Below are 221,756 nucleotides of genomic sequence, written 5' to 3' on the forward strand. Positions count from 1 at the left end.
GCTCGACGAGGAGACGGAGCTCCAGGAGATCGTCCAGCTCGTCGGGAAGGACGCCCTGCCCGACGACCAGCAGCTCACCCTGGAGGTCGCGCGCTACCTGCGCGAGGCGTACCTCCAGCAGAACGCGTTCCACCCGGTCGACACGTTCTGTCCGCCGGAGAAGACATACCTCATGCTGACGACGATCCAGACGTTCAACGACGAGGCGTTCGACGCGCTCGACGCTGGCGTCCCGGTCGAGGAGATCATCGACATCGAGTCGGCCCCGCGGATTAACCGTATCGGCGTCCAAGAGGACTACGAGGAGTACGTCGAGGATCTCAAGTCGGAGATCACCGAGGAGCTCCGGAGCCTCTACTGATCATGAAAGAGTATCAAACCATCACCGAGATCAGCGGTCCCCTCGTGTACGCCGAGGTCGACGAGGCGATCGGCTACGACGAGATCGTCGAGATCGAGACGGCACAGGGGGAGACGCTGCGCGGACAGGTGCTCGAATCCTCGGAGGACGTGGTCGCGATCCAGGTCTTCGAGGGCACCTCAGGCATCGACAGAGACGCGTCCGTCCGCTTCCTAGGCGAGACGATGAAGATGCCCGTCACCGAGGACCTCCTCGGGCGGGTGCTCGACGGCTCCGGCCGCCCGATCGACGACGGCCCGGAGATCGTCCCCGAGGAGCGACAGGACATCGTCGGCGCGGCGATCAACCCGTACTCCCGGGAGTACCCCGAGGAGTTCATCGAGACGGGCGTCTCCGCCATCGACGGGATGAACACGCTCGTCCGCGGGCAGAAGCTCCCGATCTTCTCCAGTTCCGGCCAGCCGCACAGCGAACTGGCGATGCAGATCGCCCGACAGGCCAGCGTGCCGGAAGAGGAGGAGGCCGGCGACGACGAGGAGGGTTCAGAGTTCGCCGTCATCTTCGGCGCGATGGGGATCACCCAGGAGGAGGCGAACGAGTTCATGGAGGACTTCGAGCGCACCGGTGCGCTGGAGCGCTCCGTCGTCTTCATGAACCTCGCGGACGACCCCGCCGTCGAGCGGACGGTCACGCCGCGGATGGTGCTCACCACGGCCGAGTACCTCGCCTTCGAGAAGGACTACCACGTCCTCGTCATCCTGACGGACATGACCAACTACTGCGAGGCGCTCCGCGAGATCGGAGCGGCCCGCGAAGAGGTGCCCGGCCGCCGCGGGTACCCCGGGTACATGTACACCGACCTGGCGCAGCTGTACGAGCGCGCGGGCCGGATCAAGGGCCGCGACGGCTCGGTCACGCAGATCCCGATCCTCACGATGCCGGGCGACGACGACACTCACCCGATCCCGGACCTGACCGGGTACATCACAGAGGGGCAGATCTACGTCGACCCCGACCTCAACAGCCAGGGCCTCCAACCGCCGATCAACGTCCTCCCCAGCCTGTCGCGGCTAATGGACGACGGGATCGGCGAGGGGCTCACCCGCGCCGACCACGCCGACGTGAAAGACCAGATGTTCGCGGCGTACGCGGAGGGTGAGGACCTCCGCGACCTCGTGAACATTGTCGGTCGCGAGGCGCTGTCGGAGCTCGACAACAAGTATCTCGACTTCGCGGACGCGTTCGAGTCCGAGTTCATCGACCAGGGCTTCGAGACGAACCGCGACATCGACGAGACGCTCTCGATCGGCTGGGACCTCCTCTCGATGCTGCCGAAGGACGCCCTCAACCGGATCGACGAGGAGTTCATCGAGGAGCACTACCGCGAGGACGACTCCGAGCGCAAGGTCGTCGAAGCGGCCGACTGACGCCTCGGCTCACCTTTTCCCCGCGATCGCCACCTTCGCCAGCGACCGCGCCGCGGCGACCGCGCTCGGAGGCCGACCCGCGGCGGCTGTCCGGCCGATCCGGCACGTCTGAAAAGAATTAAGCGCCTCGGAGCGGAACCTACCCACAAGATGGCCAAGGACGTCAAACCGACGCGGAAGAACCTGATGGCGATCGAGGACCGCATCGAGCTCTCCGAGCGCGGTCACGACACGCTCGAACAGAAGCGCGACGGGCTCATCATGGAGTTCATGGACATCCTCGACCAGGCGCAAGACGTCCGGTCCGAGGTCTCCGAGAACTACGAGACGGCCCAGCGGAAGATCGACATGGCCCGGGCGATGGAGGGCGACGTGGCGGTCCGCGGCGCGGCCGCGGCGCTGAAAGAGCACCCCGAGATCACGACCCAGTCGAAGAACATCATGGGCGTCGTGGTCCCGCAGATCGAGTCCTCGAAGGTCCAGAAGAGCCTCGACGAGCGTGGGTACGGCCTGCTCGGCTCCTCGGCGCGGATCGACGAGGCGGCCGACGCCTACGAGGAACTGCTGGAGAAGATCATCCTCGCCGCCGAGGTCGAGACGGCGATGAAGAAGATGCTCACGGAGATCGAGACCACGAAGCGCCGCGTGAACGCCCTCGAGTTCACGCTGCTGCCGAGCCTCTACGAGAACCAGGAGTACATCGAGCAGAAGCTCGAAGAGCAGGAGCGCGAGGAGATCTTCCGCATGAAGAAGATCAAAGCGAAGAAAGAGGAAGAGGAGGCCGCCGAGGAGGCCGAAGCGGCCGCGGAGGCCGCCGCCGCGGAGACCGAGGAGCCGGAGCCGGCCGACTGACGGTCCTCCCCGTCCCGACCCGCCATCAGCACTTCCGCGTCTTCTCGTCGCCGACTTTTAGCGCGTCCCGCCCGTAGCGACGCCCATGTCTTGTCCCGACTGCGACGCCGAGGTGGTCGCCTTCGCGGTCCCGTCGTCGCTCCGCGAACACGCCCCCGCCGACGCGGCGGCGATCTGTACGCGGTGTCTGCGGGTCGCCCCGGCGAGCGAGGCCGGCGTCGCGGACGCGGCGACCGACGACCCCAACCTCGGCCGCGTCGACCCCGTCTTCCCGTCCGGAGAGGCGGGGATCGCCCTGGCGCTCTGCTGTGGGAAACTGGAGTCGTTCGCCACGAACCGCGAGTCGATCGAGGCGCTGGTCCGTCACGCCGAGGGGGCGAGCGCGGACGTGTTCGCCTTCCTCGGGCGGCTCGACGCCGCCGACGCCGCGTTCGACTTAGACCGGCGGCGGGCGACGCTGATCGACGCGCTCTGAGCCGCCGGCGCTACAGGTCGACCCCGTCCGGGTCGTTCCACTCGTCGTCGCCGTCGTCGTCGTCCGCCTCCGTCCCCGCCGGGCCGAGCCGCTCTTCTCCCTGCCGCGATTCGTGGACGGCGAAGCCGCCGCTGCGCTCGTCGCTCCCGCCGGCGTACGGGTCGGTCTCCACGTCGTACCCCTGCTCCTCCCGCTCGAAGATGTACGCGAAGAAGCCGAACAGCGGGACGGCGAACGAGATGAGCGCCCACTTGCGCGGGTTCATCCCGTAGTTCGGCGCGTCGACGTACGCGTAGGCGGCGAAGCCGACGAGCCACAGGAGCGGGACGCCGACGAGGATGGCGGCGACGAGCGGCTGCATACCGACGCTTCGACCGCGCGGTAATAAGGCTGCGGGCGCGGCGGCGCGCCGGCGACGACGGGTCGTCGGTCGGGGTGCTCAGAGGAACGGGCGCCAGTAGTACGGGCTGACGAACCCCTCGATGACGGCGGCGACGCCGAGCAGGATCCCGAGGCCGATGGTCACCCAGAACGCGGTCTCTAAGGCGTCGGCGAGCCCTCCACGACTCGCACGGCCGCGGGCCGCCCGCAACGAGACCGCGCCGAGGTGGACGCCGAGCGCGCCCGAAATGACGAGCGCGGGGATCTCGAATATCCCGTGCGGGACCACGAACGCGACGAGGGCGGGCAGGTTCTCTTCGAGGGCGGCGGTAGCCCCGAGCGCGAGGCCGTTGAACGCGAGCGACGAGAGCGCGGGCACGACGAGGCCGACGCCGGAGAAGGCGGTCGCGATCGCGACCCCCCAGTTGTTCCCGAAGAACGTCAGCGCGGCCACCGGCGGGACGTGTCCCACCAGCCGGCCCTCGATCGACGTGGGGACCGCCTCCGCGAAGGGGGCGGCGGCGGTCCAGCCGACCGCGCCGAACCCGATCGCCACCGCGATCGCGAGCGCGTGGGAGCCCGGTGTCGACCGGACGAACCCGACCAGCTCTCGCCAGCCGCGGCGGAGGCCGCCGCCGAGCTGTGCGCGGACGCCGGCCTCGGGGGGCGAGACGGGGTTGACCGTCCCGCGGTAGTCGCCGTAGAGGACGGTCTTCAGCAGGTCGAGCGCGGGCGCGACGACGACCGCACTGGCGAGCGCGACGACGGCGCCGCCGCCGAGGAACGCGATCCCCGAGGCGACCGACGCGACGGCGACCAGCGCGCCGATCGCGACCACGAGGTAGGCGGCGGCGTCGGCCGGGTTCGAGCGGACGAAGCCGCCGGCCCCCTCGATCCCGCCGACGACGCCGGCGTCATCAACGACGACGGCCACCGGCGCGAACGCGAAGAGGATCCGCACGAGGGCGACGGCGGCGAAGCCGACGAGCAGGACGCCGACCGCGACCGCCGCGCCGAGGAACGGGTTCGCGAGGAACGCCGCGCCGACCGCGATCGACCCGAGCGCGATCACGGCGACCCACAGGAGCAGCTCGGCGACGTAGAGGCCGAGGAAGGTGAGCCACCGCGACCGGGCTCCCGCGATCCCGCCGACGAGACCCCGCTCGTCGCGGAGGGTCGCGACGACCGCCGAGAGCTGCCCGGCCGAGATGGCGGCGTACGCGAGGACCGCGAGGGCGACTGTGACGAGCACCCCGGCGGCGACGAGGGCCGCGACTGTCGGCGTCGCCAGCGGCTCGAACGCGGGCGCGACTCCCTCGCCCCACGCCTGGAGCGCCTCCGGATCCTGCGTCTCCGGCGGCGGTTCCACCCCCGCGAGCGCCTCGCGGAGCGTCGCGAGTCGCCCGGTCAGCTCGAGGTGGAGGTAGACCCCGGCGAGCGCCGCGAACGTGCCGAGGCGGGCGATCACCGGCACGGCCGTGCCGAGGAGGTAGAACGGGAGGAGGTCCGCGGGACGTCGACGGAGGGTCGCTGTCGTTGCCGTGATGGCGGCGGAGAGATCCATACGGTCGGTTCGGTCGTCCGATATTTAAAAACGGGGCCGGGCTAATCCCAGAACGACTGCGTGCGCGCGTACTCGCGCTCTTGCCGCAGCACGTCGCGGTAGAACTCATCTTCGTCCTCGCGGAGCTTGTTGATGATCCGCGCGGCGTTGTGGGGGCCGACGCCGCGGGCGGCTAAGGCGATCACCGCCCGCTTCCCGTGCGTCTGGACGAGGCTCGCCGCGCGGTGCGCGCGCTCGGTGCGGCGCTCCTGTTCGTCGTCCTTCTCGGGTGCGCGTACCGCGGCGACCGTCTCGTCGTCCCACGGGTTCAGCGCCGCGATCCGGGTCGACCCGCACTCCGGACACTCCGGCTGGTCGCGGACGCGCCGGACCTTCGTCGTGTGCTTCCAGTCGGTACAGTGGAGACAAAAGAGGATGACGCGGTCGTCTTGGATCCGTTCTTTGACCGTCGCTATCACGTCCGCGTCAGCGTTGTCGGGGACGAGGAACTCGGTGCCGGCCGAGCGGCCCGCGGTGCCCAGCGGCGTGCGCTCGCGGGCGATCGTGAGCTCGCGGGATCCGTCCTGGACCCCGGCGAGTAGGTCCGCCGTTTCCGGCACCGCGAGGTCCGCGTGGAACACCTCGCGGAGCGCTTCGTCGTAGACGGGCGTATCCTCCAGCGCCGCGAGCAGGCGGTCGCCGCCGAACCGCCCCCGCCCTTCCTTGTACCGCTTCACCGCGCCGAACTTCGCGGCGACCTGCGCCAGCGTGAACTTCAGCGCGTCCGACTTCTTCACGGCGAGCTCAAGGTACGCCTCCAGGCGGTCCGGGTCCGTCGTCTCTAATACCTCGCGGAAGGTGCCCGGTCCGGCCCCGTTCGGCACCTCGAACTCGATCCGGTACGGGTCGACATCCATCCCGACAGACGAGCCGGCGCGCTGGCCGACAAGCGCCGCGAGCAGCCGCGCGAGCGTCTCGTTGACCTCGTGACCGAAGGCGGCGTTGACCGCGACGGTGCGGGCGCTCCCCTCGATCACGATCCGCTCGTCCGTCGGTACGGGGTGGCCGGCGTCGACGTGGTCGACGACCGACTTCAGCGCCGCCGCGACCGTCTCCTCGTCGGTCGGGTAGCGTTCGGCGAGGTCGGCGGCGACCGCCGCCGGCGTGGAGCCGGCTTCGAGGGCGGCCGCGGCCTCGCCGCGTATTCGGCCGACCTCCCCGGCGACCGGCTTCGGGACGGGGATCTCCTGACCCACCCACGAGGGGACCTCCCCCGTCGGGTCGGGGATCGGCGTCACATTCACGCGCTCCTCCTCTTCGTCGACCTCGGTGATCCGCCACATCTCGCCGCGCTGGACGAACGTCTCCCCCGGCCCGGCGAAGTTGACGACGAACTGCTCGTCTAAGGTCCCGATGCCCCGCCGCGAGGACATGTCGTACACCTCGTAGGTGGACTCGTCGGGGATCATCGAGAGGTTCGCGTAGAAGTACTGCCACGTGCCGCCCGACTTCTCTAAGGTGTCCGTCTCCTCGTCGAGCCACAGCAGGCGGTTCCCGTCGAGTTCGCGGACGACCTCCTGGAACGCCGGTTCGGAGAGGTCCGCGAACGGGTACGCGTCCGTGACGGTCTGGTAGGCCTCGCGGGCGTGGATCTCTCCCTCGTCCATTACGAGGCCGACGATCTGGTTGGCGACCGTGTCGAGGCTGCCGTGGTGGATGTTCGCGGGCTCGACGAGCTCCTCGCCGGCGCGGCGCGCGATCGCCAGCGCCTCCAGCGTGTCGTCGCCGCCCTGCGTCACGATCGTCCCCTCGGAGACGAGGTCGCGGCGGTGGCCCGCGCGCCCGACGCGCTGGAGCAGCCGAGCGACCTCGCGGGGACTCCCGTACTGGACGACGTGGTCGACGCGCCCCACGTCGATGCCGAGCTCCATCGACGAGGTACAGACGAGCCCGTCGAGGTCGCCCGACTTGAACCGGTCTTCCACGTCGATCCGGACCTCCTTCGAGAGCGAGCCGTGGTGGAGCTCGATCTCGGTGGGGTCGTCGTCGCCGCGGTCCCGCTCCGTCTCCGCGAGCGTCTTGAACCGCGAGCCGAGCGCCTCCGCAGTCTGGCGCGTGTTGACGAAGATCAGCGTCGACTCGTGGGTCGCGACGATCTCGCGGATCGTCCGGACGTGGCTCGCGGTCGTCTCGTCGACCGCGAGCTCGCCGGCCAGCGTCGTATCGCGGTCCGTGATCGCCGGATCGAGGACGCGCACGTCGGTCCGCGTCCCGGCGGCGACCTCGACCGTCTCGAACCCGCGGTCGCCCTCGCGGTCCGGGTCGCGTTTCCCGGTCCCGACGAGGAACCGACCGACCTCCTCGGGGTCGCCGACCGTCGCGGAGAGGCCGACCCGCTGGAACGGCCCCGCGACGCGGCGCAGGCGTTCGAGGCCGACCGTGAGCTGCGCGCCGCGCTTCGCGGCGGCGAGCTCGTGGACCTCGTCGATGACGACGTGCGCGACGTCCTCCAGGGCGACCCGCATCTTCGAGCCGGTGAGGATCGCCTGGAGGCTCTCCGGCGTCGTGATCAGCACGTCGGGCGGGTCGTCGGCCTGCTTCGAGCGCTCGTACTGCGTGGTGTCCCCGTGGCGCACCGCGACCTCGACGCCGAGGCGGTCGCCCCACCACTCCAGCCGGTCCATCATGTCACGGTTGAGCGCGCGGAGCGGCGTGATGTACAGCGCCGAGATCCCCTCGCGCGGCGGGTCGCCCGGGGCGTCGCGGGCGTCGACGATCGCGTCGAAGACGGGGAGCATCGCGGTCTCCGTCTTCCCGGTCCCCGTGGGGGCGAGTACGAGGGCGTTCCGCCCGGCGGCGAGCGGCGGGATCGCTTCGCGCTGGGGCTCCGTCGGCGTCGAGAACCCCTGCTCCGAGAGCGCCGCGCGGACCTCGCTCCCGAGGTGCGCGAACGCGTCTATCCCCGACGGTTCCGCCATGGCTGTGATCATCTACGGTTGGGCGCTCGGGCGATTAAGCCCGTCGCTGTGCGAGATCCGGACGCGGCGGCGGCCGGCCTCTCGGTCCCTCGCCGGCGGCGCAGTGCGAGCCGGTGAGCCCGGTCAGTCGGCGCGTCCGATCGGTCGACACGCCCGATCAGTCGGCGCGGCGCAGTTCGACGACGAATACGCTCCCGGTCGGCTCGTTGTCCTCGACCCACACGTCGCCGTCGTACTTGTCGACGAGCGTCTTGACGAGGTAGAGCCCGATCCCGGTACCGCCCGTCTCCAACCCCTTCTCGCCCTCCTGGAATATCTCTTCCTTGTGGTCGTCGTCGATCCCGGGACCGTTGTCCGCGACCGACACGCGCACGACGTCGTCCGTCGCCTCGGCCGAGACCGTGACCTCCGCCACCTCCTTGTCGTTGTGGACGACCGCGTTGGTCAGCAGGTTGCGAAAAACCGCCTCTAACAGGTCGTCGGCCATCACGCTCACGTCCGGAATCACGCCCTCGACGGCCACCGTCGCGCGGTCCTGATCCGCGCGGACCTGCTCGATCTGTCGGTCGAGCTCCGTTCGAAGGGCCATCGGCGTCTGCTCGACGCCGACCTGTAGCAGCACGTCGGTGACGTCTTTGGCGGTCTCCGTGATGTCGGCCGCCTGCTTCGCCGCCTCGATGACCGTCCGCGCGTACGTCCGGCTCTCCTCGTCCGTGAGCGAGTCCTCGAGGAGTTCGGTGTACGACTCGACCACCATCAGCTGGTTCCGGATGTCGTGGCGGACGACCTGGTTGAGCAGCATGAGGGTGTCCCGCTGCTCTTCGAGCGTCCGCTCGTACCGCTTGAGCTCGGTCACGTCGCGGGCGTACCCCAAGACGGCGTCGTCGCTCGTCTCGGCCACCTCGTACGGGATCTTCGTCGTCTGGAGGATGCGCGTCTCCCCGGCCGCCGTGGTCAGCGTCTCCTCCCCGACCGTCTTGGGCTCACCCGACTCGATCACCTCCAAGTCGTCCTGGCGGAACTCCGCGGAGTCGTCGACCTCCGGGATGATCTCGCCCTCGGTCTTGCCTTCGACGTCCGCCGGCGTCCGCCCGTACGCCGACGCGGTCGCCTCGTTGGCGAGGAGGTACTCGCCCTCGCGGTCCTTCACGAACACCAGGTCGGGCACGAGGTCGATGATCTTCCGGAGCTCCTCGCGCGTCGACTCGATGGTCTGCTCGTACTCCTTTCGCTCGGTGATGTCTTGGACCAGCCCCAACGCGCCGACGAGCTCCCCGCTCTCGTCGTACTGCGGATCGCCGACCGTTCTGATCCACCGAGTCTGGCCGGTCCGGGTGACGATTCGGAGTTCGAGGTCGTACGACTCGCCGCTCTCGGTCAGCCGGTCGAACGCGGCCCCGATCGTCTTCCTGTCGTCCGGGTGGTAGAACTCGATCCCGTCGGCCAACTCGACCGACTCGCTCGTCGGCACCTCGTGGATCCGGTACACCTCGTCGCTCCACGTGAGCTCATCTTTGAGCAGATCGAGCTCCCACCAGCCGATCGACGCGCTCTGTTGTGTTCGCTCGATGACCTGTCGCGTCCGTCTCAGCTCCGTCTCGCGCCGCTTCTGCTCGTCGATGTCGATGTGGATACCGACCGCGCGGAGCGCCTCGCCGCTCTCGTCGCGTTCCACGGCTTTGCCGACGCTCCGGATCCACTTCCACTCGTCCGCCGCGGTGCGCATCCGGTGTTCCACCTCGTAGAACTCCGACTCGCCGGCCATGTGGCTCGACAGAGCCTCCTCGGCGGTCCCGAGGTCGTCCGGGTGTACGCGACGCTCCCACGCGTCGAGGTGCGGTTCGATCTCGTCGACCGAGTGGCCCAACATCTCAGCCCACTGGTCGTTGAACTCGACCTCGTCGGTGCTCATGTCCCAGTCCCAGACGCCGATCTGGGCGCCCTCGACCGCAAGCTCAAGCCGGTCTTTGATCTGTTGGAGCGCTCGCTCTCGCTCCCGCTGTTCGGTGATGTCGGTCGAGACGCCGCACACGCCGCGTATCCCTCCGTCCTCGTCGTACACGGGGGACTTCCGCGTGAGCCGAACGCTCTCTCCGGCCGGCGTCGGCACCGTCTCCTCGAGCTCGATCAGTTCGTCCTCTTCGACCACGCGGCGGTCGTCCGAGCGCGCCCGCGCCGCGGTGGCCTCCGGGAAGATCTCCTCGTCGGTCATTCCGATGGGATCTTCGTCGATGTCGAACAGGTCACGGCACGCCTGGTTCGCTAGGAGGTACCGTCCCTCGGTGTCCTTCAGGAACACCGCCGCGTCCATCGTCTCTAAGACGGTCTGGAAGCGGCGATGCGTGCGCCGGTGCTCCCGCTCCCGTTCCTTCTGTTCCGTGATGTCGCGAGCGATGCCGACGATCTGCGTCACCTCTCCCCCGTTGGTGACCGGCGTCAGCTTCGTCTGCCAGTCGCTCGTGCCGTCGGGGAACTCGAGTCGCTCCTCGTACTCGATCGTCGCCCCCTCTTCGACGCACCGGCGGTAGTTCGCCTCGACCGCGGCCCCCTGTTCGTCGCCGAGGAGTTCGCGCGGCGTCTCTCCGAACATCGCGTCCTCGCTCAGGCCGGTCTGTCGCTGGTAGGCGGCGTTGTTCTGCTTGAACGTGAACTCGTACTCGCCGCCCGCCTGCGCGACGTCGACCAGAAAGATCGCGTCGTCCGCCTCCCGGAACATCGCCTCGTACGCGCTCTCCACCCCCTTCCCGCCGGCTTCGAGCCGGTCATCACCGCCGGTTGACTGTGATCCTTTTCCCATTGTTCTAATTACACAATATACGTTCGCGCTGTGGATAACTCTACGGATGTCAGGGTAAAGATCTCCTCGGCCGACACCGCTCACCGTTCCCGTTCGCCGCGACCGCTACGTCACGCCGCCCTCGCTCGTCGCGTACGCCTCGTGGGCGTCCGCGTCGAGGATCGCCTCGATCTCGTCGACGACTTCCAGCACGTCGGCGAACGAGGTGTACGGCGCGGCCGGACAGACGCGGACGACGTTCGGCGGCCGGAAGTCGACCACCACGCCCCGGTCGGTGAGCGCCGCGCTCAGTCGCTCCCCGTCCGGGTGTTCGAGGGCGACGTGGCCGCCGCGGGCGGCGTGCTCGCGGGGCGTCCCCACCGAGACCGCCGGGAGCCGGTAGTCGACGAGGGCGATGAGGAAGTCGGTGAGCGCGAGCGACTTCGCCCGCAGGCGGTCGATCCCGGCCTCGCGGAGGAGTTCGACCGACCCCTCCAGCGGCGCGGCCGAGAGCAGCGGCGGCGTGCCGATCTGCCACGCGCCGGCGGAGTCGGCCGCGGTGAAGGTCATGTTCATCTCGAACTGCGTCGCCTTCTCGTGGCCCCACCACCCCGCGAGGGCGGGGTCGAGCCCGTGGTGGCGCTCGGCGACGAACAGCGCGCCGATCGACCCCGGCCCGGCGTTGAGGTACTTGTACGTGCACCACACCGCGAAGTCGACGCCGGCGTCGCCGAAATCGTGCGGGACCGCACCAGCCGAGTGGGCCGCGTCGAAGCCGGCGTACGCCCCCGCCTTGTGGGCGGCCGTCGCGATCCGCTCGACGTCGAAGAGCTGGCCCGAGCGGTACAGCGCGGTCGGCATCCAGACGATCCCCACGTCGTCGTGCGCCGCCAGCGCGGCCTCCACGTCGCGGGGGTCGATCGTCCGGCCGTCGCGGCTCTCGACGACCCGCAGCTTCTCGTCCGGGTCGATCCCGCGCTGCCGGAGCTGCGCCCGCAGCGCGTAGTGGTCGGAGGGGAAGTCGAGCTCGTTGACGAGGACCGCGGGATCGACCGCGGCGTCCCAGCTCCCGTCCGCGGCCGCGACCCCTTCGCGTTCGGGCCCGTTCCCGGCCAGCAGCTCGTCGAGGAACGTGCCAACGAGCGTGTGGATGTTCACGGTGATCGAGTTGCCGACGACCACCTCGTCCGGCTCCGCGCCCACCAACGGCGCGAGCGCGTCGCCGAGCCGCTCGCCGACGTCGAACCACGGCGGATCGGCGTCGGTCCACCCCGAGATCAGCAGGTCGCGCCACTCGTCGATAACGCGGTCGAGACTCGCGAGGGCGGCGTCGCTCGCGGGGCCGAGCGAGTTCCCGTCCATGTAGAGCACGTCCTCTGGGACTCGGTAGCGGTCCGCGAACGAGGCGAGCGGGTCGTTCTCGTCGAGGCGGGCGGCGAGCACCGCGGGGTCGGCGTCGGCCGCGTCGGCCGAATCGCCGTCGCCCGCCGCGCCGCCGCCGAGCCCCTCGCCCGCGAGCGCCTCCCGGGCGGGAGTGTACGGATCGTCCATACACGATGACACCGCGCCGGCGACTAAGCGTTACCGGGGTCGGCCGAGCGGCCGCGCCGCCGCGGGCGTCACTCGACGATGTCGATCGCGGGCCGGCCCGGCTCCGCCTTGCTGACGACGCCCGCGTCGGCGTCCGCGGCGCGCTCGACCCGGACCGGCGCGTCGAACTCGCGCTCGATCAACCACGCGGCCGCGCGCAGGGCGTCGTACTCGGCGTCGCCGTCGAGCGTCTCCCGGAGCGCCTCGCGGTTCGCCTGGAGGTCCTGCCCGTACGAGGCGGCGTCGTCGCCCCGCTCGCGGATGTGGCTCTCGGCCATCAGCTCCGAGATGAGGTTGTCGGCGTCGCTGTCGATCGCGATCGCCAGCGCGTCGTACTTCCAGTCGGGCGCGACGACCACGTCGATCCGCTCGGGGTCGTCGATCCCGGCGACCTCGACGATGTCGCGCACGTCTTCGCGGGTGTTCGCCACCAGCCGCCGGCGACGCTCGACCGTCTCGCGGTCGACGCTCGCGGTGGGCCAGTCGGCCTCCGCGACGAACCCGTCGCGGCCGAGCGTCTGCCACAGCTCCTCGGCCAGATGGGGTGCGACGGGCGCGAGCAAGCGGACCGCGACGTCGACGCCGCGCTCGAAGACCTCGGGGTGCGGGTCGGCGTGTTCGCGGTAGCTCCGGAGGGTCCGGACCAGCTCCTGTGCCTCCCGCAGCGCCACGTTGAACGTCAGGTCGTCGTACTCCGCGCCGGCGATGGCGACCGCGGCGTCGGTCTCGTCGGCGACGTAGTCGTCGATGGTGTCGCGGTCGGCGTCGGAGTCGGCCGTCGCCACCTCGCCCGCGGCGTACGCCTCGACGAGGTCGCTGAGGCGGGTCAGGAACCGGTGAGTGGACCTGACGCCCTCCTCGGACCAGTCGAAGTCGCGCTCGGGTTGGGCGGCCTCCATCATGAACAGCCGCGCGGTGTCGGCGCCGTACTCGTCGACGATCCGCTGCGGGGAGACGACGTTTCCCTTCGACTTGGACATCTTCTCGCCCTCCAGTTGGACCATCCCCTGCGCCAGCAGGTTCGTGAACGGCTCGCGGTGGTCGAGCCCCTCCTCGTCGGCCAGCACCTTCGTCAAGAACCGCGAGTACAGCAGGTGCATCACGGCGTGCTCGATGCCGCCGACGTACTGGTCGACCGGCATCCAGTCGTTCGCGCGGTCGAGTTCGAAGGGCGCGTCCTCCAGGTCCGGCGAGACGTACCGCAGGAAGTACCACGAGGAGTCAACGAACGTGTCCATCGTGTCGGTCTCGCGGGTCGCGGGCCCGCCGCAGTCGGGGCAGGTCGTCGCCTGCCACTCCTCGGCGGCGTCCAGCGGGTTCCCGGTCGTGTTGATGAACTCCGGCAGCTCCACAGGGAGGTCCTCGTCGGGCACCGGGACCGCGCCGCAGTCGTCGCAGTGGACGACCGGGATCGGCGTCCCCCAGTAGCGCTGGCGGGAGATGCCCCAGTCGCGCAGGCGGTACTGCGTCGTCTCGGTCGCGCCCTCGACGTCGGCGGTGATCCGCTCGCGGGCGGTCTCGCTGTCGAGGCCGGCGTACTCGCCGGAGTCGATCAGGACGCCGTCCTCCGTGAACGCGGCGTCCTCCACGTCAGGGGCGTCCGGGACCGTCTCGCCGTCCCAGTCGTCCGGTTCGGGGGCGACCACGGGGCGGATCTCGACGCTCTTCTCCGTCGCGAACGCGTGGTCGCGCTCGTCGTGGGCGGGGACGGCCATCAGCGCGCCCGTCCCCACGTCCGAGAGGACGAAGTCGGCGACGTACACCGGGATCTCCTCGCCGGTGGCTGGGTTGGTCGCGGTCAGCCCGGTCTCGACGCCGTTCGGCTCGTCACCGTCGGGGTCGGCCTCCTCCTCGACGAAGCGCCGGACGTCGGCGTCCTCCTCGGCCAGTTCCTCGGCGATCGGGTGGTCGGGGGCGATCGCGAAGAACGTCGCGCCGTAGATCGTGTCGATCCGAGTCGTGAACGCCGTGACGTCTCCGTACCCGTCGATCCGGAAGTCGACCTCGCTGCCGTACTGCCGGCCGATCCAGTTGCGCTGCATCTGCCGGACGGAGTCGGGCCACCCCTCCAGGTCGTCGATGGCCTCCAGCAGCTCGTCGGCGTACTCGGTTATCTTCAGGAACCACTGGTCCAGCTCGCGGGTCCCGACGGGGGTGTCACAGCGCCAGCACAGCTCCGCGTCGCCCTCGACCTGCTCGTCGGCGAGGACGGTCTCACAGGAGGGACACCAGTTCACCTCGGCGTCGCGGCGCTCGACGAGGCCGGCGTCGTGGAAGCGGCCGAACAGCCACTGGTTCCACCGGTAGTAGTCGGGCGTACAGGTGGTGACCTCGCGGTCCCAGTCGTAGCCGAACCCCATCGACTTCATTTGCCCTCGCATCGTGTCGATGCAGTCGAACGTCCAGTCTCGGGGATTGGTGTCGCGCTCCTTCGCGGCGTTCTCGGCGGGTAGGCCGAACGCGTCCCACCCCATCGGGTGGAGCACGTCGTCGCCGCGCATCCGCCGGTAGCGGGCGTACGCGTCCGTGATCGTGTAGTTGCGGACGTGGCCCATGTGGAGCTTCCCGGACGGGTACGGGTACATGCCGAGGACGTACGTCGGGTCGTCCGCGTCGTCCGGGACGTGGTACACGTCGGCGTCGTCCCACGCCTCCTGCCAGCGTTCTTCGACCGTCGCGTGGTCGTATCCCTCCTGAGACATCTGCTTATATACTCGTGGTCGGTTCGGCGTCGTATAGCTTTCCATCCAGTGGTGGGCCGTGCCACACCGCCTCGCGGGCGGCGAGCGTGTCACCCCCCTGACTCCGGCCGTCTACAGCTTCCCGGCGTTCCGGGCCTGTTCGACCCGCTTCGTCGCCTGCTCGACCCGCTTTCCGGTCGCGTTCGCGAGCCCGGGCGGGAGCCCTTCTCGCGCGGCCGCGAGCCGCTCTTCGATCCGAGCGATCCAGTCGAGCACGTTCGCCAACTGGCGCTCCGTCCCCTCGGCGTCCCCCTCGCGGGCGCGTTCCTCGGCCCGCTCCGCGGCGTCGACCGCGGCGGCCAGCGCCTGTTCGAGCCCCTCGACCGCGTTCGACGGGCCGCCGTCGGAGCTTCCGTCGCTGCCGCCGCCTCCGCTTCCGCCACCGCCGTCGTCCCCGTCGCCGTCGTCACCACCATCGCCGTCGGCCGCCGCGGCCGCGACCGCCGCGCGCGTCTCCTCAGTCACGTCGGCGACGTAGCCGGCGAGCGGGGCCGCCCCGGTCTCCGGGCGCTCGATCCGGATCGGGTCGCCGCCGCCGGCGTCCGAATCCGAGTCGTCGCCCCCGTCGTCGCCGTCCCCCGCTCCCGGCGGATCGGGGTTGACGCGGTACGCGCCGACCTCGTCGTCGGCGTCGCGGACCTCCGTCGTGTACGCGCCGCCGGCGTGGACGTAGGCCGCGTCGCTGCCGTCGATCGCGGAGTCGTAGATCCGCCCGGCGAAGTCGTCCTCGATCGCGGTCCGGGTCAGGTCGACGTCGCTGTCCTCGTCGGAGAGCTCGACCTTCCGCGCGTTCTCGCGCGCGACGAGCGGGATCTCGCCCTCGACGCCGGCGGTCGTCACCGATTCCTCCGCGGAGACGGCCAGGCGCTCGCTGTGGGGCGCCTGACCGGCGGCGTTGACCGTGAACCGGTGGTCTCCCTCCGGGATGTCGTTCGCAACCGCGACACCGCCAGCGAACGTCGGCACCGCCTCGGGGTCGCTCTCGATCAGCGCGACCGACTCGACGATCGACTCGGTCGTCGTCAGCCCCTCGCCGTCGGGGGCCTCGTCGGTCTCGGTCGCCGTCGTGACCCGGGTGACGACGGCGTCGAGCCCGCCGGCCGCGTCGTCGGCGAACGACGGGTCATCGGCGATCGCGTCGTACCGTTCCGCCATCTCCGACCGGTGGTTCCCGGCGGTGATGTCGAGCGCGGGGTTCTCGTAGCGCGGCTGTTCCCACGGGACGCCGGTGGTCGTGATGTGGCTCGCGACGGCGTCCTCGACGGCCTGGGGCACCGCGAACTCGAAGCTGAGCTGCGGGCCGGTGAACGCCGCGATATTCTCCAGCTCGGTGCTCTCCACCAGCTCGTACTCGACGACCGACTCGGCGACCTCGTCGGCGAGCGCGGCGTCGTCGCCGTCGGCCGGACGCTCGGCGTGCCGGAAGGCGACCCCCGTCTCGCGGAGCGGGAGGTCGGTCGGCGGCGACCGGAGGGCGTCGAGCGACCGGACCGTCAGCGCGCCGTCGACTAGCGACTCCTCGGTGACCGACGGGAGGTCCGAGTGCTCGTAGATCGCCGCTCCCTCGTACTCGGGGACCACGAAGGGGAGGCGCGCCCCCTCGTCGCGGGGGAGCCCGTAGGCGATCGGGACCCCCAGCAGGTCCTCGACGGTGTCTATCGTCGTGTTCGTGATGTCCGCGAGCAGCCCCTCGTCCCCGACGCGCTGGAAGCTGTCGGCCGCCTCGTTGACGGAGAGCGTGCTTGAGTGCGAGCCGAGCTCCGGGAGGATCCGCGGGACGACCTTGGGGTCCGGGTCGAGGAACTCGTTGTTCGGGACGCTCCGGGAGTGCGAGCTGGCGACGTACAGCTGCGGGTCGCCCGAATCGAGGTCGACGAAGACGTGGAGCACCTCCCAGTCGTGCCAGTGGAAGTTCGCGGTGAACTGGTCGAACGCGGAGTAGAGCCAGAACTGGACGACCGCCAGCGGGGAGTCCTCGTACCGCATCCCGTTGTAGAACACCGTCGGGTCCGGCGGCTCGCCCGCCGCTTCGTACCGCTCGTGGTAGCCGTTGAACGCGTCGAACCCGTCGACGACCGTCTCGCCGTCCGCCTCGCTCGTGTACGGCCGCGGGTCGGTCGGGTACCACGGCTCGGCGGCGTCGAAGTACAGCGTCGGCGCGAACCGCGCCGCGAGCTCGTCGAGCCGGTCGGGGTCGAGGCCGGTCGTCGCCGCGTCGCTCGGCTCCGAGCCGGAGCAGCCGGCTACCGCGGCGCTCCCGGCCCCCGCGAGCGCGCCGAGTACCGTCCGGCGGTCGACGCGGTTCGCGGGCGACCCGTCGAACGCGTCGCCCGGCTCGACACCGCTCGCGCCGTCGCCGGTGTCGGCGTCACGATCCATGCGCTTGGGCGACGAGAGCCGGACGAATAACACTTCTGCCGCCCGCGAGCCGCTCGTTCACCTCGGCTGTCACGTCTCTCGGTCGGTCAGGGAGACGTCCGACACGACGGCGTCGACGTCGGCGGCCGCGACCGCGTCGTACTCCCGCGCCGAGGCGACCGTCCACGGGAGCACCCGTAGTCCGGCGTCTGCGGCCCGCGAGACGAGGTCGGTCCGGAGGCACAGCTCGTAGCGCGGCGACACCGCCGCACAGCCCAGATCGGTCGCCGTCTCGACCATCCCCGTCACGTCCTGCGGCGGGTACGCCCACTCCGGGGGTCCCGCCCCGCCCCGCCTCCCCGGAATCAGCGGTCGGAGGGGCCGCGCCGGGACGGACTCGCGGACGCCGTAGACGGTCGACACCGTCGGGTCGGCCGCGGTTGCCGCCTCGATCACCGCGGGGTCGTCGGCGGTGACGGCGAACCCGTGCTCGCGCGCCGCGCCGGCCGCGACCGCGTCGGCCGCGACGCCCCGCTCTTTCAAATCGAGGAGAACCCGCGCGTCCGCCGGCACGGCGTCGAGCGCCCGAGCGAGCGTCGGCACGGGTTCGCCCGAGTCCTCAACCGAGAGATCCGCGAGCCGTGCCGCCGAGGTCCGATCGAGGCGCCCGGTCGCGTCCGTCACTCGCCCCAGCGTCGCGTCGTGGAATGCGACGAGCTCGCCCGTCCCGCAGCGGCGCACGTCGAGTTCGATCCGGTCGGCGACGGCGGTCGCCGCCTCGATCGCCGCGACCGTGTTCTCCGGGTGTTCGCTCGCGAAGCCGCGGTGTGCGATGAGCGGAGGGCTCTCACCGTCGCCCGCGGGGTCGATCTCTCCTGCGTCGCCCCCGCTTCCGCGCCCGCCACACCCGGCGAGGGCGGTCGCCCCGGTCGCCGCGACCGCCCCGACCCCGAGCGACCCGCCGCGCCGGAGCACCGCTCTGCGGGTCGCTTTCGTCTGCGCGTCTGATCCGGGCGCGTCGGTGTCGCTCACGGCGGGCTCCGGGCGTGACGTTCGGAGCCACAGATAAAAGTCCGCGGGCGCGGGCCGAGCCGCGCGGCGCCGCCCGCGGGAGAAGGTATTTGCGGGCGGCCGCCCGACTCCGGCGTATGGACGGGAAGAAGGCCCTCTACTACGCGGCGATCGCGATCGCGGTGTTAATCGGGGTCGGGATCGTCATCAGCGTGATCTCCGCCCTTGTCACCCTCGTATCCACGGTCATCTCCGCGGCCATCTCGCTCGCGGTGCTGGCTGGGATCGTCTACGTCGCTTACAAGGCGGGCTCGTGGCTCCTGGGGAGCGACGACTCGCCCTCGATGGACTCGATCGGGTCGGGCTCGTCGACCTCGGTCGACGCCGGGACCAGCCGGCAGGACCGCCTCCGACAGCAGTACGTCGAGGGACAGATCAGCGAGGCCGAGTTCGAGCGGCGCATCGGGGAGGAGTTGGAGACGGAGGAGATCGACGATATCGACCGCGAGCTCGAACGGGAGCGGTAGCCCCCGACCGGCGCGGGTTTCGCGGCGGGTCAGAACCGCTCGCGAAGCTCCGCGCGCAGGTCGTCGATGTCGAGGTCCTTCATCGCGAACAGCACGAGCAAGTGGTAGACGAGGTCGGCGCTCTCCGCGGTGAGCTCCTCGCGATCGTCGTCTTTCGCCGCGAGGATCGCCTCCGTCGTCTCCTCGCCGATCTTCTCTAAGACGGCGTTTTCGCCCTTCTCGTGGGTAAAAAGCGACGCCGTGTACGACCCCTCGGGAAGCTCCTCTTGCCGCGACTCGATGGTGGCGAACAGCTCGTCGAGGACGGCCTCGGGCGGTTCGTCTCGGGTCGCCTCCCCCTCCGTCGGATCGCTCACGCGAGCACCTCCCGCTCGGGGAAGAAGGCCAGGTCGTGGATCCGCGGGTCGTCGGTGAGCTCCGGGTGGAACGCGGTGGCGACGACGGGCCCGTCGCGTACCGCCACCGGGCGACCGTCGACCGTCGCGAGCGTCTCCACGTCCACGCCCACGTCGTCGATCGCCGGCGCGCGGATGAACACGGCGTGGAAGGGGTCGTCAAGGCCGGTGACCGGGATCTTCGCCTCGAAGGAGTCCTTCTGTCGCCCGAACGCGTTGCGGTCGACGGAGACGTCGACTAGCCCCAGCGATTCGACCCGGTCGTCCTTCGCGTCGGTCGAGCAGACGATGAGCCCGGCGCAGGTGGCGAGGATCGGCTTCCCGGCCGCGACGTGGTCGCGGATCTCCGCCGCGATCCCCTCCTGCTGGATGAGCCGCGAGATGGTCGTCGACTCCCCGCCCGGCATCAGGAGAACGTCGCAGTCGGGGACGATCCCGGACTCTCGGATCTCGACGACCTCCGCGGACTCGTCGTGGGCGGCCGCGGCGTTGCGGACGGCGGCGGCGTGTTCGGCCACGTCGCCCTGAACGGCGATGACGCCTGCTTTCATACGGATCGATGGGGCGGGCGCGTGGAAAAAGGGCGCGCTACGCGAACGGAAAAGTCATCGGCAGAACGGGAGCGACGGCGGGCGTTACGCGACCGTCAGCGAGAGGATCTGGACGAACACGCCGAAGAGGACGCAGAACGCGAGGACCGTCTTGGGGTCGATCGCGATGGCGTTCCGGTCCTCGTTCTCGAAGTAGCGGACCAGTCCCGCACTGGACATCAGTCCGCCGGAGTTGGAACCACTCATGCCAGTTACTGGATGGCGACACGTTCTAAACGTTTCGTTCGCCGCTCGGACCGCGGCCGGCGTCGACGCCGCGAGATAGTCCGGTCGGGCCGCCGTCGCCCCCGTGCCGTCGTCTGGATCGGGGCGCCTGGAACGCGCCCACGCACGAGTGGGAAACCCTTATGCGCGGGCCGGCGGTAGTTGACGCCGACTATGACCGTTCGACTGCTGGACTTCCACGCCGAGTGGTGTGGCCCGTGTAAGACCCAAGACCCCATCCTAGAGGAGATTCAGGAGGAACTCGGCGACGCGTTCGAGCTCCAGAAAGTCGACGTCGACGAGGAGCAGGACGTCGCCAACCAGTACCAGGTCCGCTCGCTCCCGACGCTCATCGTCGAGAACGACGACGGCGTCGTCGACCGATTCGTCGGCGTCACGCAGCGCGAGGACATTGAGGCCGCCCTCTCGGAAGCGGGCGCCTGACCTCAGTCTCGCTCGTACCGCTCTTTCCTCGCGGCCGTCGGTTTCGCGTCACTTCTCCGCCGGTGAGTCGTCACCCGGACGCGCGACCGCCAGCCGCGGCGTCTCGCAACCTTTTACAGCACCGCACGCCCAGAAAAGGTATGGCTAAATTCGACGCCGCCGAACGCCGCATGCTCGACCGACAGATCTGTATGCGCTGTAACGCCCGCAACGCCTCCGAGGCCGAGCGCTGCCGCAAGTGCGGCTACACGAAGCTCCGCCCGAAGGCGACCGAGCGCCGCGCGGCCTGATCGGCGCACTCCGGGCCGCGTTCGGCCCTTCTCGCGACCGTTCTCTTCCCCCGGCCAGCGGTGCTCTTCTCTCTCCCGGCTCTCCTCCCTTCCTTCCCTCCGCATCGTCCCGTACCTCGCGCCCGACCCGCCCTCAGTCGTCGGGGTACTTTGGCTCGCGCCGCTCGGCGCGCTCGGCCGCGCGCTCGATCACCTCGCGGACGGTGTCCGGGCCGTCGGCGGCACGGTAGACGTCACCGTGGCCGGGGAACATCGTCCCCGCGCTGTCCGGGAGCCGGTCGAGGATCTCGTGGAGGCTCTCGATCAGGCGCTCACGCGACTGGCCGGCCATGTCGGTCCGGCCGAACGAGCCGTTGTCGAACGCGCCGTCGTTGTAGACGACCACGTCGCCGGAGTAGAGCCGCTCGTCGCCGACGAGCGCGACGTGGTCGTCGGCGTGCCCCGGCGTGTAGACGACCTCGCAGTCCTCGTCGCCGACGCGGACCGCGTCGCCGTCTCCGAGCGCGGCGTCGCGGTGCGGGTGGTCGGCGTACGCGAGCACCTCCGGGTCGAAGCGCTCGACCACCGCGTCGAGTTCCCCCACGTGGTCGCGGTGCTGGTGCGTGATCACGACCCGGTCGAGGTCGTCGACCCTGGCGTCGGCGAGTGCGTCGGCGACCACGCCGTCGACTCCCGGCATCGTCCCGGCGTCGACGAGCGTCGTCTCGTCCCCGACGACGAGGTACGCGTTACAGGTGAACTCCTCCGCGTCCGCGGTGACGGTGATCGGATCCATGCGGATACTCCAGCCCGGAGCGACAAAAGCGTACAGTCGCACCCCAGCGACAGCCCTCGGGCCCGCTGCCGGCCGTGGATTTATCACTCACCCCCTGTTAGTATCACACACATATGGGCTTCGGCAGCTACGATGAGTCCGAACAGGAGAGTCAGGACCTGGACGCGGACTTCGACGACGACGACGGCGTCCAGGCTGCCCAAGAGACCCACGAGGGGTCAGTCGACTACGAGCCCGGGGCCTCGAACGACGAGCTCCTCGACCGGCTCCAGGAGATCAAGTCCGAGGACGCGTGAGTGAACCCGCCGAGCCGCGCGCTCGGCATCGCCTTCTCTGACGCCCGCGACGCGAGCCACGCGGCCGGCGCCGTCGTCCGCGCCGACGGGACCCCCGACGGCTTCGCGTTCGCGCGGTGTACCGTCGGCGGCACGGACGCGACCGACGCGGCCGTCGACTGCTGGCGCGCGCTCGACCGCGAGGACGTCCACCACGTAATCTGTGCCGGGGTCGCCCCGGCGTGGTTCAACCTCCTCGACCTCGACCGCCTCTCCGAGGCGCTCGACCGTCCCGTCTACGCCGTGAGCTACGAGGCGAGTCCCGGGCTTGAACCGGCGCTCCGCGACGCGTTCGACGGCGAAGCGCTCGCCGACCGGCTCGCGACGTACCGGTCGCTCCCGCCCCGCGTCCCGGTCGACGGCCCGGACTCGAACCGGCCCCGCTTCGTCCGCGCGGTCGGCATCGAACCGAAGCGCGCCGCCGCGGCCGTCGAAGGGCTCACCCGAGACGGCTTCCGTCGCTGCGAGCCGCTCCGGATCGCGTCGCTCGCCGCGAGCGCACACCGCGAGGCGGCGACGGGCGAGTGAATTGCCTCGGCGGACGGACCGGTTCGACCGACGCTACTTAGACGACCGCGCCCCGAGCGGTACATATGAGCGAACACGGCGGCGACGGGGCCGCGCTCGACGAGGACCTCCGGCTCCCAGCCTGCGAGCGCTGCCCGGCGCTGGTGGAGTCGCGGAGCCGGATCGTCGACGGCGTCGGCCCGACGGACGCGGACCTGTTGTTCGTCGGCGAAGGGCCGGGCGCGACCGAGGACGAGGAGGGCGAGCCGTTCGTGGGCCGCTCGGGCGACGTGCTCGACGAGGCGCTGCGCGACGCGGGGCTCGCCCGCGCCGACGTGCGGATCACGAACTGCGTGCGCTGCCGACCGCCCGACAACCGCGACCCGACGACCGAGGAGCTGGCGAACTGTCGCGGCCACCTCGAGAGCGAGGTCGACCGGCTCGACCCGGACCTGATCGTGACCCTCGGGAAGGTGCCCAGCGAGCACCTCCTCGACCGCTCGGTGGCGATCACGTCGGAGTCGGGCGACGTGGTCGACGCGCGGCTCGCCGGCGCGTCGCGGCGCGTGCTGCTCTCCGTTCACCCCGCAGCGACGCTGTACGACCGGAGTCAGCGCGACGGGTTCTTCGAGACGATCGGCCGGGCCGCCGAGCTCAGCGGCGTCGGCGAGCGGGGAGAAGACGGCGGAGACGGGCAGTCCCGCCTCGGCGAGTTCTGAGCCGGGTCAGTCGCGGCGGTCGCCGACGCCGAGCCACTTCTTGGCGTCGAACAGGTCGCGGATCGCCTCGACGAGCCCCTTGCCCTCGTGTTCGCCCGGCCGGAGCCGGGCGCGGATGCGCGAGGAGATGAGCTCGATGCCGAGGACGACGATGAACACCATCACCAGCCCCGCGGCGGTCTGCTGGAACTCGAAGAGGTCCTGGCTGTTCCGGATCATCAGTCCGAGTCCGCCGGCGCCGACGACGCCGAGCGAGATGGCGATCCGGGTGTTGATCTCGAGGATGTACAGCGTCCACGCGATGAAGGAGCGCGACACCTGACTGAGCATCCCGAAGCTCACGGTCTGGGTGCTCGACGCGCCGGTCGACCGGATCGCTTCGATCGGTCCCTCCTCGATCTCTTCGAGGTCGTCGGTGAACAGGCGGCCGAGGTTCCCGATGCTGTCGGTCGCGATCGCGAGCACCGCCGTCACCTGTCCCGGCGGGCCGACGGGGATGTACAGGAAGATCCAGACGATCGCGGGGATGGCGCGGATCCCGCTGAGGGTACCGCGGAAGATGAAGTTGAACGGGAAGGGGGTGACGCGCTCGCTGCCGAGCACGCCGAGGATCAGCGCGAACGGGAAGGCGAACACGGTACCCATGAAGCCCAGGAGTAGCGTCACGAGGCTCGCCTTCACGAGCGACTGCCGCGAGGACTGGAAGCTCTCGACGATGTGGGCGCCGCCGTCGCCGAAGCTCGCCGGGATCGCCTGGAGCCCGGTGATACCCGCGTCTTTGGTGTATATGGTGAAGTTCTGGAAGTCCGGCGGGAAGAAGCCGGTTCTGATGAACTCGTACATTGCGGGGAGGCGCCCGGCGACGACGTTGGGCTGGAAGCCGATGTACCCGAGCCCCCAGTAGGTGACGCCGAGGACGGCGGTGAGGAGCGCGGCCCACAACAGGTACTTCAGGCGGCGGAGGCGCTGGAGCGTGCGGAACTGGTCGGCGACCGCGGGGTCGGACGAGGAGCTCACGCTTCCTGCCCCCCGTCGGCGGCCGCGTCGGCCTCGCCCAGTTCCTCGCTGGTCGTCCCGGTCGGGACGGTGTTCCCGTCCTGGGCGCTCCCGTAGTAGATGCGGTCCATCTCGTCCATGGTGAGGTCGTCGGCGTCGCCGTCGAAGATCACCTCGCCGTCGCGGATCCCGAGGAACCGGTCGCCGAACTCGCGGGCGATGTTCACCTGGTGGAGGCTGGTGATCGTGGTGAGGTCCTGCTCGGTCGCGGCCTTCTTCAGGTACCGCATCACGTCGCGGGCGGCCTTCGGGTCAAGGCTGGCGACCGGCTCGTCGGCGAGGACGATCTCGGGGTTCTGGACCAGCGCCCGGGCGATCCCGACGCGCTGCTTCTGTCCCCCGCTCATCGACTCGGCGCGCTGGCCGGCCTCGTCCAAGAGGCCGACGGTCTGGAGGGCTTCGAGCGCCGTCGTCTTGTCCAGTTCGGCGTGCATGCCGAGCGCGCTCCGGATCAGGCCGTTGCGGGAGAGCGCCCCGGACAGCGCGTTGCCGAACGCCGTCTTGCTCTCGATGAGGTAGTGTTCTTGGAACACCATGCCGACGCTGCTCCGGTTGCCCTGTATCTCCTCGCCGCCGATGCGGACCGACCCCTCTGTGGGCTGTGTGAGTCCGTTGAGCACGCGGAGCATCGTCGACTTCCCGGCACCGGAGGGACCGAGGAGGATGACGAACTCCCCCTCCGAGATGGAGAACGACACGTCGTCGAGCGCGACGGTGTCCTCGCCGTATCGTTTGGTGACGTTTTCGAATTCGATCGTTGGCATGGGGTGTGACGTTGTTGAAAAGCGGGGGGATCGGGTGAAAAACGATCCGAAATCGCGGGTGAAGCCCTACTAGTTGAAGATGTCTGTGCCGACGCCGAGCTCGTCGGCGACGTCGATGACGGACTGGTAGTCCTCCTGGCTCGCCTCGCGGACCTTGCTGAACCAGAGGTCGTCGTCGGTGCCGGACTCGCCGTCCGCGCCGTAGAAGATGCTGTCGGGCGCCTCGAGGAAGGCCTCCTGAACCGCGCTCTTGGCCTCGTCGCTCAGCTCGGGCGAGACGACTATCGGCGCGCGCGGGAGTCCCTCGTCCTCGTGGAGCGTGGTCGCGACCTCCTGCCAGGCCTCGGGGGTCGGGCCGGTCTTCGTGTCGCGGACGAACCCGCCCATCGCGGCGGCGTCGACCTGCCCCTGTTCGAGCAGCGTGTACGACCCGACGTGACCGCCGGCGAAGCGGGCCTCGAACTCTGCCTGCGAGCCGTCGCCCTCGGGGAGCTCCCCGACGTTGAGGTCGCCCTGGCTCGACATGCTGTACAGCGGGTACAGCGCCCCGCTGGTCGAGAGGCGGTCGGAGAACGCGACCGTCTTCCCGGAGAGGTCGGACAGCTCCGTGATGTCGCTGTCGTTCGGCGTCGCGATGATGCTCTTGTAGGTCCAGCCGCCGTAGCCGAACCGCTGGAGGATGATCTCCGCGTTGCCCGTCTTCACGCCGAGCGCGGCCGCGAACGGTCCGGTCTCGGCGAAGTCGGTCGTCCCCTGTCCGAGCGACTGGATGACCGCGCTGTAGTTGCTCCCGACGTTCCCCTCGACCGAGAGCCCGTCGGGGACGTCGTAGTTCTCTTGTAGGTAGCTCCCGACGTGGTCGAGCATCGGGGAGTACTGTACCTCGAGGTCCTCCTGCGGGACCGACGGCGAGATGCCGGCGTCGACCGCCCCGTCGCCGCCGAAGGACATCTGCGAGTCGCCGGAGCCGTCGGACCCGTCGTCGCCGTCCACCCCGTCGGAGCCGTCGGAGCCGTCAGAACCGTCGCCGGAGCCGTCGGACCCGTCGCCGCCGCCACTACAGCCTGCGAGTCCAACGATACTTGCCGCGCCCGCGATTTTGAGGAATTTGCGTCGTTGCGCCATGAGGTGTCCAATTGGTGGGTTTTACTGGCGTTTCAAAAGTGTTGCTGTTATCAGATATACAGAAATCTATACCGCTATGTAACGGGTGCCGGATGGAAACTGTCTTCCACGTCGGTCGTGAACCGGAACCATGGACGAATCACCACCGGACGGCGAGGTGTCCGTCGCGCTCGTCGACTACGGGCTCGGGAACCTCCGGTCCGCCACCCGCGGGTTGGAGCGCGCGGGCGCGTCCGTGGAGACCACCGACGACCCCGAGGCGTTCGCCGCCGCCGACGGCGTCGTCCTCCCGGGCGTCGGCGCGTTCCGCGAGGGGATGGAGAACGCCGGGCCGCTCCGCGAGGCGCTGACCGACCACGCCGCGGCCGGCCGCCCGCTCTTCGGCATCTGCCTCGGGATGCAGATGCTCCTCACGACGAGCGAGGAGGCGGACCACGAGGGCGAGGGCGAGGTGACGGGCCTCGACCTGGTCCCCGGCACCAACGTCCGCTTCGAGGTGGACCAGAAGGTGCCGCACATGGGGTGGAACGAGCTCGACGTCGCGCGGGACCACCCGCTCGTCGAGGGCGTCGACGGGGAGTACGCCTACTTCGTCCACTCCTACTACGCCGAGCCGGACGACGCGGACGCGGTCGTCGCCACCGCGGACTACGGGGTCGACTTCCCGGCGGTCGTCGCCAACGAGGCCGGCAACGTGTTCGGCACGCAGTTCCACCCCGAGAAGAGCGGCGAGACGGGGCTGAAGATCCTGCGGAACTTCGTCGAGTACTGCGCGGAGCGGTAGGCCGCGCCGCGGAGCTGATTTTACAGTTGGTCGTACGGCCCGGGCTTGGCGGCCGTCAGCCGGTCGACCTGCTCGTCCGACAGGTCGATCGTCGCGGCCGCGAGGTTCTCGCGCAGTTGGTCGACGGTCCGCGCGCCGACGATGGGCGCGGTGACGCCGTCGCGGTGCGCGAGCCACGCGAGCGCGGTCTGCGCGGGCGACGCGCCGACCTCGTCGGCGACCGCGTCGAGCTCGTCGTGGACGTCGAAGTTCTCCTCGGTGAGGTACGCCTCCTGGAAGCGGCTCGACTCGGCCGCCTTCGAGTCGTCGGGCAGGTCGGCGTCGCGGTCGTACTTCCCGGTCAGGAACCCCTGGCCGAGCGGGCTCCACGGGGAGACGGCGACGTCCCGCTGGCGCGCGAACTCGAGGTAGTCCCCCTCGATCTCGCGGTCGACGAGGTTGTAGCGCGGCTGGAGCACTTTGAACGGCTCCCACCCCTCGCTGCGCGCGATCGCATTGGCGCGGGCGACCTTCCAGGCGTTCGGGCGCATCGTGGAGGCGCCGAGGTAGTGGACCTTCCCGGACTCGACGAGCCCGTTGAGCGTCTTCATCAGCTCGCGGGCGGGCGTCTCGTCGTCCCAGCGGTGGATGTAGAGGACGTCGATGTAGTCGGCGTCGAGCCGGTCGAGGAGGGCGTCGACGCGGTGGCGGACGTTCTTGCGGTTCGTGCCGCGGCTGTTCGGGTCGCCGTCGCGGATCTGCCAGTACACCTTCGAGGCGATCGTGTAGCGCTCCCGGTCGCGCTCGGCGAGCCAGTCGCCGATCCAGCGCTCGCAGTCGCCGCCGCCGTACACGTCGGCGGTGTCGATGTAGCGACCGCCGGCGGTCTCGTAGGCGTCGAGCAGCTCGTGGGCGCGCTCCTCGTCGATCTCCACGTTCCCCGCCTCGGTCACGCGGCCGAACCGCCACGTGCCGAACTGGAGTTCGCTCGTCCGCAGGCCGGTTCGGCCGAGCGGCACGGTTCCCAGGTCGATCTCGTCGAGCTCGGGCGTCATCGTCGCACGGTAGTCGCGGTCGACGCAAAAACCTACACCAACCGGATGCGGTGTGTAAACGCGTCTCGATCGTCCCGAGTTCGGCGGCGGTGGCGGGGGTCACTCGGGAGTCGCGACGGTCACCGGGCGGTCGAAGGGGTCACTCGGGAGTCGTGGTGCTCGCGGGCGTCGAGACGGTCACTCGCACGCCACGGCGAAGTGCTCCTCGGTCGCGGTCGCGGTACACACCGGGCAGCCGGCGTCGAGGATCGTCTCGCGCATCGCGTCGTTGACCTCGATGGTCTGCTCGCAGTCCGGACAGGTGAAGTGAACGGTCGTCAACGCTTTGCCTCTCGTCTCCTCTGAACGCGGGCTGCGAAGATAAATGAACGGTTCCGACACGGCGCAGCGACGACGTCTCGTCGCGGCGCTCTCACTCCGTCCGCGGGACCGCGTACGCGCCGACCGCGAGGAAGGTGGCCGCGAGCGCGGTCAACACCAGCAGGTCGCCGGTCCACGCGCCGCCCTCGAAGGTGATCGCCCGGGTCCCCCGGGCGAAGTACGTCAGCGGCGAGGCGGCGACCGCGGGCCGGAACCACTCCGGCAGCAGCGACGGGGTGACGAACGTCTCGGAGAGGAAGAGGAGGGGGAGCGCCACCGTGTTGCTCGCGGCGATCACGCCGTCCTGCGAGTCGGCGACCGCGCCGAGGACGGCCCCGAGCCCGCAGAACAGCGCGACCGCGACCGCGACGAACACCGGCAGGACGGCCAGCGCGGGCGAGACGATCAGCGTCGCGTCGGTCACCGCCAGCACGAGCCCGAGGATGAGCAGGCTCGCCGCGCCGATGATCCCGACGTTGACGAGCGTGTGCGCGAGCAGCCACTCGGCGCGCGACAGGGGCGTCGTCGCCAGCTTCTCGAACCGCCCGCCGTCGCGGTGGCGCGCGATCTCGGAGCCGACGCGCGACAGCGGCGTGAACAGGACGACGACCGCGAGGTAGCCGGGGATGTAGTAGCCCGCGGGCTCGGCGAAGAGGCCGCCGCCGGTAGGCTGCGTCCGCACCAGCGCGCCGAAGATGACGACGAGGATGACCGGGAAGAAGAAGGTGAAGAACACCGCCGTCCGACGGCGCGTGAACGAGCGCGCCGCAGCGACCGCCTCCGTCCGGATCCGCCCGAGGCGGCTCATCGGTCGCCCCCGTCGGCGACGGCCTCGGCCGCCGCCCGCTCGCCGCCCCGCCGGGCGTACTCCTCGCCGGTGAGTCGCAGGTACACGTCCTCCAGCGACGGCTCGGACCACGAGAGCGAGTCGAACGCGACGCCGGCGGCGTCGAGCGCGTCGACCGCGTCGCCGATCGCCTCCGGGCGGACGCCGCGGACCCGGAGCCCGCCGTCGGTCGCCTCGACGGTCGGGCCGTCGCCGAGGCGCTCGCGGACGCCGGTCGCGACGCGCTCGACGGTCTCCTCGGTCGTCGCCGCCGCGGTGTCGGCGTCGAGGCGGGGCGCGCCGCCGTGCTGGGCGACGAGGCGGTCGGGGGCGCCGCTCGCAACGACCCGCCCGTCGCGGAGCAGCGCGACCCGGTCCGCGAGCCGCTCGACCTCGTCCATCGCGTGGCTCGTGAGGAAGACGGTCGTCCCGCCCGCCGCGAGCCGCTCGATCAGCCGGTGGATCGCCCGGCGGCCGGCCGGGTCGATCCCCGTCGTCGGCTCGTCGAGGAAGAGGAGGTCAGGATCGTTGACGACGGCGGTCGCGACGCAGGTCCGGCGCTGTTGCCCGCCGGAGAGCGTCTCGTACCATGCGTCGGCGTCGTCGGCCATCCCCACGTCGTCGAGGACGGCCTCGGTGTCGCGGGCCTCGTCGTAGAGCCCGCCGTAGTAATCGACCAGCTCCCGGGCCGTGAGCCGCGCGGGCGGGTCGAACGACTGCGGGAGCAGCCCGATCCGGGACGGCTCGACGGCCGTCGGCGGCGCGCCGAAGACGCGCAGGTCGCCCGCCGCCTCGGTGGTCCCCGTGAGCGCGCGCACCAGCGTCGTCTTGCCCGCGCCGTTCGGCCCGATGAGCCCGAACACCTCGCCGGCCGCGACGTCGAGGTCGACGCCGTCGAGCGCGACGACGTCGCCGTACTCCTTCCGGACCCCCTCCCCCGCGACCACGGGGTCGGCCGCGGACCCGGCGGGGGCCGTCCCCCCGGGTGCCGCGTCGGCGGTCGCTGTCTCGTCCATGTCACCGACTGCGGCCGCCGCGCGCGTAAGGGTTACTTTTCCGTCGACGCGGGGCGCGTCGGCTCCGCCGGCGCGGCCGCGGTCGCCGCGACCGTTCCCCCGGTCCGGTCCGTTACGCCTAAGCGACGCGCCGCCGACTCACAGGACATGTACTACCACGAGGCGGCGGCGTTCCTCTTCGACCTCCGCCGCTTCTCGGTCAAGCCCGGCACGGAGCGGGTGGAGGCGCTGCTCGCGCACCTCGGGGACCCGCAGGCGGACGTTCCGTTCGTCCAGATCGCCGGCTCGAACGGGAAGGGCAGCGCGGCGCGGCTGACCGAGTCGGTCCTCCGGGAGGCGGGGCTCTCGGTGGGGCTGTACACCTCGCCGCACCTCTCCGCGCTCGCCGAGCGCGTCCGCGTCGACGGCCGGCAGATGACCGAGTCGGCGATCGCCGACTTCGTCGCCGAGGTACGCCCGTGGCTGATCGACCGGGCCGCCGACGGCGAGCCGCTCACGTTCTTCGAGGTCGTCACGGCGATGGCGGTCCAGGAGTTCGCCCGGCGCGACGTCGACGTGGCCGTCTTGGAGGTCGGCTTGGGCGGCGAGTACGACGCGACCAGCGCGGTCGACCCGGTCGCGACCGCCGTGACGAACGTCTCGCTCGAACACACCGCGGTCCTCGGCGACACGATCGCCGAGATCGCCCGCACGAAGGCCCGGATCGCCCGCCCGGACGCGCCGCTCGTCACCGCCTGCGAGGGCGAGGCGTTCGACGTGGTCCGCGAGGTCGCCGGCGAGGCGGGCGCGCCGGTAACGCGGGTGACCGGCGACGACGGGGCGAACGACGAAGCCGACGAGAAGAGCGACGGCCAGGGGAGCGAGGGCGAACTCGACGAGGGCGACGAACGCGACGCCGACCCCGCCGACCCGCCGGCGTTCGCGGCGACCTACGAGGGGCGGGTCAGCGCCACCGACGCCGAGGTCGCGCTCGCCGGCGAGCGCGAGGGGACCTACCGGATCCCGCTCGTCGGCCGCCATCAGGCGGCGAACGCGGCGCTCGCGGTCGGCGTCGCGGATCGGACCGCGGCGGCGCTGGGAGTGGACCTCCCCGACCGCGCCGTGCGCGACGGCTTCGCCCGGGCGACGTGGCCCGGGCGGTTCGAGGTGATCGACACCGCGCCGCTCACCGTGCTGGACGGCGCGCACAACCCCGCCGCCGCCCGCACGCTCGCTTCGACGCTCGCCGAGTACGACTACGACGACCTCCACCTCGTGTACGCGGCGATGCACGACAAGGACCACGCCGAGACCGCGGCGGCGCTGCCGGACGCGGCGACGGCGGTCACCTGCCGCCCCGCCATCGACCGCGCCGAGGACCCAGCCGTCCTCGCGGCCGCGCTCCGGACGGCCGGGATCGACCGGGTCACCGCCGGCGACGACGTGGCGGACGCGCTCGCGGTGGCGGTCGAACGCGCCGACGGGGACGACTGCGTGCTGCTCGTCGGCTCGCTGTTCGCGGTCGCGGAGGCCCGGGCGGCACAGATGCGGACGGTCCGGGAGCGGACGGTCCGCGGACCCGCCGGCGCGGCCCACGCGCTGAACACGGCCGGCGTCCCGCCTGAGGGAGTCGCGGCGCACCGCGACGGTGTCGACCACCGGACGCTCACGCTCAGACTGCGCGGCGACCGAGCCGAGCGCGTCGCGGCCGCGGCCCGTGCCGTCGGCGGCGACGCAGCGCTCGGTGGACTCGGCGCCGGCGAGGATCGCGGCGCCGGGGGCGAGCACGTCCCCGTCACCGTCGCGGGGACGGTCGCCGAGTTCCGCGCGCTCGTCGACCGGCTCGCCGCGAGCGATGGCGGCGGACTCGGAGGCGTGGCGGCCGACCTCGCCGCGGCCGCCGGGGTCGAAGCGCCGGACGGTGGTCCGGAATCCGCGGACGACGCGCCCGCCCCTGAGTTCCCGTGGAGCGACCGGACCGCCGTGATGGGCGTGCTCAACGTCACGCCGGACTCCTTCCACGACGGCGGGCGGCACGCCGACCTCGCCGACGCGGTGGCGGGCGTCGAACGGATGGTCGACGCGGGGGTCGACATCGTCGATGTCGGCGGCGAGTCGACCCGACCGGGCGCGGACCCGGTCCCGGTCGAGGAGGAGATCGAGCGGGTCGTCCCGACGATCGAGGCGATCCAGTCCGTGCCGGCGGTCGGCTCCGGCGACGTGCTGGTCTCGGTCGACACCCGGAAGTCCGCGGTCGCCGAGGCGGCCCTCGACGCCGGCGCGGACATCATCAACGACGTGACGGGGTTGGAGGACCCCGAGATGCGGTCGGTCGTCGCGGACGCCGACTGCCCGGTGATCGTGATGCACAGCCTCGACGCGCCGGTCGACCCGGACGCCGACCCCGAGTACGACGACGTGGTCGGCGAGGTCGTCGACGCGCTGCGCGAGCGCCTCGCGATGGCCAACACGGCGGGCATCGACCGCGACCGCGTCATCGTCGACCCCGGGCTCGGCTTCGGCAAGTCGCCGGCTGAGGACTTCGAACTGCTCGCGCGCTGTGGCGAGTTCGCGGCGCTCGGCTGTCCGGTCCTCGTCGGTCACTCCCACAAGTCGCTGTATGGCGCGGTCGGGCGCGAGGCCGACGACCGCGAGCACGCGACGGTCGCGGGGTCCGCGCTCGCCGCCGACCGCGGCGCCGACATCGTCCGGGTCCACGACGTCGCCGAGAACCGCGCGGCGGTCGACGTCGCCGCGGCGGTGAACGGCGCGCTCCGCGACGAGGGGGACGCGGAGTGACCCGGGATCGGTGCCCGCCCGGGCCGGCCGCGACCCCGCGCCGCGCCGACGGCAGCGTTTTGGCTCGGGATGCCCTCGCGCCGGTATGACCCGACGCCTGCTGCTCGGCTGTAGCGCGGTCGGGAACGCGCTCGTCGAACACACCCGCGACGAGGGCGGCGCGCGCGATGACCTGGTGGCGGTCACCGACGACACCGGCTGGGTGTCGACGCTGCGCGACCGCAACGTCGCCACCGTTGAGGCCGACCCGACCGACCCCGCGACCTATCCCGACAGCGCCGCGGTCGTGCTGGTCGCGAGCGACGATCCCGCGCGAAACGTCGCCGCCGCGCGCGCAGCCCGGGCGGCGTACCCGGACGCGATGATCGTCGCGCACCTCGGGACGACGCCGACCGACGAGCAGCGGACGGCGGTCGCGGCGGTCGCCGACCGCGTGGTCGACCCCGCGGCGGCGGTCGCCGACCGCGTTTTCGAGGCGGTCGGGCTCGACGGAGAGCCCGGCGTCGAAGAGGGGTCCGAGGACGGCGCGGAGGCGCCCCTCGGCGACGAGGGCGGCGAGAAGCCGGCTCGGCTGCTCGCGACGCTGCGGGGGCTCTCCGGGCCGCTGCTGGTCGTCGCGCACGACAACCCCGACCCGGACGCCATCGCGAGCGCGATCGGCCTCGCGCGGATCGCCGCGTCGATCGGCGTCGAGGCGGACGCGTGCTACGGCGGCGAGATCGCTCACCAGGAGAACCGCGCGCTGGTGAACCTCCTCGACATCGGCCTTCGTTCGTTCGACGACATCGACCTCGACGAGTACGCGGGGATTGCCTTGGTCGACCACTCGCGGGCGGGGATCAACGACAGCCTCCCCGAGGACCACCCGGTGGACGTCGTCGTCGACCACCACCCGCCGCGGGGGCCGGTCACGGGGTCGTTCGCCGACATCCGGCCCGCGGTCGGCGCGGCGAGCACGCTAATCGCAGAGTACCTCTCGCGGTACGGGATCGCGCCGGACCGCGAGCTCGCGACGGCGCTCCTGTACGGGATCCGGATCGACACGAAGGACTTCACGCGCGCGACCGCCATCGACGACTTCGAGGCGGCGGCCGACCTGCTCGCGCACGCCGACGAGTCGACGCTCGAGCGCGTCGAGAGCCCGAGCGTGAGCCCGGAGACGCTGCGCGTCCTCGCCGCCGCCATCGAGAACCGCGACGTGCGCGGGTCGGTCGCCGCCTCCTGCGTCGGCGAGATCACGGACCGCGACGCCCTCGCGCAGGCCGCCGAGCGGCTCCTCGACCTCGACGGCGTGACGGTGACGTTCGTCTACGGCTACATGGACGACGTGATCTACGGCTCCGCCCGCGCTCGCGGCGCCGACCTCGACGCGGGCGAACTGCTGCGCGACGCGCTCGACCCCGTCGGGTCGGCCGGCGGCCACGCCGCCATGGCCGGCGCGCAGGTCCCGCTCGGGATACTCAGCGAGGTCTCCGAGTCGGAGTCGCTGCCGGACGTCGTCGAGGCGTTCGTCGCCGGGCGGTTCTTCGAGGCGCTCGACGACGCCCCGGCCCAGCCGACCGGGCTCCCGCCGGAGTTCTTGACCGACTGAGGCTGCGAACGCGTCGCACACTTGGGGAAGACACTCATTTCTCGCCGCCGATCCGCCCGGCGTGCCCGACGGACTCTACGACGAGCGGCCGCGGCTGTACGACGCGATCCAGTCCGACTGGGCGTACGACCGCGACGTCGACTTCGTCAGCGACGCGCTCGCCGACCGCGGCGTCGACCCGGAGCGTCTGTTGGAGGTCGGCTGCGGCACCGGCGAGCACACGCGCCGGTTCGCGGCCCGCGGGATCGACGTGACTGCGATCGACGTCCACGGGGGGATGCTCGCGGTCGCGCGGGAGAAGTGCGCCGCTGTATCCGCGACCGACGCCGCGTCAGCCACCGACGGCCGCGGCGCGGTCGACCTCCGTCTAACCGGCCTCCCGGAGCCGGACCTGAACGACGCCGGGCCGTTCGACGCGGCCGTCGCGATCCGCGGCGTCGTGAACCACCTCGCCCCGGACGACCTCGTCCCCGCGCTCGCCGCGCTCCGCGACCGCCTCCGACCGGGCGGGGTCCTCGTCTTCGACAACTCCCCGCTGCCGGCCGACGGGAACCGGCCCGGGCTCGACGTCGGCCGCGACGCCGACGGGGCGATCGAGTACGTCCGCGTCGCGCACCACGTCGCGACCGACGACGGCCGCCTCGACTGGCGGGCGGTGACGTTCACCCCCGACGGCGACCCGTTCACCGACCGGCGGCGGATGACGCCCTTCGCGGACGAGCGGATCGCTGACGCGCTCGCCGAGGCGGGATTCGGCGCCGTCGACGTCGCCGACGGCTACGGGCCCGGCGACGACCGGAGCGTGTTCGTCGCGGTTCGGTGAACGGGTCCGTGGCGGTTCGGTGGGGCGGTCGTGCGGGAATCGCACAACGGTCGCAACGTACATACGACGCGGTGGCCAACTATGGGTAATGACCGACGACATCGTCGACCACCGCCGACTCGTCATCGCCGGCACCGGTATCTCCGGCCTCTCCGCGGCGATCTACGCCGCGCGGTCGAACAACGACCCGCTGCTCATCGAGGGCGACGAGCCGGGCGGCCAGCTCACCCTGACGACCGACGTGGAGAACTACCCCGGCTTCCCCGAGGGGATCTCCGGGCCGGGCCTGATCAACGACATGAAAGAGCAGGCAGAGAAGTTCGGCGCGGAGGCGCGCAACGGCGTCATCGAGGACGTCTCGAAGGAGCCCGCGGGCCACTTCCGCGTCGCGCTCTCCGACGGCGACGTGTACACCGCTGACGCCGTCATCGCCGCGTCCGGTGCGAGCGCCCGAACGCTCGGCGTCCCCGGCGAAGAGGAGCTGATGGGGTACGGCCTCTCGACGTGCGCGACCTGCGACGGCGCGTTCTTCCGCGACGAGGACATGCTCGTCGTCGGCGGCGGCGACGCCGCGATGGAGGAGGCGAACTTCCTGACGAAGTTCGCTGACACCGTCTACGTCGCGCACCGCCGCGAGGAGTTCCGCGCCGAGGACGTGTGGATCGAGCGCACGATGGACGCGGTCGAGGACGGCGACATCGAGCTCCTCCTCAACACCGAGCTCACCGAGATCCACGGCACCCCCGAGGACGGCATCGACCACGTGACGCTCGTCGAGCACCCCGACGGCCACCCCAAGGAGAAGCTCGACGACCCCGCGACCGCCGACGCGGTCGACGAGTACGAGTTCGACGTGGGGGCCGTCTTCTACGCCATCGGCCACACGCCGAACACGGACTTCCTCGAGGGGACCGGCATCGAGACCGACGACGACGGCTACCTGCTCACCGAGGGCGGCCGCGGCGGCGGGCAGACCCGCACCGGCGTCGAGGGCCTCTTCGGCGCGGGCGACGTGGTCGACTTCCACTACCAGCAGGCGGCCACCGCCGGCGGCATGGGCGTGAAGGCGGCGCTCGACGCCGACGAGTACCTCTCCGAGCGCGAGCGCGCCGGCGAGCTGTACGAGGGCGAGGTCAACGCCGCGGCCGCCGACGACTGAGCGGCGTTCGCGATCCCGGGCGGTCCACCGCGCGTCCGATCCGCTTTCTAGGAATCCCAGCGCTCGATGCGGTAGGTCAAGTCGTTCTTTGACTCATAGCAGGTGTTACACCCCGCTCTCCAGTCGTTCGAAACGAAATGGATCGACGTGGGCTGTCAGCAGCCGTCGCCGCGCTTGTGCTGGTGGGACTGGTCGGTGCCGGGAGCGTCGTCGCCCTCGGCGGCGCCGCGCCGGGCGGAGTCGGCGGCCTCTTCGGCGACGCGAGCGATCCGCCGGCGCTGGTAGCCTTCGACTCGGCCGGGGCGCACTGCCCCGAAGACTTCTCGGCGAATAGCTCGACCTCCGTGAGCGTCGGCGCCGCGAACACGGAGATCACGTACGTCAGGAACGTCTCCTTGCCGGGGCCTTCGCACGCGGTCGGCAGCCCGACGTTCGAACGGCTGAATGAGTCGGCCTACATCCTCGACGTCCCGATCGAGGAGACGGGGAACGCGACCCGGTCGTGCTCGGGCGCCGTCCGCTACAACGGCACGATGCGGATTCCCGCTGGCGACGACCCGTGGACCCTGATCGTCGAACACGACGGCGAGCCGGTCACGACGCTGCGGGGCGACTCAAACCGCTCGCTTCTCGGCGGTTCGGCGAGCGTGAGCGGCAGCGCCTCGGCTCCGGACTCAGCGACAAACGGCACGAACACGTCGGCGTGAACTGAGGGACTGCCGTCGAACTCCCGGTCGATCGGGGGCACGCGCCGCGATTCCGTCCGCGGACGGTCGCCGTCGCCGTCCGGCTCAGGACAGGATCTCCACGTCGTACCCCTCGGCCTCAAGCGCGTCGACGATGTCGGCGGCGTGTTCGGCGTCGTCGGTCTCTAATTCAAGCTCGAGTTCGGCCGCGTTGACGGCCACGTCGCGGGAGGTGCGGTCGTGGTGGACCGCGTACACGTTCGCCCCGGTGCGCGCGACGATGCTGGAGACGCGCTCCAACTCGCCGGGCCGGTCCTTCAGGTCGATGGTGATCTTGAGGTACCGGCCCATCTGGACGAGCCCGCGCCGGACGACGGTGCCGAGGCGGTTGAGGTCGATATTGCCGCCGCAGAGCGCGGCCACGACCGTCTCGCCGTCGTCGTACTCGAACGCCTCCGAGAGCACCGCGGCGAGCGCGACCGCGCCGGCGCCCTCGACGAGCGTCTTCGCGCGCTCCAAGAGGAGCGTGAGCGCCAAGGCGATCTCGCGGTCGTCGACGGTGACGACCTCGTCGACGTACTCTTCCATGATCTCGAGGGTCCGGTCGCCGACCGACCGCGTCGCGATCCCGTCGGCGATCGTGTCGACGCTGTCGATCTCGGTGACCTCGCCCGCCTCCAGCGACTTCGCAGCCGACGCCGCGCCCTCGGCCTGAACGCCGACGACGCGCACGTCGGGGAGCTGTTCCTTGATCGCGACCGCGACGCCCGAGATCAGCCCGCCGCCGCCGATCGGGACGACCACAGTGTCGAGGTCGGGGCAGTCGTCGACGATCTCTAGGCCGAGCGTCCCCTGCCCGGCCATCACGACCGGGTCGTCGAACGCGTGGACGTAGGTCCGGCCCTCGTCGCGCTCTAACTGGTGCGCGTACGTCTGCGCCTCGTCGTAGTCGACGCCCTCCAGTCGGACGCTCGCGCCGTACCCGCGGGTGGCCTTCACCTTCGAGACGGGCGCGAACTTCGGCATCACGACGGTGGCGTCGACGCCCGCGCGGCTGGCCGCCAGCGCCACGCCCTGCGCGTGGTTGCCGGCGCTCGCGGTGACGACGCCGGCCTCGCGCTCCGTCTCCGAGAGCGTCTGGATCCGGTTCATCGCGCCGCGGATCTTGAACGCGCCGGTGCGCTGGAAGTTCTCCAGCTTGAGGTGGAGGTCCGCGCCGCTCATCTCGGAGAAGGACCGCGACCGCTCCAACGGCGTGTGCCGGGCGACGTCCGAGACCCGCTCGCGGGCCTCGCGGATATCGGCGAGACTGAGCATACCACCCCGTCGCCGCGCCGCCCGCTAATCGGTTCCGGTCGGGCGCGAGCGCTCGGGAGCGACGGCGGTCGCGGCCGCCGCGCCGATACGGATCGACGAGCGACAGGCTCGCGGGTGATAAGGGGGGAATGCACGCGTGTGACGTGCGAGTAAAATGAGGCGACGGGAATACAAAAAGGTGCGGCTACCGGAGTAAAAGTGAAACCGCACGACAGCGCGGCCGTCATCGCTCTGTCAGACGGGATCTCGGGGGGTCAGCCGAACCCGCACGTCGCGGTCGTCGAGTACCGATCGCACTCGTCCGCCGAACGGTCCGGTCCCCGGCCACGTCACGTCCGCGTTGAGGCGGTCGGGGTCGCCGACGTACACCGCGGCGGCCTCCGGGTAGTCAGCCGGCGCGTCGAGCGGCACGGTCTCGCGGACGTACAGGCCGCCGTCGACGTCCTCGTACGCATCGAGCGCGTCGATCTCCTCCGTCCGGAGGAGCCGCCCCGCGGTCTCGCCGCCCGGCGCGAGCGTCGGGTACCGCCCCTCCACCAGCCGGAGGCCGGTGAGCGTCGCGGGACCGACGAAGACGAACGAGTCCGCCACCTCGGCGACGGCCTCTGGCTCGGTCAGCGTGCCGTACACGAAGACGTCCATGGGGTCCGTGGGTCGCTCGCGGATTTCAACGTTCGGGCGCGTTCGGGGCGATGCGGTCAGTCGGGGCGGGAGGACCCGTCGCTCCCCGCCGCGTCGGGTCCCGGCGACGCCGACCGGCTTCGGTATATCAATACCCCGGGCGACCGTCGAGGGCGACAGATGGACTTCCCGCGGCTGCGGCGCGTCTGGAAGCGCGTGTTCTCGCTCGCGTGGCCCGTGATGGCCGAGCAGACGTTCCGCACCGCGATGCGGACGACCGACATCCTCGTCACCGCGCTGTTCTCGCCGGCCGCGGTCGTCGCGATCGGGCTCGCGGACCTGTACGCCCGGTTCCCGCTGCGGATCGGGCTCGGCCTCGGCGGCGGCGCCATCGCGCTCTCATCGCAGGACACCGGCGCGGGCGCCGCGGAGAACCGCGACGAGGCGGTGACGCAGGCGATCCTGCTCGGCGCGCTCGCCGGGATCCCGTTCGTCCTCTTCGGGTTCTTCTTCGGCGAGCTCGCGATCGACGTGTTCGGCCGCCTCGTCGGCGAGCGCACCTCGCCCGCGGTCGTCGACCTCGGCTCGACGTACCTCGCGGTCGTCTTCGCGACCGCCCCAGCGAGGCACGTCGCCCTCGTCGGCGCCCGCGCGCTCCAGGGGACCGGCGACACCCGCACGCCGATGTACGTCAACATCGCCGCCAACTCGGTCAACATCGTCGGCTCTGCCGTCCTCGGGCTGGGGCTGTTCGGCCTCCCGCGGCTGGAGGTCCTCGGCGTCGGCCTCGCCACCGCGGGCGCGAACGTGCTCACGGCCGGGCTGCTCTGTTTCGCCATCTGGGGGTCGTGGACCGACGCCGACTTCGCGTGGCCGCGCGATCTCACCATCGCAAAGCAGCTCCTCGTCGTGAGCACCCCGCGGGTGCTGGAGGGGTTCGGCTCCGAGATCGCGGAATTCCCGTTCAACGCGCTCCTCCTGGGCTTCGGCGAAACGATCAACGCCGGCTTCCAGATCGGCCGCCGGGTCTACCAGCAGGTGACCGGCCCGCTCTCGCGCGGCTACAACGTCGCGGCGTCGGTGCTCGTCGGGCAGGCGCTCGGCGAGGGCGACCCGGAGGCCGCGCGGTTCAACGGGTGGGCGGTCGCCGGGCTCGGCGTGCTCACGGTCGGGACGATTGGCGTCGGGCTCGTCGTCGCCGCGCCACGGATCGTCCCGGTGTTCACCGACGACGCGGCGACGGTCGCCTCGGCGGTCGACTTCGCGCGGGTGTACGGGGTCGCCGGGGCCGCCCTCGCCTGCTTCTCCGCGCTCTCCGGGTCGCTCCAGGGCGCGAGCGAGACGCGGATCCCGCTCGTCGCGCGCCTCTCGGCGATGTTCGGCCTCTTCCTCGGGCTCTCGTGGTTGCTCGGGCGCACGCTCGGACTCGGGCCGACGGGCGCGTACGTTGGCGTCTCCGCGGCCTACGCGTGGATGGCGCTCGTCGTCGTCGCCGGGTTCCGCTACTCGGGCTGGGCGACCCGCGCCGCGGACATGATGGACGCGCGCGGGTCCGGACCGGACGCCGACCCCGACCCGCAGTCGGGCGCCGAGTCCGAGCCAGCGCCGGGAGAGAAGTCGTCGTAGCCGCCGCGGTCGCCCCGAACCCCGCTCTTACGGCTCGCCGCCGAGCGACTCCTGCTCGGAGCCCGTGTCGCCCCTGAGCCGCCGGCGGCGCTTGTCGTAGGCGGCCTCCAGTTTCGCGTTCGTCGCTCGGGAGACGAGGTAGCAGTCCGCGTCGCCGTCGTCGCGGGGGTGCGCGCTCGCCACCCAAACGTGGCCGTCGCCGGCCGACAGGTCGTCGGCCCACCGCTCGGCGGCCGCGCGGCTCTCGAAGGCGTGGCGGGGGCCATCCTCGAAGACGAGCCGTCCCACCTTCGCGTTCCGCTTGCGGGCCGAGGGCTTGATCGCGACGACGACGCTCACACCCAACGTTCGGCCGCCCTCAAATAAAAACCTCGTCAGACGCCGGCGCGCTCAGTCGTCGGCGACGGCGCCCGGGTCGGCGTCCGCCGCGTCCGCCTCGGCGGCCAGCAGGCGGTCGAGCCCGTCGACCATCCCGACGACGCTCGCGCGGGTGATGTCCGCGTCCGACGCTGAGACGCTCACCGAGCGGTCGCCGCGCGAGAGGTCGACCTCGACGGTGACGACTGCGTCGGTGCCGCCCGTGATCGCGTCGACGTGGTAGGAGTCGAGGTCGAAGGCGACCCCTTCGCCGCGCTCGCCGTCGTCGCCCGCGAGCGCCGTGCGGACCGCCTCCAGCCCCGCGTCGACTGGTCCGGAACCCGTTCCGGAGGCGACCCGCTCGTCGTCGCCGACGCGGAGCCGAACCGAGGCCGTCGGGAGGTTCCCGCCCGAGGTCGCCGAGAGATCGACGAGCTCCACGTGGCGCTCGCGCTCGCGTCCGCGGACATCGTCCGCGACGGCGAGCAGGTCGGCGTCGGTGACCCGCTTACCGCGCTCGCCGAGCTCTTTCACGCGGGCGACGACCTCGCGCAGCTCGTCCTCGTCGACCGCCACGTCGTGCTCCGCGAGCGCCGCCTTCACCCCGGCGCGCCCGGCGTGCTTGCCGAGGACGAGCCGGCGCTCTCGCCCCACCGTCTCCGGCGGGTACGGCTCGTACATCGTCCCGTCCTTGAGCGTGCCGTCGGTATGGATGCCGGACTCGTGGGCGAAGGCGTTAGCCCCGCAGACGGCCTTGTTCGGGGGGAGCGCGACCCCGGTGGCCTCCGAGACGGCCCGGCAGAGCCGGTAGAGCCGGGAGAGCTCGACGGTGTCGACGTCGTACGACCGCTCGAGCGCGATGGCGACCTCCTCAAGCGCGACGTTGCCCGCGCGCTCGCCGACGCCGAGGACGGTCCCGTGGACGGTGTCGGCGCCGGCCTTCAGCCCCGCGTGGACGTTCGTCAGCCCGAAGCCGAGGTCGTCGTGGGTGTGGAGGCTCGTCGGGCCGAGATCAGCGAGCCGTGAGACCACTTCGGCGGTGCGTTCGGGGTCGGCCGCGCCGACCGTGTCGCAGTAGCAGATCCGATCCGCGCCGGCGTCGAGCCCGGCCCCGAGCAGGCGTTCGAGGTAGTCGAGGTCGGCCCGCGAGCCGTCCTCGCCGAGCACCTCGACCCACAGCCCGTGCTCTTTCGCGTACTCGACGAGTTCGACGGTCGTCTCGACGACCGCGTCGCGGGTCGACCCGACCTTCGTCTCGACGTGCTTGTCGGAGGCGGGGACCACGAGGTTCACCCCGTCGACGCCGCAGTCGAGTGCGTGGTCGACGTCGGCCCGCACCCCGCGGGCGAAGCTCGTCACCGTCGCGTCGAGCCCCTCGCCGGCGACGCGGCCGATCGCCTCGCGCTCGCCCGCCGAGGTACACGCCGAGCCGGCCTCGATCAGGTGGACGCCGGCGGCGTCGAGCTCGCGCGCGACGTCGACCTTCTCGCCGGGGGTCATGGAGACGCCCGGCATCTGTTCGCCGTCGCGCAGGGTGGTATCGAGCAGCTGTACCTCGTCGAGGTCGGTGAGTGGTGTTCGGGTCAAAAGGGGGTCCGTCGGCTCTGCGGTGGTCTCGGGGTCGGTGCCGCCGCGGGGCGGTCGTGCCCCGGAGTCGTTATCGTCGGAGAATTTCGCGGCCAGCCGCCGCGAGGCGACTTCCTCTATCCTCCGAACGATCGCGAGTGTCTCGCGTCATTCGTACCCGTGCGAACGACGCACACACGGATAAACTGCCGGGTCGCGTCAGGTATGACCGAGCGATCGTCGGCGCGGCCCGGGGGCTCGCCGAGGATCTCTCGGCTGGTCGCCTCATCCCAGCAACGACCGGATCGACCGCCGCCGCGTGCCGCACTCCTCGTGGTAGTCGCAGGGCGCATAGCGGTCGCCGTCGACGCGCAGTGGTGGGCCGTCGATCGACCGTGCCGCGCGGAGCCCCTCGCGGTACGCCGCCTTCTTTCGAGTCGTCAGCCAGACTTCGCGGACGACCCTGACCGCGGGATACTCGACCAGCGCGCGCTCGACTTTGCGCTCCCGCTCCCACGCCAGCGCCTTCGCGATCCCCACCGCGCGGGTTGCCTGCGGCTCCTACACGCCGTTCTCCGGCGGCTCGCCCGACGAGACGAGCGTCGGGACCGGCGGCGCTCCGGCCTCTGCGTCGTCGCCCGCGCTCTCGGCCGCTTCTCCGGTTCCAACACCTTGTGGACGGTCCCGGGACAATCTTCCCCCGAGAGGAACCCCCGCTCAGTTGCGGGGTCGACGAGGCGCTCGTAGAGGTCGCGTTCGCGCAGTCGATCCAGATTCCGCCGGTAGGCGGCCGGTGACCGGTCGAGGGGGAGTCGCCGGAGCGTCCGGTCGGGCGCGTCGACCAGCTCGTCGTACCGGAAGGCGAGGTCGATCCGCTCGCGCGCCGTCGGCGGGACGCTCCGCTCGTCGTCGCGTCGAACGTAGTAGAGCTGTCGGGGGCAGTACGCCGCGCGGGCCAGGTCGCTGAACGGAACGAGCGTCACGCGAGGCGTGGCCGCGGCTTCAGATATAAATGAACGACGGCGCGTGCCGATGAGCGCCCGTATGGCGCGAATCGCATGCGCGAGGGAGTCGCAAACGCAGTGAGCGACGAGGCTGGGGCTTTGGCGGTGTTCGCTGTCGATCCGTCGTAGATCGCTTATAAAGACACGTCCGTCTCGATGTCCTCGGTCGCCTCGCGGAGGCCGTCCTCGCGGGCGTCGCTCGCGAGGGTACCCTCGATGTCGGCGTCGGTGAGGAGGTCGCGGAACGCGTCCCGGAAGCGGTCGTTCGCCCGCGTGGAGGCGATGTCGGTACGCGCGACGGCGGCGTACCGGGCGACGGCGTCCGGCGAGGCGTCCAGCTCCTCGGCGCACTCGACGATCGAGTTGCCCGCGGCGGTGAGCCGCTTCAGATCGGCGTACGGGAAGCGCTGGTCGTCGCCCTCGTTCCCGTCCGCGTCGACCTCGCGGTCCGACTCGCGGACGAGGTGAAGGTCGAGGCGCGCCTTCCGGATCATCTCGGCGTCGACTTCGGCGGGATCGATTTCGGCGTCGCCGACGGAATCGACCTCCTCGTCGTCTTCCGTCTCTTCACCCTCTCCAAGCGCGTCCCGGATCGCCGCCGCGATCGCCGCGTCGTCCGCGCTGTCGAACCGGCCGCGGGCGACCAGCGCGTAGGCGGCGTCGTCGAGCGGCGTCGAGAAGCCGTACCGGTCGCGCATCGCGGCGACGAGGTCGCGAACCGCGTGGTCGACCGCCCCGTCGTCGCGGTCGACTAGAGTCCCGCGGTCCGCGTTCTGCCGCTCGGTGACCGACTCCGATCCCGTCGCGTCGACGAACAGGTCGCGGAGTTCGGCGGTCTTCTCGTCCATGGACGTATATTGTGCGGGCGCGGTAGAAAAGCCTCGTGTTGTACTTAGAGGGCTGGTGCGCAGCATATTCCTGTCGCCTTTACACACCGACCGATCAACTGGCCGCACACACTTGGTGACATGCTGCCTCTTCCGAGCGAGTCGGCGCACCCGTCAGCACGATTCTCTCTCGCATGGCCCAGTTCACGGTCATCACCATCGCGCTATTCGTGATGGCCGTCGGCGGAATCTGAGCGCAGTCGCTATCATCGTCGGTCGAACCGCCGTCGCCGTCAGGTTCTTTTCTGTCTCGACCGGAGCGGTTCAATATGGTCGACACTATGCGAGCCGCGGTCGTACCGGAGCCGGGAGCCGAGTTCGAACTGGTCGAGCGCGACGTGCCGGAGCCGGGTCCCAGCGAGGTCCGGGTCACGGTCGAGGCGTGCGGGATCTGCCGGAGCGACGAGTTCGCCGTCGAGGGCGGCTACCCGGGCGTGGACTATCCGCGCGTGCCCGGCCACGAGATCGCCGGCACGGTCGACGCGGTCGGCGACAACGTCGACGCGTGGGAGGTGGGCGAGCGTGTCGGCGCGGGCTGGCACGGCGGCCACTGTTTCACCTGCGAGCCGTGTCGCCGCGGACAGTTCCTCCAGTGCGAGAACGCGGAGATCACCGGCCTGAGCTTCGACGGCGGCTACGGCGAGTACGCGACCGTCCCGGCCGAGGCGCTGGCGGCGATCCCCGACGCCCTTGACGCGGTCGATGCCGCGCCCCTGCTGTGCGCCGGGATCACCACGTACAACGCGCTGCGCAACTCTGACGCCCGCGCCGGCGACCTCGTCGCGGTCGTCGGAATTGGCGGGCTCGGCCACCTCGCGGTCCAGTACGCGCACGCCGCGGGCTACGAGACGGTCGCGATCTCGCGCAGTCCCGACAAGGAGCCGCTCGCGCGGGAGCTCGGAGCCGACCACTTCGTGAACGCCGCCGAGGCGGACCCGGCCGCGCGGCTCTCCGAGCTGGGCGGCGCGAGCGTCGTCCTCACGACCGCCCCCGCGAGCGACGCCATCGAGTCCGTCGTGGGCGGGCTCACGGTCGACGGTTCGGTGATTATCACCGGCATCCCGGGCGAACCCGTCTCGGTTGACGCCCAGCAGCTGGTCGGCACGCGCGGGGCCGTCGAGGGGTGGGGATCAGGGCACGCCCGCGACTCGCAGGACACCCTTGAGTTCAGCGCGCTCCGCGACATCACTCCGGAGGTCGAGACGTACGCCCTCGACGACGTGAGCGCGGCGTACGAGCGGATGGCCGACAACGAGGCACGGTTCCGCGTCGTCTTGGAGCCGTAGTCGGCGTCCGTTTCGCCAGTCGTCGGTTCTTTCCACGTTGTTCGGTCGTCTCGCCGGTCTCTCAACCGTCTCGCGGGCCGCTCATCCGCGGTCTCGTCGGCTCGCATTCGTTGTTTTTATCATACAGTTCTCGCTCGTATCAGACGGCGATGTCAGCAGACAAGCCCTCCACGGCCCTCACGTCGCGACAGCAATTGGCTGTCGTCGTGCTGGCCGCGGCTCTGGTCGGCGCCGTGCTCGCTCCGAGCGTGTACGCGGCGACCAACGAACCCAGTGATACCGTCGCCGTCGTCGAGATCGAGGGTCCCGTCACCACGTCCCTCGCCGACGACGTCGAGAGCGAACTCGCGGACATCCGCGCCAACGAGTCCGTCGGTGCGGTCGTCCTCAAACTGGACACGCCCGGCGGCGCGCCGGTCGCCTCCGAGCGCATGTACAAGGCGGTCCAGCGGACGAGCGAGGACATGACCGTCATCGCGAGCGTCCAGTCGATCAGCGCCTCGGGCGGCTACTACGCGATGGCGCCCGCGGACGAGATCTACGTACTGCCGACGTCGACGGTCGGTAGCATCGGCCTGAACGCCCCCGCGCCCCGGACGACGTCGACGCCGCTCGGCCCGAGCGGCCCCGACAAGGCCGGGAGCAACCCGACGCAGACGTGGGCCGCACAGCAGACGCTCGCGGACACCTTCGTCGACGCGATGATGGCTGAGCGCGGCGAGGAGTTCCAGATGCCCCGCGAGGAAGTCGCGAAGGCGCAGGTGTACCTTGGTACCGAGGCCGTCCAGAACGGCTTCGCCGACGAGATCGGCTCGCTCAACGAGGCGATCCACGCCGCGGCCACCGAGGAGGAGCTCGGCGAGTACACTGTCGACACCCGCGAGACCGGTGGCCTCTCCGGGCTCCCGTTCCTCGTCCGGACCGACACGCAGGTCGTCGCGATCTACGCGAACAACCCCGGCTACGCGGACGTCGAGCCGATGGGGCTCACCTACGTCCACTGGCCGGCCGTCCCGCACGTCGACACGATCGAGCGGTTCTCCGAAACTGACCTCCGGACCGGCGGCGCGACGCAGTCTGGCGGCGCGACCGGCAACGCGACCGGGCGGCTCGCGGGGGGTGTCGGCGCGTGAGCCGACTCCCGACGCTCGCGGCGGCGTTCGTCGTGACGCTCGCCGCTGTCACCGGCGGCGCGGCGCTCACCGGTTACGTGACCGCCGACGGCGCGGCGCCCGCCCCGGCGATACAGAACGACCACTACCAGAACCCTGACCTGATCGCGAACGACACGCCCGGGCAGGCGACGGTCGAGATGGACGCCACGGCGCGCTCCCAGACCGTCCTCGTCGACCCCGGTGTGGAGCCCGCGAGCCCGGGCGCGGCGTTCCCCCTCGGCATCCTCGGGCTCGGCGGGAGCAGCGTCGCCGACCGCGACATCCGGCCGCTGGCGAACGCGCTCATCGAGAACGGCCACGAGGTCGGCGTGTACGTCCCCGACCCGGACCGGCAACGGCGGCCTGCGCCGCCCGGCGCGGATCCGCCGACGCAGCTCGGCGAGCGGCTCGCCGAGGCCGACGCGTTCGTGACGTTCCGGACCGACTACGAGCCGGACGAGCTCGACGCGATCGAGTCGTTTGTCGACTCCGGCGGCCACGTCGTGCTCGCGACCGAGCCCGACGCGGCGTACTCGGAGCCGGGCGCGTCGTCGCTCGACGCGACGCTCGGCATCACGACCGAGTCCGGCTACGTGTACAACATGGACGAGAACGACCTGAACTATCAGCGCGTCTACGCCGAGCCGACCGGCGAGACGCCGCTCACCGAGGGGGTCGACCGGGCGATGTTCCCGTCCGCGACGCCCGTCGGCACGACCGCGACCGGCAGCGACGTGCTGCGGCCGATCGCGGGCAGCGAGCTCTCGACGACGCGCGCGGTGACCGAGGCTCCGCTCGTGGTCCGCAACGACGACGTCGTCGCGATCGGCGACAGCGACTTCCTGTCGCCGGACAACGCCCGGCGTGCCGACAACGACGCACTGATCGGCAACCTCGCGGACTTCCTCGTGACGAACGACCGAACGCCGCCCGGCTCCGGCGGGGCGTCGGGACCGACGCAGCCGCCGGGCCCCGGGCAGCCGCCCGCGAACGGAACGGCCGGCTGATCGGGCGCCCGATTCTCGCCCGAACGGGTTCCGCCACCCACTCATTTTTGCCGCGCGCGCCGGAAGCGAATAGTATGCGCGCTGCCGTGTTCAACGCTCCCGGCGAGATCGGCGTCGAAGAGCGACCCCGCCCCGAGATCGAGGCACCGACCGACGCGATCGTCCGCGTCACCCACACCGCGGTCTGCGGCTCCGACCTGTGGTTCTACCGCGGCGACAGCGACCGCGACCCCGGCTCGCCGGTCGGCCACGAGCCGATGGGGATCGTTGAGGAGGTCGGCGACGACGTCACCTCCGTCGCCCCGGGCGACCGGGTGCTCGCGCCCTTCGCCATCTCCTGTGGCGAGTGCGAGTTCTGCCGGAAGGGGCTCCACACCTCCTGCGAGAACGGGGACTCGTGGGGCGGCGACAACGGTGGCGGCCAGGGCGAGTTCGTCCGGTCGACCCACGCCGACGGGACGCTCGTACGCGTGCCCGACCGCCACGCCGACGACGAGGACACGCTCCGCTCGCTGCTCCCTCTGACCGACGTGATGGGTACCGGCCACCACGCGGCTGTCAGCGCGGACGTCGAGGAGGGCGCCACCGTGGCCGTCATCGGCGACGGCGCGGTCGGACTCTGCGGCGTCCTCGCGGCGCGGCGGCTCGGCGCGGAGCGGATCGTCGCCGTCGGCCACCACGAGGACCGGCTCGAACTCGCCGCAGAGTTCGGCGCCACCGAGACCGTCTCCGAGCGCGGCGACGCCGCGGTCGAGCGGATCCGCGAGCTCACCTACGGCGGGCCGAACCACGTGATGGAGTGCGTCGGCGCCGCGAGCGCGATGAACACCGCGATCGACGCCGTCCGCCCGGGCGGCACGATCGGCTACGTCGGCGTCCCGTACGGCGTCGAGGAAGAGGGGCTCGACGTGTTCGGCATGTTCGGACAGAACGTGACGCTCGCGGGCGGAGTCGCTCCTGTCCGCGCGTACGCCGAGGAGCTGATGGCCGACGTGCTCCAGGGGACGCTCGACCCAGCCCCCATCTTCACCGAGACGGTCGGCCTCGACGATGTCGACGAGGGGTACCGTATGATGGACGAGCGCGAGGCGATCAAGGTGCTGGTCAAACCGCACGCCGACGCGTAATCGCCCGCGAGAACCGCTCTCCGCTTCGATCCGGCGTAAGGTTTACGTGTGGCTAACGCTTGCTATTTGTTGTCATGTGCCATCATTACGACGAGGCGATGACCTGGGAGGAGGTCCAGGCGCGTCACCGGTCCGAGGAGGCGGACGAACTCGACGACTCCCCCGACGTCGACGCGGTCGACGAGCCGGCGGGCGAGGCGGAGGAGACCGAGCCCCCGGCGGAGCCGCGCGCCCCGGCCGACGACTGACGCGGTCGGGCACGACTCCGCCCCGAACCCCGACTTTCTATCGCGCGCCCGACCCCCGAAGCGACAGTGCTGGCCGAAAACAAGCGATAAGACAACCTGCTCACAGCGGCTCGATCAGCTCGACCACGTGGCCGTCGGGGTCTTTGATGAACGCGACCCGCGCCCCCGCCTCGGGGTGATCGGTCGGCGGCTCCACGACGCCGTGGTGGGCGATCTCGTCGAACGCCGTGTCCACGTCGTCGACGCCGACCGCGACGTGGTCGTACCGGTCGCCGTCCGCGCTCGGCGTCGCCCCCTCCGTGTCCGACAGCTGAAATTCCACGCCGTTCTCGTCGGCGACGTACACGTTCCGCGCGTCGCCGTCCGCGGTCGTGAACTCCCACGACCGTTCGAGTCCGAGTTCGTCGACGTACCAGTCGGCAGCCCGGTCCGCGTCCGCCACGTTCAGGCAGGTGTGGAGAATCTCCATAGCGTCTCGTCTCCCCGCGCCGGCATAAACCTCGCCGAGCGGCGCGTGTCGCGCCCGGCCGTTCCCGGCAGCACAGTCATGTCTCTCGCGCCCCATCAGTTCGTATGGACCGTAACGCCGTGCGCCGCGCGTGGGACGAGGTCGCGGAGACGTACGCCGCCCGCCGCGACCCGGACGGATCAGACGCGGCGCTGATCGACGACCTGCTCGCCGACCTACCGCCCGACCCCGCCGTCCTCGACGTGGGCTGCGGTGACGGCGCGCGGACCCTCGCAAACCTCCCGCCGGGCAGCGTCGGGCTCGACGTCTCCCGCCGCGGGCTCGACCTCGCGAGCGAGACGGTACCCAATGCCCGGCTCGTCCACGGCGAGATGTCGGCGCTCCCGTTCGCGGCCGACCGCTTCGACGCGATCACGGCGTACCACGCGGTGTTTCACGTCGAGCGCGAGCGCCACCCCGCGGTGTACGCGGAGTTCGCCCGCGTCCTCCGCCCCGGGGGCCGACTCCTCACGACGCTCCCCGGCGGCCGCTTTGAGACGGTCCGCCGCGGCTGGATGGGCGGTCGGATGTTCTTCTCTGCGCCCGGTCGCGAGCGCACACTCGACCAGCTACGCGCGGCGGGGTTCGCGACCGTCGAGACGATGACCGCGACCGACCCGCTCGGCAGCAGCACGGAGTTCGCGCTCGCGACGCTCGACAGGGCGGCCGACGCGGAGCCGAGCGACCCGTGACCGACGCCGACAAGGTCCCCCACGATGTCCGCGCGAGCCTTGAACAGCTGCTCGGCGCGGCCGCGACTGCGGCGACCGAGGGCGACGACGCGACCGCGCGGGCCGCCCTCGACACGGCCGAGACGGTGGCGACAAACAAGCTCCCGGCCGGCGAGCGGCGCGATCGCGTCCGGTGGGGCTGTACGGCGGCGCTCGACGCCCTGCCGAACGCGGACCTCGCGGCCGCCTACGCGATTGCGACCGCGGAGGCCGTCGCCGGGTCCGAGCCCTCGTCTTAGTCCGGTCGAAGGAACGCCGGCACGGATCGCGACCGATTTCGAATCAAAAAGGACGCGTGGCAGATTTTTCGAACGGAAATATATTTGTGAATCAAGCGGCGACCCCGCCACATGTCCGCAGGATACGGTCGGGTTGACTACTCCCGTCTCACGCGGTTGAGCTTCGCGTTCGGTATCGGACTGTTCCTCGTGGGCGAACTCGGCGTGTTCGGGACTCGGACCGCCGGGCTGTCGCTCCCGAGTTGGGAGCTCCAGCTCTTGGAGACCGTCCCCTGGGTCGGGATCCTTGTCGCCCTGCTCTCGCCGTTCGTGTTCGGCATCTTCCTCCCCCTCACGGAATAGGTGGGCCGGCCGTCACCCTGCCGCCGAGAGCCGCTGGGCGATGCGGTTCCCGTCGGCGCTGTCCTCGCCGACGGCCGTGGCCACGAGAGTCTCGTGTCCAGCGGGGAGCCAGTTGACGCGTATCACGCCCGACGTCGACACGACCTCGTTCGCGAGCTCCGATCGCTCGCTCACAGGCACGGTACAGGAGAACTGTAATCACCTTGCCGGCCGAGTTCTCGTCTTCGCTGTCGGCGCGGGACCCGCGGACGACGCCGTACTCTGCTGACCGGCCGATCTGACCATGAACCGTCGCGGGGGTTACAAGCGCCATTGGTTTTCTCGACCCAATATGAAACCTCTAAATTACTGATTCGATCTTTTTCGGCGGTATATTTTTGTTATACACAAACAGACGGTTCAGGTATGTCGGACCGTAGCCGCTCCCCGTTCGAACGCCTCAGAGAGTACTACGAACACGAGGAACGTGTGTGTCCGGAGTGCGGATTCGAAGACGAGGAGGGTGCGTGGGAGGCTGAGGCCGACGGCGCGGACGTCGTGTACACGCACACATGCTCCGAGTGCGGCGCGGAGCGGCGGCACAGCCTCGAGCTCCCGGACCGCGAGACGGCGCTGGAGCACGTCGAACGCCGACAGTGACGCCGACCGCGGACGCCGTCGCAGAGTAGGTGTCGTGTCCGCCGCGAAAGCGCCGAACATTTCACCCGATCCGTTCCATGCCCGGGCATGGACCGGCGCGACGCGCGGTTCGTCCTCCTGAGCACGCTGCTCGCCGTCACGCTGTTGAACACGCTTGACCTTCCGACTGCGCCGTGGTTCCCCACGGTGTCGGCCGCGCTGGCGGTCGCGACGCTGCTGTACGCCGGCTCCGTCGTCTCGCGCCCACTCCTCGCGTGGCTCCCCGCCCGCTAGCGCGGGCCGGCCCCCTCGCTTTTGCCCGTCGAGCGCCTGTTTCCGGGCATGCGCGTCGCCTCACTGCTGCCCTCCGCCACGGAGACGCTTTACGCTCTCGGCGTCGAGCCGGTCGGGGTCTCTCACAGCTGTGACCACCCGCCCGCCGCCCGCGAGCTTCCGACGCTGACGAGCACGGTCGTCGACCACGAGGACCGCTCGGCCGCGGACATCGACGCGCAAATGCGCGCGGTCGACGGCGCGGTCTACGACCTCGATACGGAGCAACTCGCAGCCCTCGAACCCGACCTGCTCGTCACGCAGGCGACCTGCGACGTCTGCGCGGTCGACGCGAGCGAGGTCCGCGCGGCCGCTGAGCGCCTCGACCCCGCGCCAGACGTGCTCGCGTGCAACCCACACTCCTTCGCGAACGCGCTCGACGACGTGGTACGGATCGGTGAGGCCGTCGGTGCGGCGGACGCCGCGACCGCGCTCCGAGCCGACCTCCGCGAGCGGGTCGACGCGGTCCGCAAGCGCGCCGAGCACGCGGTCGCCGACGAGGGCCGCCCGCGCACCGCCGTCCTCGACTGGACCGACCCGCCGATCCGCGCGGGCCACTGGGTGCGCGACATGGTTGCGATCGCGGGCGGCGACCCGTCGTTCCAGCCCGACGGCCCCTCGGAGCCGGTCGCGTGGGCCGACGTGCGCGCGGTCGACCCCGAAGCGCTCGTCGTCGCGCCCTGCGGGTTCGACCGCGACCGCGCCGTCGACGCGGTCGGCGACCTCGCCGACCGACCCGGCTTCGCGAACCTGTCCGCGGTCGCCGACGGCCGCGCGTACGCGGTCGACGGTAACGGCCTCTTCAACCGGCCGAGCCACCGGCTTGTCGACTCGTTGGAGGCGCTGTTCACGTGTCTCCATCCCGAACACGCCGCGACGACGCCGACCGCGCACGAGCACATCGCGGCCGTTGACGATACCGCCAAGCCGTTCGTGCGCGCTGACGGCGGGTAACGTCGACCGCGGGCCGGCGATTCGGCTCCCTTACGCCTCCCGGCGTTCGATCGGAACCGGTAGAACACGGCGGTCACGTTCAGCGCAAGACTGATCAAGCCGGGTTCGAGTCACGAACTCACGTTGGCTGTGCTCGTCTCTCACTTCACGACGATCTCTGACTGTGTGAACACCGTTCCGCCCTCTATCGGATTTGGAGTTACAATACCGACGCTGTACGTCCCCGGGACCCTCGGCGCGGTCTCCAGCGACACCTCCGTCATCTCCGGGGTGTACTCCTTGGACTCGCCGTCTCCCTCTGGTGGCGCGAGCCGGATCCGAGACCCCTCCCACTCGGACTCGTGATCTTTGAGTCGTAGTGTAAACACCAGCGAGCCCAATCGCGGAAGGACACCCGGCTCGATGTGGACGCTCGCAGACGCGACTGGTCCCTCGTCGGACACCGAAATTACTTCGAGCGCCGACTCCCGTTTGGTTGACTGAGAGCCGAGACATCCACTCGACGCCACTGCGAGCGCCGCAACGCCGATTCCCCGACGACTCACTGTGATATTCGTATCAGCGGTCACACGGCTCTCCCCGGCTGTGAACGTATCATGCTTCCATATTGTACAACTTTCGCGGATACGCTCCTCACAGTTGGGCCGCTGTCTGCGCCGTAATAAGTATTTTCTGGCAGTTGACGACGTTCGACTGCTGTTCCACTCTCAGTAAATCTGCGATCTCGACCTGCCAATCAGGTATCCACCCGGTCGCGTAGCCCCGACAGCAGATGACGCCTCCGTGATGACCGCCGACTGAGGGCCCCCATCGAATTGTTCACCAGTATGAATATGATATGAATGTGTATGAGCAAAGATGAACGTCGGAAGATTGGGGAGCGAAGTCAGGTAACCATCCCGAAGGAGCTCAGAGAACGGTTCGGACCCGTGGGCGGCGACGATGTTGTGATCCGCGAAGAGGCGGGGCAGCTCGTCATCGAGCGCGCGGTCACTCGCGAGGAATTGGCTGAGGGATATCGCCGACGGGCTCAGCGGACCGGCGAACTTGCCGAGCAACTAGAGGGCATCTCGACAGAGGCGAACGACCACCTCGGCGACAGCCCGGACTGGTAGATGGCTACATCTGTCAATCGCGGGGACATCGTTATCGTCGAACTCGATCCGACCGAAGGGTCTGAACAGCGAGGGACGCGTCCGTATCTCGTCGTCCAGAATGATGTCGGGAATGCGAACGCACCGACGACGATCGTCGTTCCGTTCACCACCTCGTTCGGCGAACAGCGCTATCCGTTCGAGGTGTTCGTCCCGGCCGACGAGTGTGCGCTTCGGGAGGATTCGGTCGCACTCTGTAGTCAGATTCAAACTGTCTCCATTGAGCACCGCATTACCGAGAACCTCGGATCGCTACCGCAAGAGCGGATGGACGAGGTCGATACCGCACTCGAGTACAGCCTCGGGCTCACGGTGATCTGATCGAAAGTAGTGATGCGTTGCCACCTACTTCACGGGTTTCGGTCGGCTGATCACGTCTCCGCCCGGTCGCGCAGCTCTGACAACGTCGCCGCCTCGCGGAGGTCGGCGACGGTACAGTACCACGCGCCGCGCACGCCGTTCAGGTCGTTCTCGACGGGACTATCGAGCGGTACGAGCTCGTCGAACTCGAAGACGACCACAACGCGCTCCTCCGAGAACGGGTCGATGAGCGCGGCCCAGTCCGCCTCGCCCATCGGGCCCGGCTCGCCGCGTGTCTGCTCGGTCCGGGCGTCGACGCGGGCGTAGTGGGTGATCGCCGACACCGGCGCGGTCCGATAGAATGCCATGTACGCGAAGTCGGCGCGGGTGCGGTCGTACGAGCGGGGCGCGGGGTAAAAGCCCGCGCGGCAGCGCTCGAAAGTGTCCGGCTGCGTCGCGACGACGCAGACCCGGGCGTCGTCCGGCGCGTCGTCGTCGGGGGCGTCGGCGGCGAAGCGGTCGAGGTCCACACGTGGGATCACTGGCGAGCGCGGATATATCCGCCGCCGGCGCGTATTGGGGGGTAGATGGCACGGAGCGCGACGAGCGCGCGCGGCGGTCCCCGCGAGCGCGACGAGACGGACGCGGCACGCGGCGAGGAGTCGCCCGCTGACCGGTCGGGCCCGCCGGCCCTCGCGGTCGACGGGCTCACAAAGCGGTTCGGCGAGGGCGGCGACGCGGTGACCGCGGTCGACGACGTGAGCCTCACAGTCGAGCGCGGCTCTGTCGTCGGCCTGCTCGGACCGAACGGCGCGGGCAAGACGACGCTGATCAAGTGCGCTCTCGGGATCGTCGTCCCCGACGCGGGGTCGGTCCGGGTGTTCGGCAACGACGTGCGCGACGGCCGCCGCGCGGCGTACGCCGACGTGGACGCGATGCTAGAGGGCGCGCGCAACGACTACTGGCGGCTCACAGTCCGGGAGAACCTCCGGTACTTCGCAACGATCAGCGGGGTCGACCCCGATTCCGTGGCGGCGCGGCACGACCGGCTGCTCGACCGGCTCGACCTGGCTGACAAGGCCGACACGGCGGTCCGCGACCTCTCGCGGGGGATGAAACAGAAGGTGTCGCTGGCGAGCGTGCTGGCGGGGGGCGCGGAGCTCGTCTTCTTAGACGAGCCGACGCTCGGGCTCGATGTCGAGAGCGCGCGGACGCTCCGCGCGGAGCTGCGCCGGCTGGCGGTCGAGGAGGGGCTCACCATCGTTGTCAGCAGCCATGACATGACGACAATCGAGGCGGTGTGCGACCGCGTCGTCATGCTGTCGAACGGGCGGATCGTCGCGGACGACAGCGTCGAGGCGCTGCTCGACACCGCCGATCGCGACGCCGTCCGGGTGGCGAGCCCCGACCTCGACGCCGAGACGGTCGCGGGGCTCCGCGAGTCGTTCGAGATCCTCGACGTCGACTACGACGCGGGCCCGCCCGCGGTGACGGTCGCGGCCGGCGGCGACCGCTTCTACGACTTGGCCGACGCGCTCCGCGCGGCCGGCGTCACCGTCTCGGACGTCCGCACGGTCCAGCCAGACCTCGAAGAGGTGTTCCTCGAACGCACCGGCACCGCGCCCGACGCCTCCCTCGGGGGTGAGTCGCCGTGAGCACGGATGCGACGCCGCCGGAGGAGCCGGCGACCGAAGGGACCGGCGACGCGGCGCGGGCCGGCGACGAACCCCGGCCGGCCAGCTACTACCACCTGGCGCGGGCAGTGCTGTATCGCGAGTTCCTCATCTTCGTGCGGTACCCGGCCAACGCGATCGGCGGGATCGTGGTGTCGCTGTTCTTCTTCGGGGCGCTGTTCCTCGGCGGGCAGCTGCTCGCCGGGCAGGCGCTCACCGACTCGATCGAGGGGATCGTCGTCGGCTACTTCCTGTGGACGCTGTCGGTAGGCGCGTACTCGTCGGTGTCGAACGACATCGGCAGTGAGGTACAGTGGGGGACCCTCGAACGCCACATCACCACGCCGTTCGGCTTCGCGCCCGTCGCGCTGCTGAAGGGGGTCGCGAAAGTGGTGCGCACCTTCGTCACGAGCGCGGTGATCCTCGCCGCGATGCTCCTCATCACCGGCACGCGGCTCAGCCTCGCCCCGGTCACCGTGGTCACCGTCGCGGGGCTGTCGATCGTCTCCGTGCTCGGCCTCGGCTTCGCCGCCGGCGGCGTGACAGTGCTGTACAAACGGATCGGCAACTGGCTCAACCTGCTCCAGTTTGGGTTCGTGGCGCTCATTTCCGCGCCCGTCTTCGACCTGCCGTGGACGCGGGTGCTCCCGCTGGCGCACGGCAGCGCCATGCTCCAGCGCGCGATGGTCGACGGGGTGCGGCTGTGGGAGTTCCCGCTCGCCGACTTGGCGCTGCTCGTCGCCGTCGCGCTCGGCTACCTGTTCGGCGGCTACCTCGTCTTCCAGTACGCCACGGCGCGCGCCCGGCGGCTCGGCGTGCTCGGCGACTACTGAGTGGCCCGCCGCGGCCGCCGCGGCCGTCTACCCAGACGCGTCGGTGTCGGCGGCCGTCAACACGGCGTAGACCATCGCCACCGGTATCGCCGCGCCGAGCGCGCCGGTCGGGACGACCGACCGCGGCGCGCCCACGAGCAGCAGTCCGACCGCGACGCCGGCCGCCGCGCCGCTGGCGAGGAGTATCGCCCCAGATCTCCGCATATCCGAACGACGACCGCGGAGGGGTATGTACGTGCCGGGTCTGCGACTCTCGGGGCGCGGTCGTCGCCGCCGCGGTCGCCGCCCACGTTTCACTTCCGCACGGCCGACTTCTCGCGTCAGTCCCGCGCGGTCGCCACCGCCTCTACCACCGCCCGCGCGTTCGCGGCGATCCGGTCGTACTCGCCGGCCTCGACGGCGTCGTGGTCGACGATGGCGCTCCCGACGCCGACGGCCGCCGCGCCGGCCTCGACGTACGCCCCCGCGTTGTCGGCGCTCACGCCACCGGTCGGGACGAGCGGGATCTGCGGGAGCGGCCCGCCGAGCGCCGCGACGTGGGCGGGGCCGCCGGTCTTCGCGGGGAACACCTTCACGAAGTCGGCGCCCGCCTCGAACGCGTCGAGCGCCTCGGTCGGCGTGTACGCCCCGGCCGCGATCGGCGTGCCGTACCGGTTCGCGGTGCGGATGACCGCTCTGTTCACCGTCGGCGTGACGACGAACTCCGCGCCGGCGAGCTGGGCCGCCCGGGCCGTCTCCGGGTCGAGGACGGTGCCGACCCCGACCGCGGCGTCGACGCGGTCCGCCACCGCCTCGATGGCCGCCGTGACGTCCGGCGTGTCCGCGGTTATCTCCAGGGCCGTCACGCCGCCCTCCATGACCGCCGCGGCGACGTCCGGGGCGTCCTCGACGCTCACGCCGCGGAGGATGGCGATCACGCCCGTCTCTGCGATCCGCTCGGCGCTGTCTGGTCGCATGGCGGCCCTCCGCCGCCGAGGCTCTTAAATCGGGCTCGTTCGGTGACCGGAGCGATCGTCTCGACCCACCGACCACTCCGCCCCGACTTGCCGACCACTCCGCCCCGACCCGCCGACTGCTCCGACCCGACCCGCCGACCGTCCCGTTTTTAATTGGCTCCAGCCGTTGTCGACACCACGGAACCGACCAGACAATGTACATCACCGACTACGAACTGTTCGAGGTCCCGCCCCGGTGGCTCTTCTTGAAGCTGACGACCAGCGACGGCGCGGTCGGATGGGGGGAGCCGGTCGTCGAGGGCCGGGCCCGGACGGTCGCGACCGCGGTCGAAGAGCTGCTCGACAACTACCTGCTGGGCGAGGACCCGACGCGGATCGAGGACCACTGGCAGACGATGTACCGCGGGGGCTTCTACCGGGGCGGCCCCGTCCTGATGAGCGCCATCGCGGGGATCGACCAGGCGCTGTGGGACCTGAAGGGGAAGCAGTTCGGCGCCCCGGTCCACGAGCTGCTCGGCGGCCGCGCCCGCGACCGCGTCCGCGTCTACCAGTGGATCGGCGGGGACCGCCCGGCCGACGTGGGCGAGGCCGCCCGCGAGAAGGTCGACGCGGGCTTCTCCGCCCTGAAGATGAACGCCACCGCGGAGCTCCGCGCCGTCGACACGCCCGCGGCGGTGACCGACGCCGTCGACCGCATCGCGGCGGTCAGGGAGGCGGTCGGCGACGAGGTGGACATCGGCGTCGACTTCCACGGCCGCGTGTCGAAGCCGATGGCCCGGCGGCTGGCGGCGGCGCTCGAACCGTACGACCCGATGTTCGTCGAGGAACCGGTGTTGCCCGAGAACAACGACGCGCTGCCGGCGATCAGGGCGTCGACGACCGTCCCGATCGCCACCGGCGAGCGGATGTACTCCCGGTGGGATTTCAAGGAGGTGCTCGAGGCAGACGCCGTCGACGTGATCCAGCCGGACGTCTCGCACGCTGGCGGCATCACCGAGGTGAAGAAGATCGCCTCGATGGCCGAGGCGTACGACGTGTCGCTCGCGCCGCACTGCCCGCTCGGGCCGATCGCGCTCGCCTCGTGTCTCCAGGTCGACGCCTGTACGCCGAACGCGCTCATCCAGGAGCAGTCGCTCGACATCCACTACAACGAGACGAGCGACGTGTTGGACTACCTCGCCGACCCGTCCGTGTTCGACTACGAGGAGGGGTTCGTCGATATCCCGGACGGCGACGGGCTCGGTATCGAGATCGACGAGGACCACGTCCGCGAGCAGGCGGGCGACGTCGACTGGCACAACCCCGTCTGGCGGCATCCGGACGGCTCGGTCGCGGAGTGGTGACGATGCGGGGATTCACCCGGCGCGGGCAATCGGGAGGAGAGCGATGACCCGACGCCACGACTCGCCGCGCGAACACGCCGTGCCCGGCCGCTTCGCCGGACAGACGGCGATCGTGACGGGCTCGACTCGCGGCATCGGCGCGGGGATCGCGGAGCGGCTGGCCGCCGAGGGCGCGAACGTCGTCGTCAGCGGCCGGAGCGAGGACGCCGGCGAAGCGGTCGTCGAACGGATCGACGAGGCGACCGGCGATGACGCTGGCGACGCGGTCTTCGTCCGTGCGGACATGCGCGACTCCGAGGACGTCGCCGCGCTCGCGGAGGCGGCCGTCGCGGAGTACGGCTCGCTTGACGTGCTCGTGAACAACGCCGGTGTCCAGACCGAGACCGCGGCCGACGAGGCGTCGCTCGACGACTGGGCGTTCGTCGTGGAGACGGACTTCCGGGCGTACTGGCTGGCGGCGCGGGCGGCGCTCGACCACATGGACCGGGGCGCGATCGTGAACGTCTCGTCGAACCACGCGCACGCGACGATGCCGAAGCACTTCCCGTACAACGCGGTGAAGGCCGGGATCAACGGAATGACGCGGTCGCTCGCCGTCGACTTCGGCCCCCGCGTCCGGGTGAACACGGTCGTCCCCGGCTGGGTGGAGATCGAGCGCACCCGCGACGAGGTCCCCGAGGGCCGGTTCGAGGAGGTGGAGTCGATCCACCCGACCGGGCGCATCGGCACGCCGAGCGACGTCGCTGGGGCGGTCTCGTTCCTCGCGAGCGAGGACGCCGCGTACGTCACCGGTTCGGCGCTGCTCGTCGACGGCGGCCGCGGCGCGGTGCTTCAGGACGACGTGCTCCCCGACTATCGGGCGCGCGAGGGCCCCGCCGAAGACGGGGCGTGACCCGCCTGAATCGGCTCCTCGGTACACCCTCACACGTCAGCGCGGCCCGGATCGCCGCCTCCGTCCGACTCGCCGGCGCGGACCGCGATCGCTTTTACGCACCCGCCGTCAGGGTCGAGTATGAGTCCATTCGACGTCCGCGGCGTGAGGTGGGCGGTATGACCGACCTCGTGACCTTCGGCGAGACGATGCTCCGGCTGTCGCCGCCGCGCGGCGAGCGACTGGAGACGACGCGCGAGCTGGCCGTCCAGGCCGGCGGCGCGGAGAGCAACGTCGCGGTCGGTGCGTCGCGGCTCGGCGTCGACGCCGCGTGGCTCTCGAAGCTCCCGAACTCGCCGCTCGGCCGGCGGGTGACGAGCGAGCTCCGCAGCCACGGGGTCAGCCCCGGGGTGGCGTGGACCGACCCGGCGGAGAGCCGCGTCGGGACGTACTACCTCGAACACGGCGGCGTCCCGCGCGGGACGAACGTGATCTACGACCGTGCGGACGCCGCGATCACGACGGCCGAGCCCGACGAGCTCCCCGTGGAGACGCTGACGGGCGCGCGGTGGTTCCACACGACGGGTATCACGCCAGCGCTGTCGCCGACCGCCGCGGCCACGACGACCGCGCTGTTGCGCCGCGCCGGCGGGGCGGGCGTCACGCGATCGTTCGACCTCAACTACCGATCGAAGCTGTGGGATCCCGCCGAGGCGCGCGACGCCTACGCGGCCCTCTTCGAGCACGTCGACGTGCTGTTCGTCCCGCGCCGCGACGCGCGCGAGGTGCTCGACCGCGACGGCACCGCCGTCGAGATCGCCCACGGGCTCGCCACCGACCACGGCTTCGAGACGGTGGTCGTCACCCGCGGCGACGAGGGAGCGCTGGCGCTCACGGACGGCGACGTGTACGAGCAGCCGGTGTTCGAGGCGGAGACGGTCGACGCCATCGGCACCGGCGACGCGTTCGTCGCCGGCTTCGTCGCCGAGCGACTCCGCGGCGGCGACGTCTCCGACGCCTTGGAGTGGGGTGCGGCGACCGCAGCCGTGAAACGGACGACCGACGGCGACCTCGCCGTCACGACCCGCGCGGAGGTCGCCTCCGTGGTCGACGGCGGCGACGAGATCAGCCGCTGAGGCGCGTCGGGCGCGTTCGCTTGAAGCGTGGACGCGGCCGTCGGCTCAGCGGTCGTCGTCCGGCTCGGCCGCGAGCGCCTCGTCCCGGAGTTCGCGGCAGCGCTCGCCCGCGACCTCCAGCTCGGGGACGGGCGTGGGATCCCCGTCGGCGTCGACGGCGACGAACACGAAGTACGACTCCGTGGTGAGCTCGCGCTCGCCCGTGCGCGGCGACTCGCGGTAGGCGCGGATTCGCGTCCGGAGGCTCGTCCGCCCGACCGCGTACACGTACGACTCGATGACGCAGGTGTCGCCCTGCGGCACCGGCCGCTTGAAGTCGAGGTCGTTGATCTTGGCCGTGACGCAGGTCTCGCCGGCGGCGCGCATCGCCGACATCGCGCCGATCTCGTCCATCCACTTGACGACGTTTCCCCCGTGGGCCGACGCGTAGTTGTTGGTGTGGGTCGGCTGGACGCGCTGGCGGTTCTCGATGTAGGTCTCGCTGACGCTGGGCATGGATAGAGGTGGCACGGCCGAGGGAAAAGCCCGCGCCCCGACGCGACTGAGGGAGCGCAGTCGCTCGACTTTTGCCCTGCGGCCGCGCTACCGGCGGCTCGCGCGCCCGCTTCTTCGATTATCGATAGCAGTAATTTTATCTTTACTCCTAAGTAGGTCGACTTTCACGCTCCGATCATCTATGCTGAACGTAATCACCGGGCGGTACGGGCGACGCGTCGGGGCGGCGGTGCTCCTGACGCTCGTCATCACCCTCGGGTTCGTCGGCCTCTTCGCCGGCCACGTCGCGACGGTCGGGACGCCGACGGCGGCGACCGCGTCGCTCATCGGGATCAGCGTCGTCCTCACGCTGAACCTGGGGCTGTTGGGAATCGTCATGGTCGGCAACGTCGCCGTCGAGCTCCGGCGGCTGACGCAGACGGCCGAGGCGGTCGGCCGCGGCGAGTTTGACGCGAGTGCGAGCTCCGACCGCGGTGACGAAATCGGGCGCCTGTTCGACGCCTTCGACGACACCCGGCGGTCGCTGCGGGACGCGGTCGCCGAGTCCGACCGCGCCAAATCCGAGGCGGAGGAGGCCCGCGAGGAGGCCGAGGAGCTCTCCGAGACCCTGCTCGACCGCGCCGACGAGATCGGCGGCGCGATGGAGCGGGCGGCCGACGGCGACCTCTCGCGGCAGCTCTCCGAGGAGAGCGAGGTCGACGCGATCGAGCGCATCACCACCGCGTACAACGAGATGACCGGCGGGCTCTCGACAACGATCGAGAACATCCAGACGTTCGCGGGCGACGTGGAGGCGACGAGCGAGGAGATGGCCGCCGAGGCCGACGACGTCGCCGAGATGAATCAGGAGGTGGCCGCCGAGATGCGGACGCTCGCCGACGAGTTGGACGAGCAGACCGACCGGTTACGCGAGACGGCCGCCGACACGGACGACTTCTCGGCGACCGTCGAGGAGATCGCTTCCACCACTGACGAGGTGGCGGGCGACGCGAGCGCCGCGGCCGAGCTCGGCGCGGAGGGCGAGCGGCGGGCGACCGAGGCGGTCGAGGCGATCGTCGCCATCGGCGACCTGCTCGCGGAGCTCGACGACCTCGTCGCCGGCCTCGACGACCGGATGGACGGCGTCGCCGAGACCACCGACGTGATCGCCGACATCGCCGAGCAGACCAACATCCTCGCGCTCAACGCCTCGATCGAGGCGTCGCGGGCGGGCGGCGACGGCGACGGCTTCGCGGTCGTCGCGGACGAAGTGAAGGGGCTCGCCGAGGAGACGCGCGCGTCCACCACGGAAATCGAGGCGACGATCGGCGAGGTGACCGAGGACGTCTCCGCGGTCGCCGGCGAGATGGACCGCACGATGACGGAACTCGACGACACGACCGCCGCAGTTCAAGCGGCGGGCGAGGCGATCGAGGAGCTCACCGGCACCGTCGAGGATGTCGACGTCGCGATGGGTGACATCGCGCGGGCGACCGACGAGGGCGCCGAGGGGATCGAGTCGGTCGCGGCCCGCGTCGAGGAGGTCCACAGCTCGGCGACCGCCGCAGCCGACCGCGCGCGGACGCTGGCCGAGACCGCCGACACCACCGCCGAGACAGTCGGCGACCTCGCGGAGACGGCGACGGCACTCTCGGAGCGGACCGCCTCGCTCACCGAGCGGCTCGATCAGTTCGAGACGCGCGAGGCGGCCGCGATTGACGAGGGAGCCGCACACGACGAGGGCGACGCGACGCCCGCGACTGCGACCGCGACCGAGACGCAGCCGGCGGATCCGGCGGCCGCCGACGCGGAGGTGAGCGCCGATGATTGAGCCGTCGTCGATCCGGTTCGTCTCCGCGGGCCTGTACGCCATTTCCGCGGTCGTGCTGCTGGTGCTCACGAGCCGCAAGCCCGTCGCCCTGCGGCGCTACTGCTACCCGTTCGTCGGTGTCGTCGGCCTCGCGAGCATCGGCTTGGGCATGTGGGCGGCCGGCATCGGAACGTTCTCGGTCGCCAGCGGTACGCTGGAGGGCGGTCAGCTGCTCACCGACTACGTGGCGTACCCGTTCCTGTTCGGGTTCGCGGCGTTCGTCTCGGGGGCGGCGCGACGGTACGTCGGCGGCGTGGTCGCGCTCACCGCGCTCATGCGGCTGGGCTACGACGTCGCCGAGGTGTTCGAGGGGTCGCTCGCGCTGGCCGGTACCGGGAGTATCCTCGTGGGCTACGTCGTGTTGCTCGCGCTGTTCTTTGGACCGCTCGCGAGCGTGGCGGCCGCGCAGCCGCCCGCCCGCGAACTCTTCTTCAAGAAGACGCGGAACCTCGCGCTGTTCGCGTTCGGCGTGTTGATCGGGTGGGCGATGTTCCAGATCGCCGGCCTGCTCGACACGTTCACCGGCACGGTGACGCTGGAGTACCTCGACATCCTCCTGCGGGTCGGCTTCGCCGGCTTCGTGTTCGCGAACGTGGAGACGCTGTCGGCGGAGGTAGAAGCCGGAAGTGACGGGAACGTCGGCGGCGACGGCGCCCCCAACACCGCCGCTGACCGTACCGCGCCAGCGAGTTCGAACCCGCGGAGCGCGGACTGAATCGACTCTTTTTATACCAAGCCGCGATCTGACGACACCCCCGTCGCTCGGATCCAAATCCGAAAACGGCCGTCTCAGGTCCTCAGATGCCTGTGAAACACATTAACACACTTCGACGAACCAAACAAAGAATTTATACTGACCACTTTAACGGTTGGGCGCAGCCCCTACCCCATAATACAACACTACACAAGTAATCCGAGTCGAGTCCGGTTGCCCTTCGATGGCGATGTTGGTGACGACGAACGGACGATCGAGACGCGGACAAAGCAGGCTGTCGCGACGCAGAACACAACAACACACAATGACAAACGACAATAACACACGCAAGAAGGCTAACGCAGTCTTCTTCGCCGCTGTCATGGTCCTTCCATGGTTGCGGCCGGCTTTGCTGCCGCTCCTGCGGCAGCAACCCTTGGATCTGGGGACATTAGCGCCGCTAGTGCCCAGAGTGTCACTGCCGGAAGTCCGGCAGTGAACCAGACAGTATCGTTCGATGTCGATGTTGCCGCGGGCAATGTCGAACAGGTTAACATTGATGTCAGTGTCGGCAACGTTGAGAAGGTAAGCGCCTCTCTGAGCGGTTCGACTGACATCGCACTCGAGAACACCACGTACGACTCGTCGGCTGATGAGGTTCGACTGAACTTCTCCTCACCGTCGAGCGCTACCACTACACTCGACACTGTTGATGTTGTGCTTACCCACGACCTCAGCAGCGTCAAATCGCCGGCCAATGGTCTCTCGTACACTATTAGTGCGGAAGATGGCGCGGCGACGGCCTCGCCGAGCTTTGACCTCGTCGGTGTGGACGAGACCTTCGTCCCCACTCCGGTGACTGAAGATAACAACGACAGCATTGACGTGGACGTGTTCACGGACACCACTAGTTCCGCAACCACGTCCGCCGACAACGTCACGTACTTCGTCACTAACGGGACCGACACTCTTAGTGGCTCGCTCCAGAGTTCCGCTGTCTCTACCACCGCTGTTAACGCGACTCTCGATCTGAGCCCTGGCGGAACTACAGGCGCAAACGCCGGGTTCGCAGCTGCGGGCGAGCAGCTCACGCTCCACGTCGTTGGTCAGAGCCCGGACGACCGGCCAACCTCAGCTAACGGCACGGTCTTCCAGACTCAGACAACGTTCACTATCGCTGACGATGGTGACGCGTCTACGACCGGCGGAAACCTCGATGGTAGCCTCTACTGGATCGGCCAAGAGGTTGAGGTTGATGTTAGCAGTGCCTTCTCTCCGGGTGAAACCATCGACATCCGGAGTGTCGAGTCGCGTAGCAGTGGCAACCCGTCCACGACGGGTCAGGCCCGCTCCGTGACTGTCGGTGCCGGTGGTAACATTATCATCGACACTGACCGTTTCCGTGGAGAGGGCTTCTACGTGCTTCGCGGCCCCGGTTGAGACTTCTTCCAGAACGGTGGTTCGACCACCGCGGGGCTGGGCAGTGGCTCCACGGCTGAGTTTGAGATCCTGACGCAGGATCTTACCACGGACTTCGCCGAGGACGAGGCTACCGACAACGAGAAGATTGATGTTGACGTCTCCTCGCTCCGCTCCGAGTTCGACGTTGAGGTCACCGGGACTCTCAACGGCAACGATCTTGAAAACGAGGAACTCAATAACATATTCAACGACGCCGGCTCGAGCACGATCGATAGCGAGACTGTGCTCCTCACCGGCGTCGAGGACGGCGACGCTTCGTTCGTCGCTAACTTCACCGACGTCGACGGCGGCGACTACAGCTTCGACTTCGCTGTCGAAGACAGCACCGCCGAAGACTCCGCCTCGATCAACGTGACCGAGCTCGGTGACGGCGAACTCTCGCTCGACCAGAACGTCTACACCGAACAGCAGGGCGACGTCGCCAACATCACCGTCCAGTTCGAGGGCGACTCTGATGGTGGCTCCCTCGTCATCGGTGACGAAGACGACGTTGGCTACTAGGCGAACGTCTCGCTCGACGCCGACAGTGAGGACGAGGTCGACATCCTGTTCAACTCGCACGCGGCTGGCTCGTCGAGCAATGGCGACGTTGTTCGCCTCGCGAACCCGGGCCAGACCGACGCGTCGATCAGCCTCAGCGACCAGACGACCATCAGCGACATCCTCGCTGACGGCGACTACTCACTGTCCGTGAGCAGCTCGACTGACTTCGCGGACACGCTGGACAGCCCGGACACGCTCGGCACGCTCGTGATCGAAGATCGCAGCGAGCCCACCCAGCAGCTCTGGACGGCCTCTGACAGCACAGTCGACGACATCGTCACCGCGGCCAACGACGATGACGAAGACGTGTTCGCAGAGCTGACCAGCCAGATCGAAGACAACAACGCCACCCAGACCAGCACGGTCGCCGAGGGTGACCAGGTCATCCACCAGCTTGGCGCCGACGGCCTCTCTGGTCTCCTCGACAACGAGAGTACGGATGACGCAACCGCCGCACTCAACGGTGCGCTCGGCAACCCTAACGGTATTGATGGCGAGAACTCGCTGAACCTCCGCGTTCAGCAGACCGACGACTCGACGACCGCCAACCAGGACCCTGTTGAGCTTCAGAGCAACATCACGGGCAACATGACGGTCTTCGCGAACGCGACGACCGACAACATCTACATTGTCTACGACATCGACGACACCGTCGCGGCCGACGGTGACGAGTTCGACGCGCGCTTCCGTGTTCAGGACTAGCGGCTCCTGGACCCCTCGGACAGCGACGTTTCGTCGCTCTCGACCAACGAGCTCCGTAACGAGTACTACCAGAGTGTGACCTCCACGTTCAGCGTGGAAGAGCGTGACTTCGAGTTCGACCAGGACCCGTTCAACGTCTCGAACGCTGAGGGTCAGGTCGTCTCGGGTACGTCGAACGTCGCGCCCGGTACCGAAGTGAATGTTAACGTTCGCTCGGACTCCGGCACGAGCCCGTCGTTCGTCAAGACGGTCGAGAACGTGCGCATCCAGACTGATGGCACGTGGGAGGCCGAGTTCGACTTCAGCGATACGAACGTCGACGACGAGTACACGATCTCGGTCCGGCAGTCGGGCCTGAGCGACAACCCGTCCGTTGACAGCACGGTCGTTGATGCGGTCGAAGAGTCCGCGAACTTCGCGGTCTCCGAGCTGAACCCGCAGGACGTGACCGCGACGGTCGGCGACGCGCTGACCATCACGGCCACGGTCGAGAACACCGGTAACGCCGAGGCCACCCAGACTGTCGAGTTCCGCGTCGGCGGTGACGCGGTCGCCAGTCAGGACGTGACACTCGGTGCCGGCAACAGCACCACCGTCGAGTTCGCGGACGTCGACACGTCCGGTCTTGAGGCTGGTGACTACGAGCACGGCGTCTTCACGGACGACGACGAGCAGACGGCCACGCTCACCCTCGAAGCCGCGGATGACGGGTCCGACGGCTCCGACAGTAGCGACGGGTCCGATGGTTCCGACGGTAGTGACGGTTCCGACGGCTCCGATGGCTCTGACGGCTCCGACGGTTCCGACGGTAGTGACGGATCCGACGGCTCCGACGGCGAGACCGAGGACGGCACGCCCGGCTTCGGTGCGCTCGTCGCACTCGTCGCGCTCATCGCCGCTGCGCTGCTCGCGACCCGCCGCAACGAGTAACATCGTTGCCTGACGGTCGCGACCCGTAGCTCGCAACTATCGGCCCTCGCGGGCCGACCTACACGCGGTCTTCATTTATCCGACGTATTCTTCTTGGGGAGTGACAGCGCTCCGCCCGGAGAAACGCTAAATAATTCGCAGTGTCGCTTTGTGACCGCGTTCGTCCGTTCTCAGCACCGATGTATTCCAAACAGTCACTACTCTAATCGGTTCTCCGCAGTAGCCACGCTGGCTGCGTGCGGAGCTACCGATCCGTTATCCGAAGACTACTCTCTTGAACGTGTGTTCCGCTCGACGCTTCCCGAGTGTCTCGATCGAGAATTCAGTTACCGCAACTCACTCTTCGAACAACCCGTCGACGATCGTCTCGATGAGCGCATCCTCCACTTGGGCGTACTCGACCTCGCCGTCTGTCCCAACGGGCGCATTCCGCGATCGGACTGTGAACACAAGCGAGATGAGCAACCGGTCAATGAGCTCTGGATCATCGTAGCGGAACGTCTCGAGTTGCGCCCACCGTTTCGTAAACGGGAGGTCTGGCCCATCTGGTCGTGGTTCGGTGAACGCTCCCTCGATGTCCAACTCCTCGAGTTGATCTTGGAGCGTTCGCAACTCACCGTCGACGATCAACGCCGAGATAAGCGGGTTCGCTTGGACCTCGTCGAGTGTCGTCTCCAGAAACAGTCGCACCTCTTCGCGCGGCGTCTCTCCCACCGTAACGGCATCAGCGATCTTCTCTTCGAGTCGCTGTCGTTCCACAAGAAGCACCTTGAAATACAGTTCCTCCTTGGAATCAAAAAACTGATAGAACGTACTCGTCCCAATCCCGACCTCCTCCGTTAGGTCACTAACACGGGTCCGTTCGAAGCCGAACTGTGTGAATAGCTCTTGGCCGGCCTCAATTAACTGTGAGCGGATTCGCTCTCTATCGCGGTCAGTAAATCGACTCATTGGCTTCCTATTCCGACCCAATCTGTCGACTGATTTGTCTTCATCGATTGTGGTTTAGAAGTCTAGAAACAATACGTTTATGAATTCGTGGGAGCTTAGTTGAGTACACACCGAATGAAATATTCCGACGAGAAGCTAGCTACATTGCGCGCTGTACCGCACACGCCGACTGGTTGCCGAACAGTGGGGTCGCCCCGATGAACCGGGAGTCGATCTTCACCATCTTCGTGACCACGCTGATGCTCACGAGCGGTACTGTCGGGGCCGCCGCTGCCTTGGCACCATCGAGTTCAGCGGCTGGTGACGCCACCACGACCGACCTCTCGGCGGCATCGCCGATAGGGCCCTCTGCGCAGTCACAGGCTGCGGGTCGGGTTCGTGGCTCCCCGGATCTGTCTGTTGTACTCGCACAGCCCGAGGTTACCGTGGGACGAACCAATCAAGTGACACTTCAGGTAGTCAACGATGGGCAGGTCGACATCGGAACTCCACAAACCCGTGAGGCCGTGACGACCGCCCGAAACGTTCGGCTGAGCGCCGAGGCTGATGACTCGCCGCTTACTGTCGAGACCGGAACGCTCGCATTAGGCGCGGTGACGGAAACGAGACCTCGAGAAGTGCCGATTGGGGTAACCGTACCGAATGGGACTGAACCAGGCAAGTATGAACTTGAAGTTGAGTTAGAGTACTCGTACACATCTCAGTTGTCTGGTAGCGTTAGCTACGACCTGACAGAGACGGTTTCCGCTGACGTCGACGTCGAAGTGAGCAACGACGCTCGGTTCCGGATCGTCGACGTCACGACCGACGCCCAAGTCGGCGACCGAGGGACGCTCGACGCGACGATCAAAAACGTCGGCGCGACCGCTGCGTACGACGCCACCGTGGCGCTCGAATCGTCGAGTTCCGGCCTCGCGCTCGGACAGCGCGCCTCGGACGCGGCGCTGGTCGGGTCGATTGCGCCGGGTGAAGAGGTCACTGTTCCGTACGACGTCTCGTTCACGCCGACGGCCCCGATCCGTGAGTACGCGCTCTCCGGACAGGTGTCGTTCGAGACACCTGACGGAATTCCGCGGGCTGATCAGGGGCTCTCCGCGGGCGTGACACCCCTCAGCGAACAGACGTTCGCGATCGAAGACGTCGAGTCGACGCTCCGCGTCGGCGAAGACGGAGAACTCACTGGGACCGTGGAGAACACCGGGCCCGTCGCGGCAGACAACGTCGTCATCCAGTACGCCGACACCGCCGGGAATCTCATCCCCATCGAACAGACTGCGGCGGTCGGATCGCTCGACTCCGGTGAGTCGACGAGCTTTACACTGCCGCTCTCCGTCGGCGGTACGGCCGAGCCGGGACTCCGAACGATCGACGTCGCGGTCACGTATCGCAACGACGAGGGCGCGACCCGCGCCTACAGCGACGTCGTCGTGAACGCCGGGGTCGCTCCGGAGCGTGACAGCTTCAGCGTTGCCGTCGAAAACCGCAGCATCGATGCCGGCGGGACGCGGACCGTCGAGGTGACCGTGACGAACGAGCTCGGCGAGCCCGCGAGCGACCTCGAAGCGAGGCTGTTCGCGAACGATCCGCTTGAGACCGGCGACACCGACACCGGGTACGTCCAGTCGCTCGGTGCCGGTGAGTCGACGACGATGACGTTCGAACTCTCCACGAAGGACTCGGCCACGCCCGGGAGCACCTACCCAATCTCGCTCGACTTCCGGTACGACGACGTCGACGGTGACAGCCAGCTCTCGGACACCTACCGGGTGCCGATCGAGGTGACCGCCAGCGAGAGCGGCGGGCTTCCGCTCCCGGTCATCCTCCTCGCCGCACTCGTGGTGGGCACCGGCGGGTTGATCGTCTACCGGAGGCGGCAGTAACTGATGTCGCTCAGTGATCGGATCGAGGCGGGCATCCGCCGGCTCAACGACGCCATCGTCGACCGACCGCGACAGGTGATTGTCGCGTTCCTCGTGCTTACTGCGGTGTTTGCCGGTGGCATCGGACTCGTCAGCACCGACACTGGGGCGACAGATGCGTTCACTGAGGGGCTCGCCGAACAGGAAGCACTCGACGCGGTCAACCAGGAGTTCGACGACCCGTTCGAAGCCGACAGCGAGTCGACTCAACTCGTCCACACCGGCGGCAACGTCCTCACAAAGGAGGAACTCACGCGCGAGCTGCGGCTACTCGAGGACCTCTCACAACGGGACGACCTGCGAGTTGCGTCGGCGAATGGTCCGGCGATGGTCGTCGCGAGCGCGATCGACCCGTCCGCGACGACGATCACCGAGAAGCGGCGCGCGCTCGAGGCGGCGAGTCCGACGACGGTCCGCCAGACGGTTCAGCAGCTGTCCGAGAACCCGCAGTTTAGCCGCGCGGTGTCGACCGACTTCAATCCGACCGCTGTGAGCGCGTCGGCGTCGATCACTGTCGTGTCACACGACGTGCCGGCCGGCTTCTCGGGACTTCAGGAACTCCAGACGACCGTTCAGTCGATCGCGGAAGACTACCCGAGCGACATCCGCGCCTTCGGCACCGGCGTGACGAACGCCGAAACGGCGAACGTCATCGGCGACTCGCTCACGATCGTGATGCCGGTCGTCGTGCTGCTGCTGCTGATATTCCTCGTGGTCGCGTATCGGGACCCGATCGACCTGTCTCTGGGGCTTCTGTCCCTGCTGATGACCGTCGTGTGGACGTTCGGCTTCCTCGGCTACTCCGGGATTCCGTTCAGCCAACAGCTGATCGCCGTCCCAGTGTTGTTGCTCGCCGTCGGGGTCGACTTCGGGATCCACATCATCAACCGGTACCGCGAGGAGACCGCCAAGGGGTACAGCGCCATCGAGGCGATGCGGGAGGCGAACAACCAGCTGATGATCGCGTTCATCATCGTCACCGCTACGACGGTGTTCGGATTCGGTGCCAACGTCATCTCCGATCTTGGCCCGATCCGCGACCTCGGCATCGCCTCGGCGATCGGGATCGTCTTCACGTTCCTGATCTTCGGGCTGTTCCTGCCGGCGGCGAAGCTCGAGGTCGACAAACTCCGCGACGCGTACGGTGTGCCGGAGTTCAACTCCGCGCCCATCTCCTCGAGTGATTCGACGCTCGGCAAGCTACTCAGCTTCCCGACACAGATCAGCCAGTACGCGCCGATCGCGCTCGTCATCCTTCTGCTCATCTCGGGTGGGATGGCGACGGCTTACGGTAGCGGCGTCGACACCTCCTTCGAGACCGAGGACTTCCTCCCGCCGGAGGAACTCCCCGAGTACGTCACTGCGCTCCCCGGGCCGTTCGCGCCAAGCGAGTACACCGTTACGGAAACGATCTCGCTGCTGGAGGACCGCTTCTCGACCAGCCAAGACCAGTCCGTGAAGATATACGTCGAGGGGAACTTCGAAGAGGATCACGCGCTCGAAGCGATCGCCGCCCCGAACGCGGATCCGCCCGGCACGCTCGGCGTCGCTGACGGTGGCCGCGCTCGCCCGACGAGCATCATCACCGTGATTCAGTCGCAGGCCGCGCGAGACCCGGAGTTTGCCCGTCTCGTCGCCCGGAGCGACGTCGACGGCAACGGTGTTCCGGACCGTAACCTGGAACGCATCTACGACGAGCTGTTCGCGTCACCGGCCGGTGACCGGGCGGAACAGTACCTCACGCCCGACCGGCGAAACGCGCAGATCGACTACGCCATCGACTCGAGCGCGAGCCAAAGCGAAGCCGCGGCCGACGCCCGCCAGTTCGCCGAGGACTTCCGGCTCGAGGCGACCGCGACCGGGCAGCTCGTGGTGTTCGCTGCGATCACGGACATCATCTTCAACTCCGCGATCCAAGGGCTGATCCTCGCGATGGGCCTCACCGGGGTCTTCCTCGTCGTCGCCTACGGCGTGTTAGAGGGGAAACCACTGATCGGGATCGTCAACCTGTTCCCGATCGCGATCGCGATCGCCTTCCTCCTCGGGACGATGCGCGCACTCGGGCTCTCGCTCAACGCGTTGACAGCGACGATCCTGTCGATCTCAATCGGACTCGGGATCGCGTACTCCGTTCACGCGACGCACCGGTTCATCGACGAGTACAACGAGAACGGGGACGCGCTCACGTCGATGGTCATCACGTTCTCCGGGACCGGCGGCGCGCTGCTGGGCAGTATGCTCACCACGTCGCTCGGTACCGGTGCGCTCGCGCTCGCGATCACGCCCGTTCTCGGGGACTTCGGGCTGCTCATGGCTCTCAGCGTGATCTACTCGTTCGTCTTCACGATCGTTGCGCTCCCCCCTGCCGTTCTCCTCTGGGAACGGTACCAGCCCGGTGGAACGGATGTCGAGCTGTCGTCGACCCCGTCCCACCGTTGAACCAGGGACACGCTTCTTGGTAATCTGCGGGCGGTCCAGCTTTCCGCCGCTGTCGTGCCGACCACTTTTTTAGCCGATTCGACGAGCCTCCACCATCTGCTCTCTGAATCGGGTCGAACGCTCTCTCAGGGCCGGACACGCCAGCGTGAGGTGGAAACATTCGTGTGACAAGATAGCTTGAAGTACGTCGAATGGTAACACGTGTATGCTAGCTACTGTCACGAATACACGTCTGATGGCCGGCTTGGCACTTGCTATCAGTACTCTACTGTGGCGGTGGCTAGTAATCCACGGTGAAGGCCTCTGGTCTGGGAGGCTGACATCTTGACGTGACAGTAAGGACCGCTTCCAGCTCCGTGCTGGTGCGGGCCTTATACTGCCGACAAACAGCTCACCGAGCGTACTTCTCCCTGTCGAGTAGCTCGTGTCACTCACTGTCTGGGACTGGATTCGACCGCCACCACGCCCGTGCCCGTTTCGACCCCGAGCAACGACCGCGTCGTCTCGACCGCCGATCCCGTTGCGGTGACGTCGCGTCGCGAACTGGTTGTGAACCCGTTCTGGTCCTCCTCGTAGGTGACATCGCTCCCCCGACGACTCGCTTCGCGTCCCCATGACGGCCGCCTCGAGATTACCGAGACTTCCACGCGACCGGACCGCAGCCGGATCGACTCGCCGAACCGCTACTCGTTCTGGACGAACTCGCCCGAGCAGTCGTACTCGATCAGCTCGTACTCGTTCGCGGCCTCGACCGTCCCGTTGTAGGGGTTCGTCCGCTCGTACCCCCGGTAGATCGTCACGGTCTCGACGTCCGTCTCGTGGGTCCGGTTCCAGTCGCTACAGAGGTAGTTCGCGAGGTACGAGCGGTGGTTCTCGTTGTCCGCGCCGTCGACGTTCTTGAGGTACTTCCGCCACCGCGAGGTGCGATAGGTGGTCTCCGCGCGTTCCGGCCGGTCGAAGCTGACCGCGGCGTCGCGGTACACGTCCCGCTCGGTCCCGTCTTCGAGCGCGCCGACCGCGACGACCCAGCGCGTCGTGTGGATCGGGTCGGGCGCGAACATCTGCCAGGACTGGCTCATCTCGACGGTGTCCAAGGCGTCCTCGGCGGGGTCCGGCACCTCGGCGTAGCCGACCGACGCCGCGCTCGACAAGAGGATCAACACGAGGAACGCGTACGGGAGGACCGTGGTGAAGAGGACGCGCCCGCGAGCGAGCCCGCCGCCGAAACCTCCGCTCTGGAGGGCGGCGAGCCGCTCCGCGCCGATCGGTCGCGGGAGCGCGGCGTCGACCGCGTTCAGGCGTCGCGCCAGCGAGACACACCGGTCACGCCAGCGCGCGACCCCGCCCGCCCAGTTCAGGCGGTCGACGACACGTTCGATGGCGTCCCAGATCGGAGTCTGGAAGAACGGGAGGAACCCGACGACGACGATGATCGGAAAGAGGCCGACCCGGATCGTGACCGCCATCCCGAGGTGCATTCCGACGAACAGCGACGCGAGGACGGCGCGCGGGAACCCCGTGAGCAGGAGCAACAGCGGCGACGCAAAGAGTAGCACCACCCACAACACCGTGAACACGCGCAGGAGGAGACTGAACTCCGCGAGGTAGTTGCCGAGGAGGTAGCTGAACTGGTCGGCCTGCATGACGTACACGACCGCCTCGCCGCTCATCCAGAGTTCGCTCTCGAACTTGTGGACGGCATTCGTCAGGTACATCACCAACACCTGCGCGAGGACCGCCATCGTGGCGACGTTCGCCACCGCGGTCTCGGTCGCGCTCAGCGCCGGGGCTCCGGCGTCGCCCTCGGTTGCGGGGTCGGTCCCCTCCGCTCCTCCATTCCGCGCGTCTGCCCCCCTGACGGCGTCGACGGACCAGCGCGCGCCGAGCGGGAGAAAGAGGCTCCAGAACAACAGCGCGAGGAGCAGGTCGTCGCCCGCGTTCAACACCATCGGATTGCGGGCGTGGAGGGAGAGCAGCAGCAGCCACGAGACCGCGGTCGCGAGCCGGGTCCGGTAGCCGACGCACAGCGCCAGGGCGGCCACGCCCGCGACGGCGAACACCAGCGCGACGGCCCACGGCTCGCCGACGAGGGCGTGGACCGAAAGCGTCCCCACGTAGTCCGCGAACAGCGCGCGCCGGGGGAGGACGCCGGCATCGGTGTAGAAGGCGGTCAGCGACCGCGACCGCGCCGCGAGATCGGCGAGTAATACCGCCCCGAGGCCGATTCGGAAGGCCGCGAGCGCGCGTCGGTCGACCGCGACCCGCGCGGCCAGCGCGGTCGAGAGGCGGTCGAGGAGGGTCGCGACTCGCGAGCGAGCGGTGTCGTCGGGGCGCGTTCCGTTCATAATTGCGTCAGTCGTCGCTCAGCGGGAGTCGCGACGCGACCGGCATAAGTTTGTGGTGTCGCTGACACGGCCCGAGGTACTCCCCGCGACCGCGAGCAAACGCCCGGCGGTGCGCCCCTCTTACGTCTCGTCGCGCTCAACGACGACCGTCCGCCCGGTCAGCTTCTCGGGGGCGAACCGGTAGAGCTCGATGTCGAGGTCCGGCTTGTCGTCGGCCCAGATCTCGAAGAGGGGGCGCTGCGTCTCCCCGTACTGCGCGATCGTCTCGGGGGTGAGCTCCTCGATGTCGACCCGTTTTAGCGCGCCGACGCCGACGACGCTCGCGTACTCGTCGTCGTCGTCGGCGTAGACGACCACGCGGGCCTGCGGCGTCGACGCGAGGAACTCGCGCTTCTCGCTGTCGGGCGTCGACACCAGTCGGAGGTACAGCTCGCGGTCGTCGGCGTCGTACCCGTAAGAGATCGGGATCGCGTACGGCGCGTCGTCGCGCGCGAGCGCGAGGACGCCCGTCTCGTGGCGCGACAGGTGTGCGTCCACCTCGGCCGGCGACATCTCGACCTCGCTGTTCGTCGGCATACCCGCCCTTCCGCGTACGTGGTGATAAAGGAAACGAGACAGTACGGGCGGCGCGACGCGGGTGGACGCGGCGACGAGGCGACGCGGGGTCGAGAACGGGGACGCGGCGACGCGACACCGCAGGCGGGGATCGCGGGGCGATCGCTTCGCGACCGATCAGCCGACTGTCGGCGCCTCGCCGATGTCCTCCTGGGTGACCGGCGCGCCGCAGACGACACAGCCCGTCTCGAGCAGCGTCGCGCGCATCGCGTCGTCCACCTCGATCGAGCGCCGACACTCCGGGCAGACGAAGGTGTGGGTGGATCGCCCCGTCATAGCTGTGGGTACGCCACCCACGCTCATCAAACCGGCCGCGGATTCTCGCGGCTTCGGAACACGGTCAATCCAGCAGCGACCCGAACAGCTTCCGCTGGGCGGCCGCGACGTGCTCGGTGAACGTCGACCGGCCGATGCCGAGCGACTTGGCGACCTCACCGGCGTTGGCCCCCTTGGGGTGATCGAAGTAGCCCGCCTCGTAGGCGGCTGCGAGCACCTCGCGCTGCCGCTCGGTCAGCTCGCTCCGGTCGACCGTGACCAGGTCCGTCTCCGTCGGCGTCGTCGTCGACTGAAGCAGTCGGAGCACCTCCATGTCTGGACACCGGTCGCGGAACGCCTCCAACACCGACCGCAGCGTCGGCAGGTCGGTCGCGTGGAAGGTGAGCCGGAGCCGCCCGTCGCGGATCACCGCCTCCGAGAGGGGCGTCTCGTGGCGGTCGAGGACGGCGAACGGCGAGTCCGGATCGACGGCCGCGTCGAACCGGTACGCGGCCCGCCCGCCGTAGTCGAACACGACCTCGACCCCCTCGGGAACCGAGAGGTCGGCGTCCGCGATGAACTCGATCACGACGCGCTCGGCGTCGTCCGGGGGCGTACAGCGCTCGATCTCGGCGACCGTCGCCGCGCCGTCGACGACGCCGTCGAACGGCGACGGCGCCGCCGCTGGCAGCGAGACCTCCGCCCGGATTCCCGATCCCATCTCGTTCGTCCCTACCCGTCCCGGGCAAAAACGTTGGCGGGCGCGCGATCCGGTATAAAACGCCCCGCATATGATGGGTCACCGTTCGGGTGGGTGGAGCCGGTACGTATAGATATGAAACGCCCCCCGCGGACGAACGACGCGACGACGACGACGACCGAGGGAGACGCGGCGCTCGACGCGACGTTCGAGGCGCTCGCCGACGCCGACTGTCGAGCGATCCTCGCGGCTGCGGCGACGCCGAAGACGACGAGTGAGCTCGCCGAGGCCTGCGACATCGCGCTCTCGACCGCCTACCGGAAGGTGGAGCTGCTGAGCGAGACGCCCCTGCTCGCCGAGGGCGTCCGCTTCGACCCCGACGGCGACCACGCCGCAGAGTACGTCCGTGACGCCGCCGACGCCGCGATCGAAATCGACGACGAGGGCGTCTCCCTCACAGTCGACCGCGAAGGGGCCGACCCCCTGGCCGCCGCGATCGACGCCCCCGGCGTCTCGGCCGACTGAGCCGCCCCGCCCTGCCCCGCTCGACCGCGGTCCGCCGCGCTCCGGTGCTGATTCCGATCGACTGGGGCGCCCCCGCTCGCTGACTGCCGGCGGGAGCAGGACACGCGCGTCTGTACCGATCGTTCATTTTCGGCCCTGATAATCGCGCGGACAGTATTATATTCTCGCTTTCGCAGGTATTCCGTATGCCACGATCACCGGCGCCCGAGATCCTGCTCGACCTCTCGCAGGACAAGGTCACGGTGATCGACGAGACGGGCCGGTTCCAGTATCTCAACGCCGCCACGCGCGACCTCCTCGGCTACGACCCCGAGGAGCTCGTCGGGACGAACGCGTTCGAGCTGATCCATCCCGACGACGCCGACCGCGTCCTCGCGGCGTTCGAGACGCTCCTCGTCGACGGCGAGCCGCCCGACGCCCCGATGGAGTACCGGTACCGCACCGCCGACGACGACTGGGTGTGGGTCCGGACCCGCGTGTTCCCGCCGAGCGAGACCGGGCTCGACGGCTACGCGCTGAGCTCCCGCGACGTCACGCTCGAGGTCGAATCCCGTCGGCGGCTGGAGACGATCGCGTCCACCTCGCCGGACGTGCTGTGGATGTTCACCGCCGACTGGAGCGAGCTGTTGTTCGTCAACGAGGCGGCGAAACCGGTGTACGGGATCTCCCGAGAGAAGCTGCGCGAACGGCCACAGGCCTTCCTTGAGGTAGTCCATCCGGACGACCGCCCGGCGGTCGAGGACGCGATGCAGCGGCTCTCGGCCGGCGAGTCGACGAACCTCGACTACCGCATCGGCACCGGCGACGAGGGGATGCGCTGGGTGCGAGTGCCGGCCCGGCCGGTCGTCGAGGACGACACGGTCGTCGCGATCACCGGCTTCGCCCGCGACGTCACCGACGAGTACCGCCGGAAGCGCCAGCTCACGGTGATGGACAACCTGCTGCGCCACACGATCCGCAACGACATGAACATCGTCGACGGCACCGCCGAGCAGATCGCGACCCGCGTGGACGACGCGCTCCGCGCGGCGGACGCCCCGATCGACGACGCGGCCGGCCTCGCCACCGATCTGGTTGACCACGCGGAGACGATCCGGCGCGTCGCCGACGACCTGTTGACCTCGGCCGAGAAGCAGCGCGGCGTGATCGACCTGCTCCGTCGGAAGGAGCCGCCGAAGCCGCTCCGGGTCGCGTCGCTCGTCGAGACCGCAGTCGATAGCGCGCTCGCCGACGCCGACGCGGCCGCCGCCGAGGTGTCTGTCTGCTGTCCCGACGACCTCCGGGCGTTCACCCACCCCGAGCTGGACTACGCGATCGCGGAGCTGGTCGAGAACGCGGTCGAACACGCGGAGGCGGCCCCGGAGGTGGCGGTCGAGGTCACCGCGCCGGCCGCGCGTGTCGAGATCACCGTCCGGGACAACGCGCCGCCGATCCCCGCGGAGGAGCGTAACCCGATCACCGACCGCTGGGAGATGGACGACTTGACGCACACCGGCGGGATGGGGCTGTGGCTCGTCTACTGGATCGCCGACCGCTCGGGCGGCGACCTGACGTTCGACTCCGGCGACGACGGGAACGCGGTGACGATCAGCGTGCCGGACGCCGACTGCGAGTCGACGCCCCCGGGCGGAACGTGGGGCGACCCCGGCGGGGTTGCGGTCGGCCCGGCCGAGGCGGACGGCGGGGCGCCGGTCACGGGCTCTGACCCCGTCCCGAACGAAGCGCCCGACGACGCCGCCGCGACCTACGGCGTTCCCCGGGACCCGTACTCGGAATCGATCGACGAGTGACCGGAACCCGATCGATCGTTCACCGTTGACTCCGATTCCGAACAACATCCCACCGATCTTAAGCCGACGCTTCGCGTACTCACACGTTGATGGGTACGCTCAACGAGCTGTTCGACCCGGATCGGGTCGCCGTCGTCGGCGCGACCGCCCGCGAGGGCGCGGTCGGCCGCGCGGTCACGTCGAACCTCCTCGACGACTTCGCCGGCGACACGGTCCCCGTCAATCCGAACTACGACGAGGTGCTCGACACGCCCTGTGTCGACGACGTCGCCGACGCGGACGCCGACGTCGCCGTCGTCGTCGTCCCCCCCTCGATCGTGTTAGACGCCATCGAGGCGTGCGGCGAGGCGGGGGTCCGTAACGTCGTCGTGATCACCGCCGGGTTCGGCGAGACGGGAGAGGACGGAGCGGCGAGGGAGCGTCGCCTCGCGGAGCTAGCCGACGAGTACGACCTCAACGTCGTCGGCCCAAACAGCCTGGGGATCATGTCGACTCCCTCGGGCATGAACGCCACGTTCGGCCCCGAAAACGCCCTCCCGGGCGGGCTCTCCTTTATGAGCCAGTCCGGGGCGTTCGTCACCGCGGTTCTCGACTGGGCCAACGACAACGAGATCGGCTTCAAAGACGTCGTCTCCCTCGGCAACAAGGCCGTCTTAGACGAGACGGACTTCGTCGACCACTGGGGGTCGGACGAGGAGACCGACGTGATCATCGGCTACCTCGAGGGAATCGAAGACGGTCGCGAGTTCATCGAGACCGCCCGCGAGACGACCCAAGACACGCCTATCGTCGCCGTGAAGTCCGGCCGGACGAGTGCCGGCGCGCAGGCGGCCTCCTCGCACACCGGCACGCTCGCGGGCTCCGACAAGGCGTACGAGGCCGGCCTCGACCAGGCCGGCGTCATCCGGGCGGAGTCGGTCGACGAGCTGTTCGACTCGGCGGGCATCCTCGGGAGCCAGCCGCTGCCCGACACCGACAGCGTCGCCATCGTCACGAACGCCGGCGGCCCCGGCGTGATGGCGACCGACGCGGTCGGCGACGCCGACCTCGACATGGCGTCGTTCACCCGCGAGACGAGCGACGCGCTCGCCGAGTCGATGCCCGAGGAGGCGAACATCCACAACCCGGTCGACGTGATCGGCGACGCCGACGTCGACCGGTTCCGCGAGGCGCTCGAGATCACCGTCGAGGACGACAACGTTGGCGCCGCCCTCGTGTTGGCCGCACCGACGGCGACGATCGACTTCGACGAGCTGGCGGACGCGATCACCGACGTGAGCGACGAGATGGACGCGCCCGTCGCCGCCTGCCTGATGGGCGGCGACCGGACCCGCGAGCCGAAACAGCAGCTCCAGTCGCGCGGGATCCCCTGCTACTTCGATCCCGCCCGCGCCATCGACAGCCTCGCGACGCTCGCGACCTACCGCGACATCAAGCGACGGGAGTACGCCGACCCGATGTCGTTCGACGTCGACCGCGAGCGCGCCCGCGAGATCCTCGGCTCGGTGCGCGACCGCGACGACAACCGCCTCGGCGTCGAGGCGATGGAACTGCTCGACGCGTACGGGATCCCCACGCCGGACGGCGAGATCGTCGACTCCCCCGCCCGCGCCCGCGAGGTCGCCGAGAGCGTCGACGGCGACGTGGTGATGAAGATCGTCTCGCCGGACATCCTCCACAAGTCCGACATCGGCGGCGTCGCCGTCGGCGTCGCGGACGACGACGTGGCGGACACCTACGAGGACCTCATCACCCGCGCCCGCAACTACCAGCCGGACGCGACCGTCCTCGGCGTTCAGGTACAGGAGATGGTCGACCTCGACGACGGCGTCGAGACGATTGTCGGCATGAACCGCGACCCGCAGTTCGGGCCGCTGCTGATGTTCGGGCTGGGCGGCATCTTCGTTGAGGTGATGGAAGACACCACCTTCCGCGTCGCGCCCGTCTCCGAGCCCGAGGCCCGCGAGATGACCGAAGAGATCCAGTCGGCGCCCCTGCTCCGGGGCGCGCGCGGCCGCGACCCGGTCGACGTCGGCGCCGTGACCGAGACGATCGGCCGACTCTCGCAGCTGGTCACCGACTTCCCGGCCATCCTCGAACTCGACATCAACCCCCTCGTCGCACTGCCCGACGACGACGGCGGCACGAACGCCGCCGCCGTCGACGTGAGACTCACCGTCGACCCGGAGGCACTCGACGCTCCAGCGACCGAACAGCAGCCGCTCGACGCGGAGGAACCCACCAATGACTGACACACCCACCACACTCGTCACCGCGACCGGAGACAGCGCCGGAAAGACAGCGATCACCGTCGCCCTCGCGCGGCTCGCCGCCGACCGCGACCGCAGCGTCGGCTACATGAAACCGAAGGGGACCCGACTCCAGTCGAACGTCGGCAAGACGCTCGACCAGGACCCGATGCTCGCCCGCGAGGTGCTCGGCCTGGACGCCGAGATGCACCAGATGGAGCCCGTCGTCTACTCGCCGACGTTCGTCGAGGGAGCGATCCGCGGCACCGAGGACTCCGAGGCCCTGCGCGACCGCATCAGCGAGGAGTACGACGGCATCGCGGCCGACCACGACCGAGTGTTCGTCGAGGGCGGCGGCAGCTGGACCACCGGCGGCGTCGTCGACCTCACCGACGTCGACGTGGCAGAGCTGCTCGACGCGAACGTCGTCCTCGTCGCCGAGTACGGCTCGCCGAACGACTTAGACGAGGTGCTGGCGGCCGCCGACGCGTTCGGCGACCGCCTCGCCGGCGTCGTGTTCAACAAGGTGTCCGACGACGCCTTCGAGTCGCTCGACCAGGACGGCATCCCGTTCCTCGAGTCGAAGGGGATCACCGTGTTCGGCGCGCTCCCGTACGAGAAGGAGCTCGCGGGCGTCACGGTCGGCGAGCTCGCGGACGAGCTCGGCGCGGAGCTCCTCACCGACGCGCCCACCGACGCCTTCGTCGAGCGCTTCCTCGTCGGCGCGATGGGCGGCGACGAGGCGCTGCGGTACTTCCGGCGCGCCCGCGACGCCGCCGTCATCACCGGCGGCGACCGCGCGGACGTCCAGACCGCGGCGCTCGACGCCTCCGGAGTCGCTTGCCTCGTCCTCACGGGCGGGCACCGGCCCTCCGGCGCGGTGCTTGGCAAGGCCGCGGACGGCGGCAAACCCGTCCTCGCGGTGAACACCGACACGGTCACGGCCATCGATCGCGCCGAGGAGATCGTCCGCGGCGGCCGCACCCGTGACGTCCGCACGGTCGACCGGATGGCCGAGTTGCTCGACGACCACGTCGACGTCGACGCGCTCGTCTGAACCGGCCCGCGCGGGCGGGTTCGGCGCGGAACGTGACGGAGATCAGCGAGAGACGTGACCGGGTGTCGACGCCGGGCGCGGCGCCTCCGTCCCCCGCCGTCCGTGATTGTCTGACGTACTGTTTTCACGGTGGACGACATATGCCGTCTATGACCAGTCTCTCGGAGGCGTACGGCGGACGGGGGCGCTCCGGGGTCGACCCGCGTCGGCTGTACCTCGGTGTGGGGTCGTTCGTCGCGGGCGCGCTGCTCCTCCTCGCAGGCATCCTCGTGGCGGCCGAGGTGGCGCTGCCGGCGAGCTACACCTCGGGAACCGCTCGCGAGGTCGGCGGGGTCCTCGGCGGCGTCGGCGTCCCGCTCGTGCTGCTCGGCGTGATGGCCGTCCTCCCGGCCGACCGCAACACCTACGCCGCGGCGATCGTCGGCGCGGTCGTCATGTGCCTCGGCGTGGCGCTGTTCGCGCACGCGTACCCCCAGCAGTGGGTGGGTGGCCCGCGCCCGGAGCTGACCGACCTGACGCTCCCCACCGCGGGTGTCTACTTCCTCGGGGCCGCGACGACGCTGTGGAGCGTGTTCGTTGGCGTCGCCAACTTCAAGACCCGCAACGACCCCGGCGGGACCGTCTCGATGGAGGTGACCCACAAGGGAGAGACGAAGGTGGTCGAGGTCCCCCGCGACCAACTCGGGAGCCGCGGCGGCGTCGGCCTCCTCGGCGGCACGCCCGACGGCGACGTCGAGACGCAGACGAACCGGTCCAACGCCGACGGCGGCACAGAACGAAACACGTCCCCGCCGACATCGGGAGCGGAGGCCGATGCGTCGTCGCGACCGGACGCCTCCGGAGCCGAGACCGGTCGGAGAAACGGTAAGGGAACCGGGCGGGGGGCCGACGCCGGGGGCCGCACTGGTCCCGCCTCGTCGGGCGTGAGCGACGGCGGCAGCGCCGACACGGACATTTCGTCGCCGCTCGACGACGCGGGACCGACGGGCGGTCCGTCGTCCCCCGCGACGCCTGAGTCCGCGCCCTCGCCCGGTTCCCCCGCCGCGCGCGACGGGCCGGGCGACGCCTACTGCGGCAACTGCGCGCAGTTCGACTACGTCCGGACCGACGACGGGATGCGGCCCTACTGCGCGCACTACGACGAGCTGATGGACGACATGGAAGCGTGCGACTCCTGGACGCCGCGGTAAGCGGCGCTCCGGCTCCCCCCTACCGCCGCCCAGACTCTCCTCTTCAGACCGGCTCCGTCGACGGGAGCTGCGACTCCGCGACGGCGAACGCGAGCGTGCTCAACACGCCGATGAGCGTCCCGGCCGCGAGCGCCATCGCCAGCTCCGAGAGCCCGAGCGCCGTCACGCCCGGCGCGTCCGGGAGGAAGAACCCGGAGACCGCGAACAGCACCACGGCGATGGAGGCGACGTAGAAGGGGGCGTTGAGGTAGCGCCACCGGAACCGGCCGGCGAGGTACTCGTCGGTGATCTGTCCGAGGCTGGAAGTGACGCCCGCGACGCCGAGCCACTGGACGAACCCGTGGACGAACGCCGCGAGCCCGGTCCCGGTGGCGAGCGAGCCGCCCTGAACGCCGCGGACGACGTCGACGGTCTCGATCCCCTGAACGCCGCCGACGACGATGAGCGCGAGCGCGACGACGTAGGTGACGAGCGTCACGCGGCCGGTGTAGAGGACGGTGCGGACGGTCTCGGCGGCCCCGTCGACCGTCTCTTCGAGCCCCAGCCCGCGGAACAGCGAGTAGAGCCCGACCGCGCCGGAGAGGATCCCCAACACGGCCGCCCCGGCCACGTCGAAGAGGTTCGCGACGACGACGAGCGGGTAGATCAACAGGAGGACGCCGAGCGGGATGAGTATCGTCCCCCTGGTCTCCGGGTCCGCGAGGACCTGCTTGATCGTGTAGTACAGCGACTCGAGGTCCTGCGCCTGCCGGACGACGACCCGGCGCATCCCGTCGATCGGCATCCGCGACCGGATCACGGGGAGGACGGACTCGTCTTGGGCCCCGTCGGTGATCACGACCGCGGACACCTCCTCGCCGGTCGACAGCTCGGCGAGCACGCGGTCGACCTCCTGGCCGACCGCGCGGTTCGCCTTCACCTCGGGGCCGTCGACGCCCGTGACGGCCGCGACCTCGACGGCCTCGCCCTCGGCCGCCAGCTCGTCGTGGACGTTGACGCCCTGGAAGAGGACGTTGACGTCGGAGTCCTCCGGGTCGGCGGTCGCGAGCGCGACCGCGGCCTCGGTGACGTCCTCGTCGCCGATGACGGGGGTGGGGATCCCCGTCTTGCGGCCGAGGTCGTCGTCGAGGTCGACACAGAGGACGAGCAGCATCGTCCGACGCTAGGTGAGGGGGCGACATATGTTTTCGGCTCGGCCCACCCTCCCCGAGCCGGTCGCCGGGGCCGTCGCTGTCTGCGTATTCGCGGCGACAGCGAGCCGCCCGCGAGGTCCGTCACGCACCGGTCTGCCGCGCCGTCGCGCCCGTCAGTTCTCTTCGTTCGGCTCGTGTTCGATCCCGTTCATCATTGAGCGGACGTTCTCGCCGTCGCCGAACGACGCGGGGTAGGCGGCCAGCGGGAGGACGAAGTCGCTCCCCGCCTCGACCGGGGCCCCGACGTGGAACTGGAGCTCGACGCTCACGCCGGTGTCCTCGATCTGCCCGTCGGCAGAGTACACGACGACCTGCGCGTCGGAACCGAGCACCGTCGTCGTGTACTCCGAGCCGCGTTCGAGGCTGCTGACGCCCTCGTAGCGGTCCGCGATCAGCGCGGCTCGTTCGTCCGCGCTGAGGTCGGCGATCGGGTTGAACGCCTCACCGAGCACCTCGACCTGCGGCGTCGCCACTGCCGCGAAGACGGCCGCCTGGTAGCGCTCACCGAACAGCTCGACGGCCTTGTCGTACTCGGCGACGGCGTTCGTCACCTGGACCTCCCGTGTCGACCCGCCGACCTCGAACTCCCGGCTGACCGTGTCGTCGGTGACGTCGTTGAGCTCGTAGCCGGTCTCCGAGAGCGTCGCGTCGGCGACGGTCGCGGTGCCGGAGGCGAACTCCGCGGTCCCGCCGGTGGCGACGTCGAACGCGGTACAGCCGGCGAGACTCGCCAGGCCGAGGGCTCCCCCGGCGGCGAGCGCGCGGCGACGCGTGACCGCGCCGGTCGTGGAGCGCTTCTCGTCGTCGGATACTGGCGGCTCGCCGGATTTCATGTCTCTCCGTCGCGGCGGCGGGGGTACATACTTTGTGTTCGGGCCACTGCCGCCGCGGCGCGGCCCATCGCCGACTCCCCCGTGGCAACGGATCTCTCGGGACCGCACGGTTCGGACGCTTTTTGAGGCCGCAGCGGGTAGAAAGGGGTAGATGATCTCCAAGGGCTGTGAACAGTGCGCCAAGGGCGGGAAGATGGTGCTGTTCGTCTACGGCTACTGCGACCAGCGGGACTGCTTCTACTGCCCCCTCGGAGAGAACCGGAAGAACGTCACCGACGTGTACGCCAACGAGCGGAAGGTCGAGTCCGATTCCGACGTGATCGAGGAGGCCAAGCGGATGAGCGCGCTCGGCACCTCGATCACCGGCGGCGAGCCGCAGGAGGCGATGGCGAAGACGACTCGGTACCTCGAACTGCTGAAAGACGAGTTCGGCGAGGACCACCACACGCACCTCTACACGGGTATCACGGGCGGCCGCGAGAACATGCGTCGCCTCTCGGAGGCCGGTCTCGACGAGATCCGCTTCCACCCGCCGCTGGAGATGTGGGGCGACATGCACGGCACCGAGTGGGAGGAGATTCTCCACATCGCCCGCGAGGAGGGGCTCACACCCGCCTTCGAGATCCCCGGCATCCGCGCGGAGCCGGAGTTCTTGGAATTCCTAGACGAGGGCGCCGCTGAGTTCTGTAACATCAACGAGTTCGAGATGTCCGACGGGAACTACCGCCGGATGCAAGAGGAAGGGTTCGAGCTCCAGGAGGGCCACATGTCCGCGGTCGAGGGGTCGAAGGACGACGCCATCCTCGAAGAGATGGCGAGCCACGAGAAGGTGTACTTCTGTACGTCGGTGTTCAAAGACGCCGCCCAACACCGCAACCGCCTCAAGCGGATGGCGAAGAACATCCGCCGCGAGTTCGACGAGGTGACCGACGACGGCACCCTCGTCTACGGGAAGGCGTTCGCCGAGCCCGAGCGGTTCGAGGCGCTCGGCGTGCCCGAGGAGTTCTACACCGTCAAGTCGGACCACGTCGAGGTCGCGTGGTGGCTCCTCGAGGAGATGGTCGAGGACGGCGACCTCGACGAGGGCGAGATCGTCGAGCAGTACCCGACCGTCGACGGCACCGTCGTCGAGCGCACGCCGGTCGCCTAACCCCTGTCGTCGCCCGACCGCCGTTATCGGCTTCCTTCTGCGGTCGACTCTCTTGATTCGCTACGGCCCGAGACCGGCGCGCGCTCGTGTCACTTGCTACCACACTTATGAGGTACCGGCACGTATTGCCGCCCATGGCCTCCGAAGAACCCGTATTCGCCGACGTGAGCATCGGACAGACGGTGTACAACGAGGACGGCGACCGTCTCGGGTCGATCCGCGGGGTCGACGACGACGGCTTCTACGTCGCGTCGCCGTCGAGCTCCGAGACGCTGACGCTCACCGACGCCCGCGACGTGTTCGGCACCGCGTACGTGATGTGGCGCTGCTGGGAGTGCGGCGAGATGGGGGAGATTGGCGAGCAGCTCCCCGCCAACTGTCCGAGCTGCGACGCGCCGCGCGAGCAGCTGTACTACTGGGCCGAGGACTGACCGACGCGTCGCGACGTCATCCGGCGTCGGCGGTTCCGAGCGGGATCAGTTTCGCTCGGTCTCGCCGGCGTCCGCCTCGCCGTCCACCTTCTCGCGGAGCCGCTCGACTTCCGCCTCCAGCTCGGCGATCCGGTCGGCGTCGGCGCCGTCGCTCGACGCCGACTCGCCGCCCGCTGCGGTCTCGTCGTCGGAGCCCAGCCTGAAGAACAGCACCAGGCCGGCGATCGCGGCGAGGGGTACGCCGAAGAGGAACACGAGGACGACGAGGAGGATCAGCAGCTCCGGACCGCCGGGAACGCCGCCGAACGCGGGGACCGCGGGTACCATGCGCCGACCCACTCGCCGGCGCGACTAAAATGGCCGGGGCGGGCGGCGCCGTGGCACCTCACTCCGCGTCGACGAAGTCCCCGAGGTTCGCCTGGAGCCCGGCCGCCAGCGTCGACTTCCGACGGAGCCGGCCGAGCGAGACGGGGAGGTGGTCGGCGACGCCGCGGACCGCCTCGCCGAACGTCTCGGCGGTGCCGCGCTCGCCTTCGAAGGCGTTGCGGACGGCCTCGCGCACCTGCCACACGCCGACCGGGCCCCAGTAGTCGTCGGAGACGTGACGTACGACGAGCGCCTTCGCCTGCCGGCCGCGGTCGTCGAGGTGTTCGAGGACGCCAAGCCGCGCCGCGTAGTACGCGCCCGCGGTCTCCTCGACGTAGCCAGTCCGGCCCTCGCGCCCCTCGCTGGCGGCCGCGAGGTACACCCCGGCCTCGGGGTCGGGGTTCCAGATCGAGCCGGGCGACTTCATCTCGACGAGCTCGTACTCCCACCGCCCCGGCACGAGGATCACCCAGAAGGCGTTGCCGAGGTACTCGTTGCGGTGGACCTCGACCCGGTCGACCGTCGGGTTATCGCGGATCGACCCACGGAGGAACTGTCCGACCGTGTCGTCGACGGCCGTGATCGACCAGCGGGTCGGGACGAGCCGGCGGTTCTCGCCTCGGCCGAGCGCGCCCGCCGAGAGGATCGTGTTGATCTCGTACACGTCGAACCCGCGGCGGTAGAGGTACGTCATCGCCCCCTCGGCGCGCCAGTCGTCGTCCTCGAGCGTCTTCTTCACCGGCCGCGGGACGTGCGGGTTCTCGTCGAGGTCGGCTGTACGCGCCGCCGCGCGCGGCCCGGTCGGCGTCTTGATGTCCTCCGTGCCGACGTCAAAGTCGAGGTCCGGGCGGCCGTCGAGCCCGATCTCCACGTCGACCGGGCGGTCCGCGATGGCGACCTCGCGCTGGACGCCGAGCCAGCCGTCCCACGCGTCGTGGACGCTCTCTGCCGGGCCGCCGCCGACCGAGGTCACTCCGGCCGTCGCGCCGGCGTCCGCCACGTCGACGCCCCGCGTCGAATTGAGCAGGCTCGTCCGCCGGTCGAACACGTCGGAGATGGAGACGCCCTCGTCGTACCACGCCGCCGAGGTCTCGAACGCGGCCGCCCGCTCCTCGCGACCGACCGGCGAGAGCAGGCCGGTCGAGACGTTCGGGTAGTCCGCGCGGCCGACGAAGATGGAGGGCGAGACGCTGCCGACGACGGCGTCGTCGGAGACGTGCTCGTCGAAGCGCCGCTCGAAGGAGTCGAGGTGATCGAGGATGCCGTAGTCCTTCTTGCTCGCGAGGCGCCGCCGCTCGGCGCGCTCGTTCGCCTCGTACTCGATGAACTTGTCGAGCCGCATTCGCCGACCGTAGGGCCGAGTCGGACTTGACGGTGTCGCCGCCGCGCGCGCGGCGCCGGAGATCAGGTCGCGAGCGACGTGACGCCGGCCGGGAGTTCGGCCCCGCGCGTCCACGCGTCGCCCTCGCGGCGGATCAGCGGTGCCGACGCCTCGGGGACGAACCCGTCCGCGTCGACCCGCATCGTCCCGCCGACGAGCGCCCCGTCGACGACCGCCCAGGAGATCGCGAACGCCGGGTCGGCGGCGGGCACCGGGTCGGCCGCGGCGTCGAACGCGGGGTCGTCCGCGGCCGCCGAGAGGGTCACGCCCCCGGGCGCTTCGGGTCCCCAGCGGTTCGCGCCGGCGTAGAGCCGCCCGTCGTGGACGACCACCTCGCGGAAGTAGTTCGCCCAGAAGTCGCGGAAGTCGGTGTCGAGCCGGAACCACCGGTCGCCGTCGTCCGTCCGGTAGAGCCCGTTCCCGGTGGCGGCGACGACCGATCCGCCGTCGAGCACGCGCAGGTCGTGGACGTCGTCGTGGACGCCCTCGCCGTACCGCCGCCAGAAGTCGCCGTCGAACGCGTAGACGCCGCCGGGCTCTAACCCGGCGAGCACGCCGTCGTCCGGGTGGACGGCCAGCGTCCTGACGCTCGGCGCGCCGCCCGGCGCGCGGTCCCGCCAGCGGTCGCCGTGGGGATGCGCGTCAAGGTCGCCGACCGGGTCGAAGCGCCACCCGTCGGCTGCCGATCGCGCGCGCAGCACGCCGGCACCTCTGGTCCCGAGCAGCACGGTCTCGGGGCCGGCGAGCACGGAGACGGGGTCGTCCGGGCCGTCGAGCCGTCGCCAGTCCTCGCCGTCCGGCGACCGGAACAGCCCCTCGGCGGTCGCGGCGAGCCGCGCGTCGCCGCTCCGCGCGACCTCGTAGACGCGGCCGCACGCGGCCGTCCGCGTCGGGTCGTCGTTCGGTCCGTCGAGCCGATACAGTCCGCGGTGCGTTCCGCAGACCAGCATGTCTCGCGATCGGATGTCGAGCAAAAAAACCGTGCCGCTTCCGCGGGCCCGCTAGCTGTGGATCCCCATCGCCTCAATCTGCTCTTGGTACCGGTTCCGGATAGTGACCTCGGTCACCTGCGCGACGTCGGCGACCTCGCGCTGGGTCTTCTTCTCGTTACAGAGCAGCGAGGCCGCGTAGATGGCCGCCGCGGCGTAGCCGGTGGGTGACTTCCCGGAGAGGAGTCCCTGTTCGGCGGTGGTCTCGATGATCTCGTTCGCCTTCGACTGAACCTCCTCGGAGAGCTCCAGCTCAGAGGAGAACCGGGGGACGTACTTCTTCGGGTCGACCGGCCGCATCTCCAGCCCGAGCTCCTGGGAGATGTACCGGTAGGTGCGGCCAATCTCCTTGCGGTCGACCCGGGAGACCTCGGAGATCTCCTCCAAGCTACGCGGGATCCCCTCCTTGCGACAGGCGGCGTAGAGGGCGGCGGTGGAGACGCCCTCGATGGAGCGCCCGCGGATCAGGTCCTCGTTGAGCGCGCGTCGGTAGATCACCGACGCCACCTCGCGGACCGACCGCGGGACGCCGAGCGCCGACGCCATGCGGTCGATCTCCGAGAGGGCGAACTGGAGGTTGCGCTCGCCCGCGTCCTTCGTCCGAATTCGCTCCTGCCACTTTCGCAGCCGGTGCATCTGCGACCGCTTCTTCGAGGAGATGGAGCGCCCGTAGGCGTCCTTGTCCTTCCAGTCGATGGTCGTCGTCAACCCCTTGTCGTGCATCGTCTTCGTCGTCGGAGCGCCGACGCGCGACTTCTCCTGTCGCTCCGAGTGGTTGAACGCGCGCCACTCCGGGCCGGGATCGATCTGCTCGTCCTCGACGATGAGCCCTGTCTCCTCGTGTATCAGTTCCCCGTCGGCCGTCCGGGTGAGGTCCTCCGGATCGAAGTCTTCCGGGTCCAGTTCGTCGACGTCTTCCACCTCCGCGACATCGATCGCCTCTTCCTCGGCGTCCTCGTCCCCCACGCGCTGCCGGTCGTGATCCCGTTGCCGGGTGGGCCGTGTCATCGCATTTATATGCTATCCAATCGGTTTTACTTAAAAGTTCGTTACCATGCGGATTATTACCATGATCTGGCTTCTCCCGGCTTAACCGCGGATCCCGGACGGACAGCCCTTTGTCCGCCGGGCGCGGAACCCGGACGAATGCCGACGATCGACTGCGACCCGGCCGCGGCGCGCGAGCGACTCGCGGACGCGGACGTCCGGATCGACGAGGGGAACACGCCTCACGAGCGGTGGCGCGCCGAGCGCGACGGGGCGGTCGCGGTCGCGTACGACGACAAGGTCGTCGTCCAGGGGAGCGACCCCACCAGGCTGACCGCCCTCCTGCGCGACGGCGGCGGCCGCGCACACGTCTACTTCGACGGCGCCTCCCGCGGGAACCCGGGGCCGGCCGCGGTCGGCTGGTGTCTGGTCACGTCCGACGGGGTCGTCGCCGAGGGCGGCGAGCGGATCGGGCGCGCGACGAACAACCAGGCCGAGTACGCCGCGCTGATCCGAGCGCTGGAGGCGGCCGACGAGTACGGCTTCGACGCGGTCGATGTCCGCGGCGACTCACAGCTGACCGTCAAGCAGGTCCGCGGCGAGTGGGACGCCAACGACCCGGAGCTCCGCGAGCGACGGGTCCGCGCCCGGGAGCTGCTGGAGCGGTTCGACCGCTGGTCGATCGCGCACGTACCGCGGGAGATAAACGAACGCGCCGACGATCTAGCGAACGAGGCACTCGATGACGCGAACTGACGACGAACCGCCGGAGTGGGCGAAGGAACGGGCACGCGAGATGATGGCGGGCGAAGGCGGCGACGGCGAGACCGACGACGCCGCGGACGCCGCGACGGCCCCCGAGCGAGAAGAGGAGCGGGTCCCCGACGTCCCCGCCGAGGCGGTCGACGAGGCGGAGCGGCTCACGCGGCTCGCCCGCGAGGCCGAGTCCGCGGAGCCGACGCCGGAGATCGAGGCGGCGGCCGAGCAGTACCGGGAGCGACGCGATGCCCTCGCGGCCGAGTACGGGTACACCGTCCGCGTCCGCGACGAGGACGACACGCTCGTGCTGTACCCCGACGAGTGGATGGATGACGGGACGGTCCAGCTCGACCGCGTCGAGGACACCGAGCGCGCCGTCGAGGTGTCGCTCTCCGGGCCCGGCGACGCCGACCGCTACCGCGAGGTGGCCGCGTACAACGAGGCGGTCGCCGAGGCCGTCGCCGAGCGGGAGGCGGACGTCCACGCCCGGACCGCCGAGACGTTCGCGGCGTTCATGAGCAACCACTACGTCCGGCCGGTCGACGACGCCACGCCGGCGATGCGCGCCGAGTTCCGCGAGGAGTACCTGGTCCGCAACGGGTGGCCGACCGACGAGCAGCTCGCCGCGGTCGACGAGTCGCTCTCGGTGATCGAATCGGTCGCCGAACACGTCGACGATCCGGATGCCGTCGACGACGCCGCGGACGCAGGAAGCTCGAACGGCGACGACGAGACGGCGTAGCGGCCGCTCAGCGGTGAGAGAACGCGGCTTTCGCCGTGCCGTGTGCCAAAAGATTCGGTCGGAGTGCTGTGCCGCCTGCCCCGCGGGCGTCGGTCGCTTACTCGAGCAGCGCGCGGACCTCGTCCGCGCGTTCCTCGTCGGTGACGAACCGGTCGAGGACCCACTCGATCTGGCCGAGGACGACGTCGTGCCCCTCGCTGGTGAGCTCGTACTGGTTCGTCCGCTTGTCGAGCTCGCTCTTCTCGACGAGCCCCATCTCGACGAGGTCGTCGAGGTTGGGGTAGAGCCGGCCGTGGTTGACCTCCGAGCCGTAGTACGCCTCCAGCTCCCGCTTGATCGCGAGGCCGTACATCGGCTCCTCGGCGAGGATGGTGAGGATGTTCTGTTGAAACGCCGTCAGATCGCTCGCGGCTGTCGACCCATCACTGACTGCTTGTGCCTCTGACATACACAACAAAAGGGAACCCGAACTTATATTCTTTCTCAACATTCACGATCGCTGCGATGCGTCAGATCGGGCGTTCGTCAAGATCTCGCGGTACCAGTGGTCTCACGCCGGATGTGCCTACTATTCAGGCGTGACCCGTTGTCGACCGATCGGCACCAGTTCCGACCGATGCGCCGACGATCCGTCGGCCGTCCCGCGCCTGCGGTTCACGATCGAAACCGATCGATCGGTCGTTCGCCGGCCGCGGACTCGGCGACGCCGGTTCGCTACGGCCGGTCCCGTGGAGAGGTCGCCCGCGGCGCCGATCCCGAAAGGACTTTGACCGACATCGACCCACAGTCGGACACATGGCCAACCTCTGGGAGGACCTCGAGACGGGACCGAACGCGCCGGACGAGATCTACGCCGTTGTCGAGTGTCTCAAAGGCGAGCGGAACAAGTACGAGTACGACAAGGACATCCCCGGCGTTGTCCTCGACCGCGTGCTCCACTCCAACGTCCACTACCCGTACGACTACGGTTTTATCCCGCAGTCGTACTACGACGACGAGGACCCCTTCGACGTGATGGTGCTCGTCGAGGACCAGACGTTCCCCGGCTGCGTCGTCGAGGCCCGTCCCGTCGCTCTGATGAAGATGGACGACGACGGCGAGCAGGACGACAAGGTGATCGCGGTGCCGACCGAGGACCCCCGGTTCGACCACATTGAAGACCTCGACGACATCCCGCAGCAGACGCTCGACGAGATAGACGAGTTCTTCGCGACCTACAAGAACCTCGAGGCGGGCAAGGAGGTCGAGACGCTCGGTTGGGAGGACAAGGCCGCGGCGAAGGAAGCGATCGAACACGCCCAGGAGCTGTACGACGAGCAGTTCGCGTAACGGTCGTATAACCGCAGCGCATCCGTCGTCCGCCCCCGGATGCGTTATGCCTATGGGTAATTTTTAGGACGGCTGTCGCGTACTATCTACTAGAATCATGAGCGCCACCACGCCCTCCGTCGGTATCGACCATCCGACGGTCGTTCCCGCGAACTTCGACCCGGACGACGACGCCGACGACGCGGTGACCCAGGACGGCGACAGAGACGACGCGTAGCGACCGCCGAGTCCCTTCTCAGGCGCGTTCGACGACCGAAGCGAGCCGAGTCGCGTCGTCCCGAAGCGACTCGAACGCGTCGTCCACCCAGTCGACCACCGTGTCGTCGGTCGACTCGACGACGCAGCGTGGGTTGTTCTGTTCGTCGTACGCGGCCACGCAGGCCACGTCGCCGCAGCGGAAGAGCCCGTACTCGATCGGCTCGGCGCTCACGTACACCTCCGCGGCGTCGTCGGCTAACGCACGGTCCGTCGCCGGTTCGAACTCCGCGACCGACGCGTCGGCCGCGCCGCGGTCGATGATCAGCTCCACGCTCGCGCCGTCGTCCAACGCCGCGGCCGCCGCGTCGTTGAATTGCCGGATGACGACCGGGGAGACGGCGCGGATCTCGTCGCCGTGGCTCTCGCGGAGCAGCTCCGTGAGGCGATCGACGACCGCTAGGGGAGTCTTGTCGGACGCGACGGTGAGGTCGCTGTCGGAGATCCCATCCGGCGGGAAGTCGACGCCGACCCGTTCGAGAGTCGCGGCGAACCCGCCGTACCGGTCGCCGCGCTCGACCTCCGCTAAGAGCGTCTCGTACGCGTCGTGAACGCGCTCACCTGTCGGCGTCACCCGATAGGCGGCGTCGCGTTTCACCACCCAGTCCCGCTCGCGGAACCCCGCGAGGATCCGCTGGACCGTTGTCCGGGTGGCGTCGACCGCGTCGGTCAGGTCGGCCGGTCGCCGCGAGTCGTCGCGCAGCGCCCGGAGTATCGCGACCCGAACAGGTGAGCCGGCGAGGTACTGTGCGCTGTCGTGTCCATTCTCGGCCCTCATCGTGTGATCCGTGTGTACGCGTACCGGCCTGTTAACCGTACCGCGTCCCGGCAGCGGCCGCCGGCGCTCGGGCCGCGCGGCGCCACCCGGACCGCGGACACGCTCGGGGAGTCAGCCCCGGTATCGGAACGACACGACCGTGCCGACGGTGTCCTCGCCGGCGATCCGCTCCGTGGTCACGGTCACGGTCGCGAGCGCGTCGGCCCCGAGCGCCTCCTCGATCACCGCCCGCAGCGCGTCGGGGTTCGCGCCCTCTTGGATCACCGGGACCCGGACCTGTCGGCGGTTGACCGCGACGTCGCCGAGGTCGTACTCCGTGTGCTCGAACGCCTCTCGGATCGCGGGTTCGATGTCGGTCATGGCACGGGAGACTCCGCGCCCGGCGGTGAAAAAACGCGGTCCTCGGTCGGCGCCCGCGTGGCCGCCGATTCTTTCGGTCTGCGGAGCGGACAAGATGGCGAATCTGTCGGCTGCTGCGGCTGTGTCAATTTAATTCGGACACAAATAAATTCAAATATCTCTGTTATTCAACCGTAAAACAATCTCAATATTTATTTATCCTGATACTTTTAGAATATGCACGAAAGTGTGGCAGAATACGTGGCAGAGCACCCGAAAATGGCCGGCGTCCTGTTTACCGCGCTCCTACTGCTAACGCAGGCGGCGCCTGTGGCGGCGAATGCCGGCGTTGCAGACCCGGGCCCCTAATCGAGATCGAATTCCCCAGCCCAAGTCAGCCCGTTTTTATAAAAGACTGGCAGTAACTCTAAGTCTAATAGCTCAGACATTTCCTGAGTAGAGACAGCATTACAGACAACCTCTGAAGGAACATAGTAATTATTCTCGATCGCATCCAGATTTAAGCTAGCTAAGGATCCGACCCCGTGATTCCCATTTGGATAAAATTCTGCTGAAAGATTGAATTCGTCGTGTCTTCCATCTTTCACCTCAAACACGAGTGCCATTCCACTCCGACTCTGGCAGACTGTTGTCCCACCATCTCCCACTACGATGTACTGGTGACCGGTGATCAACTCCCGCTTCGCGACGTGAAGCGCGGTCCGGAGGTTGAACCCGCTGTTCATCAGGCGGGCGATGATCCGGCCGAGCGTCGTGGCCGGTGAGTTCGCCACGTCGGAGAGCGTGACGATGCCGCCGCGCGAGCCGCGGTGGATGAGCGCCTCGCCCTGCTGGTACGACTGACAGGCGTTGAGGAGGAACGCGCTGACGCCGATCTCGAGGTCTTCGTCCGTCAGATCCAGGTAGCTGTCGGCGCACTGCATCCCGCGCTCGTCGACGTGGCCGATGTAGTGGAGGAAGTCGACGTCGGACGCGAGCACGTCGCGCATCTCCTCGCGGGAGAGGTCGTGGCGCACCTCGATGTCGAACTGGACCATGTCGCGCAGGCCGTACAGGTCGGCGACATCGCCCTCCTCGCGCATCTGCTCGTCGTTACAGACGACGAGCACGGAGATGCGCGACTGCTCGACCTGTCCGGCTTCGAGCCGGCGGTGGTACGCGTCGAGCGTCGCCTTGTTCGCGTCGAGCGGGACGCCGTCGCCGACCCACGCGTGCTCGACCGTGTTGACGGGCTCCGGCCGCACGAAGTCGGTCTGCGCTGCGACCGCGCCGCGGTCCGCGGACGGGTCGACGCCCCGAGTCGCGCCCGCGCTCGCACCGCCACGCACGAACTCGCCGTCGTCGAGACTGGCGCCGGCGACCTGGGAGTCTCGTCTCGTCGCCGGCGACGCGCTCCGGTTCGGACTGCCGAGGAAGCCGACGCCGACGCCCTCGTCGTCCGCGACCGGCGTGACGGTTTCCGGTGAGCGGACGATCGATAACTCGCCGGCGACGAACGGGAGCATCTCGACGTTCCCCGGGCTGGGGCGGACGTCGGTCGTCAGCGTCCACTGCGGGAGTTCGGGCTCGATATCTCGGAAGGGAACCTCGAGGTACTCGCCGAGCCGCGTCGCGAGCGGGAGGTTGTACAGCCGCTCCCAGTCGAGGTCGAGGGCGGTCGTCTCGCGCTCGTGGAGGTCGACGGGATAGAAGCCCTCCGTCCGGACGAGACAGTCGAGGTGGAATGACTGCCGGAGCACCTCCGCCGTCCGCGTCTCGAACCCGGGTTCCAGCGGGTACGTCCAGCCATCCCCCTCGATCCGCGGGGCGTCGCCGGGGGCGACGTTGGCGGCGAAGTAGTACGCCAGCGAGACCACGGGGTAGAGGTAGCGGTACTCGGGTGGCACGACGATCCGAACCCCGCTGTCGACCGGCTCCACCCGCTCCGGGACGCTGAACTCCTCGCCCGGCTCGATGAGCGGCGGGTGCCCCCGGAGCGTCGGAAACGACCGCTCCGGGCTGGTCGTCTGGAGCCCGGAGCCGAGCAGCGAGACGGCGTCCATCAGCGACTCGGGGTCGGTCGGCGTCGTGATCGTGCCGGCGGGCGTCTGGTGGAGCGTCCGGAAGCCGAGTCCGACGGTGCCGACCGTGTCGAGGTCGATACGCGTCGTCCGGTCCGTCGTCGAGACAGCGAACGCGGAGTCAAAGGTGAGGTACAGCTTCGTCGGTGCGGGGTCGATTCCGACGTGGTACGTCCCATCCGGCATTTCGTAGCAATCACCCCGCGTCAAGAGGTTTCCGTCGCTGTCTCTCGTCTGTACGACCGCGACCCGCGGGATCTCGATCGAGCCCGTCTCGACCGCGACGCTCGTGTCGACCGGGAAGTAGTGGTCCGACTCCGGGCGCGGACGAGGGTCGACGGCCCGGTCGGTGTACACCTCGAACTGGGTGTTCTCGATGTGGTCCGTCACGGTGATCCCGTCGGCCTCGCGCAGCGGGTCGATGTCGATGCTCATGGGGACTCGCCGCGGTCGTCGAGAGGGTCCGGAACCGGCGACGCGGCGGTTGTAGGTACTACTCGTTGAACGATAGCGGCGATAAAGCTTGTGTCGGCCGGATCGCCGCGGACCGAATCGATAAAGTCCCGGCCGCCCCACCTTCTCGTAATGATAACGCTGGGAACGGCCCGCGCCTCCCCCGGTGAGACGGACACAGGCCGTCTCGAGGTGGGCGAGATGCGGGACGGGAGCCCCGTCCGGCTGCCGGTCGCCGTCGTCAACGGCGCGGCCGACGGGCCGACGCTGTACGTACAGGCGGTGAGCGACGGCGACGAGCTGAACGGACTGGGCGTCGTCAACCGCGTCGTTCCGCGGCTCGATCCCGCCGAGCTGTCCGGGTCGGTCCTCGTCGTCGGCATCGTGAACCACTTCGCGTTCCAGGCCGCCGAACACCGGAACCCGGTCGACGACCGGAAAATGAACCGCGGCTACCCCGGCGACGCCGACGGCACGACGAGCGAGCGGATCGCCCACGAGACGTTCCAAGTCGCCAAGCGCGCCGACTACATCCTCGACCTCCACCAGGGGTCGACGAGCCGGATGATAAACGAGACCCGCGTCCGCTGTGGCGTCCGCCACCGGCTCCACGGCGACTGCTTGGAGCTCGCGAAGGCGTTCGGCTGCGGACACGTCCTCGACATCAAGGGCCCGGACGGCCAGCTCGCCCGGGCCGGCCCAGAGCACGGCATCCCCACCGTCGACCCGGAGCTCGGCGGCTGCGTCGGCTGGGACGAGGAGTCGATCCGGTACGGTGTCGAGGGCGTGTTCAACGTGCTCCGCCACTACGGGTTCCTCGACGGCGACGCCTCCCTCGAGTCACAGACTCGGGCGCGCGGCTTCGACCAGTACGGCTCGCCGGCCGGCGGGCTGGTCCGCTTCGAGCGCGAACTCGGCGAGCGCGTCGCCGCCGGCGACGTCCTCTTCGAGGTGACCGATACGTTCGGCTCCCTAGAGGCCCGCGTGACCGCGGACGCGAACGGTGTCTTCTGGCGGACGCGCCGGCTCCCGCAGGTGGCCGCGGGTGAGTACGTCTGCTCGATCGGGACGAACGTCGACACGTACTGATGGGCTCCCCCGACCCCCGCGACCCGGAGCGGTCCGCGCTCCGCGAACTCCGTTGTCCCGCCTGCGGCGAGACGTACCGCGACTGTTGGCGCTGTCGGTGCGGCGCGCCCCTGGACTTCGCCGACCCACCGGTGCCAGAGGGCCCGGCCCCCGACCCGTCCGCGTTCGACGCGCGCGACGGACTGTGGGCGTTCGACGACCTGCTCGCGGTCGGCGACGACCCGTCCGACTGCGTGACGCTCGGCGAAGGGATGACGCCGCTCGTCGACGCCGACGAGGGTCGCGAACCGACAGACGGCGCGGGACCCGAGATCCCTCCGTGGGACGCGTCGTTCAAGCTGGAGTACGTCTTCCCGACCGCCTCGTTCAAGGACCGCGGCGCGGCCGCGACGCTGACGCGGGCCCGGGAGTTGGGCGTCGAGCGCGTCGTCGAGGACTCCTCCGGCAACGCCGGGGCGGCGATCGCGACCTACGCCGCCCGCGCCGGGATGTCAGCCGAGATCTACGTGCCCGCGGACGCCAAGGAGTCGAAGCTCCGCGCGATCCGCCGCGCCGGCGCCGACCCAGTCCGGATCGAGGGGAGTCGGGGGGATGTGACGAACGCGTGCGTCGCGGCGCTCGACGGAGACCGCGCGGACGCGGGGACCGACGCCTGGTACGCCAGCCACGCGTGGAACCCGGCGTTCTTCGAGGGGACCGCCACCGTCGCCTTCGAGATCGCGCTCCAGCGAGGCTGGGACGCCCCGGACGCCGTCGTGACCCCGCTCGGCCACGGAACGCTCTTCCTCGGCGCGTACCGCGGCTTCAGTCGGCTGAAACGCGCCGGCTGGATCGACGCGGTCCCCCGGCTCTACGGCGCGCAGGCGGCCGGCGTCGCGCCGGTCGTCGAGGCGCTCCACGGCCCCGAGGCGGCCCGTCCGGACGGGACGGTCAACGACGCGGCCGACGGGATCCAGATCGCCGAGCCGGTCCGCGACCGCGAGATCCGCGAGGCGATCGACGCGACCGGCGGCGACGCACTTGCGGTCACGGAAGCGGCCGCAACGCGCGAATTCGACCGACTCCACGCTGCCGGCTTCTACACGGAGCCGACCTGCGCGGTCGCGCCCGCCGCGCTCCGGACGCTGCGCGACCGGGGCGAGATCGCCTCCGCCGAGGACGTCGTGGTTCCGCTCACCGGGAGCGGGCTGAAGGGCTGAGACGGGTGTGTGACGCGACCGGTCGGCGGGCGGCGACCCGGACTCACCGTTACCACTATTCTGCCGGCGTCCTTCCGACGGTGTATGGAGGTGCTCGTCTACGGCGCCGGCGCGCTCGGAAGCCTCGTGGGCGGGCTGCTGGCGCGCGAACACGACGTGACGCTTGTCGGTCGCGACCGGCACATGCGGCGCATCCGCGAGGACGGGCTACGGATCGACGGCGAGCTGGACGTCCGCGTCTCCCCGCGGGCGCTCACCGACGGGACGCACCGCGTCGCGGATCTCGCGCTCGTCACGACCAAGGCGTACGACACCGACGCGGCGGCGCGGGCGCTCGCGACCGGCGAGTACGAGGCGGTCTGCTCGCTCCAGAACGGGCTCACGGAGGAGCGGCTGGTCGCCGCGCTCGACGCCACGGTCCTCGCGGGCACCGCGAGCTATGGGGCTCGGTTCGCGGAGCCGGGCCGGGTCACCTGTACCGGCGTCGGCGAGGTGGTCGTCGGCGCGCTCTCCGGCGGCGTCGGGGCCGAGGCCGCGCGGGTCGGTGCCGCCTTCGACGCGGCGGACGTCGAGACGGTCGTGGCCGAGGACATGCCGACGCGGCGCTTCGAGAAGCTCGCGGTCAACGCCGGGATCAACGGCCCCTCGGCGCTCGCGCGGACCGAGAACGGCCCGACCCTCGACGGTCCCGCGGCCGAGGTCGGGCGCGAGGCCGCCCGCGAGGTCGCTCGCGTCGCCCGGGCTGCCGGGGTCGACCTGTCCGACGACCGGGCGGTCGCCGCCGTCGAGCGCGTCGCCGCCGACACCGCGGCGAACCGGTCGTCCATGTACGAGGACGTCGCGAACGACCGCCGAACCGAGGTCGACGCCATCTACGGCGCGGTCGTCGACCGGGCCGAGCGCCGCGACGTGTCGGTGCCGACGTGCCGGACGATCGGCGCGCTGATCCGCGGCTGGGAGGCGGAGCGCGGGCTGCGGTGAGCGAGGTCCGTCGCGGCGCTCCGTGGCGGAACGGCGACGTCGGGCGCCAGCGGCGCGGCTACGCGAGGGCGCGACCGGCGGGAAAAGATCAGCCGGGGTCGTCGGCGTTCGGGGGGCTCAGCACCACTCCTTGAGGACGGTCGCGTCGGTCTCGTCGACCGAGACCCACGCGTCCTCTCGCGAGACGTCCGCGATGACGAGCTCCGGTCGCGACGACGAGGAGTCGATAGACGCCATCACGTCCGGCGCGTCGGCGGCGTCGAGCGCCGGGTCCGTCGGCAGCGCCGTCCGACGGCGGTCGGGGTCCGGGTCGTCCCAAGGAGTGGAACTCCGTGACATGGTTGTGAATAGTTCACAGTACGTATAAGAGTTGCGAACCGGCCCGCGACTGGCCGTCGAATTGGAGATTCCCCCGACACGCGACCGACGGATCGCCCCTCGAACCGCCCCTCGAACGACGATCCGGCGAAACGTGTCGGCTTTCGAACCGGCCCGCAGGGCGGTGTGGCCGGCCAGCGCCCCCGGTTCCGGTGCGCCAACGGCTTCAACGCGCACCGGACCCGACGCGTCCTCGCTCCTGACGTGTCATCGCTCCCGTCTCGTCCCCGCAGCGGACGCGCTCCTCCCCTCGACGCGTCGCTCCCGCTCGCGGGTCCCGTTCGTTCCCCGCCGGCTCGTGACACACGCCTCCGCACACCTTCGCAGTATACAAGAGGTGTCACGCTGAATGACGGGCATGAACGTCGCAGACGCCATGACGCCCCGGTCGGAGCTCGTCGTCGTCGAGATCCCCGGCAGCCGGAACGACGTGCTGGAGTACATCCAAGACCACGGCTTCTCGTCGGTGCCGGTCGTGAAGGATGTCGACGGCGACGAGGTGTACCGCGGGCTCGTCACGCGCGACGACCTGATCGACCAGCCGGACGAGGACCAGCTCGCGCTGCTGATGCGCGAAGTCCCCACCGTGGGGACTGCCGCCGACCTCGTCGACGCCGCCCGGACGATGGCCGCCGAGGGCTCGCGCCGCCTGCCCGTGGTCGACGGCGACGAGATCGTTGGCATCCTCACCGTCACGGACGTGGTGCGGGCCATCGCCCGCGGCGAGGTCGACGGCGAGACCCGCGTGGGCGAGCTCGCGACGGGGGAAGTCAACGCGACCCACACCGAGACGCCGCTCACGGTCGCCGAGCGCGAGATCGCGCTCTCGGGGGTCCCGTACGCGGTCGTCCTCGACGGCGACGCCGCAGTCACGGGGATGCTCACCGAGGTCGACATCCTGGAGGTCGCCCGCGTCGTCGAGGGCGAGGCGAGCACCGGCGACTCGATCGCCGAGGAGGACTCCGAGTGGTCCTGGGAGGGGATCAAGGCGACGGGCGCGCGCTACCTCCCGACCCGGAACGTCGAGATCCCGGCGGAGGCCGTCCGCCACTTCATGACCGACGACCTCATCACCGTCAACGCCACGCGGACGGCCAAGGAGGTCGCCCAGGAGCTCATTAGCAACGACATCGAGCAGGTCCCGCTCGTCTCCGGCACGGAGCTGGACGGCATCGTCCGCGACGTGGACCTGCTGGAGGGGCTGTAGATGGCGGCGGACGCGCTCGCCGAGCTCGCGAAGCGCCGCGGCTTCTTCTTCGGGTCGAACGGCGCGTACGGCGGCACGGCCGGCTTCTACACGTTCGGGCCGCAGGGCGCGGCGCTCAAGCGGAACGTCGAGGACGCGTGGCGCGACCGGTTCACCATCCGCGAGGGGAACCGCGAGATTGAGGCGCCGACGGTGATGCCGGAGCCCGTCTTCGAGGCGTCCGGCCACCTGGAGGGGTTCGACGACATGCTCGTCGAGTGCCCCGAGTGCGGCGAGTCCCACCGCGCCGACCACCTCGTCGAGGACGCCACGGACGTCGAGGATGCCGAGGCGCTGCCCGGCGAAGAGGTCGCCGAGCTCATCGCCGACAACGGGATCGCCTGCCCCGCCTGCGGCACCGAGCTCGCCGGCCAGCCGGTCGAGGCGTTCAACCTCATGTTCGCGACCGACATCGGCCCCGGCGACGCCCAACCGGGCTACCTCCGCCCGGAGACCGCTCAAGGGATCTTCGTGGAGTTCCCGCGGCTGAAGGAGTACGCCCGCGGGAACCTCCCGTTCGGCATCACCCAGATCGGCCCGGCCTACCGCAACGAGATCTCGCCCCGCGGCGGGCTCCTCCGGCTCCGCGAGTTCACGCAGGCCGAGTTGGAGCAGTTCATCGACCCCGAGGCGGACGAGCCGCCGCTCGACCGCGTCCGCGACGTCGAGGTGCGCCTCTACCCCGCGACGGAGCAGGAGGCCGACGACGGCGACTACCTCGACACGACGGTCGGCGAGGCCGTCGACGAGGGCGTCATCGGCTCCCCGTGGGTCGGCTACTACCTCGGCGTCGCCCAGGAGTGGTACGAGCGCGTCGGCGTCGACCTCGACCGCTTCCGCTTCCGGCAGCACCTCGCCGGCGAGCGGGCCCACTACGCCGCCGACTGCTGGGACGCCGAGAGCAAGGTCGATGGCGACTGGATCGAGATCGCCGGCTTTGCGTACCGCGGCGACTACGACCTCTCGAAGCACGACGAGTACGGCGACGACGCGTTCACGGTGTTCAAACGGTACGACGAGCCGAAGACCGTTGAGCGCGCCACGGTCGACCCCGACATGTCCGTCCTCGGGCCCGAGTTCGGCGGCGACGCCGCCGCGGTCGCCGAGGCGCTGGAGACGCTCGCGGAGCGCGATCCCGACGCCTTCGACGGCGAGGCGGTCGCGGTCGACGTGGACGGCGAGACGCGCGAGGTCGACGCCGACGTCGCGAACTTCTCGGTCGAGGAGGTGACCGAGAGCGGCGAACACATCACGCCCCACGTCGTCGAGCCGTCGTTCGGCGTCGGCCGGACCGTCCAGACGCTGCTCGCGCACGCCTACAGCGAGGACGAGGTCGACGGCGAGTCGCGGACGTACCTCTCGCTCGAGCCCGAGGTCGCGCCGCAGGACGCCGCCGTCTTCCCGCTCGTCACCAACGACGACCGCCTGACCGCGCTCGCCGACGAGGTGGCGGCCGACCTGCGGGCCGCCGGCCTCGCGGTCGCGTACGACGACTCCGGCTCGATCGGCCGCCGCTACCGGCGGCAGGACGAGGTCGGCACCCCGTTCTGCGTCACGGTCGACCGCGACGGGATTGAGGGGGACGGTGCCGACACCGTCACGCTCCGCGAGCGCGACTCCGCGGCGCAGGTCCGGATCCCGGTCGCCGACCTGGCCGACGAGCTGACCGCGCTCCGCGAGGGCGAGCCGTTCGCGTCCGTCGCCGACCGGTACGACGCGGTCGACACCGACGTCGAGACGGCGGGGAACTGAGGGGTGACCCTCCCGGCGGCGGCGTGGCGCGAGCGCGTGGAGTTCGAGCGCCGGCTGGTCCACGCCAGCGGCACCCTCTATCCGGTGCCGTATCTATTGGGGTGGATCTCGTGGCGGACGACCGGCCGGCTGCTCATCCTGAGCGTCGCGATCGCGGCCGTCCTCGAGGCGCTGCGGCTCGCCGACTCGGTCGGCCCGCTCGCACCGCTGTACGACGCACTTGTCCGCGACTACGAAGCCGACGGAGTTGCGGGCTACGCGCTGTATCAGGTGAGCATGGCCGCGACCGCGCTCGTCTTCGCGCCCGTCTTCGCCGTGCCCGCGATGTGGATGCTCTCCGTCGGCGACCCGATAAGCGGCGGGCTCGGCGACAACGGGGCGACGGAGCCGAAGCGCCTCTCGGTGGTGGCGGCGATGGTGTTCGTCTGCTTCGGGATCGCCGTCCCGTACGCGATCCCCGAGTTCGGCCCCGATCCGGGCGTGATCGTCGCGCTCGCCGGGGCGATCCCCGCGGCGGTCGCGGACGGGCTCCCCCCGCTGATCCGCGGCGTCGCCGTCGACGACAACCTCACCATCCCGCCGGCGGCCGCCAGCGGGATGTTCCTCGCGGCGGCGCTGATAGGATAGCGTGTTTGGTCGCGGCCGAGTGAGAGCCGCGACGGCGCCGTCGCTCGCCGAGCGAAATTGAGAGGAACGCCGAGGCGGAGATTTGAACTCCGGTGTCCGAATGGACAGTAGATTTCGAATCTACCGCCTTGGCCAGGCTAGGCTACCTCGGCTCACTCCGACGTTGGCCGGTTCCGCTGTTATGCGTTTCGATCGCCGTCGCGGCGCGGCACCGCGATTCCTCCTCTGGTACTCCGCCGCTCCGCCGACAACGCTTTTCGGCCCGGCTCCCGTGCGGTGGATATGGACGTCCCCGAAGCGGCCGACGCCTGCGCCCGCGTCGTCGACGAGGTCGGCGGCGCGGTCGTCGCCGACCGCGAGTTCCTCGACCGCGTCACGCTCGGCATCCTCGCCCGCGGCCACGTCCTCTTGGAGGACGTGCCGGGCACCGGGAAGACCCTCTCCGCGCGCTCGTTCGCCACCGCGCTCGGCTTGGAGTTCTCGCGGATCCAGTTCACCCCGGACCTCCTGCCCGCCGACGTCACCGGCACCAACGTGTTCGACGAGCGGGACGGCTCGTTCACCTTCTCGCCGGGCCCGATCTTCGCGAACGTCGTGCTCGCCGACGAGATCAACCGCGCCCCGCCGAAGACCCAGGCCGCCCTCCTAGAGGCGATGGAGGAGGGGCAGGTGACCGTCGACGGCGAGACGCACGCCCTGCCGAGCCCGTTCTACGTCATCGCGACGCAGAACCCGGTCGAGAGCGAGGGGGCGTTCCCGCTGCCGGAGGCCCAGCTCGATCGGTTCACGATCAAGACCTCCATCGGCTACCCGGACGAGGACGGCGAGCTGGAGCTGCTCCGCCGCCGGGCCGGCCGCGTCGAGCAGTCGCCGACGGTCGACCGCGTCCTCGACCCCGACTCCGTGGCGGCGCTGCGGGAGGTCCCGGAGTCCGTCCGCGTCGAGGACGACCTGCTACGCTACGCCGCGGGGCTCGCGCGGGCGACCCGCGAGGACCGCCGGGTCGAGGCGGGCGTCTCCCCCCGCGGCACGCAGCGCCTCTTCGAGACGGCCCGTGCGGCCGCGGTCGTCGCCGGCCGCGAGTTCGTCACGCCCGACGACGTGAAGCGGGTCGCGGAGCCGACGCTCGCCCACCGACTCGTGTTGACGCCGGACGCGGCCGTCAACGACGTCGACGAGCGCGACGTAATCGCCGACGTGCTCGACCGCGTCGCCGTGCCGACGGTGGAGCCGCCTGAGGCGTAGTAGGCGCGGGGACCGCCGTTTTCGGCGCTACCTTGTGCTCCCGATCCTCCCGCCTACTCCTCTTCCCGCTCCGCCAGTAGTTCAGTCGCCGTGAGCAGCGACTCCAGCTCGACGTCGTGCTCCGCGAGCAGCTCCGCGGCCCCCTCCTCGCGGTCGACGACGACCAGCACGCGGTCCACCGTCGCGCCCGCCTCGCGGAGCGCCTCGACCGCGTCGACCGCGGACTGCCCGGTCGTGGCGATGTCCTCGATCACGACCACTTCCTCGCCGTCGTCGAGCCGCCCCTCGATCCGGTTGCCCGTGCCGTACTCCTTCGCCTGCTTGCGCGCGATGACGTACGGGCGGCCGAGCTCGGCGGCCGTCACGGCCACCAGCGGGACCGCGCCCAGCGCGACGCCGGCGAGCTTCGCGTCCGCGTCGGCGAGCCGGTCGGCGAACGCCTCGGCGACGAGCGTCAGCGCGTCCGGGTCGGTCTCGAAGAGGTACTTGTCGACGTAGTAGTCGCTCGTGCCGCCGTGGGACAGCTCGAACTCGCCGAACCGGACGGCGTCCGCGGCGGTGAGCGCCGCGATCAGCTCGCGTCGTCGGTCGTCATCGTCGGTCATACGCCGAGAAGGACCATCGCCGACAATAAACGGGTCGGAACGCGGAGGCGACCCGCCGCGCCCCGGCCCCGCTCACTCCGCCGCCGGCAGCACGAGCGTCACGGTCGCGCCCTCGCCGTCGATCCCGGGGCCGAACCGGATCTCGCCGCCGTACGCCTCGACCACCCAGGCGGCGATCCACAGCCCGACGCCGGTGTTGTGCCGCAGCTGCGTCACCTCGCGGTCCTCGGCGATGACCTCCCGCACCGCGGTCGGGATCCCCGGACCGTCGTCGGCGACGCTCACCCGCACGGCTCCGCCGTCCGGGTCGCGGTCGGCGGTCACCGCGACGCGTGGCGCGTCGCCGCCGTGTTCGACCTCGTTCTCCACGAGGTGGTCGACCGCGATCGCGAGGCGGTCGTCGCCGCGTACCGCGATCCCCGCCGGCACGTCGGCGGTGATCCGCGCGTTCGACCCGTCGGCGGCGTACTCCGCGACGACCCCCTCGACGACCGCCGCCACGTCGACCGGGACGGGGTCGGTCGCGTACCCCTCTTCGACGACCCGTCGCAGCGTGGTGGCCCCCTCGGCGACGCCGCTGAGCCGCTTGCCCGTCGCCTCGATCCGCCGCGCGTAGTCGCGGATCCGGTCGTCGTCGGTCCGGTCGGCGATCTCGCTCGCGAAGCCGAACACGACGTTCAGCTCGTTGCGGAGGTTGTGCCTGAGGATCCGGTTGACGATCCGGACGTACCGCTCCCGGCGCTTCCGGTCGATGATGTCGGTGTAGATGCCGAACGCCCGACGCACCCCCTCGCTCTCGTAGCTGAACCCGCGGAAGAGGAACTCCCGCGGGCCGTCGACGGTCCGCCGCCTGACCTCCTCCGTGGTGAACCCCTGTTCGCGGACCAGCGCGTCGAGGTCGACTCCTCCGACGGGCCCGCCCTCCCGCCGGTCGCCCAGACGGTCGTCGTCGATGTCCAACGCCTCGATCGTCCGGCCGCGAAGCGTCGACTCGTCCGCGCCGAACTGCGACTCGAACGCCGGGTTAGCCCCGTCGATCACCGTCGCGTCGTCCTCGAGGATCACCTCCATCACCGGGTCCGGGATCCGGTCGAAGAGCCGCCGGAAACGGTCGCGCTCGGCCGACAGCTCGGTCCGGGTCCGGCGGAGCGCGGTGACGTCGGACAGCGACCCGACGACGCCGCCCTCGCGGTCGGAGAGCGTCGACAGGCGCAGCTGCCCGTACCGCGGCTGCCGATCCCCGTCGCGCTCGACGGTCAGCTCGACCGTCCTCGTGGGCTGCCGGCCGGCAGCGGCCTCGGCCGCCGCGCCGGTGAGCGCCCCGACCGCGTCGGCCGCCCGCTCCGCGTCGTCCGGGGCGACAAGCGCGTCGAGCCGCCGGCCGACGATTGTCTCGGCGTCGACGTCGCCGACCCACTCGGCGAACGGTCCGGTCGCGTAGGTGACGGCGCCGTCGTCGTCGAGGACGCACACCATGTCGTCGACGTTCTTCAGCGCGTCCTCGTAGGTCCGGAGCCGCTGGCGCCGGTCGTTGGCGTCCATCGTCGCGACCGCGTTCGTCGCAAGCAGTTCGAGCACGCTGACGTCGCTCTCGTCGAAGGCGTCCGGCTCCTCGGAGCCGACGATGAACACGCCGTGGTCCGCGAGCGGGACCGCGACGAACGAGCGCATCCCGTGGTACTCCGCATCGCCGCCGTTCGACGGGCCGCCGCCGATGGACGCGAGGCGTTCGTCGGTCGCGAGGTCGTCGCACACCCACCGCTCGCCCCGCCGGAAGACGTCGCCGGTGATCCCCTCGCTCGGCGGTCGCGGGTCCCGGCTGGCGGCGAACGCGTCGCCGATCCCGTCGCTCGTGGCGGCGAGGCGGAGCCGCCCCGTGCCCTCGTCGAACAGCCGTACGCCGCTTATCTGGTAGTCGAGGATCTGGTCCGCCGCCTCGACGAGCCGCTCCGCGACCCCCTTCGCGTCGCCCTCGCGTTGGATGCGCTCGACGGTCCCGAGCAGTCGTTCGAGGGTCTGCTCGCGCCGCTTCCGCTCGGAGACGTCGGCGAAGAACACGGAGAGGCCGTTCGGCGAGGGGTAGGCCGTCACGTCGGTCCACAGGTCGAGCGGCTCGTACCGGTCCTCGAAGGAGACGACCTCCTGCGTCTCCATCGCCCGGCGGTAGTTCCGCTCGTACTTCTGCCCGAGCGCCGCCGGGAACTCCGCCCAGACGTCGTCGCCGACCAGCTCGTCGGCGTCGCGGTCGAGCAGCGACGCGGCGGCGTCGTTGACGTAGGTGAACCGGAACTCGTCGTCGAGCGCGAAGAACCCGTCGTCGATCCGATCGAGCGTCTCCTCGAACCGGTCGACTGCTGCCGCCCGCTCCTCGCTGGCCACCTCGCGCTCTAACGCCCCGCCGAGCCACTCGGCGAGCAGCTCGACGAACAGCCGCTCGGACTCGTCGAACGGGCGGTCGCGCGGATCGACGTCGAGGAAGCAGAGCGTCCCGTACACCTCGCCGTCGACGACGACCCGCCCGCCGACGTAGCTGCCGACGCCCGAGCGCTCGTACGCCGGGTCGCCGGCGAGCCCCGCCGCTTCCGGGTCGGTGATCGCGAGCACGCCGCCGTCGGTGTTGCCGGCACCCTCGTCGTCGGGGCGCCCGTCGGGGCCGCGGCCGACCGTCCGCCGGCAGTACGTCAGCTCCAGCGGGACCGTCCCGTCGTCGTCGAGCTCGTCCGCTGCCATCGACTCCACGAGGCCGGTCGAGTCCCTGAACCGCCGGATCTCGATCCGGTCGCCCTCGACCCGGGACGAGTAGCCGATCGACAGGTCGAGGTAGTCGCGGCCGAGGTCGAGCAGGGCGTCGATCTGCTCGTCGAGGTCGGCGCACCGGTCCGAGACGATCCGCACGAACGGTTCGAGGAACGCCCGCTCCCCGGCGTCGGCCGCCGATTCGGGGCCGGCGCGTGGTCCCTCCGCTTCGGGTCCGTTCCGTTCCGTCTCTGCGTCGCCGTCGCGTCCGCCCGCGAGCGCGTCGATCACGGTCGGCGAGCGTCTCGCCGTCGGCCGCGAGCCGCCGCCCGGAGACGTACTCGACGCCGAGCCGGCTCGCGTCGATCGCCGCGTCCGGGTCGTCGTCGGCCGAGTACGCGAGGACTGGGGCGTCCGGGTAGCGCTCGCGGACCGCGCCGAGCCGGTCAGCCGACTCCTCGGCGTCGCGCAGCCGCACGACGACGGCCGTCGGCGTCGACTCGCGCGTCACGGCGGTCTCTCCGGTAGCCGCCGTCTCTCCGGCGCTTCCGGCTCGGCCGCTCCCGGCCTCAACCTCGTCTGCGTCGCGCACCCGTACGCTCTCGGGCAGCCTCGCCCACGGGGCGTCGACCGGCTCCCCGAGGTGGAGCGCGCTCTCAGCGCACATCCGTGACTGGGCCGGTCCGCGGCGGCCGACCGCGGCGGACTCCTGTCGCGCTCGTCTGCCCGGAGTGTGCCCCCGTCCCGCGCGCTCGGCCGGGGGCGGGACACGGGCCCTCTCCACCGGCCGGGTCGCTGTTCCTGTGGCCGGTCTGTTTGGTCATCGCGTCATCTACAGCCGGTTCCCGCATAATCGTTCCTTTCGGGGTCTCGGAATCGATACCGGGGATCGACGGGGCGCTCGTCCCGACACGATTTAGGCGGCCCGCTCACAACTGGCCGGTAATGAGCACGCAGGCCGCGACGGCGGACCGGACAGTCGTGATCGGGCTGGAGGTCCACGTCCAGCTCGAGACCGACACGAAGATCTTCTGTGGCTGCTCGACGGAGCCCGGCGACGACGAGGAGCCGAACACGCGCACCTGCCCGACCTGCCTCGGGCTCCCGGGCGCGCTCCCGGTCCTCAACGAGGCCGCCGTCGAGGCCGCGGTGAAGGTCGGGAAGGCCATCGACGCGGACATCCCCGAGACGACCACGTTCCACCGGAAGAACTACTACTACCCCGACCTGCCGAAGAACTTCCAGCTCACGCAGTACGACGCGCCGATCTGCGCCGACGGCGAGCTGGAGGTCCGCGTCGACGGCGACCCGCGGACCATCGGGATCACCCGGGCGCACCTCGAGGAGGACCCCGGCAGCCTCCAGCACGCCGGCGGCTCCATCGAGTCCGCGACCCACACGCTGGTGAACTACAACCGCGCGGGCACGCCGCTGATGGAGATCGTCACGGAGCCGGACTTCCGCTCGCCGGCGGAGACGCGCGCGTTCCTCGCCAAGTTAGAGGAGGTCTTAGAGTACCTCGGCGTGTTCGACCCCGGCCGCGACGGGAGCCTGCGCGTCGACGCTAACGTCTCCCTCGTCCCCGCCGAGTACGTCGCCGAGGACGGGACGATCGACGGCGACGCCCTTGAGGACGTGAGCCGCGCCGAGGTCAAGAACATCTCTAGTCACAAGGGCGCGGAGCAGGCGCTCGCCTACGAGGTCACTAGGCAGGAGAACGTCCTCCGACGCGGCCGCGAGATCGAACAGGAGACCCGCCACTGGGACGAGGACCGCGGCGTCACCGTCGGCATGCGCTCGAAGGAGGCCGAGAAGGACTACCGCTACTTCCGCGAGGGCGACCTCCCCGCCTTGGAGGTGGCCGATTGGAAGGAACAGATCGCGATCCCGGAGCTCCCCGACGCCCGTCGCGAACGCTTCCGCGAGGAGTACGGATTGGACCGCGAGGCCGCCTCCAAGCTCACTTCCACGAAGGCGGTCGCGGACTTCTTCGAGGACGTGGCGAGCGAGTTCGACCCCGACCTCGCCGCGACGTGGGTCGCCGACAACCTGCTCGGCGAGCTCAACTACCGCGAGATGGCGATCACGGACGTGGAGGGCCGGCTCGACGAGTTCACCCGCCTGATCGAGCTGGTCGCCGCCGACGAGCTGACGGTGAAGAACGCCGAGGAGGTCGTCCTCCGCGAGATGCTCGACGAGGGCGACGACCCCGAGACGGTCATCGACCGCGAGGACCTCGGCAAGGCCGAGAGCGGCGAGGTCGAGGCCGCCGTCGCGGCCGCCATCGACGAGAACCCCGACGCCGTGAGCGACTACCACGACGGCGACGAGGGCGCGATCAACTTCCTCGTCGGCCAGGTGATGCAGGCGACCGGCGGCAGCGCCGACCCCGGCCAGGTGAACGGACTGCTCCGCGACCGGCTGGACGGCTGAGACGGTCGGTCCGCTCGACTCGTCCCACCACTCTCTCACCCCGCCACGTCACAGCATTTCCCTCTGCCATGGCTATCGTCGAAACAGTCGTCGTCGGCCACGTCGCCGGTTTCTGTCTCCTCCTCGCGTGGGCGATCCGCCGCCGCGGCGCCGTGGACCTGATCGCCGGCTACGACGGTGGCCTCCCACCGGAGCGCGAGGCGGAACTCGCCCGCGACGCGGCCGCGGTCCTCGTCGTCGCGGCGGCCGCGAGCGGCCTGATCGTCGTCGACGCGTGGACCGGCGCGGTCCCCCGCCCCGGCGCGCTAGTGACGGTCGCGGTCGTCGCCGCCGTCGCGTGGTTCCTCTGGAAGTGGAACGGCCGCGAGCCCGGCGCCGACTGAGGCGTCCGACCCGCCCCCGCCGAAACCGTGCGATTGACGCCCGCCCGCCCGCTACCACGCCCATGGACGTGACCGTCGAGGTCGTCGGCGAGGGGGTCGACGAGTACAGCCTCGCCGCCGACGCGACGTACGACGACCTGATCCGCGCCGCGGGCTACCACCCGCAGGAGGCGTCGGCGCTCGTCGACGGCTCGCCGGTCCCGGGCGACCGCGTCGTCGACGCCGAGGAAGTCCGGGTCCTCCGGCTGATCAAGGGCGGCGCGACGGGAAGGGCGTGAGCGACTTCCCAGAGCAGCCCACGGACGTGACCGTCGAGCCGGCAACCCCCGCCGACCGCCTCGATGTCATGCGGGTCCTCGACGCCGCGATGCTGGAGACGGACGCGGCCACTGTCGACGACCGGATCGACGCCGGAGACGTGCTCGTCGCGCGCTCGACGCGGACGGACGGGGTCGTCGGCGCGCTGATCGCCGTGCGACCCGACCCGGACCGACTCCACGTCGACGCCGTCGCGGTCAGACGGGCGCGCCGCGGACGGGGGATCGGTTCGGCCCTCGTCGCGGCCGCGGTCGACCGAGGCGCGTCGGACCCTGCGATCGAGGTCGTCACCGCCGAGTTCGACCCCGAGTTGCGGGACTTCTACGAGGCACTGGGCTTCTCGATCGCGGCCGACGACGCGAACGCCGGGCGGCGCGTCGGGCGGCGCTCTGCGTAACCGCCCTCGCACCTCTGACGAATGCGCGCTCCCGACGAACGCGGGGTCACCGGCGAACGACGCCGATAAACGGCCGGCCGGTCTACGAGCCGCCAATGAGCGGGAAAGACGACTACTACAACCGATCCAAACAGCAGGGGTACCGCGCCCGGTCCGCCTACAAGCTGAAACAGCTCGACGAGGAGGCGGACCTGCTCGCCCCCGGCGACACCGTGGTCGACCTCGGGGCCGCGCCCGGCGGGTGGCTCCAGGTCGCTGCCGAGGAAGTCGGCGAGAGCGGCACCGTCGTCGGCGTCGATCTCCAGCGCATCGAGGCGCTTGACGACCACGACGTCGAGACGATCCGCGGCGACATGACCGAGGAGCGCACCCGACACTACTTGCGCGAGGCGGTCGGCGAGCGCGGCGCCGACGTCGTCGCGAGCGACATGGCCCCGAACATGACCGGCGAGTACTCGCTCGATCACGCCCGCTCGGTCCACCTCGCGCGGCAGGCGCTCGACACCGCCGACGAGCTGCTCGCGACCGGCGGCGACTTCGTCGTGAAGGTGTTCCAGGGCGAGGACCTCGACGCCTTCCGCGACGATGTGGGCGAGTCGTTCCAGTACGTCCGGACCGTCTCGCCGCCCGCCTCGCGGGACGCCTCCTCCGAGGTGTACCTCGTCGCGAAGGGGTACACGACCTCGCCGGTCGCCGCGGGCGACCGCGTCGAGGTGACGATAGAGGAGGAGGGCGACGAGGGGGACGGCATCGCCTACGTCGACGGCTACACCCTGTTCGTCGACGCCGACGTCGGGGAGACGCTCGCGGTCGAGGTCACCGACGTCAAGCCGCGCTTCGGCTTCGCGGAGCCCGCCGACGGCGCGGAGCCGTCGGCCTGAGTCGGCTCGGTCGGCCGGTCCCCCCGCTCGCGAGTTCGTCCCCGCTCGCGCGGCCGCTATCAGGCGGAATAATCTGACTCTCGATTTTATATACCCTCGCAGGCGAGTGATGATAAATGGACAGTGACGACGCACGCTCCGGACCCGATCGCGGTGCCGTCGACGGCGACCGCTCGACGGCGACGACCGATCCCGACGCGACCGCCGACGGCGGCGTCTCGTCGGACGCGGCGCCCCCGCCGCGAGCGCCCGACAGCGACGTGCCGACCGAGGCGTTCCAGAAGGTCGCCGACCGGCTCGCCGACGGCGACCTCGGGGCGCGGTTCCCGGCCGCGGAGACCGACGGCGAGGCGGCGGCGCTCGCGGCGACGCTCAACGAGTTCGTCGAGGGGGTCGCGGAGACGGTGTCCGATGTCGACGGCTTCGGCGACGAGGTCGCGGGCGCGACCGAGCACGTCCGGTCGAACGTCGACCGGGCGACGGCCCAGAGCGACGAGGTGTACGCCGCGGTCGACGACATCGAGGCGGCCGCGGCCCGCCAGCGTGACGACATCGGGGCGGCGACGAGCGAGCTCCAGACCGTCTCGGCCGCCACCGAGGAGGTCGCCGCCTCCGCGGACCAGGTCGCCGAGACCGCGGCCGACGTCGCCGAGCGGGCCGACGAGGGGACCGACGCCGCGACGGCCGCGATCGAGGACCTCCGAGTCGTCGACGAGCGCACCGAGGAGGCCCTCGAACGGGTCGAGGCGCTGGAGTCGGAGGTCGCGGCGATCGAGGACGTCACCGACCTGATCCAGGACATCGCGGACGAGACGAACATCCTCGCGCTCAACGCCTCGATCGAGGCCGCCCGCGCCGGCGAGGCCGGGGCCGGCTTCGAGGTGGTCGCGGAGGAGGTCAAGAGCCTCGCGGAGGAGGCGCGGGAGGCGACCAGCGAGATCGAGTCGTCGATACGGTCGGTGCGCGCGGAGACGGACGCGACCGTCGAGGAGATGGCCGAGATGCGCGAGCGCGCCGACGAGGGGATCCGCACGGCCGAGGCGGCACTGGAGGCGTTTACCGATCTCGCCGCCGACGTCTCGGAGACGACGAGTGGCGTCGCGGAGATCCGCGACGCGACCGACGACCAGGCGACCTCGATCGAGGCGGTGGTCGACGCCGTCGAGTCGGTCGGCGACCTCGCCGAGGAGACGGCCGCGGAGGCGGGCGACGCCACCGCGGTCGCGCACGCCCAGAAGACGTCGCTGGCGGAGGTGGCCGCCGGCGCGTCGACGCTCGCTGACCGCACCGGGACCTTGGACGACGCGCTCGACGCGTACGACGCCGACGGGACCGCGGCCGACGACGCGGTCGTCCTCGACTTCTGGCACGCGTTCGGCGGCCGGAAGGCGCGGCTCCTCGACGAGTTCGCGGCCGAGTTCGCCGCCAAGACCGACGGGATCGCGGTCCGGCCCGCCTCGAAGGGGAGCTACCGCGGCGTGTTTGAGGCGACGCTCGCGGCGGCGGACCGGGGCGAGCCGCCGGCGATCGCCCACCTCTACGAAATCGGGACCCAGCGCGCGCTCGACAGCGGGGCGTTCGCGCCCGTCGAGCGCCTCCTCGACGCGAACGCGGGCCGGACCGGCGATGTCGCCGGGACCGCTCCAGGCGGCGTCCCCCTCGACCTTGACGACCTGCTCGACCCCGTCGCGAACTACTACCGGACGGACGGGGTGCTCCACTCGATGCCGTTCAACGCGTCGACGCCCGTGCTGTACTACGATCGGGCGGCGTTCGAACGCGCCGGCTTAGACCCCGACGACCCGCCGGAGACGTTCGACGAGGTCCGCCGCTGCGCCGAGCGCCTCGTCGACAGCGGCGCGACCGAGACAGGGATCACGTTCGCGACGTACTCGTGGTTCGTCGAGCAGTGGTTCGCCGAGGCCGGCGAGCCCCTCGTCGACGCCGACAACGGGCGAGGCGGTACGCCGACAGAGAGCCGGTTCGATGGCCCGGTCGGCGAGCGGATCTACCGCTGGATCGCCGAGATGGCCGCCGACGGCCTGTACCACGACCCCGGTATCGAGGCCCGCGGGCAGGCCCGGGAGGCGTTCCAGGAGGGGCGCGCCGGGATGCTCATCGGGTCCACCTCCGCGATGGTCGGCGTCCGCGAGGGCGCCCCGTTCCCGGTCGGCGTCGGCTACTTCCCGGTCGCCGACGAGCGGCACGGGGTCGTTGTCGGCGGGGGATCGCTGTGGGTCGCGGACGGCGCGTCGCCGCAGGAGCAGCGCGCCGCCGCGGCGTTCCTCGGGTGGCTCGCGGCCCCGGAGCGGCAGGCGCGCTGGCACCGCGAGACCGGCTACTTCCCGGTCCACGAGGGCGCGGTCGAGCGGCTCGACCGCGAGGGCTGGTTCGACGAGAACCCTGGCTACCGCACCGCGATAGCCCAGCTGCTCGACGCCGAGCACTCGACCGCCACGACGGGCGCCCGGATCGGCCCGTTCGACACGGTCCGGACGCTCGCGGCGCAGGCGTCGGTCGACGCCCGCGAACACGGGGTCGAGTCCGCGGTCGGGCGCCTCGCCGACAGCACCGCCGTCCAGCTGGAACGGTACGCAGCGGAGCGCGACGGCGGAGAGTAGGCGCCGACGCGGGCGGTTGGCTCGGGGCCGGGCGAGCGGCCGCTCACCGCCCCCGCCGGACCCACTCGCGCAGCGTGAACCGGTCGTACGCCGTCTCCGCCGCCACCTCCCACTTCTCCTCGTCCCACTCCGGGTAGTACGTGTCCCCGTCGAACGCGCCCTCGACGTGGCTGAGGGCCATCCCGTCGAGGTGCGGCTGGAACAGCTCGTAGATGCCGCCGCCGCCGAGGACGTAGACCGTCTCGTCCCCCTCGTCCGGCGCCTCGACCGCCCCCGACGCCGGACCGGTCTCGGCGGGCACGCGCTCCCGCTCGGCGGGGGCGTCCCCAACGATGTCGCGGGCCGCCGCGAGCGCCTCCTCGACGCCGCCCGCGACGAGCGCCGTCGGCGCGTCGACCGCGTCGACGCTCCGACTCACGACGATCTGGCGGCTTCCGGGCAAGTCGCCGCGCATCGAGTCGAACGTGCGTCGGCCGAGGATCACCGGTGACTCCGCGACGCGCTCGCGGTACTGCCGCACGTCCGCCTCGATGTGCGGCCACGGCACCCCGCCGTCTTTCCCGATCACCCGGTTCTCCGCGAGCGCCGCGACGCTGACGAGTCTCACGGACAGCATACGCGGCGAGGAGGCAAAAGCGGCCCGTCCTTCAGCCGTTGAGGCCGAGCAGGTCGAACGGGTACCCGTTGTCCAGTTCGTCGGCGCGCTCGTAGACGACGCGTGCGGCCGCCACGTCCTGGATCGCGAGGCCGGTCGAGTCGAAGACGCTGACGCCGCTCACGCCGTCGGCGTCCGCCGGGGTGCCGGGCGTCCCGGGCCGCCCCGCCCGGTGACCGACGACGATCTCGCCGATCTCGCCGTAGATGTCGTCGTCGGTGAGCGTCCCTTCGGCGTAGGGGACGTTGATCTCGCCCGAGTGGGTACACTGCTCGTGGTCGTCGATGACGACCGTGGCGTCGGTGAGGAGCTCGTCGGCGAGCTCGTGTTTCCCCGCCGCGTCCGCGCCCATCGCGTTGACGTGCGTGTGGTCACCCACGTCTTCGGGGCCGACGATCGGGCTCTCGACCGGCGTCACCGTCGAGAGGACGTCGCAGTGGCCGGCCTCCGAGACGGAGCCGGCGCGGACGTCGAACCGGTCCCCGAAGGCGTCGAGGAAGTCGGCGACGCGCTCCTCGTCAAGATCGCTCACGACGACCTCCTCGATGTCGCGCACCGCGGCGATCGCCTCCAGCTGCGTGTACGACTGGACGCCCGCGCCGACGATCCCGAGCGAGCTCGCTTCGGGGACGGCGAGGTGGTCGGTCGCGACCGCGGCGGCCGCGCCGGTGCGTTTCATCGTCAGCGTCGTGCCGTCGAGGACCGCAAGCGGGAACGCCGTCTCGGGGTCGGAGTAGATCATCGTCCCCATCACGGTTGGGAGGTCGTGGTCGCCGGGGTTGTCGGTGTGGACGTTCACCCACTTGATCCCGGCCGCGTCCCAGCCGTCGCCGGTCGCCGTCTCCTCGGCGACGTCGCCCTCGTTGACGTCGAGGTAGGCGGGCATCGATCGGAAGTCGCCGTTGTACTCGGGGAGGTCGATGTACGACTTCGCCGGCATCTTGGCGTTGCCGCGCTCGTAGGCCGTGAACGCGCCGCGGACCGCGTCGATCACGCGGTCCATCTCGGCGTTCTCGTCCACGTCGTCCGCGTTGAGGAGCAGCGTCTGCATGTCGCAGAATTTGCCGGACGCTACTTAGTCCCTTCCGAACGCGACTCGCCCGCCGGAATTACGGAGACGCGGAGGTCGTTGACGTTCGTCCCGGTCCGCCCGGTCCGGAGCAGCGCGCCCGCCTCGTCGAGCGCCGGGTGGGCGTCGTGCGCGTCGAGCGCCGCCGCAGCCGCGTCGCGGCTCAGGGGACGCTCGGTGCCGCCCCCGACGCTGCGGTCGTCGACCAGCGCGCCCGCCGCGTCGGTCGCCCCGTCGATCCCGTCGGTGTCGACGCTCGCGACGGCGACGCCGTCGCCCGCCGCGCCCGAGTCGGCGAGTTCGACCGCCCCCGACAGCGCGAACTCCTCGTTCGGCCCGCCCTGGCCGGGGTCGTCGCCGAGCGACACCGTCACCTCGCCGGCAGAGAGCACAACCGCCGGCGGCTCGACCGGCTCGCCGACCGCCCGGCACTCCTCGGCGACCGCCGCGTGGGTCTTCGCTGCCTCCCGCGCCTCCCCGCGCACCCGCGAGGAGAGGACGAGCGGCTCGTACCCGCGCGCTGCCGCGACCTCGCGGGCCGCGTCCAGCGCCGTCCACGCGTTCGCGACCACTCGGACCGCGACGCCGTCGAACGCCGGGTCGCCCGGCTTCGGCGTCTCCGCGACCGCGCCCGCCGCGCCGCGTTCGAGCCGGTCGGTCACGGCGGCCGGCGCGTCGATCGCGTACCGATCGACGACGGCGAGCGCGTCCGCGTATGTCGTCGGGTCGGGCGAGAGGGGGCCGCTCGCGATCACCGCCGGGTCGTCCCCGGTCACGTCGCTGATCGCGAGACCGAACGCGTCGGCGGGCGCGACCGCCCGCGCCAGCCCGCCGCCCTTCACCGCCGAGAGGTGCTTCCGAACGGCGTTGATCTCCGCGATCGTCGCGCCGCTGGCGAGGAGCGCGTCGGTCGTCTCGCGCAGGTCGTCGAGTCCGACCCCGTCGGCGGGCGCGGCCAGCAGCGCGCTCCCGCCGCCCGTGAGCAGGCCGATCACGAGGTCGTCCTCGTCGGCGTCGGCCGCGAGCGCGCGGACCCGCTGAGCGCTCTCGACGCCCGCCACGCTCGGGGTCGGGTGGTCGCCGGGGAGGACCGACACCCGCTCCGTCGCGACCGGATCGTCCGTGACGACCGCACCGTCGTCGATCCGGTCGCTGAGGCGGCGCTCGACAGCGGCCGCGAAGTGGCCCGCCGCGTTGCCCGCGCCGACGACCAGCACGCGGTCGTACGTAGCGAGGTCGCGGGTCGTCGTCGCGCCGTCGACGCCCGTGACCGCGAGTCGGCCGCCGTCGAGCGAGAGCGCGTCCGCGACCACGCGCTCCGGGTGCGCCGCCTCGATGCCCGCGGTCACGCAGTCGAGCGCGAGTTCGCGGGCCGGGTCGCTCGCGTGTCGCTCGCGGTCGGCGACGGTCACGGCGTGGTCGACAGAGTCGTCCGGCATCGTGGCCGGACTGCGATCCGACGGGGCAAGAGCGTTCCGCCGACGGTGGGACCGAACCGCCGCCGGTCAGAGGATGAGCCCGCGCGTCTGTAGCACGTAGTAGACGGCCAGCAGCGCCGCGATGACGTACTGGCCCAGCGCGACCTCGTCGGCCTCGCCGACGGCGAGCTTGATCAGCGGGTAGGCGATGATACCGGCCGCGAGCCCGTCGGCGATGGAGTAGGCGAACGGCATCACGGTGACCGTGAGCCCGGCCGAGACGGCCCACGCCGGGTCCGACCAGTCGACCTCGACGAGCCCCTGGAGCATCATCACGCCGACGACGATCAGCGCGATGAACGAGGCGTACGCCGGTATCGCGGCCACGAGCGGAATCAACACGAGCGAGGCGGCGAACAGTAGCGCGACGACCAGCGCCGTCAAGCCGGTCCGGCCGCCCTCCTCGACGCCGGTCGAGGACTCGATGTACGTCGTCACCGTGGAGGTGCCGAGCACCGCGCCGGCGGTCGTCCCCACCGCGTCGGCCATCAGCGGCTTATTCATGTCCGGCAGGTCGCCGTCGTCGTCGAGGAAGTCGCCGAACTGCGAGACGCCGATGAGCGTCCCGGCGGTGTCGAAGAAGTCGACGAAAAAGAAGGTGAACACGACGAGCACGAACGTGAGCGGGTCGATCTGTCCGAGCCCGTCGACGAACGCCCCCGCGAGCGGGGTGATGTCGTACTGCGCGTTCGGCAGCGTCTCAGGCGTGAGCGTGCCGCGCCCGAAGAAGCCGGCGAGCGTGAGCCCCCAGCCGGCGGCGGCGGTCGTCACGATGCCGATCACGATGGAGCCCGTGATCCCCCGCGCCCAGAGGCCGAAGGTGAAAGCGAGCCCGAGCAGCCCCAGGACCGCCCACGGGTTCCCGAACACGCCGCCCAGCGTGACGAGCGTTGCGTCGTCGGGGACGACGATCTGGAGCTCCTGGAATCCGATGAACAGCAGGAACAGGCCGATACCGGCCCCGACCGAGCGTTTCACCGGTTCCGGGAACAGCCGGATGACGTACTCCCGCGCGCCGACGGCGGTCAGGACAATGAACAGGACGCCCTCGACGAACACCGCGGCCAGCGCCGTCTGCCACGGGACCCCGAGCCCCAACACGACCGTGTACGCGAAGAAGGCGTTGAGCCCCAGCCCCGGCGCCAGCCCGAAGGGTCGGTTGGCGTAAAACGCCATCACGAGAGTCGCTATCGCCGCCGACAGCGCCGTCGCGATGGCGATCATCTGGAACACTTCTCCCTGTCCGTACCCCTCGATCTGGATCGCGTCCGAGAGGATGGCAGGGTTCACGACGATGATGTACGACATCGCGAGGAACGTCGTGAGCCCGGCGACCAGTTCCGTCCGGACGTCCGACCCGTGCGACTCCACGTCGAACCGCGCAGCCAGCGTGTCTGAAAGCCCCATTGAACGGGTGAGTGTTCCTGGGGATCGAGTGATAAGCCTTGCTGAACGTAACGAATACCGATCCGTATGTATGGATCAAAAACGCGACAACGCGGGTTTTTTCCGGAAGAGTATGCGTGAACGTGGCTACTCGAACGTTGTCAGCGCCCCGACCGGGGCGTCGGTAATTTCGCGCGCGCGGTCCATCCCCTCATCGCCGACGGCGATGAGGGCGAACACGCCGGTGACGTCGGCGTCGCCTTGGAGAGCGATGTCCAAGAGGAGCTCCTGGGTCTCGCCGGACCGGATCAGGTCGTCGACGACGAGGACCGTGTCGCCGGCGTTGACCGCGCTCGCGGGGAGGTAGTAGGTGAGCTCGATGCCGGACGCGAGCCGCTGGCGCGACTCGATGAACTCCTCGACCGCGGTCTCCTTCGACTTCTTGGCGTACGCGAGCCGCGCGTCGAAGAAGGAGGCCATCGCCGCGCCCAGCGTGATCCCGTCGGTCGCGGCCGTCAGCACCACGTCCGGCGACTCGAACTCGAACGTCTCCGCGGCCACCGGGGCCACTAGGTCGAGGAACGACTGGTCGAAGACGACGCCGGAGTTGTCGACGTACCCCTCATCGTCGAACTCGACGCGCGCGATCAGCTCGTCGGCGAGCGCCTCGCGGCCGACGGACTCGACGACCTCGCTCGCTCGGTCGGTGCCGGGCAGCACGTGGCCGTTCACGTAGCGGTTCAGGTCGCCCGCGGGCAGCCCCGTCACGTCGGACAGCTCCTCGTACGTTCGCGTCTCCTTTAACATCCGCAACACGGCGACCGCCTGTAGCTGGAGGGCCGCCTTCTCTGCGCGATTCATACCGATGATCGCGATCGCACAACTATGAATACGTCGAAGTAGATCGTGAGATAGATACACACGAGCGTGGGTCTCACGGCGACCGTTCCGGCCTTCGTGCCGACGCGCTCGCGTTTCGCGCCGACCGCCCCGACCGCCTCACGCCTCCGGCGCGTCGAAGAACACCGCGGGGTCGTCGATCGCGATCTCGACGTGGTCACGGTCGTCGAGGGGCCGCAGTCGCACGGTGAGCGTCCCCGCCGACTCGGCGGCCGCGCGCAGCGGGGCGAGGCCGTCATCTCGGAGGTAGGTCGGGACGCAGAGCGCCACCTCGGCCGCGTCGTCGGTCGCGACGACCAGCCGGTACGCGACCCCGCCGGCCGCGCCGGCGTACACGTCGACGCCGTCGATTGCGGCCCCGTCGACCGCCTCTAGCGCCGCGTCGAACTCCGACCCGGGCAACAGCACGTCGACCCGGGCGTCGTCCGCGACCGGGTTCACCTGCCCGGGGTGGCCCGCGATCGCGGTCCAGCCGCGTTCTCGGTACGCCCCCGCCGTCGACTCCGCGTCCTCCTCGACCGCCGCCCACCGCGGTCCGGGATCGGCTCCGTCCATGTCCCACGCCTACCGCCCACGCTCCTACATAACCGTCGGTTTTCGCTTCGCTCCGTTTCCCCTCCGTTCCCCGCGCCGTCGCCGCCGATCCGCCGCCCTACTGTCGGCGGACCGCTAGCAGTCGGCCCGAAAGGGGCCGCCTCTGCCGGTAGGTTCATAACGCTCTGTCGTATGGGATCGCCTATGCCTACTGACAACGACACTCACGTCAACAGGCGGACGGTGCTCAAGTACGCCGGCACGGCCGGTGCGGTCGGTCTCGCGGGCTGTGCCGGCGACGGCTCGGACGGCTCGGACGGGTCCGACGGCTCGGACGGGAGCGACGGGATGGACGGCGACGACGGCTCGGACGGGTCCGACGGCGACGACGGGATGGACGAAGCCTTCGACGTCGGCGTCACGATGGGCCAGATGGACTCCGGGCTCGACCCGCAGGACCACGCCGAGACGAACACCGAGATCATCGTCGGCCAACTGTACGAAGGGCTCCTCGACCGCGACAAGCAGGGTGGCATCATCGCCGGCCTCGCGGAAGAGTGGGAGCGCACCGACGACGGCAGCGTCCGGTTCATGCTCCGCGACGGCGTCACCTTCCACAACGGCGACGACCTCACCGCGGAGGACGTCCGGTTCAGCATCCGGCGGATCGTCTTCGACGACGTCAGCATCGCCAGCCCGCAGAAGAACGACCTCGGCGTGATCGACGAGGTGACGACCGGCGACGGCGAGGTGACCGTCTCCTTCGAGGGGTTCAATCCGATCGCGTTCCAGCTGTTCGCGACCAACGGCGAAATCGTTCAGCAGTCGTGGATCGAGGAGAACGGCAGCGACTTCATCAACCGGAACGCCAACGGCACGGGGCCGTTCCGTCTCACGAACTACGAGTCGGGGAATCAGGTCGTCTACGAGCCGAACGAGGAGTACTGGGACGGCGCGCCCGCGGTCGACGAGCTCACGATGAGCGCCTCCAGCGAGTCGAGTACGCGGGTCAACCAGCTGCTCGCCGAGGAGACCGACATCGTGACGAACGTCCCGCCGAACGAGGTATCGCGGGTCAACGGCTCCGACGTAGCGACGATCAACTCCGTGCCGAGCGCGCGGATCATCTTCCTCCAGATGCGCTACGACGTCGAGCCGTTCTCCAGCCAGCAGTTCCGGCAGGCGATGAACCACGCGGTCGACGTCGAGAGCATCATCGAGAACGTGCTCAACGGGTTCGGGAACATCACATCCCAGCCGACCCTCGAGGGCCACGTCGGCTACAACCCCGACATCGACCCGTACCCGTACGACCCCGAGGAGGCCGAGCGGCTCGTCGAGGAGTCCGGTCACGCGGGCGTCGAGATCACTCTGGAGACGCCGATCGGTCGGTACCTCCGCGACGTGGAGATCGCGCAGGCGGCGGCCAACCAGATCAACTCGCTGTCGAACGTCTCCTGTGAGGTCGAGCAGCGCGAGTTCTCCGCGCTCGTCCAGGACGTCACCGCGCCGAACATCGAGGACCGCCCGCACTTCAACCTCCTCGGCTGGGGGAACGGCGAGTTCGACGGCAGCCAGACGATGACGCCGCTGCTCTCGTCCGACGGCGCGCTGACGGTGCTGAAGAACGACGAACTCGACGGGCTGCTCACTGATGCCGAGGCGACCGAGGACCCCGACGAGCGCGTCGGCATCCTCCAGGAGGCCAACCAGCTCGCCCACGACCTTGCGCCATGGGTGTTCATGCACCAGCAGTTCAGCGTCTACGGCGTCTCCAGCGACATCTCCTGGGAGCCGCGGAGCGACGAGTTCATCGACCCGGACACGGCGACGCAGCAGTAACGCGACCGCCACCCCCCATATTTTAGAATGTCATTCGGACGATTCGCACTCAAAAGAAGCCTCCAGGGGATCGGCGTCGTCTGGGGCGTCGTCACCGTCGTGTTCGCGCTCCGCTTCGTCACGCCCGGGAGCCCGATCAACGCGGTCGCCCCGCTCGACGCCTCGCAGGAGACGCGACAGGCGATCGCCGCCGAGTTGGGGCTCGACCAGCCGCTGTACGTCCAGTACGGCCAGTACATCTTCGACCTGCTCCAAGGCGACATGGGCCGCTCGTACATCCGTGGGCAGAACGTCACGACGCTCGTATTCGAGCGGCTCCCGGCCACCGTGGAGCTCGCCGTCGCCGCCAGCGTCGTCGCCATCGTCCTGGCGATCCCGCTCGGCGTGATCAGCGCGACCCGCCGTAACGAGTCGGTCGACTACGGTGCGACGCTGCTGTCGCTCGGCGGGATCTCGACGCCGAACTTCTGGCTCGGGATCATGCTCATCCTGGTCTTTGCCGTGGAGTTCAACGTGTTCAACACGAGCGGCCGGGGGGTCGACGTCGGCGACGTCGCCCTCTCGGTGATCAACGCCGAGCCATTCGTCGGGACGCTGTTGACGTGGCTCGCGTACATCACGCTGCCGGCGATCGCCCTCGGGACCTACTTCATGGCGCTCATTACCCGGCTGACGCGGTCGGGAATGTTAGACGAGCTCAGCAAGGGGTACGTTCAGGCCGCCCGGGCCAAGGGGCTCCCGCGGACGCTGATTCGGTACAAACACGCGCTCCGAAACACGCTCATCCCCGTGATCACCGTCCTCGGCCTTCAGCTCGGGACGCTGATCGGCGGGGCCGTGATCACCGAGGCGGTGTTCGCGTGGCCGGGGCTCGGCACGCTCGTTATTGAGAGCATCAACCAGCGCGACTGGCCGGCGCTCCAGGGCAGCCTCATCGTCATCGGGACGAGCTTCGTCCTCGTCAACATCCTCGTCGACATGGTGTACGCCTACCTCGACCCGGAGGTGGTGACTGATTAACATGGTTTCTTCACGTGTCATCCGCAATCTCAAGAAGGAGTTCAGACAGAGCGGGCTCGCGAAGCTCGGGCTGGCGCTGGTGGTCCTCATCGTGCTGACCGCCGTGTTCGCCCCGTTCATCGCGCCCCACAACCCGAACGACCAACAGCTCGATCAGAGCGAGCTGCCGCCGATCGGTTTCTCGGAGACGACGGAGCAGACCTCCTCGCAGATGGTCGACGGCGAGATCCAAACGGTCACCGAGGAGGTCGAAATCACGGCCGACCCGGACCACGTGTTCGGGACCGACGGGCTCGGCCGCGACATGTTCTCGCGGGTGGTGTACGGCGCGCGGACCTCGCTCATCGTCGGCGTACTCGGGACGCTCCTCGCGGCGTCGATCGGTGTCCCGGTCGGCCTCCTCGCCGGCTACCACCGCGGGCGCGTCGACGACGCGCTGATGCGGATCGCGGACATCAGTCTCGCGTTCCCCTCGCTCGTGTTGGCGGTCGCGCTGATCGGGCTGTGGGGCCGCGCCGCGGTGAACGTCCCCGACCCGTTCGTCGTCGCCGGGCTCGCGCCAGAGATGCCGGAAAGCTTCGTGTTGCCGATAACGGTGGTGATCGTCGTCGGCCTCGTCAACTGGGTGTGGTTCGCCCGCGTCGCCCGCGGGGAGGCGCTCTCCTTACGCGGGCAGGAGTACGTGAAGGCGTCGCGCGCGCTCGGGGCCGACGACAACACGATCATCCTCCGGCACGTCCTCCCGAACGCGGTCACGCCGATCATCGTCCTCGGCACGGTACAGGTGGCGGCGATCATCCTCCTAGAGAGCTCGCTGTCGTTCCTCGGGTTCTCCGGGACGACGCTGTCGTGGGGCTTCGACATCGCCCAGGGGCGCGACTACGTCTCCTCCGGCCAGTGGTGGATCGCCTCCATCCCCGGGCTCGCGATCATGCTGTCGGTGATCGGGATCAACCTGCTCGGCGACTGGCTGCGTGACGCCTTGGACCCCGGCATCGAGGGCGAAGGTGGTGCCGCATGACCGACGCCAGGCGGAGCGGCGCCGACCGGAACGGCGACGACCGCGCGGCGGCGACCGACGGCGGCGCGAGCGACGCCGCGATGACCGAGCCCCGCGGGGTCGGCGACGCGGCGCCGACCGGGGCTCCCGGGGCCGACGACGTGCTGTCGGTCCGGGACCTCTCGACGCGGTTCTTCACCGAGGAGGGCCAGATCAACGCGGTGGAGTCGGTGTCGTTCGACCTCCGCGAGGACGAGATCCTCGGCGTCGTCGGCGAGTCCGGTTCCGGCAAGTCGGTGACCGCGCTGTCGCTCGTCGACCTCGTCGAGACGCCCGGCCGGATCACCGCCGGTGAGGTGTGGTACCGCGACCCCGACCTCGCCGAGGAGTTCCGCACGACGGAGGCGGTGCGGGTCGACGGCGACCACGTGGACCTGCGCACCGTCCCCCCCGGCGTCCGGCGCTCGCTGCGCGGCCCCTCGTTCAGCGTCATCTTCCAGGACCCGATGAGCAGCTTCAACCCCTCGGTCACGGTCGGCGAGCAGATCGCCGAGGCGGTCGAGGTCCAGCGCCGGGCGCGGGCGAACCCCCGCTCGACGCGCTCGCGGACGCAGGGGTACGGGCTGGGGAAGTACTTACTCGACGGGATCGTCCCCGGCCGCGACTACACCAGCGAGGAGAGCATGGACCGAGCGGTCGAACTGCTCGGGCAGGTCGGGATCCCCGACCCCGAGGAGCGCGTCGACGAGTACCCCGGCCAGTTCTCCGGCGGGATGCTCCAGCGCGCGATGATCGCGCAGGCGCTCGCCGGCGAACCCGACGTGCTGATCGCCGACGAGCCGACGACCGCGCTCGACGTGACGATCCAGGCGCAGATCCTGAACCTGTTGACGGAGATCCAGGCGGACCGCGGGATGAGCATCGTGCTCATCACCCACGACCTCGGCGTGATCGCCGAGATGTGCGACCGCGTCTGCGTGATGTACGCCGGCGAGGTCGTCGAGCGCGGGACGCTCGACTCCGTCTTCGAGGACACCGTTCACCCGTACACGCAGGGGTTGCTCGGCTCGATACCGGACGTGGACGACCCGCGGGCGCGGCTCGAACCGATTGAGGGCAACGTCCCGAGCCTCCTCGACGCCGAGATGGGCGACCGGTGTTACTTCGCCGACCGGTGCCCGAAGGCGATGGAGGCGTGCCTCGACGAGCCGGCCGAGGCGACGGTCGACGCCGCGGCGGACCACGGCGTCAAGTGCGTGCTCGCGGACCGCGAGTACGACCAGGCCGACGCGCTCCCGGACGACCACTTCGGTTCCGGGCCGGACGCCGCCGGCGGTGACGGGGGTGACGGCGAGTGAGCGACTCGCTGCTCTCCGTCGACGGGCTGAAAAAGTACTACGCGGACGACCAGTCGCTCGTCGACCGTCTGCTCGGGCAGGAGTCGGCGAGCGTGAAGGCGGTCGACGGCGTCTCCTTCGACGTGCGCGAGGGCGAGACGCTCGGGCTGGTCGGCGAGTCCGGCTGCGGCAAGTCGACCACCGGCGAGACGGTGCTGCGGCTCCGCGAGCCGACCGCCGGCGAAATCTCCTTCGACGGGCAAGACGTGCGCGGGATGAGCGACCGCGAGCTGACGGAGTTCCGGCGGCGCGCGCAGATCGTGTTCCAGGACCCGTTCTCCAGCCTCGACCCGCGGATGACCACCGGCGACATCGTGACTGAGGGGCTCCGGATCCACGACGTGGCGGACCGAGCGGAGCGCCGCGAGACGGCCCGGGACCTGCTCGAACGCGTCGGGCTGTCCGCCGACCAGATGGACCGGTACCCCCACGAGTTCTCCGGGGGCCAGCGCCAGCGGATCGGGATCGCCCGGGCGCTCGCCTTGGACCCCGACTTCGTCGTGCTCGACGAGCCGGTGTCCGCGCTCGACGTGAGCGTCCAGGCGCAGATCCTGAACCTGCTCGAGGACCTGCAAAACGACTTCGGGCTCACGTTCCTCTTCATCGCGCACAACCTCGGCGTGGTCCGCCACGTCTGCGACCGCGTCGCGGTGATGTACCTCGGCGAGATCGTCGAGATCGGGCCGGTCGAGGAGATATTCGACGACCCCGCGCACCCGTACACGAGGGCGCTGCTGTCGAGCGTCCCCCGCGCGAGCACGGACGCCCGCGAGGAAGCGTTCACCACACTCCGCGGCGACGTTCCCTCGCCGCGGAACCCGCCGGCCGGCTGTCGGTTCCACACCCGCTGTCCGGAGGCGCGGGCCGCCTGCCGGGAGTCGACACCGCCGGCGTACGACCTCGGCGACGGCCGGACGGCGACCTGCTTCCGGACGGACGACGACCACGCCTACTGGGATAGCGAGCCCATTGGCGAGAACGCGGCCATCGAGGGACCGGCGGACGACTGAGCGCACCACCCGGCGACCGCGCGGCCCGGTCGCCGCGACCGCTGTTTCATTTATATGCTCGCGGGCGAACTCGTTCGTCGGCCGTGCCTCGAATCGGGAAGTCGCGCCCGGGTTATCTCTCCCCCGGCCCTCGCTTCGGACATGAGGCAGAACGACTCCGGCTCCGACGGCGGCTTCGCGCGGCGAACGATCCTCCAGGCCGCGGGCCTCTCCGGCGTCGCCGGCCTGGCGGGCTGTCTGAGCGAGACGACCACCACCGCGAGCGCTGGCGACGACGCGGACGCGGCGCAGACTGACGACGGGCCGACGCTCCCGGAGACGGGGTCGCCCGAAGTCGTCGACCTCGACGAGCGCGGCCGCGAGGTGACGCTGCGGTCGGTCCACGCCCGCCACGCCGCCCACCCCGGCGGCTCGTTGGGCGGCCCGGTCGAGATGCCGGTGACGTGGGCGTTCCAGGCCGACGACGGGACGCCGAGCGTCCCCGGCCCGGTGCTCCAGGCGACCGAGGGCGACGACCTGTCGATCACGCTCGACAACACGGACGGGGAGATGCCGCACACGCTCCACTTCCACGGCGTCTCGAAGTCGTGGAAGGACGACGGGGTCCCGTCCACGACAGGGCGCACCGTGATGCCCGGCGAGGAGCACACCTACGAGATCGGCGCGGACGTGCCCGGCACCCACCTCTACCACTGCCACTTCAACACCCCGATGCACATGGACATGGGGATGTACGGGATCCTCCGGATCGACCCCGAGGGCTACGAGGAGGCCGACGTCGAGCAGTTCATGACGCTGAAAGACTGGGACACGCGGCTCTCCCGGTCGTACGGCGGCGCGGACGCCAGCTACGACGTCCAGGACCGCCGTCCCGACGCGTTCACGATCAACGGGCGCGTCGCGCCGTACACGTTCAACCCCGACCGCGGCTCGCCGATCGTCGTCAGCGAGGGCGACACGGTGCGGCTCCATCTGGTCAACGCGGGATTCATGTCGCACCCGATGCACACGCACAACCACCGGTTCCGGACGGTGGAGAAGGACGGCGCGGCGTACCCCGAGGTGATGCAACTGCCAGAGGACGTGGTGAACGTCGCGCCCGCGGAGCGGTACACCGTCGAGTTCGAGGCGGACGCGGACCCCGGCATCTATCCGATGCACTGTCACAAGGTGGACCACGTCCAGAACGGGGGCGTCTACCCCGGCGGGATGCTCACCGCCATCGTCTACGAGCAGGCGATGGGGACCGAGGTGTTCGCGGACCTCGTGGAGAAAGCGGAGTACGAACTCTGAGCGCCTAACAGAGGGACCGCCCGCGGACCGCCGCTCTCTACCGCTCCCGCACGACGACGAACTCCGCCAGGTCGCGCAGGTACTCGATCGCCTCGGTCTCCGGCGGGTCGGCGTCGTCGAGGGCGGCGAGCGCGCGCTCCGACTCCGACCGCGCGCGCTCGTTGATCTCCTCGGGCGACAGCGACGTGACCTGGAGGACGCTCGGCCGGTCCATCTCCGCGTCCTGTCCGGTCGGCTTGCCGAGGTCGTCGGCGTCGGCGGTGGCGTCCAACACGTCGTCGCGCATCTGGAACGCGACGCCGACGCGCTCGGCGTACTCGCCGAACGAGTCGACCGCGTGCGGGTCGGCGTCGCCGGCGACCGCGCCCAACTCGGCGGCGGCGCGGAACAGCGCGCCCGTCTTCCGCCGCGCGAGCTCCATGTACTCCGCCTCGTTGGTCGGGCGGGCGGCGAGTTCGGTCGCCTCGCCCTCACCGAGCTCGACCATCGCCTCGGCGACGGTGCGCATCGCGCGCGGCTCGGCGGAGAACAGCGCGAACGCCTCGCCGAGCAGGCCGTCGCTCGCGATGATCGCCGGGCCGTAGCCGAACTCCGCCCACGCGGCGGGGGTGCCGCGGCGGACCTCGGAGCGGTCGATGATATCGTCGATCACGAGGGAGGCGTTGTGGACGAACTCGATGCCGGCCGCGAAGTCGACCGCCTCCTCGGGGTCGCCGTCGAACGCCTCGCAGGCGAGGACGGTCACCGCGGGCCGGACCCGCTTGCCGCCCGCGAGGACGACGTGCCCGACGTCTTCGGACAGCTCGTCGGGCTCGACGTCGTCGATGACCGACTCGATTCGGTCCTCGACCAGCCCGACCCGACGCTGCAAATACTCCATCTACCGTTCGGAGGGGCCCGGCGCGCAAAGGCCTAACGGAACGTCGTCCGAGGGCGAGATTCGAGCGACGGCGACGCGATCGGTCCGCGCTTCGTCGCCGCTCGCCCTCCGGTCGTTCCCGGACCCCCTCGCGCTCGCCCGCTACTGGAACCGGACGCCGAGGTCGTGAAGTCCGTCGTTGTTCGAGCCGACGTTGATGAGAAGCGGGGTCAGCCCCTCGATCTCGGGTGCGTTGGCGATCCCGCCCGCGTCGAACGCGCGGAGTCCTTCGATCGCCTCGGCGATGTCCGCGACCGTCCGCTTCGCGTCCTCGTCGTCGCCGATGACGAGCGTGTCGATGCCGAGGTCGGCGTCGAGGTCCCCCAGCCGCGCGGCCGCGAGGTTGTGGAACGCGCCGACGACGGCGACGCCCTCCGGCGCCGCGTCGGCGACGATCGCGGTCACCGAGCCCGCGCCGGGCTTGTGGTAGTGGAACCCCTCCTCGTCGCGTTTCATCCCGGTGGCCGGCGAGACGAGCACATCGCCGTCGTCCAGCGACGACGCCACCGCCTCCACGGTGTCGCCGACGTGGTACGGCGGGACCGCGAGGACGACGATCCGGGCCTCGGCCGCGACCGCGGCGTTCTCGCCGCCGGTCACCGCGGCGTCGAGCCCGCGGCGCTCCAGTTCGGCGGTGTACTCCTCGGCCGCGGCCTCGGCCTTCTCCGCCTCGCGCGACCCGACCGCGACCCGGTGCGGAGTGTCCGCCGCCAGCCGCAACGCGAGTCCCTCGCCGATGTCGCCGGTGCCGCCGAGTATCGCGATCTCCATACGCACGGTGGGGTCGCTCGCGTCTTAGGGGTTGCGTGACCGGCCGTCCTCGCCACCGTTCGGAACGGCAGGATTCTTCATCGAGGCGTGGGAGGCGACGCGTATGGACGAGCAGGACGACGTGGCCGCCTTCGTCGCCGAGCACGGGCTGGAGACCGACCTCGCGCACCGCGTCCTCGACCTCGAGAGCGAGGTCGGGGAGATCGCCAAGGAGGTGAACACCTCCACGGGCTACGGGAGCGACCCGGACGCCGCCGCGGTCGCGACCGACGAGGTCGGCGACGCGCTGTTCGCGCTGCTCGCGCTCGCCGAGACGGCGGACGTCGACGCCGCCGCGGCGCTCGACGAGTCGCTGGCGAAGTACGAGTCCCGGATCGCGTCGTCGGGGGAAGCCGGGTCCGGGCAATAGCGACCCGCCCGGTGACGCCGGGTCAGCCTGGCAGCGGCGTCGACGTGGGCGTCGGTTCAAGTGCGTCGGCCGCCTACCGGAGGCATGACCGATACCCCGTCGCTCGCGCTCCGCTACGTCGCCTGCGACGCCTGCGAGACGGTGTTCGCCCGGGCTGACGCCGCCGCGGCGCCGGACGCCTGCGACCGGTGCGGGGCCCGCGCGCTCCGCGAGCTCTCCGACGTGCGGGGCCCGGACGCGTACTTCTCGCCCTGAGTCCGGCCCGCGAGCCGGGGCTCCCGCGCCCCCGACGCGCCGGTCACCCTGACCGGCTCACCGGAGGTCGTCCATCTCCAGGTCGCCGGCCGCGACCGCCTGTAACTCCTCGTCGGAGAGACGGTCGATCACGAACTCGGGCATCCCTTCCGGCAGCCCCGCCGGGATCGACCGGCCGCCGTCAGTCACCGACGCCGCTTGGAAGTCGTCGTCGCCGCCGTCGACGGACAGCCGGCGCACGCTGCGTTCGACCTCCTCGACCGCCGCGGACTGGCACTCGCTCTCGTCCGCGAGCTCTCCCATCCGCTCCGAGATCTGATTCGACTGCTCGACCACGCCGTCGATCGTCGCGGCGATCTCCTCGGCGGCCGCGGCCTGCTCGTCGGTCACGTCGGAGACCTCGTCGATCCCGTCGGCCGTCTCCGTCACCGCCTCGGCGATGGCGGTGAGGCTCTCCGTCGCGTCGCCGACGCGCTCGCTCCCCTCCTCGACCCGGCCCGTGGTCTCGGAGAGGCTCTCGACCGTCTCGTCGGTGTCGGTGCGGATGCCGTCGACCATCGACTCGATGTCGCTCGCGTGCTGCTGTGACTCCCCCGCGAGCGACTTGATCTCGTCGGCGACGACGCCGAAGCCGGCGCCCGCGTCGCCGGCCCGCGCCGCCTCGATCGAGGCGTTCAGGGCGAGCAGGTTCGTCTGGTCGGCGATCCCGTTGATCGCGTCGACGAACTCGTCGATCTCCTCGACCCGCTCTTGGAGCGCCTCGACGTCGTCCGCCACCTCGTCGACGGCCGCGCCGATGTCGTCCATGGCCGCCGCGGCGTCGTCGGCCGCGTCACGGCCGTCCTCCGCGAGGGCCTCCGCCCGGCTGCTCGTCCGGTCGACCTCGTCGGCGGTCGACGCCACCTCCTCGACCGTCGCCGAGAGGTTCGCGACCTCCGAGGAGATCTCGGCGACCCGCTGCGACTGGTCTTCGGCCGCGTCGCCGACGTCGGCGGCGCTCTCGGCGACGTCGCCCGCCGACTCGCGGAGGTCGCCGATCGGCCCCTCGACCTCGGCTTCCACTTCCGTCATCAGCTCCTCGTTCCGCTCGACGGCCGCCGAGAGCTTCTCGCTGTATGAGTGGATGTACGTGTCCGTGACAACCTGCATGTCGAGGTTGACGATCCGGAGGACGGAGAGCAGGTCCTCGATCGCGTCGTCGACCTCTGCCTCAACCGCTGCCGCGGTCTCGTCGTCGACCGTCCCGCCGTCGTCGGGGGCCAGCCGGTCAGTGACCGAGTCGACGAGGCGGTCGCCGATGAGCGGGAGGATCAGGTCGTAGTAGACGCCGTACTGCCCGAGGTAGTGTTTCATCGGCATCTCCAGCATGTCGTGGATCTTGCCGATCCGCGCCCGGTCCGCGAAGTACTCCGTCCCGTACTCGCCCCCCGCGAGCGTCACGAGGTACGCCGACTGGGTCCGTTTGAGCCGTTCGAGCCCCTTGTCGGACCGATTGAACACCTCGACCGTCTGATCGTGCTCGGTGAGGTTCTCGTAGAAGTCGTCCGCAATCTGCTCTGCGTTCTCAGCGAACGCGTCCTCGTACCGGCTCAGTCGCCGCTCGTCCTCGGCGTCGAAGCCGACGAACTCCTTTCGCCACGCGATCTCGTCCCCGTCGAGCCCGATCTCGTCGACCAGCTCGTCCACGTCGAGCCCGTCGTTCAAGCCGCCCTGACCGAAGTCGTGCCGGCCGTACTCTCCCGATGTAGCCATACTGAGACCTCTCCGCTTGGGTTATATAAACGGCCACCCCCCAGGTCTCACGGTTGATACCGGAGATTCGTGCCGCCTATCCGCGACGGACGGCCGATCCCGCGTCGGCGCCCGTTTAATCGGCGCCGGCTGGGTCGTCGTCGGCCGTCGGTTCGACCGCGACGCCCGAGTGTTTGAACTCCGGGATCTTCGCCTCCGGATCGAGCGCGTCGCCCGTCAGCGCGTTCGCGAGCGGGTCCGCGTAGTGGAAGGTACAGAACGCGACGCCCTCGCGTACCGCCGGCGTGACGGCCGCCGTCGCCTCGACGCTGCCGCGCTCGTTCGAGACGGTCACTCGGTCGCCGTCGTCGATCCCGCGCTCGACCGCGTCCGTCGGGTTGATCTGGAGCGTGTCCTCGCCACGCATCGCCATCAGCCGGTCGGAGCGCCGGCTGAGCGCCCCGCTGTTGAAATGTTGGAGCACGCGGCCGGTCGTCAGCGTCAGCTCGCCGGCGTCGAGCTCGTCCGCGGGCGGGACCGGGTCGACGACCGCGAGCGGGGCGGTGCGCTCGCCCGTCGCGAACGTCTCCGCGTGTAACACGTCGGTGCCGGTCCCGTCGCTCGCCGAGAACGGCCACCGCTGGGAGCCGTCGCCGATCCCCTCGTAGCTCATCCCCTCGTAGATGGACGCGACACGGGTCAGCTCGTCGAAGACGGCTTCCGGGCCGTCGTAGTCGAACGCCTCCGGGCGGTCGGTCAGCCGCCGGCTGAGGTCAGTGAGGATATCGAGGTCGCGCCGCGCGTTCCCCGGCAGGTCGGCGTTCGGTCGCATCCGCATCACGCGCCGGTCGGTGTTCGTCACGGTGCCGGCCTTCTCGGCCCACGCGCTCCCCGGGAGGACGACGTCCGCGTGCGTCGCCGTCGCCGTCTCGAACAGGTCGATGACGACGCAGAAGTCGAGGTCCTCGAACGCCGACGCGACCGCGGTCGCGTTCGGCTCGGTGACCGCCGGGTTCTCGCCGAAGACGACCGCCGCGCGCACCTCGTCGCCGAAGCGGTGGGTCGCCTCCACCTCGGTGAGCCCGGGCTCGCTCGGCGGCTCGACGCCCCACTCGTCGGCGACCCGCTCGCGCGCGGCCGCGTCCGTCACGGGCTCGTAGCCGGGCAGCACGCTCGGCAGCCCCCCGACGTCGCTCGCGCCCTGGACGTTGTTCTGCCCGCGCAGCGGGTTCACGCCCGTCCCGGGCCGGCCGACGTTGCCGGTCAGCAGCGCGAGGTTGAGCAGCGCGTGGACGTTGTCGGTGCCGCAGCGGTGCTGGCTCGTCCCCATCCCCGTCACGATCGCGGCGCGGTCGGCCTCGCCGTACGCGCGGGCCGCCTCGCGGATCGCCTCGGGGTCGACGCCGGCCGCCTCGGCGTTCGCGGCGACGTCCACCGCGGCGAGGCGGTCGCGGAGCCGGTCGAACCCGGTCGTGCGCTCCGCCAGGAACGCCTCGTCGACAAGGCCCTCCTCGACGAGGACCGCCGCGATCGCGTTCGCCACCTCGATGTCGGTCCCGGGGCGCAGCGGCAGGTGGACGTCGGCCGCCTCGGTCGTGTCGTTCGCGCGCGGGTCGACGTGGACCAGCGTCGCGCCGTCGCGGATCGCGGGCAGGAGGTACGACCGGAACGCCACGGGGTGTTGCTCGGCCGGGTTCGCCCCGTTGACGAACAGGCAGTCCGTCTCCCGCAGGTCGTCGAGCGTGTTCGTCATCGCGCCGGCCCCAAACCGCTCGCTCATCGCGGCGACGGTCGAGGAGTGACAGAGCCGGGCGCAGTTGTCGACGTTGTTCGTGCCGAGGACGCGCGCGAGCTTCTGGAGCACGTAGTTCTCCTCGTTCGTGCAGTTCGAGGAGGCGAAGAACTGGACGGCGTCGGGTCCGTGTCTGTCGACGACGCCCCCGATCCCGTCGACGACGCGGTCGAGCGCCTCCGCCCACGGCGCGGTGACGAAGCGCCCGCCGTGCCTGACGAGCGGCTCCGTCAAGCGGTCCTCGTGGTCGACGACGTCGAATGCGGCCGCCCCCTTCGGACAGATCTCCCCGCGGGCGTTCACCGCCCCCTCGACGCCGGTCGCGCCGCCGCGCTCGGCGTACTCGATCTGACAGCCGACGCCGCAGAACGGACAGACGGTGGGGTTCGACTCGAACTCCCGCCCGGTCGGATCGGTCATCGGCGGTCCGTACGCGCCCCACGCCCCTCCGAACACTCCCGGCGTAGCGTGGCCTTTTATCAGCTCTTCACCCCGGCGGCGGTCACCCCGTCACCGCGTCGCTCCCTGTCGGCGCGAGCAGCCGGCCCAGTGACAGGACGCCGGCGGTCGCGAGACAGGCGGCGAACGCGATGGTGCCGAGCTTCCCCCCGAAGCCGACGAAGTACGGGGTCGCGCCGACGAACGCGACGCCAGCGGTCCCGCCGGCCAGCAGCATCGCGCCGGGGCCCGGGATCCGCGCCGGCGCGGCCATCCCGGCGAACGACGCGCAGAAGGCGACGGCCGCGACAGCGTCGCCGCCGGCGAGGAGCGGCGGGCAGGCCAGGCCGGCGACGAGGCCGACGACCGCGGAGCCGACGACGGGGCCGTAACCGAGCCGGACGCTCACGGCGAACGTGGCGAGCGCGGCGACGGCCGCCGCGACGACGAGCCCCGCCGCGGCGGTCGGCTCCGGGACGGTCCCCGTTCCGGGGGCGAGCCCGCCGAGCGCGGCCACCGACAGGCAGCCGACGAACGCGGTGGTGCCGAGCTTCCCCCCGAATCCGTTGAAGACGCGCTTCGCGAGCACGAAGACGACGGCGGCAGCGATCCCCGCGGCGGCCACCGAGCCGAGGTCGGCGCCGGCCGCCGGGGTCGCCATCCCGACGAACGAGCCGCAGTACGCGGGGGCGTCGTACGTCTCGGTCAGGAAGGCCGCGCAGAGGCCGACGAGCGCGGCCGCCACGACCGGCCCGACGCCGACCCGGACCGAGGTGGCGTAGGTGACCGGCGCCGCGACGGCCACGGCGGCCGCGTTGCCGAGGTCGGTCCGCGTCAGCTCGAACCCCTCTATCCGCAGCGCTTGCCGCGCCTCCGCGAGGACCGCGTATCCGAAGGCCGTCGCAGCGAGCGCGCCGACGAGGGCGACGACGAACGATCCGGCGCCGCTGCCCGTCACCGTCGCCGGATCCCAGCCGACCGCGGTCGCCGACCCGGCGATCGACGCGACCACCATCCCGGCTCCGGCGGCGGCCAGCGCGCCCGCTCCGACCGCGTGAATCGCTCGGTTCACGGCCGCGACTCCGGGCCGCGGACCGATACCGACCGCCCCCCAGTACTGCGGGTGTTCTCGGCGGTTCAGACGGGGCGTCCCGTCCGTCGGGGATCAGGCCTTTGTGTCCGTCACTCCAATTCCGACTAGATGGGAACCGGAGAGCAATCGCCGGCGGACGGCTCCGGGAGCACGCCCGACGGCGTCCGCGCGGGTGTCGCGATCCACGGGACCACCAACTGCCCGGTCGTCGCCGCCTCGACCGTCCACGACGGCCCGATCACCGGCGTCAACTGGACCCACGCGGGCGACACGCACACCGAGGAGTTCCGCGCCCGCGACCCGGACGCGGTCGACCGCGCGGAGGGGGTCCCCGAAGCGGCGTCGGTCGTCGACCTTGGAGACGAGCGCGTCTACCGGTACGACCGCCCGCGCGAGGGGGAGTGCGCCTGCCGGATCATCGAGGAGCTGGACTGCCCGATCGCGGACGCCCGCGCCGAGGACGGGGTGTTGCTCCTCACGCTTCACCTCCCCAACCTCCAACGGCTTCGGGACGTCGTCTCGGCGCTCGACGGTACCGCGGAGCGCGTCGAGGTCCGGTACCTCGTCCAAGGCGCGGCGCGCGGCGACGGGGTGTCGGACCGCACCCTCGTCGACCGCGGCCGGCTCACCGACCGCCAGTGCGAGGTGCTCCGGACGGCCTACCGCATGGGGTACTTTGAGCGTCCCCGCGACGCCAACGCGCGCGACGTGGCCGACGCGCTCGACATCGCGCCGTCGACGTTCGCCGAACACCTCGCGGCCGCACAGCGGAAGCTCTTGGAGGAGACGCTCGCCGCGAACTGACGACCCGGCCCGCCTCAGGCCGCGTGTTCGTCGATCGCCGACTCGAGCGTCGCGCGGTCCTGCGCGCCGACGAACCGGTCGACCGCCTCGCCGCCCGCGTACAGGACGAGCGTCGGGATGCTGCGCGCGCCCAGCTGCTGGGCGACCGCCTGGTTCGCGTCGACGTCGACCTTGGCGATCGCGGCGTCAGTCTCGGCCGCGAGCGCCTCGATAGTTGGCTCCATCATCTGACAGGGACCGCACCAGTCGGCGTAACAGTCCACGAGGACGACGTCGTGGTCGTCGACCGTCCGCTGGAGTTCATCCGTCCCGTTCACGTGGATCGGCTCGCTCGGCGTCGCCGCCCCGCCGTCGTCCGCCCCTACTTCGGTATCGTCGAGCGTCTCGCCGTCACCGAGGCGCGCTTCCAGCTCCCGGCGCTTCCGCTCGCGAATGCGCTCTCGCTCTGTCTTCGCGTCGTCTCCCGTCGGATCGTCCGTCTCGGCTGCGTCGCTCATGCGACTGTATTGGGCTTATCGAACAATATACTTTCCGCCACCGGATCGCGCTCGGGGGCGGCTACTCGCGCTCCGGCCCGCGCCGGTCGGCGGGTCCCGCCAGCCGCGTCAGCCCGGCGGCCGCGAAGTCCACGTTGTCCGCGACGAGGTCGGCGGCGCGGTCGAACGGGGACCGTCCGCCCGCCGCCGGGTCCGGGCGCGTTCGGCCGGCCTCCGCGAAGACCGCCTCGACGAAGGCGTCCCGCACGGCCGTCGTCTCGAAGAGGCCGTGGAGGTACGTACCGAGGACGCGGTCGGTGGCGACGCTCTCGGCACCGAGCGGCTCCGTCGTCCGCGGCGGCGGCGCGGTGTCCCGCTCCGCGTCGCCGAGGATACGCGTTCGGCCGGCGCGGATCTCGTACCCGGTCGCGCGACCGTCTGCGCCCGCGATCGGCCCGACGCCGTCGACGGCGCGCTCGACCCGCTCGACGCGCTTCTCCGTCGCGAACCGCGTCTCGACGGGCAGGATCCCGACCCCCGGCACCGTCTCGCGGTCGCCGACGCCCTCGACGGCCGCGTCGACGAGCCGCTCGCCGAGCAGCTGGTAGCCGCCGCAGACCCCGATCACGGGGCCGTCGAACGCGCGCAGCGCGTCGTCGAAGCCGGCCTCCCGGACCGCGAGCAGGTCGTCGACGGTGTTCTTCGATCCCGGAAGGACGATCGCGTCGACGCCGTCGAGGTCGGCGTCGAGCGGGAGGTAAGCGACCCGGACTCCCGGCTCGCGCGCCAGCGGTTCGAGGTCGGTGAAGTTCGAGATCCGCGGGAACCGCGGGACCCCGATCCGCACGGCCCTCTCGTCGGGGACGCCGTCGTCGCCGCCGAGGACGCCGCCGTCGCCGCTGCCCTCGCCGATGCCGCCGCTCCCGTCTCCGCCGGTCGCCGCGTCGGGCAGCGAGAGGCTGTCCTCCGCCGGGAGCCCCGGGTCATCGTGCGGGACGACGCCGACGACGGGCACGCCGGTGCGCGATTCGATCTCGTCGATTCCGGGTTCGAGAAGGGCGGGGTCGCCGCGGAACTTCGTGATCACGGCACCGCGAACGCGGTCGCGGATGTCGTCGGGGAGGAGTTCGAGGGTTCCATAGAGGCTCGCAAACGCGCCGCCGCGCTCGATATCCACCGCGATCAGGACCGCCGCGTCCGCGAACCGGGCGCACTCGACGTTCGCGAGGTCGCGGTCGTGGAGGTTGATCTCCGCGATGCTCCCCGCCCCCTCCGCGACGATCACGTCGTGGTCTGCCGCGAGGCGCTCGTGGGCGGCGACCGCGGCGTCGCGGGCATCGTCCCAGTGGTCCTCGTAGTACGCCGACGCCGGGGCGTTCACGACCGCCTCGCCGTCGACGATCAGCTGGCTCTCGCCGCCGCCGCGGGGTTTGAGCAGGACGGGGTTCATGTCGGTCGTCGGCACCGTCTCGGCCGCCCGCGCCTGGACGTGCTGGGAGACGCCGACCTCGCCCCACTCGCCGTCGGGCGCGAGCGCGACCCGGGCGTTGTTGCTCATGTTCTGGGCCTTGTACGGCGCGACCGACACGCCTTGCCGTGCGAGCAGTCGACAGAGGCCGGCCGCCAGCGTGCTCTTCCCGACGTGGCTCGCGGTGCCCGCGATCAGGACCGTGTCGGCGTCGCGCTCCGGGTCCGCCTCGGCCCCACCGTCGCCCTCGCCCGCGCCGGCGTCGCTCACGGTCGCGTGACCCCCATCGTCAGTACTCCGTTCCCCGGCGGGCGCGTTGCCCGTCGTCGAACGGGTGCGCGACCTTCCGGACGTTCGTGATCAGGTCGGCGACGCCGTCCAAGTACGCGGGCTCGGCGTGGCTCCCGGTGAGGACGAGTTCGAGGTCCTCGGGCTTCGACTCGGCGAGACGGACGACGTCGTCGGGGGCGACGAGCCCGCGGTCGGCCGCGTACAGCAGCTCGTCGAGTATCAGCATGTGGACGCCCGCTTCCGGGTCTCCGTCGAGTGCGAGCGGCTCGGTCAGGTCCGCGTCCGCGGCGCCCGCGACGAGCGCCTCCGCGCGGTCGAAGGCGGCCGCCGCCTTCGCCTCGTGCTCGTCGTCTGCCGACCCGTCGAGCAGGCCGTGCCAGCCGTAGTGGCCGGCGTTCTCGTAGGTGAACCCCGGCACGGCCGCAATCGCGTTGTACTCGCCCCTGACGCCCTCGACGCTGTCCGCGCCGCCCTTCATGAACTGGAGCATGTGGACGCGGTAGCCATGGCCCGCGGCCCGGAAGCCCATCCCCATCGCGGCGGTGGTCTTCCCCTTGCCGTCGCCCCAGAACGCCTGGACCAGCCCGAACTCCTCGGGGGCCGCGGGCTCGATGGGCTCGGGCTCAGGGGCCGCGCCGCCGCCCGGAGTGCGGGTGCGGTCGTGCTCGGCCTCGCTCGGTGCCTCTTCGCCGGCGTCGGTCTGTGTCTCCCCGTTGCCGTCGGTCGATGCCTCGTCGTCGGTGTCGTCGTGGTTCGTAGTCATGGGTCGAAAACCTCCGCCCGGTCGTCGGTGACGACGCCGTGTTCGGCGTCGGCCGCCGGCCCGGGCACGTCACCGTCCGGGTACCGCGACCGCAGGCTCGCGCGGACCGCGTCCCGGACGCAGGCGCGGGCCGCCCCGCCGACCGCCGTGGCGCTCCCGGAGAACTCGGCCGGCTCGCCCGCCGGGTCGTCGGCGACGACGACGGCGTCGCTCGTCGTCCCCGGGATCCCCGCCGCCGCGAGCAGCGTCGCGGTCTTCGCCTCGGCCGCGACCGCGACGAGGTTCGCCGCGGCCCCCGGGCCGAGCCGCCGCGTCGCGCCGACGATCAGGTTCACCGTCCCGGGCGGGTCGACCGGGGAACCGGCGGCGTCGGGCCCCGAACCGCCGCCCTTACGATCCTCCGCCGGCTCCATCGGGAGCATCGCGGGGTTCGAGAGCCCGACCGTCGCGTACGCGACGACCGGTCCGAGTCGCGCACCGCGCGCGTGCTCCATCGAGACGCCCGTGAACAGCGTTGGCGGCGCGTCGCGGTCGGCCGTCGAGTCCCCCGCACTCCGCACAACCTCATCGTCGGCGAATCCCGCCCGCGCCAGCCGCTCGTCGCGGTAGGTCCGGAGGTCCGTCCGGGCGAACCCCTTCGGGACGGTGACGTTGTACGCGGTCGCCGCCCGCGACCGCCCGCCGTCCCACCCGGTCGAGAGCCAGCGCGTCTCTGGCCGGCGGAGCCGGAGGACGCCCTCGCTGACTGTCGCCTCAAACATCGCCGGCTTCACCTCCGTCGCCGTCTCCGGTCCCGGCGTCCGCTTCGTCGCCGTCTTCTATCTCGCCATCCTCCTCGTCGCCGACGCCGAGCGCCGCGAGGAGTCGGTCGTTCTCCGCCGGGCGGCGGACCGCGACCCTGACGTGCGAGCCGAGGCCGCGGAACGTCCGCGCGTCGCGGACGGCGACGCCTCGCTTCCGGGCGCGCTCGACGACGCGGTCGACGTCGCGGTCACCGACGTCGACGAGCAGGAACGGTGCGTCGCTCGGCGTGACGTCGTACCGGTCGCCGAGGGCGTTCCGCAGCCGCTCCCGCTCGCGGCGGACGCGGTTGCGGGTCTCGCGGACGAACGCCGGCTGCCGCAGGCAGTACTCCCCGGTGGCGAGCGCCGGGGCGCTCACGTTCCACGCGCGGCGCGCGCCGCGCAGCGCCGCGCCGAGCTCCCCCGTCGCGACCGCGAAGCCGGCCCGGATCCCGGGGAGCCCGAACAGCTTGGTGAGCGCCCGCGCGACGACGACGCCGTCGGTGCCCGCGAGCGACTCGCGGTCGGTGAACCCGAGGAACGCCTCGTCGACGAGCAGCACGGTGTCGGCCGCGCGGCAGCGCTCCGCAAACGCGAGCAGCGACTCGCGGTCGTAGCCGGTCCCGGTCGGGTTGTTCGGCGTACAGACGACCGCCAGCGCGTGGCCACGCGGGTCGGCGTCGAGGATCGACTCGGCGTCGACAAACGACGGCTCGCCGTCCCGGAGCCGGACCTCGCGGGCGTACTCGCCGAAGCTCGGCGCGGGGAGCAGGGCCGTGTCGCCCGGGTCGACCGCGAGCGCGATCGCCGTCCGGATCGCGGCCAGTCCGCCCGGCGTCGGGACCACGTGCTCGGACTCGCAGTCGACGAAGTCGGCGGCGGCCGCCCGGAACGCGCCCGGCGGCTCCGGCGGGTACGTCCGCGCCGTCTCGAAGGCCGCGCGGTAGACGCGCTCGACGCCCGCCGGGACCTCGGGGTTCGTGTTCGCGCTGAAGTCCAGCAGGTCCGGGTCGTCGGTACTCCCGTGGGGTTCGCGTCCGAGCGCCGCCGCGCGCTCGCGATTCACGACCGGTCACCTCCTTCGCCGGCTCCGGGCTCGCCGAGCCACTCGACTCCGCCGCTCGGGAGGACGGACGCGTCCCGGTCGCCGGCGAGGATCCGCTCGGCGAGCCGGCGGTCTCCGGGGCGGTTGACGTTGAGCGCGAGGCGCGCGTCGCGGGTCGCGTAGACGGCCTCATCGCCAGCGCCGTCGAGCGCGCCGACGACGTTGACGCCGGCCGGGACGCGCTCCTCGGGCGCTCCCCCGTCCCCGCCGAGCGCCTCGTCGCCACCCGCTCTGTCGTCTCCCGCACCGTCATACCGCGTCACGGCGTCGGCGCTCGCGCCCAATCCGCGCTTGCGCGCGGCGGGGATCCGGACCGACAGCGAGTCGGCCCCGGCGGTGGCGTGCGCGTCGAGGACGGCGTCGACCGCCGGCCCGTCGAGCAGCGGGAGGTCGACCGCGACGGTGAGGACCGGCGCTTCCGGGCCGTCGGCCAGCGCCGTCCGAAGGTCCGCGACGTACCCGTCGCCCGGCGTGTCGACGACGACGACCTCGACCGACCCGTCGGTCCGTTCAGCGCCGTCGCCGACCCGCCCGCCACCGCCCGCCCGTTCGCCCAGTCGCTCGCGGGTCCGCGGCGTGTGCGGCGAGACGGCCGCGTACGCGGTCTCGACCCGGCTCGCGGCGAGGGCGTCGAGGGTCCGGTCGACCATCGACCGCCCGGCCACCGGCGCGAGCGGCTTCTCGCCGTGGCGGTCGAGCCGCGTGCCGCGGCCGCCGCACATCACGAGAGCGTCCACGCGATCACCCCCGCGTGGAGCCCGACGACGCGGGCGATCTCGTTCGTCGCGCCGAGCACGTCGCCGCTGACTCCGCCGAGTCGCGAGCGCGCCCACGCGAACGCGAGCGCGGCGACGACGGTCGCGGCGGTGAACACCCCGGCGACGACGCCGGCGCCGCCCGACCCGAGAACGGCCCCCCCGGCCAGCGCCGCGGGCGTCGTCACGAGCGCGACGCCCGCGAGCATCCGGGGGCCGGAGGCCGCGGTCAGCGCCGACCCGAGCCCCTCGTGCGGGGCGTCGCCGAGGCAGACGAGCGCCGCCGTCGCGGCCTTCGCGCTCACCTCCGCGAGGACGACGAGCGCCACCGCGTCGGCGAGCGACCGGGTCGCGACGTCCGCGACCGCCGCCCCGGCGGCGACGAGGCCGACGAGGACCAGCGCGAGCGCGACCGTCCCGCCGACGCCGAGCGCGGAGTCCTTCAGGGCCTCCCGGCGCCGGTCGGCGTCGCCGTGGACGACCGCCGCGTCGCCGACGTCCGCGACGCCGTCGAGGTGGGTGATCCCGGTGACGAGGGACAGCCACGCGGCGAACGCGACGCCGACCGCGAGCGACTGTACGCGGACCGGCGCCAGCGCGGCCGCGGCGACCGGGAGCGCGACGAGCGCGCCGATCGCGTACCCGACCGCCGGCATCGACGCGGGCGTCCGCCGGAACGCCTCCCAGTCCTCGTCGGTGCGGCCGACGGGGATCCGAGAGAGGAACCCGAGCGCGCCGCGGAGCGCCGCGACCGGTCCCGTCAGGACCACGCGACCACCCCCGCGAGCGCGAGGAGCCACGCCCCCGCGGCCGCGACCGCGACCCCGCCTGCGACGCCGACGAGCCGCACGGCGTCGCGGGCGGCCGCGGCCGACGGCGGCTCTGGGCCCCCGTCGAGGACGTACGCGCCGGGCTTCTCCAGACGGACCCCGAGCGCCGTCGCGGCCGTCGCCATCGGCCAGCCCGAGTTCGGCGACGCCGGTTCACGGGCTAGCGACCGCGCGCGCCGCAGGCTCCCGGGCGACCGCGCCGCGACAGCGAGGCAGCACGCCGCGACCCGCGCCGGCAGGAACATCGCGGCGTCGTCGAGCCGGGCGCTCGCCCAGCCGACCGGCTTCGACCGATAGCCGAGCATCGAGTCGAGCGTGTTCACCGCCTTCACCCAGGCCGCGGCCGCGACCCCCGCGACCAGCGCGGTTTCCGCGGTCGCGGCGCTCCCACCGACCGTGGCCGTCGCGCCGGCGACGAACCAGACGAGGGGGGCGACGAACCCGTCCGCGAGGTTCTCGGCGGCGCTCTCGACCGCGGCGCTGCGGAGCGCGGCCGGGGAGAGGTTGGCCGGGTCGCGTCCGACGAGCGCCCGGACCGACTGTCGGGCGGCGTCCGGATTGGCCTCGGTCTCGGCGACGACCTTGCCGGTCACGTCGAGCAGCATTCTGAGGCTCGCGACCGAGAAGCAGACGCCCGCCGCTGCGGCGACGGCGACGACCGGAACCCCGCCGACTCGCAGGCCGTGCGCCGCGGCGACCCAGACGATCCCGGTACAGACCGCGGCCGCGGCGAGGGGAAGCACCACCGCGACCGCGACGCCGACGAGCCGCGGGCGGGCCCACTCCCGGTCGAACCGCCCGACGAGGGTCCCGAACAGCGCGACCGGGTGGACGCGGCGCGGCGGCTCCGACACCGCGAGGTCCAGCGCGACGGCGAGCGCGACCGGCGCGAGGAGCGTGACGGCCGGGGCGGCCAGCGCGGCGGCGGGTTCGGCGACGAGGGCGGCGACGGCCGGCTCGGTGGCCCCGGCTAGCTCGGCGACTCCCGTCACCCTTCCACCTCGTCGAGGAACGCGTCGAACGCCCCGCTCTCGGGGTGGACGTGGCAGTACGTCCCGAGCGTCCGGTGTTCGGTGAGCCCCTCGCGGTCGCCGTCGATGCCGGTCCCGCGCTCCACGTCGAACGCGAACCGGGCGTCGGACGCCACGTCGGCCGCGGAGTAGTGGAACTCGTGGCCGCGGAGCCGCGCCCCGGCGTCCGCGGTGAGCGCGCCGCGCCGTGCGCGGAGTTCGACGTGGTTGAGCGCCTGATACCGCTCGCGGCGCTCGACGCTCGCGGGGAGGACGCCCGCCATCTCGTGGGCGTCGCCGTCGGCGGTCGTCAGCGTCTCCGCGAGCGCCATCAGCCCGCCGCACTCGCCGAGGACGGGCGTTCCCTCGGACGCGGCGTCAGCAATCGACCCCAGCGCCGGTCCGTCGGCGAGCGCAGCGGCGTGGAGTTCCGGATAGCCGCCGGGGAGGTAGACGCCGTCGCAGGGCGGGAGGTCGTCGCCGGTCGTGGGCGCGAAGGGGACCACCGTCGCGCGCTCGGCGAGCAGCTCGCGTGTGGCCGGGTAAATAAACCGGAAGGCCGCGTCGTCCGCGACCGCGATCCGCGGAGAGTCGCCGCGATCTCCGCGGTTCCGTCCGTCGTCGCCGCCCGCGGCTCCAGCGTCCGGGTCGGTCACCGGGAGCGTCGGCTCGCGCGCGATATCGAGCAACCGGTCGGTTCGCAGCGTTTCGGCGGCCGCGTCGAGCGCCGCGTCGTCGAGCGGGGCCTCCTCGCCCATCTGGAGTCCGAGGTGTCGGTCGGGGATCTCTAGGCCCTGGTGAGGCGGGACCCGGCCGCAGTAGGCGATCGAGTTCGGAAGCGCCTCGCGGATACCCGCCTCGTGACGGCCGCCGTGTGCGCGCTGGGCGACGACGCCGACCACGTTGAGGTCGTGCGGCGTCCGGTCGGCGTACTCGGCGAAGCCGAGCGCGGTCGCCGCGACGCTCTCCATCCCGGCGCTCGCGTCGACGACGAGGACGACCGGGAGGTCGAGCCCGGCGGCGACCCCGGCTGTGCTCGCGGCGTTGCCGTCGTACAGCCCCATCATCCCCTCGACGACGCAGAGGTCGCCGTCGCCGCGGGCGTAGTTCCGCCGGAGACCGTCGTCCCCCTGAAGCCACGGGTCGAGGGTGCGCGACGGCCGCCCGGCGACGCGGGCGTGGTGGCTCGGGTCGATGAAGTCCGGCCCCGCCTTCGCGGGCTGAACGGTCCGATCGGCGTTCTCGAACGCGCGGATCGCCGCGAGGGTCGCGACCGTCTTGCCGATCCCGGAGGCCGTGCCGGCGAGGACGAGCCCCCTCACCGCCGGTCGCCTCCGTTCGCGGCGGCGGGTCCCTCTCCGCCGTCGGCTCCCGCGTCCTCGGCGAGCAGTCGTTCGGTCACGGCGGCGACCCTCTCGCGGACGGCGTCGTCGTCGACCCCGGCGCGCTCCGCGAGCGCGAGCGCCCCGCCCATGCCGACGCCCTCTTTCGCCTCGCCGCGGGCGTACGCCGCCATCGCGGGGTGGTCGCCCTCGTCGAACCTGGGATCGGCCGCCGCGAGGGTTAGGTCGAGGTCGGCGGCGAGCGCCGCGAGGTCGGCGGTCGGGTCGTCCGCGACCAGCGACGTGGTCGCCAGCGGGAGCCGCCGGTCGACGCCGGCGTGGCGGGCGAGCGCCGCCGCGGCCGCGAGCTGGGTGCCGCCGGCGAGGGTGACGTCGATCCCGGCGTCCGCGCAGCCGACGACGAGGCCGGCGACCGCGGCGAGGACGGGGTCGCCCGCCAGTCGGACCGCCTCGATCGGGTCGCCGGCCGCGTCGCCCGGAGCGAGCCCGCTCGCGTCCACCCCCTCGTCGACGACGCGGCGCTTCCGCTCGATCGGGTTCGCCGGCAGCGACGAGGAGACCGCGGCGCGCTCGCCGAGCGCGGTCAACGCCCCGAGCGCGGTGGTCGTCCCGCCCGGGATCGTCTCCGCGACGAGCAGTTCGGCGGGCTCGTCGGCCGGTCCGCTCTCCGGGTCGCCTCCGCGTCCGTCACCGCTCGTCGGCGCGGCGAGCTCCGGTGCCAGCGCGCGAGCCCGCTCGAAGACGCTCGCCGCCTCCGGGACGGGCTCGGGGTCGCGGACGTCGCCGCCGGGCGCCGCACCGACGTCGCGGACCGTCGCCGCGGTGGGCGCTCCGAGCCCGGCGTCGACGAACTCGACCGGCAGGGCCTCCGGGCCGAGCAGCTCGCGGACCGCGCGGGTGACGACCGCGGGGGTCGGACACCCCGTCGGACTCACCGGCACGGGCGAGTCGGGCGCGGGGCGCCCCGACTCGACGATCTCGAGGTCCGCGCTGGGCGTGTGAACGCGCAGCTCCGGGTCCGCGCCCGCGGCGCTGATCCCGTCGACGGCGGCCGTCTCGGTCGTCCCCGCGACGACCACGAGCCTCACGGCTCCCACCGGAACCCACCCCCGTCGCACCCGCGTACCGCCGGCGCGGCGTCGAAGTGTACCACTACCGGTTCATCGATACAACTGGACTTTAATCGATCGACGCGCGGCGACCGACCGAGCGCGTCGACCGCGCGTTCCTCGCGAGTTTGCCGACGCAACGTCTCGCCACGCCGTGCGACGGCCCCTCACGCGACCCGCGGAGCGAAGCGGTTAAGGGCGGACCGCGGGAACTCACGCTAACTCGCTGGTGCGGACACAGCGGGCACTCGCCGCCGGGACCGCGGTCGGACCGACCGCCGCGCCGGCCCGGGACGAGACGACATGTGGCCCCTCGCGGCTGAATCGCAACCGTCCGCGGACACACAATGGCACGAAGCTTCTACTCGCACATCAAGGAGGCGTGGCGGTCCCCCAAGGAGGGGAAACTAGCGGAACTGCAGTGGCAGCGCAAGCAGGAGTGGCGCGACCAGGGCGCCATCGAGCGCATCGAGCGCCCCACCCGGCTGGACAAGGCCCGCGAACTGGGCTACAAGGCCAAGCAGGGCGTCATCGTCGCCCGCGTGAGCGTCCGCAAGGGCGGGTCGCGCAAGCAGCGCTTCAAGGCGGGCCGCCGCTCGAAGCGTCAGGGCGTCAACCGCGTCTCGCGCCGCAAGTCGATCCAGCGCATCGCCGAGGAGCGCGCCTCGCGGAAGTACCGGAACCTCCGCGTGCTCAACTCCTACTGGGTCGGTGAGGACGGCTCCCAGAAGTGGCACGAGGTCATCCTCGTGGACCCCGCCCACCCCGCGATCGAGAACGACGACGACCTGAACTGGATCTGCTCGGACGACCACAAGGGTCGCGCGTACCGCGGCCTCACCTCCGCCGGGACCAAGGGCCGCGGCCAGCGCAAACGCGGCAAGGGCACCGAGAAGACGCGCCCGAGCGTCACCTCGAACGACCGGCAGGGCAAGTAACGCCGCCGACGTTCGGTTCTCGTTTTTTCACCGACCGCGTCGCCGAGCGGACGCGCCGTTCGTCGCCCCCGTTTCGCGACGCGCTCGTCGTCTACCGCTCCCGACGCTCTCCCCCGTCGCGACCGCGAAGCCGGCGGCGCAAGAGCAAAGACATCGCGTCACATACCAACTGTAGTCATGGCGATCGCCACGTGACCGGGACCTCCCCAATTCCGCCCGACGCGTTCGCGAGCGCGCTCGAGTCGCTCGACACGGACGCGCTCGCGACGCTCGTCGCCGACGCGTACGCGGCGACCGCCGACGCCGCCGACGCCGATCCGCCCCGAGTGACTGTGCGAAACGGGGACCAGCGGACCGAACTGCTCGTCGCCTCGGCCGCGGACGGGGGCGTCCCCGACGGCCGGGCCGACGCCCTCGTCGTCGCGAGTGACTCGCTGCTCGACGACGCGACGCTCGACGACGCGACGGTCGTCTCTCCGGCGGACCTCCGACAGCGGCTCCTGTACGCCGTCCCGCCGGCGGCGGCGAACGATATCGCCGAGCGGGTCCTCGGCGTCCCCGTTCGGTCCGCGTCGTACGACGCGGTCGCTCCCGAGGCCGGCGGTGCGACCGATTCCGGCGACGGATCGGTAGCCACCGACGACGAGGCGACCGACCACGTCCCGACTGTCGACGACGCGAGCGGCAACGACACGCCGGGTGACGGCGACGCAGGCAGTCTCGCCGGCGCGGCGACGGCTGCCGGCGCGTCGCGAGCTGACGACCGGCCGGGCGGCCCCGCCCCCGAGACACCCCAAGGCGGTGAGTCGGGCGACGATTCGACCGCCGACGAAACGAGCGATCGACCGGACCGCCGGACCGTCGTCGCCGCGATTGCCGTCGTCGCGCTCCTCGTCGCGGCGGCCGGGGCCGGGTTCGCAGCCGGCGCCGCCGGGATCGGTGGGCCGGGCGGGATCGCCGGCGTCGGCGACGACGGGGCGATCGACTCGCCGTCCGATGTGGACGGGGCCACTGACGACGGCGACGACGCGAGCGGCACGGACTCGGACGGCGGGAACACCGTGTCGGTCGCCGACGGCGACCCGACCGGCGAGGCCGCGCGGAACACGGCGCTGTCCCCGACCTGCGAGCGGTCCGCGCTTCAGGTCGTCCAGATCCAGATGAACGCGCTCCGGTACAACGACAACGCGACGAACGACGGCATCCGGACCCTCCGGTCGTTCGCGTCGCCGGAGAACAGGCAGGTCGTCGGGCCCGTCGGCGAGTACGTCGAACTGTTCGAGACCGCCCGGTACGGCCCGATGCTCACGTACGACACCGCGGAGTACTCGGTGCCGGAGATCACCGACGGGACCGCCGCGGTCGAGGTCGTCACGCGCGAGAACGGCACCGTGACCGGGCGCTACGAGTTCCGCCTCGTCCGGGTCGGCGGCGGGAGCGCGACCACGGACGGCTCGCTGGGCAGCGTCGACGACTGCTGGATGACCGACGCCGTGGCGGCGTCGGCGGAGTGAGCGCCGGCGTCGGGTCCGAAGCCGTCGCCGACGGAGCGAGCGTCGGCCGCGTCGCGTCTCGGTCGCCGCCGGGAACACGATTATATCCGCGCCGGCACTGGTCGGAGGCATGAGTCTCTCCCTCGACGCGACCCAGCTCGACCGCTACTCCAGACACGTGATCCTGGACGACGTCGGTCCGGAGGGGCAAAAGCGGCTGCTCGACGCCAAGGTCCTCGTCGTCGGCGCGGGCGGGCTCGGCGCGCCGGCGATCCAGTACCTCGCCGCCGCGGGCGTCGGCACGATCGGCATCGTCGACGACGACGTCGTCGAGCGCTCCAACCTCCAGCGACAGGTCATCCACGGTGACGACGACGTGGGGCGGAAGAAGGTCGACTCCGCCGCCGAGTTCGTCGCCGACCTCAACCCCGACGTCGACGTGGAGCGCCACGAGCTGCGGCTCGACGCGAGCAACGCCCGCGAGCTGATCGCGGCCCACGACGTGGTCGTCGACTGCTCGGACAACTTCGCCACCCGCTACGTGGTGAACGACGCCGCCCGCATCGAGGGGGTCCCGGTCTCCCACGGGGCCATCTACAAGTTCGAGGGGCAAGTGACGACGCTCTCGCCCGACGGTCCCTGCTACCGCTGTCTGTTCCCCGAGCCGCCGGAGCCTGGGACGGTGCCGGACTGCGCCAGCACCGGCGTCCTCGGCGTCCTCCCCGGGACGGTCGGCTGCCTCCAGGCGACGGAGGCGGTGAAGCTGATCATGGACGTCGGCGACCCGCTCGTCGGCCGGATGCTGTTCTACGACGCGATGGACCTCTCCTTCGAGACGGTGCCGTACGCGCGCAACCCGGACTGCCCGGTGTGCGGCGACGACGGCATCGACACCATCGACGGGATCGACTACGCCGCCGGCTGTCAGATCGACGCCGCCTGACGGCCTCCTCTGACCGCGCTCACAGCGACCGGTCGGCCATCGCGGTCCCCGCGGTGACGCCGCCCTCTCCGTCGACGAACCCCGACTGCGCACACCACCGGCAGTACCGGTAGCCGGCGCGGTTCTCGGCGCCGCAGTGCCGGCAGACGACCGTCTCCCCGTCGGCGTCGAGCGGCGGCGGGCCGTCCCCGTTGTCGGCGTCGAGCGGCGGCGGGCCGTCCCCGTCGTCGGCCTCGTCCGCCTCGTCGGGCCCCGGGTCCCGGTCGATCGCGAGCGCCGGCCCGACCTCGCCGTCGCCGTCCGCGTCCGACGACTGGGTCGCGACCGAGCCGAACAGCTCCGCGGGGTCGCGGTTCCGCCGGACGAGCAGCCACGTCACCGCGAGGTTGATCGCCGCCACCCCGACGAAGATGGCGGCGAGCGGCAGGAGCTGGTCTCCCGTCATGTGTGTCGTGTTACCACTCCAGCCGCTTGTGTCTGACGGTGAGCCCCCTCCCGCGTCCGGCGGGACCGCTCCAGAGTACTCTTGAGGCCGCCGGTCGAAGGGCCGCTCGCATGAAGGAGACGATCCACACGGTCGACGCGCCGGCGGCGGTGGGCGCGTACAGTCAGGCGACCACCGACGGTGACCTCGTGTTCACGGCCGGGCAGATCCCGCTGACGCCCGGCGACGAACTCCTCGACGACGCGTCCATCGCGGTCCAGACGGAGCGGGCGCTCGACAACCTCCTCGCGGTGCTCGACGAGGCGGGCGCGGCCCCCGAGGACGTCCTCAAGACGACGGTGTTCCTCGCCGACATGGACGACTTCGACGAGATGAACGAGACGTACGCCGGCTACTTCGACGAGTCGCCGCCGGCTCGCTCCGCGGTCGAGGCGGGCGCGCTCCCCAAGGGGGCCGGCGTCGAGATCGAGGCGGTCGCCGTCGTCGAGTAGATGAGTGACGGCGAGGGCGGACCCGACGACGGGACCGACCCGGACGATGCGCCCGACTCCGACGGCGAGGCTCGCGCGGTCGGCGCGCCGGCCACGCCGCGCGCCAGGGCGCGATCCGCGGCGCTGTGGGGCGTCGTCGGCGGGTTCGCCTTCCTCGCGCTCGCCCAGGGGTACCGGCTCGTCGGTCCCGGGTCGCTGCCGGTCGGGTTCGGTGGGACGCTGCTCGTCGCGGTCGCCGTCGCGGTCGCGTCGGCCGGTCTCTCCTACGTCACCGAAGCGCGACTGCGAGCGAAAAGAAGGACTTAACAGTCGCACCGGAGTAGCACGGAGTGGGCCAGGATGGCCGAGTGGTAAGGCGCACGCCTGGAAAGCGTGTTCCCATCCGGGATCGGGGGTTCAAATCCCTCTCCTGGCGTTTTCGACGAACGACACGGCGAGCGGAGCGAGCCGTTCGTCGAAAACCGAGACTGAGGAATTTGAACCAGAGAGCGAAGCGAGCGAAACGACTGCGGTTCAAATCCCTCTCCTGGCGTTCTGTCGACGCCGACTACGAGCGATGAGCGACGGCGACGAGCGAGTCCGACGTCGACGAACACCTCCAAAGCCCCGGCCGCGAGGCACGCGCCACCGCAACTCGTTCGTGGAAGGCTCCGGTTCCTCCAGTGACGATTCGAGTGTCATACCGCTGTTATCGCCCGAATGCGCGTCGATAACGCCCGCTCCGACTCTTTCGGATCCGTTCGCACACCGACGGAAGATTCATATGTGTGGGTATTGTTGACACGGGTGACGATGCCAGACACGAAATCGGGTCGCGAGCGGAAAGGGAGGAACAAGCGCCGCCAACTCGAGAACCACCTCGCACGGCGCGAACTCGACGCGGACGACGAACCGCCGGAACCGTACGAGGAGCGGACAGACGCGGAGTTCCTCGCCGAGTCCGACGACGCGGCCCGGTGACCGGTCGCGTCCCGACCCCGTCTTCCATACCCGTTTTCCCCGCGCCTGCCGCTGATCTCGCGTCGCGAAAGCTTTAGACGGGGGAGCGGCCTATCTCGGCGCAATGAGTCGCGGCCCCGAGCTGATCATCACGGAGAAAGACAACGCGGCGCGGCGCATCGCCGACATCCTGAGCGGCGAGTCCGCCGCCGCGGACCGGATGAACGACGTCAACGTCTACGAGTGGGGCGGCAAGCGGTGTATCGGGCTCTCCGGCCACGTCGTCGGCGTCGACTTCCCCGCCGAGTACAACGACTGGCGCGACGTGGAGCCGGTCGAGCTCATCGACGCGCCCGTCACGAAGACCCCGACGCAGGAGGGGATCGTCGCCGCGCTGCGCCGGCTCGCCCGCAACGCCTCGCGGGTCGTCATCGCGACCGACTACGACCGCGAGGGCGAGCTGATCGGCAAGGAGGCGTACGAGCTCGTCCGCGAGGTGAACGAGGATGTCCCCGTCGACCGCGTGCGCTTCTCCTCGATCACGGAAAACGAGGTACAGGAGGCGTTCGCGAACCCCGACGACCTCGACTTCGAGCTGGCGGCCGCGGGCGAGGCCCGACAGACCATCGACCTCACGTGGGGCGCGGCGCTCACCCGCTTCCTCTCGCTGTCCGCGCGTCAGCTCGGCGACGACTTCATCTCCGTCGGCCGAGTTCAGGGGCCGACGCTCAAGCTCATCGTCGACCGCGAGCGGGAGATCCAGGCGTTCGACCCCGAGTCGTACTGGGAGCTGACGGGCGAGCTGGCGAAATCGAGCGGCGACCCCTTCGAGGCGCGCTACTTTTATCTGAACGACGAGGGCAACGAGCGTGAGCGCGTCTGGGACGAGGCAGTCGCCGACACGCTCACCGAGGCGCTTGCTGCGGCCGACGGGGCGACCGTCGACGACGTCACCCGCCGGACGCAGACAGACGACCCCCCGACGCCGTTCAACACCACTGCGTTCATCCGCGCGGCGGGGTCGCTCGGCTACTCCGCGCAGCGCGCCATGTCGCTCGCGGAGGACCTCTACACCGCCGGCTACGTCACCTACCCGCGGACCGACAACACGGTGTACCCGGAGGACTTGGAGCCGGAGGAGCTGATCGCCGACCTCGGCGACTCGCCGACGTTCGGCGAGGACGCCGCGAGCCTGCTCGACGAGGACCGCGACATCGAGCCGACCGAGGGCGACGAGGAGACGACGGATCACCCGCCGATCCACCCCACCGGCGAGCTTCCCGCCGCCGCCGACCTCTCCGACGACGAGTGGGAGGTGTACGAGCTGATCGTCCGCCGGTTCTTCGCGACCTGTGCCGACCCCGCCACCTGGGAGCGGCTCCGCGTGGTCGCGCTGGCGAACGGCGAGGCGACGCCCATCGCCGAGCGCGCGGACGGGCTCGCGGCGCTCCGCGACGCCGAGGACGCGGCGAAGCCGGCCGACCTCACCGCCGACGGCGGGCTGCGGCTGAAGGCCAACGGGAAGCGGCTACTGGAGGCGGGCTACCACGAGGTGTACCCGTACCGCTCCAGCGACGAGCGGATCGTCCCGGACGTCGAGGTCGGCGAGACGCTGGCGCTCTCGGGCCGCACCACCGAGGCGAAGGAGACCCAACCCCCGCGGCGCTACGGGCAGTCCCGGCTCATCGAGGAGATGGAGAAGCGCCAGCTCGGGACGAAGGCGACCCGCCACCGGACGATCGAGAAGCTGTACGACCGCAACTACGTCGAGAGCGACCCGCCGCGGCCGACGCGGCTCGCCGAGGCGGTCGTCGAGGCCGCGGAGGAGTTCGCCGACCGGATTGTGAGCGAGGAGATGACCGCCCAGCTCGAAGAGGACATGGCAGCCATCGCGGCCGGCGAGAAGGCGTACGACGAGGTGACCGAGGCCTCCCGCGAGCTGCTCTCGCGCGTGTTCGACGACCTCACCGACTCCCGCGAGGCGGTCGGCGACCACCTCCAGACGTCGCTAAAGGCGGACAAGACGCTCGGCCCGTGTCCCGAGTGCGGCTCGGACCTCCTCGTCCGGAAGTCGCGGCAGGGGTCGTACTTCGTCGGCTGCGACGGCTACCCGGACTGCGAGTACACGCTCCCGCTCCCTTCCACCGGGAAGCCGCTCCTCTTGGACGAGACCTGCGAGGAGCACGACCTCCGCCACGTGAAGATGCTCGCCGGTCGGAAGACGTTCGTCCACGGCTGTCCGCAGTGTAAGGCAGACGAGGCGGACGAACAGGAGGACGAGGTGATCGGCGTCTGTCCCGACTGCGGGGAGGGCGCGGCTTCGCCGCGCGACGGAGACGGTGAAACCGCCGATGCCGGCGGGGAGCTCGCCATCAAGCGCCTCCGCTCCGGCTCGCGGCTCGTCGGCTGTACGCGCTACCCCGACTGCGACTACTCGCTGCCGCTCCCCCGGCGCGGCGAGATAGAGGTCACCGACGAGCGCTGCGAGGAGCACGACCTCCCGCACCTCCGGATCCACTCCGGCGACGAGCCGTGGGAGCTCGGTTGTCCGATCTGTAACTACCGCGAGTTCACGGCCCGTCAGGAGGGGTCGGAGCTTCAGGCCGTCGAGGGGATCGGCGAGAAGACCGCCGCAAAGCTGAAGAACGCCGGCGTCGACGGCGTCGACGAGCTCAAGTCCGCCGACCCGGACGACCTCGCGGCCGACGTCGACGGCGTGGGGGCGGACACGGTCCGCGACTGGCAGGCGAAGGCCGACTGACCGCGACCGCGTCACCGACCGCTCCGGCTCCGGCGCGATTCATAAATCCATAAACACATATGCGCGGAGTGTCTCGACTACCGACAGATGGCTGACCGCGACGCGGACTCGTCGGCCGACGACCGATCACCGTCGAGCGGCGACGCCGCCGCGACCGGGATCCTCCGAGCGTTCGTCGAAGCGGTGCCGACCCCGACGCTCGCCTGCGACCCGGACACGCTGGCCGTCCGCGCCGCGAACGCGGCGGCGGCCGACCTCGTCGGCCACGACCGCGGCACGCTGACGCTGATGGGTCTCCCGGACCTCGGCGAGACCGACGCCGCCGTCTCCGGCGAGCCGATCGCCGATGTCGGGGGCGCCGCGTCCGCGCCCGGTTCCCCCGACTCCAACGGCGCGAACGCCGGGGTCGAGTGGTTCGAGTGGGACCTCCGGCTCGGCGACCCGGGGCTCCGGGTCGACGCGGCGGTCCACACGGCGACGATCGCCGGGAGCGAGTGGCTCGTCGTCGGGCTCTCCGACGCCACCGCCCGCGTCGCCGCCGAGGCCGAGCGCGACGAGGAGCGCCGGCTCGTCGACGCGCTCGCCGACACCGTTCCGCTCGTGCTGTTCCGCTGTACGGAGGAGGGGACGCTCTCGCGGTGGAACGACCGACTGGCCGCCGACTCGGGTTACGACCCAACGTCGCTGTCCGGGCGGGCGCTCACGTCGCTGTTCGACGAGGCGACACGGGACGCCGTCAGCGATGCGCTCTCGCGGGTGTATCGCGACGGTGAGGCCGCAACCTGCGAGGCGCGGTTGCTCACCCGCTCCGGCGAGCGCCTCCCGTACCGCCTCTCTATCGGGCCGATGACCGACGGCGACCGGGTCGTCGGCGCCGTCGGCGTCGGCGAGGACCTCACCGAAGCGTCGCTCAGAGAGGAGCGGCTCGCGGTGTTGACCCGCGTGCTACGGCACAACTTTCGGAACGACCTCAACGTGGTCACCGGGTTCACCGGGCAGGCCATCGACGCCGTCGACGACCCGGAGCTCGTCGGACAGCTCGAACGGGTCGTCGACACCGCCGAGCGACTGCTACGCCTCGGCGAGACCTCTCGGAAAGTGGAGCGGTTGCTCTCCCAGCGGCCGTCGTCGCGGCCGATCGCGCTCGCGCCCGCCGTCGACGCCGCGCTCGAATCGGTCGACCCGGCGGTCTTCGACGGGGCCGCCGTCGACGTCGAGGTCCCGGACGACCTCGTGGTCTCGGCGGTCGCCTTCCTCCCGGAGGCGGTCTCCGAACTCGTCGACAACGCGATCCGCCACAACGACGGCGACGAGCCGCGCGTCCGCGTGTCGGCGGCGGAGCTGCCCAGCGAGTCGTGGGTCTCGCTCGTCGTCGCCGACGACGGACCGGGGATCCCGCCGGCCGAGCGCGCCGTCCTCACGGGCGAGGAGACGCCGCTCGACCACGCGAGTGGGCTCGGTCTCTGGTACGTGAACTGGATCGTCACCGCCGGCGGCGGGAGCCTCGACATCGTCGAGAGCAAGGCCGGCGGGAGCCGGATCGAGCTGTCCCTGCGCGTCGTCGACGCGCCCCCGATCGATGAGCAGGAGCTGTTCACCCCGGGCGACTGAGCCGACCGGCGGCGACGCGACCGCCCGTCGGCGCCGAGACCGGCCCGCCGCTCGCCTCACTCCACGAGGCGCAGTTCGTCGCCGACCGTCACCGACTCCGCCGCGCCCGCCGGAAGCTCGACGACGGTGTCGGCGCGGCCGCGACCCATCCCGACGAACGGTGCGAGCCGCTTTTTCGCCGTCACCTCGCCGTCGACGAGCCACACCGCGTCGATCGCGAACGGCACGAACAGCATGTGGAGCCACTGCGTCTCGGGCTCGTCGAACGGGAACACGAGCCCGTAGTCGTCCGGGATCGACCGCCGGAACATCAGCCCGCGGGCCTGTTCGAGCGTCGAGCGGGCGACGTCGACGTCGCTCGCGAGGACGGTCTCCGTCCGGTCGCCCGACGCGTCGGGGCGGTGTACGAGTCGCACGCGGCTCACCTCGCCGCGGGCGGATAAATAGCCTCCCGTTCGGCGCTCAGCTCGCGCCGCCGTACGTCTCTTCGAGGTACTCGACGATGTCGTCGCTCTCGGGCATCCCCTCGACCCCGTGCTCCTCGTCGACGAGAACGGGCACGCCGGTCTGTCCGGAGACCTCCTCGACCTCGGTGCGATCGCTGTGCGAGCGCGGGACCATCACCGAGTCGTACTCCAGATCGAGGTCGGCCAGCTTCGTCTTCACCTTCGCGCAGTACGGACAGCCTTCGAGTTCGTAGAGCGTTAGATCTGCCATCGCCTCTCCGTAGGACTTGGATCCCTAAAGAGGTGCGGCCGCCGATGTGCGCGATGCGCACGGGCGAGCGAGCCCTCGCGTTCGTCCATGACCGGCGGCCGCTCGGCTGGTCGGGGTCAAAACGGGGGAAAACGGAGCGTTCGTCGGACGAGACGGTGGAAACGGTGGAAGTCAGTTTTCGACCGACTTCCGGCTCGCGGGTCACTTTCGCTCCCCGCTCGCCGTTCGGGGTTCCGAAGGAACCTCGCTTACATCGACTGCGTCAGGCGAGGCCTGACGGCCTATGGAAATCTGTCCCCGACAGATTTCACATAGCGCCGCCCATGCCGCCCATGCCGCCCATGCCGCCACCGGGGGCGCCGCCCTCGTCGTCACCGCCCGCCGTCGAGAGGTCGCCCGCCGAAATGATGTCGTCGATTTTCAGGACCAGGTTCGCCGCCTCGGCCGCGGAGGCGATCGCCTGCTCCTTCGCGTGGGCCGTCTCGACGACGCCCGCCTCGGCCGTGTCGACGACCTCGCCGGCGAACACGTCGAGCCCGGCGTGCTGGTCGCCCGCCTCGTGGGCCGCGCGGAGGTCGACCAGCAGGTCGATCGCGTCGAGGCCCGCGTTCTCGGCGAGCACGCGCGGGATCAGTTCGAGGGAGTCAGCGAACGCCTCGACCGCGAGCTGCTCGCGACCGGTGACGGAGTCGGCGTAGTCGCGCAGCCGGCGCGCGATCTCGACCTCGACCGCGCCGCCGCCGGGCAGGGTCCGGCCGTCGGAGACGGTCGTCGAGACCACGTCGAGCGCGTCCTGGATGCCGCGCTCCAGCTCGTCGACCACGTGTTCGGTGGTGCCGTACAGGAGGAGCGTGACGCCGTGGGCGTCCTCGCCCTCGACGTAGAACAGCTCCTCGTCGTCGTTGCGCTCGACCGAGCCGACCGCGAGGTCGTCCGCGGTCAGGGAGTCGAGGTCGGTGACAATCGGCGCGCCGAGGACGTTCTTCAGGAAGGTCAGGTCGGACTTCTTCGTGCGGCGGACCGCGAGCACGCCCTCCTTCGCGAGGTAGTGCTGCGCGAGGTCGTCGATGCCCTTCTGGCAGAAGACGACGTCGGCGCCGGAGTCGACGATCTGGTCGACCTTCTCGCGGAGCTGCTTCTCCTCCTGGTCGAGGAACTTCTGGAGCTGGTCCGGCGAGTCGACGTTGACGGAGGTGTCGACGTCCGCCTCCTCGACCTCAATCGGGTCGTTGAGGAGCAGGACGTTCGCCGACTCGAAGTCGGTCGGCATGTCGTCGTGGACCGGGTCCTTATCGATCGCCGCGCCGGTGAGCAGGCGGGACTCGCCCGCGGCGCGCCCGGTGCGCGTCTCGATGTTCAGGTTCGCCAGGTCGACAACGTGGGAGCCGTCGTCGGCCTCGACCGTGACGCCCTGTACCGCGCGGACGACGAGGTCGGCGAGCACGTCCTTGTCGAGCTCGGCGCCCTTGCCGGTCATGGATGTCTCGGCGACGTTCCGGAGCGTCTCGGTGTCGTCGGGGTCGACCGCCGTCGCGACCTCGTCGACCTGCTCGCGGGCGTACTCGCTCGCGAGGTTGAACCCCTTGATCACGGCCGTCGGGTGGATGTCCTGTTCGAGGAGGTCCTGCGCGTTCTTCAGCAGCTCGCCCGCGATGGCGACCGCGCTGGTCGTCCCGTCGCCGGCTTCGTCCTCCTGCGTCTCGGCGACCTCGACGACCATCTCGGCGGTCGGGTTGTCGATGTCCATCTCTTGGAGGATGGTGACCCCGTCGTTGGTGATGGTGACGTCGCCCATCGAGTTGACGAGCATCTTGTCCATCCCCTTCGGTCCGAGCGTCGACCGAACGGACTCGGCGACGCCGCGCGCCGCGGAGATGTTGTACTCCTGTGCGTCCTTGTCCTGGACGCGCTGGGCGTCATCGCCCATGATGATCATCGGCTGACCCTGCTGCATTCGCTGACTCATACAGCGTTTGATTGATTGTGATTCTATATAAATGTCTCGTTGAGCGACGGCCGGCCGCTCGCGGTCATCGGCGCGGTGGCGCCGACGAAACCACCGGACACCACGGGCCTCGGCCGCAATCCGTGCGGAGAGTTAGCATTGATCTCTCTCGGTCCGAGCCAGCCCATTCGACGCCGTTTATATACTTCGGTCTCGGGGGCCGGTCACCCCGGCACGCCGCCCGCCAGCAGGGCGGCGTCGACGAGCAGCAGGACGGCTAAGGCCCCGCTCGCAAGCAGGTAGGGGCGGACGACGGCCGCCAACTGGGCGGCACCGGGGACGCTCGCGCCGCCGGTGAGCCGCTCGACCGGGAACCCCTCGGCCATGTACCGGCCCCACCCGACGTCGGGGTCGACCTCGCGACGCATCCGGAGCACGCCGACCTCGACGAGTCCGTTCATCACGCCCCACAGCGAGAGCATCGCGAGGACGGCCCACCCGCGACCGGTCGTCACGAGCGCATCCAGGGGCACGTACAGCCGCCAGATCAGGTACGCGCCGGTGACGGGGAGGACCACTCCGGTCCAGCGCGTGACCATGAGGAGGCGGTGCGCGGCGTCGACGAACGCCTCGCGGCCGAGCGTCCCGTCGGTCGCCCGCGGCACAGTCGCGTAGACGACGTACAGCGTCGCGCCGGTCCACAGCGCGCCGGAGACGACGTGGAAGACGAAGGCGGTCGTGAGCAGCACACCGTTCCGTCCGGCCAACGGCGGCATAAATTCCGGCCCGCGGTACCGCGCGTCGGGACCGCAGCGTCACGGTAGCGTCAGCGTCCCCTCGTACCGGTGCGTGCCGTCGACCGTCTCGCGGTACTCGTACGCCGGCGGGGGCTCGATGCCCCACTCGCGGAGCCGCTCGTCGACCCCGTCGACGTAGGTGGCGAGGAACGACCCCCTGTCGCGGAGCGTCGGCGGCGTCCGGGTGTACTCCGTCTCGAACCGACACCGCGCGGTCCGCCCGTCGTCGCTGACCTCGATCCGGACCCGGAGGTCCGATCGCAGCCGCTCGCGGACCGGCGGCGGGTCGCCGCGGAGGTGTCCCTCGCCGAACGCGTCGATCGCGGCCAGCGCCTCGTTCGGGACGTGGTTCACGTCGCTCGCTACGGTCGCGTCGCACGTGTCTCTTCGGCTCCGTCGGGGGCCGTCCCGGCGGCGACCGAAACCGCCTTGCTGGACCGCCGCGCACGTCCGCGCATGTCGCTGGCAGCAGACACCCGCGCCGCGGTCCAGGCGCGGCCGTTCGTCTTCGACGCGCTCCGCGCCGGCCTCCTGAACCACAGCGCCGCGGCCGCGTGGCTCGTCGAGGCCGCCGCCCTCGACGGCGACCCGGACGCGGTCGCGGCCGCCCTCCGACGCTTCCGCGAGGACCTGCCCGCGTACGCGACGGCGTCGCGGGGGGCGACCGTCTCGATGCGTAGCGGCGTCGGGCTCTCGACGGCCGACGACGCGGCCGAGGGCGACGCCGCCGAACCGCTCCTCCGCGTCGGCGACGCGGCGGTCGTCCCGGAGGGCGACCGCACGGCGATCGTCGCGACCGGCGATGTCGACGCCACGGCGCTCGCCGACGCGCTCCGCCGGCTGGCCGTCCGGGACGTCGACGTCGCGGCCGCCGGGGTCGCGGGGGACGCGCTCGTCTGCGTCGTCGGCCGACGCGACGGGCCGGACGCGGTCCGCGTCGTCGAGGCGTCGCTCGACGCGGTGCCGGCGACCGAGCCGGCCTGACGCGCGGTCGACGACGGCCGCCCTTCCGGCCCCACTCGGGTTCCGGCGTCGCCACGTTCTCGCCGCCCCGCAGCCTCCGAAGTCCCTAAGAGCGGCGCGGCCCCAGTGCGGGTATGCAGTCGCTCGTCATCGTCGCGCACGGCTCCCATCTCAATCCCGAGTCGAGCGCGCCGACGTACGACCACGCCGACACGATCCGCGCCACCGGTGCCTTCGACGAGGTCCGCACCGGGTTCTGGAAGGAGGAGCCGCACTTCCGAGAGGTGCTCCGCACCGTCGAGGGCGACGAGGTGTACGTCGTCCCGCTGTTCATCTCGGAGGGATACTTCACCGAGCAGGTGATCCCCCGCGAGCTCCGCCTCGCCGGCTGGGACGTCTCGGAGTGGGACTCCGACGGCCTCTCGGCGGACCAGGCGACGCTCGTCGCCGAGGACATCGACAAGGAGGTCCACTACTGCGGGCCGGTGGGGACCCACCGCGCGATGACCGACGTGATCGTCCGGCGCGCGGAGTCCGTGACGAACGACGCCGACGTGGGCGAGGGGTTCGGCCTCGCGGTCGTCGGCCACGGCACCGAGCGCAACGAGAACTCGGCGAAGGCGATCGAGTACCACGCCGACCGGATCGCCGAGCGCGACCGCTTCGACGAGGTGCAGGCGCTGTACATGGACGAGGACCCCGAAGTCGACGACCTGCCAGAGCACTTCGAGAGCGACGACGTCGTCCTCGTCCCCCTCTTCATCGCCGACGGCTACCACACCCAGGAGGACATCCCGGAGGACGTGGGGCTCTGTGAGGACCACACCGAGGGGTACGATGTGCCCGAGACGGTCGACGGCACGCGGATCTGGTACGCGGGCGCAGTGGGGACGGAGCCGCTCATGGCCGACGTGGTCCTGGAGCGCGCCGCCGACGCCGGCGCCGACCTCGGGACGGCCCTCGACGACGTGCGCGAGACGACCCGCGTCGCCACGGGGGACTGACCGTGAGCGACCCCACCTCCCCGGAGGCTGACGCGGCCGACGACGAGTCCACTGAGGACGACGACGCGCCCGCCGTCCCGGACGTCGAGCTTCCGAGCGAGGCATTCGACGCGGTCCTCGACGCGCTCGCCGACCGCGAGCCGGGGAAGCCGGTCCGGTTCGAGGGGTTCAGCGCCGCGCCCGACGAGGGCGACGGCTACGTCTTCGCCGCCGGCGACCGGCCGGAATCGATGGGCGAGGGCGAACTCCACGAGGCGCTCGCGGAGCGCGCCGCCGCTGTCACCGACTGGTACGTCTTTGAGCGCGTCGTCGGCGAGTTCGGCCCGCGCCGCGCGTTCCTCCGCTGGATCGAAGACGCGGACGGCGAGACCGTCGCGACCCGGTACGCCGCCCTCGCCGAGGGGATTGAGCGCGCCTGGGGCGAACTGCGGATTACGGCCACGGTCACCGACCGCGGGGAGCGCCGCTACGACGTGCGCCACGCCGACGACGCCGGCGTCCCGGTCGACGAGCTGAACGCGTACGACGATCCGCTCGACGCCCGCGATCTGGTCACCTTCGACGAGCAGGGGCGGTACCGCCCGCTCAAGACGGCTCCGTCGCTCGCCGGCGGCTGGGTGTTCCCCGACCTCGGCCCGCGCGACCTCTACGAGACGGTGGAGACGACCTACCCCGCGACCGTCGCCAACTGGCACCGCGAGCGGGAGGGCGAGCTCGACGTGACCCACTGGCGCGAGACGATGGAGCGCCAGTCCGGCATCTACGGCGTCGTGAAGACGTGGGACCGCGGCGAGGGCTACGAACACGTCAACTGGGTCGCGGAGGCGTGCTGCGACGACTCGCAGTGTCTCAAGCGCCGCGAGTGGGAGTACGACGACGAGACCGACCTCGACGTCGACGGCGGCGACGGCGCGTTCCCCTGCCGCGAGCCCTGCTCCGTGGTGGTGTCGGCCGCGCGGAAGTGGACGCGGCTGGAGAGCGAGCAGCCGCGGACGTACGAGTTCGACCTGACCCCGAGCGAGAAGGAGCAGGTGGAGGCGATCATCGACGCGGTCGCCGACGGCCGGACCGACGAGATCCGCGAGGCGGACACGAAGGAGGGGGCGAACCGGTACCGCACCCGGTTCCTCCGCGCGAAGCTGTTCGACGACGAGGGCAATCTCGGCGGCGTGCCGACCGAGCCGGACGAGGAGTGACCCGCTTCGTCGCCCGCATCCGACCGGACGCACCGGAAACATCGCCGCGCCCCGCAGGCTTTTCTCGGCTCCCCTGAAACGGTGGGGTGATGAACGCCGTCACGTTGGGCCCCGCCGGCACGTACTCGCACCGCGCCGCGCGCGCCGTCGCCGCCGAGGTGTCGTTCCGCGAATCGGTCACCGCCATCGTCGACGCCGTCGCCGACGGCGAGTTCGAGCGCGGCGTTGTCCCCATCGAGAACAGCATCGAAGGCTCCGTCACGGAGAGTCTCGACGCGCTCGCCGACTACGACGTCTCCGTCACCCGCGAGGTCGTCACGCCGATCCGCCACGCGCTCCTCTCGCAGGACGACTCGTTCGAGCTCGTCGCGAGCCACTCGCAGGCGCTCGCGCAGTGCCGCAACTGGCTGGAGGCGAACCACCCGAGCGCGGGCCTCGAAGCGGTCGCCTCCACGGCCCGCGGCGTCGAGCGCGCCCGCGAGGACGCCCGCGTCGCCGGGATCGGCCACCCGGACAACGCCGGCGACGACCTCTCGATCCTCGCCGAGGACATCCAGGACCGCACGTCGAACGCGACCCGGTTCCTCGTCGTCGCGCCCGAGTCCGCCAGGGCCGACGCCGGCGGGAAGACCACGCTGATCGTCTACCCGAACGCGAACTACCCCGGGCTCCTCCTAGAGCTGCTGGAGGCGTTCGCCGACCGCAACCTCAACCTCTCGCGGATCGAGTCGCGCCCGAGCGGCGAGCGCCTCGGCGACTACTTGTTCCACTTCGACGTGGACGCCGGGCTCTACGAGGATCATATGGCGAAGGCGGTTGAGGACATCGAGGCTATCGCGGACAAGGGGTGGGTCAAGGTGCTCGGCTCGTACGACACCGAACACGTGCTCGACTGAGTCGGGTCGGCCGCGTCCCTCCTTCGCGGCCCCTCTGCGGCCGCTCTCCGTCGAACGCGGAGGCCGGTCGAAAAGCGGCAACATTGACGAACAGTTGGGCCTCTCTGATATGGGAGTAGGGTTTCTTTCACAAAATAATTAAATACATCTTGAAACGATCGTCCGCGTGGGTTCCATCCCATGAACGCGAACAGACGGACGGTACTGAGAGGCGTCGGCGCGGCCGCGGCCGAGCCACCGAGCCAGGGCGACACAATCGTTGACGTGGCCGTCGCTACCGACGGGTTCGACGTGCTCGTCGCCGCGGTCAAAGAGGCCGGGCTCGTCGACACGCTGAGCGGGAACCGCCAGCTCACGGTGTTCGCGCCGACCGACAGGGCGTTCGAGGCCGCCGGGATCACGGCCGACAACGTGGCCGAGGTCGACGGGCTCGGCGACGTGCTCACGTACCACGTCGTCCCGGGTCGCCGGAAGGCAGCGTCGATCGTCAACGCCGACAGCCTCCCGACGCTCAACGGCGCGAAGATCGACGTTGACGGGACCGACCTCAACAGCGACCAGGCCGACATCGTCGACACGAACATCGAGGCTTCGAACGGCTTCATTCACGTCATCGACGGCGTGTTACAGCCGTAGGAGCTCGACCCGCAGGATGCCCCCGCCGACGCTCGCCCCCTCCGCCGGTGTGATACGGCTATCCACGCGTTTATGTATCACACCGCCGTTGCCTTCTGTCGATGGAGCCGGTGCTCTGGCAGGTGCTGGCCGGCACGCGAGGCGGGCCCAACCGGGCCCGCCTGCTCCGCGCGCTCGACGATCGCCCGCGCAACGCCAACCAGCTCGCCGAGGACCTCGACCTCGCGTACAAGACCGTCAGACATCACCTCGACGTGCTCGAAGAGAACGACGTGGTCGAGAGCACCGAGCAGGACTACGGCGCGGTGTACCTCCCGACCGAGCGCACCCGGGCCAACTGGGAGACCGTCGAGGACATCATCGACCAACTGGAGTGAGCATGACCCGAACCTGGAACGCGGCAGTCGATCGTAGAATCGGAGGGATCCCGTCATGACCCTGATGCTCGACGTGGCCCGAGTCGCCGCGGCGACGAACATCCTGCTGTTGCTCGTCCTCGTCGGCATCTGGGGGCGCAACTACCGCGAGATCCGTTCGAAGCACACGCTCGGCTCGGCGGTATTCGCTCTCCTGCTCCTCGCCGAAAACGCGCTCGCGCTGTTCTACTACCTCGACCCGCCGCAGATGTCGGCGCCGGCGGTCCGGGCGATGATGTACCTCCAGATCCTCGAGTTCGCCGCCATCGCCCTCCTCGTGTACGTGACCTGGGACTGACCGGCGCGGGCCTCGCCGACCGCGCGTCACCGCCCACATCGTCACGCGACGTCCGCGCGGGCGACGAACTCCAGCCCCGCGTCGAACGACTCGACGACGGTGACCGAGCCGAACCGATGGCGGAGCACCGCGAGCACGTCCGGGTTCCGGAAGTTCACCAGCCGGCGATAGACCGCGCGGAGCGCGCTCCCCGCCGCGCCGTCCGGGGCTCGTCCGTCCACGACCACCAGCCGACCTCCGGGGCGGACGACCCGCTCGACCTCGTCGAGGACGCCTCCGATCGCCGGCATCGCGCTCAGGGCCAGCGACGCGAAGGCGGCGTCGACGGCGTCGTCGCGGAGCGGCAGTCCGCCGGCATCGCCGCGGATCACCGCGGCCGGCGGGTTCGCCCTCGCGCGCTCGGTCGCGGCCCGCACCATCCCGGCGCTGTAGTCGACGCCGATCACGGTCCCGTCCGCCCCCACCGCGTCCGCGAGGATCGGGAGGCTCCCGCCGGGGCCACACCCGAGGTCGAGGACCGCGTCGCCGGCGCCGACGCCGAGCGCCACCCCCGCCGTCTTCCGGACCGACCGCGTCAGTCGGTCGACCGCGCGGTAGAGGACGCCGTACTCGGCCCACCGGTCGTACACGCGCTGTCCCCGCCGCGCGGCGTCGTCGGCCATCGACCGCGCGTTCGCCGCTCTACCGCAAAAAACCGACGGCGATGGGCACTCACTCGAACCGGTACGTCGCGCCGTCCGAGCCGTCCTCGATCTCGACGCCCACCTCGCGGAGCGCGTCGCGGAGCTCGTCGGCGCGCTCGTAGTTGCCGGCCTCGCGCTCCGCCTCGCGCACGTCCAGCACGAGCTCGACCAGCTCGCCGGCGAGGTCGACGTCCCCGTCGCTCGTCGACTCGAACTGGAGGCCCAACACGTCGCCGCCGAGCGACTCGAACGCCTCGATGGCCTCCCGGAGCCCGCGGTAGTCGTACGCGTCCGCGGACCCGTCCTCGGCTCCGTCCACGTGTCGGTTCACCGCGTCGGTGAGGTCCAACAGTGCCGCGGTCGCCTCCCGGAGGTTGAGGTCGTCGTTCATCGCGGTCGCGAAGTCGTCGCGCGCGGCCTCGACCGCGTCGCGGAGGTCGTCGTCCGCGGCCTTCGCGCGGGCGTCGGTCGAGTCGAGCGCCGCGACGGCGCGGTCGTAGGTGCGCGAGAGCCGTTCCCAGCGCTCCTCGGCCTCCGCGATTGTCTCCTCGGTGAGCGCCTGCTCGGAGCGGTAGGCCGCGCCGGCGTAGAAGCTGCGGACGACGTTGACGCCGAGTTCGTCTAAGGCGTCCGGTACGGTCCAGAAGTTGCCGATCGAGGAGGACATCTTCTCGCCGTCCATCTCCAGCAGGCCGACGTGGAGCCAGTGCCGGGCGAACGCCTCGCCGGTGGCCGCCTCCGACTGCGCGATCTCGTTCTCGTGGTGCGGGAAGACGAGGTCGCGCCCGCCCATGTGGATGTCGAGGGTGTCGCCGAGGTGGGTCGTCGACATCGCCGAGCACTCGACGTGCCACCCGGGGCGCCCCTCGCTCCACGGCGATTCCCACGTCTCGCCGTCGGGCGTCTCCGCGCCGTGGTCGTGTTTCGCGTGCTCGCGCGCGGCGGTCTCGCTCACGCCGTCGGCCTTCCACAGCGCGAAGTCGGCCGGGTTCCGCTTCTCCGAGCGCTCGTCCGGTTCGCCCTGCGCCTCGAGCGCGTCGACCTCCTGGTTCGAGAGCTTGCCGTACTCGTCGAAGCTGGTCACGTCGAAGTAGACGGAGCCGTTCGACTTGTAGGCGTACCCCTTCTCGATCAACGTCTCGACGAGATCGACGATCTCCGGCACGTGCTCGGTGACGCGGGGGTACACCTCGGCCCGCTTGAGGTTCAGTCCGCGCATCGCGTCGAAGACCGTCGCCGTGAACGTCTCGGCCACGTCGCGCTCGGCGGCCCAGTCGTCGCGCTCGCCGACGCGGGCCGTGATCTTCTCGTTGACGTCGGTGACGTTCTCGACGTGGCGCACGTCGTAGCCGAGGTGGTCGAGCCAGCGGTGGAGCACGTCCGCGTGGAACCACAGGCGGGCGTGCCCGAGGTGCGGGTCGTCCGACACCGTCAGGCCGCAGACGTACAGCGTGACGTCGCCGTCGGCCGTGAACTCGACGCGCTCGTCTTCCAGGGTGTCGGTAACGACGAGACTCATTACGAGGCCGTTGCCAAGGTGAGCGTTTTAAATCGTCGGATCGCGCGAGTCGAACGCGCACGACTTCGCGCGCGACGCGGCCGGTGACCTGTGGCGCTCACCCCTCCTGCGTCGTCCACTCCACCTCGTACCCCGCCTCGCGCACCGCATTCAGGACGCGGTCCACGTGCGCCGGCCCGTTCGTCTCCACCTCGAACACGAGGTCGGCGTCGCCCACCGGGAGGTCCGGCCGGCTGCGCTCGTGGCGGACCGTCCGGATGTTCGCGCGCTCCGCGCCGATCAGCGTGCTGATCTCCCCCATTGTTCCGGGCGTGTCGTCGATCCGAACGGAGAGTTCGATCAGCTGGTGGCGGTCCACGAGCGCGTGCGTCACCACCTCCTTCAGCGTCGTCACGTCGATGTTGCCGCCGCAGAGCAGCGGGACGACGGTCTCGCCGGTGAGGTCGAGCCCGTCGCGCGCGTCGTCGTTCAGCAGGGCGGCCGCGGCGGTCGCGCCCGCGCCCTCGACCATCTGCTTCGCGCGCTCTAGGAGGAGCAGGATCGCGCTCGCCACGTCGTCGTCGCTCACGACCACCACGTCGTCAAGGTGCTTGTCGAGGAGCCCGAACGTGAGGTCGCTCAGGCCCCCGGTCGCGATCCCGTCCGCGATGGTGTCGGGCTGGTCGCGCGTCACGAGCTCGCCCGCCGCGAGGCTCTCCGAGAGCGTCGCCGCCCCCTCGGTCTGAACGCCGACGACCCGCGTCTCCGGCGCTCTCGCCTTGATCGCGGTCGCGACGCCGCCGGCGAGCCCGCCGCCGCCGACCGGGACGAGGACGGTGTCGACGGCTGGGACCTGGTCGAGCATCTCCAGCCCGAGCGTCCCCTGTCCGGCGACCACGTCAGGGTCGTCGAACGCGTGGACGAACCGCGTGCCCGGGTCGCCGACCAGCGTCTGGGCGTGCGCCATCGCCTCGGGGAACGCGCTCCCGCGGAGCACGACCTGGGCCCCGTAGCCGCGGGTCGCCTCGATCTTCGCCGCTGGCGCCGACTCCGGCATCACGATCGTCGCGTCGATCCCGGCGTCCGCCGCCGCCAGCGCCACCCCCTGCGCGTGGTTGCCCGCGCTCGCGGCCACGACGCGCTCGACCGCCGGCTCGCCGGGTCCCGCGCCGCCGCCGTCGATCGTCCGCGAGATGGCGTTGTACGCGCCGCGCGTCTTGAACGAGCCGGTGCGCTGAAGATGTTCCATCTTCAGGCGCACGTCCGCGCCGCACCGGTCGCTCAGCGACCGGCTCCGCTCGACGGGCGTCCGCTGGACGATGTCGGTGCCGGCGAGCCGCTTGGCGGCGGCCTCGACGTCGTCGATCGTGACTGGGGACATAGCGGAGCCGTTCTCAGTGGCCCCCGAAAAGGACTCGGTTACGGAACGCGGTTTCACCCCACCGTTTCGGGTCGAGCCGCCGCCCGCGGTCGCTCCGCGGCGTCAGCGTTTCCCGAGCGCCTCTTCGAAGACGCGCTGGGCCCGCTCGTATCCCTCGTTCCGGTCGACGATCGGGTGCGCGTAGTCGGGCGCGAGCTCCTCGCGTTTCGCCCGCGAGAGGGTCGGCCAGTCGACGACCTTCCCGGCCGGCACGTCAGACAGCTCCGGGACGTACTCTTTCACGAAGCGGGCGCCGTCGTCGTACTTCGACATCTGGCTCACCGGATCGAAGATGCGCACGTCGACGGAGTCGGTGCCGGTGGAGGCGGTCCACTGCCACGCGCCGTGGTTCGAGGCGTAGTCGTGGTCGATCAGCTGCTTCGTGAAGTAGCGCGCGCCGCGCCGCCAGTCGATCAGGAGGTGCTTCGTGAGGAAGCTCGCGACCACCTGCCGCGGCCGGTTGTGGATGTATCCCTCCTCGTTCAGCTGTCGCATCCCGGCGTCGACGAGCGGGTAGCCGGTCTCGCCCCGGGTCCACGCCTCGAAAGCCGCGTCGTCGTCGCGCCACGCGATCTCGTTCGGGAACGACTTGTAGTTCGACACGGCCAGGTCGGGGTTGTAGTACAGCAGGTGGTACATCTGCTCGCGCCACGAGAGCTCGTACCGGTACTTGTCGACGTTGCGGCGCTCGCCGCCGGTCACGGCGTCGTACACGTCGCCCGCGCCCGCCCACAGCTCGCGGATCCCGATCGCGCCGGTCGCGAGGTACGGCGACATCCGCGAGACCGCGTGCGTCGGGGCCTCGACGGCCTTCGGGAGGTCGTCGCGGGTGTCGTTGTACGAGGTGATCCCGTAGTCGAGGAACTCGTCGAACCGCTCGCGGGCGGCCTCGTACCCCGCGTCGGGGAGGTCGATGTCGGCGTCGGGCTCGGGGACCGTCTTCCCGTCACGCACGTCGGCCAGCGCGTCCGTGTCCGGCTCGGCGTACGGGCCGCGCTTCGGCACGGCCTCCCAGTCGCCGTGGAACTGGCTGTGGTTCGGGTAGCGCGCCTCCAGCCGCCCGGGGTCGACCATGACGAGGTCGGTCCGCGAGTCCGTGTCGACGCCCGCACCAGCGAGCGCGTCTTCCACGGCCCGCTGTCGGTTCCGGCGGGCCGCTCGGTACTGCTCGTTGTAGAACACCGCCTCGGCGTCGTGCTCCGCGGCGAGGTCGACGAGGACCTCCGCCGGGTCGCCGGCGCGGACGATAAGGTCGCTCCCCAGTTTGCGATACCGCTCTTCCAGTCGCTTCACGTGGCGGAGGAAGAACGCGCGCTGGCGCGCGCCGACCGTTCCGAGCAGGTCGGCGTCGTACACGAACACCGGCACGACCTCGCCCTCCCGCGCCGCGGCGGCGAGCCCGGCGTTGTCCCGCGTCCGCGCGTCGCCTCGGTGCCAAAACAGGCGCATACGATCGACAAGGCCCCCAGCGAATAGTGTCTGTCGGCCGCGTTCCAATCGGGCCCGCGTCGCCCGCTGCGCCAGTACGTTCAAGACGCTCCGTCACGAATCCTGACCTGTATGACCCGACGCGATCCCTTCAACGAGATCGAAGAGCTGCTCGAACGGATGGGCCGCGAGTTCGAGGAACTCGGCGGGACGCTCGAGGGGACCGGCCCCGACGTCCCGCGGTTCCCGGGCGCTCGCGACGTCGACGTCGACGTGGTCGAGGACGACGAGACGATCACGGTCCTCGCCGACCTGCCCGGGTTCGACGCCGCCGACGTCGACGTCGAACTCCGCGACGACGCGCTCGCGATCACCGGCTCCCGCGAGGAGTCGACCGAGTTCGCCGTCGGCGAGGAGGGCGAGGCCGACGAACCGGCAGAGGGGGAGGGCGACCCGACAGATGCGGACGACTCTGAAGACGCCGACGGCTCCGACGACGTCCGCTATCACCGCCGCGAGCGCCGGTTCAGTTCCGTCTCCCGCCGGGTCCCGATCCCCGAACCCGTCGAGGCCGACGCGGCGACGGCCTCCTTCGACGCCGGCGTGCTCACCGTCACGCTCCCCAAGCGCTCGCCCGACGACGACCGCGGACACACGATCGACGTCAACTGAGCCGCGCGCAGGTCGTCAGGAACGAGATAGCGCGAGTGCGGCCGCGAGGTAGCACGCGTCAGTCGCTATTTAATACCTCACGCCCCCTTCCTGTTGGTATGAAAACGACGAATCCCTTCGACGAGATCGAGCAGCTCCTCGGCCGCACCCCCTTCGCGGGCGAGCGGGCTTGGGGCCGCGACCTCCGGACCGCCGACATCGACGTCGCCGAGTACGACGACGAGTACGTCGTGATGGCCGACCTCCCCGGGTTCGACCGCGACGAGATCGACGTCCGGGCACTCGAGGACCGACTCACCATCGCGGCCGAGCGCGCCGCGGAACGCGAGGAGGCAGACCGGCGATACCTCCGCCGCGAGCGCCGTCACGAGTCCGTCACCCGGACCGTCGACCTCCCGGCGACCGCCCGTCTCGACGACGCGACCGCGACGTATCGCCACGGCGTCCTCACCGTGACGGTCCCGCTCGACGCGGTCGACGCGGACGAGGGACACCGGATCGACGTGAACTGACCCGACCGGCTCGACCCCCTCGTCCCCGCCGATGCTTTCTCCACGCTCACCGTGCTACTAGTTCGCATGAACGACAGCGACCGCACGGCCGAACGACGCGACCTCGTGAGCGCGCTCCGACGGCGCCTCGACGCGAGCGAGCGGACGCTGTCGGCGATCGGGGCCGTCCCCCGCCACGAGTTCGTCCCCGAGACGCACCGCGAGTCGGCGTACGCCGACCGGCCGCTCCCGATCGGCCACGACCAGACAATCAGCGCGCCGCATATGGTCGCGGTGATGACGGACCTCCTCGGCGTCGAGCGCGGCGACCGCGTCCTCGAAGTGGGGACCGGCTGCGGCTACCACGCCGCGGTCGTCGCCGAGGTCGTCGGCCCAGGGAACGTGTTCTCGGCCGAGCGCGTCCCCGACCTGGCGGCCGACGCCCGCGAGCGTCTCGACCGCCTCGGCTACGACGTGACCGTCGCGGCGGCCGACGGGCGGGAGGCGTTCGCCGACGAAGCCCCGTTTCACGCCGCGTACCTCACCTGCGCGGCGCCCGAGGCGGTTCCCGACGCGATCGTCGACCGCGTCCGACCGGGCGGTCGCGTGGTCGCCCCCGTCGCGGACGGCGGTCGCCAGCGACTCGTCCGACTCACGGTCCGAGACGACGGCGTCGACCGCGAGGATCACGGCGGCGTGCGGTTCGTCCCGATGCGGTAGCCGGCCCGCCGAACACACAGTTTTAGAGGACCGAGCCCTCAGACCGCGCATGGACGACGCGTCGCTCAGGGCGGACATGATCGAGGGGCTCGAACACCAGATCGGCGAACCAATCGAGCCGCCCGTGCTGACTGCGCTCCAGCGCGTCCCCCGCGACCCCTTCGTCGACGACTCGCCGCGCGGGGGCGTCGTCGACGAGGACGACCCGCACTCGCTCTCCCTCGCGACGGTGGTCCGGCTGGTCACCGCGCTCGATGTCGAGGCGGACGACACGGTCCTCGTCGTCGGCGCGGGGATCGGCTATTCGGTCGCGATGCTCGCCGAGATCGCCGGCGCGCGCCGCGTCCACGCGGTCGACATCGACCGCGCCGCCGTCGCCGCCGCGCGGTCGAACCTCGACGCCGCGGGCTACGAGGCGGTCCTCGTCGACCGCGCCGACGGGGCCGACGGGCTCCCGGCGTACGCGCCGTACGACCGGATCCTCCTCGAGGCCGCCGTCGTCGAACCGCCGCGCGCCCTCCGCGAACAGCTCGCGGCCGACGGCCGGATCGTCTACCCGCGCGGTGCGGGCGTTCAGACGGTCACGGCGATCGAGCCGTCCGCCGCGCCAGACGCCGACGCGGGCGATGATCCCGCACCGGCCGGCTTCGAGACGGTCGAGACGCACGGGCCGGCGCGGCTCCAACCCATGCTCGTCGACGGCGAGCAGCCCGGGATGGAGCGAAACCGCACCCGTCGTGAGGACGCCGAACGCGCCGAGCGCGGTCGCCGCCGCCGACACGGCTGGGAACAGGACTGGATCGACTGGGACGACCACCTCTGAGGCCCGGCGCTCCGCGGTCGGAATCGCCGCCTCACTCCTCGACGACGAGCACCTCGGTGTTCCCCCGCTCGTCGACGTAGTCGCCCTCCGCCGGCGGCTTGATGTCTATCGTGAGCGTCCCGTCGGCCTGGTTCGGGCCGAGCTCCGGATCGACGTCCACGGTCGCGACTCCCTCTGCGTCTGTCTTCGCGGTGGCGACGCCGTCGATCCGGGCCGAGCCGCCGCGGACGATGACCGTCGCGTCCGCGACGCGGGAGCCGTCGGGGTCGACGACCGCCACGTCCAGCGACTGGTCGCCGGGCGTGGTCACCTCCGGCTGCGGCTGCGCGTCGAGCTCCGTCGCGGCGAGGCCGTCGATGTCGCCGATCATGCCCATCATCACGCTGAGGCTGGCGACCCCGACGACGAGCGCGATGACGAGCCGGACCGGGAGCCCCTCTATCGCGCGGGTGTCGGTGCTGAACGTCCGGCGGTTCGCGGTGCGCGAGTCGTGCGTTCGATCGGACATACGGCCCGCTGGCCGCGGCATCGGTTATAAAACGTCGTCCGACCGCTTTTGTCCGATACCGGGGCCACCCGACCGCGTGTACGTCCTCGGCCGCGACGGAACGACCGACGACCTCGACGGCGGGACCGCCTCCGACGACGGGAACGACTGCGACGCCGACCGACCGCCCCACACCGCTCGGATCGGGTCCTTCCTCGCCCGCGACGGGAGCGCCAGCGCGGCGGTCGGCGTCGACCTCGACCGCCCGCACGCGGGCCTCGTTTTCGGGAAGCGGGGAACCGGGAAATCCTACACGCTCGGCGTCCTCGCGGAGGAACTCGCCGCCGCCAAGGGCGTCGCACCGGTCGTCGTCGACCCGATGGGCGTCTTCGGCGGCCTCCGAGCCGCCGGAGGACGCGTCGTCGACCCCGCGGTCCGCCCCGCCTCGATACCGCCGTCCGCGTGGCCGCCGTTGCTCGGCCTCGACCCGGCGAGTGGGCCCGGGAGCCTCGTCTGGCGCGTCGTCGCCGACGCCGTCGACGACGAGCCCGGAGACGCGACGGACCGTGGCTCCACGGGCGAGACGACACCCTCGCCGTCGATCGCGGCGCTCCGCGAGGCGGTCACCGGAGCCGACGCCCCGAGCGAGACGCGCCGCGCTGCCGCGAACCACCTCCGGCTGGCGGCCTCGTGGGGCGTCTTCGACGCCGACGCGCCGCCGGTCGGGTCTCTCGCAGCAGAGGCCGCTCCTGTAGTTATCGACCTCGCTGGAGTCCCCGACGCCGCCGCGGCGGCCGTGGTTCGCGCGGTCGCTCGCGGGCTCTACGACGCGCGGATCGCGGGCGAGCTCTCGCGGCTCCCGTGGCTGCTCGTCGACGAGGCGCACGCCTTCTTCGACGGGGTATCCGAGTCCGCGCTCCGGACGCTCCTCACCCGCGGGCGCGCCCCAGGCGTCTCGCTGGTCTGTGCGACCCAGCGGCCGGCTGCGCTGCCGAGCGTCGCCGTCTCACAGTCCGACCTGCTCGTCTCCCACCGGCTCACGGCCGCGCGCGATGTCGACCGACTGGCGGCGGCGGAGGCGACCTACCTCGCCGGCGACCTCGCCTCGCGGCTCCCGGACGGTGTCGGCGAGGCGCTCGTCGTCGACGACGCCACGGAGACGGCCCACACGGTCCGGATCCGCGAGCGACGGACGCCTCACGAGGGCGAGAGCCCGCGAGCGAGTCGGCTGTCTGGCGGCGGACCGCGGTGACGGGGTTCAGAACCCACAAGGTGCGCCGGAGGCACCCTGACGCATGGAACGAACGCCGTACGGATTTATCCTCGTCGCGGCCGGGGGCTTCCTCGGCGCGGTCGCCAGACGCGCCGTCGACGTGGGGGTCGGCGGCGTTCTCGCCGCTGCGTCCGGTAGCCGGCTCGCCGTCCTCGCCGGCGTTCCGACCGGCGTCGGGACGCTCGTCGCGAACGTCGTCGGCTCGTTCGCCCTCGGTGTCCTCCTGACACGCGCGTCGAGCGATCGGATCCGGCTGTTCGTCGGAACGGGCGCGCTCTCCGCGTTCACGACGTACAGCACGTTCGTCGCCGACGCGGTCGCGCTCGGGACGACCACCGGAGCGGGATACGTCGCCGTCAGCTACGCGACCGGCTTCGCCGCGGCGGCGTCGGGGCTCGCGGTCGGGGGGCGGTGTCGGCGATGATCGCCTCGCCGCTCCTCGCGACGGCGCTCGTCGGCGGCGGCGGCGCGCTCGGTGCCGCCAGCCGCCACGCGGTCGGGCTCCGCGTCGAGGGACGCCGGTCGGTCCTCCTCGTCAACGCCGTCGGGAGCCTCGCCCTCGGAGTCGTCTCCGCCGCACCGATCGGATCGGCCGCGACGCTGCTGTTCGGCGTCGGCTACTGCGGCGCGTTCACCACGTTCTCGTCGTTCGCGGTCGGGACCGTCCGCGCGGCGAGCGAGACTGGCACCCGCGCCGCCGCGAGCGTCGCTGCGACGAACCTCACGGCCGCGCTGGCCGCGTTTCTCCTCGGCTCCTACCTCGTCGCCGGGGTGTTCGGGTGACGGGCGGCCGTGCTTCCCTCGGCTCACGGCCTCGTCGGCAAGCGATAGGTACAGGATCCCCCGGCCCCTACACGGGTGCGTGACCGACACCGACCGCTCCGTCGACGGCGAGTCGACCGCTCCGGCCGACTCGGGGGGTCTCGCCGACGACGCGGCCCCAGAAGACGTTCCGGACTTCGGCGACCTCTCCGTCCTCCAGCGCGGGTTCGTCGCCGCCGCGCAGAACCCCTCGCGGGGACTGCTCGTCGTCGGCCTGTTCGTCTTCGCGCTCGCCTTCTACGCCGCGTTCTGGCTGACGTTCCCCCGCGCCGCCGGCCTCCTCACGGCGGTCGCGCTGGTCGTCGCCGCCGTCGCCGCGGTCGTCTACTGGCTCCTCAACCGACTCTCTCGGTGACCGGCCCGCGTCGCGGTCGCTCTCAGCCGCTTCCCGAAGGCCCCTCTCGGCGGCCTCACGGCCGGGGCTCGTAGAACTCTCGCAACGGCTGGCCGAACGCGGGCGCGAGCGTCGCGACCGCCTCGCCGACCAGCACATCGCGGTCGTCGAACGCGGGCTCCACCCGCGCGCCGAGCGCCACGTCGCCCGCGGCGTCGCTCTCCAGGTACTCCCGAACGGTGGCGAACTCCCGCTCGCGCTCGACGACGTACCGGTCCCCGTCGATGAACGGCCCGTACGTGTCCGGGTCGACGTCGTCGACGTACGACTCGTAGAAGCTCGCGGCGTGCTTCCGCACCGCGACCGGCGGCCCCTCGTGACGCGCGACCGCCGGTCGCTCGGTCACCTCCAGTTCCGCGTACAGCGCGGCCCGCGTCGACTCGTCGGCGTCGGCGCGCTCGGTCGCCTTCTCGTCGCCGCTCGCGCTATCGGCGTCAATTTCCTCGCCGCTGTCCGTCTCTCCCGCCGCGTCGGTCATGGCGCGCGCCCGGAGCACGTCGAACCCGCGCTCGTTGAGCCCGCCGACGATCCCGTCCAGCGATCGGCGGAGCTGGGGCCACAGCTGGTCGTCGACCACGTCGGGCGCGTCGAAGACGACCGCGACCGGCGTCGTCCCCCGCCGGTCGAGGTGCGCGCGAACCTCCTTTGGGTCGAGCGGCTCCGGCTCGTCCGGCTCGAAGAGCCCCTCGGTCGGGGCCGCGAGCAGCTCCCGCGCGTAGTGCTGGAAGCGCGCGAGGTTCGTCGCCGACAGGACCGCCGCGACGTTCCGCGTGGGGTCCGTCGGGTCGACGACGACGAGGGGATCGTCGAACGTGCGCTCGGCGTGCCCCTCGGGGTCGAACTCCACCGGCGGGTGCCAGCTCCGCGCCGACTCGACGAGCGGGACGAACCCCCCGAGCTCCAACACGAGCAGCTCCGTGAGATACCCCGAGAACCCCTCGGTGCGGAGGTCGCTGCCGTACGCGCCGATCCCCTTCAGGAACGCCTTCGCCAGCACCACGTCCGCGGCGAGGTCGTCGTCGAGCCGCGCGGAGAGGTACGCGTCGTGGAACGGGGTGCGGTCGACCGCGGAGACCAGGTCTCCCGCCGTCTCCACGTCGTGACAGGGCACGAGGTCGACGTCGAACCCCTCGTAGTTTCCCTTCACGTACGGGTGTTCGGCGTACTCCTCGTGGCCCTCGGGGAGCACCGCGTGCCCGACCGCCAAGCCGTACTCCTCCAGTTCAGCGCGGTCGAGATCCGCGTCGAACCGGACGAACAGATCGATGTCGCGGTCGCCCGCGACCCACGTGCCCCGCGCCGTCGACCCGACTTGGACCGCGTCGGCGTCGACGGGGAGGTCGGCTATCGCCTCGCGGGTCCGGTCGGTCAGCGTCGCGGCCGCCGCTCGCAGCCGCTCCCGCTCTTCTGACTCCGGGAGAACGCGCTCGCGGACCCGCGACAGCACCGCCTCCAGATCGTCCATACCGAACGGTCTCGCGGTCCGGCCGAAAACGTGTCGGTCGGATCGGCGACGCGGCGGGCCGACGGAGCGCCGTCGCCGTCCCGCGGTCTGGCCCGTCGGCTTCCGCGCCGTCGGGCGGAAACGAAAGCCCTATCAAAACGACGCGAATATCCGGAAGTAAGCCGAAGTAGCTCAGTTGGTAGAGCGCCTCGCTGTTAACGAGGCGGTCCCAGGTTCGAGTCCTGGCTTCGGCGCCTCCTTCCGCACGTTTCTCGTTTACACTTTCACCAGACGGCAGTCCTATTTTGTCTGTTTCCGCTGTGACTGAGTATGCCGGATCGAAGCGAGCACTTTGCTTCACTTGAGGAGCCACAGAAGCGCGGCCAAGCGGCCGAAGCAATCATAAAATCTGAACTCGTGAGTCGCGGGATTTCTGTTCTGGTCCCTGCCTACGATAATGAACCGTATGATATCGCGATCGAGGTTGCGGGTGACTTCCACCGTATTCAAATAAAAACCGCTTTTGAAGCGACAACCGAAGGAGCGGTACGGTTCCGAACGCGGAGTACCCGCACAAAAAGTTCAGGCTATGAACGGGAGGGGTATCAAGTATTAATCGATTTTTTCGCAGTCTATGCCCCCAGATGCGATGAATCGTATCTGATACCTATCGAGGATGCTGGCGACACACAGATGACTATCCGATACGAGCGGTCAAAAAATAATAATAGCAAACACATCAATTGGCACGAAGATTACCGTCTTGATGAGACATTGGCTTCGCTTGGTTCCAACCCGATAAGATAAAAGGGAGCCGAGTAACAGATCGATCTGAGACGGGCCTTTAGCTTAGTCTGGTTAAAGCGACTCGCTCATAACGAGTTGATCGCCGGTTCGAATCCGGCAAGGCCCATCCGAATTCTCCGGTTCCCGGACGGACCGGACTGCGCGGTACGGAGTCAGGTCGCTGCGCTCGTCTACTCCTGCTGAAGTGTCACGTCGGTCGCCGTCTCGTTCGCGAGGTTGTCGCTCACCGGACATCGCTCCTCGACGGCGGTGGTGAACTCCGCGAGCGTGTCGTCGTCGACCTCGCCCGCGAAGTCGACATCGACGGTCGCTTCCACGCCCTGGTAGCCGGCGCGCGGCTCCTCGGCGCGGCCGAGGTGCTTCCGCGGGTCGAACTCGCCGGCGACCGCGACCTCGACGCCCTCGACGTCGAGGTCGAAGTCCGGCGCCACCGCGCGGACCGTCGCGTCGAGACAGCCGCTCCACGCGGCGAGCAGGTACTCGATCGGCATCGCGCCCGCGTCGTCGCCGCCCATCGTCTCGGGGTCGTCCATCACCAGTTCGTGGTCCCGGGCGCGGGCGACGAACGCTGACTCGCCGTCGCTCTCCCCGGTGACCTCCATCCGCTGCGTCGCGTTGGCGTCACTCATCAGTCGTTGTAGCGGCCGAATAGTGGTAAACCGTCCACGTCGCCCGGGTTCGTGCCGGTGCCCGTGACGCCGGCGCTGGGAGAGAAACGCGTCTGTGGGCGCTGAAAATCGCGGAGACGGCGGTTCTGACGACCGGACCCGCGGCGACACGTCTCGGATAGCGGCGATATCCGCGTTCGTCGGCGTGATCCGTCGCGGAGCGACCGCGAGCGGCTGACCCGGGAGGTACGCACGGGCCCCGAGCCGCCGTGGCGCGTCGCCGGTTACTCCAGTAGCCCGACCAGTTCGTTCACGTCTTCGACGACCGCGTCCGCGCCGCTGCTGGCGAACTTCTCGCGCCCCGCCTCGCCGGTAAGCCCGCCGGTGAGGACGCCGACACCGTAGTAGACGCGCGTCTCGTCGGTCTCGTCGGCGTTGCGCGCGGTCCGCACGTCGTCGAGGGTGTCGCCCGCGAACGCGACCCGCTCGGCGTCGAACCGCTCCGCGAGTTCGACGAGCGCCCGCGGGTGCGGCTTCCCCTCCTCCCAGTCGTCCATCGTGAACCGCCGGTCCTCCGGCACGTCGAGGCCGACGCGCTCCAAGGCGATCGCCGCCTCGGCCGCCGGTCGCCCGGTGAGGACGCCGACGTCGAACCGCGCGGTGAGGTCGGCGATCGTCCCGGGGTCGACGAGCGTCGGCTCGTCGTGGATGTACCCGCCCTCCTCGGACGGCGGCTCGCCGCCCTCCAACTCGCGGTACAGCTCGCTGCCGAGGTACAGCGCCTGAAACGTCTCGCGGAGTTCGTCTCGGTCCCACTGGTCGCGGACGCGGGCCTGCGCGACCCGCGGGAGGTCGCCGACGACCTCCTTGGCGGCGTCGAGCCCGCCGCCGAGGTCGGCGACGCGGTCGGTGAACTCGTCGACGTCCATCCGGAGCCCCTCGCGGCGGGCCAGCACGAACAGCGCCGCCGCGTCCGTCAGCTCCCAGTCGTTGTTGAACCCGCCGGCGTCTTTGAACGCCTGGACCGCGTCGCGGTCGATCGGCTTGCCGCAGACCCGATCCACCGATTCCAGGATCGCCCGACGGTAGGAGTCCGCCACGTCGACCAACACCCCGTCGATGTCGAGGACTACTGCGTCGACCTGCATACCGCAACGCCGCCCGGCGGCGGAATGAACGTTCGGGTTCGCGTCGGCGTCGCCGGTTCGAGCGACACGGCGACGGCGGCGACGGTGGCCCGTCAGCGCGCCGCGTACACGACGGTCCCCGACGCCGCCGCGCGGCGGGACACGTCGACGACCGGCTCCTCGAAGCCGAGGGTCGTGAACAGACAGTCGGCATCGAGGCGCTCCGCCAGCGCGACGGTCGGTCGCTGGAGTTCGGCGGGGAGGTTCCGCGCGTACATCGCGTCGACGCCGCCCGCGTCGAGCCCGAGCGCGTTCCACGCCGCCCGTTCGTCCTCGGCCGCCGCGAGCGCCGTCACGTCCGCGGCGACGACGCGGAGCGATCCTCCGCTCGATTCTTTCGCCTCCGCCGCCGTGTCCCGCGCCGCCTCGCTCACGTCGACATCGAACGCGACGACGTCGCGGCCCCGGTCGGCGAGCGCCCGAGCGACCGCCGGACGCCGTCCGACGCCGACCTCGATAAGGCGGTCGTAGGGGTCGAGCGCGCCGACGAGCGCCCGCTCCGATGGCGGTAGTGGTCCCACGGCGCGGCCTTTATGACCGCGGCGGCCAAAAACGGTTTCATGCTCGTGGACATCGTCCCGGTCGGGGAGGTCACCCCCCGAGTGAAACGGGAGGCCTCCGGTGCGCTGCGTTCCGTATACGACTGCGACGTGACGGTCCACGACGACCAAGCGATCCCCGACACCGCCTTCGAAGCCGACCGCGACCAGTACCGCGCCGAGGACCTCATCGAGACGGTCACGCGGGTCGGCGGCGGCGAGAAGAACATCGGGATCACGCCCGAGGACCTCTACTACCGCCGCCGGAACTACGTGTTCGGCCTCGCGTACCTCAACGGGAGCGGCTCCGTCATCTCCACGCACCGGCTCCGTACCTCCTCCGACGGCGGCGTCTCAACCAAGCCCGCGGTCGACGTCTTCGGCGACCGCGTCCGCAAGGAGGTCGTCCACGAGATCGGCCACACCCTCGGCTTGGAGCACTGCGACAACAGCAAGTGCGTGATGTCGTTCTCCCCGACCGTCCGCGAGGTCGACGTGAAAGAGGAGAACCTCTGTGGCACCTGTTCTCGACTCGTTCGCTGACGCTCCGTTCTCTCGTCGCGTTCTGAGTCTGCCGCGTCACTCCGACCGCCGGTAGACGTAAAGTCCGCCCCGCACAAGGGACGGGTATGGCCGCAAAGCCGGAATATCGCGACCGGCCGGACGTCGAGGTCGCGCTGCTCGACGCGCTCGTCGACCGCGGCGACGAGGGGATGACCGTCCTCGAACTGCGCGCGGCCGTCGACGCCGACATCGACGCCGTCGAGGAGGCGCTCTCGGCGCTCAAGGAGGACTCGTTGATCACCGTGGAGACCGAGGAGCGCGTCCGCGTGTACGCCCACGACCGGGTGATTCCGGACCCGGACGCGCCGACCGACGAGCCCGCCGAGGGCCTCGTCGACGCGATCCGCGACCGCCTCGGACTGTAGCCGTCGGAGACGGCGGCCTTTTGCCTCTCGATCGCCTCCGTGCGACCATGACACTCGTCTCCGGCACCCACGACGCGCACGGCGCCGTGTACCGCGACCGCGATGGCCGCGAGGTGGTCGACCACTACGGGAAGCCCGTCCGCGTCGGTAAGGCGGTCCGCAATGTCGCCGGCGTGATCGAGATGGGGTACGGCGTCCTCGCCGTCAGGGGAGCCGACCGCGTCGAGTTCGTGGACAACGCCGTCTCGAACCGCGTCCCCGCCGCTGACGGCGAGGGGACGTACGCGCTCCTCCTCGACCCGCAGGGCGGGATCGAGACGGACATGTACGTGTACAACGCCGACGAGCGACTGCTCGTCTTCCTCCCGCCGGAGCGGACCGAGGCGGTCGCGGACGACTGGGCGGGCAAGGTGTTCATCCAGGACGTCGAGATCGACGACGTCTCCGACGAGTTCGGCGTGTTCGGGGTCCACGGGCCGAAGTCGACCGAGAAGGTCGCGTCCGTCCTCGGCGGCCCCGGCGCGCCGGAGGGCCCGCTCTCCTTCGTCCGCGGGTCGATGGTCGACGCCGGCGTCACCGTCATCGCGACGGACTCGCCGCTCGGCGAGGAGGGGTACGAGATCGTCTGCGCCGCCGCCGACGCGGGCGACGTGTTCGACACCCTGATCAACCGCGGACTCAACGCCGCGCCTTTCGGCTACCGGACGTGGGACGCGCTCGCGACCGAGGCCGGCACGCCGCTCTTCGAGTACGAGCTGGCGGGGACGGTCCCGAACGTGCTCGGCCTCCGGAACGCGCTCGACTTCGACAAGGGGTGTTACGTCGGCCAGGAGGTCGTCTCGCGCGTGGAGAACCAGGGCCGACCGAGCCGCCGGCTCGTCGGCCTCGAACTCGACGGGGTCGCCAAGGCGGTCGCCGACGTCGACCCGGACGCGGACCCGCAGGGGATCGACGCCGCGCTCCCCGCATCCGGCGCGGCTGTCTTCGACGGCGACGAGGCGATCGGCGAGGTGACCCGGGCCGCGGTCGGCCCCGCGACGGACGTGCCGGTCGCGCTGGCGCTCGTCGCGTTCGACGCCGACCTCGGCGCGGTCACCGTCCGCGTCGACGGCGAGGAGAGCCCGGCAACCGCCGTCGACCTCCCGTTCGTCGACGGGGGCGTCCGGTCCGGCCGGCTGCCGACGTACCCCGAGCTTCGCGCCTGACGTGGCCTGCGAGACTCGCGGCGGTTACCGTTTTCAAACGACGAAGTCGACCGCCGAGTAGAGGCTGAACCCGAGCGTGAACGCGCCCACGAGCGACCCGATCCACGCGAGGACCGTGTACCCCATCTTCCGCCGGCTCACGCCCGCGTCGCCCGCCGCGTAGCCCGCGCCGACGATCGCGGAGACGATGATCTCGTTGAACGAGACGGGGATCCCGAAGGCGACGGCAGTCTGTGCGATCGCGAACGAGGGGATGAGCGCCGATATCGACCGTCGCGGTCCCATCGAGGCGTAGTCCTGCGAGATGGCCTTGATCATCCGCGGCGCGCCGGTCCACGACCCGGCCAACAGCCCGACGCCCCCGCCGACGAGCAGCGCCCACAGCGGGACACCCACGTCGCTGAATATCGGGACGAGCGGCCCGATCGCGAGCCCGACCTGCGACCCACCCGCCGAGAACGCGACGAGCCCGCCCATCGCGAGCAGGAACCGCCGCTGTGCCCCTGCGCGGTCGCGGCCGAGGTCGACGTAGACGGCGACCGAGACGAGCGCGGCGATCGCGAGGGTCACCGCGGGCGACCCCGCGCCCCCGATGCCGAGCCCCGACCCGAGGACGGCCGCGACCGACGCCTGCTCGCCGGCGGGACCGAGCAGCGCGAAGCCGACGTTCGCGAGGATCGCTCCCACGACGCCCGCGAGGACGGCAGTGAGCGGCCGCTCCGAGAGCGCGTCCCCGATAAGCAGCCGGGCGACGCCGTAGGCGACGCCGCCGCCGACGAACGGCGTGAGCACCCACAGCGTCATGATCTCGCCGTACTTCGGCCACGCCGGGCTGCCGCCCATCGCGAGCCCGACCCCGACGACGGCCCCGGTGACGGTGAACGCCGTCGCGATCGGGTACCCCGCGAAGACGCCAATCGCGACCAGGGCGGCGGCCGTGACGAGCGCGACGATGGCGGCCGCGGCGGTGAGCGTCACGCCGCCGATCAGTTCAGTCCCGACCGCCTCCGTCACGTTCGCGCCCTGGAGTATCGCGCCGAGCAGGCCGAGGACGCCGACGACCAGGCCGGCGCGCATCACGGAGATGGCGTTTGCGCCGACGGCGGGCGCGAACGGGGTCGACCCCGAGGAGCCGGCGCCAATCGACCACGCCATGAAGAGGCTCGCGGCGGCGGCGACGAGCAGCGTCGCGGCGGTGACGAGTACCATCAGTTCCGCCCGTCGTTGTAGCCCTCGTTCAACCCCCTCACCGTGCGGCGGACGAGGAGGAATCCGAAGAAGAACAGCCCGAGAAGTCCCGCCAAAATCAGGACGAACAGCGGTTGGACCGGAAGCATACGACCGAATCCGTCGGCACGCGGTTATAAGTTTCGAGCGGGTGGTCGCGCGCCCCGCCGAGTTCCCCCCGTTCTTCGGGCGATCGGACCGGTGGCTAAAACGCGCCTTTGTGCCTCAGCCACGTATATGTCGGTCTCGGCCATACATGTAATCGCGACCCCCGCTTCGGCCCTCACACGCCCGGAACAGCCGGCCGACGCGCCGGCCGGTCGGACTCGCACCGCTCCCTCCCCTGCCCGGTAGCCCTCCCCGGCCAACCAGCGCGACCGACCGCCGGCGTCCGCGCCCGAGCCGCCTCGTGAGCTCCACCGTGCACACGACCGTCGGCCGGTCCGGCCGCTCGCGGGGCGTCGCGATCGGTCCCCGCCGACGCGACGGCGACGACGCCCGTGCGATTCTCTCGGCTCCGCTTCGCCCAGTTGTACCGTTACTCGACGCCCGCTCCCTCGATCCGGAAGGTCTCGAACGGCTCCCCGTCCGGCGTCACCAGTCGCCCGTCGAGCCCGTCTCCGGACTCGCCCTCGGCCGGGGTCAGTTCCGCGTGCGCCGGGCGGTTCCCGCGCGGTTGGGCGTGGCTGCCCGGATTCAGTATCGGGAGCCCGCCGGCGTCGTCGAACCGCGGGCGGTGGCTGTGGCCGCAGATCACGGCGTCCGCGTCGCGGCCGCGACCGAGCATCACGAGCCCGGTGTCGCCGCTGCGGTGTCGGTGCGTGACCGCGAACCGGACGCCGGCGTACTCGACGGTCCGCACCTCGGGGACGCGGTCGCGGATCGCAGCGTCGTCGTTGTTGCCGTAGACCGCTCGGAAGCGGGCGGCGGCCGACCGAAAGGCGTCCAACACCGGCTCCCGGTAGAAGTCGCCGGCGTGGATCACCAACTCCGCCTCGCGAACCGCCTCCGCGGTCCGCCCCTGTAGCCGCGACTCCTCGCGTGCGTGCGTGTCGGAGACAACGACGAGCATACCGGGAGTCCGCGCCGGTGTGAGTTAAAAAGCGCGCTCGACGGGACGGCGTCGCCGAAGCGAACGGCGAGCTAGGGGCGACCTATTCGTCCAGCGAGAGCGCCGCGAGCAGCGATTCCAACTGGACCTGCTCGTTCGCGCCCTCGGCGATCCGGTAGTCGGCCTCGCCGATGCGTTCCATGAGCCGCACCGCCTCGCGCTCGCTCAGGTCGAACTCCCAGACGGAGCGGTGGAGCTGGTCGATCACGTCGCCGCCGGCCATCCCCGTCTCCGTGAGCAGTACGTCCAGCGTCGACCGCGCCCTGGCGAAGTCGCCGTCCAGCGCGTCAGTCACCATCGACTCGATCTCCTCCGGGCGGGCGGTCGCCGTGATCGCGTACACCGCCTCCTCGTCGACGACGTCGCCGGTCGTCGCCGCCGCCTGGAGCGAGTTGATCGCGCGGCGCATGTCGCCGTCGGCCGCGTACACCAGGGCGTCGACGCCGGCGTCGGTCACCTCGATATCCTCCGCGGCCGCGATCTCGCGGACCATCCCGCTCACCGCCTCGTCCGAGAGCGGCGAGAAGCGGAAGACGGCGCACCGCGACTGGATCGGGTCGATGATCTTCGACGAGTAGTTACACGAGAGGATGAAGCGGGTGTTGTCGGAGAACTGCTCCATCGTCCGGCGGAGCGCCGACTGCGCGTCGTCGGTGAGGGAGTCCGCCTCGTCGAGGAACACGATCCGGAAGTCGCCGCCGAACGACGAGCGCGCGAACCCCTTGATCCGGTCCCGCACCACGTCGATGCCGCGCTGATCGGAGGCGTTGAGCTCGAGGAAGTTCCCCCGCCAGTTGTCCTCGCCGTAGATCTCGCGGGCGATGGCGGTGGCCGCGGTCGTCTTGCCAATCCCCGCGGGACCCGAGAACAGGAGGTGGGGCACGTCGTCCTGCGCGATGTAGCTCTGGAGGCGCTCGACGATCTCCTCTTGCCCGTGGATGTCGTCGAGCGTCTGCGGCCGGTACTTCTCGATCCAGATCTCCCGCCCGGTCGCGGTCGCAGCCGCCTGCTCGTCGGCCTCGCTCATTGTCGGATCTGAGGGTCGGTGGGGTGATAAACGAACCGAGAACGGCACGCGACCGGCGCACCGCGTCCCACCGCTACGTCCGGCGCCGGGTCGCCTCGCCGAAGGCCCTCTCCACGCTCGCGTCGGCCTCCGCGTCCCGCATGCGAGCGTGTTCGTCGGCGTCGATGTCGGGCGCGAGCAGGACCGCAGCGGCGCCCGTCGCGACGGTCTCCGTCCGCCAGTCGACATACGGCTCGCCGGCCCACGCCGGGAGGTCGGCACGCAACACGGCGTTCCGCCAGGCGAACTCCCGGACCGTTTTCAGCCCCAGCAGCGCCACCCGGTCGTCGAACGGGTCGAGCAGCCGGTCGATCCCGGCGATCCAGGCCGCGTCGTACGCCTCGACGAGCGCGTCCTGCGCCGTCTGGACGAGCCGCGCGAGGATCGCGTTTATGCGGTCGTGGTCCTCGCGTTTGACGCCGCGGTCGGGGTCGATCCCGACGTCGCCGAGCGTGTACGTGAGGTCGTACGCGATGTGCGCGTTGATCCCGAGCAGGGCGTCCTGCGCGACGAGCGTCTCGCGGCGGGCCGCGGCGGCGAAGGCGAGCAGCCACGGCCGCGGGAGCGACCCGAACGCGCGGCGCTCGAACGCGACCAGCGCCCGCCGGTAGCGCTCCGTGAAGGCGACGAGGTACGCGGCGGCCCACTCCGCGTCGACGAACGCCCCGTCGTCGATCGCGTCTCGGACCGTCGCAGTCATCCGGACGTACACCGTGAGGAACACCGCGCGCCGGTCGCCCCGCTCGCGGAGGTACGACTCGGTCCGCGCCAGCCGCTCGTCGACGTCGGCGACGGACGCGAAGGGAGTCTCCACCAGTTCGAGCAGCGCCGCGTCGGGCTCGTCGCCGGCGAACTCCGCGACGATCGCGTCGGCGTCGGCCGTCCGTCGGAGCCCGCCGAGCAGGGCGCTGGCCTCCGCGGCGGTCGGGACGACGGTGCGGATCGGGATCATCGCGAGTCAGCGGCGTACCGCCTGCCGCCCCGATACACCGCCGGGGTCAAAGAACGTTGCTGCGGGTGGCAGGGGTCGCCGCCGCGCGGACCGGCCTCCGCCTACGCGAACTCGTCGATGAGCTCGGGCACCACGTCGAAGAGGTCGCCGACGATCCCGTAGTCGGCGATGTCGAAGATGGGCGCGTTCGGGTCGGTGTTGATCGCGACGATCGTGTCCGACCCTTTCATCCCGGCGACGTGCTGGACCGCGCCGGAGATGCCGACCGCGATGTACACGTCGGGCGTGACGACCTTCCCGCTCTGCCCGACCTGCCGGTTCTTCGGCAGCCAGCCGTTATCGACGATCGGCCGGGAAGCGGACAGCGTCGCGCCCAGCGCCTCCGCGAGGTCCTCGATGAGCTCGATGTTCTCCTCCTCCTCGATCCCGCGGCCGACCGAGACGAGCACGTCCGCGTCCGCGATATCGACGTCGCCGCCGCCGACCTCCTCGAAGCCGGTGACGCGGGCCCCCGACTCGGGGATGTCGACCTCGGCCGCCTCGATCGCCGCGTCGCCGACGCCCTCCGCGGGCGGCCACTCGCCGCCGCGGACCGTGAGGACGAACCGGTCGCCGGCGACGTCGACGGTCGTCTCGACCTTCGAGCCGTACATCTCGCGGGTGACGGTGAGCCCGTCGTCGTACGCCATCCCAACGGCGTCGGTCACGATCGGGACGCCGAGGGCCTCAGCGAGCGCGGGCGCGTAGTCGAGCCCGTTGACGGAGTTCGGCAGCACCACCGCGCCGGCCTCAATCCGATCGGTGAGCTGCGAGAGCGCCGCCTGGTAGGCGTTGTGGTCGAACTCCTCGCCGTCGGCGACGGTGTGGATCGCGTCGACGCCGTCGCGGTTCAGGTCTTCCGCGAACCCGTCGACGTCGCCGCCGATCACGGCGACGTGGAGGTCGACGCCGCGCGCGTCGGCGAGCTCCCGTCCGGCCGTGATCGCTTCGTACGAGACGTCTCGGAGCGCTCCGCGACGGTGTTCCGCGGCGACGAGCACGCTCATCACGCGCTCACCCCCTTCTCGCGGAGGACCTCGGCGAGGCGATCCGCGGACTCGCCCGCGTCGCCATCGATCATCTCCGCGTCGGACTCGCTCTCGGGCTCGTACATCGACGTGATCGTCAGCGAGCTCTCGACGTCGTCAGCGGTCAAGCCGAGGTCGGACAGGTCCTTCGCGGCGATCTCCTTACGCTGGGCCTGTCGGATCCCGCGGAGGCTCGCGTACCGCGGCTCGTTGAGCCCGGTCTGGACGGTCAACACCGCCGGGAGGTCGACCTCGGTCAGCTCCTCGACGCCGCCCTCGAGCTCGCGGTGGACGTGCGCCACGCCCGCGTCGGCGTCCACGTCGAGGTCGTTGACGACCGCGGCGTGCTCGAAGCCGATCCGCTCCGCGAGCGCGACGCCGGTCGCGCCGAAGCCGGTGTCGGCGGCCTGGACCCCGCCGAGGACGAGATCCGGCTCCTCCTCCGCGACGACCGCCTCGAAGAGGTCGACCTTCGAGGCGACGTCGGCGAACGCGCCGTCGAGCGCCTCGTCCCAGACGCGGACCGCGCGGTCCGCGCCCTTCGCGAGCGCCATCCGGATCGTCTCCTCGGTGCGCTCCCGCCCGACGGTGACGGTCACGACCTCGTCGGCGATCCCGGCCTCGGCCAGTTGGACGGCGGCCTCGACGGCGTAGTCGTCCCACTCGTTGAGGTCGTACTCCAGATCGGACTCGGCGATGTCGGTCCCCTCGATCGCGAAGTCGTCGTCCGCCTCCGCGACCTCCTTGACGGTCACCAGAACCTTCATGATCGATACTGGGTCGCTCGCCATGTAATGGTTTTCGGAACGGGCGAGGACGGACCGGCGGTTTCCGCCCGATCCCGCCGGTTCGACGACCCGTTCGCGCCGGAGCGGCGCTCGACCGCGGGCCGTCGCCGCGACCCCGGCGGTCAGCGTCCGACGTCGCGTCCGTCGGCATCGCCGCCCTCGTCGCCGCCGGCCTCGGCCTCCTCGTCGTCGGGCAGCGAGATGAGGTTCTCGCGGCCCAGTCGGAGCTTCTCGACGCGCTTCTCGTCGGCCATCGCCGAGAGCAGCTGCGACACCTTCGCGTCGGACCAGCCGGTCTCGGCGACGATGTCGGCCTGCCGCATCCGGCCGCCGTTCTCGCCGAGGAGCCGCTCGACGCGCTCCTCGTCCGACAGCAGCGAGAGGTCTGGCTCCCCGCCCTCTCCGTCGGCTGACTCGTCGGCCGCGCCGGGGTCCTCCATCTCGCCTGCGTTGGGGTCGTCCGCGGAGCGCCGCTCGGTGTCGGCCGGCGCGTTGCCCTCTCCGTTCGCGATCGGGTCGCCGGGCGCGCCCCCCTCGGCACTGACCCGGCGGTACCCGACGACGCTCCCGGCGACGAGGACCGCGGCGAGCACGATCGCGGCCAGGAACATCCCCCACGGCGGCGAGGCCGCGCCGGCGGGGCCGTACACGATCGCCACGGGCTCACCGCCGTTGAACGTCTGCGGCCCCTCGATGATCACGTCGCCGTCGGAGAGCTGCGTCACCGCGGTGCTCGGCGTGCTCGTGACCGTGTACCCCTCGGGTGTCCGCACCTCTAGCGTCTGATCCGCGCCGAGGCTGCGGAGCCACGTCCCGTTCTCCGGCGTCGTCAGCGCGTCGCCGAGGACGAGGTTCTCGCCGTCCTGCGCGAGGAAGGCGGTCCACGTGAACGTCAGCCGGAGCTCGCCGACCGCGGCCGCGTCGTCCGTCGCGACGTCGAACTCGCTCGGGTCCTCGTGGACGTCGAACTCGCGATCGACGCCCTCGATGGCCATCGAGCGGTCGACGTTGCGGTTCGCCTCCCGCCGGAACCCCTCGAACAGCTCGACGTCGGGGCCGACCTCGCCGTCGCGGAAGCGGTCGCCGACGGTCCTGAACGTCGCCGTCTCGTTCTCGTCCGCGAGCGAGTACCGCACCGCGACGGTCCAGTCGGCGCTGCGGTCGGGGTTCAACCCGACTCGGATCCGCGTCGCGGACGGCGACGTGATGACGTCCTCGGTCTGCGGTCGGGCGGCCGTCAAGCGGTCGTCGACGGAGCCGCGAACCGGCGCCTCGGCCGCAGCAGCCGAGGTGTGTGCCACGGTATCGTCCGCGTGGAGGGGAGAGGGAACGGTGCTCGCGCCGTTGACCGCGCCGCCGGCGCTCGCGACCAGCGCGAGCGCGACGACCGCGATCAAAAGCGCGCGAATGGCGGGGTTCCGCATACGTCTCGGGCCACTCGCGCGCCGGGCAAAACGCTTTCCATACGCTGTTTTTTGACAGGAAATCTGTACGAATAACCGACGTGACCCCGCGAACCGCTCAGCCGCGGGCCCGAGTCGCCCCGGGCCAGTCATCCGACCGCAGTGGGTGGATTTTTTGTATCGGGGGTCGAACGCTGAGACGATGAGAGCCCTCCAGATCGCCGTGGTCGCGGTCCTGCTGCTCGTGGCCCCGGTCGCCGGCGTCACCGCCCCGGGCGCCGCTCCGCAGCCCGCCGACCCGGTGCCGTCCGCCGACTCCGCGGTCGCCGTCGACTCCGCGTCACCTGCCGACTCCCCGCTTTCCGCCGATATCGCATCCTCTGCCGATTCTCCCGCCGTAGACCCGCTCTCCCTCACCGAACCGGTGTCGACCGCGACGCCCGCGCCGGGCGCCCCCGGGCAGACGACGACCCAGATCGACGCCGCGAACCTCACGCTCCGGACGCTGTCGACCCCGATTGGTGCGGAGACGCGGGTCAGCACGTACCGTCGCGGCCCGGACATCGGCTCCGCGCTCGGGTTCGCCACCGCCGACGCGGACGCCGCTTTCAAGACCGCGGCCGTCGTGGATCGGATCGAGCGCGCGGCGCCGGGCGTCGAGCGCCAACAGCAGATCCTCGCGGAGATCAACCGCGTCGAGCGCGCGGAGGTCGCGCTGTCCAGCCGGCAGACGAACGCCTTCAGCGCGCACGCCTCCGGTGAGATCACCGACCGCGAACTCGTCGACGAACTCGTGCGCGTCGCCGCGACCGCTCGCGAGTACGACGACCGACTCGACGAGATCGACGCCCTCGCCGAGTCCACCGACGGCTTCAGTTCTCCCGGCCGGCTCGACGAGCTCCAGGTGGCGCTCCAGGTGTACGAGGGGCCGGTCCGCGACCAGGCGCTTGTGACCGCCCGCGGACAGTCCGCCGCGAACAACGTCCACGTTGAGTCGACTTCTGAGGCCGTCGTGCTCGCGACCGTCGTCGACGGTCAGTACGTCCGCGAGGTGTTCCGGACCGACCGCTGGGACCGCGGCGGCGGCGACATTTCGAACGACGCGGCGATCGAGGTAACCAAGGCGTCGTACCCCGAGACGGCGGCGCTCCGCGAGCCTGACGCGTTCGGTGCGGGCGCGGTCCAGCGGATCACGATCCCGCACGAGCTGGGGACCCTCCGCACCTTCGTCAGCGGCGGGACGGAGCAGGTGTTCGTCGAACACCAGCGCATCGACCTCGCGGCGTTCCCCGACAGCGAGCCGGTCACGGCGACCGGAGACGGGTTCAACGTCACCGTCGAGCGGACGTACCCCGGCGGCCCGGTGACCGTAACCGTCCGCAGCGAGGAGACGGGCGAGCCGCTCTCGAACGTGACCGTCACGAAGTCCGTCGGCGGCGGCGACAGCCGGGCGATCGGGGCGACCGACGAGAACGGCGTCGTCCGGACGCTCTCCCCGGCCGACACGTACCGCATTACGGTCGTCGACGAGCCTCGCGTCCTCGTACTCGACGGCATCGAGCCCCTCACGACGCCGCGACCGGTCGAGGACGTGTGAGCGTCGTGCGCTGACCGGCCCGGTTCCGCGGCACCCGCCTCGACACGTCCGGTTCCGGCCCGGGGACGACCTCGCGTCGGCCGCGACGCGGCCGACACTTTTAGCCGAAGCCGCCGCAGCGCCGCCGTGTCACCACCAGTCCGTTCCGCCGATCGAGGCATGGCACCGGTCGCGGGCGTGCTCCTCCTCGCGATCACGGTCGTGCTGGCCGGCGGCGTCGCGGCCGCCGCGCTCGGCCCGTCGACCGCGACCGTGCCGCCCTCGGCGGTACTGTCGCTGTCGGCGACCGACGACCGGATCGCGATCGATCACCGCGGCGGCGACCCGATCGACGTTGCGGCCGTGACGGTGCGCGTCAGCGTCGACGGCGAACCGCTCGCCGAGCAGCCGCCGGTCCCGTTCTTCTCCGCGGCCGGCTTCCGGCCCGGCCCGACGGGACCGTTCAACGCCGCGAGCGACGACACGTGGCGCGTCGGTCAGACGGCGTCCTTCCGCGTCGCGGACACCAACGACCCGGCGCTCGAACCGGGTCGAACGGTCACGGTCAAGATTACGGCCGACGGGCAGCCGGTCGCGACGCTGGAGGCCTCCGTCGAAGCGGGGTGAGAAGCGCCCGCGGCGTCCTCGGCGCTACTCGGCGTCGGGGACCGAGGGGTCCGCGTCGGCGGCGGTCGACCGGGCCTCGTCGTCCGTCTCCTTGCCGCCGGGGACGCGGGCGACGGTCGTGATCGCTCGCGGGCTCTGCGGCGTCGCCTGCTGGATGTGGTGTTCGAACTCCTCGTAGCCGGCCGCCTCGAACATCCGGTCGGCCTCGTCCGCGTCGTAGAACAGCATGATCGCGTCGGCGACTCGCTGGAGGATCGGGTTGTGCGGGTAGTCGGGCCCGACGACGAGGACCTGTCCGCCCGGCTTCGCGACGCGCCGGAGCTCGCGCAGCCCCTTGACGGGGTTGGGCCAGTACTCGATGGAGCCGGACGACCACACCACGTCGAACGCGTCGTCGCGGAACGGGAGCCGCTCGGCGTCGCCGCGGTAGAAGTTCACCCGGTCGTGTCTCCCGAACTTCTCGAACGCCTTCTCCATCTGGTGGATGCTCTGGTCGAGCCCGTGGACGTCGTCGGCGTGCTCCAGCAGCCCCTCGGTGCCGAACCCGGTGCCGCAGCCGACGTCGAGCACCGTCGGGTCGTCGCCGAACTCCAGCCACGAGAGCGCCTCCGCGCGCATCTCGTCGTTCCAGTTGAAGGAGTTGATCCGGTCGTACACCTTCGAGAGGTACTTGTAGAAGAGCCGGGCGTTCGACTTGTCCTCGAGGATCCCCATTTACCGGTTCCTTGGGCCGGCGGCCCCATAACGACACGGATCCGCGACCGGTCCGCCCGCATCGGTGCGCCGCTTTCGACCGCCTTTTCCGCCCGCCGCCCCATCGAGAGGTATGGACCCGACGACGAGCGGCCGGTTCCGCGTCCACGACCGGCGCCAGCGGCCGGACATCGACGATGACGCTCGGAGCGGCGACGACGCCGAGGAGTTCGTCCTCGTCGAGCTCGCCGACGAGCCGGTCGATCCGACCGACCCCGACGCCGCGGACCGGTACGACCCGCTCTACGCCACCGCGGAGGGGTACGAGGGCGACCTCGCGGACGCCGTCGACGCGCTCCGGCCAGGCTTCGTCGTCGACGCGACGCTGGCGTGGACCGACGGCTCCGCGCGCCTTCAGGAAGTGGACGTCGTCCGCGAGACCCGGTTCCGCTTCGCCGACGAGGTGGAGGGGATGTTCGAGGCGGCCGTCGAGACGTGGCGGCAGATCCGCGCGGAGGGGGAGCCGGTCGGTTCGATCACGACCCGGTCGAACGACGGCGACCCCAACGGCGCGTTGTACCTCTTCGCCGACGCGCCCGGCAGCGACACCTTCGACGAGGTCCGGACCGGGCGGCTCCCGATCGAACCGCTCGTCGCGCGGGTGAACGACTCGCGGGACGACGACGGCCCGCGCGAGGTGTTCGTGTTGCGCCCGGCGGCCCACGAGTTCGTCGCCGTCTACGTCGTGTTCGACCGCGACGGCGTCCTCGCGCAGACCGTCCGGGACACCTACGACCTCGGGGCCGGACTGGCGGCGGGGCTCGACGCGAGCTACCCCGACGGCGACGACGGCGACTCCTCCCTCCTCGACGACTCGGGCGGATCGGAAGACTCAGACGACGACGACTTCGACGCGCTCGACCGCCTGTAGACCGGCGCCGCCCGGTCGCTGACCGCGCGGAGCTACAGCCAGTCGGCGTCTGGGTCGACGCGGCCGGCCGGCGTCTCGCCGTTCAAAACGGCGGCCACGTCGCCCGCGCCGCTCCGGTTCAGGTCGTCTTTCGCCTCCTCGCTGTACCACGCCGCGTGCGGCGTGACGACCGTGTCGTCGCGACCGACGAGCGGGTCGTCCTCCGGCGGTTCCTCGGCGAGCACGTCGAGGCCGGCGGCCTTTATGTCGCCCGCCTCCAGCGCGTCCAGCATCGCGTCGGCGTCGACGACCGGGCCGCGGCTCACGTTGACCACGACCGAGTCCTCGTCGAGTCGCGCCAACGCGTCGGCGTCGACGATGCCGCGGGTCGCGTCCGTCAAGGGGGCGTAGACGCCGACGTGGTCAGCCCGGTCGAACAGCGCCTCGAACTCGACCTTCTCGACCCCGTGGGCGGCCATCTCGTCGGCGTCGACGAACGGGTCGTGCGCGATCAGGTCGGCGTCGAAGCCCGAGAGCTGCTCGGCCGCCCGCTTGGCGATGGGCCCGAACGAGAGCAGGCCGATCGTCGACGCGCTGACGCGCCGGATCGGCGTGCCGGCCTCCCAGTCCCACCCGCCGGCGGCGACCGCGTCGTCGTACGGCTTCAGCGACCGCAGACACGCGAGGAGCAGCGAGACGGAGTGCGTCGCCACCTCGTCGGTACAGTACTCCGGGACCCGGGTGACGGTGACGCCGCGCGCCGCGGCCGCCGAGACGTCGATGTTGTCGACGCCGACCGCCGAACGGACCACGACGTCGAGGTCGGTGGCCTCGAGCGCCGCCTCGGTGACGGGCGTGTTGATGTCGGTGACGACCGCGTCGGCACCCGCGGCGGCGTCGATCAGTCGCTCGGTCGACCCCAGCTCCGCGACCTCGACGTCGACGGGCTCGTCGACCGCGTCGGCGAGGACCTCGCGGTACGTCTCCGGGTCTATCATCGGGAACGCTGACAGTACGACTCTGGGCATACGCGCCGTTTCTTCGCCCCACCACTTTACGGCTGTCACTGACGGTGTCAGGCCTTCGTACGTCCGTTTCGATCGTGATCGATCGGTCTCCCCGACCGCGTTCCGATGGCTCTTTGCGCCCGCCTGCCGTAGCCCGTCCCGTGAGCGACGAGCCTTCGAAACCGCCGATGCTGGTGCTGTTGGAGTCGCTGTCGTTCTATCGCAACGTCCGCGTCGGGGCGGCGGCGGGCGCCCTGCTCGCGGTGACGATGTACCTCGTCCGGACGCTGGAGCTCCTCGGGCCGGTGATCGACACGCGCGACTACCCGCTGTTCGGGCCGGACGTGTGGTTCCTCCTGCTGGCGTTCGTGCTCGCCGCGACCTCGGCGCTGTCGGTCGCGGTCGCGCTCACGATCGCCGTGGCGGTCCGCGGCGCAGGCGAGAGCGATCCGGAGTCGGCCGAGTGAGCGACGCGCAGCTGGGGGTGGTCGAAACGGGACGCTGCGGGACGAGCAGCGCGTAGACGGAGCGTCAGTCGGCGGTACAGGAGGCCTCGCCCTCGTCGGCGGTGAACTCCTGTGCCGGCTCCGTGAGCTTGTAGAGGTTCTGCCTGGCGTCCGCGAAGTAGACGTCCTCGTCGACGACGCCGATCCCTTCGAGCCGTTCGAGCGCGTATCGGACGGTGCGGGCCGACAGCATCGACTCTTGGACGATCCCCTTCTGGGTCAACGGTCCGTTGTACTCGAGCACCTTGAAGACGAGTTTGGCGCTCGGTGGGAGGTCGTCGAGGCCCTCCGTTTGGGTTCCTTCCATCGTTACGATTCGAAACCGCACACGCTCATAAATGTTGATGGAGCATCCGGGCAAAACCGCCATTTACCGGCGATTACGGCCGGTTCCTGTCGCAGGTACCAGCAACAATATCTGGTTTCACCCCGCTGGACTGACCAGTCAGTCAGTGATTTCGCTCGCGCGCGCTTCGGCCGCGACGACGCGCGCCGGACGGACCGGGGAATCCGTCCGCGGCGCTCCCGCCTCGGTCGCGGCCGGCGGCGGGAACGAACGGCTTTTCACGTGCGCTCGCGGATCCGAAGGCATGAGCGACGACTCGGGCCTCTCCGACCACGCCCGCGGCGTGGTCGTCACGACCATCTGCTGCCTCGCCGGGATCGCCGCCGGCGTCGTCTCGGCCGTCTACGTCGGCACCGATCCGGCGTCCGCCGCGAGCACCACCGCGGTGTTCGTGCTCGGCGCGTTCGTCATCGCACAGTACCCGGTGTTCAAGGCGGTCGGCGTCGGGGACTTCGGCGTCAAGGACAACCTCTACATCGCGTTCCTCACGTTTACCCTCTGGTTCATCAGCTACACCGTCCTCCTGACGTCCGGCGTCGAACTGGGGCTCTGAGATGGCCGACGACAGTATCGCGGTCGTGGACCTCGATCGGTGTCAGCCCGACCGCTGTAACTACGAGTGTATGAAGGACTGCCCGCCCAACCGGACGGGCAAGGAGTGTATCACCGAGCGCGGCGAGGACGCCGAGGAGGGCGATCCGGACCAGATCCACATCTCCGAGGAGATCTGTCTGGGCGAGAGCTGCGGCATCTGCGTCAACTCGTGCCCGTTCGACGCCATCGAGATCATCAACCTCCCCTCCGAGCTCGACGACGACCCGGTCCACCGCTACGGCGACAACGCGTTCTCGCTGTACGGCCTCCCGACCCCTCAGCCCGGCAGCGTCACCGGCATCCTCGGGCCGAACGGCATCGGGAAATCGACGGCCGTCCACGCGCTCGCCGGCGAGATGGTCCCGAACCTCGGCGACCACGCCGCCGACGGCGACTGGGAACGCGTCCTCGACCGCTTCCGCGGCACCGGCCTCCAGAACTACCTCGAATCGCTCCGCGACGGCGACGTGACGGTGGCGCGCAAGCCGCAGTACGTCGACCAGATCCCGAACCAGTTCGACGGCAACACCCGCGAACTGCTTGAGCGCACCGACGAGCGCGGCGCGCTCGACGACCTCGTCGACCGCCTCAACATCCGTCCGGTGATGGACCAAGACATCGACTCCATCTCCGGCGGCGAGCTCCAACGCGTCGCCATCGCGGCGTGTCTCGCCCGCGACGCCGACTTCTACTTCCTCGACGAGATCACGCCGTACCTCGACATCGGCCAGCGGATGATCGTCGCCCGGCTCATCCGCGAGCTCGCGGACGACGACGCGGCCGACCGGTCGATGCTCGTCGTCGAGCACGACCTCGCCATCCTCGACCTGCTCGCGGACACCCTCCACGTCGCGTACGGTGAACCCGGCGCGTACGGGGTCATCACCGACCCGAAGTCGGTCCGCAAGGGGATCAACGAGTACCTGAAGGGGTACCTCGACAACGAGAACATGCGGATCCGCCCGTCGGCGATCACCTTCGAGGAGCACGCCCCGCGGGTCGCCTCCCGGAGCGAGACGCTGATCGAGTACCCCGACCTGCGGAAGTCGTACGGCGATGGGGAGTTCGAGCTCCGCGTCGAGGGCGGCGCGATCAACCGCTCCGAGGTGCTCGGCGTCGTCGGGCCGAACGGGATCGGGAAGTCCACGCTCGCGCAGCTGTTCACGGGCGACTTGGAGCCCGACGAGGGCGAGCTCGACTTCGCCCTCGACATCTCTTACAAGCCGCAGTACATCGACATCGACCAGCACATGCGGGTCGACGCCTTCCTCTCGTCGATCACCGACGAATTCGGCTCCTCTTACTGGAACACCGAGATCGCCCAGCCGCTCCAGTTAGAGCGCGTCATGGAGCAGAACCTCGCCGACCTCTCGGGCGGGGAGCGCCAGCGCGTCGCCATCGCCGCGTGCCTCTCCGACGACGCCGATCTCTACCTGCTCGACGAGCCCTCGGCTCACCTCGACGTGGAACAGCGCGTCCGGGCAACCACCGCGATCCGTCGGTACGCCGAGAACCACGACGCGACGGTGATGGTAATCGACCACGACATCTACATGATCGACCTGCTGGCCGATCGCCTGATGGTGTTCGACGGAGAGCCGGCGGAACGTGGGCGGGCGGCCCCGCCGCAGGACATGCGCGACGGGATGAACGAGTTCCTCGCCGACCTCGAGATCACCTTCCGCCGCGACGAGCGCACCGGCCGCCCCCGGATCAACAAGCCGGGGTCGCAGCTTGACAGCCAGCAGAAGCGCGACGGCGAGTACTACTACTCCGGCTGACGCGGTCGCCGCTACCCCGAACCTTTCCTCGCCCGGCTCCGGATCGCCGCCATGCCCGAGACGGACGCCGACCTGTTCGGCATGACGTGGGAGGACGCCGAGGCCGCGATCAACGAGGTCGACTTCGCCGTCCTCCCGACCGGCAGCATCGAGCAGCACGGGCCGCACCTCCCCGTGTCGACCGACACGCTCCGCGCGGACCACCTGACCGCGGAGCTTGTCGACGCCGCCGGCGGGTTCGACCTCGACCTGCTGCGACTCCCGCCGCTCCCGTACGGCCAGTCGGAACACCACATGCGGTTCCCGGGGACGATCACTCTCTCAACGGGGACGTACGTTGACGTGGTCCGCGAGATCGGCGAGTCCGTCGCGGAACACGGCGTCGAGCGGCTCCTCATCCTGAACACCCACGGCGGGAACCGGGAGCCGCTGTCGATCGCCGCCGACCGGCTGGGCCGCGACACCGACCTCACGGTCCACTTCGTCCACTGGACGGACTTCGCGCGAGAGGACCTGAAGGAGGCGTACGGCGAGGGGTGGGGTCACGCCGGCGACCACGAGACGAGCTTCGTCGAGCTGTACCGGCCGGACCTCGTTCGGGCGGGGAAGAAGGAGCCGCAAGAGGCCGACGAGATGCCGCGCACTTGGAGCTACGAGTACTTCGATCAGGTGACCGAGCTGGGCGGGCTCGGCGACCCGACGAACAGCGACCCGGACGCGCTCGAACCGATCGTCGAGGCGACGACCCGAGAGATCCTGGGCGCGCTCGTCGAGGACCTCGACGCGGGGTGGTGAACCCGGGGCGACTCGGACCCCCGCTCCCAATCTGCGGTATCGAAGCGATTAAGCCCGGAACACGCGAACCCCGGCGCATGAAACACCTCATCATCCGCGGCGACCCCGACATCCGGAAGGACGCGGTGATCGAGCACGACGGCGAGGAGCTGGTCTGTTTCGGTATCAACGTCCAGGGCGGCTGGCACGGTCCGGACGAGCCGCAGCTCTGGTGTACCGTCGGCACCGAGGACGAGCGCGAGCGCTACGACAAACGCGAGTACGTCCCCCACTGGCTCGACGTCGAGACGGTCGACGCCGAGGACCTCGACGTGATCAAGGCGAAGGGCGACCTCTCCGTCTGACGCGCCGACCCTTCCTCGCAGACGCTCTTACTCCCCTACCGGCGGGTCCGCGAGCCACGCCTCGATGGCCCCGGCCATCGCGCCGCGTCGGTGGATCGTCCCCGCCGCGGGGTCGACGACCGTGCTCTCGGTCCCGGGCGTCTCGCCGCCGTCGATCACGGCGGCGACCCCCTCGCGGACCCGCTCGCCGAGGTCATCGGGGTCGGTGACGCTGCCGGTCCCGGAGACGTTGGCGCTCGTCGCCGTGAGGGGGCCGGTCTCGGCCACGAGCGCTCGCGCGAGGTCGTGGTCCGGCACGCGGATCCCGACGCGGTCGCGGCCGGCGGTGAGCGCGTCCGGCACGCGATCGCCGCGCTCGACGACGACGGTCACCGGTCCCGGGAGGAACGCCCGGGCGAACGCCACCGCCCGCTCCGTCGGGCGGGTGTAGCGGAGGGCGTCGTCGATGCTCGCGACGCCGAGCGAGAGCGGGTTCGACCGGTCGCGACCCTTCAGGTCGAAGACGCGCTCGACGGCGGCCGCGTCGAGCGCGTCTGCGCCGAGCCCATACACTGTCTCGGTCGGGTAGACGACGAGGTCCCCGCGGTCGACGGCGGCGGCCGCCGCGCGTAGCTCGTCGGTTCGGTCCGAATCGTCGCTCGTGTCGGCTGTCACGGGCGTCCGTTCGACGCGGAATTGAAAAAGGGTGACGAGTGGGTGCGCGGTGCTCGCACCGCCGCGGGCGGTCGCGACGGCGCAAGCGGGCGACGGGCAGTGATCGCGTCAGTCGGCGACGGTTGGATCAGTCGACGAGGTCGGCGACCGCGTCGTCGATCGCTTCGGCGTCGGGGAACTCCGGGTGCTCGCTCGCGACCCACGCGTGTTCGACGGTGCGGTCGGCATCGAGCAGGAAGACCGCGGGGCGGCTCTCTGTGACCCCCGTCATGCCGTCGATGTCGTGCGCGAGGCCGTACTCCTCGATCACGCCCGCGCCCGGGTCCGAGAAGATCTGTACGCCGTCGCCGCGGTCGGCGAGCAGCCGCTTGTGGGCGTACGGCGTCGAGATGGAGACGCCGAGGACGTCGACGTCGTCGCTCCACCCGTGGTCGTCGACCGTGTTGTAGAGGTACGTCCCCTGGAACGCGCCGTCCATCGGGTGGAAGAGGAGGAGCGTCGGCCCGTCGACGACGTCGGCGAGCGCGCGGTCCTCCCAGTACTCGTCGTTCACGAGCGGGCGCGCGAAGTCGGGCGCGGTGTCGCCCTCGGCGACGTGGTCGGTCTCCGGGAGGGAGACGACGTCGAAGTCGACCATCTAGGCACCTCCCTCGCCGTAGGTCCCGTTCAGGTACTCGACGATGTTCGCGCTCTCGGACATGGTGACGCCGGTCTCGCGGTCGACGATCGCCGGGACGCTCCGCGCGCCGGAGACGCGCTTGACGACGTTGCGCTCTGAGTGCATCGGCTCGACGTACCGCGACCGGTACGACAGGTCGAGTTCGTCCAGCGTCCGGACCACGCGCTCGCAGAACGGACACGCCTGAAGCCGGTACAGGGTGATCTGTGGCTCGCTCATGCCCCGCGATTCGCCCGCGAGACGGGTAATCGTGTCGACAGCGGCACCCCGCGGTCGGGGCCGGTCAGAGCCGTCTCGGACCGGTCGCTCCGCCCGCGTGAGGGTTGCCGAAGGGAACGCTTTAATCGCGGGCCGACGGATGACAAACGAATATGGGCTTGTCGTCTAGCGCGCCGGTGATCGACGTCCTCCAGATACCGATGCCGGGCCAGGATATCGTGACCGTTCTCGGCATCGCCGCGATCGCCGTGTTGGTCGGGCTCTCGGCGTTCTTCTCCTCGTCGGAGATCGCGATGTTCTCGCTGCAGCAACATCGCATCGACAGCCTCGTCGACGAGGGGGTGACGGGGGCGGAGACGATCCGCGACATGAAACAGAACCCCCACCGACTGCTGGTGACGATACTCGTCGGCAACAACATCGTCAACGTGGCGATGACCTCGATCGCCACCGCGCTGTTCGGGATCTATCTCTCGCGGGGGCAGTCGGTGCTGGCGACGACGTTCGGGATCACGACGCTCGTGCTGATCTTCGGCGAGAGCGCGCCGAAGTCGTACGCCGTCGAGAACACCGAGTCGTGGGCCCTCCGCATCGCCCGCCCGCTGAAGGCCTCGGAGTACGCGCTCTACCCGCTCGTCGTCCTCTTCGACTACATCGTCAAGGGGGTCAACAGCGTCATCGGCGGTTCGGCCGCCATCGAGTCGACGTACGTCACCCGCGACGAGATCCAGGACATCATCGAGACGGGCGAGCGCGAGGGGGTCATCGAGGAGGAGGAGCGGGAGATGCTCGACCGCATCTTCCGGTTCAACAACACCATCGCCAAGGAGGTGATGACGCCGCGGCTCGACGTCACGGCGGTCGCGAAGGAGGACTCCGTCGAGGAGGCGATCGAGACGTGTATCCAGGCCGACCACGAGCGCGTCCCCGTCTACGAGGGGAACCTCGACAACATCATCGGCGTGGTGACCGTGCGCGACCTGGTGCGCGAGCTGCGCTACTCCGAGGGGCAGCCCTCCCTCGAACGGGTCGTCAAGCCCACGCTCCACGTCCCCGAGTCGAAGAACGCGGACGAGCTGCTCGCGGAGATGCAGGACAACCGCCTCCAGATGGTGACGGTCATCGACGAGTTCGGCACCACCGAGGGGATCATTACGCTGGAGGACATGGTCGAGGAGATCGTCGGCGAGATCCTGGAGGGCGACGAGGAGGCCCCGGTGGAGTTCGTCGACGAGAACGTCGCGGTCGTCCAGGGCGAGGTGAACATCGACGAGGTCAACGAGATCCTCGGGATCGACCTCCCGGAGGGCGAGGAGTTCGAGACGCTCGCTGGCTTCGTGTTCAACCGCGCCGGGCGGCTCGTCGAGGAGGGCGAGGAGATCGAGTTTGACAGCATCCGGATCCGGATCGAGCGCGTCGACAACACGCGGATCATGTCCGCGCGGGTGACCGTCCTCGACGGGACCCCCGTGGCGACGGACTCGACCGCGCCGGTGGAGGCCACGGATTCGACCGACGAGAGCGGGGCGGCGGAGGCCGACGCGGGCGGCGACGCCGCGCAGAACGACTCGCAGTGAGCCGCCGGTAGGGGGATTTCCGACTTCGTCGAGACGTCGACGAGTCTATCTCAGACAGCGTACGCGCGAGCGGCCGCGACGAGTGCCTTCCGGTAGTCGCTCTCCGAGGGGTCGTGTCCGAGGTCGAGGAACCGCTCTTTGAACGCGTCGATGTCGACGGCGTCCGTGTCGCTGCCGGCCGCCCGCGCCAGATCGTAGATCCGGTGGTCGGGGCCGGCGATGTCGTGTCGCTCCACCAGCGCGAGCGCGAACGCGGCGTTGACGGCCGTTATCTCCGGGTCGGCTCCCGCCGTCACCGGGGGTGACCCAGTCCGTGACACGTCGGGGCGGTCCGCGACCGCGGCCGCCAGCGTCGACTCGAGGAAGCCGAGCAGCTTGTCCGCGGGGGCCACGGAGAGCGTGATGTCGTCGGCGTAGATGTCTTTCATGTGGTTCGCGATCTGGTAACAGTGCGCGAGCTTCCGCCGCTCGACCGACTCGCCCGCGAGGCCGAGGTACAGCGCCTCCTCCGTGGACTGGAGGTGCGAGGGGTGGCCCTCCTCGTAGCGGGCCATGTGCGAGAGCTCGTGGATCGCCAGTTCGCGCGCCATCGCGCTCGTGGCGGCCCGTCGGGAGACGTTCAGGACGTGGTGATCGTCGTAGTGGCCGGCCCAGGTCCGCTCGTCGGGGTCGTCGCGGACGACGACGCGGACCGGCGCGTCGACGGAGCGCTCGGTCTCGAAGAGGTCCGCCGCGCCGAGAAACGGGTCTGGGGGAACGTCCCCCTGAACGCGAAGATCCATGCGTACCCTTCACACGGGAGGCGGCGGTAAGTCTCTTGCGCTCGTGGTACCCGGCCGCCGACGCCCGCCGCGCTGATGTGTCGGGGACGTCGGCCTCCGCGGCGCCCCGGCGTACGCTTTTCACCCCGCTGTGCGAACGCCGAGATATGCGCATCTACGCGGCCTACGACGACGGGGTCCGGGTCGTCGACCCCGCGACCGGCGCGGTCGAGACGCGCCTCTCCGGCCAGCGCGTCGAGTGCCTCTCTGCGACGCCCGGCGCGGCCCGGGGCGATGTCGACGACGGGGGCGGCGCGACCGGTCCGGCGCGCGTCCTCGCGGGGACGTTCGAGGCGGGACTGTTCCGCTCCGTCGACGGCGGCGAGCGATTTACGCGCACGGCCGCCTCGACGCTCGGCCCCGATGGGTCCGGCCCGGACGCGGTGACTGCGGTCGCGACGAGCCCGCACGACCCCACGGTCGTCTGGGTCGGCACGGAACCCTCGCGGGTGTACCGCTCCGCAGACGGCGGGGAGACCGCGAGGCGGGTCGGCGGGCTCACCGACCTCCCGTCGGCGTCCGAGTGGTCGTTCCCGCCGCGACCCGACACGCACCACGTGCGGTGGATCGAGCCCTGCCCGGCCGCCCCGGAGCGGTGGTTCGTCGGCATCGAGGCGGGCGCGCTCGCCGTGACGACTGACGGCGGCGAGACGTGGACCGACCGACCGCCGGGGTCGCGCCGCGACACGCACGCGATGGCGACCCATCCGGACGCCCCCGACCGCGTCTACGCCGCCGCCGGCGACGGCTTCGCCGAAAGCGACGACCGCGGCGACTCGTGGCGCGCCCCCGACGTCGGCCTCGACCACGGGTACGTCTGGGGGCTCGCGGTCGACCCCGGCGACCCCGACACCGCCTTGGTCAGCGCGGCCGAGGGCGCGACCGCGGCCCACCGCCGCGGCGAGGCGCACCTGTACCGCTATCGTCGCGGCGGGGGAGAAGGCGGGGGAACCGTGGACGACGCCGGCCGGTTCGAGCGTCTCGACGACCGCGGGTTCCCGACGGGAGCGGGCACCTATCGAGCCGTGTTGGCCCGCGGTCGCGCCCCCGGAGCGGTCTGGGCGCTCTCGAACCGCGGGCTCTTCGTCACCCGCGACGCGGGCGACTCCTTCGAACAGGTCCCGGTCGACCTCCCCGACCGTCCGGCGCGGGCGCTGACGGTCGCGTGAACAGCGAGCGAAGCGGAGCCGACGCCGAACGCGGTCGGCGCTGTCAGTTCCGGACCGCGCCGACGATCAGGTAGACGAGCGGCGTGTCGAGGAGGGCGATCGCGAGCTTCAGCAGGTACTGGCCCAGCCCGAGCGCGAGCAGCGCAGGCGGGTCGAACACCGGCCCGACGCCGAGTAGGAGCGGGGCGGCGTAGAAGGCGACGCCGACGAAGATGGCGGTGTCTATCGCCTGGCTCGTGGCGGTCGAACCGATGTTGCGGAGCCACAGCATCGCCTCGCCCGTACGGTCGCGGATCGCGTGGAAGACGAACACGTCCCAGTTCTGGCTCACGACGTACGCCAGCAGGCTGCCCGCGACGACGTTCGCCGCCGGTCCGAGCGCCGTCTGGAAGGCGGCGGACACCTCGGGGTCGACCCCGGGCGCCGCGAGCGTCGACCACACCAGCGCCAGCACGAGGAAGTTCGCGAGGAACGCGACGTTGACGACCACCTGCGTCGCCCGCCGGCCGTACAGCTCCGCGTAGCAGTCGGAGGCGAGGAACGTGAGCGCGTACGCGAGCGCGGCGCCCGGCAGCAGGATCTCCGCGCCGACCACCGGCAGCGAGAACGGGAGCGGCAACGCGAGCACCTTCGCGGCGGTGAGCTGCGCGGTCCCGAGCGCGACCGTGAACAGCGTGACGAGCGCCACCGCCGCGACCGCCGACCGGTCCAGCGGGTCGGTCCGGAACGGGCCGGCGTCGTCGGCAGCCGTCCGGCTACTCATCGGTTTCCCCCGCCGACCCGCTCCTTCCGGAACCCGCCGCGGTCGACGGGGAATCGTCGTCGAGGCGATCGTGTCGGGCGTCGATCTCGTCGAGCAGGTCGAGCGTCTTCCGGATCGACGCGCGGACCGCGTCGCTGCGGTTCACGAACTTTCCGTCGTCGCCGACGTGCTCGTCGAGGTCGTCGAGCAGCTCCGCCGGGATCTCGACGCTTATTTTCGGCATACTCGCGTCGTGGGCGCCGAGTGGGGATGAACGTTATTATCTGAGGATTATCGGCGGGCACTCCCGGTACTCCTCCGACGAACCCGGTCGCCCGCATCGTCCCGCACCAAGTTCGTAAACCGCTACGTTGAAGTGGGTTTACGAGACCGTTCAGGCATGGCAACGAACACGGAGTCCGTCGATCTCGTCGGCGACGAGGCGGCGACGAACCTCGCCCGCGCCGCGCTGTTCGCGGCGCTGGTCGGCGCATTCGCGTACGTCACGTTCCCCAATCCGGCCTCGCCGGTGAACGTGACGCTCCAGGTGCTCGGTATCTTCCTCGCCGGGATCTTCCTCGGCCCCGTCTGGGGCCCGGCGTCGCTCGTCCTCTACCTCGCGGCCGGGGCGCTCGGCGCACCGGTCTTCGAGGGCGGCTCGGCGGGCGTGGGGGCACTCGTCGGCCAGTCGGCCGGCTACCTCTGGTCGTACCCGGTCGCCGCGGCGGTCGTCGGCGCGGTCGTCCACCGCGGCGCGACGCTGCGCGACCTCGACGCCGTCGGCCTCCCGACGCTCGTCGGTGCGATGGTCCTCGGCACCGTCGTCATCTACGGCTTCGGGGTCGCCGGCCTCGCGCTGGTGCTGTCGCTCGGGCCGATCGAGGCGATCACCGTCGGCGCGGTCGCGTTCCTGCCGGCCGAGGCCCTGAAGATCGCCGCCGCCGTCGGCGTCGTCAGGTCCGACGCGATCGCCGCGGCGTGATCGAGCTTGACGGCGTCACGTGCCGGTACGGCCGCGGCGGGGACGGCGCGGACGCCGACTCCGACGGCTCGGCCGCCACCGTCGCCGTCGACGACGCGTCGCTCACCGTCCCCGACGGCGAGTTCCTCGTCGTCGCCGGCGCGAACGGCTCGGGTAAGACGACGCTCGTCCGGACGTTCAACGGGCTCGTCGAGCCGGACGCCGGCACCGTAACGGTGAACGGGACTCCGGTCGCCGAGGACCTCGTCGCGGCGCGCTCCGCGGTCGGGATGGTGTTCCAAGACCCGCGCGACCAGTTGGTCGCCGCCACCGTCGGGGCGGACGTCGCGTTCGGCCCGGAGAACCTCGGGCTCTCTCACGACGAGATCGACCGGCGCGTCGCGGACGCGCTCGCGGCGGTGAACATGACCGGCCGGGGTCGCGAACGGATCGACTCCCTCTCGGGGGGCGAGCGCGAGCGCATCGCCATCGCCGGCGCGCTCGCGATGGAGCCCGACCACCTCGTGTTGGACGAGCCGTTCACCGGCCTCGACGAGCCCGCGCGGCGATCAGTCGTGGACCGACTCCGGGCGCTTCACCAGGGGGGGACGAGCGTCGTCGTCGTCACCCATGACCTCCGCGACGTCGCCGCGCTCGCCGACCGGATCGTCGGCCTCGCAGGCGGACGGATCGCGGTCGACGCGCCGCCTTCGGAGGCGATCTCGGCGCTGCCCGGACTCGACGTGCGAGTCCCCCAAGGCGGAGAGCTCGCGACTCCGGCCGAATGACGCTCTCGTTCGTCCCCGGCGGCTCGCTCGCTCACCGGCTCGACCCGCGGTCGAAGCTGCTCGTCCAGGTCGGGTTCGCGGTCGCCGCGTACGCCTACACCACGCCCCGCGGGCTCGCCCTCCTCACGCTCGCCGCCGTCGGCTGCCTGCGCGCCGCCGACGGGGGCGCGCGGGACCTGTGGGGGTACCGCGTCGCGTTGCCCGTCCTCCTCTTCGCCCCGCTCGTCGCGGGTGCGACCGTCGGCGCGCCGTGGTTTCGGGTCGAGCGCGCCGCCGCGACGGGACTCGCGAGCTACCGTGTCCTCCTGTTGCTCGTCGTCGCGGCCGCGTACGTGCGGTCGACTCCGGTGCGGGAGTCGCGCGCGGCGCTCCAGCGGACGATCCCGGGACGGGCGGGCGTCTTCCTCGGCGTCGGCGTCGCGCTCGTCTTCCGGTTCCTGCCGCTACTGAAACGCGATCTCGCGGCCTCACGGGCGGCGGTCCGATCCCGACTCGGCGCGGAGCGGTCCCGCCGCGAGCGGATGCGGCTGGTCGCGGTCGGCGGCCTCTTGCGGGCGTTCTCCCGGGCCGACCGGCTCGGGACCGCCCTCGTCGCCCGGTGTTTTGCGTGGAACCCGACGCTCCCGCGGCTGGCGTTCCGCCGCGTCGACGCCCCGGCGCTGGCCTTCGCCGCGGCCCTGATCGCGGCGACCATCGTCCGGATCGCGTGACTCCGCGCAGTCCGGCGGTCGCGCCGCGTGAACGCCGCGCGGCGAACTCCTCGTTGTGGCAAGTTTTAACCCGACTCTATCCCGGTGATCGATCATGACTCCCTTACAGGCGGCCACCCGCGAGACGTTCTGGACCATCGGTCCGATGGGGAAGGCCGCGTTCTACTGGCTCGCCGCCGTCGCGGTCCTCGTCTTCCTGTACGGCGTGTACGCGCGGTTCGCGGCGTACGCGCGCGGGAGCGCGGACCCCCGCGACCGGCTGTCGAACCTCCCCGGCCGGGTGGTCGGGGCGACGAAGACCGTCCTCACGAACGAGAACCAGTTCGACGGGGACCTCTACACCGGCGTGATGCACACCTTCGTGCTGTGGGGCTTCCTCACCCTGCTCGTCGCGACGACCATCCTCGGGATCGATATCGACGTTTACCGCCCGCTCACGGGGGAGTCGTTCTGGGTCGGGGACTTCTACCTCGCCTACCAGTTCGCCGTCGACGCGTTCGGGCTGCTGTTCGTTGTCGGCGTCGGGATGGCGGGGTACCGCCGCTACCGGACCCGTGAGGGGCGGCTGTGGAGCAAACACTCCTCCTTCGAGGACGCGGCGTTCCTCTGGACTCTCTTCCTGCTCGGCGTCGGCGGCTTCGTCGTCGAGGGCGTGAGCATGGTCGGTCAGCCGCAGCGGGCGACCGAGACGGTGAGCTTCGTCGGGATGGCGCTCGCGACCGCATTCCAGACGGCCGGGCTCACGGCCGCGGGCGCCGAGGCGGCGTACGGCGTCCTCTGGTGGAGCCACTCGCTGCTGGCGTTCGCGTTCGTCGCGTGGATCCCGTACGCGAAGCCGTTCCACATGCTCTCGTCGTTCGCGAACGTCGTCGCCCGCGACGAGAAGGCGGGCGCGCGGCTCCCGAACGTCCCCGCCGACCTCGACCACACGAACGCGGAGTCGCTCGACGACTTCACGTGGAAGGAGCTGATGGACGGCGACGCGTGTACGAAGTGCGGGCGGTGTACCGACGCCTGCCCCGCCGACACGGTCGGCCGCAACCTCGACCCGCGGAACGTCATCCTCGACTTGAAGGCGTACCGTGAGTCGGTGAGCGACGACCCGGTGGCCGGCTCCGGCGGCGCGGTGGCGACGGACGGCGGGACCGCCGCCGACGGCGGCACCGTTCCCATCGTCGCCGACGAGGGCGGCGTCATCGACGCCGAGTCGATGGAGTCCTGTATGTCCTGTATGGCGTGTATGGACGCCTGCCCGGTCGACATCGAACACCTCACCTCCTTCACGAAGATGAACCGCCAACTCGTCGACGAGGGGGCGGTCGACTCGAACCTCCAAGACGTGTTCCAAGACGTGATGGGCAAGCGGAACACCTTCGGCGAGTCGCAGTCGAAGCGGGGCGACTGGGCCGACGACCTCGACGACGTTCCGGTCCCGGACGCCCGCGAGACCGAAGTGGAGTACCTCTGGTACGTCGGCGACTACCCGAGCTTCGACGACCGGAACAAGCAGGTGGCGCGGGCGCTCGCCCGCCTCTTCGACGAGGCCGACGTCTCGTTCGGCATCCTCTTCGACGACGAGAAGACGGACGGCAACGACATCCGCCGGATCGGCGAGGAGTTCCTCTACCTCGAGCTCGCCGGCCACCACGTCGAGACGTTCGCCGACTGCGAGTTCGAGAACATCGTCTGTACCGACCCACACTCGTACAACACGATCAAAAACGAGTACCCCGAGGTCGACTTCGCGGAGTTCGCGGACGACCCGATGATGCCCTTCGACCGCGAGGAGCCGTGGAACGCCGACGGCGCGGTCGACGTGTTCCACTGGACGCAGGTGGTCGAGGAGCTGGTGAGCGAGGGTCGGCTCGGCCTCTCCGGCGACGAGCTCGACTACACCGTCACCTACCACGACCCCTGTCACCTCGGGCGGTACAACGACGAGTACGAGGCCCCCCGCGAGCTGATCAGAGCGACCGGCGCCGACCTCCACGAGATGCCCCGGTCGCGGGACGACTCGTTCTGCTGCGGCGGCGGCGGCGGCGGGCTCTGGACCGAACACGAAGAAGAGGTCAAGCCGAGCGAGGAGCGCCTGCGCGAGGCGGTCGAAGACACGGACGCGGGCGCGGCCGTCGAGAAGTTCGTCGTCGCCTGTCCGATGTGTACGACGATGTTCGAGGACGGGCGGAAGACGGGGGACTTCGAGGACCAGATCGAGATCGTCGACGTGGCGGAGCTGCTGATCGAGGCGGTCGACGCCGGTCGCTGACGCTCGGCCGCTCCCGTTCGCGACCGGCGACCTACGCGCGCCGCGACTGCGCGCCCGCCTCGTCCGTGCGCCGCAACAGGGCCCGTCCGGGGGCGCGGTCGCGGACCGGCGCGTCGCCGAGGTAGTCGACGAGCGCGTCCCGGAGCAGGGCGACGCCCTCGTCGTCGAGCGCCGCGCCCCGCTCTATCGACTCGATCGGGCGGCGGTACGCGGCGTCCTCGTCGGTCGCGTTCCGCGCGGCGTCGAGGAGCGCGGCGTGAGCCACCCATGCCTCTTCCCGGGAAGCCGTCGGCGCCGGCGGCTCGTCTGTCGTGGGAGGGGTCATTCGTCCGGCTTCTCCCGGCACGGGTACTTAAAACCACGTCCCCGTTTGCGGTCGGAGCCGCCGCCGCGGGACCGTCTGAGCCTGTTCGCCTCCGTCTCACGGCCGCAGTCCGCAAAAGTATATAGCTCTATATAGAATATATACTGGCGCATAGCTTTACCCGGCCGTATGCGCCCCCCTGTACCGTTCATAGCATACTACTTAACCGGAACTCGCCCAGACACGGGTGATGGCTTCCAGCCACGACGCGGACACCGCGGCGATCACACGGCGGAAATCGCTCTCGGCGCTCGCCGGCGCGGGGGCGCTGGCCCTCGCCGGCTGTACGCAGAGCGGGAACGGCGGCGACGGCTCCGACGGCGGGGATGACTCGCTGTCGGGTCCGATCAACATCGCTGGCTCGAGCACCGTCTTCCCGCTGATGAGCGCCGTCATGGAGGACTTCGCCGCGGAGCACCCCGGCGTCGACCCCGACATCAGCCCCACGGGCTCGGGCGGCGGCTTCTCGAACTTCTTCTGTACGGGCGACACCGACTTCAACAACGCGAGCCGCCCGATCCAGCCCGAGGAGGAGGAGCTGTGCGCGGACAACGGCGTCGAGTACGTCGAGCTGATCGCGGCGACCGACGCGCTCACCGTCGTCGTCAACCCCGACGCCGACTGGATCGACTCGCTCACGACCGAGGAGCTCGCCCAGATCTGGAAGTCCGACCCCGCCCAGACGTGGGACGAGGTCCGCGACGAGTTCCCGAACGAGGAGATCGAGCGGTTCGGCGCGGCCGACACCTCCGGCACGTACGACTACTTCATCGAGGCGATCCTCGAAGATGAGGGCCACACCGGCGAGTACCAGGCGACCGAGCAGGACAACACGATCGCCCAGGGCGTCTCCGGGAGCGAGTACGCGATCGGCTACTTCGGCTTCGCGTACTACTTCCAGAACCCCGACCAGCTGAAGGCGCTCGGGATCGACGACGGCGACGGGCCAGTCGAGCCGAGCCTCGAGACCGCCTCCTCCGGCGAGTACACGCCGCTCTCCCGGCCGCTGTACACCTACGCGTCCATCTCCTCGCTGGCCGAGGAGCACATCGCGGAGTTCGCCCGCTACTTCGTCGAGCAGACGACGAACGAGGAGCTCGTCGCCAACGATGTCGGGTACGTGCCCGCGACCGAGGAGACGCAGGAAGCGCAACTGCAGAAGCTCGAAGACGCGATCGAACAGGCCCAGGGCTGAGCCGGCGCGATGAACCGGTGTATTGATTTACGACAGCGTTCGATACCCCACCGTTCGTGACTGACAGCACAGAGAGTCCGGACCTGACCCGGCGGGACGGGCTCAAACGACTGCGGGAGGGTACCTACGGCGGGCTGTTCGCGGCGTGTGCCGCGATCACGCTGCTCACGACGGCCGCGATCTTCGTCACGCTCCTGTCGGACGCGGTGGTGTTCTTCAGATCGATCTCGATACTCGAGTTCCTCACCGGGACCAACTGGAGCCCGAACCCGGCCGGCGGCGGCCAGGCGTTCGGTATCATCCCGCTCCTGATCGGGACGCTCGTCGTGACGATCACGGCGGCGCTCATCTCGATCCCGGTCGGAACGCTGACCGCCATCTACCTCAGCGAGTACGCCACGCCGAACGCCCGGTCGATCCTGAAACCCCTCCTGGAGATCCTCGCCGGCATCCCGACGGTCGTGTACGGGTACTTCGCGCTCGTGTACGTCACCCCGGCGCTGAAGGCGACGCTGTTCCCGGAGATGAGCACCTTCAACGCGCTGTCGGCGTCGATCATGGTCGGCATCATGACCATCCCGATGGTGTCGTCGATCTCCGAGGACGCGATGAGCGCCGTGCCGGACGAGCTCCGACAGGCCGGCTACGGGCTCGGCGCGACCAAGTTCGAGGTGTCGACCGGGATCGTCGTCCCGGCGTCGATCTCCGGGATCGCCTCCTCGTACATCCTCGCCGTCTCCCGCGCCATCGGCGAGACGATGATCGTCGTCGTCGCGATGGGCGCCCAGGCGCGGATGCCCGAAGTCCAGCAGGCGCTCTTCGGGATCCCCTTCGTCAACCCCGCCGACGTCCTCTTAGAGTCCGGGATGACCATCACCGTCGCGATGGTCCAGATCACCGGCGGCGACCTCACCGGCGGGACGCTCCCGTACAACTCGATGTTCGCGCTCGGCCTCGCGCTGTTCGCGGTCACGCTCGTTATGAACATACTCAGTGACATCATCGCGCAACGCTACCGGGAGGAGTACTGATGGCGACCGACAACGCGAACGCGGACGGGTTCGGCGAGGTCAGCCGGGTCCGCGGGATCGTCTTCGAGTACCTCTCGTTCGGCGCGAGCGTGTTCGGCCTCGTCGCCCTCGGCGTCCTGCTGGTGTACGTCGCCATCGACGCCTTCGACCTCGCGAACGCCAGCCCCGAGTGGCTGCTCACGTACTTCCTCACGCTCGTCGTGCCCTTCCTCGCGTTCTGCCTGTACAGCGCCAACGACCGCGAGGTCACCCGACGCGCGCTCGGTGCGCTCGGCGGTGGCCTTGTCGCCGTCGCCGCGCTGTTCACCGCGATTGAGGCGTTCATCGCACCGATCCCCCGACTCAACTGGCAGCTCGCGTATCTCTTCGTCGTCGCCGCACCGGTCTTGGCGTACCTCGCGTACGTCGGGAGCGGCGGCCGCGCCGGGGCGGTCGGCTTCGGGCTCCTCGGTCGGCTCGTCGGCGGGGCCGCTATCGGGCTCGCGGTCGGCACGCTGTTCCTCGTGTTCGACCCGCTGCTGTGGTTCCTCGCGTACACGCTCGGCGTCCTCCCGGCCGTCGGGCTGTACGCGATCGGCGGGCGTCGATCGACCCCCCGGGCGCAGACCGCGGCGGTCCCGGTCGCCCTCGCCGGGCTGATCGCCGCGGTGGTCCTCCGCGACGTGGTCGCCACGTACCCTTCCGACGTCCTCATTTACCTCTGGACGGTTGCGGTCCCGGTCGCGGCCGCCGGGGGGCTCCTCGTCGCCGAGCGCAGCGGTCGCACCGTCGCGGCCCTCGTCGCCGGCCTCCCGCTCGCCGTCGCGACCGCCGGCGGGTTTCTCGCCGCTGGCGTCGGGCTCCCGGGCCCCACGGTCCTCCTCGTCCTCGTCCTGACCGGCGTGCCGACCGCGGTGTACGTCTCGCGCGTGGTCGACGCCGGCGAGGGGCTCGTCGGCCTCGGGCTCCCGCTCCTCCTCGGCGCGGGCGTGATCGCCGGAGCCCTGATTGTCGAGGCGTGGGGCGTCCCGGCCCCCGACCCGTGGCTCGACGGGTCGTTTATCACGAACGCACCGTCTCGGACGCCGACCGACGCGGGGCTGTACCCGGCCATCGTCGGCTCCGTCATCATCATCGCGCTGGTCGCCGTGCTGTCGTTCGCCCTCGGTGTCGGCACGTCCGTCTTCCTCGAGGAGTACACCCCGGGAAGCGGGCCGCTCGGAACGCTGACGCGGATCCTTCAGGTAAACATCGCGAACCTCGCGGCGGTCCCGTCGGTCGTCTACGGGCTGCTCGGCTTGGGGCTGTTCGCGAACCTCCTCGGGCTCGGCATCGGGACGGCGGTGACGGCGGCGCTGACGCTCTCGCTGCTCATCCTCCCGATCACGATCATCTCCGCGCAGGAGGCGATCCGGTCGGTGCCGGACGACCTCCGGCGCGGCTCCGACGCCATGGGCGCGACGCGCTGGCAGACGACGAAGAACGTCGTGCTCCCCGAGGCGATGCCGGGCATCCTCACGGGGACGATCCTCGCGCTCGGTCGGGCCATCGGGGAGACTGCGCCGCTGATCATGATCGGCGCGGCGACGACGGTGTTCCGAGCGCCGGACAGCCTGTTCAGCCGGTTCAGCGCCATGCCGATGCAGATCTACACGTGGGCCGGCCTCCCGCAGGCCGACTTCCGGTACGGCGTCGTCGCCGCAGGCGTTATCACGCTGCTTCTCATCCTCGTCGGCATGAACGGGACGGCGATTCTGCTGCGTAACCGCGCGGAACGAGGGAGCTAACATGAGTAACACCAGATCAGACGACTCGCTCATCACGACGGAGGTACAGGCGGACTCGAACGACGACCGGGCGGCGACGACCGCCGGCACCGCGGTGGCGGCGCGGAACCTGAACGTCTACTACGGCGACGAGCAGGCGATCGACGACGTGACGATGGAGATCCCCGAGAAGCGCGTCACCGCGCTCATCGGCCCCTCCGGCTGCGGGAAGTCGACGTTCCTTCGGTGTATCAACCGGATGAACGACATGATCGAGATCTGCCGGGTCGACGGCGACGTCGAGTTCGGCGGCAAGAACGTGTACGACGCCGACGTCGATCCCGTCGCGCTCCGCCGCAAGATCGGGATGGTGTTCCAGAAGCCGAACCCGTTCCCGAAGTCGATCCGCGACAACGTCGCGTACGGGCTAAAGATCCAGGGGTTCGACGGCGACGTCGACGAGCGCGTCGAGGAGTCGCTGAAGGGCGCGGCGCTGTGGGACGAGGTGAAAGACCAGCTCGACTCCTCAGGGCTCGAACTCTCCGGCGGGCAACAGCAGCGGCTCTGTATCGCCCGCGCCATCGCGCCGGACCCGGAGGTCATCCTGATGGACGAGCCGACCTCCGCGCTGGACCCGGTCGCGGCCTCGAAGATCGAGGACCTCATCGACGACCTCGCGGAGGAGTACACGGTCATCATCGTCACGCACAACATGCAGCAGGCGGCGCGGATCTCCGACCGGACCGCCGTGTTCCTCACCGGCGGCGAGCTGGTCGAGTACGACGACACCGCGAAGATCTTCGAGGACCCCGAAGAGCAGCGCGTCGAGGACTACATCACGGGCAAGTTCGGATAGCGTTCCTCGACAGTCGCTCGGAGATCCGGAACGCCCCTCGACGCGATGCGGTCGCCACGTGTTGCGGGCGCCGTACGGCGGACCGACGCAGCGCCGACCGCCTCGGCCCGACTTTCCGGAATCACTAATCGGCTCCGTGCGCACCGATCGCACGGTGACGATACTCTCCGAACTCATCGGCGACCAGTCGCTTGTCGTCTGGGTCGCGCTCGGCCTGACCGGCTTCCTGTTAACCTGGAAGGGCGCGAACGTCGTCGAGTCCACGACCTCGAAGATCAGCGACCACTTCGGCGTCTCGCAGGCGATCCAAGGCGGTCTGATCGTCGCGGCCGCGACGTCGTTCCCCGAGCTCGCGATCATCGTGATCTCCGTCCTGGTCCTCGGCGAGTTCGGCGTCGGCGCCGGCGCGCTCATCGGCACGGCGGTGTTCAACATCTTGGTCATCCCGGCCGCCGTCGCCATCACCAGCGGCGACACGACGACGACGCAGGGGATCGTCTACCGCGACGCCATCTTCTACACCGTCGCGGTGCTCGCGCTCTTCGGCGTGATCGCCCTCGGCGTCCTCGGCACCGACGGGCGGGAGCTCGCTCGGATCACGCCGCAGATGGGCGTCGGACTCCTGGTGCTGTACGGCGTGTACGTCGTCCTGCTCGTCGGCGGCAAGAGCGGCGCGTCGGACCGGACGCGGGCGGAGTCGACGAACGTCCCGAAGCAGCTCGGCCTGTTCGCGGGCGGGCTGGCCGTCGTGCTCGTCGGCGTCGAGTCGATGATCGGCATGACGCTTCAGGTCGCCGACGCGCTCGGCGCGCCGCCGTTCCTGATCTCCGTGACCGTGCTGTCTGTGCTGAGTTCGTTCCCGGACCTCCTCGTCGGCGTGAAGATGGGACAGGCGGGCGACAAGCGGGCGGCCGTCGCGAACGTCTTCGGGACGAACACGTTCAATCTCGTCGCGGCGCTGCCGATCGGCGTCATCCTCGCCGGCGGCGTGTCGATCGGGTTCCTCACCTCCGTCCCCCTACTCTTGTTCCTATTTTATACGACGCTCGTCGTCGTGGTGCTGTCCGCGACGGACTTCGAGATCTCCACCGAGGAGGGGTACGTCTTCCTCGCGATGTACGCCGTGTTCCTCGGGTGGATGACGGCCGAGGCGCTCGGGATCACCGCCTTCCTGACCGAGTCGACGCTCCGGACGATCGTCAGCTGACCGGCCCGCAGTCCCGGGGTCGGTCCGCGGCGGTCGGCTACGCCGTCCGTACCCGGACCTCGATCCCGTCGGCGTCGGTGACGGCGATCCCGTCTCCGCGCTCCGTGACGGCGAACTCGACGTCGCGCTCGGCCGCGACCGCGTCGAGTCGCGCCCGTACCGCGTCGAGCGCCCCCGCGTCGGGGACAACGACCTCGAACCACGCCAGCCCCCGTCCCGCCGCCGGCGTCGTCCGCCCCCGCCACGTGTTCGCGCCGAGGTGGTGGTGGTAGCCGCCGGCCGCGACGAACCGGACGTCCGGCCCGCGCATTCCGGTCTCGAAGCCGAGCCCCTCGACGTACACCGCCTCGAACGCCGACAGCGAGGTCACTTCGAGGTGGACGTGCCCCACATCGGTGTCGAGCGGCGCGCGGTCGACGAGGCCAGACTCGCCCGCGGCCGCGGCGACGCTCTCGACGTCGAGCGGGTCGGTCGCCATCCGCACCGACCCGTCCCCGTCGGTCGGCCACGCGTCGCGGGGGCGGTCGCGGTATATCTCCACGCCGTTCCCCTCGGGGTCGTCGAGGTACAGCGCCTCGCTGACGAGGTGGTCGGACGCGCCGTCGAGCCGCCAGCGCTCGCGCACGCGTCCCAGCGCCTCCCCGAGTGCGGCCCGCGTTGGCACCCGGAACGCGGTGTGAAAGAGGCCGGCGTCGGTCCGGTTCCTGGCGGGGCGGTCGGCGTCGCGTCTCAGGACGAGCAGGACGGACCCGTCGACCCCGAGCGCGGCGCGCTCCTCATCGCGGTCAAGGACGGAGAGCCCCACCACGTCCCGGTAGAACGCGGTCGTCTCGTCCAGGTCGACGACTCGGAGCGCCGCGCGACCGATCCGCGTCTCGGCGGGGAGCCGACCGGAGTGGGCGTCGTCGGTCATGCGACGTCCGACGGTCGCCGCCGCGTTCAACGCGTCGGTCGCGGATCCCGCTCGCCCTGACCGCGCAGCGCGGAGCCGGACCGACGCCGAGCGAACCTTCCTGTTCTTCCGTTAGAATCAAACCGACACGCGACTCATCGTATGGCATGAGCGCCGAACAGCAGGAACGGGCCGTCCGGTGTCTGGTCGCGAAGGTCGGGCTCGACGGCCACGACCGGGGCGCACACGTGATCGCGCGGGCGTTCCGCGACGCCGGCTTCGAGGTCGTCTACTCCGGGCTCCACCGGGCCCCGGAGGACATCGTCCAGGCGGCGGTCCAGGAGGACGTCGACGTGCTCGGCATCTCGATCCTCTCGGGCGCGCACAACACGCTCATCCCGAAGGTTATCGAGGGGCTCAAAGAGTACGACGCGTTCGACGACACGCTGGTCCTCGTCGGCGGGATCGTCCCGGACGAGGACGAGGCCGACCTGAAGGAGCTCGGCGTCGCCGAGGTGTTCGGCCCCGGGACGCCGATGGAGGAGACGATCGAGTTCATCCGGAACAACGTCCCGGAGCGCGCGTAGATGGGCGGGCCGGACGCACCCGCGTTCGCCGACGCCCCGACGCTTTCCGACGCGGACGCCGCGCTCGTCGAGGACCTCCTCTCCGGGAGCCACCGCGCCCTCGCCCGCGTGATCACGAAGATCGAGAACCGGACTCCCGGGTACCGGGCGATCGTCTCCGCGCTCCACGAGCACACCGGCGGCGCGGACGTGATCGGGATCACGGGCTCGCCCGGCGCGGGGAAGTCGACGCTCGTCGACAAGCTGGCGGCGACCTACCGCGAGCGCGGCGACACGGTCGGCGTGATCGCGGTCGACCCCTCCTCGCCGTACACCGGCGGCGCCGTCCTCGGCGACCGCATCCGGATGGGGTCGAACGTCGGCGACATGGACGTGTTCTTCCGCTCGATGAGCGCGCGCGGCCAGCTTGGGGGCCTCTCGACCGCGACCGCGGACGCGGTGAAGGCGCTCGACGCGTTCGGGAAGGACATCGTCGTGCTGGAGACCGTCGGCGCCGGCCAGAACGAGGTCGACGTGGTCCGCACGGCCGACACGGTCGCGGTGCTGGTCCAGCCCGGCTCCGGCGACGACGTCCAGACGCTGAAGGCCGGCATCCTCGAGATCGGCGACGTCTTCGTCGTCAACAAGGCCGACATGGACGGCGCACAGCGGACCGTCGCCGAGCTAGAGGAGATGGTCCACCGCCGCGAGGGGGGCACGACGGGCCGCGGTGCCGGCCACCACGGCGCGACCCCGACGGCCCCGACCGGCGGCGGTCACGCGGCGGAGTCTCACGACGGCGGTCACGCGGCGGCCGAGGGGGACCGCTCTGGGGACGCCGCCGACTCGTGGACGCCCGAGGTGTTAGAGACCGTCGCGAACAGCGGCGACGGCGTCGACTCGCTGATCGAGGCGTTCGACGCGCACGCGACGTACCTGCGCGACTCCGGCGAGATCGAGACGACCGAGCGACGCCGGTACGCCGAGGAGATCCGGACGCTCGTGCGGGCGGACGTGGGAGCGCTCGCGACCGCCGAGATCGAGCGTCGCGGCGGGATCGACCGCCTCGCGGAGCGGGTCCGTGACCGTGAGACCGACCCGTACGCTGTCGCGGAGGCGATCGTGGGGCCGATCGCCGACTGCGTCGACGACGCGACCGACGGCGACCGCGACGACTGATTACGGAGCTCCGACGGCGGCCGCAGCGATCGTCTACGCCCCTCGACGGTGACCGCGGCGATCGTCCGCGGCTCCCGACGACGACCGCGGAATCGATCCCACCGTACCGCCGCGTCCCACGGGTATAAGTCGCCAGCGAACCAACAGTTTCGCATGAAGCTCAGGAACCTCCTCGGAAGCGCCGCCCTCGGCGTCGGCGCGATCGCCGCCATCAACACCGGCCTCCAATACGAGGGCGAACTGGAGTCACCGCTCGACGGCGACGACGGCACCTTCCGCTGGCGCGGGATGAACGTCGCCTACACCGAGGCGGGCGACCCGGACGACCGGACGCTCGTGTTGCTCCACGGGATCAACGCCGCCGGGTCCTCCGGCGAGTGGCGCGCGGTGTTCGACGACCTGGCGGCCGACTACCACGTCGTCGCGCCCGACTTCCCCGGGTACGGGCGCTCCGACCGGCCGCCGCTGCGGTACTCCGCCGCGCTGTACGAGGACTTCGTCCACGACTTCCTCGC

At 70.6% G+C, this 221,756-nt stretch carries 229 protein-coding genes, 4 tRNA genes and 2 pseudogenes (2 of these 235 cut by a window edge); 128 read left to right on the forward strand and 107 right to left on the reverse strand.

All coding sequences use genetic code 11. The features are described from left to right. The 4 genes from ABNG04_RS06605 to ABNG04_RS06620 form a co-directional block, all read left to right on the forward strand. On the forward strand, positions 1-361 hold the 3' end of the coding sequence (locus tag ABNG04_RS06605; protein ID WP_371161117.1) for an ATP synthase subunit A. 1,403 nt of this gene lie to the left of the window's left edge; the window shows 361 of its 1,764 coding nt (coding positions 1,404-1,764); its start codon lies beyond the left edge, outside the window; it ends in the stop codon at positions 359-361. Positions 362-363: 2 nt separating this feature from the next. Further along, positions 364-1,788, forward strand: coding sequence for a V-type ATP synthase subunit B (locus ABNG04_RS06610; protein WP_371161119.1), 1,425 nt, complete (start codon positions 364-366; stop codon positions 1,786-1,788). 150 nt (positions 1,789-1,938) lie between these two features. After that, positions 1,939-2,640 carry a V-type ATP synthase subunit D gene (locus ABNG04_RS06615; protein ID WP_371161120.1) on the forward strand — a complete coding sequence of 234 codons (702 nt, stop codon included), beginning with the start codon at positions 1,939-1,941 and terminating at the stop codon, positions 2,638-2,640. Between the two features lie 85 nt (positions 2,641-2,725). Further along, the gene (locus ABNG04_RS06620; RefSeq protein WP_371161122.1) at positions 2,726-3,115 is read left to right on the forward strand and encodes a DUF6276 family protein; all 390 of its coding nucleotides are present in this window, start codon (positions 2,726-2,728) and stop codon (positions 3,113-3,115) included. A gap of 10 nt (positions 3,116-3,125) precedes the next feature. On the opposite strand, the gene ABNG04_RS06625 is transcribed toward ABNG04_RS06620, so the two are convergent. The 8 genes from ABNG04_RS06625 to ABNG04_RS06660 all read right to left on the reverse strand — a co-directional run bounded on the left by ABNG04_RS06625 (position 3,126) and on the right by ABNG04_RS06660 (position 18,514). After that, positions 3,126-3,476, reverse strand: coding sequence for a hypothetical protein (locus ABNG04_RS06625; protein ID WP_371161124.1), 351 nt, complete (start codon positions 3,474-3,476; stop codon positions 3,126-3,128). A gap of 78 nt (positions 3,477-3,554) precedes the next feature. Further along, a complete protein-coding gene (locus ABNG04_RS06630; protein WP_371161125.1) occupies positions 3,555-5,060 on the reverse strand; it encodes a stage II sporulation protein M in 1,506 nt (501 codons plus the stop codon). Positions 5,061-5,101: 41 nt separating this feature from the next. Beyond that, on the reverse strand, positions 5,102-8,017 hold the full coding sequence (locus tag ABNG04_RS06635) for a DEAD/DEAH box helicase (RefSeq protein ID WP_371161943.1): 2,916 nt from the start codon (positions 8,015-8,017) through the stop codon (positions 5,102-5,104). A gap of 157 nt (positions 8,018-8,174) precedes the next feature. Further along, entirely contained in the window at positions 8,175-10,814 is a 2,640-nt protein-coding gene (locus ABNG04_RS06640) for a PAS domain-containing protein (RefSeq protein WP_371161127.1), read from the reverse strand. Positions 10,815-10,919: 105 nt separating this feature from the next. Further along, positions 10,920-12,344 carry a kynureninase gene (gene kynU, locus ABNG04_RS06645; protein WP_371161128.1) on the reverse strand — a complete coding sequence of 475 codons (1,425 nt, stop codon included), beginning with the start codon at positions 12,342-12,344 and terminating at the stop codon, positions 10,920-10,922. Positions 12,345-12,412: 68 nt separating this feature from the next. Beyond that, positions 12,413-15,085, reverse strand: coding sequence for a leucine--tRNA ligase (gene leuS / locus ABNG04_RS06650; RefSeq protein WP_371161130.1), 2,673 nt, complete (start codon positions 15,083-15,085; stop codon positions 12,413-12,415). Between the two features lie 111 nt (positions 15,086-15,196). Beyond that, entirely contained in the window at positions 15,197-17,503 is a 2,307-nt protein-coding gene (locus tag ABNG04_RS06655; protein ID WP_371161132.1) for a hypothetical protein, read from the reverse strand. A 69-nt stretch (positions 17,504-17,572) separates the two neighbouring features. After that, complete coding sequence (locus tag ABNG04_RS06660) at positions 17,573-18,514, reverse strand: glycerophosphodiester phosphodiesterase (protein WP_371161134.1); 942 nt, start codon at positions 18,512-18,514, stop codon at positions 17,573-17,575. A 116-nt stretch (positions 18,515-18,630) separates the two neighbouring features. Here ABNG04_RS06660 and ABNG04_RS06665 point away from each other — a divergent pair, with 116 nt between their 5' ends. Next, complete coding sequence (locus ABNG04_RS06665) at positions 18,631-19,020, forward strand: SHOCT domain-containing protein (RefSeq protein WP_371161136.1); 390 nt, start codon at positions 18,631-18,633, stop codon at positions 19,018-19,020. 29 nt (positions 19,021-19,049) lie between these two features. Here the strand turns inward: ABNG04_RS06665 and hisE are convergent, their stop codons facing one another. From hisE to ABNG04_RS06680, 3 genes are all read right to left on the reverse strand, one after another. Then, entirely contained in the window at positions 19,050-19,376 is a 327-nt protein-coding gene (hisE, locus tag ABNG04_RS06670; protein ID WP_371161138.1) for a phosphoribosyl-ATP diphosphatase, read from the reverse strand. Then, positions 19,373-19,966: a pyridoxal 5'-phosphate synthase glutaminase subunit PdxT gene (gene pdxT, locus ABNG04_RS06675; protein WP_371161140.1), complete on the reverse strand. Its 594-nt coding sequence runs from the start codon at positions 19,964-19,966 to the stop codon at positions 19,373-19,375. Before pdxT ends, hisE begins: the two co-directional genes overlap by 4 nt. 84 nt (positions 19,967-20,050) lie before the next feature. Then, positions 20,051-20,212: a preprotein translocase subunit Sec61beta gene (locus ABNG04_RS06680; RefSeq protein ID WP_049910744.1), complete on the reverse strand. Its 162-nt coding sequence runs from the start codon at positions 20,210-20,212 to the stop codon at positions 20,051-20,053. Between the two features lie 192 nt (positions 20,213-20,404). On the opposite strand from ABNG04_RS06680, the gene ABNG04_RS06685 reads away from it, so the two are divergent. Both ABNG04_RS06685 and ABNG04_RS06690 read left to right on the forward strand, forming a co-directional pair. Further along, positions 20,405-20,674 carry a thioredoxin family protein gene (locus tag ABNG04_RS06685; protein WP_371161143.1) on the forward strand — a complete coding sequence of 90 codons (270 nt, stop codon included), beginning with the start codon at positions 20,405-20,407 and terminating at the stop codon, positions 20,672-20,674. 140 nt (positions 20,675-20,814) lie between these two features. Next, positions 20,815-20,964, forward strand: a complete 150-nt coding sequence (locus ABNG04_RS06690; protein ID WP_006111655.1) for a 50S ribosomal protein L40e — start codon at positions 20,815-20,817, stop codon at positions 20,962-20,964. A gap of 133 nt (positions 20,965-21,097) precedes the next feature. Here the strand turns inward: ABNG04_RS06690 and ABNG04_RS06695 are convergent, their stop codons facing one another. After that, a complete protein-coding gene (locus tag ABNG04_RS06695) occupies positions 21,098-21,739 on the reverse strand; it encodes an MBL fold metallo-hydrolase (RefSeq protein WP_371161145.1) in 642 nt (213 codons plus the stop codon). Positions 21,740-21,852: 113 nt separating this feature from the next. Here ABNG04_RS06695 and ABNG04_RS06700 point away from each other — a divergent pair, with 113 nt between their 5' ends. The 3 genes from ABNG04_RS06700 to ABNG04_RS06710 all read left to right on the forward strand — a co-directional run bounded on the left by ABNG04_RS06700 (position 21,853) and on the right by ABNG04_RS06710 (position 23,300). Then, complete coding sequence (locus tag ABNG04_RS06700) at positions 21,853-22,035, forward strand: DUF5786 family protein (RefSeq protein WP_371161147.1); 183 nt, start codon at positions 21,853-21,855, stop codon at positions 22,033-22,035. Beyond that, a complete protein-coding gene (locus tag ABNG04_RS06705) occupies positions 22,036-22,602 on the forward strand; it encodes an endonuclease dU (RefSeq protein ID WP_371161149.1) in 567 nt (188 codons plus the stop codon). It begins immediately after the preceding gene. A 65-nt stretch (positions 22,603-22,667) separates the two neighbouring features. After that, positions 22,668-23,300, forward strand: a complete 633-nt coding sequence (locus tag ABNG04_RS06710; RefSeq protein WP_371161151.1) for a uracil-DNA glycosylase — start codon at positions 22,668-22,670, stop codon at positions 23,298-23,300. A gap of 6 nt (positions 23,301-23,306) precedes the next feature. Here ABNG04_RS06710 and ABNG04_RS06715 read toward each other — a convergent pair whose 3' ends face one another. From ABNG04_RS06715 to phnD, 3 genes are all read right to left on the reverse strand, one after another. Further along, positions 23,307-24,317 (reverse strand): PhnE/PtxC family ABC transporter permease, encoded by a 1,011-nt coding sequence (locus ABNG04_RS06715; RefSeq protein WP_371161152.1) that lies wholly within the window; start codon positions 24,315-24,317, stop codon positions 23,307-23,309. Continuing rightward, complete coding sequence (gene phnC / locus ABNG04_RS06720; protein WP_371161154.1) at positions 24,314-25,120, reverse strand: phosphonate ABC transporter ATP-binding protein; 807 nt, start codon at positions 25,118-25,120, stop codon at positions 24,314-24,316. The genes ABNG04_RS06715 and phnC overlap by 4 nt, the downstream gene beginning before the upstream one ends. A 69-nt stretch (positions 25,121-25,189) precedes the next feature. Further along, the gene (phnD, locus tag ABNG04_RS06725; protein ID WP_371161156.1) at positions 25,190-26,245 is read right to left on the reverse strand and encodes a phosphate/phosphite/phosphonate ABC transporter substrate-binding protein; all 1,056 of its coding nucleotides are present in this window, start codon (positions 26,243-26,245) and stop codon (positions 25,190-25,192) included. Positions 26,246-26,375: 130 nt separating this feature from the next. On the opposite strand from phnD, the gene hisH reads away from it, so the two are divergent. Then, positions 26,376-27,029 carry an imidazole glycerol phosphate synthase subunit HisH gene (gene hisH, locus ABNG04_RS06730; protein ID WP_371161158.1) on the forward strand — a complete coding sequence of 218 codons (654 nt, stop codon included), beginning with the start codon at positions 26,376-26,378 and terminating at the stop codon, positions 27,027-27,029. Between the two features lie 20 nt (positions 27,030-27,049). On the opposite strand, the gene ABNG04_RS06735 is transcribed toward hisH, so the two are convergent. From ABNG04_RS06735 to ABNG04_RS06750, 4 genes are all read right to left on the reverse strand, one after another. Then, entirely contained in the window at positions 27,050-28,063 is a 1,014-nt protein-coding gene (locus ABNG04_RS06735; RefSeq protein WP_371161160.1) for an aldo/keto reductase, read from the reverse strand. 177 nt (positions 28,064-28,240) lie between these two features. Further along, positions 28,241-28,384 carry a DUF7560 family zinc ribbon protein gene (locus ABNG04_RS06740; protein WP_371161162.1) on the reverse strand — a complete coding sequence of 48 codons (144 nt, stop codon included), beginning with the start codon at positions 28,382-28,384 and terminating at the stop codon, positions 28,241-28,243. A gap of 91 nt (positions 28,385-28,475) precedes the next feature. Next, a complete protein-coding gene (locus tag ABNG04_RS06745) occupies positions 28,476-29,231 on the reverse strand; it encodes an ABC transporter permease (RefSeq protein ID WP_371161164.1) in 756 nt (251 codons plus the stop codon). Then, positions 29,228-30,265, reverse strand: a complete 1,038-nt coding sequence (locus ABNG04_RS06750; RefSeq protein WP_371161166.1) for an ABC transporter ATP-binding protein — start codon at positions 30,263-30,265, stop codon at positions 29,228-29,230. The genes ABNG04_RS06745 and ABNG04_RS06750 overlap by 4 nt, the downstream gene beginning before the upstream one ends. A gap of 147 nt (positions 30,266-30,412) precedes the next feature. Here ABNG04_RS06750 and folP point away from each other — a divergent pair, with 147 nt between their 5' ends. From folP to ABNG04_RS06775, 5 genes are all read left to right on the forward strand, one after another. After that, on the forward strand, positions 30,413-33,043 hold the full coding sequence (gene folP / locus ABNG04_RS06755; protein WP_371161168.1) for a dihydropteroate synthase: 2,631 nt from the start codon (positions 30,413-30,415) through the stop codon (positions 33,041-33,043). Positions 33,044-33,128: 85 nt separating this feature from the next. Next, positions 33,129-34,634 carry a DHH family phosphoesterase gene (locus tag ABNG04_RS06760; protein ID WP_371161170.1) on the forward strand — a complete coding sequence of 502 codons (1,506 nt, stop codon included), beginning with the start codon at positions 33,129-33,131 and terminating at the stop codon, positions 34,632-34,634. 61 nt (positions 34,635-34,695) lie between these two features. Further along, on the forward strand, positions 34,696-35,457 hold the full coding sequence (locus tag ABNG04_RS06765) for a class I SAM-dependent methyltransferase (protein WP_371161171.1): 762 nt from the start codon (positions 34,696-34,698) through the stop codon (positions 35,455-35,457). 88 nt (positions 35,458-35,545) lie between these two features. Continuing rightward, the gene (locus ABNG04_RS06770; protein ID WP_371161173.1) at positions 35,546-36,616 is read left to right on the forward strand and encodes an NAD(P)/FAD-dependent oxidoreductase; all 1,071 of its coding nucleotides are present in this window, start codon (positions 35,546-35,548) and stop codon (positions 36,614-36,616) included. 137 nt (positions 36,617-36,753) lie between these two features. Further along, positions 36,754-37,323, forward strand: coding sequence for a hypothetical protein (locus tag ABNG04_RS06775; RefSeq protein ID WP_371161175.1), 570 nt, complete (start codon positions 36,754-36,756; stop codon positions 37,321-37,323). Positions 37,324-37,407: 84 nt separating this feature from the next. On the opposite strand, the gene ilvA (ABNG04_RS06780) is transcribed toward ABNG04_RS06775, so the two are convergent. Beyond that, positions 37,408-38,619 (reverse strand): threonine ammonia-lyase, encoded by a 1,212-nt coding sequence (ilvA, locus tag ABNG04_RS06780; protein ID WP_371161177.1) that lies wholly within the window; start codon positions 38,617-38,619, stop codon positions 37,408-37,410. Between the two features lie 234 nt (positions 38,620-38,853). Then, positions 38,854-39,261 carry a gamma-glutamylcyclotransferase family protein gene (locus ABNG04_RS06785; protein ID WP_371161179.1) on the reverse strand — a complete coding sequence of 136 codons (408 nt, stop codon included), beginning with the start codon at positions 39,259-39,261 and terminating at the stop codon, positions 38,854-38,856. A 159-nt stretch (positions 39,262-39,420) separates the two neighbouring features. On the opposite strand from ABNG04_RS06785, the gene ABNG04_RS06790 reads away from it, so the two are divergent. Next, positions 39,421-40,866 carry an MATE family efflux transporter gene (locus tag ABNG04_RS06790; RefSeq protein ID WP_371161181.1) on the forward strand — a complete coding sequence of 482 codons (1,446 nt, stop codon included), beginning with the start codon at positions 39,421-39,423 and terminating at the stop codon, positions 40,864-40,866. A gap of 27 nt (positions 40,867-40,893) precedes the next feature. Here the strand turns inward: ABNG04_RS06790 and ABNG04_RS06795 are convergent, their stop codons facing one another. The 4 genes and pseudogenes from ABNG04_RS06795 to ABNG04_RS06810 form a co-directional block, all read right to left on the reverse strand. Beyond that, positions 40,894-41,205 carry a DUF8081 domain-containing protein gene (locus ABNG04_RS06795; RefSeq protein WP_006111676.1) on the reverse strand — a complete coding sequence of 104 codons (312 nt, stop codon included), beginning with the start codon at positions 41,203-41,205 and terminating at the stop codon, positions 40,894-40,896. A gap of 51 nt (positions 41,206-41,256) precedes the next feature. After that, on the reverse strand, positions 41,257-42,810 hold the full coding sequence (locus tag ABNG04_RS06800; RefSeq protein ID WP_371161183.1) for a hydroxymethylglutaryl-CoA lyase-like TIM-barrel protein: 1,554 nt from the start codon (positions 42,808-42,810) through the stop codon (positions 41,257-41,259). 264 nt (positions 42,811-43,074) lie between these two features. Next, a pseudogene (locus tag ABNG04_RS06805) lies at positions 43,075-43,772 on the reverse strand (hypothetical protein). Positions 43,773-43,927: 155 nt separating this feature from the next. Beyond that, positions 43,928-44,641, reverse strand: a complete 714-nt coding sequence (locus tag ABNG04_RS06810; RefSeq protein ID WP_371161185.1) for a hypothetical protein — start codon at positions 44,639-44,641, stop codon at positions 43,928-43,930. 320 nt (positions 44,642-44,961) lie between these two features. Here ABNG04_RS06810 and ABNG04_RS06815 point away from each other — a divergent pair, with 320 nt between their 5' ends. From ABNG04_RS06815 to ABNG04_RS06835, 5 genes are all read left to right on the forward strand, one after another. Next, positions 44,962-45,966, forward strand: a complete 1,005-nt coding sequence (locus ABNG04_RS06815; protein WP_371161945.1) for an alcohol dehydrogenase — start codon at positions 44,962-44,964, stop codon at positions 45,964-45,966. 149 nt (positions 45,967-46,115) lie between these two features. Continuing rightward, positions 46,116-47,099 (forward strand): S49 family peptidase, encoded by a 984-nt coding sequence (locus ABNG04_RS06820; RefSeq protein WP_371161187.1) that lies wholly within the window; start codon positions 46,116-46,118, stop codon positions 47,097-47,099. Next, entirely contained in the window at positions 47,096-48,127 is a 1,032-nt protein-coding gene (locus tag ABNG04_RS06825; RefSeq protein ID WP_371161189.1) for a DUF4350 domain-containing protein, read from the forward strand. Before ABNG04_RS06820 ends, ABNG04_RS06825 begins: the two co-directional genes overlap by 4 nt. A 74-nt stretch (positions 48,128-48,201) precedes the next feature. Continuing rightward, positions 48,202-49,254 (forward strand): zinc-dependent alcohol dehydrogenase family protein, encoded by a 1,053-nt coding sequence (locus tag ABNG04_RS06830; RefSeq protein ID WP_371161191.1) that lies wholly within the window; start codon positions 48,202-48,204, stop codon positions 49,252-49,254. A 74-nt stretch (positions 49,255-49,328) separates the two neighbouring features. Next, on the forward strand, positions 49,329-49,502 hold the full coding sequence (locus ABNG04_RS06835; RefSeq protein WP_297886816.1) for a hypothetical protein: 174 nt from the start codon (positions 49,329-49,331) through the stop codon (positions 49,500-49,502). 100 nt (positions 49,503-49,602) lie between these two features. Here the strand turns inward: ABNG04_RS06835 and ABNG04_RS06840 are convergent, their stop codons facing one another. Continuing rightward, positions 49,603-49,971 carry a VOC family protein gene (locus ABNG04_RS06840; RefSeq protein WP_371161193.1) on the reverse strand — a complete coding sequence of 123 codons (369 nt, stop codon included), beginning with the start codon at positions 49,969-49,971 and terminating at the stop codon, positions 49,603-49,605. Positions 49,972-50,075: 104 nt separating this feature from the next. Between ABNG04_RS06840 and ABNG04_RS06845 the strand changes: the two genes are divergently transcribed. The 3 genes from ABNG04_RS06845 to ABNG04_RS06855 all read left to right on the forward strand — a co-directional run bounded on the left by ABNG04_RS06845 (position 50,076) and on the right by ABNG04_RS06855 (position 51,322). Continuing rightward, positions 50,076-50,702 carry a class I SAM-dependent methyltransferase gene (locus tag ABNG04_RS06845; RefSeq protein ID WP_371161195.1) on the forward strand — a complete coding sequence of 209 codons (627 nt, stop codon included), beginning with the start codon at positions 50,076-50,078 and terminating at the stop codon, positions 50,700-50,702. Then, positions 50,699-50,980: a DUF8101 family protein gene (locus ABNG04_RS06850; RefSeq protein WP_371161197.1), complete on the forward strand. Its 282-nt coding sequence runs from the start codon at positions 50,699-50,701 to the stop codon at positions 50,978-50,980. Before ABNG04_RS06845 ends, ABNG04_RS06850 begins: the two co-directional genes overlap by 4 nt. A gap of 111 nt (positions 50,981-51,091) precedes the next feature. Further along, complete coding sequence (locus ABNG04_RS06855) at positions 51,092-51,322, forward strand: DUF7860 family protein (protein WP_371161199.1); 231 nt, start codon at positions 51,092-51,094, stop codon at positions 51,320-51,322. 12 nt (positions 51,323-51,334) lie between these two features. On the opposite strand, the gene ABNG04_RS06860 is transcribed toward ABNG04_RS06855, so the two are convergent. Continuing rightward, the gene (locus ABNG04_RS06860; protein WP_371161201.1) at positions 51,335-51,496 is read right to left on the reverse strand and encodes a hypothetical protein; all 162 of its coding nucleotides are present in this window, start codon (positions 51,494-51,496) and stop codon (positions 51,335-51,337) included. A gap of 231 nt (positions 51,497-51,727) precedes the next feature. On the opposite strand from ABNG04_RS06860, the gene ABNG04_RS06865 reads away from it, so the two are divergent. From ABNG04_RS06865 to ABNG04_RS06875, 3 genes are all read left to right on the forward strand, one after another. Continuing rightward, the gene (locus tag ABNG04_RS06865; protein ID WP_371161203.1) at positions 51,728-51,961 is read left to right on the forward strand and encodes an HVO_0649 family zinc finger protein; all 234 of its coding nucleotides are present in this window, start codon (positions 51,728-51,730) and stop codon (positions 51,959-51,961) included. 87 nt (positions 51,962-52,048) lie between these two features. Then, positions 52,049-52,234: a hypothetical protein gene (locus ABNG04_RS06870; protein WP_371161204.1), complete on the forward strand. Its 186-nt coding sequence runs from the start codon at positions 52,049-52,051 to the stop codon at positions 52,232-52,234. Positions 52,235-52,282: 48 nt separating this feature from the next. Next, positions 52,283-53,227 carry an ABC transporter substrate-binding protein gene (locus tag ABNG04_RS06875; RefSeq protein ID WP_371161206.1) on the forward strand — a complete coding sequence of 315 codons (945 nt, stop codon included), beginning with the start codon at positions 52,283-52,285 and terminating at the stop codon, positions 53,225-53,227. A gap of 140 nt (positions 53,228-53,367) precedes the next feature. Here ABNG04_RS06875 and ABNG04_RS06880 read toward each other — a convergent pair whose 3' ends face one another. Continuing rightward, positions 53,368-53,796 carry a hypothetical protein gene (locus tag ABNG04_RS06880; RefSeq protein WP_371161208.1) on the reverse strand — a complete coding sequence of 143 codons (429 nt, stop codon included), beginning with the start codon at positions 53,794-53,796 and terminating at the stop codon, positions 53,368-53,370. A 279-nt stretch (positions 53,797-54,075) separates the two neighbouring features. Between ABNG04_RS06880 and ABNG04_RS06885 the strand changes: the two genes are divergently transcribed. Both ABNG04_RS06885 and ABNG04_RS06890 read left to right on the forward strand, forming a co-directional pair. Beyond that, entirely contained in the window at positions 54,076-54,342 is a 267-nt protein-coding gene (locus ABNG04_RS06885; RefSeq protein WP_371161210.1) for an AbrB/MazE/SpoVT family DNA-binding domain-containing protein, read from the forward strand. Beyond that, positions 54,343-54,702 (forward strand): type II toxin-antitoxin system PemK/MazF family toxin, encoded by a 360-nt coding sequence (locus ABNG04_RS06890; RefSeq protein WP_371161212.1) that lies wholly within the window; start codon positions 54,343-54,345, stop codon positions 54,700-54,702. It begins immediately after the preceding gene. 50 nt (positions 54,703-54,752) lie between these two features. On the opposite strand, the gene ABNG04_RS06895 is transcribed toward ABNG04_RS06890, so the two are convergent. Then, a complete protein-coding gene (locus tag ABNG04_RS06895) occupies positions 54,753-55,211 on the reverse strand; it encodes a DUF8743 domain-containing protein (protein ID WP_371161213.1) in 459 nt (152 codons plus the stop codon). Between the two features lie 57 nt (positions 55,212-55,268). Here ABNG04_RS06895 and ABNG04_RS06900 point away from each other — a divergent pair, with 57 nt between their 5' ends. Next, positions 55,269-56,336 (forward strand): ABC transporter ATP-binding protein, encoded by a 1,068-nt coding sequence (locus ABNG04_RS06900; protein ID WP_371161215.1) that lies wholly within the window; start codon positions 55,269-55,271, stop codon positions 56,334-56,336. Beyond that, complete coding sequence (locus ABNG04_RS06905) at positions 56,333-57,187, forward strand: ABC transporter permease (protein ID WP_371161216.1); 855 nt, start codon at positions 56,333-56,335, stop codon at positions 57,185-57,187. The genes ABNG04_RS06900 and ABNG04_RS06905 overlap by 4 nt, the downstream gene beginning before the upstream one ends. 27 nt (positions 57,188-57,214) lie before the next feature. Here ABNG04_RS06905 and ABNG04_RS06910 read toward each other — a convergent pair whose 3' ends face one another. Together ABNG04_RS06910 and ABNG04_RS06915 are read right to left on the reverse strand one after the other, a co-directional pair. Then, positions 57,215-57,391, reverse strand: a complete 177-nt coding sequence (locus tag ABNG04_RS06910) for a hypothetical protein (protein WP_371161218.1) — start codon at positions 57,389-57,391, stop codon at positions 57,215-57,217. Positions 57,392-57,507: 116 nt separating this feature from the next. Further along, positions 57,508-58,143 carry a bifunctional 4-hydroxy-2-oxoglutarate aldolase/2-dehydro-3-deoxy-phosphogluconate aldolase gene (locus ABNG04_RS06915; RefSeq protein WP_371161220.1) on the reverse strand — a complete coding sequence of 212 codons (636 nt, stop codon included), beginning with the start codon at positions 58,141-58,143 and terminating at the stop codon, positions 57,508-57,510. A gap of 194 nt (positions 58,144-58,337) precedes the next feature. Between ABNG04_RS06915 and dgoD the strand changes: the two genes are divergently transcribed. The 3 genes from dgoD (at position 58,338) to kdgK1 (ending at position 61,493) form a co-directional block, all read left to right on the forward strand. Next, positions 58,338-59,486 carry a galactonate dehydratase gene (gene dgoD, locus ABNG04_RS06920; protein ID WP_371161221.1) on the forward strand — a complete coding sequence of 383 codons (1,149 nt, stop codon included), beginning with the start codon at positions 58,338-58,340 and terminating at the stop codon, positions 59,484-59,486. Between the two features lie 43 nt (positions 59,487-59,529). Further along, positions 59,530-60,378 (forward strand): SDR family NAD(P)-dependent oxidoreductase, encoded by an 849-nt coding sequence (locus ABNG04_RS06925; protein ID WP_371161223.1) that lies wholly within the window; start codon positions 59,530-59,532, stop codon positions 60,376-60,378. 158 nt (positions 60,379-60,536) lie between these two features. Next, positions 60,537-61,493: a bifunctional 2-dehydro-3-deoxygluconokinase/2-dehydro-3-deoxygalactonokinase gene (kdgK1, locus tag ABNG04_RS06930; protein WP_371161225.1), complete on the forward strand. Its 957-nt coding sequence runs from the start codon at positions 60,537-60,539 to the stop codon at positions 61,491-61,493. 45 nt (positions 61,494-61,538) lie between these two features. Here kdgK1 and ABNG04_RS06935 read toward each other — a convergent pair whose 3' ends face one another. Continuing rightward, positions 61,539-61,988: an acyl-CoA thioesterase gene (locus ABNG04_RS06935; RefSeq protein ID WP_371161227.1), complete on the reverse strand. Its 450-nt coding sequence runs from the start codon at positions 61,986-61,988 to the stop codon at positions 61,539-61,541. A 181-nt stretch (positions 61,989-62,169) separates the two neighbouring features. Between ABNG04_RS06935 and ABNG04_RS06940 the strand changes: the two genes are divergently transcribed. From ABNG04_RS06940 to ABNG04_RS06965, 6 genes are all read left to right on the forward strand, one after another. Next, a complete protein-coding gene (locus tag ABNG04_RS06940) occupies positions 62,170-63,798 on the forward strand; it encodes a methyl-accepting chemotaxis protein (protein WP_371161229.1) in 1,629 nt (542 codons plus the stop codon). Further along, on the forward strand, positions 63,791-64,552 hold the full coding sequence (locus tag ABNG04_RS06945) for a hypothetical protein (RefSeq protein ID WP_371161230.1): 762 nt from the start codon (positions 63,791-63,793) through the stop codon (positions 64,550-64,552). Before ABNG04_RS06940 ends, ABNG04_RS06945 begins: the two co-directional genes overlap by 8 nt. A gap of 474 nt (positions 64,553-65,026) precedes the next feature. Continuing rightward, positions 65,027-65,971 carry a hypothetical protein gene (locus ABNG04_RS06950; RefSeq protein WP_371161231.1) on the forward strand — a complete coding sequence of 315 codons (945 nt, stop codon included), beginning with the start codon at positions 65,027-65,029 and terminating at the stop codon, positions 65,969-65,971. A 264-nt stretch (positions 65,972-66,235) separates the two neighbouring features. Beyond that, positions 66,236-66,514, forward strand: coding sequence for a DUF7827 domain-containing protein (locus ABNG04_RS06955; protein ID WP_371161233.1), 279 nt, complete (start codon positions 66,236-66,238; stop codon positions 66,512-66,514). A 189-nt stretch (positions 66,515-66,703) separates the two neighbouring features. Then, complete coding sequence (locus tag ABNG04_RS06960; protein WP_371161235.1) at positions 66,704-67,258, forward strand: hypothetical protein; 555 nt, start codon at positions 66,704-66,706, stop codon at positions 67,256-67,258. A 75-nt stretch (positions 67,259-67,333) separates the two neighbouring features. Next, on the forward strand, positions 67,334-68,188 hold the full coding sequence (locus ABNG04_RS06965) for a BGTF surface domain-containing protein (protein ID WP_371161237.1): 855 nt from the start codon (positions 67,334-67,336) through the stop codon (positions 68,186-68,188). A 336-nt stretch (positions 68,189-68,524) separates the two neighbouring features. On the opposite strand, the gene ABNG04_RS06970 is transcribed toward ABNG04_RS06965, so the two are convergent. Together ABNG04_RS06970 and ABNG04_RS06975 are read right to left on the reverse strand one after the other, a co-directional pair. Next, the gene (locus ABNG04_RS06970; protein ID WP_371161239.1) at positions 68,525-69,139 is read right to left on the reverse strand and encodes a TetR/AcrR family transcriptional regulator; all 615 of its coding nucleotides are present in this window, start codon (positions 69,137-69,139) and stop codon (positions 68,525-68,527) included. Positions 69,140-69,278: 139 nt separating this feature from the next. After that, positions 69,279-69,452: a hypothetical protein gene (locus tag ABNG04_RS06975; RefSeq protein WP_371161241.1), complete on the reverse strand. Its 174-nt coding sequence runs from the start codon at positions 69,450-69,452 to the stop codon at positions 69,279-69,281. A 451-nt stretch (positions 69,453-69,903) separates the two neighbouring features. Between ABNG04_RS06975 and ABNG04_RS06980 the strand changes: the two genes are divergently transcribed. Both ABNG04_RS06980 and ABNG04_RS06985 read left to right on the forward strand, forming a co-directional pair. Further along, entirely contained in the window at positions 69,904-71,019 is a 1,116-nt protein-coding gene (locus ABNG04_RS06980; protein ID WP_371161242.1) for a COG1361 S-layer family protein, read from the forward strand. A gap of 3 nt (positions 71,020-71,022) precedes the next feature. Then, positions 71,023-73,497, forward strand: a complete 2,475-nt coding sequence (locus ABNG04_RS06985) for an efflux RND transporter permease subunit (RefSeq protein ID WP_371161244.1) — start codon at positions 71,023-71,025, stop codon at positions 73,495-73,497. Positions 73,498-74,180: 683 nt separating this feature from the next. Here the strand turns inward: ABNG04_RS06985 and ABNG04_RS06990 are convergent. From ABNG04_RS06990 to ABNG04_RS07005, 4 genes are all read right to left on the reverse strand, one after another. After that, the gene (locus tag ABNG04_RS06990) at positions 74,181-75,842 is read right to left on the reverse strand and encodes an HTTM domain-containing protein (protein ID WP_371161245.1); all 1,662 of its coding nucleotides are present in this window, start codon (positions 75,840-75,842) and stop codon (positions 74,181-74,183) included. Between the two features lie 120 nt (positions 75,843-75,962). Continuing rightward, on the reverse strand, positions 75,963-76,418 hold the full coding sequence (locus ABNG04_RS06995; RefSeq protein ID WP_371161247.1) for a pyridoxamine 5'-phosphate oxidase family protein: 456 nt from the start codon (positions 76,416-76,418) through the stop codon (positions 75,963-75,965). A 156-nt stretch (positions 76,419-76,574) separates the two neighbouring features. Next, positions 76,575-76,733 (reverse strand): DUF7560 family zinc ribbon protein, encoded by a 159-nt coding sequence (locus ABNG04_RS07000; protein ID WP_371161249.1) that lies wholly within the window; start codon positions 76,731-76,733, stop codon positions 76,575-76,577. Positions 76,734-76,797: 64 nt separating this feature from the next. Further along, positions 76,798-77,433 carry a helix-turn-helix domain-containing protein gene (locus ABNG04_RS07005; protein ID WP_371161250.1) on the reverse strand — a complete coding sequence of 212 codons (636 nt, stop codon included), beginning with the start codon at positions 77,431-77,433 and terminating at the stop codon, positions 76,798-76,800. A gap of 114 nt (positions 77,434-77,547) precedes the next feature. Between ABNG04_RS07005 and ABNG04_RS07010 the strand changes: the two genes are divergently transcribed. From ABNG04_RS07010 to ABNG04_RS07030, 5 genes are all read left to right on the forward strand, one after another. Beyond that, complete coding sequence (locus ABNG04_RS07010; RefSeq protein WP_371161252.1) at positions 77,548-77,937, forward strand: helix-turn-helix domain-containing protein; 390 nt, start codon at positions 77,548-77,550, stop codon at positions 77,935-77,937. A 185-nt stretch (positions 77,938-78,122) separates the two neighbouring features. Further along, the gene (locus ABNG04_RS07015; protein WP_371161254.1) at positions 78,123-79,727 is read left to right on the forward strand and encodes a PAS domain-containing sensor histidine kinase; all 1,605 of its coding nucleotides are present in this window, start codon (positions 78,123-78,125) and stop codon (positions 79,725-79,727) included. 89 nt (positions 79,728-79,816) lie between these two features. Then, on the forward strand, positions 79,817-81,979 hold the full coding sequence (locus tag ABNG04_RS07020) for an acetate--CoA ligase family protein (RefSeq protein WP_371161256.1): 2,163 nt from the start codon (positions 79,817-79,819) through the stop codon (positions 81,977-81,979). After that, positions 81,972-83,033 carry a phosphotransacetylase family protein gene (locus tag ABNG04_RS07025; RefSeq protein ID WP_371161258.1) on the forward strand — a complete coding sequence of 354 codons (1,062 nt, stop codon included), beginning with the start codon at positions 81,972-81,974 and terminating at the stop codon, positions 83,031-83,033. The genes ABNG04_RS07020 and ABNG04_RS07025 overlap by 8 nt, the downstream gene beginning before the upstream one ends. 149 nt (positions 83,034-83,182) lie before the next feature. Next, on the forward strand, positions 83,183-84,223 hold the full coding sequence (locus ABNG04_RS07030; protein ID WP_371161260.1) for a cell division protein CdpA domain-containing protein: 1,041 nt from the start codon (positions 83,183-83,185) through the stop codon (positions 84,221-84,223). Positions 84,224-84,266: 43 nt separating this feature from the next. Here the strand turns inward: ABNG04_RS07030 and ABNG04_RS07035 are convergent, their stop codons facing one another. Together ABNG04_RS07035 and ABNG04_RS07040 are read right to left on the reverse strand one after the other, a co-directional pair. Beyond that, complete coding sequence (locus tag ABNG04_RS07035; protein WP_371161262.1) at positions 84,267-85,376, reverse strand: DUF373 family protein; 1,110 nt, start codon at positions 85,374-85,376, stop codon at positions 84,267-84,269. Between the two features lie 153 nt (positions 85,377-85,529). Further along, positions 85,530-86,249, reverse strand: coding sequence for a DUF6517 family protein (locus ABNG04_RS07040; protein WP_371161264.1), 720 nt, complete (start codon positions 86,247-86,249; stop codon positions 85,530-85,532). A 151-nt stretch (positions 86,250-86,400) separates the two neighbouring features. Here ABNG04_RS07040 and ABNG04_RS07045 point away from each other — a divergent pair, with 151 nt between their 5' ends. Then, on the forward strand, positions 86,401-87,399 hold the full coding sequence (locus ABNG04_RS07045) for a radical SAM protein (RefSeq protein ID WP_371161266.1): 999 nt from the start codon (positions 86,401-86,403) through the stop codon (positions 87,397-87,399). Positions 87,400-87,533: 134 nt separating this feature from the next. After that, positions 87,534-87,830, forward strand: coding sequence for a DUF7130 family rubredoxin-like protein (locus ABNG04_RS07050; protein WP_371161268.1), 297 nt, complete (start codon positions 87,534-87,536; stop codon positions 87,828-87,830). A 45-nt stretch (positions 87,831-87,875) separates the two neighbouring features. On the opposite strand, the gene ABNG04_RS07055 is transcribed toward ABNG04_RS07050, so the two are convergent. The 4 genes from ABNG04_RS07055 to ABNG04_RS07070 all read right to left on the reverse strand — a co-directional run bounded on the left by ABNG04_RS07055 (position 87,876) and on the right by ABNG04_RS07070 (position 91,574). Next, positions 87,876-88,157: a preprotein translocase subunit TatA gene (locus ABNG04_RS07055; protein ID WP_371161270.1), complete on the reverse strand. Its 282-nt coding sequence runs from the start codon at positions 88,155-88,157 to the stop codon at positions 87,876-87,878. Positions 88,158-88,215: 58 nt separating this feature from the next. Continuing rightward, complete coding sequence (gene nreA, locus ABNG04_RS07060) at positions 88,216-89,538, reverse strand: DNA repair protein NreA (protein WP_371161272.1); 1,323 nt, start codon at positions 89,536-89,538, stop codon at positions 88,216-88,218. 62 nt (positions 89,539-89,600) lie between these two features. After that, positions 89,601-90,527, reverse strand: a complete 927-nt coding sequence (locus ABNG04_RS07065) for a ligand-binding sensor domain-containing protein (RefSeq protein ID WP_371161274.1) — start codon at positions 90,525-90,527, stop codon at positions 89,601-89,603. Positions 90,528-90,578: 51 nt separating this feature from the next. After that, positions 90,579-91,574: a transcription initiation factor IIB gene (locus ABNG04_RS07070; protein WP_297887000.1), complete on the reverse strand. Its 996-nt coding sequence runs from the start codon at positions 91,572-91,574 to the stop codon at positions 90,579-90,581. A 138-nt stretch (positions 91,575-91,712) separates the two neighbouring features. Between ABNG04_RS07070 and rnhA the strand changes: the two genes are divergently transcribed. Next, on the forward strand, positions 91,713-92,309 hold the full coding sequence (rnhA, locus tag ABNG04_RS07075; RefSeq protein ID WP_371161276.1) for a ribonuclease HI: 597 nt from the start codon (positions 91,713-91,715) through the stop codon (positions 92,307-92,309). Continuing rightward, complete coding sequence (locus ABNG04_RS07080) at positions 92,296-93,054, forward strand: DUF7108 domain-containing protein (RefSeq protein ID WP_371161277.1); 759 nt, start codon at positions 92,296-92,298, stop codon at positions 93,052-93,054. Before rnhA ends, ABNG04_RS07080 begins: the two co-directional genes overlap by 14 nt. Positions 93,055-93,151: 97 nt before the next feature. Here the strand turns inward: ABNG04_RS07080 and ABNG04_RS07085 are convergent, their stop codons facing one another. After that, positions 93,152-93,502, reverse strand: coding sequence for a PadR family transcriptional regulator (locus ABNG04_RS07085; RefSeq protein WP_371161279.1), 351 nt, complete (start codon positions 93,500-93,502; stop codon positions 93,152-93,154). Positions 93,503-93,849: 347 nt separating this feature from the next. On the opposite strand from ABNG04_RS07085, the gene ABNG04_RS07090 reads away from it, so the two are divergent. Beyond that, a complete protein-coding gene (locus ABNG04_RS07090) occupies positions 93,850-94,383 on the forward strand; it encodes an inorganic diphosphatase (RefSeq protein ID WP_297887007.1) in 534 nt (177 codons plus the stop codon). Positions 94,384-94,618: 235 nt separating this feature from the next. On the opposite strand, the gene ABNG04_RS07095 is transcribed toward ABNG04_RS07090, so the two are convergent. Continuing rightward, positions 94,619-95,416 (reverse strand): helix-turn-helix transcriptional regulator, encoded by a 798-nt coding sequence (locus tag ABNG04_RS07095; protein ID WP_371161281.1) that lies wholly within the window; start codon positions 95,414-95,416, stop codon positions 94,619-94,621. Between the two features lie 111 nt (positions 95,417-95,527). Next, positions 95,528-95,776 (reverse strand): hypothetical protein, encoded by a 249-nt coding sequence (locus ABNG04_RS07100; RefSeq protein WP_371161283.1) that lies wholly within the window; start codon positions 95,774-95,776, stop codon positions 95,528-95,530. Between the two features lie 216 nt (positions 95,777-95,992). Between ABNG04_RS07100 and ABNG04_RS18040 the strand changes: the two genes are divergently transcribed. Next, positions 95,993-96,124 carry a DUF7503 family protein gene (locus ABNG04_RS18040; RefSeq protein ID WP_445972116.1) on the forward strand — a complete coding sequence of 44 codons (132 nt, stop codon included), beginning with the start codon at positions 95,993-95,995 and terminating at the stop codon, positions 96,122-96,124. On the opposite strand, the gene ABNG04_RS07105 is transcribed toward ABNG04_RS18040, so the two are convergent. Next, positions 96,121-98,271 carry a caspase family protein gene (locus ABNG04_RS07105; protein WP_371161285.1) on the reverse strand — a complete coding sequence of 717 codons (2,151 nt, stop codon included), beginning with the start codon at positions 98,269-98,271 and terminating at the stop codon, positions 96,121-96,123. The two genes, ABNG04_RS18040 and ABNG04_RS07105, sit on opposite strands and share 4 nt — an antisense overlap. 150 nt (positions 98,272-98,421) lie before the next feature. Here ABNG04_RS07105 and ABNG04_RS07110 point away from each other — a divergent pair, with 150 nt between their 5' ends. The 3 genes from ABNG04_RS07110 to ABNG04_RS07120 all read left to right on the forward strand — a co-directional run bounded on the left by ABNG04_RS07110 (position 98,422) and on the right by ABNG04_RS07120 (position 101,558). Then, a complete protein-coding gene (locus ABNG04_RS07110) occupies positions 98,422-99,378 on the forward strand; it encodes a succinylglutamate desuccinylase/aspartoacylase family protein (RefSeq protein WP_371161287.1) in 957 nt (318 codons plus the stop codon). Further along, positions 99,378-100,577 (forward strand): pyridoxal-phosphate dependent enzyme, encoded by a 1,200-nt coding sequence (locus ABNG04_RS07115; RefSeq protein ID WP_371161289.1) that lies wholly within the window; start codon positions 99,378-99,380, stop codon positions 100,575-100,577. The genes ABNG04_RS07110 and ABNG04_RS07115 overlap by 1 nt, the downstream gene beginning before the upstream one ends. An 84-nt stretch (positions 100,578-100,661) precedes the next feature. Further along, a complete protein-coding gene (locus tag ABNG04_RS07120; protein WP_371161290.1) occupies positions 100,662-101,558 on the forward strand; it encodes a ketopantoate reductase family protein in 897 nt (298 codons plus the stop codon). Between the two features lie 117 nt (positions 101,559-101,675). Here ABNG04_RS07120 and ABNG04_RS07125 read toward each other — a convergent pair whose 3' ends face one another. Then, positions 101,676-101,897, reverse strand: a complete 222-nt coding sequence (locus ABNG04_RS07125; protein ID WP_371161292.1) for a DUF7556 family protein — start codon at positions 101,895-101,897, stop codon at positions 101,676-101,678. A gap of 397 nt (positions 101,898-102,294) precedes the next feature. On the opposite strand from ABNG04_RS07125, the gene ABNG04_RS07130 reads away from it, so the two are divergent. The 3 genes from ABNG04_RS07130 to ABNG04_RS07140 are packed head-to-tail and all read left to right on the forward strand — an operon-like array spanning position 102,295 to position 105,561. Then, entirely contained in the window at positions 102,295-103,143 is an 849-nt protein-coding gene (locus ABNG04_RS07130; RefSeq protein ID WP_371161294.1) for a CBS domain-containing protein, read from the forward strand. Beyond that, on the forward strand, positions 103,144-104,934 hold the full coding sequence (glyS, locus tag ABNG04_RS07135; protein ID WP_371161296.1) for a glycine--tRNA ligase: 1,791 nt from the start codon (positions 103,144-103,146) through the stop codon (positions 104,932-104,934). Positions 104,935-104,937: 3 nt separating this feature from the next. Beyond that, positions 104,938-105,561 (forward strand): dolichol kinase, encoded by a 624-nt coding sequence (locus tag ABNG04_RS07140; protein WP_371161298.1) that lies wholly within the window; start codon positions 104,938-104,940, stop codon positions 105,559-105,561. A gap of 67 nt (positions 105,562-105,628) precedes the next feature. On the opposite strand, the gene ABNG04_RS07145 is transcribed toward ABNG04_RS07140, so the two are convergent. Further along, positions 105,629-105,713 (reverse strand) — tRNA-Ser (locus tag ABNG04_RS07145). A 130-nt stretch (positions 105,714-105,843) separates the two neighbouring features. On the opposite strand from ABNG04_RS07145, the gene ABNG04_RS07150 reads away from it, so the two are divergent. Further along, on the forward strand, positions 105,844-106,806 hold the full coding sequence (locus ABNG04_RS07150; RefSeq protein WP_371161300.1) for an AAA family ATPase: 963 nt from the start codon (positions 105,844-105,846) through the stop codon (positions 106,804-106,806). A 53-nt stretch (positions 106,807-106,859) separates the two neighbouring features. On the opposite strand, the gene pyrE is transcribed toward ABNG04_RS07150, so the two are convergent. Both pyrE and ABNG04_RS07160 read right to left on the reverse strand, forming a co-directional pair. After that, positions 106,860-107,411: an orotate phosphoribosyltransferase gene (gene pyrE / locus ABNG04_RS07155; protein ID WP_371161301.1), complete on the reverse strand. Its 552-nt coding sequence runs from the start codon at positions 107,409-107,411 to the stop codon at positions 106,860-106,862. Between the two features lie 72 nt (positions 107,412-107,483). Then, positions 107,484-110,438 (reverse strand): PAS domain-containing protein, encoded by a 2,955-nt coding sequence (locus ABNG04_RS07160; RefSeq protein WP_371161303.1) that lies wholly within the window; start codon positions 110,436-110,438, stop codon positions 107,484-107,486. A gap of 654 nt (positions 110,439-111,092) precedes the next feature. Between ABNG04_RS07160 and gatB the strand changes: the two genes are divergently transcribed. The 6 genes from gatB to ABNG04_RS07190 all read left to right on the forward strand — a co-directional run bounded on the left by gatB (position 111,093) and on the right by ABNG04_RS07190 (position 117,180). Beyond that, positions 111,093-112,580, forward strand: coding sequence for an Asp-tRNA(Asn)/Glu-tRNA(Gln) amidotransferase subunit GatB (gene gatB, locus ABNG04_RS07165; protein WP_371161305.1), 1,488 nt, complete (start codon positions 111,093-111,095; stop codon positions 112,578-112,580). Between the two features lie 68 nt (positions 112,581-112,648). After that, complete coding sequence (locus ABNG04_RS07170) at positions 112,649-112,963, forward strand: hypothetical protein (protein ID WP_371161306.1); 315 nt, start codon at positions 112,649-112,651, stop codon at positions 112,961-112,963. Between the two features lie 62 nt (positions 112,964-113,025). After that, on the forward strand, positions 113,026-113,241 hold the full coding sequence (gene samp2, locus ABNG04_RS07175) for a ubiquitin-like small modifier protein SAMP2 (protein ID WP_371161308.1): 216 nt from the start codon (positions 113,026-113,028) through the stop codon (positions 113,239-113,241). 68 nt (positions 113,242-113,309) lie between these two features. Continuing rightward, positions 113,310-113,678: a GNAT family N-acetyltransferase gene (locus ABNG04_RS07180; RefSeq protein ID WP_371161947.1), complete on the forward strand. Its 369-nt coding sequence runs from the start codon at positions 113,310-113,312 to the stop codon at positions 113,676-113,678. 95 nt (positions 113,679-113,773) lie between these two features. After that, a complete protein-coding gene (locus tag ABNG04_RS07185) occupies positions 113,774-114,559 on the forward strand; it encodes a 23S rRNA (uridine(2552)-2'-O)-methyltransferase (RefSeq protein WP_371161309.1) in 786 nt (261 codons plus the stop codon). Between the two features lie 116 nt (positions 114,560-114,675). Beyond that, positions 114,676-117,180, forward strand: a complete 2,505-nt coding sequence (locus ABNG04_RS07190; RefSeq protein ID WP_371161311.1) for an extracellular solute-binding protein — start codon at positions 114,676-114,678, stop codon at positions 117,178-117,180. Positions 117,181-117,223: 43 nt separating this feature from the next. Here the strand turns inward: ABNG04_RS07190 and ABNG04_RS07195 are convergent, their stop codons facing one another. The 6 genes from ABNG04_RS07195 to ABNG04_RS07220 all read right to left on the reverse strand — a co-directional run bounded on the left by ABNG04_RS07195 (position 117,224) and on the right by ABNG04_RS07220 (position 123,223). Then, positions 117,224-117,787: a dihydrofolate reductase gene (locus ABNG04_RS07195; RefSeq protein WP_371161313.1), complete on the reverse strand. Its 564-nt coding sequence runs from the start codon at positions 117,785-117,787 to the stop codon at positions 117,224-117,226. A gap of 40 nt (positions 117,788-117,827) precedes the next feature. Further along, complete coding sequence (locus ABNG04_RS07200) at positions 117,828-118,886, reverse strand: ornithine cyclodeaminase family protein (protein WP_371161315.1); 1,059 nt, start codon at positions 118,884-118,886, stop codon at positions 117,828-117,830. A gap of 20 nt (positions 118,887-118,906) precedes the next feature. Continuing rightward, complete coding sequence (locus ABNG04_RS07205; RefSeq protein WP_371161316.1) at positions 118,907-120,343, reverse strand: glycerate kinase type-2 family protein; 1,437 nt, start codon at positions 120,341-120,343, stop codon at positions 118,907-118,909. 66 nt (positions 120,344-120,409) lie between these two features. Beyond that, positions 120,410-121,789, reverse strand: coding sequence for an NCS2 family permease (locus ABNG04_RS07210; protein ID WP_371161318.1), 1,380 nt, complete (start codon positions 121,787-121,789; stop codon positions 120,410-120,412). Between the two features lie 126 nt (positions 121,790-121,915). Continuing rightward, positions 121,916-122,629 (reverse strand): phosphoribosyltransferase family protein, encoded by a 714-nt coding sequence (locus ABNG04_RS07215; RefSeq protein WP_371161320.1) that lies wholly within the window; start codon positions 122,627-122,629, stop codon positions 121,916-121,918. A 138-nt stretch (positions 122,630-122,767) separates the two neighbouring features. Beyond that, a complete protein-coding gene (locus ABNG04_RS07220; RefSeq protein ID WP_371161322.1) occupies positions 122,768-123,223 on the reverse strand; it encodes a DUF7529 family protein in 456 nt (151 codons plus the stop codon). 183 nt (positions 123,224-123,406) lie between these two features. Between ABNG04_RS07220 and ABNG04_RS07225 the strand changes: the two genes are divergently transcribed. From ABNG04_RS07225 to ABNG04_RS07250, 6 genes are all read left to right on the forward strand, one after another. After that, on the forward strand, positions 123,407-125,044 hold the full coding sequence (locus ABNG04_RS07225) for an ABC transporter substrate-binding protein (protein ID WP_371161324.1): 1,638 nt from the start codon (positions 123,407-123,409) through the stop codon (positions 125,042-125,044). Positions 125,045-125,071: 27 nt separating this feature from the next. Further along, positions 125,072-126,064 carry an ABC transporter permease gene (locus ABNG04_RS07230; protein WP_371161326.1) on the forward strand — a complete coding sequence of 331 codons (993 nt, stop codon included), beginning with the start codon at positions 125,072-125,074 and terminating at the stop codon, positions 126,062-126,064. 1 nt (position 126,065) lies between these two features. Beyond that, positions 126,066-127,085 (forward strand): ABC transporter permease, encoded by a 1,020-nt coding sequence (locus ABNG04_RS07235; RefSeq protein ID WP_371161328.1) that lies wholly within the window; start codon positions 126,066-126,068, stop codon positions 127,083-127,085. An 80-nt stretch (positions 127,086-127,165) separates the two neighbouring features. Then, entirely contained in the window at positions 127,166-128,422 is a 1,257-nt protein-coding gene (locus ABNG04_RS07240) for an ABC transporter ATP-binding protein (protein ID WP_371161949.1), read from the forward strand. Beyond that, positions 128,419-129,471: an ABC transporter ATP-binding protein gene (locus ABNG04_RS07245; RefSeq protein WP_371161330.1), complete on the forward strand. Its 1,053-nt coding sequence runs from the start codon at positions 128,419-128,421 to the stop codon at positions 129,469-129,471. The genes ABNG04_RS07240 and ABNG04_RS07245 overlap by 4 nt, the downstream gene beginning before the upstream one ends. Before the next feature lie 141 nt (positions 129,472-129,612). Beyond that, positions 129,613-130,764 carry a multicopper oxidase domain-containing protein gene (locus tag ABNG04_RS07250; RefSeq protein WP_371161332.1) on the forward strand — a complete coding sequence of 384 codons (1,152 nt, stop codon included), beginning with the start codon at positions 129,613-129,615 and terminating at the stop codon, positions 130,762-130,764. Between the two features lie 37 nt (positions 130,765-130,801). On the opposite strand, the gene ABNG04_RS07255 is transcribed toward ABNG04_RS07250, so the two are convergent. Continuing rightward, complete coding sequence (locus tag ABNG04_RS07255; protein ID WP_297886783.1) at positions 130,802-131,644, reverse strand: polyprenyl synthetase family protein; 843 nt, start codon at positions 131,642-131,644, stop codon at positions 130,802-130,804. A gap of 141 nt (positions 131,645-131,785) precedes the next feature. Further along, positions 131,786-132,454, reverse strand: coding sequence for an NADPH-dependent F420 reductase (npdG, locus tag ABNG04_RS07260; protein ID WP_371161335.1), 669 nt, complete (start codon positions 132,452-132,454; stop codon positions 131,786-131,788). A gap of 103 nt (positions 132,455-132,557) precedes the next feature. Between npdG and ABNG04_RS07265 the strand changes: the two genes are divergently transcribed. Together ABNG04_RS07265 and ABNG04_RS07270 are read left to right on the forward strand one after the other, a co-directional pair. Continuing rightward, a complete protein-coding gene (locus tag ABNG04_RS07265; RefSeq protein ID WP_371161337.1) occupies positions 132,558-132,863 on the forward strand; it encodes a MazG-like family protein in 306 nt (101 codons plus the stop codon). Positions 132,864-132,947: 84 nt separating this feature from the next. Next, positions 132,948-133,118 (forward strand): hypothetical protein, encoded by a 171-nt coding sequence (locus ABNG04_RS07270; RefSeq protein WP_371161339.1) that lies wholly within the window; start codon positions 132,948-132,950, stop codon positions 133,116-133,118. A 57-nt stretch (positions 133,119-133,175) separates the two neighbouring features. Here the strand turns inward: ABNG04_RS07270 and ABNG04_RS07275 are convergent, their stop codons facing one another. The 3 genes from ABNG04_RS07275 to ABNG04_RS07285 form a co-directional block, all read right to left on the reverse strand. Next, positions 133,176-134,870: a methyl-accepting chemotaxis protein gene (locus ABNG04_RS07275; protein WP_371161341.1), complete on the reverse strand. Its 1,695-nt coding sequence runs from the start codon at positions 134,868-134,870 to the stop codon at positions 133,176-133,178. Positions 134,871-134,985: 115 nt separating this feature from the next. Further along, on the reverse strand, positions 134,986-137,061 hold the full coding sequence (fdhF, locus tag ABNG04_RS07280; protein ID WP_371161343.1) for a formate dehydrogenase subunit alpha: 2,076 nt from the start codon (positions 137,059-137,061) through the stop codon (positions 134,986-134,988). Between the two features lie 82 nt (positions 137,062-137,143). Next, the gene (locus tag ABNG04_RS07285; RefSeq protein WP_371161951.1) at positions 137,144-138,094 is read right to left on the reverse strand and encodes a hypothetical protein; all 951 of its coding nucleotides are present in this window, start codon (positions 138,092-138,094) and stop codon (positions 137,144-137,146) included. A 186-nt stretch (positions 138,095-138,280) separates the two neighbouring features. Here ABNG04_RS07285 and ABNG04_RS07290 point away from each other — a divergent pair, with 186 nt between their 5' ends. After that, the gene (locus tag ABNG04_RS07290) at positions 138,281-138,976 is read left to right on the forward strand and encodes a helix-turn-helix domain-containing protein (protein WP_371161345.1); all 696 of its coding nucleotides are present in this window, start codon (positions 138,281-138,283) and stop codon (positions 138,974-138,976) included. Between the two features lie 14 nt (positions 138,977-138,990). Here the strand turns inward: ABNG04_RS07290 and trxA are convergent, their stop codons facing one another. The 10 genes from trxA to ABNG04_RS07340 form a co-directional block, all read right to left on the reverse strand. After that, positions 138,991-139,473, reverse strand: a complete 483-nt coding sequence (trxA, locus tag ABNG04_RS07295) for a thioredoxin (RefSeq protein ID WP_371161347.1) — start codon at positions 139,471-139,473, stop codon at positions 138,991-138,993. Positions 139,474-139,534: 61 nt separating this feature from the next. Continuing rightward, positions 139,535-141,190 (reverse strand): cobyric acid synthase, encoded by a 1,656-nt coding sequence (locus tag ABNG04_RS07300; RefSeq protein WP_371161349.1) that lies wholly within the window; start codon positions 141,188-141,190, stop codon positions 139,535-139,537. 19 nt (positions 141,191-141,209) lie between these two features. Continuing rightward, complete coding sequence (locus ABNG04_RS07305; protein ID WP_371161351.1) at positions 141,210-141,974, reverse strand: cob(I)yrinic acid a,c-diamide adenosyltransferase; 765 nt, start codon at positions 141,972-141,974, stop codon at positions 141,210-141,212. Beyond that, complete coding sequence (locus tag ABNG04_RS07310) at positions 141,971-142,735, reverse strand: adenosylcobinamide amidohydrolase (RefSeq protein ID WP_371161353.1); 765 nt, start codon at positions 142,733-142,735, stop codon at positions 141,971-141,973. The genes ABNG04_RS07305 and ABNG04_RS07310 overlap by 4 nt, the downstream gene beginning before the upstream one ends. Further along, positions 142,728-143,822: an aminotransferase class I/II-fold pyridoxal phosphate-dependent enzyme gene (locus ABNG04_RS07315; protein ID WP_371161355.1), complete on the reverse strand. Its 1,095-nt coding sequence runs from the start codon at positions 143,820-143,822 to the stop codon at positions 142,728-142,730. The genes ABNG04_RS07310 and ABNG04_RS07315 overlap by 8 nt, the downstream gene beginning before the upstream one ends. Continuing rightward, positions 143,819-144,583 (reverse strand): NTP transferase domain-containing protein, encoded by a 765-nt coding sequence (locus ABNG04_RS07320; protein WP_371161953.1) that lies wholly within the window; start codon positions 144,581-144,583, stop codon positions 143,819-143,821. The genes ABNG04_RS07315 and ABNG04_RS07320 overlap by 4 nt, the downstream gene beginning before the upstream one ends. Then, positions 144,583-145,386, reverse strand: coding sequence for an adenosylcobinamide-GDP ribazoletransferase (gene cobS / locus ABNG04_RS07325; RefSeq protein ID WP_371161357.1), 804 nt, complete (start codon positions 145,384-145,386; stop codon positions 144,583-144,585). The genes ABNG04_RS07320 and cobS overlap by 1 nt, the downstream gene beginning before the upstream one ends. Beyond that, a complete protein-coding gene (locus ABNG04_RS07330; protein ID WP_371161954.1) occupies positions 145,377-146,363 on the reverse strand; it encodes a CobD/CbiB family cobalamin biosynthesis protein in 987 nt (328 codons plus the stop codon). The genes cobS and ABNG04_RS07330 overlap by 10 nt, the downstream gene beginning before the upstream one ends. A 71-nt stretch (positions 146,364-146,434) precedes the next feature. After that, entirely contained in the window at positions 146,435-147,778 is a 1,344-nt protein-coding gene (locus tag ABNG04_RS07335) for a cobyrinic acid a,c-diamide synthase (protein ID WP_371161358.1), read from the reverse strand. Next, positions 147,775-148,896, reverse strand: a complete 1,122-nt coding sequence (locus tag ABNG04_RS07340; RefSeq protein ID WP_371161359.1) for a nicotinate-nucleotide--dimethylbenzimidazole phosphoribosyltransferase — start codon at positions 148,894-148,896, stop codon at positions 147,775-147,777. Before ABNG04_RS07340 ends, ABNG04_RS07335 begins: the two co-directional genes overlap by 4 nt. A gap of 359 nt (positions 148,897-149,255) precedes the next feature. Here ABNG04_RS07340 and ABNG04_RS07345 point away from each other — a divergent pair, with 359 nt between their 5' ends. From ABNG04_RS07345 to ubaA, 3 genes are all read left to right on the forward strand, one after another. Beyond that, positions 149,256-149,846: a 50S ribosomal protein L15e gene (locus ABNG04_RS07345; RefSeq protein WP_049931415.1), complete on the forward strand. Its 591-nt coding sequence runs from the start codon at positions 149,256-149,258 to the stop codon at positions 149,844-149,846. 191 nt (positions 149,847-150,037) lie between these two features. After that, complete coding sequence (locus ABNG04_RS07350; protein ID WP_371161362.1) at positions 150,038-151,360, forward strand: DUF4864 domain-containing protein; 1,323 nt, start codon at positions 150,038-150,040, stop codon at positions 151,358-151,360. A gap of 109 nt (positions 151,361-151,469) precedes the next feature. Then, positions 151,470-152,282 carry an SAMP-activating enzyme E1 gene (gene ubaA, locus ABNG04_RS07355; RefSeq protein ID WP_371161364.1) on the forward strand — a complete coding sequence of 271 codons (813 nt, stop codon included), beginning with the start codon at positions 151,470-151,472 and terminating at the stop codon, positions 152,280-152,282. Between the two features lie 19 nt (positions 152,283-152,301). Here ubaA and ABNG04_RS07360 read toward each other — a convergent pair whose 3' ends face one another. After that, positions 152,302-152,727, reverse strand: coding sequence for a DUF7577 domain-containing protein (locus ABNG04_RS07360; protein WP_371161366.1), 426 nt, complete (start codon positions 152,725-152,727; stop codon positions 152,302-152,304). A 110-nt stretch (positions 152,728-152,837) separates the two neighbouring features. Here ABNG04_RS07360 and ABNG04_RS07365 point away from each other — a divergent pair, with 110 nt between their 5' ends. The 6 genes from ABNG04_RS07365 to ABNG04_RS07390 all read left to right on the forward strand — a co-directional run bounded on the left by ABNG04_RS07365 (position 152,838) and on the right by ABNG04_RS07390 (position 158,529). Then, on the forward strand, positions 152,838-153,218 hold the full coding sequence (locus tag ABNG04_RS07365) for a Rid family detoxifying hydrolase (RefSeq protein WP_371161367.1): 381 nt from the start codon (positions 152,838-152,840) through the stop codon (positions 153,216-153,218). After that, entirely contained in the window at positions 153,219-153,524 is a 306-nt protein-coding gene (locus ABNG04_RS07370) for a DUF7981 family protein (protein ID WP_371161369.1), read from the forward strand. It abuts the gene before it with no gap. Positions 153,525-153,551: 27 nt separating this feature from the next. Continuing rightward, positions 153,552-153,633, forward strand: a tRNA-Ser gene (locus ABNG04_RS07375). A 377-nt stretch (positions 153,634-154,010) separates the two neighbouring features. Next, on the forward strand, positions 154,011-154,178 hold the full coding sequence (locus tag ABNG04_RS07380) for a hypothetical protein (protein ID WP_371161371.1): 168 nt from the start codon (positions 154,011-154,013) through the stop codon (positions 154,176-154,178). A gap of 103 nt (positions 154,179-154,281) precedes the next feature. Beyond that, entirely contained in the window at positions 154,282-156,918 is a 2,637-nt protein-coding gene (locus tag ABNG04_RS07385) for a DNA topoisomerase I (protein WP_371161373.1), read from the forward strand. 87 nt (positions 156,919-157,005) lie between these two features. Beyond that, entirely contained in the window at positions 157,006-158,529 is a 1,524-nt protein-coding gene (locus ABNG04_RS07390) for a PAS domain-containing sensor histidine kinase (protein ID WP_371161375.1), read from the forward strand. A gap of 56 nt (positions 158,530-158,585) precedes the next feature. Here the strand turns inward: ABNG04_RS07390 and ABNG04_RS07395 are convergent, their stop codons facing one another. The 5 genes from ABNG04_RS07395 to ABNG04_RS07415 all read right to left on the reverse strand — a co-directional run bounded on the left by ABNG04_RS07395 (position 158,586) and on the right by ABNG04_RS07415 (position 162,342). Next, the gene (locus ABNG04_RS07395; RefSeq protein ID WP_371161377.1) at positions 158,586-158,954 is read right to left on the reverse strand and encodes a DUF192 domain-containing protein; all 369 of its coding nucleotides are present in this window, start codon (positions 158,952-158,954) and stop codon (positions 158,586-158,588) included. A gap of 37 nt (positions 158,955-158,991) precedes the next feature. Then, positions 158,992-159,246: a glutathione S-transferase N-terminal domain-containing protein gene (locus tag ABNG04_RS07400; protein ID WP_371161379.1), complete on the reverse strand. Its 255-nt coding sequence runs from the start codon at positions 159,244-159,246 to the stop codon at positions 158,992-158,994. Positions 159,247-159,553: 307 nt separating this feature from the next. Further along, on the reverse strand, positions 159,554-161,200 hold the full coding sequence (gene thsB / locus ABNG04_RS07405; RefSeq protein WP_371161956.1) for a thermosome subunit beta: 1,647 nt from the start codon (positions 161,198-161,200) through the stop codon (positions 159,554-159,556). A 215-nt stretch (positions 161,201-161,415) separates the two neighbouring features. Beyond that, positions 161,416-161,940 (reverse strand): copper resistance protein CopD, encoded by a 525-nt coding sequence (locus ABNG04_RS07410; RefSeq protein ID WP_371161380.1) that lies wholly within the window; start codon positions 161,938-161,940, stop codon positions 161,416-161,418. Positions 161,941-162,006: 66 nt separating this feature from the next. Further along, complete coding sequence (locus ABNG04_RS07415) at positions 162,007-162,342, reverse strand: hypothetical protein (protein ID WP_371161381.1); 336 nt, start codon at positions 162,340-162,342, stop codon at positions 162,007-162,009. Positions 162,343-162,444: 102 nt separating this feature from the next. Here ABNG04_RS07415 and ABNG04_RS07420 point away from each other — a divergent pair, with 102 nt between their 5' ends. The 7 genes from ABNG04_RS07420 to ABNG04_RS07450 all read left to right on the forward strand — a co-directional run bounded on the left by ABNG04_RS07420 (position 162,445) and on the right by ABNG04_RS07450 (position 167,397). Next, a complete protein-coding gene (locus ABNG04_RS07420) occupies positions 162,445-162,972 on the forward strand; it encodes a DUF7523 family protein (protein ID WP_371161383.1) in 528 nt (175 codons plus the stop codon). 113 nt (positions 162,973-163,085) lie between these two features. Next, a complete protein-coding gene (locus ABNG04_RS07425; RefSeq protein ID WP_371161385.1) occupies positions 163,086-163,955 on the forward strand; it encodes a CbiX/SirB N-terminal domain-containing protein in 870 nt (289 codons plus the stop codon). 2 nt (positions 163,956-163,957) lie between these two features. After that, on the forward strand, positions 163,958-165,151 hold the full coding sequence (locus tag ABNG04_RS07430; protein WP_371161386.1) for a DR2241 family protein: 1,194 nt from the start codon (positions 163,958-163,960) through the stop codon (positions 165,149-165,151). A gap of 89 nt (positions 165,152-165,240) precedes the next feature. After that, positions 165,241-166,047, forward strand: a complete 807-nt coding sequence (gene pheA, locus ABNG04_RS07435) for a prephenate dehydratase (protein ID WP_371161388.1) — start codon at positions 165,241-165,243, stop codon at positions 166,045-166,047. A gap of 180 nt (positions 166,048-166,227) precedes the next feature. Further along, positions 166,228-166,683 (forward strand): fasciclin domain-containing protein, encoded by a 456-nt coding sequence (locus tag ABNG04_RS07440; protein WP_371161390.1) that lies wholly within the window; start codon positions 166,228-166,230, stop codon positions 166,681-166,683. 101 nt (positions 166,684-166,784) lie between these two features. After that, complete coding sequence (locus ABNG04_RS07445) at positions 166,785-167,060, forward strand: ArsR/SmtB family transcription factor (protein WP_371161392.1); 276 nt, start codon at positions 166,785-166,787, stop codon at positions 167,058-167,060. A gap of 55 nt (positions 167,061-167,115) precedes the next feature. Next, a complete protein-coding gene (locus tag ABNG04_RS07450; RefSeq protein ID WP_371161394.1) occupies positions 167,116-167,397 on the forward strand; it encodes a DUF8036 family membrane protein in 282 nt (93 codons plus the stop codon). 41 nt (positions 167,398-167,438) lie between these two features. Here ABNG04_RS07450 and ABNG04_RS07455 read toward each other — a convergent pair whose 3' ends face one another. The 4 genes from ABNG04_RS07455 to ABNG04_RS07470 form a co-directional block, all read right to left on the reverse strand. Continuing rightward, positions 167,439-168,059: a methyltransferase domain-containing protein gene (locus ABNG04_RS07455; RefSeq protein ID WP_371161395.1), complete on the reverse strand. Its 621-nt coding sequence runs from the start codon at positions 168,057-168,059 to the stop codon at positions 167,439-167,441. A gap of 49 nt (positions 168,060-168,108) precedes the next feature. Then, positions 168,109-169,599, reverse strand: coding sequence for a cysteine--tRNA ligase (gene cysS, locus ABNG04_RS07460; RefSeq protein WP_371161397.1), 1,491 nt, complete (start codon positions 169,597-169,599; stop codon positions 168,109-168,111). A 97-nt stretch (positions 169,600-169,696) separates the two neighbouring features. Continuing rightward, positions 169,697-170,959 (reverse strand): threonine ammonia-lyase, encoded by a 1,263-nt coding sequence (gene ilvA / locus ABNG04_RS07465; RefSeq protein WP_371161399.1) that lies wholly within the window; start codon positions 170,957-170,959, stop codon positions 169,697-169,699. 102 nt (positions 170,960-171,061) lie between these two features. Next, positions 171,062-172,447 carry a cryptochrome/photolyase family protein gene (locus tag ABNG04_RS07470; RefSeq protein WP_371161401.1) on the reverse strand — a complete coding sequence of 462 codons (1,386 nt, stop codon included), beginning with the start codon at positions 172,445-172,447 and terminating at the stop codon, positions 171,062-171,064. Positions 172,448-172,558: 111 nt separating this feature from the next. Between ABNG04_RS07470 and ABNG04_RS07475 the strand changes: the two genes are divergently transcribed. The 4 genes from ABNG04_RS07475 (at position 172,559) to ABNG04_RS07490 (ending at position 175,132) form a co-directional block, all read left to right on the forward strand. After that, positions 172,559-173,098: an Hsp20/alpha crystallin family protein gene (locus ABNG04_RS07475; protein ID WP_371161403.1), complete on the forward strand. Its 540-nt coding sequence runs from the start codon at positions 172,559-172,561 to the stop codon at positions 173,096-173,098. A 98-nt stretch (positions 173,099-173,196) separates the two neighbouring features. Next, positions 173,197-173,610 carry an Hsp20/alpha crystallin family protein gene (locus ABNG04_RS07480; RefSeq protein WP_371161405.1) on the forward strand — a complete coding sequence of 138 codons (414 nt, stop codon included), beginning with the start codon at positions 173,197-173,199 and terminating at the stop codon, positions 173,608-173,610. Positions 173,611-173,676: 66 nt separating this feature from the next. Then, positions 173,677-174,309, forward strand: coding sequence for a protein-L-isoaspartate(D-aspartate) O-methyltransferase (locus ABNG04_RS07485; protein WP_371161407.1), 633 nt, complete (start codon positions 173,677-173,679; stop codon positions 174,307-174,309). Positions 174,310-174,358: 49 nt separating this feature from the next. Then, positions 174,359-175,132 carry a protein-L-isoaspartate O-methyltransferase family protein gene (locus tag ABNG04_RS07490; RefSeq protein WP_371161409.1) on the forward strand — a complete coding sequence of 258 codons (774 nt, stop codon included), beginning with the start codon at positions 174,359-174,361 and terminating at the stop codon, positions 175,130-175,132. A gap of 31 nt (positions 175,133-175,163) precedes the next feature. Here ABNG04_RS07490 and ABNG04_RS07495 read toward each other — a convergent pair whose 3' ends face one another. Then, positions 175,164-175,640 carry a DUF7382 domain-containing protein gene (locus ABNG04_RS07495; protein WP_371161410.1) on the reverse strand — a complete coding sequence of 159 codons (477 nt, stop codon included), beginning with the start codon at positions 175,638-175,640 and terminating at the stop codon, positions 175,164-175,166. Positions 175,641-175,716: 76 nt separating this feature from the next. Here ABNG04_RS07495 and ABNG04_RS07500 point away from each other — a divergent pair, with 76 nt between their 5' ends. From ABNG04_RS07500 to ABNG04_RS07515, 4 genes are all read left to right on the forward strand, one after another. After that, a complete protein-coding gene (locus ABNG04_RS07500; RefSeq protein ID WP_371161412.1) occupies positions 175,717-176,871 on the forward strand; it encodes an ATP-binding protein in 1,155 nt (384 codons plus the stop codon). Between the two features lie 43 nt (positions 176,872-176,914). Continuing rightward, on the forward strand, positions 176,915-177,316 hold the full coding sequence (locus ABNG04_RS07505; protein WP_371161414.1) for a fluoride efflux transporter FluC: 402 nt from the start codon (positions 176,915-176,917) through the stop codon (positions 177,314-177,316). Further along, positions 177,313-177,675 (forward strand): CrcB family protein, encoded by a 363-nt coding sequence (locus tag ABNG04_RS07510; RefSeq protein WP_371161416.1) that lies wholly within the window; start codon positions 177,313-177,315, stop codon positions 177,673-177,675. Before ABNG04_RS07505 ends, ABNG04_RS07510 begins: the two co-directional genes overlap by 4 nt. Before the next feature lie 79 nt (positions 177,676-177,754). Further along, the gene (locus ABNG04_RS07515) at positions 177,755-178,069 is read left to right on the forward strand and encodes a hypothetical protein (protein ID WP_371161418.1); all 315 of its coding nucleotides are present in this window, start codon (positions 177,755-177,757) and stop codon (positions 178,067-178,069) included. 55 nt (positions 178,070-178,124) lie between these two features. Here the strand turns inward: ABNG04_RS07515 and cca are convergent, their stop codons facing one another. Beyond that, positions 178,125-179,573: a CCA tRNA nucleotidyltransferase gene (cca, locus tag ABNG04_RS07520; protein WP_371161420.1), complete on the reverse strand. Its 1,449-nt coding sequence runs from the start codon at positions 179,571-179,573 to the stop codon at positions 178,125-178,127. 160 nt (positions 179,574-179,733) lie between these two features. Here cca and ABNG04_RS07525 point away from each other — a divergent pair. The 3 genes from ABNG04_RS07525 to ABNG04_RS07535 all read left to right on the forward strand — a co-directional run bounded on the left by ABNG04_RS07525 (position 179,734) and on the right by ABNG04_RS07535 (position 180,465). After that, positions 179,734-179,806 (forward strand) — tRNA-Asn (locus ABNG04_RS07525). 76 nt (positions 179,807-179,882) lie between these two features. Further along, the gene (locus tag ABNG04_RS07530; protein WP_371161422.1) at positions 179,883-180,359 is read left to right on the forward strand and encodes a group I intron-associated PD-(D/E)XK endonuclease; all 477 of its coding nucleotides are present in this window, start codon (positions 179,883-179,885) and stop codon (positions 180,357-180,359) included. A gap of 31 nt (positions 180,360-180,390) precedes the next feature. Then, a tRNA-Ile gene (locus ABNG04_RS07535) sits at positions 180,391-180,465 on the forward strand. A 64-nt stretch (positions 180,466-180,529) separates the two neighbouring features. Here the strand turns inward: ABNG04_RS07535 and ABNG04_RS07540 are convergent. The 3 genes from ABNG04_RS07540 to ABNG04_RS07550 all read right to left on the reverse strand — a co-directional run bounded on the left by ABNG04_RS07540 (position 180,530) and on the right by ABNG04_RS07550 (position 182,675). Further along, positions 180,530-180,988 (reverse strand): OsmC family protein, encoded by a 459-nt coding sequence (locus ABNG04_RS07540; protein ID WP_371161424.1) that lies wholly within the window; start codon positions 180,986-180,988, stop codon positions 180,530-180,532. Between the two features lie 263 nt (positions 180,989-181,251). Continuing rightward, entirely contained in the window at positions 181,252-182,115 is an 864-nt protein-coding gene (locus ABNG04_RS07545) for a TIGR01548 family HAD-type hydrolase (RefSeq protein WP_371161426.1), read from the reverse strand. Between the two features lie 92 nt (positions 182,116-182,207). Next, on the reverse strand, positions 182,208-182,675 hold the full coding sequence (locus ABNG04_RS07550; protein WP_371161428.1) for a UPF0146 family protein: 468 nt from the start codon (positions 182,673-182,675) through the stop codon (positions 182,208-182,210). A 39-nt stretch (positions 182,676-182,714) separates the two neighbouring features. On the opposite strand from ABNG04_RS07550, the gene ABNG04_RS07555 reads away from it, so the two are divergent. The 3 genes from ABNG04_RS07555 (at position 182,715) to ygfZ (ending at position 184,827) form a co-directional block, all read left to right on the forward strand. Then, entirely contained in the window at positions 182,715-183,236 is a 522-nt protein-coding gene (locus ABNG04_RS07555; RefSeq protein ID WP_371161430.1) for an archaemetzincin family Zn-dependent metalloprotease, read from the forward strand. Positions 183,237-183,322: 86 nt separating this feature from the next. Continuing rightward, positions 183,323-183,622 (forward strand): DUF6432 family protein, encoded by a 300-nt coding sequence (locus ABNG04_RS07560; RefSeq protein ID WP_371161432.1) that lies wholly within the window; start codon positions 183,323-183,325, stop codon positions 183,620-183,622. Positions 183,623-183,669: 47 nt separating this feature from the next. Next, positions 183,670-184,827, forward strand: a complete 1,158-nt coding sequence (gene ygfZ, locus ABNG04_RS07565) for a CAF17-like 4Fe-4S cluster assembly/insertion protein YgfZ (RefSeq protein WP_371161434.1) — start codon at positions 183,670-183,672, stop codon at positions 184,825-184,827. A 33-nt stretch (positions 184,828-184,860) separates the two neighbouring features. Here ygfZ and ABNG04_RS07570 read toward each other — a convergent pair whose 3' ends face one another. The 8 genes and pseudogenes from ABNG04_RS07570 to ABNG04_RS07605 all read right to left on the reverse strand — a co-directional run bounded on the left by ABNG04_RS07570 (position 184,861) and on the right by ABNG04_RS07605 (position 192,462). Then, positions 184,861-186,036, reverse strand: coding sequence for an inorganic phosphate transporter (locus tag ABNG04_RS07570; protein ID WP_371161436.1), 1,176 nt, complete (start codon positions 186,034-186,036; stop codon positions 184,861-184,863). After that, positions 186,036-186,167: pseudogene (locus tag ABNG04_RS07575) on the reverse strand (DUF7859 family protein); the annotation flags it as partial. The gene ABNG04_RS07570 and the pseudogene ABNG04_RS07575, both read right to left, overlap by 1 nt. Before the next feature lie 425 nt (positions 186,168-186,592). Next, positions 186,593-187,126 carry a metallophosphoesterase gene (locus ABNG04_RS07580; RefSeq protein ID WP_371161439.1) on the reverse strand — a complete coding sequence of 178 codons (534 nt, stop codon included), beginning with the start codon at positions 187,124-187,126 and terminating at the stop codon, positions 186,593-186,595. 82 nt (positions 187,127-187,208) lie between these two features. Beyond that, the gene (locus ABNG04_RS07585) at positions 187,209-188,192 is read right to left on the reverse strand and encodes a replication factor C small subunit (RefSeq protein WP_371161440.1); all 984 of its coding nucleotides are present in this window, start codon (positions 188,190-188,192) and stop codon (positions 187,209-187,211) included. Positions 188,193-188,265: 73 nt separating this feature from the next. Then, the gene (locus ABNG04_RS07590; protein ID WP_371161442.1) at positions 188,266-189,183 is read right to left on the reverse strand and encodes a DUF5995 family protein; all 918 of its coding nucleotides are present in this window, start codon (positions 189,181-189,183) and stop codon (positions 188,266-188,268) included. A gap of 101 nt (positions 189,184-189,284) precedes the next feature. Then, positions 189,285-190,232 (reverse strand): electron transfer flavoprotein subunit alpha/FixB family protein, encoded by a 948-nt coding sequence (locus ABNG04_RS07595; protein ID WP_371161443.1) that lies wholly within the window; start codon positions 190,230-190,232, stop codon positions 189,285-189,287. Beyond that, the gene (locus tag ABNG04_RS07600) at positions 190,229-191,017 is read right to left on the reverse strand and encodes an electron transfer flavoprotein subunit beta/FixA family protein (RefSeq protein WP_371161444.1); all 789 of its coding nucleotides are present in this window, start codon (positions 191,015-191,017) and stop codon (positions 190,229-190,231) included. Before ABNG04_RS07600 ends, ABNG04_RS07595 begins: the two co-directional genes overlap by 4 nt. A 143-nt stretch (positions 191,018-191,160) precedes the next feature. Then, positions 191,161-192,462 (reverse strand): helix-turn-helix transcriptional regulator, encoded by a 1,302-nt coding sequence (locus ABNG04_RS07605; protein WP_371161446.1) that lies wholly within the window; start codon positions 192,460-192,462, stop codon positions 191,161-191,163. 181 nt (positions 192,463-192,643) lie between these two features. Between ABNG04_RS07605 and ABNG04_RS07610 the strand changes: the two genes are divergently transcribed. Next, positions 192,644-194,038: a DUF7094 domain-containing protein gene (locus ABNG04_RS07610; RefSeq protein WP_371161448.1), complete on the forward strand. Its 1,395-nt coding sequence runs from the start codon at positions 192,644-192,646 to the stop codon at positions 194,036-194,038. 159 nt (positions 194,039-194,197) lie between these two features. Next, on the forward strand, positions 194,198-194,644 hold the full coding sequence (locus tag ABNG04_RS07615; RefSeq protein WP_371161450.1) for a type IV pilin domain-containing protein: 447 nt from the start codon (positions 194,198-194,200) through the stop codon (positions 194,642-194,644). Positions 194,645-194,668: 24 nt separating this feature from the next. Here ABNG04_RS07615 and ABNG04_RS07620 read toward each other — a convergent pair whose 3' ends face one another. Next, positions 194,669-195,358, reverse strand: a complete 690-nt coding sequence (locus tag ABNG04_RS07620; RefSeq protein ID WP_371161452.1) for a methyltransferase domain-containing protein — start codon at positions 195,356-195,358, stop codon at positions 194,669-194,671. Between the two features lie 112 nt (positions 195,359-195,470). On the opposite strand from ABNG04_RS07620, the gene ABNG04_RS07625 reads away from it, so the two are divergent. Further along, positions 195,471-196,268 carry a DUF6663 family protein gene (locus tag ABNG04_RS07625; RefSeq protein ID WP_371161454.1) on the forward strand — a complete coding sequence of 266 codons (798 nt, stop codon included), beginning with the start codon at positions 195,471-195,473 and terminating at the stop codon, positions 196,266-196,268. A gap of 32 nt (positions 196,269-196,300) precedes the next feature. Here the strand turns inward: ABNG04_RS07625 and ABNG04_RS07630 are convergent, their stop codons facing one another. Continuing rightward, the gene (locus tag ABNG04_RS07630; RefSeq protein ID WP_371161456.1) at positions 196,301-197,275 is read right to left on the reverse strand and encodes a C-terminal binding protein; all 975 of its coding nucleotides are present in this window, start codon (positions 197,273-197,275) and stop codon (positions 196,301-196,303) included. Positions 197,276-197,415: 140 nt separating this feature from the next. Here ABNG04_RS07630 and ABNG04_RS07635 point away from each other — a divergent pair, with 140 nt between their 5' ends. Continuing rightward, on the forward strand, positions 197,416-197,721 hold the full coding sequence (locus tag ABNG04_RS07635) for a DUF7536 family protein (protein WP_445972117.1): 306 nt from the start codon (positions 197,416-197,418) through the stop codon (positions 197,719-197,721). Positions 197,722-197,785: 64 nt separating this feature from the next. Here the strand turns inward: ABNG04_RS07635 and ABNG04_RS07640 are convergent, their stop codons facing one another. Then, a complete protein-coding gene (locus ABNG04_RS07640) occupies positions 197,786-198,067 on the reverse strand; it encodes a MarR family transcriptional regulator (RefSeq protein WP_008443026.1) in 282 nt (93 codons plus the stop codon). A gap of 283 nt (positions 198,068-198,350) precedes the next feature. Here ABNG04_RS07640 and ABNG04_RS07645 point away from each other — a divergent pair, with 283 nt between their 5' ends. The 4 genes from ABNG04_RS07645 (at position 198,351) to ABNG04_RS07660 (ending at position 201,620) form a co-directional block, all read left to right on the forward strand. Then, on the forward strand, positions 198,351-198,659 hold the full coding sequence (locus tag ABNG04_RS07645; RefSeq protein WP_371161457.1) for an EMC6-like membrane protein: 309 nt from the start codon (positions 198,351-198,353) through the stop codon (positions 198,657-198,659). A 1-nt stretch (position 198,660) separates the two neighbouring features. Next, entirely contained in the window at positions 198,661-200,481 is a 1,821-nt protein-coding gene (locus tag ABNG04_RS07650) for a ribosome biogenesis/translation initiation ATPase RLI (protein ID WP_371161459.1), read from the forward strand. 51 nt (positions 200,482-200,532) lie between these two features. Beyond that, positions 200,533-201,276 carry a creatininase family protein gene (locus tag ABNG04_RS07655; RefSeq protein ID WP_371161461.1) on the forward strand — a complete coding sequence of 248 codons (744 nt, stop codon included), beginning with the start codon at positions 200,533-200,535 and terminating at the stop codon, positions 201,274-201,276. Positions 201,277-201,353: 77 nt separating this feature from the next. After that, positions 201,354-201,620: an HAH_0734 family protein gene (locus ABNG04_RS07660; protein ID WP_371161463.1), complete on the forward strand. Its 267-nt coding sequence runs from the start codon at positions 201,354-201,356 to the stop codon at positions 201,618-201,620. A 27-nt stretch (positions 201,621-201,647) separates the two neighbouring features. Here the strand turns inward: ABNG04_RS07660 and ABNG04_RS07665 are convergent, their stop codons facing one another. The 3 genes from ABNG04_RS07665 to ABNG04_RS07675 form a co-directional block, all read right to left on the reverse strand. Then, the gene (locus ABNG04_RS07665) at positions 201,648-202,274 is read right to left on the reverse strand and encodes an L-threonylcarbamoyladenylate synthase (protein WP_371161465.1); all 627 of its coding nucleotides are present in this window, start codon (positions 202,272-202,274) and stop codon (positions 201,648-201,650) included. A 127-nt stretch (positions 202,275-202,401) separates the two neighbouring features. Continuing rightward, positions 202,402-202,911, reverse strand: coding sequence for a redoxin domain-containing protein (locus ABNG04_RS07670; protein WP_371161467.1), 510 nt, complete (start codon positions 202,909-202,911; stop codon positions 202,402-202,404). Beyond that, positions 202,912-203,172 (reverse strand): glutathione S-transferase N-terminal domain-containing protein, encoded by a 261-nt coding sequence (locus ABNG04_RS07675; RefSeq protein ID WP_297884861.1) that lies wholly within the window; start codon positions 203,170-203,172, stop codon positions 202,912-202,914. Positions 203,173-203,324: 152 nt separating this feature from the next. On the opposite strand from ABNG04_RS07675, the gene ABNG04_RS07680 reads away from it, so the two are divergent. Continuing rightward, the gene (locus ABNG04_RS07680; RefSeq protein ID WP_371161470.1) at positions 203,325-204,749 is read left to right on the forward strand and encodes a hemolysin family protein; all 1,425 of its coding nucleotides are present in this window, start codon (positions 203,325-203,327) and stop codon (positions 204,747-204,749) included. Positions 204,750-204,799: 50 nt separating this feature from the next. On the opposite strand, the gene ABNG04_RS07685 is transcribed toward ABNG04_RS07680, so the two are convergent. Then, positions 204,800-205,531, reverse strand: coding sequence for a DUF5781 family protein (locus tag ABNG04_RS07685; protein ID WP_371161472.1), 732 nt, complete (start codon positions 205,529-205,531; stop codon positions 204,800-204,802). A gap of 146 nt (positions 205,532-205,677) precedes the next feature. On the opposite strand from ABNG04_RS07685, the gene ABNG04_RS07690 reads away from it, so the two are divergent. Beyond that, positions 205,678-206,739, forward strand: coding sequence for a beta propeller repeat protein (locus ABNG04_RS07690; protein ID WP_371161473.1), 1,062 nt, complete (start codon positions 205,678-205,680; stop codon positions 206,737-206,739). A 43-nt stretch (positions 206,740-206,782) separates the two neighbouring features. Here the strand turns inward: ABNG04_RS07690 and ABNG04_RS07695 are convergent, their stop codons facing one another. Further along, complete coding sequence (locus ABNG04_RS07695; protein WP_371161475.1) at positions 206,783-207,502, reverse strand: queuosine precursor transporter; 720 nt, start codon at positions 207,500-207,502, stop codon at positions 206,783-206,785. Continuing rightward, a complete protein-coding gene (locus ABNG04_RS07700; protein WP_371161477.1) occupies positions 207,495-207,725 on the reverse strand; it encodes a ribbon-helix-helix domain-containing protein in 231 nt (76 codons plus the stop codon). The genes ABNG04_RS07695 and ABNG04_RS07700 overlap by 8 nt, the downstream gene beginning before the upstream one ends. A gap of 156 nt (positions 207,726-207,881) precedes the next feature. Between ABNG04_RS07700 and ABNG04_RS07705 the strand changes: the two genes are divergently transcribed. From ABNG04_RS07705 to ABNG04_RS07720, 4 genes are all read left to right on the forward strand, one after another. Then, positions 207,882-208,463: a biotin transporter BioY gene (locus ABNG04_RS07705; protein WP_371161479.1), complete on the forward strand. Its 582-nt coding sequence runs from the start codon at positions 207,882-207,884 to the stop codon at positions 208,461-208,463. Continuing rightward, on the forward strand, positions 208,460-209,230 hold the full coding sequence (locus tag ABNG04_RS07710; protein ID WP_371161481.1) for an energy-coupling factor ABC transporter ATP-binding protein: 771 nt from the start codon (positions 208,460-208,462) through the stop codon (positions 209,228-209,230). The genes ABNG04_RS07705 and ABNG04_RS07710 overlap by 4 nt, the downstream gene beginning before the upstream one ends. Continuing rightward, positions 209,227-209,940, forward strand: coding sequence for an energy-coupling factor transporter transmembrane component T family protein (locus ABNG04_RS07715; RefSeq protein WP_371161483.1), 714 nt, complete (start codon positions 209,227-209,229; stop codon positions 209,938-209,940). Before ABNG04_RS07710 ends, ABNG04_RS07715 begins: the two co-directional genes overlap by 4 nt. Positions 209,941-210,034: 94 nt before the next feature. Next, positions 210,035-212,206: a (Fe-S)-binding protein gene (locus ABNG04_RS07720; RefSeq protein WP_371161485.1), complete on the forward strand. Its 2,172-nt coding sequence runs from the start codon at positions 210,035-210,037 to the stop codon at positions 212,204-212,206. A 31-nt stretch (positions 212,207-212,237) separates the two neighbouring features. Here ABNG04_RS07720 and ABNG04_RS07725 read toward each other — a convergent pair whose 3' ends face one another. Continuing rightward, positions 212,238-212,531, reverse strand: a complete 294-nt coding sequence (locus ABNG04_RS07725) for a DUF7853 family protein (protein ID WP_371161487.1) — start codon at positions 212,529-212,531, stop codon at positions 212,238-212,240. 229 nt (positions 212,532-212,760) lie between these two features. Between ABNG04_RS07725 and ABNG04_RS07730 the strand changes: the two genes are divergently transcribed. The 5 genes from ABNG04_RS07730 to ABNG04_RS07750 all read left to right on the forward strand — a co-directional run bounded on the left by ABNG04_RS07730 (position 212,761) and on the right by ABNG04_RS07750 (position 218,604). Then, a complete protein-coding gene (locus tag ABNG04_RS07730) occupies positions 212,761-213,765 on the forward strand; it encodes a PstS family phosphate ABC transporter substrate-binding protein (RefSeq protein ID WP_371161488.1) in 1,005 nt (334 codons plus the stop codon). Positions 213,766-213,821: 56 nt separating this feature from the next. Next, a complete protein-coding gene (pstC, locus tag ABNG04_RS07735; RefSeq protein WP_371161490.1) occupies positions 213,822-214,796 on the forward strand; it encodes a phosphate ABC transporter permease subunit PstC in 975 nt (324 codons plus the stop codon). Continuing rightward, on the forward strand, positions 214,796-216,562 hold the full coding sequence (pstA, locus tag ABNG04_RS07740; protein ID WP_371161492.1) for a phosphate ABC transporter permease PstA: 1,767 nt from the start codon (positions 214,796-214,798) through the stop codon (positions 216,560-216,562). The genes pstC and pstA overlap by 1 nt, the downstream gene beginning before the upstream one ends. Before the next feature lies 1 nt (position 216,563). Next, positions 216,564-217,397: a phosphate ABC transporter ATP-binding protein PstB gene (gene pstB, locus ABNG04_RS07745; protein ID WP_371161494.1), complete on the forward strand. Its 834-nt coding sequence runs from the start codon at positions 216,564-216,566 to the stop codon at positions 217,395-217,397. A gap of 154 nt (positions 217,398-217,551) precedes the next feature. Beyond that, positions 217,552-218,604, forward strand: coding sequence for a sodium:calcium antiporter (locus tag ABNG04_RS07750; protein ID WP_371161496.1), 1,053 nt, complete (start codon positions 217,552-217,554; stop codon positions 218,602-218,604). A 37-nt stretch (positions 218,605-218,641) separates the two neighbouring features. Here ABNG04_RS07750 and ABNG04_RS07755 read toward each other — a convergent pair whose 3' ends face one another. Further along, positions 218,642-219,517 (reverse strand): VOC family protein, encoded by an 876-nt coding sequence (locus ABNG04_RS07755; protein ID WP_371161498.1) that lies wholly within the window; start codon positions 219,515-219,517, stop codon positions 218,642-218,644. Positions 219,518-219,663: 146 nt separating this feature from the next. Between ABNG04_RS07755 and ABNG04_RS07760 the strand changes: the two genes are divergently transcribed. The 3 genes from ABNG04_RS07760 to ABNG04_RS07770 all read left to right on the forward strand — a co-directional run. Further along, the gene (locus tag ABNG04_RS07760; protein WP_297887312.1) at positions 219,664-220,083 is read left to right on the forward strand and encodes a cobalamin B12-binding domain-containing protein; all 420 of its coding nucleotides are present in this window, start codon (positions 219,664-219,666) and stop codon (positions 220,081-220,083) included. Further along, complete coding sequence (gene meaB / locus ABNG04_RS07765) at positions 220,084-221,241, forward strand: methylmalonyl Co-A mutase-associated GTPase MeaB (protein WP_371161500.1); 1,158 nt, start codon at positions 220,084-220,086, stop codon at positions 221,239-221,241. Between the two features lie 153 nt (positions 221,242-221,394). Beyond that, positions 221,395-221,756, forward strand: partial view of an alpha/beta fold hydrolase gene (locus tag ABNG04_RS07770; RefSeq protein ID WP_371161502.1) — the 5' end (the start) only. It continues 586 nt past the right edge of the window; 362 of the gene's 948 nt are visible here — the first part of the coding sequence; the start codon lies at positions 221,395-221,397; its stop codon lies off the right edge, out of view.

Source organism: Halorubrum miltondacostae (assembly GCF_041379815.1).
GTDB classification, from domain to species: domain Archaea; phylum Halobacteriota; class Halobacteria; order Halobacteriales; family Haloferacaceae; genus Halorubrum; species Halorubrum miltondacostae.

Coding starts and splice junctions, on each gene's coding strand:
- ABNG04_RS06610 (WP_371161119.1), top strand. CDS start 364: ATGAAAGAGTATCAAACCATCACCGAGATCAGCGGTCCCCTCGTGTAC.
- ABNG04_RS06615 (WP_371161120.1), top strand. CDS start 1,939: ATGGCCAAGGACGTCAAACCGACGCGGAAGAACCTGATGGCGATCGAG.
- ABNG04_RS06620 (WP_371161122.1), top strand. CDS start 2,726: ATGTCTTGTCCCGACTGCGACGCCGAGGTGGTCGCCTTCGCGGTCCCG.
- ABNG04_RS06625 (WP_371161124.1), bottom strand. CDS start 3,476: ATGCAGCCGCTCGTCGCCGCCATCCTCGTCGGCGTCCCGCTCCTGTGG.
- ABNG04_RS06630 (WP_371161125.1), bottom strand. CDS start 5,060: ATGGATCTCTCCGCCGCCATCACGGCAACGACAGCGACCCTCCGTCGA.
- ABNG04_RS06635 (WP_371161943.1), bottom strand. CDS start 8,017: ATGGCGGAACCGTCGGGGATAGACGCGTTCGCGCACCTCGGGAGCGAG.
- ABNG04_RS06640 (WP_371161127.1), bottom strand. CDS start 10,814: ATGGGAAAAGGATCACAGTCAACCGGCGGTGATGACCGGCTCGAAGCC.
- kynU (WP_371161128.1), bottom strand. CDS start 12,344: ATGGACGATCCGTACACTCCCGCCCGGGAGGCGCTCGCGGGCGAGGGG.
- leuS (WP_371161130.1), bottom strand. CDS start 15,085: ATGTCTCAGGAGGGATACGACCACGCGACGGTCGAAGAACGCTGGCAG.
- ABNG04_RS06655 (WP_371161132.1), bottom strand. CDS start 17,503: ATGGATCGTGACGCCGACACCGGCGACGGCGCGAGCGGTGTCGAGCCG.
- ABNG04_RS06665 (WP_371161136.1), top strand. CDS start 18,631: ATGGACGGGAAGAAGGCCCTCTACTACGCGGCGATCGCGATCGCGGTG.
- pdxT (WP_371161140.1), bottom strand. CDS start 19,966: ATGAAAGCAGGCGTCATCGCCGTTCAGGGCGACGTGGCCGAACACGCC.
- ABNG04_RS06680 (WP_049910744.1), bottom strand. CDS start 20,212: ATGAGTGGTTCCAACTCCGGCGGACTGATGTCCAGTGCGGGACTGGTC.
- ABNG04_RS06685 (WP_371161143.1), top strand. CDS start 20,405: ATGACCGTTCGACTGCTGGACTTCCACGCCGAGTGGTGTGGCCCGTGT.
- ABNG04_RS06690 (WP_006111655.1), top strand. CDS start 20,815: ATGGCTAAATTCGACGCCGCCGAACGCCGCATGCTCGACCGACAGATC.
- ABNG04_RS06695 (WP_371161145.1), bottom strand. CDS start 21,739: ATGGATCCGATCACCGTCACCGCGGACGCGGAGGAGTTCACCTGTAAC.
- ABNG04_RS06700 (WP_371161147.1), top strand. CDS start 21,853: ATGGGCTTCGGCAGCTACGATGAGTCCGAACAGGAGAGTCAGGACCTG.
- ABNG04_RS06710 (WP_371161151.1), top strand. CDS start 22,668: ATGAGCGAACACGGCGGCGACGGGGCCGCGCTCGACGAGGACCTCCGG.
- phnC (WP_371161154.1), bottom strand. CDS start 25,120: ATGCCAACGATCGAATTCGAAAACGTCACCAAACGATACGGCGAGGAC.
- phnD (WP_371161156.1), bottom strand. CDS start 26,245: ATGGCGCAACGACGCAAATTCCTCAAAATCGCGGGCGCGGCAAGTATC.
- hisH (WP_371161158.1), top strand. CDS start 26,376: ATGGACGAATCACCACCGGACGGCGAGGTGTCCGTCGCGCTCGTCGAC.
- ABNG04_RS06735 (WP_371161160.1), bottom strand. CDS start 28,063: ATGACGCCCGAGCTCGACGAGATCGACCTGGGAACCGTGCCGCTCGGC.
- ABNG04_RS06745 (WP_371161164.1), bottom strand. CDS start 29,231: ATGAGCCGCCTCGGGCGGATCCGGACGGAGGCGGTCGCTGCGGCGCGC.
- ABNG04_RS06750 (WP_371161166.1), bottom strand. CDS start 30,265: ATGGACGAGACAGCGACCGCCGACGCGGCACCCGGGGGGACGGCCCCC.
- folP (WP_371161168.1), top strand. CDS start 30,413: ATGTACTACCACGAGGCGGCGGCGTTCCTCTTCGACCTCCGCCGCTTC.
- ABNG04_RS06760 (WP_371161170.1), top strand. CDS start 33,129: ATGACCCGACGCCTGCTGCTCGGCTGTAGCGCGGTCGGGAACGCGCTC.
- ABNG04_RS06770 (WP_371161173.1), top strand. CDS start 35,546: ATGACCGACGACATCGTCGACCACCGCCGACTCGTCATCGCCGGCACC.
- ABNG04_RS06775 (WP_371161175.1), top strand. CDS start 36,754: ATGGATCGACGTGGGCTGTCAGCAGCCGTCGCCGCGCTTGTGCTGGTG.
- ilvA (WP_371161177.1), bottom strand. CDS start 38,619: ATGCTCAGTCTCGCCGATATCCGCGAGGCCCGCGAGCGGGTCTCGGAC.
- ABNG04_RS06785 (WP_371161179.1), bottom strand. CDS start 39,261: ATGGACGTCTTCGTGTACGGCACGCTGACCGAGCCAGAGGCCGTCGCC.
- ABNG04_RS06790 (WP_371161181.1), top strand. CDS start 39,421: ATGGACTTCCCGCGGCTGCGGCGCGTCTGGAAGCGCGTGTTCTCGCTC.
- ABNG04_RS06810 (WP_371161185.1), bottom strand. CDS start 44,641: ATGGACGAGAAGACCGCCGAACTCCGCGACCTGTTCGTCGACGCGACG.
- ABNG04_RS06815 (WP_371161945.1), top strand. CDS start 44,962: ATGCGAGCCGCGGTCGTACCGGAGCCGGGAGCCGAGTTCGAACTGGTC.
- ABNG04_RS06820 (WP_371161187.1), top strand. CDS start 46,116: ATGTCAGCAGACAAGCCCTCCACGGCCCTCACGTCGCGACAGCAATTG.
- ABNG04_RS06830 (WP_371161191.1), top strand. CDS start 48,202: ATGCGCGCTGCCGTGTTCAACGCTCCCGGCGAGATCGGCGTCGAAGAG.
- ABNG04_RS06835 (WP_297886816.1), top strand. CDS start 49,329: ATGTGCCATCATTACGACGAGGCGATGACCTGGGAGGAGGTCCAGGCG.
- ABNG04_RS06840 (WP_371161193.1), bottom strand. CDS start 49,971: ATGGAGATTCTCCACACCTGCCTGAACGTGGCGGACGCGGACCGGGCT.
- ABNG04_RS06845 (WP_371161195.1), top strand. CDS start 50,076: ATGGACCGTAACGCCGTGCGCCGCGCGTGGGACGAGGTCGCGGAGACG.
- ABNG04_RS06855 (WP_371161199.1), top strand. CDS start 51,092: ATGTCCGCAGGATACGGTCGGGTTGACTACTCCCGTCTCACGCGGTTG.
- ABNG04_RS06865 (WP_371161203.1), top strand. CDS start 51,728: ATGTCGGACCGTAGCCGCTCCCCGTTCGAACGCCTCAGAGAGTACTAC.
- ABNG04_RS06870 (WP_371161204.1), top strand. CDS start 52,049: ATGGACCGGCGCGACGCGCGGTTCGTCCTCCTGAGCACGCTGCTCGCC.
- ABNG04_RS06875 (WP_371161206.1), top strand. CDS start 52,283: ATGCGCGTCGCCTCACTGCTGCCCTCCGCCACGGAGACGCTTTACGCT.
- ABNG04_RS06885 (WP_371161210.1), top strand. CDS start 54,076: ATGAGCAAAGATGAACGTCGGAAGATTGGGGAGCGAAGTCAGGTAACC.
- ABNG04_RS06890 (WP_371161212.1), top strand. CDS start 54,343: ATGGCTACATCTGTCAATCGCGGGGACATCGTTATCGTCGAACTCGAT.
- ABNG04_RS06900 (WP_371161215.1), top strand. CDS start 55,269: ATGGCACGGAGCGCGACGAGCGCGCGCGGCGGTCCCCGCGAGCGCGAC.
- ABNG04_RS06910 (WP_371161218.1), bottom strand. CDS start 57,391: ATGCGGAGATCTGGGGCGATACTCCTCGCCAGCGGCGCGGCGGCCGGC.
- ABNG04_RS06915 (WP_371161220.1), bottom strand. CDS start 58,143: ATGCGACCAGACAGCGCCGAGCGGATCGCAGAGACGGGCGTGATCGCC.
- dgoD (WP_371161221.1), top strand. CDS start 58,338: ATGTACATCACCGACTACGAACTGTTCGAGGTCCCGCCCCGGTGGCTC.
- ABNG04_RS06925 (WP_371161223.1), top strand. CDS start 59,530: ATGACCCGACGCCACGACTCGCCGCGCGAACACGCCGTGCCCGGCCGC.
- kdgK1 (WP_371161225.1), top strand. CDS start 60,537: ATGACCGACCTCGTGACCTTCGGCGAGACGATGCTCCGGCTGTCGCCG.
- ABNG04_RS06935 (WP_371161227.1), bottom strand. CDS start 61,988: ATGCCCAGCGTCAGCGAGACCTACATCGAGAACCGCCAGCGCGTCCAG.
- ABNG04_RS06940 (WP_371161229.1), top strand. CDS start 62,170: ATGCTGAACGTAATCACCGGGCGGTACGGGCGACGCGTCGGGGCGGCG.
- ABNG04_RS06945 (WP_371161230.1), top strand. CDS start 63,791: ATGATTGAGCCGTCGTCGATCCGGTTCGTCTCCGCGGGCCTGTACGCC.
- ABNG04_RS06970 (WP_371161239.1), bottom strand. CDS start 69,139: ATGAGTCGATTTACTGACCGCGATAGAGAGCGAATCCGCTCACAGTTA.
- ABNG04_RS06985 (WP_371161244.1), top strand. CDS start 71,023: ATGTCGCTCAGTGATCGGATCGAGGCGGGCATCCGCCGGCTCAACGAC.
- ABNG04_RS06990 (WP_371161245.1), bottom strand. CDS start 75,842: ATGAACGGAACGCGCCCCGACGACACCGCTCGCTCGCGAGTCGCGACC.
- ABNG04_RS06995 (WP_371161247.1), bottom strand. CDS start 76,418: ATGCCGACGAACAGCGAGGTCGAGATGTCGCCGGCCGAGGTGGACGCA.
- ABNG04_RS07000 (WP_371161249.1), bottom strand. CDS start 76,733: ATGACGGGGCGATCCACCCACACCTTCGTCTGCCCGGAGTGTCGGCGC.
- ABNG04_RS07005 (WP_371161250.1), bottom strand. CDS start 77,433: ATGGGATCGGGAATCCGGGCGGAGGTCTCGCTGCCAGCGGCGGCGCCG.
- ABNG04_RS07010 (WP_371161252.1), top strand. CDS start 77,548: ATGAAACGCCCCCCGCGGACGAACGACGCGACGACGACGACGACCGAG.
- ABNG04_RS07015 (WP_371161254.1), top strand. CDS start 78,123: ATGCCACGATCACCGGCGCCCGAGATCCTGCTCGACCTCTCGCAGGAC.
- ABNG04_RS07020 (WP_371161256.1), top strand. CDS start 79,817: ATGGGTACGCTCAACGAGCTGTTCGACCCGGATCGGGTCGCCGTCGTC.
- ABNG04_RS07025 (WP_371161258.1), top strand. CDS start 81,972: ATGACTGACACACCCACCACACTCGTCACCGCGACCGGAGACAGCGCC.
- ABNG04_RS07030 (WP_371161260.1), top strand. CDS start 83,183: ATGACCAGTCTCTCGGAGGCGTACGGCGGACGGGGGCGCTCCGGGGTC.
- ABNG04_RS07035 (WP_371161262.1), bottom strand. CDS start 85,376: ATGCTGCTCGTCCTCTGTGTCGACCTCGACGACGACCTCGGCCGCAAG.
- ABNG04_RS07040 (WP_371161264.1), bottom strand. CDS start 86,249: ATGAAATCCGGCGAGCCGCCAGTATCCGACGACGAGAAGCGCTCCACG.
- ABNG04_RS07045 (WP_371161266.1), top strand. CDS start 86,401: ATGATCTCCAAGGGCTGTGAACAGTGCGCCAAGGGCGGGAAGATGGTG.
- ABNG04_RS07050 (WP_371161268.1), top strand. CDS start 87,534: ATGGCCTCCGAAGAACCCGTATTCGCCGACGTGAGCATCGGACAGACG.
- ABNG04_RS07055 (WP_371161270.1), bottom strand. CDS start 88,157: ATGGTACCCGCGGTCCCCGCGTTCGGCGGCGTTCCCGGCGGTCCGGAG.
- nreA (WP_371161272.1), bottom strand. CDS start 89,538: ATGCGGCTCGACAAGTTCATCGAGTACGAGGCGAACGAGCGCGCCGAG.
- ABNG04_RS07065 (WP_371161274.1), bottom strand. CDS start 90,527: ATGCTGGTCTGCGGAACGCACCGCGGACTGTATCGGCTCGACGGACCG.
- ABNG04_RS07070 (WP_297887000.1), bottom strand. CDS start 91,574: ATGACACGGCCCACCCGGCAACGGGATCACGACCGGCAGCGCGTGGGG.
- rnhA (WP_371161276.1), top strand. CDS start 91,713: ATGCCGACGATCGACTGCGACCCGGCCGCGGCGCGCGAGCGACTCGCG.
- ABNG04_RS07080 (WP_371161277.1), top strand. CDS start 92,296: ATGACGCGAACTGACGACGAACCGCCGGAGTGGGCGAAGGAACGGGCA.
- ABNG04_RS07085 (WP_371161279.1), bottom strand. CDS start 93,502: ATGTCAGAGGCACAAGCAGTCAGTGATGGGTCGACAGCCGCGAGCGAT.
- ABNG04_RS07090 (WP_297887007.1), top strand. CDS start 93,850: ATGGCCAACCTCTGGGAGGACCTCGAGACGGGACCGAACGCGCCGGAC.
- ABNG04_RS07095 (WP_371161281.1), bottom strand. CDS start 95,416: ATGAGGGCCGAGAATGGACACGACAGCGCACAGTACCTCGCCGGCTCA.
- ABNG04_RS07100 (WP_371161283.1), bottom strand. CDS start 95,776: ATGACCGACATCGAACCCGCGATCCGAGAGGCGTTCGAGCACACGGAG.
- ABNG04_RS18040 (WP_445972116.1), top strand. CDS start 95,993: ATGCACGAAAGTGTGGCAGAATACGTGGCAGAGCACCCGAAAATGGCC.
- ABNG04_RS07105 (WP_371161285.1), bottom strand. CDS start 98,271: ATGAGCATCGACATCGACCCGCTGCGCGAGGCCGACGGGATCACCGTG.
- ABNG04_RS07110 (WP_371161287.1), top strand. CDS start 98,422: ATGATAACGCTGGGAACGGCCCGCGCCTCCCCCGGTGAGACGGACACA.
- ABNG04_RS07115 (WP_371161289.1), top strand. CDS start 99,378: ATGGGCTCCCCCGACCCCCGCGACCCGGAGCGGTCCGCGCTCCGCGAA.
- ABNG04_RS07120 (WP_371161290.1), top strand. CDS start 100,662: ATGGAGGTGCTCGTCTACGGCGCCGGCGCGCTCGGAAGCCTCGTGGGC.
- ABNG04_RS07125 (WP_371161292.1), bottom strand. CDS start 101,897: ATGTCACGGAGTTCCACTCCTTGGGACGACCCGGACCCCGACCGCCGT.
- ABNG04_RS07130 (WP_371161294.1), top strand. CDS start 102,295: ATGAACGTCGCAGACGCCATGACGCCCCGGTCGGAGCTCGTCGTCGTC.
- glyS (WP_371161296.1), top strand. CDS start 103,144: ATGGCGGCGGACGCGCTCGCCGAGCTCGCGAAGCGCCGCGGCTTCTTC.
- ABNG04_RS07150 (WP_371161300.1), top strand. CDS start 105,844: ATGGACGTCCCCGAAGCGGCCGACGCCTGCGCCCGCGTCGTCGACGAG.
- pyrE (WP_371161301.1), bottom strand. CDS start 107,411: ATGACCGACGATGACGACCGACGACGCGAGCTGATCGCGGCGCTCACC.
- gatB (WP_371161305.1), top strand. CDS start 111,093: ATGAGCACGCAGGCCGCGACGGCGGACCGGACAGTCGTGATCGGGCTG.
- ABNG04_RS07170 (WP_371161306.1), top strand. CDS start 112,649: ATGGCTATCGTCGAAACAGTCGTCGTCGGCCACGTCGCCGGTTTCTGT.
- samp2 (WP_371161308.1), top strand. CDS start 113,026: ATGGACGTGACCGTCGAGGTCGTCGGCGAGGGGGTCGACGAGTACAGC.
- ABNG04_RS07180 (WP_371161947.1), top strand. CDS start 113,310: ATGCGGGTCCTCGACGCCGCGATGCTGGAGACGGACGCGGCCACTGTC.
- ABNG04_RS07185 (WP_371161309.1), top strand. CDS start 113,774: ATGAGCGGGAAAGACGACTACTACAACCGATCCAAACAGCAGGGGTAC.
- ABNG04_RS07190 (WP_371161311.1), top strand. CDS start 114,676: ATGGACAGTGACGACGCACGCTCCGGACCCGATCGCGGTGCCGTCGAC.
- ABNG04_RS07200 (WP_371161315.1), bottom strand. CDS start 118,886: ATGCAGACGCTGCTCCTCAACGCGGACGACGTGGACGAGAACGCCGAG.
- ABNG04_RS07205 (WP_371161316.1), bottom strand. CDS start 120,343: ATGCCGGACGACTCTGTCGACCACGCCGTGACCGTCGCCGACCGCGAG.
- ABNG04_RS07210 (WP_371161318.1), bottom strand. CDS start 121,789: ATGGGGCTTTCAGACACGCTGGCTGCGCGGTTCGACGTGGAGTCGCAC.
- ABNG04_RS07215 (WP_371161320.1), bottom strand. CDS start 122,629: ATGAATCGCGCAGAGAAGGCGGCCCTCCAGCTACAGGCGGTCGCCGTG.
- ABNG04_RS07220 (WP_371161322.1), bottom strand. CDS start 123,223: ATGGACGGAGCCGATCCCGGACCGCGGTGGGCGGCGGTCGAGGAGGAC.
- ABNG04_RS07225 (WP_371161324.1), top strand. CDS start 123,407: ATGCCTACTGACAACGACACTCACGTCAACAGGCGGACGGTGCTCAAG.
- ABNG04_RS07230 (WP_371161326.1), top strand. CDS start 125,072: ATGTCATTCGGACGATTCGCACTCAAAAGAAGCCTCCAGGGGATCGGC.
- ABNG04_RS07235 (WP_371161328.1), top strand. CDS start 126,066: ATGGTTTCTTCACGTGTCATCCGCAATCTCAAGAAGGAGTTCAGACAG.
- ABNG04_RS07240 (WP_371161949.1), top strand. CDS start 127,166: ATGACCGAGCCCCGCGGGGTCGGCGACGCGGCGCCGACCGGGGCTCCC.
- ABNG04_RS07250 (WP_371161332.1), top strand. CDS start 129,613: ATGAGGCAGAACGACTCCGGCTCCGACGGCGGCTTCGCGCGGCGAACG.
- ABNG04_RS07255 (WP_297886783.1), bottom strand. CDS start 131,644: ATGGAGTATTTGCAGCGTCGGGTCGGGCTGGTCGAGGACCGAATCGAG.
- npdG (WP_371161335.1), bottom strand. CDS start 132,454: ATGGAGATCGCGATACTCGGCGGCACCGGCGACATCGGCGAGGGACTC.
- ABNG04_RS07265 (WP_371161337.1), top strand. CDS start 132,558: ATGGACGAGCAGGACGACGTGGCCGCCTTCGTCGCCGAGCACGGGCTG.
- ABNG04_RS07270 (WP_371161339.1), top strand. CDS start 132,948: ATGACCGATACCCCGTCGCTCGCGCTCCGCTACGTCGCCTGCGACGCC.
- ABNG04_RS07275 (WP_371161341.1), bottom strand. CDS start 134,870: ATGGCTACATCGGGAGAGTACGGCCGGCACGACTTCGGTCAGGGCGGC.
- fdhF (WP_371161343.1), bottom strand. CDS start 137,061: ATGACCGATCCGACCGGGCGGGAGTTCGAGTCGAACCCCACCGTCTGT.
- ABNG04_RS07285 (WP_371161951.1), bottom strand. CDS start 138,094: ATGGTGGTCGCGTCGATCGCCGGGTCGGCGACCGCGGTCGGCTGGGAT.
- ABNG04_RS07290 (WP_371161345.1), top strand. CDS start 138,281: ATGGGAACCGGAGAGCAATCGCCGGCGGACGGCTCCGGGAGCACGCCC.
- trxA (WP_371161347.1), bottom strand. CDS start 139,473: ATGAGCGACGCAGCCGAGACGGACGATCCGACGGGAGACGACGCGAAG.
- ABNG04_RS07305 (WP_371161351.1), bottom strand. CDS start 141,974: ATGACTACGAACCACGACGACACCGACGACGAGGCATCGACCGACGGC.
- ABNG04_RS07310 (WP_371161353.1), bottom strand. CDS start 142,735: ATGTTTGAGGCGACAGTCAGCGAGGGCGTCCTCCGGCTCCGCCGGCCA.
- ABNG04_RS07320 (WP_371161953.1), bottom strand. CDS start 144,583: ATGTGCGGCGGCCGCGGCACGCGGCTCGACCGCCACGGCGAGAAGCCG.
- ABNG04_RS07345 (WP_049931415.1), top strand. CDS start 149,256: ATGGCACGAAGCTTCTACTCGCACATCAAGGAGGCGTGGCGGTCCCCC.
- ubaA (WP_371161364.1), top strand. CDS start 151,470: ATGAGTCTCTCCCTCGACGCGACCCAGCTCGACCGCTACTCCAGACAC.
- ABNG04_RS07360 (WP_371161366.1), bottom strand. CDS start 152,727: ATGACGGGAGACCAGCTCCTGCCGCTCGCCGCCATCTTCGTCGGGGTG.
- ABNG04_RS07365 (WP_371161367.1), top strand. CDS start 152,838: ATGAAGGAGACGATCCACACGGTCGACGCGCCGGCGGCGGTGGGCGCG.
- ABNG04_RS07370 (WP_371161369.1), top strand. CDS start 153,219: ATGAGTGACGGCGAGGGCGGACCCGACGACGGGACCGACCCGGACGAT.
- ABNG04_RS07380 (WP_371161371.1), top strand. CDS start 154,011: ATGCCAGACACGAAATCGGGTCGCGAGCGGAAAGGGAGGAACAAGCGC.
- ABNG04_RS07385 (WP_371161373.1), top strand. CDS start 154,282: ATGAGTCGCGGCCCCGAGCTGATCATCACGGAGAAAGACAACGCGGCG.
- ABNG04_RS07390 (WP_371161375.1), top strand. CDS start 157,006: ATGGCTGACCGCGACGCGGACTCGTCGGCCGACGACCGATCACCGTCG.
- ABNG04_RS07400 (WP_371161379.1), bottom strand. CDS start 159,246: ATGGCAGATCTAACGCTCTACGAACTCGAAGGCTGTCCGTACTGCGCG.
- thsB (WP_371161956.1), bottom strand. CDS start 161,200: ATGCAGCAGGGTCAGCCGATGATCATCATGGGCGATGACGCCCAGCGC.
- ABNG04_RS07420 (WP_371161383.1), top strand. CDS start 162,445: ATGTCGCTGGCAGCAGACACCCGCGCCGCGGTCCAGGCGCGGCCGTTC.
- ABNG04_RS07425 (WP_371161385.1), top strand. CDS start 163,086: ATGCAGTCGCTCGTCATCGTCGCGCACGGCTCCCATCTCAATCCCGAG.
- pheA (WP_371161388.1), top strand. CDS start 165,241: ATGAACGCCGTCACGTTGGGCCCCGCCGGCACGTACTCGCACCGCGCC.
- ABNG04_RS07440 (WP_371161390.1), top strand. CDS start 166,228: ATGAACGCGAACAGACGGACGGTACTGAGAGGCGTCGGCGCGGCCGCG.
- ABNG04_RS07445 (WP_371161392.1), top strand. CDS start 166,785: ATGGAGCCGGTGCTCTGGCAGGTGCTGGCCGGCACGCGAGGCGGGCCC.
- ABNG04_RS07450 (WP_371161394.1), top strand. CDS start 167,116: ATGACCCTGATGCTCGACGTGGCCCGAGTCGCCGCGGCGACGAACATC.
- ABNG04_RS07455 (WP_371161395.1), bottom strand. CDS start 168,059: ATGGCCGACGACGCCGCGCGGCGGGGACAGCGCGTGTACGACCGGTGG.
- cysS (WP_371161397.1), bottom strand. CDS start 169,599: ATGAGTCTCGTCGTTACCGACACCCTGGAAGACGAGCGCGTCGAGTTC.
- ilvA (WP_371161399.1), bottom strand. CDS start 170,959: ATGTCCCCAGTCACGATCGACGACGTCGAGGCCGCCGCCAAGCGGCTC.
- ABNG04_RS07470 (WP_371161401.1), bottom strand. CDS start 172,447: ATGCGCCTGTTTTGGCACCGAGGCGACGCGCGGACGCGGGACAACGCC.
- ABNG04_RS07475 (WP_371161403.1), top strand. CDS start 172,559: ATGACCCGACGCGATCCCTTCAACGAGATCGAAGAGCTGCTCGAACGG.
- ABNG04_RS07480 (WP_371161405.1), top strand. CDS start 173,197: ATGAAAACGACGAATCCCTTCGACGAGATCGAGCAGCTCCTCGGCCGC.
- ABNG04_RS07485 (WP_371161407.1), top strand. CDS start 173,677: ATGAACGACAGCGACCGCACGGCCGAACGACGCGACCTCGTGAGCGCG.
- ABNG04_RS07490 (WP_371161409.1), top strand. CDS start 174,359: ATGGACGACGCGTCGCTCAGGGCGGACATGATCGAGGGGCTCGAACAC.
- ABNG04_RS07495 (WP_371161410.1), bottom strand. CDS start 175,640: ATGTCCGATCGAACGCACGACTCGCGCACCGCGAACCGCCGGACGTTC.
- ABNG04_RS07505 (WP_371161414.1), top strand. CDS start 176,915: ATGGAACGAACGCCGTACGGATTTATCCTCGTCGCGGCCGGGGGCTTC.
- ABNG04_RS07510 (WP_371161416.1), top strand. CDS start 177,313: ATGATCGCCTCGCCGCTCCTCGCGACGGCGCTCGTCGGCGGCGGCGGC.
- cca (WP_371161420.1), bottom strand. CDS start 179,573: ATGGACGATCTGGAGGCGGTGCTGTCGCGGGTCCGCGAGCGCGTTCTC.
- ABNG04_RS07530 (WP_371161422.1), top strand. CDS start 179,883: ATGCCGGATCGAAGCGAGCACTTTGCTTCACTTGAGGAGCCACAGAAG.
- ABNG04_RS07540 (WP_371161424.1), bottom strand. CDS start 180,988: ATGAGTGACGCCAACGCGACGCAGCGGATGGAGGTCACCGGGGAGAGC.
- ABNG04_RS07545 (WP_371161426.1), bottom strand. CDS start 182,115: ATGCAGGTCGACGCAGTAGTCCTCGACATCGACGGGGTGTTGGTCGAC.
- ABNG04_RS07555 (WP_371161430.1), top strand. CDS start 182,715: ATGCTCGTGGACATCGTCCCGGTCGGGGAGGTCACCCCCCGAGTGAAA.
- ABNG04_RS07560 (WP_371161432.1), top strand. CDS start 183,323: ATGGCCGCAAAGCCGGAATATCGCGACCGGCCGGACGTCGAGGTCGCG.
- ygfZ (WP_371161434.1), top strand. CDS start 183,670: ATGACACTCGTCTCCGGCACCCACGACGCGCACGGCGCCGTGTACCGC.
- ABNG04_RS07570 (WP_371161436.1), bottom strand. CDS start 186,036: ATGGTACTCGTCACCGCCGCGACGCTGCTCGTCGCCGCCGCCGCGAGC.
- ABNG04_RS07580 (WP_371161439.1), bottom strand. CDS start 187,126: ATGCTCGTCGTTGTCTCCGACACGCACGCACGCGAGGAGTCGCGGCTA.
- ABNG04_RS07585 (WP_371161440.1), bottom strand. CDS start 188,192: ATGAGCGAGGCCGACGAGCAGGCGGCTGCGACCGCGACCGGGCGGGAG.
- ABNG04_RS07590 (WP_371161442.1), bottom strand. CDS start 189,183: ATGATCCCGATCCGCACCGTCGTCCCGACCGCCGCGGAGGCCAGCGCC.
- ABNG04_RS07600 (WP_371161444.1), bottom strand. CDS start 191,017: ATGAAGGTTCTGGTGACCGTCAAGGAGGTCGCGGAGGCGGACGACGAC.
- ABNG04_RS07605 (WP_371161446.1), bottom strand. CDS start 192,462: ATGCGGAACCCCGCCATTCGCGCGCTTTTGATCGCGGTCGTCGCGCTC.
- ABNG04_RS07610 (WP_371161448.1), top strand. CDS start 192,644: ATGAGAGCCCTCCAGATCGCCGTGGTCGCGGTCCTGCTGCTCGTGGCC.
- ABNG04_RS07615 (WP_371161450.1), top strand. CDS start 194,198: ATGGCACCGGTCGCGGGCGTGCTCCTCCTCGCGATCACGGTCGTGCTG.
- ABNG04_RS07620 (WP_371161452.1), bottom strand. CDS start 195,358: ATGGGGATCCTCGAGGACAAGTCGAACGCCCGGCTCTTCTACAAGTAC.
- ABNG04_RS07625 (WP_371161454.1), top strand. CDS start 195,471: ATGGACCCGACGACGAGCGGCCGGTTCCGCGTCCACGACCGGCGCCAG.
- ABNG04_RS07630 (WP_371161456.1), bottom strand. CDS start 197,275: ATGCCCAGAGTCGTACTGTCAGCGTTCCCGATGATAGACCCGGAGACG.
- ABNG04_RS07640 (WP_008443026.1), bottom strand. CDS start 198,067: ATGGAAGGAACCCAAACGGAGGGCCTCGACGACCTCCCACCGAGCGCC.
- ABNG04_RS07645 (WP_371161457.1), top strand. CDS start 198,351: ATGAGCGACGACTCGGGCCTCTCCGACCACGCCCGCGGCGTGGTCGTC.
- ABNG04_RS07650 (WP_371161459.1), top strand. CDS start 198,661: ATGGCCGACGACAGTATCGCGGTCGTGGACCTCGATCGGTGTCAGCCC.
- ABNG04_RS07655 (WP_371161461.1), top strand. CDS start 200,533: ATGCCCGAGACGGACGCCGACCTGTTCGGCATGACGTGGGAGGACGCC.
- ABNG04_RS07660 (WP_371161463.1), top strand. CDS start 201,354: ATGAAACACCTCATCATCCGCGGCGACCCCGACATCCGGAAGGACGCG.
- ABNG04_RS07670 (WP_371161467.1), bottom strand. CDS start 202,911: ATGGTCGACTTCGACGTCGTCTCCCTCCCGGAGACCGACCACGTCGCC.
- ABNG04_RS07675 (WP_297884861.1), bottom strand. CDS start 203,172: ATGAGCGAGCCACAGATCACCCTGTACCGGCTTCAGGCGTGTCCGTTC.
- ABNG04_RS07680 (WP_371161470.1), top strand. CDS start 203,325: ATGGGCTTGTCGTCTAGCGCGCCGGTGATCGACGTCCTCCAGATACCG.
- ABNG04_RS07685 (WP_371161472.1), bottom strand. CDS start 205,531: ATGGATCTTCGCGTTCAGGGGGACGTTCCCCCAGACCCGTTTCTCGGC.
- ABNG04_RS07690 (WP_371161473.1), top strand. CDS start 205,678: ATGCGCATCTACGCGGCCTACGACGACGGGGTCCGGGTCGTCGACCCC.
- ABNG04_RS07695 (WP_371161475.1), bottom strand. CDS start 207,502: ATGAGTAGCCGGACGGCTGCCGACGACGCCGGCCCGTTCCGGACCGAC.
- ABNG04_RS07700 (WP_371161477.1), bottom strand. CDS start 207,725: ATGCCGAAAATAAGCGTCGAGATCCCGGCGGAGCTGCTCGACGACCTC.
- ABNG04_RS07705 (WP_371161479.1), top strand. CDS start 207,882: ATGGCAACGAACACGGAGTCCGTCGATCTCGTCGGCGACGAGGCGGCG.
- ABNG04_RS07715 (WP_371161483.1), top strand. CDS start 209,227: ATGACGCTCTCGTTCGTCCCCGGCGGCTCGCTCGCTCACCGGCTCGAC.
- ABNG04_RS07720 (WP_371161485.1), top strand. CDS start 210,035: ATGACTCCCTTACAGGCGGCCACCCGCGAGACGTTCTGGACCATCGGT.
- ABNG04_RS07725 (WP_371161487.1), bottom strand. CDS start 212,531: ATGACCCCTCCCACGACAGACGAGCCGCCGGCGCCGACGGCTTCCCGG.
- ABNG04_RS07730 (WP_371161488.1), top strand. CDS start 212,761: ATGGCTTCCAGCCACGACGCGGACACCGCGGCGATCACACGGCGGAAA.
- pstA (WP_371161492.1), top strand. CDS start 214,796: ATGGCGACCGACAACGCGAACGCGGACGGGTTCGGCGAGGTCAGCCGG.
- pstB (WP_371161494.1), top strand. CDS start 216,564: ATGAGTAACACCAGATCAGACGACTCGCTCATCACGACGGAGGTACAG.
- ABNG04_RS07755 (WP_371161498.1), bottom strand. CDS start 219,517: ATGACCGACGACGCCCACTCCGGTCGGCTCCCCGCCGAGACGCGGATC.
- ABNG04_RS07760 (WP_297887312.1), top strand. CDS start 219,664: ATGAGCGCCGAACAGCAGGAACGGGCCGTCCGGTGTCTGGTCGCGAAG.
- meaB (WP_371161500.1), top strand. CDS start 220,084: ATGGGCGGGCCGGACGCACCCGCGTTCGCCGACGCCCCGACGCTTTCC.